Origin of the sequence: Salsuginibacillus halophilus (assembly GCF_003014715.1) — a bacterium.
Lineage (GTDB): Bacteria > Bacillota > Bacilli > Bacillales > Marinococcaceae > Salsuginibacillus > Salsuginibacillus halophilus.
Genome location: NZ_PYAV01000001.1, coordinates 1 through 230686, shown reverse-complemented (window position 1 = coordinate 230686; position 230686 = coordinate 1). Strand labels below are relative to the sequence as shown.

The 230686-nt window shown below is 46.5% G+C and carries 222 protein-coding genes, 2 tRNA genes, 2 rRNA genes and 3 pseudogenes (1 of these 229 cut by a window edge); 25 read left to right on the top strand and 204 right to left on the bottom strand.

What is annotated here, in order from left to right; translation table 11 throughout:
• Together B0H94_RS01130 and selB are read right to left on the bottom strand one after the other, a co-directional pair.
• Window positions 1-709, bottom strand: the 5' portion of a protein-coding gene (locus B0H94_RS01130) for a glycosyltransferase family 4 protein (protein WP_106587387.1). 317 nt of this gene lie to the left of the window's left edge; only the first 709 of its 1026 coding nucleotides appear in the window; its start codon is at window positions 707-709; the stop codon falls past the left edge of the window.
• On the bottom strand, window positions 690-2606 hold the full coding sequence (gene selB, locus B0H94_RS01125) for a selenocysteine-specific translation elongation factor (protein WP_106587386.1): 1917 nt from the start codon (window positions 2604-2606) through the stop codon (window positions 690-692). The genes B0H94_RS01130 and selB overlap by 20 nt, the downstream gene beginning before the upstream one ends.
• A 189-nt stretch (window positions 2607-2795) precedes the next feature.
• Here selB and B0H94_RS01120 point away from each other — a divergent pair.
• Window positions 2796-2892: transfer RNA gene (locus tag B0H94_RS01120), tRNA-Sec, on the top strand.
• Between the two features lie 68 nt (window positions 2893-2960).
• On the opposite strand, the gene B0H94_RS01115 is transcribed toward B0H94_RS01120, so the two are convergent.
• The 3 genes from B0H94_RS01115 to B0H94_RS01110 all read right to left on the bottom strand — a co-directional run bounded on the left by B0H94_RS01115 (window position 2961) and on the right by B0H94_RS01110 (window position 4249).
• On the bottom strand, window positions 2961-3458 hold the full coding sequence (locus tag B0H94_RS01115; protein WP_181315190.1) for a CotY/CotZ family spore coat protein: 498 nt from the start codon (window positions 3456-3458) through the stop codon (window positions 2961-2963).
• Between the two features lie 144 nt (window positions 3459-3602).
• A complete protein-coding gene (locus B0H94_RS15060; RefSeq protein ID WP_181315189.1) occupies window positions 3603-3761 on the bottom strand; it encodes a hypothetical protein in 159 nt (52 codons plus the stop codon).
• 68 nt (window positions 3762-3829) lie between these two features.
• Entirely contained in the window at window positions 3830-4249 is a 420-nt protein-coding gene (locus tag B0H94_RS01110; protein WP_106587384.1) for a hypothetical protein, read from the bottom strand.
• 78 nt (window positions 4250-4327) lie between these two features.
• Here B0H94_RS01110 and B0H94_RS01105 point away from each other — a divergent pair, with 78 nt between their 5' ends.
• Complete coding sequence (locus tag B0H94_RS01105) at window positions 4328-4765, top strand: DUF2621 domain-containing protein (protein WP_106587383.1); 438 nt, start codon at window positions 4328-4330, stop codon at window positions 4763-4765.
• A 49-nt stretch (window positions 4766-4814) separates the two neighbouring features.
• Here the strand turns inward: B0H94_RS01105 and B0H94_RS01100 are convergent, their stop codons facing one another.
• From B0H94_RS01100 to B0H94_RS15055, 9 genes are all read right to left on the bottom strand, one after another.
• The gene (locus B0H94_RS01100) at window positions 4815-5309 is read right to left on the bottom strand and encodes a CcdC family protein (protein WP_282432525.1); all 495 of its coding nucleotides are present in this window, start codon (window positions 5307-5309) and stop codon (window positions 4815-4817) included.
• 63 nt (window positions 5310-5372) lie between these two features.
• Window positions 5373-5585 (bottom strand): heavy-metal-associated domain-containing protein, encoded by a 213-nt coding sequence (locus B0H94_RS01095; RefSeq protein ID WP_106587381.1) that lies wholly within the window; start codon window positions 5583-5585, stop codon window positions 5373-5375.
• Window positions 5586-5662: 77 nt separating this feature from the next.
• Window positions 5663-7456: an ABC transporter ATP-binding protein gene (locus tag B0H94_RS01090; protein ID WP_245893859.1), complete on the bottom strand. Its 1794-nt coding sequence runs from the start codon at window positions 7454-7456 to the stop codon at window positions 5663-5665.
• Window positions 7440-9209, bottom strand: a complete 1770-nt coding sequence (locus B0H94_RS01085) for an ABC transporter transmembrane domain-containing protein (RefSeq protein ID WP_106587380.1) — start codon at window positions 9207-9209, stop codon at window positions 7440-7442. Before B0H94_RS01085 ends, B0H94_RS01090 begins: the two co-directional genes overlap by 17 nt.
• A gap of 299 nt (window positions 9210-9508) precedes the next feature.
• On the bottom strand, window positions 9509-9763 hold the full coding sequence (locus B0H94_RS01080) for a YneF family protein (protein WP_106587379.1): 255 nt from the start codon (window positions 9761-9763) through the stop codon (window positions 9509-9511).
• A gap of 171 nt (window positions 9764-9934) precedes the next feature.
• Window positions 9935-11938 carry a transketolase gene (gene tkt, locus B0H94_RS01075; RefSeq protein ID WP_106587378.1) on the bottom strand — a complete coding sequence of 668 codons (2004 nt, stop codon included), beginning with the start codon at window positions 11936-11938 and terminating at the stop codon, window positions 9935-9937.
• 168 nt (window positions 11939-12106) lie between these two features.
• Window positions 12107-12340: a DUF896 domain-containing protein gene (locus B0H94_RS01070; protein WP_106587377.1), complete on the bottom strand. Its 234-nt coding sequence runs from the start codon at window positions 12338-12340 to the stop codon at window positions 12107-12109.
• 193 nt (window positions 12341-12533) lie between these two features.
• Window positions 12534-13181 carry a YneB family resolvase-like protein gene (locus B0H94_RS01065; protein ID WP_106587454.1) on the bottom strand — a complete coding sequence of 216 codons (648 nt, stop codon included), beginning with the start codon at window positions 13179-13181 and terminating at the stop codon, window positions 12534-12536.
• Window positions 13182-13254: 73 nt separating this feature from the next.
• Entirely contained in the window at window positions 13255-13428 is a 174-nt protein-coding gene (locus tag B0H94_RS15055) for a hypothetical protein (RefSeq protein WP_181315188.1), read from the bottom strand.
• A gap of 153 nt (window positions 13429-13581) precedes the next feature.
• Here B0H94_RS15055 and lexA point away from each other — a divergent pair, with 153 nt between their 5' ends.
• Window positions 13582-14208, top strand: a complete 627-nt coding sequence (gene lexA / locus B0H94_RS01060) for a transcriptional repressor LexA (protein WP_106587376.1) — start codon at window positions 13582-13584, stop codon at window positions 14206-14208.
• A 304-nt stretch (window positions 14209-14512) separates the two neighbouring features.
• On the top strand, window positions 14513-14779 hold the full coding sequence (locus tag B0H94_RS01055; protein ID WP_106587375.1) for a hypothetical protein: 267 nt from the start codon (window positions 14513-14515) through the stop codon (window positions 14777-14779).
• A gap of 506 nt (window positions 14780-15285) precedes the next feature.
• On the opposite strand, the gene B0H94_RS01050 is transcribed toward B0H94_RS01055, so the two are convergent.
• Window positions 15286-15939, bottom strand: a complete 654-nt coding sequence (locus B0H94_RS01050) for a type 1 glutamine amidotransferase domain-containing protein (protein WP_106587374.1) — start codon at window positions 15937-15939, stop codon at window positions 15286-15288.
• A 211-nt stretch (window positions 15940-16150) separates the two neighbouring features.
• On the opposite strand from B0H94_RS01050, the gene vrrA reads away from it, so the two are divergent.
• Window positions 16151-16627 carry a VrrA/YqfQ family protein gene (gene vrrA / locus B0H94_RS01045; RefSeq protein WP_106587373.1) on the top strand — a complete coding sequence of 159 codons (477 nt, stop codon included), beginning with the start codon at window positions 16151-16153 and terminating at the stop codon, window positions 16625-16627.
• On the opposite strand, the gene B0H94_RS01040 is transcribed toward vrrA, so the two are convergent.
• Window positions 16624-16878: a stage VI sporulation protein F gene (locus B0H94_RS01040; RefSeq protein ID WP_106587372.1), complete on the bottom strand. Its 255-nt coding sequence runs from the start codon at window positions 16876-16878 to the stop codon at window positions 16624-16626. The two genes, vrrA and B0H94_RS01040, sit on opposite strands and share 4 nt — an antisense overlap.
• A 127-nt stretch (window positions 16879-17005) precedes the next feature.
• Between B0H94_RS01040 and B0H94_RS01035 the strand changes: the two genes are divergently transcribed.
• The 5 genes from B0H94_RS01035 (at window position 17006) to B0H94_RS01015 (ending at window position 18778) form a co-directional block, all read left to right on the top strand.
• Complete coding sequence (locus B0H94_RS01035) at window positions 17006-17221, top strand: spore germination protein (RefSeq protein WP_106587371.1); 216 nt, start codon at window positions 17006-17008, stop codon at window positions 17219-17221.
• Window positions 17218-17412 carry a spore germination protein GerPB gene (locus B0H94_RS01030; RefSeq protein WP_106587370.1) on the top strand — a complete coding sequence of 65 codons (195 nt, stop codon included), beginning with the start codon at window positions 17218-17220 and terminating at the stop codon, window positions 17410-17412. The genes B0H94_RS01035 and B0H94_RS01030 overlap by 4 nt, the downstream gene beginning before the upstream one ends.
• Before the next feature lie 10 nt (window positions 17413-17422).
• A complete protein-coding gene (gene gerPC / locus B0H94_RS01025) occupies window positions 17423-18010 on the top strand; it encodes a spore germination protein GerPC (RefSeq protein WP_181315187.1) in 588 nt (195 codons plus the stop codon).
• Window positions 17997-18182, top strand: coding sequence for a hypothetical protein (locus tag B0H94_RS01020; protein ID WP_106587368.1), 186 nt, complete (start codon window positions 17997-17999; stop codon window positions 18180-18182). The genes gerPC and B0H94_RS01020 overlap by 14 nt, the downstream gene beginning before the upstream one ends.
• Window positions 18183-18559: 377 nt before the next feature.
• On the top strand, window positions 18560-18778 hold the full coding sequence (locus B0H94_RS01015) for a spore germination protein (protein WP_106587367.1): 219 nt from the start codon (window positions 18560-18562) through the stop codon (window positions 18776-18778).
• A gap of 251 nt (window positions 18779-19029) precedes the next feature.
• On the opposite strand, the gene B0H94_RS01010 is transcribed toward B0H94_RS01015, so the two are convergent.
• Window positions 19030-19929: a helix-turn-helix domain-containing protein gene (locus tag B0H94_RS01010; protein WP_106587366.1), complete on the bottom strand. Its 900-nt coding sequence runs from the start codon at window positions 19927-19929 to the stop codon at window positions 19030-19032.
• A 339-nt stretch (window positions 19930-20268) separates the two neighbouring features.
• Between B0H94_RS01010 and B0H94_RS01005 the strand changes: the two genes are divergently transcribed.
• Entirely contained in the window at window positions 20269-21585 is a 1317-nt protein-coding gene (locus tag B0H94_RS01005) for a Glu/Leu/Phe/Val family dehydrogenase (protein WP_219899782.1), read from the top strand.
• A gap of 112 nt (window positions 21586-21697) precedes the next feature.
• A complete protein-coding gene (locus B0H94_RS01000) occupies window positions 21698-22543 on the top strand; it encodes a DMT family transporter (protein WP_106587365.1) in 846 nt (281 codons plus the stop codon).
• Here B0H94_RS01000 and B0H94_RS00995 read toward each other — a convergent pair.
• Window positions 22526-23974 (bottom strand): aldehyde dehydrogenase family protein, encoded by a 1449-nt coding sequence (locus B0H94_RS00995; RefSeq protein ID WP_106587364.1) that lies wholly within the window; start codon window positions 23972-23974, stop codon window positions 22526-22528. The genes B0H94_RS01000 and B0H94_RS00995 overlap by 18 nt on opposite strands.
• Before the next feature lie 2 nt (window positions 23975-23976).
• Window positions 23977-25620, bottom strand: a complete 1644-nt coding sequence (locus tag B0H94_RS00990; protein WP_106587363.1) for an acetolactate synthase large subunit — start codon at window positions 25618-25620, stop codon at window positions 23977-23979.
• 140 nt (window positions 25621-25760) lie between these two features.
• Between B0H94_RS00990 and B0H94_RS00985 the strand changes: the two genes are divergently transcribed.
• Window positions 25761-26735, top strand: coding sequence for a ring-cleaving dioxygenase (locus tag B0H94_RS00985; protein WP_106587362.1), 975 nt, complete (start codon window positions 25761-25763; stop codon window positions 26733-26735).
• Window positions 26736-26944: 209 nt separating this feature from the next.
• On the opposite strand, the gene ltrA is transcribed toward B0H94_RS00985, so the two are convergent.
• The 10 genes and pseudogenes from ltrA to B0H94_RS00935 all read right to left on the bottom strand — a co-directional run.
• Window positions 26945-28207, bottom strand: a complete 1263-nt coding sequence (gene ltrA / locus B0H94_RS00980) for a group II intron reverse transcriptase/maturase (RefSeq protein ID WP_106587361.1) — start codon at window positions 28205-28207, stop codon at window positions 26945-26947.
• A 573-nt stretch (window positions 28208-28780) separates the two neighbouring features.
• Window positions 28781-30139 carry a type I glutamate--ammonia ligase gene (gene glnA / locus B0H94_RS00970; RefSeq protein WP_106587360.1) on the bottom strand — a complete coding sequence of 453 codons (1359 nt, stop codon included), beginning with the start codon at window positions 30137-30139 and terminating at the stop codon, window positions 28781-28783.
• Between the two features lie 82 nt (window positions 30140-30221).
• Window positions 30222-30629 carry a MerR family transcriptional regulator gene (locus B0H94_RS00965; RefSeq protein WP_106587359.1) on the bottom strand — a complete coding sequence of 136 codons (408 nt, stop codon included), beginning with the start codon at window positions 30627-30629 and terminating at the stop codon, window positions 30222-30224.
• A 158-nt stretch (window positions 30630-30787) separates the two neighbouring features.
• Window positions 30788-32032 carry a methionine gamma-lyase family protein gene (locus B0H94_RS00960; RefSeq protein ID WP_106587358.1) on the bottom strand — a complete coding sequence of 415 codons (1245 nt, stop codon included), beginning with the start codon at window positions 32030-32032 and terminating at the stop codon, window positions 30788-30790.
• A gap of 6 nt (window positions 32033-32038) precedes the next feature.
• A complete protein-coding gene (gene hflX, locus B0H94_RS00955; RefSeq protein ID WP_427909919.1) occupies window positions 32039-33295 on the bottom strand; it encodes a GTPase HflX in 1257 nt (418 codons plus the stop codon).
• The gene (locus B0H94_RS00950) at window positions 33292-33708 is read right to left on the bottom strand and encodes a P-loop NTPase family protein (RefSeq protein WP_106587356.1); all 417 of its coding nucleotides are present in this window, start codon (window positions 33706-33708) and stop codon (window positions 33292-33294) included. The genes hflX and B0H94_RS00950 overlap by 4 nt, the downstream gene beginning before the upstream one ends.
• Window positions 33709-33712: 4 nt before the next feature.
• On the bottom strand, window positions 33713-35080 hold the full coding sequence (locus B0H94_RS00945; protein ID WP_106587355.1) for a recombinase family protein: 1368 nt from the start codon (window positions 35078-35080) through the stop codon (window positions 33713-33715).
• Complete coding sequence (locus tag B0H94_RS15395) at window positions 35077-35205, bottom strand: hypothetical protein (RefSeq protein WP_282432524.1); 129 nt, start codon at window positions 35203-35205, stop codon at window positions 35077-35079. The genes B0H94_RS00945 and B0H94_RS15395 overlap by 4 nt, the downstream gene beginning before the upstream one ends.
• A gap of 51 nt (window positions 35206-35256) precedes the next feature.
• Window positions 35257-36264: an aldo/keto reductase gene (locus tag B0H94_RS00940; RefSeq protein ID WP_106587354.1), complete on the bottom strand. Its 1008-nt coding sequence runs from the start codon at window positions 36262-36264 to the stop codon at window positions 35257-35259.
• 69 nt (window positions 36265-36333) lie between these two features.
• A pseudogene (locus B0H94_RS00935) lies at window positions 36334-36867 on the bottom strand (AAA family ATPase); the annotation flags it as partial.
• 134 nt (window positions 36868-37001) lie between these two features.
• Here B0H94_RS00935 and B0H94_RS00930 point away from each other — a divergent pair.
• Window positions 37002-37982, top strand: a complete 981-nt coding sequence (locus B0H94_RS00930; protein WP_106587352.1) for a tyrosine-type recombinase/integrase — start codon at window positions 37002-37004, stop codon at window positions 37980-37982.
• 677 nt (window positions 37983-38659) lie between these two features.
• On the opposite strand, the gene mbcS is transcribed toward B0H94_RS00930, so the two are convergent.
• From mbcS to smc, 115 genes and pseudogenes are all read right to left on the bottom strand, one after another.
• Entirely contained in the window at window positions 38660-40246 is a 1587-nt protein-coding gene (gene mbcS, locus B0H94_RS00925) for an acyl-CoA synthetase MbcS (RefSeq protein ID WP_106587351.1), read from the bottom strand.
• A gap of 118 nt (window positions 40247-40364) precedes the next feature.
• Entirely contained in the window at window positions 40365-40607 is a 243-nt protein-coding gene (gene hfq, locus B0H94_RS00920) for an RNA chaperone Hfq (RefSeq protein ID WP_106587350.1), read from the bottom strand.
• Window positions 40608-40640: 33 nt separating this feature from the next.
• Window positions 40641-41579, bottom strand: a complete 939-nt coding sequence (gene miaA, locus B0H94_RS00915; protein WP_106587349.1) for a tRNA (adenosine(37)-N6)-dimethylallyltransferase MiaA — start codon at window positions 41577-41579, stop codon at window positions 40641-40643.
• Window positions 41576-42355: a class I SAM-dependent methyltransferase gene (locus B0H94_RS00910; RefSeq protein ID WP_106587348.1), complete on the bottom strand. Its 780-nt coding sequence runs from the start codon at window positions 42353-42355 to the stop codon at window positions 41576-41578. The genes miaA and B0H94_RS00910 overlap by 4 nt, the downstream gene beginning before the upstream one ends.
• 370 nt (window positions 42356-42725) lie before the next feature.
• Window positions 42726-44588: a DNA mismatch repair endonuclease MutL gene (gene mutL, locus B0H94_RS00905; RefSeq protein ID WP_106587347.1), complete on the bottom strand. Its 1863-nt coding sequence runs from the start codon at window positions 44586-44588 to the stop codon at window positions 42726-42728.
• Window positions 44589-44603: 15 nt separating this feature from the next.
• A complete protein-coding gene (mutS, locus tag B0H94_RS00900) occupies window positions 44604-47204 on the bottom strand; it encodes a DNA mismatch repair protein MutS (RefSeq protein ID WP_106587346.1) in 2601 nt (866 codons plus the stop codon).
• 117 nt (window positions 47205-47321) lie between these two features.
• Complete coding sequence (gene cotE, locus B0H94_RS00895; RefSeq protein WP_106587345.1) at window positions 47322-47891, bottom strand: outer spore coat protein CotE; 570 nt, start codon at window positions 47889-47891, stop codon at window positions 47322-47324.
• A 205-nt stretch (window positions 47892-48096) separates the two neighbouring features.
• Window positions 48097-48528, bottom strand: a complete 432-nt coding sequence (locus B0H94_RS00890; RefSeq protein WP_106587344.1) for a YlbF/YmcA family competence regulator — start codon at window positions 48526-48528, stop codon at window positions 48097-48099.
• Window positions 48525-50150, bottom strand: coding sequence for a tRNA (N6-isopentenyl adenosine(37)-C2)-methylthiotransferase MiaB (miaB, locus tag B0H94_RS00885; protein ID WP_106587343.1), 1626 nt, complete (start codon window positions 50148-50150; stop codon window positions 48525-48527). Before miaB ends, B0H94_RS00890 begins: the two co-directional genes overlap by 4 nt.
• A gap of 740 nt (window positions 50151-50890) precedes the next feature.
• Window positions 50891-52570, bottom strand: coding sequence for an ABC-ATPase domain-containing protein (locus tag B0H94_RS00880; RefSeq protein ID WP_106587342.1), 1680 nt, complete (start codon window positions 52568-52570; stop codon window positions 50891-50893).
• 124 nt (window positions 52571-52694) lie between these two features.
• The gene (locus B0H94_RS00875; RefSeq protein WP_106587341.1) at window positions 52695-52955 is read right to left on the bottom strand and encodes a stage V sporulation protein S; all 261 of its coding nucleotides are present in this window, start codon (window positions 52953-52955) and stop codon (window positions 52695-52697) included.
• A gap of 109 nt (window positions 52956-53064) precedes the next feature.
• On the bottom strand, window positions 53065-53859 hold the full coding sequence (locus tag B0H94_RS00870; RefSeq protein ID WP_106587340.1) for a TIGR00282 family metallophosphoesterase: 795 nt from the start codon (window positions 53857-53859) through the stop codon (window positions 53065-53067).
• A gap of 51 nt (window positions 53860-53910) precedes the next feature.
• On the bottom strand, window positions 53911-55473 hold the full coding sequence (rny, locus tag B0H94_RS00865; protein ID WP_106587339.1) for a ribonuclease Y: 1563 nt from the start codon (window positions 55471-55473) through the stop codon (window positions 53911-53913).
• A 246-nt stretch (window positions 55474-55719) separates the two neighbouring features.
• A complete protein-coding gene (locus B0H94_RS00860) occupies window positions 55720-56382 on the bottom strand; it encodes a P-loop NTPase family protein (RefSeq protein WP_106587338.1) in 663 nt (220 codons plus the stop codon).
• Window positions 56372-56629 (bottom strand): hypothetical protein, encoded by a 258-nt coding sequence (locus B0H94_RS00855; protein ID WP_106587337.1) that lies wholly within the window; start codon window positions 56627-56629, stop codon window positions 56372-56374. Before B0H94_RS00855 ends, B0H94_RS00860 begins: the two co-directional genes overlap by 11 nt.
• A gap of 1250 nt (window positions 56630-57879) precedes the next feature.
• Window positions 57880-58005 (bottom strand): annotated as a pseudogene (locus B0H94_RS15550) (AAA family ATPase); the annotation flags it as partial.
• 49 nt (window positions 58006-58054) lie between these two features.
• Window positions 58055-59062: a metallophosphoesterase family protein gene (locus tag B0H94_RS00845; RefSeq protein WP_106587335.1), complete on the bottom strand. Its 1008-nt coding sequence runs from the start codon at window positions 59060-59062 to the stop codon at window positions 58055-58057.
• Between the two features lie 103 nt (window positions 59063-59165).
• Window positions 59166-60212 carry a recombinase RecA gene (gene recA, locus B0H94_RS00840; protein ID WP_106587334.1) on the bottom strand — a complete coding sequence of 349 codons (1047 nt, stop codon included), beginning with the start codon at window positions 60210-60212 and terminating at the stop codon, window positions 59166-59168.
• 267 nt (window positions 60213-60479) lie between these two features.
• A complete protein-coding gene (locus B0H94_RS15545) occupies window positions 60480-60911 on the bottom strand; it encodes a DbpA RNA binding domain-containing protein (RefSeq protein ID WP_486669386.1) in 432 nt (143 codons plus the stop codon).
• Window positions 60912-61130: 219 nt separating this feature from the next.
• A pseudogene (locus B0H94_RS15470) lies at window positions 61131-61949 on the bottom strand (DEAD/DEAH box helicase); the annotation flags it as partial.
• 140 nt (window positions 61950-62089) lie between these two features.
• Window positions 62090-63316 (bottom strand): competence/damage-inducible protein A, encoded by a 1227-nt coding sequence (locus tag B0H94_RS00830; RefSeq protein ID WP_106587332.1) that lies wholly within the window; start codon window positions 63314-63316, stop codon window positions 62090-62092.
• A 19-nt stretch (window positions 63317-63335) separates the two neighbouring features.
• Window positions 63336-63911 (bottom strand): CDP-diacylglycerol--glycerol-3-phosphate 3-phosphatidyltransferase, encoded by a 576-nt coding sequence (gene pgsA, locus B0H94_RS00825; protein ID WP_106587331.1) that lies wholly within the window; start codon window positions 63909-63911, stop codon window positions 63336-63338.
• Between the two features lie 187 nt (window positions 63912-64098).
• Window positions 64099-65040 (bottom strand): helix-turn-helix domain-containing protein, encoded by a 942-nt coding sequence (locus tag B0H94_RS00820; RefSeq protein ID WP_106587330.1) that lies wholly within the window; start codon window positions 65038-65040, stop codon window positions 64099-64101.
• A gap of 16 nt (window positions 65041-65056) precedes the next feature.
• A complete protein-coding gene (locus tag B0H94_RS00815) occupies window positions 65057-65833 on the bottom strand; it encodes a DUF3388 domain-containing protein (RefSeq protein ID WP_106587329.1) in 777 nt (258 codons plus the stop codon).
• A gap of 234 nt (window positions 65834-66067) precedes the next feature.
• Entirely contained in the window at window positions 66068-66328 is a 261-nt protein-coding gene (locus B0H94_RS00810) for a DUF3243 domain-containing protein (protein ID WP_106587328.1), read from the bottom strand.
• 61 nt (window positions 66329-66389) lie between these two features.
• A complete protein-coding gene (gene ymfI / locus B0H94_RS00805) occupies window positions 66390-67115 on the bottom strand; it encodes an elongation factor P 5-aminopentanone reductase (RefSeq protein WP_106587327.1) in 726 nt (241 codons plus the stop codon).
• Between the two features lie 4 nt (window positions 67116-67119).
• A complete protein-coding gene (yfmH, locus tag B0H94_RS00800) occupies window positions 67120-68412 on the bottom strand; it encodes an EF-P 5-aminopentanol modification-associated protein YfmH (protein ID WP_106587326.1) in 1293 nt (430 codons plus the stop codon).
• Window positions 68412-69680, bottom strand: coding sequence for an EF-P 5-aminopentanol modification-associated protein YfmF (gene yfmF / locus B0H94_RS00795; protein ID WP_106587325.1), 1269 nt, complete (start codon window positions 69678-69680; stop codon window positions 68412-68414). Before yfmF ends, yfmH begins: the two co-directional genes overlap by 1 nt.
• On the bottom strand, window positions 69677-72001 hold the full coding sequence (locus tag B0H94_RS00790) for an FtsK/SpoIIIE family DNA translocase (RefSeq protein WP_106587324.1): 2325 nt from the start codon (window positions 71999-72001) through the stop codon (window positions 69677-69679). The genes yfmF and B0H94_RS00790 overlap by 4 nt, the downstream gene beginning before the upstream one ends.
• A 99-nt stretch (window positions 72002-72100) precedes the next feature.
• Complete coding sequence (locus B0H94_RS00785; protein WP_106587323.1) at window positions 72101-73771, bottom strand: ribonuclease J; 1671 nt, start codon at window positions 73769-73771, stop codon at window positions 72101-72103.
• Window positions 73772-74844: 1073 nt separating this feature from the next.
• Window positions 74845-75711 (bottom strand): 4-hydroxy-tetrahydrodipicolinate synthase, encoded by an 867-nt coding sequence (dapA, locus tag B0H94_RS00780; RefSeq protein WP_245893858.1) that lies wholly within the window; start codon window positions 75709-75711, stop codon window positions 74845-74847.
• Between the two features lie 110 nt (window positions 75712-75821).
• Window positions 75822-77069, bottom strand: a complete 1248-nt coding sequence (dapG, locus tag B0H94_RS00775; protein ID WP_106587452.1) for an aspartate kinase — start codon at window positions 77067-77069, stop codon at window positions 75822-75824.
• A gap of 67 nt (window positions 77070-77136) precedes the next feature.
• Window positions 77137-78186 carry an aspartate-semialdehyde dehydrogenase gene (locus tag B0H94_RS00770; protein WP_106587321.1) on the bottom strand — a complete coding sequence of 350 codons (1050 nt, stop codon included), beginning with the start codon at window positions 78184-78186 and terminating at the stop codon, window positions 77137-77139.
• Between the two features lie 98 nt (window positions 78187-78284).
• Window positions 78285-78878 carry a dipicolinate synthase subunit B gene (locus B0H94_RS00765; protein ID WP_106587320.1) on the bottom strand — a complete coding sequence of 198 codons (594 nt, stop codon included), beginning with the start codon at window positions 78876-78878 and terminating at the stop codon, window positions 78285-78287.
• A gap of 4 nt (window positions 78879-78882) precedes the next feature.
• Window positions 78883-79755 (bottom strand): dipicolinate synthase subunit DpsA, encoded by an 873-nt coding sequence (gene dpsA, locus B0H94_RS00760; RefSeq protein WP_106587319.1) that lies wholly within the window; start codon window positions 79753-79755, stop codon window positions 78883-78885.
• A gap of 169 nt (window positions 79756-79924) precedes the next feature.
• A complete protein-coding gene (locus tag B0H94_RS00755; RefSeq protein ID WP_106587318.1) occupies window positions 79925-80164 on the bottom strand; it encodes a YlmC/YmxH family sporulation protein in 240 nt (79 codons plus the stop codon).
• Window positions 80165-80834: 670 nt separating this feature from the next.
• Window positions 80835-82079 (bottom strand): M16 family metallopeptidase, encoded by a 1245-nt coding sequence (locus B0H94_RS00750; protein WP_106587317.1) that lies wholly within the window; start codon window positions 82077-82079, stop codon window positions 80835-80837.
• 18 nt (window positions 82080-82097) lie between these two features.
• The gene (locus tag B0H94_RS00745; protein ID WP_245893857.1) at window positions 82098-83069 is read right to left on the bottom strand and encodes a polysaccharide deacetylase family protein; all 972 of its coding nucleotides are present in this window, start codon (window positions 83067-83069) and stop codon (window positions 82098-82100) included.
• A gap of 113 nt (window positions 83070-83182) precedes the next feature.
• Complete coding sequence (locus tag B0H94_RS00740) at window positions 83183-85261, bottom strand: polyribonucleotide nucleotidyltransferase (protein ID WP_106587450.1); 2079 nt, start codon at window positions 85259-85261, stop codon at window positions 83183-83185.
• A 133-nt stretch (window positions 85262-85394) separates the two neighbouring features.
• Window positions 85395-85664: a 30S ribosomal protein S15 gene (gene rpsO, locus B0H94_RS00735; protein ID WP_106587316.1), complete on the bottom strand. Its 270-nt coding sequence runs from the start codon at window positions 85662-85664 to the stop codon at window positions 85395-85397.
• A gap of 129 nt (window positions 85665-85793) precedes the next feature.
• On the bottom strand, window positions 85794-86747 hold the full coding sequence (locus B0H94_RS00730) for a bifunctional riboflavin kinase/FAD synthetase (RefSeq protein WP_106587315.1): 954 nt from the start codon (window positions 86745-86747) through the stop codon (window positions 85794-85796).
• Window positions 86748-86775: 28 nt separating this feature from the next.
• The gene (gene truB, locus B0H94_RS00725) at window positions 86776-87696 is read right to left on the bottom strand and encodes a tRNA pseudouridine(55) synthase TruB (RefSeq protein ID WP_106587314.1); all 921 of its coding nucleotides are present in this window, start codon (window positions 87694-87696) and stop codon (window positions 86776-86778) included.
• Between the two features lie 93 nt (window positions 87697-87789).
• Window positions 87790-88137: a 30S ribosome-binding factor RbfA gene (gene rbfA / locus B0H94_RS00720; RefSeq protein ID WP_106587313.1), complete on the bottom strand. Its 348-nt coding sequence runs from the start codon at window positions 88135-88137 to the stop codon at window positions 87790-87792.
• A 28-nt stretch (window positions 88138-88165) separates the two neighbouring features.
• On the bottom strand, window positions 88166-88444 hold the full coding sequence (locus B0H94_RS00715; RefSeq protein ID WP_106587312.1) for a DUF503 domain-containing protein: 279 nt from the start codon (window positions 88442-88444) through the stop codon (window positions 88166-88168).
• A complete protein-coding gene (infB, locus tag B0H94_RS00710) occupies window positions 88441-90546 on the bottom strand; it encodes a translation initiation factor IF-2 (RefSeq protein ID WP_106587311.1) in 2106 nt (701 codons plus the stop codon). Before infB ends, B0H94_RS00715 begins: the two co-directional genes overlap by 4 nt.
• A gap of 18 nt (window positions 90547-90564) precedes the next feature.
• Window positions 90565-90864 carry a YlxQ family RNA-binding protein gene (locus B0H94_RS00705; RefSeq protein ID WP_106587310.1) on the bottom strand — a complete coding sequence of 100 codons (300 nt, stop codon included), beginning with the start codon at window positions 90862-90864 and terminating at the stop codon, window positions 90565-90567.
• The gene (gene rnpM / locus B0H94_RS00700; RefSeq protein WP_282432523.1) at window positions 90861-91136 is read right to left on the bottom strand and encodes an RNase P modulator RnpM; all 276 of its coding nucleotides are present in this window, start codon (window positions 91134-91136) and stop codon (window positions 90861-90863) included. The genes B0H94_RS00705 and rnpM overlap by 4 nt, the downstream gene beginning before the upstream one ends.
• Window positions 91137-91148: 12 nt before the next feature.
• Entirely contained in the window at window positions 91149-92420 is a 1272-nt protein-coding gene (nusA, locus tag B0H94_RS00695; protein WP_106587309.1) for a transcription termination factor NusA, read from the bottom strand.
• Window positions 92421-92458: 38 nt separating this feature from the next.
• A complete protein-coding gene (gene rimP, locus B0H94_RS00690) occupies window positions 92459-92929 on the bottom strand; it encodes a ribosome maturation factor RimP (protein WP_106587308.1) in 471 nt (156 codons plus the stop codon).
• 145 nt (window positions 92930-93074) lie between these two features.
• A complete protein-coding gene (locus tag B0H94_RS00685; protein WP_106587307.1) occupies window positions 93075-97376 on the bottom strand; it encodes a PolC-type DNA polymerase III in 4302 nt (1433 codons plus the stop codon).
• Between the two features lie 72 nt (window positions 97377-97448).
• On the bottom strand, window positions 97449-99152 hold the full coding sequence (locus B0H94_RS00680) for a proline--tRNA ligase (RefSeq protein ID WP_106587306.1): 1704 nt from the start codon (window positions 99150-99152) through the stop codon (window positions 97449-97451).
• Window positions 99153-99173: 21 nt separating this feature from the next.
• A complete protein-coding gene (gene rseP, locus B0H94_RS00675) occupies window positions 99174-100436 on the bottom strand; it encodes an RIP metalloprotease RseP (protein ID WP_106587305.1) in 1263 nt (420 codons plus the stop codon).
• A 13-nt stretch (window positions 100437-100449) separates the two neighbouring features.
• Window positions 100450-101598, bottom strand: a complete 1149-nt coding sequence (locus B0H94_RS00670; protein ID WP_106587304.1) for a 1-deoxy-D-xylulose-5-phosphate reductoisomerase — start codon at window positions 101596-101598, stop codon at window positions 100450-100452.
• Window positions 101599-101645: 47 nt separating this feature from the next.
• The gene (locus B0H94_RS00665) at window positions 101646-102437 is read right to left on the bottom strand and encodes a phosphatidate cytidylyltransferase (protein WP_106587303.1); all 792 of its coding nucleotides are present in this window, start codon (window positions 102435-102437) and stop codon (window positions 101646-101648) included.
• 10 nt (window positions 102438-102447) lie between these two features.
• A complete protein-coding gene (uppS, locus tag B0H94_RS00660) occupies window positions 102448-103194 on the bottom strand; it encodes an undecaprenyl pyrophosphate synthase (RefSeq protein ID WP_106587302.1) in 747 nt (248 codons plus the stop codon).
• 115 nt (window positions 103195-103309) lie between these two features.
• Window positions 103310-103870 (bottom strand): ribosome recycling factor, encoded by a 561-nt coding sequence (gene frr, locus B0H94_RS00655; protein WP_106587301.1) that lies wholly within the window; start codon window positions 103868-103870, stop codon window positions 103310-103312.
• Window positions 103867-104589, bottom strand: a complete 723-nt coding sequence (pyrH, locus tag B0H94_RS00650) for a UMP kinase (protein WP_106587300.1) — start codon at window positions 104587-104589, stop codon at window positions 103867-103869. The genes frr and pyrH overlap by 4 nt, the downstream gene beginning before the upstream one ends.
• A gap of 236 nt (window positions 104590-104825) precedes the next feature.
• On the bottom strand, window positions 104826-105707 hold the full coding sequence (gene tsf / locus B0H94_RS00645) for a translation elongation factor Ts (protein ID WP_106587299.1): 882 nt from the start codon (window positions 105705-105707) through the stop codon (window positions 104826-104828).
• A 134-nt stretch (window positions 105708-105841) separates the two neighbouring features.
• The gene (rpsB, locus tag B0H94_RS00640; RefSeq protein WP_106587298.1) at window positions 105842-106579 is read right to left on the bottom strand and encodes a 30S ribosomal protein S2; all 738 of its coding nucleotides are present in this window, start codon (window positions 106577-106579) and stop codon (window positions 105842-105844) included.
• A 152-nt stretch (window positions 106580-106731) separates the two neighbouring features.
• Entirely contained in the window at window positions 106732-107268 is a 537-nt protein-coding gene (locus B0H94_RS00635) for a DUF6115 domain-containing protein (RefSeq protein WP_106587297.1), read from the bottom strand.
• Window positions 107269-107285: 17 nt separating this feature from the next.
• Entirely contained in the window at window positions 107286-108674 is a 1389-nt protein-coding gene (locus B0H94_RS00630; protein WP_106587296.1) for a flagellar assembly protein A, read from the bottom strand.
• Between the two features lie 36 nt (window positions 108675-108710).
• Window positions 108711-109490: a FliA/WhiG family RNA polymerase sigma factor gene (locus B0H94_RS00625; RefSeq protein ID WP_106587295.1), complete on the bottom strand. Its 780-nt coding sequence runs from the start codon at window positions 109488-109490 to the stop codon at window positions 108711-108713.
• A gap of 13 nt (window positions 109491-109503) precedes the next feature.
• On the bottom strand, window positions 109504-109839 hold the full coding sequence (locus B0H94_RS00620) for a hypothetical protein (RefSeq protein WP_106587294.1): 336 nt from the start codon (window positions 109837-109839) through the stop codon (window positions 109504-109506).
• Window positions 109839-110342, bottom strand: coding sequence for a chemotaxis protein CheD (locus tag B0H94_RS00615; RefSeq protein ID WP_106587293.1), 504 nt, complete (start codon window positions 110340-110342; stop codon window positions 109839-109841). Before B0H94_RS00615 ends, B0H94_RS00620 begins: the two co-directional genes overlap by 1 nt.
• On the bottom strand, window positions 110335-110958 hold the full coding sequence (locus tag B0H94_RS00610) for a chemotaxis protein CheC (protein ID WP_106587292.1): 624 nt from the start codon (window positions 110956-110958) through the stop codon (window positions 110335-110337). The genes B0H94_RS00615 and B0H94_RS00610 overlap by 8 nt, the downstream gene beginning before the upstream one ends.
• 95 nt (window positions 110959-111053) lie before the next feature.
• Window positions 111054-112112, bottom strand: coding sequence for a protein-glutamate methylesterase/protein-glutamine glutaminase (locus tag B0H94_RS00605; protein ID WP_106587448.1), 1059 nt, complete (start codon window positions 112110-112112; stop codon window positions 111054-111056).
• Window positions 112103-112978 (bottom strand): MinD/ParA family protein, encoded by an 876-nt coding sequence (locus B0H94_RS00600; RefSeq protein WP_106587291.1) that lies wholly within the window; start codon window positions 112976-112978, stop codon window positions 112103-112105. Before B0H94_RS00600 ends, B0H94_RS00605 begins: the two co-directional genes overlap by 10 nt.
• Window positions 112971-114137, bottom strand: a complete 1167-nt coding sequence (gene flhF / locus B0H94_RS00595; RefSeq protein WP_106587290.1) for a flagellar biosynthesis GTPase FlhF — start codon at window positions 114135-114137, stop codon at window positions 112971-112973. The genes B0H94_RS00600 and flhF overlap by 8 nt, the downstream gene beginning before the upstream one ends.
• A complete protein-coding gene (flhA, locus tag B0H94_RS00590) occupies window positions 114134-116176 on the bottom strand; it encodes a flagellar biosynthesis protein FlhA (protein ID WP_106587289.1) in 2043 nt (680 codons plus the stop codon). Before flhA ends, flhF begins: the two co-directional genes overlap by 4 nt.
• A gap of 31 nt (window positions 116177-116207) precedes the next feature.
• Window positions 116208-117290, bottom strand: coding sequence for a flagellar biosynthesis protein FlhB (gene flhB, locus B0H94_RS00585; protein WP_106587288.1), 1083 nt, complete (start codon window positions 117288-117290; stop codon window positions 116208-116210).
• A 1-nt stretch (window position 117291) separates the two neighbouring features.
• A complete protein-coding gene (gene fliR / locus B0H94_RS00580; protein WP_106587287.1) occupies window positions 117292-118071 on the bottom strand; it encodes a flagellar biosynthetic protein FliR in 780 nt (259 codons plus the stop codon).
• A 14-nt stretch (window positions 118072-118085) separates the two neighbouring features.
• Window positions 118086-118355 (bottom strand): flagellar biosynthesis protein FliQ, encoded by a 270-nt coding sequence (gene fliQ, locus B0H94_RS00575; RefSeq protein WP_106587286.1) that lies wholly within the window; start codon window positions 118353-118355, stop codon window positions 118086-118088.
• A gap of 14 nt (window positions 118356-118369) precedes the next feature.
• The gene (gene fliP, locus B0H94_RS00570) at window positions 118370-119047 is read right to left on the bottom strand and encodes a flagellar type III secretion system pore protein FliP (RefSeq protein ID WP_106587285.1); all 678 of its coding nucleotides are present in this window, start codon (window positions 119045-119047) and stop codon (window positions 118370-118372) included.
• On the bottom strand, window positions 119047-119700 hold the full coding sequence (locus B0H94_RS00565) for a flagellar biosynthetic protein FliO (protein ID WP_106587284.1): 654 nt from the start codon (window positions 119698-119700) through the stop codon (window positions 119047-119049). Before B0H94_RS00565 ends, fliP begins: the two co-directional genes overlap by 1 nt.
• A 15-nt stretch (window positions 119701-119715) precedes the next feature.
• Window positions 119716-120078: a response regulator gene (locus B0H94_RS00560; protein ID WP_106587283.1), complete on the bottom strand. Its 363-nt coding sequence runs from the start codon at window positions 120076-120078 to the stop codon at window positions 119716-119718.
• A 20-nt stretch (window positions 120079-120098) separates the two neighbouring features.
• Window positions 120099-121412 carry a flagellar motor switch phosphatase FliY gene (fliY, locus tag B0H94_RS00555; protein WP_106587282.1) on the bottom strand — a complete coding sequence of 438 codons (1314 nt, stop codon included), beginning with the start codon at window positions 121410-121412 and terminating at the stop codon, window positions 120099-120101.
• Window positions 121405-122400, bottom strand: a complete 996-nt coding sequence (fliM, locus tag B0H94_RS00550) for a flagellar motor switch protein FliM (RefSeq protein WP_106587281.1) — start codon at window positions 122398-122400, stop codon at window positions 121405-121407. Before fliM ends, fliY begins: the two co-directional genes overlap by 8 nt.
• A 35-nt stretch (window positions 122401-122435) precedes the next feature.
• Window positions 122436-122867 (bottom strand): flagellar basal body-associated protein FliL, encoded by a 432-nt coding sequence (gene fliL, locus B0H94_RS00545; RefSeq protein WP_106587280.1) that lies wholly within the window; start codon window positions 122865-122867, stop codon window positions 122436-122438.
• 3 nt (window positions 122868-122870) lie between these two features.
• Complete coding sequence (locus B0H94_RS00540) at window positions 122871-123092, bottom strand: flagellar FlbD family protein (protein WP_106587279.1); 222 nt, start codon at window positions 123090-123092, stop codon at window positions 122871-122873.
• A gap of 56 nt (window positions 123093-123148) precedes the next feature.
• A complete protein-coding gene (locus B0H94_RS00535; protein ID WP_106587278.1) occupies window positions 123149-124144 on the bottom strand; it encodes a flagellar hook-basal body complex protein in 996 nt (331 codons plus the stop codon).
• An 89-nt stretch (window positions 124145-124233) separates the two neighbouring features.
• Complete coding sequence (locus B0H94_RS00530; protein ID WP_106587277.1) at window positions 124234-124623, bottom strand: TIGR02530 family flagellar biosynthesis protein; 390 nt, start codon at window positions 124621-124623, stop codon at window positions 124234-124236.
• A gap of 25 nt (window positions 124624-124648) precedes the next feature.
• Entirely contained in the window at window positions 124649-125284 is a 636-nt protein-coding gene (gene flgD, locus B0H94_RS00525; RefSeq protein ID WP_245893856.1) for a flagellar hook assembly protein FlgD, read from the bottom strand.
• Window positions 125285-126817 (bottom strand): flagellar hook-length control protein FliK, encoded by a 1533-nt coding sequence (locus B0H94_RS00520; protein WP_245893865.1) that lies wholly within the window; start codon window positions 126815-126817, stop codon window positions 125285-125287.
• 38 nt (window positions 126818-126855) lie between these two features.
• On the bottom strand, window positions 126856-127437 hold the full coding sequence (locus B0H94_RS00515) for a MotE family protein (RefSeq protein ID WP_106587275.1): 582 nt from the start codon (window positions 127435-127437) through the stop codon (window positions 126856-126858).
• Window positions 127438-127446: 9 nt separating this feature from the next.
• Window positions 127447-127890, bottom strand: coding sequence for a flagellar export protein FliJ (fliJ, locus tag B0H94_RS00510; protein ID WP_106587274.1), 444 nt, complete (start codon window positions 127888-127890; stop codon window positions 127447-127449).
• A gap of 6 nt (window positions 127891-127896) precedes the next feature.
• Window positions 127897-129210, bottom strand: a complete 1314-nt coding sequence (fliI, locus tag B0H94_RS00505) for a flagellar protein export ATPase FliI (RefSeq protein WP_106587446.1) — start codon at window positions 129208-129210, stop codon at window positions 127897-127899.
• Window positions 129197-130009 carry a flagellar assembly protein FliH gene (gene fliH, locus B0H94_RS00500; RefSeq protein ID WP_181315186.1) on the bottom strand — a complete coding sequence of 271 codons (813 nt, stop codon included), beginning with the start codon at window positions 130007-130009 and terminating at the stop codon, window positions 129197-129199. Before fliH ends, fliI begins: the two co-directional genes overlap by 14 nt.
• Window positions 130002-131027, bottom strand: coding sequence for a flagellar motor switch protein FliG (fliG, locus tag B0H94_RS00495; RefSeq protein WP_106587272.1), 1026 nt, complete (start codon window positions 131025-131027; stop codon window positions 130002-130004). Before fliG ends, fliH begins: the two co-directional genes overlap by 8 nt.
• Window positions 131028-131044: 17 nt before the next feature.
• Window positions 131045-132628, bottom strand: a complete 1584-nt coding sequence (gene fliF, locus B0H94_RS00490) for a flagellar basal-body MS-ring/collar protein FliF (RefSeq protein ID WP_106587271.1) — start codon at window positions 132626-132628, stop codon at window positions 131045-131047.
• A 44-nt stretch (window positions 132629-132672) separates the two neighbouring features.
• Window positions 132673-132972, bottom strand: coding sequence for a flagellar hook-basal body complex protein FliE (gene fliE, locus B0H94_RS00485; RefSeq protein WP_106587445.1), 300 nt, complete (start codon window positions 132970-132972; stop codon window positions 132673-132675).
• Between the two features lie 65 nt (window positions 132973-133037).
• A complete protein-coding gene (gene flgC / locus B0H94_RS00480; protein ID WP_106587270.1) occupies window positions 133038-133496 on the bottom strand; it encodes a flagellar basal body rod protein FlgC in 459 nt (152 codons plus the stop codon).
• Window positions 133497-133501: 5 nt separating this feature from the next.
• Entirely contained in the window at window positions 133502-133891 is a 390-nt protein-coding gene (flgB, locus tag B0H94_RS00475) for a flagellar basal body rod protein FlgB (protein ID WP_106587269.1), read from the bottom strand.
• Between the two features lie 477 nt (window positions 133892-134368).
• Window positions 134369-135148: a GTP-sensing pleiotropic transcriptional regulator CodY gene (gene codY, locus B0H94_RS00470; protein ID WP_106587268.1), complete on the bottom strand. Its 780-nt coding sequence runs from the start codon at window positions 135146-135148 to the stop codon at window positions 134369-134371.
• An 18-nt stretch (window positions 135149-135166) separates the two neighbouring features.
• Window positions 135167-136546: an ATP-dependent protease ATPase subunit HslU gene (hslU, locus tag B0H94_RS00465; RefSeq protein WP_106587267.1), complete on the bottom strand. Its 1380-nt coding sequence runs from the start codon at window positions 136544-136546 to the stop codon at window positions 135167-135169.
• 33 nt (window positions 136547-136579) lie between these two features.
• Window positions 136580-137125 carry an ATP-dependent protease subunit HslV gene (gene hslV, locus B0H94_RS00460; RefSeq protein ID WP_106587266.1) on the bottom strand — a complete coding sequence of 182 codons (546 nt, stop codon included), beginning with the start codon at window positions 137123-137125 and terminating at the stop codon, window positions 136580-136582.
• A 16-nt stretch (window positions 137126-137141) separates the two neighbouring features.
• Window positions 137142-138038 (bottom strand): tyrosine recombinase XerC, encoded by an 897-nt coding sequence (gene xerC / locus B0H94_RS00455; protein WP_106587265.1) that lies wholly within the window; start codon window positions 138036-138038, stop codon window positions 137142-137144.
• Window positions 138039-138106: 68 nt separating this feature from the next.
• Window positions 138107-139420 (bottom strand): FADH(2)-oxidizing methylenetetrahydrofolate--tRNA-(uracil(54)-C(5))-methyltransferase TrmFO, encoded by a 1314-nt coding sequence (gene trmFO / locus B0H94_RS00450; RefSeq protein ID WP_106587264.1) that lies wholly within the window; start codon window positions 139418-139420, stop codon window positions 138107-138109.
• A gap of 78 nt (window positions 139421-139498) precedes the next feature.
• Window positions 139499-141571 (bottom strand): type I DNA topoisomerase, encoded by a 2073-nt coding sequence (gene topA / locus B0H94_RS00445; RefSeq protein ID WP_106587263.1) that lies wholly within the window; start codon window positions 141569-141571, stop codon window positions 139499-139501.
• A 181-nt stretch (window positions 141572-141752) separates the two neighbouring features.
• Window positions 141753-142613, bottom strand: a complete 861-nt coding sequence (dprA, locus tag B0H94_RS00440) for a DNA-processing protein DprA (RefSeq protein WP_106587262.1) — start codon at window positions 142611-142613, stop codon at window positions 141753-141755.
• Between the two features lie 751 nt (window positions 142614-143364).
• The gene (sucD, locus tag B0H94_RS00430; RefSeq protein WP_106587260.1) at window positions 143365-144282 is read right to left on the bottom strand and encodes a succinate--CoA ligase subunit alpha; all 918 of its coding nucleotides are present in this window, start codon (window positions 144280-144282) and stop codon (window positions 143365-143367) included.
• 19 nt (window positions 144283-144301) lie between these two features.
• Window positions 144302-145462, bottom strand: coding sequence for an ADP-forming succinate--CoA ligase subunit beta (gene sucC / locus B0H94_RS00425; protein ID WP_106587259.1), 1161 nt, complete (start codon window positions 145460-145462; stop codon window positions 144302-144304).
• A gap of 314 nt (window positions 145463-145776) precedes the next feature.
• Window positions 145777-146061, bottom strand: a complete 285-nt coding sequence (locus B0H94_RS00420) for an EscU/YscU/HrcU family type III secretion system export apparatus switch protein (RefSeq protein WP_106587258.1) — start codon at window positions 146059-146061, stop codon at window positions 145777-145779.
• Window positions 146058-147920 carry a hypothetical protein gene (locus tag B0H94_RS00415; RefSeq protein WP_106587257.1) on the bottom strand — a complete coding sequence of 621 codons (1863 nt, stop codon included), beginning with the start codon at window positions 147918-147920 and terminating at the stop codon, window positions 146058-146060. Before B0H94_RS00415 ends, B0H94_RS00420 begins: the two co-directional genes overlap by 4 nt.
• A 21-nt stretch (window positions 147921-147941) precedes the next feature.
• Window positions 147942-148727 (bottom strand): ribonuclease HII, encoded by a 786-nt coding sequence (locus B0H94_RS00410; protein WP_106587256.1) that lies wholly within the window; start codon window positions 148725-148727, stop codon window positions 147942-147944.
• Between the two features lie 96 nt (window positions 148728-148823).
• Window positions 148824-149705, bottom strand: a complete 882-nt coding sequence (ylqF, locus tag B0H94_RS00405) for a ribosome biogenesis GTPase YlqF (RefSeq protein ID WP_106587255.1) — start codon at window positions 149703-149705, stop codon at window positions 148824-148826.
• A 76-nt stretch (window positions 149706-149781) separates the two neighbouring features.
• Window positions 149782-150126: a 50S ribosomal protein L19 gene (gene rplS, locus B0H94_RS00400; RefSeq protein ID WP_106587254.1), complete on the bottom strand. Its 345-nt coding sequence runs from the start codon at window positions 150124-150126 to the stop codon at window positions 149782-149784.
• A gap of 120 nt (window positions 150127-150246) precedes the next feature.
• Window positions 150247-150993 (bottom strand): tRNA (guanosine(37)-N1)-methyltransferase TrmD, encoded by a 747-nt coding sequence (trmD, locus tag B0H94_RS00395; RefSeq protein ID WP_106587253.1) that lies wholly within the window; start codon window positions 150991-150993, stop codon window positions 150247-150249.
• Window positions 150983-151519, bottom strand: coding sequence for a ribosome maturation factor RimM (gene rimM, locus B0H94_RS00390; RefSeq protein ID WP_106587252.1), 537 nt, complete (start codon window positions 151517-151519; stop codon window positions 150983-150985). Before rimM ends, trmD begins: the two co-directional genes overlap by 11 nt.
• A complete protein-coding gene (locus tag B0H94_RS00385; RefSeq protein ID WP_181315185.1) occupies window positions 151519-151926 on the bottom strand; it encodes a YlqD family protein in 408 nt (135 codons plus the stop codon). The genes rimM and B0H94_RS00385 overlap by 1 nt, the downstream gene beginning before the upstream one ends.
• A 65-nt stretch (window positions 151927-151991) precedes the next feature.
• On the bottom strand, window positions 151992-152225 hold the full coding sequence (locus B0H94_RS00380) for a KH domain-containing protein (protein ID WP_106587250.1): 234 nt from the start codon (window positions 152223-152225) through the stop codon (window positions 151992-151994).
• Window positions 152226-152255: 30 nt separating this feature from the next.
• Window positions 152256-152528, bottom strand: a complete 273-nt coding sequence (rpsP, locus tag B0H94_RS00375) for a 30S ribosomal protein S16 (protein ID WP_106587249.1) — start codon at window positions 152526-152528, stop codon at window positions 152256-152258.
• Window positions 152529-152611: 83 nt separating this feature from the next.
• A complete protein-coding gene (ffh, locus tag B0H94_RS00370; RefSeq protein WP_106587248.1) occupies window positions 152612-153970 on the bottom strand; it encodes a signal recognition particle protein in 1359 nt (452 codons plus the stop codon).
• A complete protein-coding gene (locus tag B0H94_RS00365) occupies window positions 153970-154311 on the bottom strand; it encodes a putative DNA-binding protein (RefSeq protein ID WP_106587247.1) in 342 nt (113 codons plus the stop codon). Before B0H94_RS00365 ends, ffh begins: the two co-directional genes overlap by 1 nt.
• Before the next feature lie 109 nt (window positions 154312-154420).
• Window positions 154421-155425: a signal recognition particle-docking protein FtsY gene (gene ftsY / locus B0H94_RS00360; protein ID WP_106587246.1), complete on the bottom strand. Its 1005-nt coding sequence runs from the start codon at window positions 155423-155425 to the stop codon at window positions 154421-154423.
• A 19-nt stretch (window positions 155426-155444) separates the two neighbouring features.
• Window positions 155445-159026 carry a chromosome segregation protein SMC gene (gene smc, locus B0H94_RS00355; protein ID WP_106587245.1) on the bottom strand — a complete coding sequence of 1194 codons (3582 nt, stop codon included), beginning with the start codon at window positions 159024-159026 and terminating at the stop codon, window positions 155445-155447.
• Between the two features lie 191 nt (window positions 159027-159217).
• On the opposite strand from smc, the gene B0H94_RS00350 reads away from it, so the two are divergent.
• Complete coding sequence (locus tag B0H94_RS00350; RefSeq protein WP_245893855.1) at window positions 159218-159448, top strand: DUF1128 domain-containing protein; 231 nt, start codon at window positions 159218-159220, stop codon at window positions 159446-159448.
• A gap of 705 nt (window positions 159449-160153) precedes the next feature.
• On the opposite strand, the gene rnc is transcribed toward B0H94_RS00350, so the two are convergent.
• The 12 genes from rnc to B0H94_RS00290 form a co-directional block, all read right to left on the bottom strand.
• Window positions 160154-160906 (bottom strand): ribonuclease III, encoded by a 753-nt coding sequence (gene rnc / locus B0H94_RS00345; protein ID WP_106587244.1) that lies wholly within the window; start codon window positions 160904-160906, stop codon window positions 160154-160156.
• 72 nt (window positions 160907-160978) lie between these two features.
• The gene (gene acpP / locus B0H94_RS00340; RefSeq protein ID WP_106587243.1) at window positions 160979-161215 is read right to left on the bottom strand and encodes an acyl carrier protein; all 237 of its coding nucleotides are present in this window, start codon (window positions 161213-161215) and stop codon (window positions 160979-160981) included.
• An 88-nt stretch (window positions 161216-161303) separates the two neighbouring features.
• Entirely contained in the window at window positions 161304-162044 is a 741-nt protein-coding gene (fabG, locus tag B0H94_RS00335) for a 3-oxoacyl-[acyl-carrier-protein] reductase (RefSeq protein ID WP_106587242.1), read from the bottom strand.
• Complete coding sequence (fabD, locus tag B0H94_RS00330; RefSeq protein ID WP_106587241.1) at window positions 162044-162991, bottom strand: ACP S-malonyltransferase; 948 nt, start codon at window positions 162989-162991, stop codon at window positions 162044-162046. The genes fabG and fabD overlap by 1 nt, the downstream gene beginning before the upstream one ends.
• Window positions 162991-163995, bottom strand: coding sequence for a phosphate acyltransferase PlsX (plsX, locus tag B0H94_RS00325; RefSeq protein ID WP_106587240.1), 1005 nt, complete (start codon window positions 163993-163995; stop codon window positions 162991-162993). Before plsX ends, fabD begins: the two co-directional genes overlap by 1 nt.
• Entirely contained in the window at window positions 163979-164575 is a 597-nt protein-coding gene (gene fapR, locus B0H94_RS00320; RefSeq protein ID WP_282432522.1) for a transcription factor FapR, read from the bottom strand. Before fapR ends, plsX begins: the two co-directional genes overlap by 17 nt.
• Window positions 164576-164645: 70 nt before the next feature.
• Window positions 164646-166691 (bottom strand): ATP-dependent DNA helicase RecG, encoded by a 2046-nt coding sequence (gene recG, locus B0H94_RS00315; protein ID WP_106587239.1) that lies wholly within the window; start codon window positions 166689-166691, stop codon window positions 164646-164648.
• Window positions 166688-167575 (bottom strand): L-serine ammonia-lyase, iron-sulfur-dependent, subunit alpha, encoded by an 888-nt coding sequence (sdaAA, locus tag B0H94_RS00310; RefSeq protein WP_106587238.1) that lies wholly within the window; start codon window positions 167573-167575, stop codon window positions 166688-166690. Before sdaAA ends, recG begins: the two co-directional genes overlap by 4 nt.
• A gap of 12 nt (window positions 167576-167587) precedes the next feature.
• A complete protein-coding gene (sdaAB, locus tag B0H94_RS00305) occupies window positions 167588-168250 on the bottom strand; it encodes an L-serine ammonia-lyase, iron-sulfur-dependent subunit beta (protein WP_106587237.1) in 663 nt (220 codons plus the stop codon).
• A 124-nt stretch (window positions 168251-168374) separates the two neighbouring features.
• Entirely contained in the window at window positions 168375-169244 is an 870-nt protein-coding gene (locus B0H94_RS00300; protein WP_106587236.1) for a DegV family protein, read from the bottom strand.
• A 30-nt stretch (window positions 169245-169274) separates the two neighbouring features.
• The gene (locus B0H94_RS00295) at window positions 169275-170945 is read right to left on the bottom strand and encodes a DAK2 domain-containing protein (RefSeq protein WP_106587235.1); all 1671 of its coding nucleotides are present in this window, start codon (window positions 170943-170945) and stop codon (window positions 169275-169277) included.
• 21 nt (window positions 170946-170966) lie between these two features.
• On the bottom strand, window positions 170967-171329 hold the full coding sequence (locus B0H94_RS00290; protein WP_106587234.1) for an Asp23/Gls24 family envelope stress response protein: 363 nt from the start codon (window positions 171327-171329) through the stop codon (window positions 170967-170969).
• A gap of 207 nt (window positions 171330-171536) precedes the next feature.
• Here B0H94_RS00290 and rpmB point away from each other — a divergent pair, with 207 nt between their 5' ends.
• Window positions 171537-171725, top strand: coding sequence for a 50S ribosomal protein L28 (gene rpmB / locus B0H94_RS00285; RefSeq protein WP_106587233.1), 189 nt, complete (start codon window positions 171537-171539; stop codon window positions 171723-171725).
• Between the two features lie 44 nt (window positions 171726-171769).
• On the opposite strand, the gene spoVM is transcribed toward rpmB, so the two are convergent.
• From spoVM to B0H94_RS00180, 21 genes are all read right to left on the bottom strand, one after another.
• A complete protein-coding gene (gene spoVM, locus B0H94_RS00280; protein ID WP_106587232.1) occupies window positions 171770-171853 on the bottom strand; it encodes a stage V sporulation protein SpoVM in 84 nt (27 codons plus the stop codon).
• A gap of 520 nt (window positions 171854-172373) precedes the next feature.
• Window positions 172374-173018: a ribulose-phosphate 3-epimerase gene (gene rpe / locus B0H94_RS00275; protein ID WP_106587231.1), complete on the bottom strand. Its 645-nt coding sequence runs from the start codon at window positions 173016-173018 to the stop codon at window positions 172374-172376.
• A complete protein-coding gene (gene rsgA, locus B0H94_RS00270) occupies window positions 173018-173887 on the bottom strand; it encodes a ribosome small subunit-dependent GTPase A (RefSeq protein ID WP_106587230.1) in 870 nt (289 codons plus the stop codon). The genes rpe and rsgA overlap by 1 nt, the downstream gene beginning before the upstream one ends.
• Before the next feature lie 12 nt (window positions 173888-173899).
• Complete coding sequence (gene pknB, locus B0H94_RS00265) at window positions 173900-175834, bottom strand: Stk1 family PASTA domain-containing Ser/Thr kinase (RefSeq protein WP_106587229.1); 1935 nt, start codon at window positions 175832-175834, stop codon at window positions 173900-173902.
• Window positions 175835-175840: 6 nt separating this feature from the next.
• A complete protein-coding gene (locus B0H94_RS00260) occupies window positions 175841-176587 on the bottom strand; it encodes a Stp1/IreP family PP2C-type Ser/Thr phosphatase (protein ID WP_106587228.1) in 747 nt (248 codons plus the stop codon).
• An 8-nt stretch (window positions 176588-176595) separates the two neighbouring features.
• On the bottom strand, window positions 176596-177681 hold the full coding sequence (rlmN, locus tag B0H94_RS00255) for a dual-specificity RNA methyltransferase RlmN (protein ID WP_282432521.1): 1086 nt from the start codon (window positions 177679-177681) through the stop codon (window positions 176596-176598).
• A 23-nt stretch (window positions 177682-177704) separates the two neighbouring features.
• Window positions 177705-179051, bottom strand: a complete 1347-nt coding sequence (rsmB, locus tag B0H94_RS00250) for a 16S rRNA (cytosine(967)-C(5))-methyltransferase RsmB (RefSeq protein WP_106587227.1) — start codon at window positions 179049-179051, stop codon at window positions 177705-177707.
• The gene (gene fmt / locus B0H94_RS00245) at window positions 179048-179989 is read right to left on the bottom strand and encodes a methionyl-tRNA formyltransferase (RefSeq protein WP_106587226.1); all 942 of its coding nucleotides are present in this window, start codon (window positions 179987-179989) and stop codon (window positions 179048-179050) included. The genes rsmB and fmt overlap by 4 nt, the downstream gene beginning before the upstream one ends.
• A 37-nt stretch (window positions 179990-180026) precedes the next feature.
• Window positions 180027-182429: a primosomal protein N' gene (gene priA, locus B0H94_RS00240; protein WP_106587225.1), complete on the bottom strand. Its 2403-nt coding sequence runs from the start codon at window positions 182427-182429 to the stop codon at window positions 180027-180029.
• A gap of 3 nt (window positions 182430-182432) precedes the next feature.
• A complete protein-coding gene (coaBC, locus tag B0H94_RS00235; protein WP_106587224.1) occupies window positions 182433-183638 on the bottom strand; it encodes a bifunctional phosphopantothenoylcysteine decarboxylase/phosphopantothenate--cysteine ligase CoaBC in 1206 nt (401 codons plus the stop codon).
• 198 nt (window positions 183639-183836) lie between these two features.
• Window positions 183837-184040, bottom strand: a complete 204-nt coding sequence (gene rpoZ / locus B0H94_RS00230; protein ID WP_106587223.1) for a DNA-directed RNA polymerase subunit omega — start codon at window positions 184038-184040, stop codon at window positions 183837-183839.
• Window positions 184040-184657, bottom strand: coding sequence for a guanylate kinase (gene gmk, locus B0H94_RS00225; RefSeq protein WP_106587222.1), 618 nt, complete (start codon window positions 184655-184657; stop codon window positions 184040-184042). The genes rpoZ and gmk overlap by 1 nt, the downstream gene beginning before the upstream one ends.
• Before the next feature lie 26 nt (window positions 184658-184683).
• On the bottom strand, window positions 184684-184944 hold the full coding sequence (remA, locus tag B0H94_RS00220) for an extracellular matrix/biofilm regulator RemA (RefSeq protein WP_106587221.1): 261 nt from the start codon (window positions 184942-184944) through the stop codon (window positions 184684-184686).
• A 225-nt stretch (window positions 184945-185169) separates the two neighbouring features.
• Window positions 185170-186009 carry a phytoene/squalene synthase family protein gene (locus tag B0H94_RS00215; RefSeq protein WP_106587220.1) on the bottom strand — a complete coding sequence of 280 codons (840 nt, stop codon included), beginning with the start codon at window positions 186007-186009 and terminating at the stop codon, window positions 185170-185172.
• Window position 186010: 1 nt separating this feature from the next.
• Window positions 186011-187483, bottom strand: coding sequence for a phytoene desaturase family protein (locus B0H94_RS00210; RefSeq protein ID WP_106587219.1), 1473 nt, complete (start codon window positions 187481-187483; stop codon window positions 186011-186013).
• The gene (locus B0H94_RS00205; protein ID WP_106587218.1) at window positions 187483-188979 is read right to left on the bottom strand and encodes a phytoene desaturase family protein; all 1497 of its coding nucleotides are present in this window, start codon (window positions 188977-188979) and stop codon (window positions 187483-187485) included. The genes B0H94_RS00210 and B0H94_RS00205 overlap by 1 nt, the downstream gene beginning before the upstream one ends.
• A gap of 319 nt (window positions 188980-189298) precedes the next feature.
• Window positions 189299-191161: an asparagine synthase (glutamine-hydrolyzing) gene (gene asnB / locus B0H94_RS00200; RefSeq protein ID WP_345789024.1), complete on the bottom strand. Its 1863-nt coding sequence runs from the start codon at window positions 191159-191161 to the stop codon at window positions 189299-189301.
• A gap of 51 nt (window positions 191162-191212) precedes the next feature.
• The gene (locus B0H94_RS00195; RefSeq protein WP_106587216.1) at window positions 191213-192205 is read right to left on the bottom strand and encodes a class I SAM-dependent methyltransferase; all 993 of its coding nucleotides are present in this window, start codon (window positions 192203-192205) and stop codon (window positions 191213-191215) included.
• Window position 192206: 1 nt separating this feature from the next.
• Entirely contained in the window at window positions 192207-193574 is a 1368-nt protein-coding gene (locus tag B0H94_RS00190; RefSeq protein ID WP_106587215.1) for an FAD-dependent oxidoreductase, read from the bottom strand.
• A gap of 719 nt (window positions 193575-194293) precedes the next feature.
• Window positions 194294-195145, bottom strand: a complete 852-nt coding sequence (locus B0H94_RS00185) for a fructosamine kinase family protein (protein ID WP_106587441.1) — start codon at window positions 195143-195145, stop codon at window positions 194294-194296.
• 2 nt (window positions 195146-195147) lie between these two features.
• Entirely contained in the window at window positions 195148-195618 is a 471-nt protein-coding gene (locus B0H94_RS00180) for a low molecular weight protein-tyrosine-phosphatase (RefSeq protein ID WP_106587214.1), read from the bottom strand.
• A gap of 112 nt (window positions 195619-195730) precedes the next feature.
• On the opposite strand from B0H94_RS00180, the gene B0H94_RS00175 reads away from it, so the two are divergent.
• Window positions 195731-196132, top strand: coding sequence for a potassium channel family protein (locus tag B0H94_RS00175; protein ID WP_106587213.1), 402 nt, complete (start codon window positions 195731-195733; stop codon window positions 196130-196132).
• A 37-nt stretch (window positions 196133-196169) separates the two neighbouring features.
• Here B0H94_RS00175 and B0H94_RS00170 read toward each other — a convergent pair whose 3' ends face one another.
• A complete protein-coding gene (locus B0H94_RS00170) occupies window positions 196170-196610 on the bottom strand; it encodes a YaaR family protein (protein WP_106587212.1) in 441 nt (146 codons plus the stop codon).
• A 257-nt stretch (window positions 196611-196867) separates the two neighbouring features.
• Between B0H94_RS00170 and B0H94_RS00165 the strand changes: the two genes are divergently transcribed.
• Window positions 196868-198835 carry a methyl-accepting chemotaxis protein gene (locus B0H94_RS00165; RefSeq protein ID WP_181315184.1) on the top strand — a complete coding sequence of 656 codons (1968 nt, stop codon included), beginning with the start codon at window positions 196868-196870 and terminating at the stop codon, window positions 198833-198835.
• Between the two features lie 682 nt (window positions 198836-199517).
• Here the strand turns inward: B0H94_RS00165 and B0H94_RS00160 are convergent.
• The 5 genes from B0H94_RS00160 to B0H94_RS00140 all read right to left on the bottom strand — a co-directional run bounded on the left by B0H94_RS00160 (window position 199518) and on the right by B0H94_RS00140 (window position 205464).
• Entirely contained in the window at window positions 199518-200927 is a 1410-nt protein-coding gene (locus tag B0H94_RS00160; RefSeq protein ID WP_106587210.1) for a flagellin N-terminal helical domain-containing protein, read from the bottom strand.
• Between the two features lie 23 nt (window positions 200928-200950).
• A complete protein-coding gene (gene fliS / locus B0H94_RS00155; RefSeq protein WP_106587209.1) occupies window positions 200951-201370 on the bottom strand; it encodes a flagellar export chaperone FliS in 420 nt (139 codons plus the stop codon).
• A gap of 57 nt (window positions 201371-201427) precedes the next feature.
• Complete coding sequence (locus B0H94_RS00150) at window positions 201428-201721, bottom strand: EscU/YscU/HrcU family type III secretion system export apparatus switch protein (RefSeq protein WP_106587208.1); 294 nt, start codon at window positions 201719-201721, stop codon at window positions 201428-201430.
• Window positions 201718-204249 carry a hypothetical protein gene (locus B0H94_RS00145; RefSeq protein ID WP_106587207.1) on the bottom strand — a complete coding sequence of 844 codons (2532 nt, stop codon included), beginning with the start codon at window positions 204247-204249 and terminating at the stop codon, window positions 201718-201720. The genes B0H94_RS00150 and B0H94_RS00145 overlap by 4 nt, the downstream gene beginning before the upstream one ends.
• 81 nt (window positions 204250-204330) lie before the next feature.
• Window positions 204331-205464 (bottom strand): DNA polymerase IV, encoded by a 1134-nt coding sequence (locus B0H94_RS00140; RefSeq protein ID WP_181315183.1) that lies wholly within the window; start codon window positions 205462-205464, stop codon window positions 204331-204333.
• Between the two features lie 130 nt (window positions 205465-205594).
• Between B0H94_RS00140 and B0H94_RS00135 the strand changes: the two genes are divergently transcribed.
• Window positions 205595-205816: a hypothetical protein gene (locus tag B0H94_RS00135; protein ID WP_106587205.1), complete on the top strand. Its 222-nt coding sequence runs from the start codon at window positions 205595-205597 to the stop codon at window positions 205814-205816.
• Between the two features lie 49 nt (window positions 205817-205865).
• Here the strand turns inward: B0H94_RS00135 and B0H94_RS00130 are convergent, their stop codons facing one another.
• The 3 genes from B0H94_RS00130 to mce are packed head-to-tail and all read right to left on the bottom strand — an operon-like array spanning window position 205866 to window position 207941.
• Complete coding sequence (locus B0H94_RS00130) at window positions 205866-206339, bottom strand: MarR family winged helix-turn-helix transcriptional regulator (protein ID WP_245893864.1); 474 nt, start codon at window positions 206337-206339, stop codon at window positions 205866-205868.
• Window positions 206340-206380: 41 nt separating this feature from the next.
• A complete protein-coding gene (locus B0H94_RS00125) occupies window positions 206381-207508 on the bottom strand; it encodes a M20/M25/M40 family metallo-hydrolase (RefSeq protein WP_106587203.1) in 1128 nt (375 codons plus the stop codon).
• Window positions 207498-207941 (bottom strand): methylmalonyl-CoA epimerase, encoded by a 444-nt coding sequence (gene mce, locus B0H94_RS00120; protein ID WP_106587202.1) that lies wholly within the window; start codon window positions 207939-207941, stop codon window positions 207498-207500. The genes B0H94_RS00125 and mce overlap by 11 nt, the downstream gene beginning before the upstream one ends.
• 115 nt (window positions 207942-208056) lie before the next feature.
• On the opposite strand from mce, the gene prli42 reads away from it, so the two are divergent.
• The gene (prli42, locus tag B0H94_RS15050; RefSeq protein WP_181315182.1) at window positions 208057-208146 is read left to right on the top strand and encodes a stressosome-associated protein Prli42; all 90 of its coding nucleotides are present in this window, start codon (window positions 208057-208059) and stop codon (window positions 208144-208146) included.
• A 41-nt stretch (window positions 208147-208187) separates the two neighbouring features.
• On the opposite strand, the gene B0H94_RS00115 is transcribed toward prli42, so the two are convergent.
• The 14 genes from B0H94_RS00115 to B0H94_RS00050 all read right to left on the bottom strand — a co-directional run bounded on the left by B0H94_RS00115 (window position 208188) and on the right by B0H94_RS00050 (window position 222722).
• Window positions 208188-208712 carry a L,D-transpeptidase gene (locus tag B0H94_RS00115; RefSeq protein ID WP_106587201.1) on the bottom strand — a complete coding sequence of 175 codons (525 nt, stop codon included), beginning with the start codon at window positions 208710-208712 and terminating at the stop codon, window positions 208188-208190.
• Window positions 208713-208735: 23 nt separating this feature from the next.
• On the bottom strand, window positions 208736-209767 hold the full coding sequence (locus B0H94_RS00110) for an aromatic acid exporter family protein (RefSeq protein ID WP_106587200.1): 1032 nt from the start codon (window positions 209765-209767) through the stop codon (window positions 208736-208738).
• Between the two features lie 69 nt (window positions 209768-209836).
• Window positions 209837-209911, bottom strand: a tRNA-Arg gene (locus B0H94_RS00105).
• A gap of 106 nt (window positions 209912-210017) precedes the next feature.
• Window positions 210018-210383, bottom strand: a complete 366-nt coding sequence (locus B0H94_RS00100; RefSeq protein ID WP_106587199.1) for a hypothetical protein — start codon at window positions 210381-210383, stop codon at window positions 210018-210020.
• A gap of 124 nt (window positions 210384-210507) precedes the next feature.
• A complete protein-coding gene (locus B0H94_RS00095) occupies window positions 210508-210933 on the bottom strand; it encodes a BrxA/BrxB family bacilliredoxin (protein WP_106587198.1) in 426 nt (141 codons plus the stop codon).
• A 168-nt stretch (window positions 210934-211101) separates the two neighbouring features.
• Window positions 211102-212268 (bottom strand): metal ABC transporter solute-binding protein, Zn/Mn family, encoded by a 1167-nt coding sequence (locus tag B0H94_RS00090; RefSeq protein ID WP_106587197.1) that lies wholly within the window; start codon window positions 212266-212268, stop codon window positions 211102-211104.
• A gap of 238 nt (window positions 212269-212506) precedes the next feature.
• Window positions 212507-213775, bottom strand: a complete 1269-nt coding sequence (locus B0H94_RS00085; RefSeq protein ID WP_106587196.1) for a dihydrolipoamide acetyltransferase family protein — start codon at window positions 213773-213775, stop codon at window positions 212507-212509.
• A 20-nt stretch (window positions 213776-213795) separates the two neighbouring features.
• Window positions 213796-214779, bottom strand: coding sequence for an alpha-ketoacid dehydrogenase subunit beta (locus B0H94_RS00080; RefSeq protein ID WP_106587195.1), 984 nt, complete (start codon window positions 214777-214779; stop codon window positions 213796-213798).
• 14 nt (window positions 214780-214793) lie between these two features.
• Window positions 214794-215795, bottom strand: coding sequence for a thiamine pyrophosphate-dependent dehydrogenase E1 component subunit alpha (locus B0H94_RS00075; RefSeq protein WP_106587194.1), 1002 nt, complete (start codon window positions 215793-215795; stop codon window positions 214794-214796).
• Window positions 215796-215870: 75 nt separating this feature from the next.
• Window positions 215871-217298 carry a dihydrolipoyl dehydrogenase gene (gene lpdA / locus B0H94_RS00070; RefSeq protein WP_106587193.1) on the bottom strand — a complete coding sequence of 476 codons (1428 nt, stop codon included), beginning with the start codon at window positions 217296-217298 and terminating at the stop codon, window positions 215871-215873.
• A 21-nt stretch (window positions 217299-217319) separates the two neighbouring features.
• Window positions 217320-218417: a butyrate kinase gene (gene buk / locus B0H94_RS00065; protein ID WP_427909918.1), complete on the bottom strand. Its 1098-nt coding sequence runs from the start codon at window positions 218415-218417 to the stop codon at window positions 217320-217322.
• 38 nt (window positions 218418-218455) lie between these two features.
• The gene (locus B0H94_RS00060) at window positions 218456-219550 is read right to left on the bottom strand and encodes a Leu/Phe/Val dehydrogenase (protein ID WP_106587191.1); all 1095 of its coding nucleotides are present in this window, start codon (window positions 219548-219550) and stop codon (window positions 218456-218458) included.
• Window positions 219537-220502: a bifunctional enoyl-CoA hydratase/phosphate acetyltransferase gene (locus B0H94_RS00055; protein WP_106587440.1), complete on the bottom strand. Its 966-nt coding sequence runs from the start codon at window positions 220500-220502 to the stop codon at window positions 219537-219539. The genes B0H94_RS00060 and B0H94_RS00055 overlap by 14 nt, the downstream gene beginning before the upstream one ends.
• Before the next feature lie 165 nt (window positions 220503-220667).
• Window positions 220668-222722, bottom strand: a complete 2055-nt coding sequence (locus tag B0H94_RS00050) for a sigma 54-interacting transcriptional regulator (protein ID WP_106587190.1) — start codon at window positions 222720-222722, stop codon at window positions 220668-220670.
• 95 nt (window positions 222723-222817) lie between these two features.
• Between B0H94_RS00050 and B0H94_RS00045 the strand changes: the two genes are divergently transcribed.
• The 3 genes from B0H94_RS00045 (at window position 222818) to B0H94_RS00035 (ending at window position 224333) form a co-directional block, all read left to right on the top strand.
• Window positions 222818-223057, top strand: coding sequence for a DUF2627 domain-containing protein (locus B0H94_RS00045; RefSeq protein WP_106587189.1), 240 nt, complete (start codon window positions 222818-222820; stop codon window positions 223055-223057).
• Window positions 223058-223151: 94 nt separating this feature from the next.
• The gene (locus B0H94_RS00040) at window positions 223152-223349 is read left to right on the top strand and encodes a hypothetical protein (protein ID WP_146139894.1); all 198 of its coding nucleotides are present in this window, start codon (window positions 223152-223154) and stop codon (window positions 223347-223349) included.
• 114 nt (window positions 223350-223463) lie between these two features.
• Window positions 223464-224333, top strand: coding sequence for an SDR family oxidoreductase (locus tag B0H94_RS00035; RefSeq protein ID WP_181315181.1), 870 nt, complete (start codon window positions 223464-223466; stop codon window positions 224331-224333).
• A gap of 49 nt (window positions 224334-224382) precedes the next feature.
• Here the strand turns inward: B0H94_RS00035 and B0H94_RS00030 are convergent, their stop codons facing one another.
• Window positions 224383-224871 (bottom strand): GNAT family N-acetyltransferase, encoded by a 489-nt coding sequence (locus B0H94_RS00030; RefSeq protein WP_106587187.1) that lies wholly within the window; start codon window positions 224869-224871, stop codon window positions 224383-224385.
• 120 nt (window positions 224872-224991) lie between these two features.
• Between B0H94_RS00030 and B0H94_RS00025 the strand changes: the two genes are divergently transcribed.
• On the top strand, window positions 224992-225243 hold the full coding sequence (locus tag B0H94_RS00025; protein ID WP_106587186.1) for a hypothetical protein: 252 nt from the start codon (window positions 224992-224994) through the stop codon (window positions 225241-225243).
• A gap of 97 nt (window positions 225244-225340) precedes the next feature.
• Here B0H94_RS00025 and B0H94_RS00020 read toward each other — a convergent pair whose 3' ends face one another.
• Window positions 225341-227905 carry a cation-translocating P-type ATPase gene (locus tag B0H94_RS00020; RefSeq protein ID WP_106587185.1) on the bottom strand — a complete coding sequence of 855 codons (2565 nt, stop codon included), beginning with the start codon at window positions 227903-227905 and terminating at the stop codon, window positions 225341-225343.
• Between the two features lie 99 nt (window positions 227906-228004).
• On the opposite strand from B0H94_RS00020, the gene B0H94_RS00015 reads away from it, so the two are divergent.
• Window positions 228005-229738: an Rqc2 family fibronectin-binding protein gene (locus B0H94_RS00015; RefSeq protein ID WP_106587184.1), complete on the top strand. Its 1734-nt coding sequence runs from the start codon at window positions 228005-228007 to the stop codon at window positions 229736-229738.
• Window positions 229739-230287: 549 nt separating this feature from the next.
• Here the strand turns inward: B0H94_RS00015 and rrf are convergent.
• Window positions 230288-230404, bottom strand: a 5S ribosomal RNA gene (gene rrf, locus B0H94_RS00010).
• Between the two features lie 83 nt (window positions 230405-230487).
• Window positions 230488-230686: ribosomal RNA gene (locus tag B0H94_RS00005) — 23S ribosomal RNA — on the bottom strand; the annotation flags it as partial.

The following is a 230686-nucleotide window of genomic DNA, read 5'->3' as shown; positions in this document are numbered from 1 at the left end:
TATAGTAGGCGCCCATTTCACCTTTAGGCACCGGCTCCACGTAATGAAACCAACTGTATATTTCTGCACATTCATGCACGCTTTGCGTTACTTTTGTTTCTATCGCCTCACCGATACAAACGACTTGGAGCGAATCAAAGTGTTCGTTCAACCGCTCAAACGCTTCGAAAAGATAAAAGATATCCTTCACCGCACGCAGTCCTGCAGGCAGCAAAAACTTTGCATCACCAGTTGGGAGCTTGGCCGGCGGAAGTACCGGCGGCGGCTCCACCCCTTGCGGAATAACGTATAATCGGTCTGCAAGTGATGGAAACTGTTCGGCTGCCTTATGTTTTGCTTCTTCTGTAAACAAAACGAGGGCATCAATGGTATTCATCGATGCTGCAAGTTCATTAACTTTTGCTTCATCTTGCAGGTCGATATGTACATCAGTGCCGCCCGAGGTTAATACAAGCGGCTGTTCCACCTTAGCCTTTGTTTGTTCAAGCCATTGAAAAAAGCGGCGAAAATGAAGGCCGTGTACAATATCTGCCGATTGCAATAACGCTAACCCACGTTCAGATGACTCTTCTTCAAAAGCAAACGTTTCGACTTCATAACCAGCACGACTTAACGCTGAAATTAAACGAGCGGCTGTTGTTGCATTCCCACGGCCAGCTTGTAAATACGGGGTGAAAAACGCAACACGTCTAAGTGGTGCATGGGTCATGTTGCCACATCCTCCCCACGTCCGTCCGCTTCGTCCATCCAGCTTGATCAAGCGCTTCTAAAAATGGCACAACATACTTTCTTGACGTTTGAAGCAAATCCTTTGCCTCGCTTAACCCAAACTCCACTTCTGTCGCTTCATAAAGCTGGCACGCTTTTTGATGAAAAACAGACGTTAATACAATATGCCTTTCATCAAGAGCTCTACCGGTATTCGTCTCGATAAAAAAAGCTCTGAGCTCTTCAATTTCTCTTTCTTCCCATCCAGATGCCACTGCAGCTTCTGACAAAACCGGGACCGAAAGCCCTGCTGCTAGAAGCTTTTCGAACAAATGTTCATAAGCTTTTTTACGCTCACCAGGTGGCTGAGGCAAAAAGTCCGGCAACCTCAAGTAAGGTCCTGCACGCACGATATGGCCTTCTACTTCAGCCTTTTCAATAAATGCTTCAATCAACCTTTTTGGATACGTCTTACTAAACGATTCAACGAGCTCCCCTTTTTGCTTCCCCTGCCGCATTGAAAAGTACTCGTGATAAGCTTTAAGTTCTTCGATCGTAAGCAGACGCCACACGTTGTAAACACTTTCTAATGTGTAACTTTTATCTTTCAGTTTTATAAGCGTTCCATCATCAAGTAATCGTTCAATTTCTTTCGTCCCTTCAATCTCTGATAAGCCTGCTTGTCGAATTAGCTCGTTAAAATGAAGCTGCTTTGCATTTTGCAGTGTCTCTTGTATCCGATCGGCAGGTGTGCCTGCTTTTTTCGCTTCAAGCATTTCTATCGTCGCTTCACCAAACCGGTAGCGGCCGGCTTCAGCTTCAATCACCACGCCGCCACCGACCGTTTCCACCGGTGTCGGTCGCCGTAAAATGAACCGGTCACCACGCTTTGTAACTACAGGGGCATCTAAACGAATTTGACATAAAACCTCACCTGACTTTTCATGAAGTTCGTTGCGATCAAAAAATACAATTTGACCGTAAACTTCAGCGGTACCTAAGTGCAGCTTCACAGCTGTCCGTTGTTTTAAGGGGTGTATTAGCGGCTGAAGCGGCGTTAAACTTACATCTAAAACCTCTGTTGTTGTATAGTGATCCTGGGCGACAAAGACATCGCCACGGGTAACTTCATCTTTTTCAATGCCGCCAATATTCATCGCTAAACGCTGTCCGGCCTGTCCATTCTGCACGAGCTCATGATGTACTTGAAGCTGACGGACTTTCGCCTTTTTCCCTGACGGCAGCAGCTTAACATATTCACCTTCGCGCACTGACCCTTCATAAACTGTTCCGCGTACAATGGTTCCTTGACCGTGCACAGTAAACACTTGATCCACCGGCAGACGAAAAGCACCTTCAATGTCTCGGTTTGGGACGTCTTGAAGGTTTGTTAAAATTTCCTGCTTAACTTGCTGGACTCCGGTACCGGACACCCCATCGCATACAACAATCGGTGCGTTTGCAAAAGCGGTGCCGGTCACCGTCTCGCCGACATCATCTTTGACAAGATCAAGCAGCTCTTCTTCGACTTGATCTGCTTTAGTCAACGCAATAACCGCATGTTCAATACCTAGCAGTGTTAAAATATCCATATGTTCTTTCGTCTGCGGCATAACACCTTCATCAGCTGCGATCACCATAAGTACCATATCAATACCGGCGACACCTGCAATCATCTGGCGGATAAATTTTTCATGACCAGGCACATCAATTAATGATACCTGCCGCTGATCTTCAGTTTCTAACCGGGCAAAACCTGGTTCAATAGAGATTGCTCTTTCTTGCTCTTCTTTCAAACGGTCAGTTTCTGCATTTGTTAAAGCTTTAACGAGTGTCGTTTTCCCGTGATCAATGTGACCAGCGACGCCGACTGTATATGTTGTTTCGTTTGCATCCAACAATATCACCTTACTTTACTTAGCTGACTTTTCTCCACCTTACTATAATTCGTTAGAGAAAAAAAGCAGAAGCCCTGCGCCAAGCGGGCGTGAAAGCGCACATTAGAAAAGAGAGATCAACTTATGATTCAGAGGCTTGCAAAATCAGTCGAAACCCGATATAATTTTTAAGTCTAAAATAACAAATTTGGGGCCGGATGCGGAACTGGTGTCCGCCTGGGCCTTCAAAGCCCTGAGGAAGGCGCGTGCCGTCTTCGGTAGGTTCGATTCCTACACGGTCCCGCCAAATTTAACAATTGAAGTCTATGTTTTACACATAAAAAAAGCCGCTCATTTTATGAGCGGCTTTTTTTATTACTCTTTGCTGCCGTAATTCGGCTTTTTATTACAAATTTTGTTATTGTTAGAAAAATTCGAAACAACAGCGTTTGGATTGATGCATTCGATTGCACAGAGGCATTCACAATCAACAATCACGCACTGACCAGTACGCACGAGCTCAAGCTCACCACTTTGACAAACTTGGTTAAGCGGAACACAGCAGTCATAACCGACATCAATGGAGCGATCATCATTTGGCTGTAAAAGCTCCAATGTGACACATTTTTTTTGCTTATCAAACTCACTTACCCGAAAGTAAACCGTTGCAAAGCAATCATTAGAGGCAATATCACTGAAGGCATAAAAAAGTGTATTTTTCTTCGTCCAGAGAATAAACGGCATTGTATCATTATTATTGTTTGTCGCAGGGTTTAAATTAAAACAATCATTTCGACAGTCAATTGCTGCCGCCTCCTGCTCCGCCATAATTCTTGCTAACACATCACATACACAACCAGATGCACAACTCAAAATCATCACTTCCTTTCGTAAGATTACTAGCATCTTATGGTGGAAGCTTTGATTAGCTTGGACGATTCGCATGTGTTTTTGAAAAAACAGCAGATGACGCTGATGCTCTGCCTAAAAAAAGACGGCTGCTGCACCTGAAGTGCATCAACCGCCTTCCACACATATACCAAATAAAATGATACCTAAAAATAAACCAACGACAAGTCCAAGGTATCCGATCGCCAAAAACCCTGCCAGCGTTGTAAGCACTAACAAGAGCACACCTGCCGGAACTCGGACAGCTATACTTGTTAATCGATTCATCACCATAGCCTCACCTCTAAAACACGTTTACCCTGCGATTTTGAGAAAGAAACCCTAACTGATTCACTTTAAGTTAAATCTCCGGTAATCCACGGCGCGAATTTTACAACAAACATAAGAAACACGGCAGCTGAAAGTGCTAAACTAAACCAAAATAAACGACGCTCTTCAATTACAGATACTGCACCACCTTCACGAATGATCCGTGCATATTTTGCCGTAAAACCGAGCATTGCACTAATCACAAGCCATAAAATCATCACTGCGAAGAACCATGAACTTAAATATGTATCGGCAAGCATAACACCGCTGGCCAAGCTGATAATCACACCTGCATGGGATAAATGAAAAATCCACCGGTAAACATTTAACAGCCAAAATTTCTGCTCACCATTTACTCCTTTTAATATAAAAGGAAACGGTAAAAGTAAAAAGAAAAACAACGCCATCAGCCAATGAATCACATAAGTCATGATATAAAGTTCCATTAAGAGAACCCGCCTTTCTATTGAGTGTGGATATAGGTATGATACAATAATTACGACTTTGAAGATGGAGGGGACAATATGCCTTCAGACGCTTTCATGTGGTTTATTCTCGGCTGGTCTGTATTATTAACAGTTTTAATGTTTATCGGCGGTTATTTTATGTTTCGTAAATTTTTAAAACGCCTGCCGAAAAACGATGGTTACTCCACGCTCGACTGGCAGGATTACTATATTGATCAAACGATACATTTATGGGGCAGTGAAGAAAAAAACCTTTTGAATGATCTTGTAGAGCCTGTACCAGAGCTTTTCCGCGACCAAGCGAAGCAAAAAATTGCCGGTAAAGTTGGGGAACTAGCTCTTCAGGAAAAAGCAAGCCGGATTAACCAGGACTTACTGATTCGCGGTTATATCTTGGCAACACCAAAGCGGGATCATAAATTTCTGCGCAAAAAGCTCGATGAAAAAAACATTTCCTACACCGCCTACGAACCATTGTTTGAACAAGCCCGCTGAACAAGACGAATTAAACCCCCGGAATATATCACAACTTCCGGGGGTCGATTTATGTTGCTCTTACAGCCGCACTCGTTTCTTCTTGAGTCCATCCTTCTTTTTCCAAACGTTTAAACTTGTACAACATTGCTAATCGCCATGGGATAATCATGCCGTAAGCTAAAATGAAAAACATCCCGGCAAGTTCAGCGTAATGAATGGCATCCCCGATAATCAATTTAAATAAAATTCTTGCGACTAATAGTCCGATAAGTATAAAAACAAAAGCCTTTGAGCGCTGCATATATATAAAGCCGTGACGCCACTCGAACTTGGATGTTTTAATCAATACAATCGAAAAAAGCAGGCCAACCGTCAAAGCCTCTAAAATTTGTAATGTCGACAAACGGGCTGGTTCATATACAAACATCAAAAAGCCTGTAGACATAAATACCGGTGGAAGAATAATTTTCTTCACCGTCGCCGGCTTTTTCGTGGCGCGCATCCGGACGACCATTGCAATCGCACCCATAACCGCTGCACCAATAACAAAAATCCAACTCACTTCGGTTCCTCCTTCAGGCATAAGCGGCCCGGCTACTGCTTTCAGCCGGACTGCTTATGCCGATTACGGCTTAACAACGTCAAAGCCGGCATCCTCAATTTCTTCTTCAAGCGTATGCTTACTTGTTGTTTGTTCATCATATGTGACTTGCACGTGGCCATATTCAAGAGAAACTTGGACACCGCTTACGCCTGCTACACTTGTAAGCGCTTGTTCTACAGAAGCTTTACACCCTCCACAAGTCATTCCTTCAACTTTAATTGTTTCATCTGCCACGGGTATAACCCCCTTCTTTTTTCTCCTTTGTACTCTCCTTAAATGTATACGCTCGGCGCTGTCGTGTCAAACTCGCTTTAACCTGAAATTTTTGCTTCCAATCTCCGCCCTTGCTGCAGTACATACATATTGTAGTACAGACCTTCTTTTTGCAGTAGTTCCTCATGGTTACCCGCTTCTTGAATCTCCCCTTGGTGAAGGACCACAATTTTGTCTGCCTGTTTAATTGTAGACAAGCGGTGAGCAATTGCAATTGTTGTCCGGCCGGATTTCATCGTCTCAAGCGCCGCTTGAATCAATTCTTCTGTTTCTGTGTCAATATTGGCGGTAGCTTCATCAAGCACAAGAACTTTTGGATTTAACGCCATCGTACGTGCAAAAGAAATTAACTGCCGCTCACCAGTCGAAAATGTGCCGCCACGTTCACCGACAGGATGACGATAACCCCCAGGGAGCTTCTGAATAAACTGATCCGCACGCACCGTTTCTGCTGCCTGAACCGCTTGAGCTTCAGTAATCTCTTGATTATAAAGCTGAATATTTTCTAATACATCACCACTGAACATATGTGAATCCTGAAGTACCAGACCGAGTTTTTTGCGCAGCTCTTCTTTGCTGTATTTTGCAAGCGGCTCTCCATCTAGTAAAATCTCACCTTCATCTGGTTCATAAAATCGCATTAATAAATTGATAACTGAACTTTTGCCGCTGCCCGTATGTCCAACAAAAGCCAGCGTCTCACCTTGGTCAATAGTAAACGAGATATTTTTTAATACAGGTGTGGTTTGGTCATAAGAAAATGAGACATTTTTGAATTCGATTCGACCGCGCGTTATTTGAGGATTGCCTTCGTAACGTTTAGGTGGCGCTGGCTCATCGTGATCAATCAATTTAAATACCCGGCCGGCAGCCACAATCGCTTGTTGAAAAATAGACAACCGCGCCATCATTTGATTAACAGGTTCAAAGAAGCGTTCTAAATAATTCACAAAAGCATACAACACACCTACTTCAATCGGACTGTTGAACGAAATGATGCCGAAATAGCCAATCACAAGCATTAACGCAATAATTGATAAAAAATCAACGGCCGGCCTAAGCAATAGTCCGTCAAGTTTCATCCCTTTAAGCCAGGCGCGGTGGTGTTCATCATTTAACTCGGCAAACTCACGGCGCATCCGCCGCTCCTGCCGAAAAATTTGAATAATCGCCATTCCTTGAATCGATTCGTTTAACCGTGCATTCAATTCCGAAAGCTTGCCACTCATACGCCCGTAATATTTCGCACTGAATTTCCGGTACGTATGCAAAAGTATAAATACAACCGGAAGCAGCGCAAGACAAAACAAAGCAAGCTGTACATTTAAATAAAACATGGCCGCAAAGATCCCGATGAAAAATACGAAGTTTTGCACAAGCATGCTTAAAACATTCACATAAAACTCTTTAATCCGTTCGGTATCGTTCGTTAGCCGAGAGATAATCCCGCCTGTCGCCGTCCGGTCAAAAAAGGACAACCCCATATGAGCGACGTTACCAAACACTTCAACCCGCATTCGCTGAATCATTCTTAAAGCTGCTTTATCAAACCAAAACTGTTGAAAGTAATTAAAAAATACCGCACTCACGTGCAAAATGATATAGGTCACGGCTAAAGCAATCAACGGTTCAACCGGAAACTGAGCAGGCGTTAAATAGTCATCAATAAATGTTTGAATTAAAATCGGACCGATTAGTTCTGCCCCGGTCCCAAGCGCAAGAAAGAGCATAGCCCAAAAGAGTAATACTTTATGAAATTTCATATAGCTGAGCAGACGTTTTAAAATACGCGTCTGTTGTTTCGTCGTCAACTGTTCATCCGTATGTTCCACCAGTATCACCTCCTTCTGCCACAATACTTTCAAGCTGCTGTTGATTGTACACCTCCCGGTACCAACCGTCTTTTTTCATTAACGACTCGTGTGTCCCCTGCTCCACAACCTTTCCTTGATCTAAAACGAGAATCACATCGGCATGTTTAACTGCACTCAACCGATGCGCACTAATGATTGTCGTTCGTTCACTTCGTTTCATTCTCAATGCTTCTAAAATGGATTCCTCGGTTTTTGCATCAACAGCGGAAAGTGAATCATCAAACATTAAAATTTCAGGCTCAACTAATAAAGCACGCGCAATTGCAATTCGTTGCTTCTGTCCACCTGATAAGGTCACACCGCGCTCACCAACAAACGTTTCATAACCATTTTGAAACTGAACAATATCTTCATGGACACAGGCAAGTTTTGCTGCGTCGATCACTTCCTGCATCGTCGCATTCGGTTTGGCAAAAGCAATATTGTCAGCAATGGTCGCTGAAAATAAAAATTGATCCTGCGGTACATACCCAAACGATGTCCGTAAAGCATCTAAGGTATATCTTTCGATTGACCGGTAATCGAGCGAAATCTTTCCGTTTACGCCCTGTTCTTCACGCATGAGCAATTTCATCAACGTTGTCTTTCCACTGCCGGTACGGCCAATCACACCTAACGTTTCACCTTCTTTTAATTGAAACCGAACATCATTTAATACTGGATCGTCTTCAGACTTGTAACGAAACGAATGAATCTCAACATCGAACCGCCCAGAGGGAGGCTTCGTCGTATCTGCATGCTCATCTGTAATTTCAGCCTGTTCTGCAAGCAGCTCTGAGATACGACCATATGAGGCTCGACCGCGCTCAACAATATTAAACAACCAGCCGAAAGCAAGCATTGGCCATACAAGCAGACCTAAGTAAATTGTGAAGCTTGTTAACTGCCCGATCGTTATGTCTTCATTAATTACGAAACCGGCACCGAAATAAACAGCAAGGAAATAAGAGACACCAATAATAAACGTAATGGTGGGATCAAATAATGCATCAATCCTAGAAACTCTTAAATTCTTTTTCACGACGTCATCTGACTCGGCTTGAAACGCCGCAATATCTGCTTTTTCCTGACCAAAAGTTTTTGTCACCCGGATGCCGGCGATACTTTCCTGCACACGGTCATTTAACGAGGAAAACGCAGCTTGTGCTACCCGGAACCGTTTATGGAGCATTGAACCATAAAAATTCGTTAAAAATGCAAGTAGCGGCAGGGGAAGTAAACTAAGTAATGTCAACTCCCAGCTGATGGTTACAGCCATCGTAATAATGACAAAACCACCTAACGTTAATGAATCAACAAGTGTTAAAACACCTGCACCTGCGGTTTGTTCAACAGCTCGGATGTCATTTGTCGCATGAGCCATTAAATCCCCTGTTTTCCGGCGTTGATAAAACTTAGCTGACATATTTGTAAAATGCTCATAAAGTTGATTACGCAAAAGCCTCGCTAAACGGATCGATGCCCCAAAAATCATGATTCGCCACAAATACCTGAAGATATATGCGGCCAATCCGACAAAAAACAAGATGATGAGCCAAAAGGTCAATCCTTCCACCGTTAAATTATTTTCAACCATTAAATCAACAACGACACCAACAATGTATGGAGGTAGCAAGGAAAGTATCGACACAATCATCAACATGATAATCCCTATGATGTAACTTGTTTTTTCACGCTTAAAATACCACCATAAATCAAGAAACACGCGCATGACCGGTACCCTCCTTTCTTTCGAAACACGAAGAACACATCTATTTTAGCAAAAATTGAAAATTTAATCGATCAAAAACCTGCACCATCTTATACCTATGTATGCTTTTAAAGCTCATATACATCGAGATATGACATCAAGAAATATGCTATGAAATTGATCAACACAGATTACAAAAAGTGACGCTAACTTTTAAAAAAGCAGTCAGCCAAGAAGGAAAGTACAAATCACCCCTTGGTAATCATCACGTAATTTTTCTACAAATAAAACTAAAACCTCCGGCAAGGCGGAGGTTTGAATTACTTCTTTTTCTTTGGTTTTTCTTTTGTATTCTGTTTATCTTGCTGGTTTTGCATCGCTTTCATCATTTGATTGATCTTTTTCTGTGATGGGTTTTGTCCCATCTGCATCATCATAACGCGAAGCATTTGTTCATTAATCGGCGGGTTTTTCTCTAAATAACGCATCATCGTCTTACGAGCGATGAAAAACCCGAGGGCGAGGCCGGCGATTAACGCTAAAAAGCCGACAAGTACATACCATAGCCAATCCATCGGTGCTTCCTCCTTCATTTGCGGTGATCAACTAGCTCAGCGCTGTTACACAATCTTGTACATTATAACGCATGAATACAGGAAAAAAAAGAGTTGAAAAAGAATCTCAAATGGTTTGATTCAAAAAGGAAGCCGCGGAAGATTTCTCCTCCCACGGCTTGTTCAGCGCTTTTATTTGGACAATAATGCTTTCGCGCGCTCAACGACATTTTCAACAGTGAAACCGTATTCTTTCATCAAATGACCTCCAGGTGCAGAGGCTCCGTATCCATTGATAGCAAGAATATCTCCATCCCAGCCGGTATAGCGGTCCCAGCCTTGAGGAGAGCCTGCTTCGACTGCTAAACGTGCTGTAACATTTGAAGGAAGTACAGAAGCTTTGTATGCTGCATCCTGAAGCTCAAAATTGTGCGCACTCGGCATGCTGACCGCCCGTGCTTGAATACCTTCATTTGCAAGTTCAGCTACAGCATCTACTGCAAGGGAAACTTCACTACCGGTAGCAATTAAAATGAGATCAGGCTGCTCGTTTTTTTCACCGGCTACAGTATAAGCGCCGCGCTTCACACCTTCATAAGCTTCAGTTTCTGTTTTCTCAAGGGTTGGTACACCTTGGCGCGTCAATACGAGCGCTGTCGGTTGATCATCATTTTCAAGCGCAGTACGCCAAGCTGCAGCTGTTTCATTACCATCTGCCGGACGAATTACATTTAAGTTTGGAATCGCTCGAAGCGAAGCCGTCTGCTCAATCGGTTCATGCGTTGGTCCATCTTCACCAACTGCGATGCTGTCATGGGTGAACACGAATGTTGCTGGAATCCCCATTAAAGCTGAAAGTCTAACAGCTGGACGAAGGTAATCGGAAAAGACGAGGAACGTAGCACCATAAGGACGCACCCCACCGTGAAGCGCCATACCGTTTACAGCTGCTGCCATGGCAAATTCACGAACCCCGAACCAAACGTTGCGGCCTTCATATGTCGCTGCGCTAAAGTCGGTTTCGTTATCCATCATCGTTTTGTTTGAAGAAGCAAGGTCTGCCGCACCACCGAACAACTCCGGAACTTCTGTTGCTAAAGCTTGAATCGTTTTACCAGAAGCTGCACGCGTCGCAACTTTATCTTCACCGGCTTTAAACGAAGGAAGTGCTTGTTCAAAACCATCCGGCAGTTCACCTTTAATCGCCCGCTTTAGAGAAGCTGCGTTTTCAGGATGATCTGTTTCGTAAGAATGAAATGCGTCATTCCATGCATTCTCTGTTGCAGCACCTTTTTCTTTGAGTTCCTTAAAGTAAGCTCGAACATCATCTGGTACATAAAAAGGTTCTTCGTGTGACCAGCCGTATGCTGCTTTCGCTTCAGCAGCTTCATCACCGCCAAGAGGCGCGCCATGTGCATCTTTTGTACCTGCTTTGTTTGGCGAACCAAAACCGATCGTTGTTTTCACTTCAATGAAACTTGGGCGTCCATCCTGCTGTGCCTTTTCAATGGCTTCAGCAACAGCTTCAGTGTCGTTACCGTCTTCTACGTACAACGTATGCCAGCCGTACGCTTCGTAACGTTTTAGGACATCTTCAGAGAATGACTTATTTAAGTCACCGTCTAAGGAAATATCATTTGAATCATATAGTACGATTAAACGGCTCAATTGAAGGTGACCGGCAAGTGAAGCCGATTCCTGGGAAACACCTTCCATTAAATCGCCATCTCCGCATAACGCGTACGTATAATGATCAATCACATTGTGCTTATCTGTATTGTATGTAGCTGCCATGTGCCGCTCAGCCATAGCCATACCTACAGCCATTGCAAGCCCTTGGCCAAGAGGTCCCGTGGTTGCCTCTACGCCCGGAGTATGACCGTATTCCGGATGACCCGGTGTTTGACTCCCAAGCTGACGGAAGTTTTTCAGTTCTTCAATACTTAAATCATATTCAAACAGGTGAAGCAGGCTGTATAAAAGCATCGAACCGTGACCCGCAGACAAGACAAAACGATCGCGGTTAAACCAAGAAGGATTACTTGGGTTATGCTTCATAAACCGTGACCAAAGAGTTAACGCCATAGGTGCAGCCCCCATAGGAAGGCCTGGATGGCCCGATTCGGCTTTTTCAATTGCATCGATTGATAACGTACGAATGGTATTAATTGCACGTTGTTCTACTTCAGTTGCCATGTACATCTCATCCTTTCAGAGAAATCAACATTATACTTTCATGATTATCATATCGGTTTTGCGCCTCATTCACAAGGTCACAGAAGGTTGGAACATACGAATTTTTCGAAATTCATAAAGGTTTGCCTGATGAGCACTAAAAAAAGACAGCCGCGAGGGCTGCCTTTTTTAATGCTGGGAGTTACGTTCTTTGACTTCTTTCAATTTCGATGGCGTAACATCGTTTCCATTTGGATCCACAACTTTCGTTGATTCAATCTGACTTTTAAATGAAGAACGGAACTCTTTTAAATACTCTTGACGCAACGTCTGCTGCTCTTCTTGTTCTTCAGTAGATAAGCCTGTCGTTTTTGAACGTTTCGCCAATTCATTGATCCTGTCAATTTTTTCTTGAGAAATCATCGAACATCTCTCCTTTGTCATCATTGTGCTTATTTATTTTGAGCAAATTCATCTTGCTGCCAGGTGAAGTTCAATATCTATACACTATAACCATAACGTAAGCGGTTGATCGTTGACAAACTTGTTGAATGACAGTAAATCCACTTAACGTGTAGTCAGCTTATGTATAAATAAGCTTTGATGGGTATTGCTTTTAATTTGACTCATTCTTCTCTTTCATATACTGAACATAGCGGCGGTGTACAGTTGCCTTTGAAACATCATAGCCGAAACCGCGCAAAGTAGCTGCAACTTCTGCAAACGTCAGTCCCCGGTGGCGCAAGTCGATGATCTCTTGAAGCGGCATCTCCTTCTGGCTGCGACCGCCTCCTTGATTATGAAAGTTACGTATAGGTTCGTACCCTTCTTTTACTGCCTTTTTCATACCGCGCTGAATTTTTTTATTATGTATTGTTCGCTGATACTCTTCTACGACAGATAAAATTTGCAGTACCATATGATCACCCTCACTGAACTGCATCGGGCCTTGGTCCTGCATGGTATAAAGTTCTACCCCGCATTTATTTAGTTCATGCAACACAGCAATGCGTGCGTTCCCTCGGCCGATCCGCGTTTCATCCTGTACAAATACAGCCTTTGTTTCTTCGTGTCCGGCCGCTTCAATTAAGGTTAACACACCTTCTCTTCCAGGTTCATAACCGCTTGCCTCTTCAGCGATAACTTCGTAAACTTCAAAACCGAACGATTCAGCAAGTCGCGAAAGTTCTTCCTCCTGCCTAATCAATGATGTTTGTTGATTTTCCTTTGTTGTGCTCACCCGGCAGTACACGAGCGCCTTCACATTCTTCACCTCAATTTCAGTTAAAAACAAGCAGGAAAACTCTTTTATAACTATGAGCTCCTGCCAGCACATTTTATTTTAATATTTGGAGCGCATATAAAAACAATGGTTCGTTTTCCTCTGGTATTTGCAGCGAATGCTGCGGCCCAAAGAAGTATACCATAGCAAACATCCAGATCACAGCCGTAATTAAAACACCCAGTCCTGCTGCTTCTTTTCTCTGCTCTCTCGTTAATCGAAAAAACATCAAATACCTCCTCACAAAACACGAATGTTTGTTCTTACTTCACTATACTAAGAACTAATGTTCGAGTCAACAACTTTTTAGAACGAGTGTTTGCGTACATATGTTTTCTTTGGTACAATTTTCTTACGACAAACTAAAAAAAGAGGTGCGTTTATGTCTAAACTATCGAACCGCCAGCAAGATATACTTGAATATATTAAAACAGAGGTTCGCGAAAAAGGTTATCCGCCGTCTGTTCGTGAAATTGGTGAAGCCGTAGGTCTTGCTTCAAGCTCTACAGTGCACGGACACTTATCACGCCTTGAAAAAAAAGGTTTAATTCGACGCGACCCGACAAAACCACGTGCCATGGAAGTTTTAGATATTGAAGAAGAAGAGCAGCCGAAGATCACACAGTCTGCTGCTGTTTATGTTCCAGTTGTTGGTAAAGTTACAGCTGGTCAACCCATTACAGCCATCGAAAACGTTGAAGAATACATTCCCCTTCCTGACCGGGCAGCAGGGGATGATAATGTTTATATTTTGACGATTGAAGGCGACAGCATGATTGAAGCCGGCATTTATCACGGTGATATGGTGATCGTGAAGTATCAGCAGTCCGCAGAAAATGGAGATATCATTGTTGCAATGACGGATGAGGAAGAAGCGACCGTAAAACGCTTTTTCAAAGAAGAAAATCATATTCGCCTGCAGCCGGAAAACGCTTCACTTGAACCCATTATTCTTGAAGACTGCACCATTCTTGGCAAAGTAACCGGTGTTTTCCGCACCATCCACTAACGTCAAATGTATCTTTGCAAAAAAACTTTGCCCCGAAGAAAATTGATAAGAGTTAGTTCTGTCTTAACGCACCTCGTTAAAAAATACGAAGGTGCCTCCTTTAATATGCCAGTTAATTTTTCCATTCGATAAGCTGAAGCTTCTTCGACAAACCTGAATGGTTATAAACACTGATTTTAAAGCGCATTTCACTACTGACAGCCCAATACAAAAAGCCGCTCTAATTTTCGTACAGAGCGGCTTTTTGTATAAATGTTAAGAACATACGAGCAAACTAAAAGCTATAAGCGGAAGGAGGATTATGATGACGAAAAAATCTTACCCTGAAGGAGATATATCTACTGCACAGGATCAAGTACGTTTTTTGCAGCCGGAAGATTTACCTGAAGGCCCTTATGGTGCACCACGTAATAAGAATGAACCTGTACAAGATAAAGAAACACCTTCTCACCGAAAACAGCAGACAAAAAGTGCATTTACGTACGAAGATCGAGAACTGCATGCCGGTTTAGAAAGGAAACACCCCGGGGCGCACGATACGCACGCCGAAAAACACACCACTGAACTATAAAAAAAGGGTGCTCCCAAATTGAGGAGCACCCTAACGTGTAGACAAACTTTTTAGAAAAGCGGGGCCTGACGTCGCTTTTCAGCAGACGCTGTGCTTGATAGCGTCGCGCCGACGATTGTCAGCCTTCCTTCATTTTGATGGTCATGAATTGTATAAATCTTTTTGATCCAGAAATATTTTCATGAACGATCAAGCGAACCATATACATTGGAAATGTTAGATGATCTTTAAATTTTAAAGTGACCGAAACGAAAGACGGCGACTCCCAGAGGATCAAGCGCAGGCTTCAGCTAACTTGTTCGAATGAACCATTCGAACAAGTTAGCTGAAGCCAAGCCCTCGGGAAAGCGTCCGCCTGGCGTGAAGGTTACATTCATGATTCGTTTTTATCCTCTTCATGCGGCAGCCCGCGGCTGGGAGCAGTAAGTTGTCAGTGAATGTTTAATTTTGTACTTTGTCTATAGTCTCAGGTGCTCCCAAAAATGAGGAGCACCCTTTTGTTGATATTATGACAAAGCTTCGACAACTTTCTTTGCTGTGCTTGCACTCGATTGCGGATTCTGTCCGGTCACAAGACGGTTATCTCTAACCGAGTGATCGCTCCACTTTTCACCCCGATCAATGTTTGCACCCTGCTTTTGCAGTTCGGTTTCAAGCATAAACGGCATATGCTGATCCAGCTGCATTTCCGTTTCTTCTTCATCTGTAAATGCGGTGATCGTTTTATTTTTCACAATCGGTGTACCGTCTTCATACGTTGCACGTACTAAGCCGGCTGGACCGTGACAGACAGCACCAATGACTTTATCGTTTTCTGCAAAATGCTGCAGTACTTCAAGCAGTGTGCTGTTTTCCGGAAAATCGAACATTGTGCCATGCCCGCCCGGTAAGAAGACAGCGTCATAACCAACGGTGTGCGCTGTACTTAATTTCTCTGTATTTGTAAGTTCTGCTTCTGCATCTTTCCATTCCGGCCGATCCTCTACACTGTTTGGATCAAGCGGCACCTCACCACCAGAAATGCTTGTCACTTTCACCTCATAACCTTGAGCTAGAAATTCATTATAAGGAACAACAAACTCTTCAAGCCATAAACCAGTTTCGTGGCCTTTTGTAATTTCTGTGTGATTTGTAAGCACCATGAGTACTTTTTTTGTCATGACGAAATCCTCCTTATTTAGCTAGTGCAACGGTAAATTCACCGCACTTCAACATTTACCCTGTGTAAGTAAGTTTTATTCATGGTTTTAAAAAACAACAGGGATTTGAAAGTACAACGTTTAACGGTAGGTTTTTGTCCTGCTCAAAATAAGGACAAAAGCATATACTAAAAATCAAAACGAATGTACATTCTTTTAGGAGAGATGACGTATGACACCTTACGGATTTCCAATGTACGCTCCAGCCTCATTTACGAGAGCTCCTGCAGGATTTGCAGGATTATTACCACCGTCTGCACCTGCTGCGCACGCTTTTACTCGCAGCGCTCCGATGATGTCAGGTCAGACAGGGTTGTTTTCTAACTTATTAACACAAAGCGGTCCTTCTGCTTTGTTCGGAAGCAGCCGACCGTTTCTTCAACAACTTCCAGGCATTTTGCAGCAAGCGCAAAAATATATGGGTGCTGCTCAAACGGCCGGTTCTTTTCTGCAGCAATATGGACCGATGATGAAAAATTTACCAACGATTTTTAAACTCATTCAAGCTATGAACCAACCTTCATCTCAACAATCTTCCTCTACAGTCAACAGCTCTCCTACTGTTTTAAGCAGCGAAAATGACTCGGCAATCAACACTGCTGCCCATTTACAAGATGCACCATTACCTGCGCCAACACTCTACATTTAAAATTTAAGAATCCGCATTAATTCATTGAAATCGACTTGCTGGTTGTTTCGTAAAACGACACGTACGGCCTCATCTTCTTGACTTTTTGTAAAATCACGGTCTGTCATATGACCCACCTTCCGGAGAAGCCGCCGGATTGATCGCTCATCTTGAAAGTCTGTCTGCTGTACTTCTTCCGAAAGCTTTAAAAGTTCCGGAAGTGTAAGCCCGGTCCGGTTTTGAATGTGTGCCAGTTGTTTATTCCAGTCCATCTCATCGCCTCCTGTTAAATCACATACAATAAAAGTCTATGTGATAATGGTTGTTTCACATTACGAAGCATGAAGGATTTGTACAGCTCATAGTGATAAATAAACAGAAAAGCTGGAGGGAGGAACGATGGCTGCGATCATTGGAAGCATTCATATAACTTCTGTAAAAACTAGTGCGATCGTTAACTTTGGCGATGTAAATACGATCGCCCCTTATACGACAACGACAACGTTTGCAGGTCCTGGATCATACAATGAAGGAGACGTAGTCAACGTAAAAAACGGGCCATCTAAGACTCTTTTTCATCCTGATGTTTATGCGCCAGAGGTGGGTCCTTCATGACGACAATTGAACAAAATTTTTATATCAAAAAGATCCAAGTTGGCGATATTAAAAATGCCTCTGTTTTTCAAATTGGTGCTGCTGGTTACATTTCCAACAGGAAAACGAATCGTTCAGCTTATGTCCCTTCCAAAAAATATGGTATGTACGACTTTTTCTTACTCCCGCCGGCTTCACGGCTGAATTCATGAGGTGAGTCAGTTGCCCCCAAACTGGTATGATGAACTTCTCAATCAAATTAATGAGCTGAAGCAAAAGTTAAGTGAGCAGGAAGCAGAGATTCACCGGTTACAACAACATGTCATTCAAGACCAGCCTGCAAAAATTGAATATAAATTTGATCAATTAAAAGTTGAACACCTTGAAGGTACGTTAAACATCGGCTGGAACCCGAAACACACCGGTCAAGAAAGCTTCATTAATGATTGTGACGTTAACAGTAAGCCAAACACAGGTAACCATTTACAAATGATGATTGAACATATTACTGACAACGTACTGAAGGAGTACCACGCCAACATTGACAACTGGATGCATTCTTTAGAGAACGAACATGGCCTGCACCTACCCCCTTCTTTTCAAAAAAGAATGACAGACGATCTTGAAATGCAAATTCCAGGAAGGGTGGAGTATTACGTAAACCGCCAATCTGATAACGTAACAAACAGCGAAAAAACGGATATGAAGCCACTCATTCAAGCACAAGTGTTGGAGGACGTGTATGAAACAGTTGCCGGCTTCGTACGACATGAAAGTGAAAAAGGAGGAACATCCCGTGAAAGTTATTAACAATCACCTTCACTTACAGTCACTCGAAACAAAAGGTGCAGCTGATGCTTCACTTATCTTGATCGGAGATTCTGATTATATTTGTTTAACAGCTGATGGTTCGTCAAACACGAGTGACCAACATAACGTATATTCCCTTCGACCTCCAAAAGATTTGCATGATGAAGAATAAACGTACGGCCGTTTTACAAACCTTGCACGTGCGAACAGTTAATACTAGTGCTGTACTCAATGTTGGTGATTGTAACCGTATATGTATAACTCGGAACAAAGAAGACGCGAGCTTATCAATTTCACATTTACAAAAACAAATGCAAAGCAAAGTGTACTTTGTACCACTTCTTCCCCCGACTTTAGATACGTTTTCACATGCATGTGAAATGAAGTTTAACACCTCAAGCAATGCAAACATTTTTGTAGGTCATATTAATGTTCATAAACTTGCCGGCGGCTCCGTTTTCCAAACCGGTACTGCAAACGAAGTGATAAGCCGAACAGGACCCAAAAGCATACAATGTGATATATAAATTTTGAAAGAAGGAATGTTATATGCCAGGCTTTTTTTTAGGTCCGATAAAGCTTGTAGAAAATGACGGTGTGGTTAACTTTGGCGATGCTTTTAACATCTCACCAAGCTACGCCGCAAAATCAGTAAACGGACCGGGAAGTGACAATTTAGGTGGGATCATTGTTACGAACAACGGCTTAAATATAACGAGCGCATACGACCCGGACCTTATCGATCAAAATGTAAAAAAGCTTTATTAATGTTTCATCAGAGATGAAAAAATTGGCGCTGTCCCATACAAAACCTTTAAATGATGGGCAGAAATATATTGGCTTTCACTAGTGGCACAAGTGCGACATCGACGCTTACGGTTGATTGATTCATGTCTGCTTTGCCGCCTGGGAACGCTTCAGCTGCCCGATTTCCTTCAAGAGCCTCGTTTTTTTCTTAAATCGTATGATTATAAACCTTTTGAGACAGCTCCTTCTCTTTTTATGTATACTTTAAGCCTCTACAATGTTAAATAAGCACCTTTCTGTTTCTTAAGCAGGTCGGCGTAATACGTTTTATCAAGAAACTCAAAGAAAAACAGTGCCTGCTCGTAACAACGGGCAATTTTTTCAACTTCTGCGTTTTCTTGCTCTAAACATTGGCCCTCATAGTAAAAAAACTGTCCGAGCAAAGACATGTTCTCATACCTTTTTGATAAAGCCTGACCGCGATAAACGGATGATTTTGCTTTTTTAAACTCACCTAAATCGTAGTATGTTTTTGCCTGATTATAGATTAATCGCAGCTGATAAATATGTGCAGCCCGCGCTGGTGACTTATAAGTTGGTAAAGATAAAGATTGAAGCGCCTGCTCAAATAGCTTTAAGCTTTCGTTAAGCTTTCCTTCTTCACTTTTCATAATGGCTAAAGAGTTGGTTATACGGGCTGGCAAATTTTCTAAATGTTCGCGGGAGGCTTTCAACTGCTCAAATAACGCTGAAAGGTTGCGTTCAGCTTCTTCTTTCGGTACAGCAGCAATACGGTAAGCTGCATACCAATAATTCCATCTTAAAAACGAGCTGAACCAATCATTAGAAAAGGTATATTCCGGCTTGCTAAGTTCTCTTTCTGCAACCTGAAATACCTTTTTATATTCATGACCATTTGAAAGCTTTTCCATATACTCAATGGTTTGATTCACATAGTCCGGTTGATCGAATTTTAAGAGTGGAAAGAAGTGTTCAATGGACACGTTTAAGCGTTCAGCAATTAAATAAAGCGTTTCGATATTTGGGGCGTGTTCGCCTGATTCTATCTTACTAATCGTTGCTTGCGTTACGTTTGAGGAGGACAAATCCTGCTGTGTGATCTGCTGCTGCTTGCGTAAACTTCGTATTTCTTTACCGAGGCGCTTTTTCATAGATGCATCATTCCTTCATAACTATACGGACCTCTTCAACGAACTTCTTATCCAACAAGGAAAAACGATGTTAAGATCACCCATATTTTAGCACATTTTATCAAAGCCACATAGGTCATATTGCTGCCAAAGTTAGCTTATATCTTTATTGATCAACTGCAGCAGTAACTTCTAGTTAAAAACCACTAAGACGTATCCGCCTGTCTCAAACCCTTGAGTCAGTTTAAAAATGATAATGACGCTGCCTAATGCTTAGATCACTTTCATTTTCCTTCACTGTATACAACCTCTTTGCTTAGAAAATACTATATGTATTATTTAATGCAGGAGGATATCGATATGACAAATGAAAATGAACAAGCTGAAGCAGATATCACTTCACAAAATGATAATCCGCTTCATATCGTGCATGAACTTATGAAGGATTCCGTGCAGTCGCTTGGTTATAGTGATAACGTATTTCGTGTGTTAGAAAAACCGTTACGTTTAATTGAAGTTTCTATGCGCATTCGAATGAATGATGGTTCGATCAAAAACTTCACAGGTTACCGCAGCCAGCACCTTGATATCTTTGGACCGACAAAAGGTGGGATCCGCTTTCACCCAAGTGTCACGCGTGATGAAGTCAAAGCTCTCTCCATTTGGATGTCCTTAAAATCTGCGATCCTCGGACTGCCACTTGGCGGGGGAAAAGGTGGCATCATTGTAAATCCTGAAGAATTAACAAGTGAAGAGCTTGAAGACTTAAGTCGAGCTTATATCCGTAAACTCACCCCTGTGATTGGTCCACAAAAAGACATCCCTGCCCCGGATGTGAACACAAATCCTGAAGTGATGGGCTGGATGATGGATGAGTACGATCAGCTCCGCGGTTACAATATCCCTGGTATGCTGACAGGTAAACCACTTATCCTCGGCGGCAGTGCCGGAAGACTTGCTGCGACCGGACGCGGCGTGGTACTTACAATACGAGAAGCAGCCGATGTATTAAACATGGATTTATCCACAAGCACTGCTGCCATTCAAGGGTTTGGAAACGTCGGGAGCATGACTGCAAAATACTTAGCAGAACTTGATGTTACTGTCGTTGCGATCAGCGAAGCATCCGGTGCGATTTATCAAGAAGATGGTATTGACATTCATGAGCTGCTGGAATTTATTGAATCGGGCGGCGTTATTGGAGATTATGATAAAGCTGAACAGCTGGACCCTGAGGAAATTTTCGGCCTTGAAGTCGATATCTTTATCCCTGCTGCCTTAGAAAACCAAATCACAGAAAAAACAGCTGGTCAAATGCAAGCCAAAATCGTTGCAGAGGCCGCAAACGGTCCTACAACCCCTGCAGGTGACAAAGTACTTGAAGATAAAGATGTATTTGTCATTCCGGATATTCTCTGTAATGCCGGCGGCGTGACGGTTTCCTACTTTGAATGGGTACAAAATGAGATGAACTATTACTGGAGTGAAGAAGACATTCATAACAAGCTCGAAGAACGAATGGTAGACGGATTTCACAATGTGCTTCATATGCGTAATGAAAAAAGCACACGTATGCGACAGGCAGCATATATGGTAGGTGTCGCCCACATTGCTGAAGGTTTATCCGCTCGGGGGTGGGTAAAACCTGGCGATCTTCATCAAGACCGTTCAACTTGACTTTTTTATAATGTAACGATAAGTTAGCTTTATAATCGCAACAAAAAGTGCGCCCGGACGTATGTTAACCGTTTCGGGCGCATGCTTATGTTATATAAAAGGAGCTTTTTAAATGGCACTGATTTACGGCCTGCTTACAGCTGCGGCGTTTGGCATTGGAGATTATATGGCAGGGCGGATCTCACGCCATTTGTCCGTATTAATTGTCATTTTTTATGCCCAAGTCGCCGGATGTGCTTTAATGATCCCGGCTGCCCTATTCTCCGGGCAAACGCCTACCTTAACCGCTGCCGGCTGGGGCGTGGCCGGCGGTATTGCACTTGGCTGCGGGTTTATTTTTTATTTCTACGCGCTCGCTTATGGAAAGATGGGCGTCGCTTCAGCTGTTACCGGCGTTTCCTCCGCTTTAGTTCCAGCAGCCGTCGGAATCTTGCTCGGGGAGGAACCTGGCCTGTTTGCCGGTGTCGGCATCTTTCTCGTCGCACTTGCAATCATCTTGATTTCTAAAAACACTGGCAAAGCGAATGAAAGTTCAAATAAAGATCAACGCGGGATCGGTATATCACTCGCTGCCGGAAGTTCCCTCGGATTATTTTTCGTCCTGCTGCACGTACCACCTGCTGAAGTGAGTTTATGGACCGTGGCATTTGCTATGATCGGTGGTCTACTTGCTGCAGGAGCAGCGCTGCTAGTGATGCAGATGAAGCCTTATGCAGCGCAATCTCTCTTTCGTTATACAATGTTGATGGGCACTGTACAGGCAGCAGGTGCGCTTACGTATGTCTTAGGTGTTAATTTAGGCTTATTGTCTATCGTAGCTTTAGCTGGAGCGATGTCACCTTTATTTACCGTTTTATGCGCCCGCTTGTTTTTAAAAGAAAAATTAAGCAAACTTCAACTTTCAGGATTTTTGCTGGCGCTGTTAGGTGTGGCACTCCTTTTAATCAGCAGTTCCTGACGAATACCGGTGGTTGATCCCTATAAACTTGACATTTGTTGTATCTTCCATGGCATATTTCACGCCTTCTTTTCCGATTCCGCTCTGCTTCACGCCGCCATACGGATGGTTATCCTGGCGGTACGTGGAAATTTCATTAATCCACACACCACCCATCTCTAGTTGCTGGGCAACTTGGAGGGCTCGGTTAATATTTTGGGTGAAGACGCCGGCCTGCAAACCATAAATTGAATCGTTTGCAAGTTGAACGGCTTCTTCAGTGGTAGAAAATGGGACAACCGAAACAATAGGCGCAAACACTTCTTCAGCAATCACCTTCATGTTGCGCTCTACATTCGTCATAATTGTTGGCTGAAGCACTGCCCCATCTCTTGTTCCTCCGGTTTCTACTACGGCCCCACCCGCCTTGGCATCTTCAATCCATGTGAAAGCACGCTCGGCCTCTTCTTCTGTGATCATGGGGCCGATATCTGTGCTTTCTTCGCGCGGATCTCCTGTCGTAAGCTGCATTGTCTTTTCCTTATACAGCTGTAAAAACTGCTCAAAACATGAATCCTGAATATAAATCCGCTGTGCTGAAATACAAGCCTGACCCGAAAATGCAAATGCGCCAGTGACAAGTTGCTCAGCCGCATATTCTAGGTCTGCATCTGCGAAAATTAAGTTTGGCGAATTCGAGCCGAGTTCAAGTGTTACTTTTTTCAAATCGGCAGCTGCACGAATTTCACGACCGACAGGAAGGCTTCCAGTAAATGAAATTTTATGAACTTTGTCGTGATTGACTAAAGCCTCACCTACCTCTCCCCCGCCTTGCACAACATTCAACACCCCTGGCGGAAGACCTGCATCATGAAATAACTCCGCAAGCTTATACGAAGAAATCGGTGTTTTTTCCGCAGGTTTCAAAACGACACAGTTCCCAGTAGCAATGGCTGGCGCTACTTTATGAAGTACAAGGTTTAATGGGAAGTTAAATGGTGTAATTGCACCAATGACACCTAGAGGCTCATGGACGACAAACCCCCACCGATTTTCACCACCTGAAGCTGCATCCATCGGCAGCACTTCTCCGGTAAAGTGGTTCACAAGCTCTGAAGCAAACCGCAGCACTTGCAGAGCCCGATCTACTTCAGCGCGGCTATGCTTCACCGGCTTCCCTGCTTCTTGAGTGATCGTTTCGACAAAAGTTTCCCGTCGCTTTTCAAGTAAATCAGCTGCTTTCCGCAAAATCGCTGCCCGCTCATACGCCGGCATATGCTTCATCGTTTCGTGAAACACTTCGTAACTGTCATTTACGGCCCTTGATGCCGTATCAGGATTTGCAGGAATGAGTTCGGCAATGGTTTCTTTTCGGTACGGATCTACAACATTTATCAGGCTCTCATGATGATCTTCATATGTTTTACCGTGGATGATTGAGCCGATCTTCAAGACTAGTCCTCCTTTTTATTACAAGAAAGCTGTTCAAACCGCTCTGTTAACTTCATGTTCTCTTTGTAGTCAACCGGGCAGTCAATGAAAACTGGTTTGTTTAATTCCACCGCTTTTTTTAACGCCGGGGTTAACTCATCAGCTGCTGTAATTTGGATTGATTCAAAACCGTACGCTTCAGCAAGCTGTAAAAAATCAGGATTTCCGAATGAAACGTGTGCATCGCGCTCAAAATGTTTCAATTGGTGCCACTCAATTAATCCGTACCCTTCGTCACGCCATAACAAAATGATCACCGGTAAGCCGAGACGAACGACAGTTTCCATTTCGCAGCCGGTCATTTGTAATGCACCATCACCTGCAACAGCTACAACTGGTTCATTTGGATAAACCATTTTTGCAGCAACAGCACCAGGTAGCGCAACCCCCATCGAAGCAAGACCGTTCGAGATTAAAAAGTGGTCAGGTGCACTTGTATGAAAGAGCCGCGCAAGCCACATTTTATGCGCACCAACATCAGTAATCACATGTGACCGTTCCGGAAGTGCTTCACGTAAGTCAGCACAGATTTTTTGAGGCTTAAGTGGGAAAGATGTATCATCACGTGCGCTCTCAACTTCATTAAGCACCTGCTCACGCACTTCAGTTGCCCAATCTGGAAGTGTATGCGTTCTTTGACACGCTTTCGTTAACCCTTCAAGATTGCTTTGAATGTCACCAACCAGTTGATGTTTCACTGGATAGTTTTGATCCGTTTCAGCTTCTAGCGAATCGATATGAATAATGGAAGTTTTACCTTCATTCCAATTTGCCGGCGGATACTCGACAATGTCGAAACCAATCGTGATGATTAAATCTGTTTCACGAAAAGCACAAGCAATATAATCATCCCCGCCGACACCTGCTGAAAGGAGACTATGTTGATTCGTCCTAGCTAAAGCGCCTTTACCCATAAACGTATGAACGAGCGGCAGATTGAGTTTTTCTACAAAATTACCAAGTTCCTCTTCAGCTTTGTTTCTAGCCACACCATTACCAACGAGGATCAAAGGTGCTGCAGCTTCATCAATTTCTGTCGCAGCACGCTTTACTGCATGTTCTTCTGCCATGACATGTGGCGATTCTACAATTTCAAGCGGCGCAGCATCAGTGTCGAGCTTTGCAATGTCTTCAGGAAAATCTAAGTGCACAGCACCAGGTTTTTCTCCTGCAGCTGTACGTACGGCTTTACGCACCATCTCCGGGATCGTATCCGGATCTTTAACTTGCGCGCTCCATTTGGTCACCGGTTCATACATTGCCGTTAAATTATAATGTTGATGGCTGATTTTATGCTGCCGGTTTAGCCCTGCTTGTCCAGTGATCGCAATGACCGGCTGATGATCCATCGTTGCATTGGCCACCCCGGTCACCATGTTTGTTGCGCCAGGCCCGAGTGTTGCTAGACAAGCTGCCGGGCGGCCGGTAAGCCGCCCATAAACGCCTGCCATAAAAGCAGCCCCAGTTTCATGACGGGTAACAATGAACTCAATTGAAGATTCCACCAGTGCATCCATGACATCAATATTTTCTTCACCAGGCACACCAAACATGTATTGTACACCTTCATGCTCTAAACAACGAATCAGCAGTTCTGCTGCTTTCACATGCAACATCCTCTCTACAGTCATTCCTTTTATCAGTCTTTACACTTCCACTAAACTTATCCTTACAAACCTGAAACAATGATTAGGGAACCGTCCGTACGGGTAAATATAGAGGGTTAATTTATAAGGAGGCGTTTCATATCGAGATTTTAGGCATACACCACGTTTCATCGCTCACAGCCCGGGCGGTGAACAACTTAGATTTTTATGTACGCGTGCTCGGCATGCGTCTTATTAAAAAGACAGTCAACCAAGACGACCCTTCGGTTTATCATTTATTTTACGGTGATGAACAAGGAAGTGCAGGAACTGAATTAACTTTTTTTGAAATCCCAAACATGGGACAGAAATACGAAGGTACAAACGATATAGCTGTTGTATCACTACGGGTGCCAACGGATGCTGCCTTAACTTACTGGCGCGAACGTTTTGAAACTTTTCAAGTGCCTCATGAAAGTATTCAAACGAAAAACGGCCGCGCTGTCCTGCCGTTTCAAGATTTTGAAGGCCACAAAATGGAGCTTGTAAGTGACGAATTAAATGATGGGGTTAAAGCAGGCGTCGTCTGGGGCGATAGTAAAGCCTCCACCGAGCACGGCATTACCGGATTAGGTCCGATTCAATTGAAAGTGAAACATGCTGATCGTACAGCCCGTGTGTTAACAGAAGTCCTTGGTTTTAAAGAAATTCAAGCAGGCACATTTGATGAAACAACACCGCCGCGGGTATTTTCTACCGGTCAAGGGGGGACAGGCGCTGAAGTTTATGTTTACGAAACTGAAAATGAACCGATGGTCCGCCTCGGCCGCGGCGGTGTACATCACGTTGCTTTCCGGGTTACGGATGAAGAGGAGCTTCGTCAATGGATACGAGTACTGACAAACGCCGGCTTTAGTCACTCTGGATTTGTCGACCGCCACTACTTCCGCTCCTTGTACTTCCGTGAAGCAAACGGCATTTTATTTGAGCTTGCCACAGACGGCCCTGGTTTTGCGGTAGATGAAGATGCTGCCTATTTAGGAGAAGCGCTTGCACTGCCGCCATTTCTCGAAGATAAGCGCGCTTCTATTGAAGCAAGATTAACACCACTTCCAAACCCGAGAACGGAGATGTAAGCCAGACTGGTTAGAATCATCGTTCTTAATTACCTAATTGATCAACATTGGATCACTGTAATCTTTTCGTGTTCGTTTACAACAAGCTAATTTTGCATTATTGAATGATGGAAAATTAGAGAGTATTAAAAACGAGTTGAAAAAAATCGAGTAGGAGGCCCCGACCTCTCACACCACCGTACGTACGGTTCCGTATACGGCGGTTTCATTTACGTCCACCGATGTTGATCATATCGGTGCCATAAGCTCATCAACCCTTGATCGGCCCAGTAGGCTTCATCAAGGGTTTTGTGCATCACAGGGCTTCTCGCAATTCGCCAATAAGCCTTTCTGGATCTTGCCCATTCCCATGCTTTCCGACGACTTGCGCCGTGTTGAATTAACATCTTTGTCCGGTTTCTAATCGTTTTCCATTCTTTCCATCGTATCATCCGGAGCCTTCGTTTCAACCAGCTGTCAATTTCGCGGAGGACTGAAGGCGTTTCTGTGAGTTGGAAATAGCCCAGCCAACCGGTGAGGTATTGATTCAAGCGTTTAATCCGTTCCTCCATTGGTATGGAGGTTCTTCGGCTCGTTAGTGTCTTGATTTTCCCCTTGATTTGTTGAATACTCTCTGAAGCAATACGGATCTTAGGATCCTTTCTTGATGGGGTAAAACTAATGCCAAGGAACTTCCTCCGCCAAGGGCGGTCAACGGTGCTCTTTTCCCGGTTGACCCGAAGCTTGAGTTTCTTTTCGATGAATGCGGTAATAGATGCCATCAAGTTCTTACCCGCGCGTTTTGACTCGGTGAACATCATACAGTCGTCGGCGTACCTCACGAAGCGTACACCCCGCTTTTCAAGTTCCTGGTCAAGCTCATCCAGCACGATGTTTGATAAGACCGGACTTATCGGCCCTCCTTGTGGCGTTCCTTTCGTTGAAGCACGAGTCACTCCGTCCTCCATCACACCTGCTTGAAGAAATCTCCGGATGAGTCGGAGCACCTGGGGGTCATTGATACGAAAGCTCAGCGTGCGCATCAATCGATCATGGTTGACTTGGTCGAAAAACTTCTCAAGATCAAGATCCACCACCCAGCGGTACCCTTCCCTGATGTAATTTCTCGCTTTCCTGACGGCATCATGTCCTCGGCGCTTGGGCCGGAATCCGTAGCTGTGTTCAGAAAACATTGGATCATAAACCTCTGTGAGCACTTGGCTTACAGCCTGCTGGACAAATCGATCCGTGACCGTTGGGATCCCTAGATCCCTTGTGCCTCCGCTCGGTTTCGGGATTTCGACACGACGGACGGGTTGAGGGATATAGGTCCCCTGCCGGATCTGTTCTGTAATCATTTCACCATGCGTTTTGAGATGCTCTCGTAAGGATTGAACGGGCATCTGGTCTACGCCATGGCTTCCTTTATTACGCTTTACCGTTTGAAAAGCTCGGTTCAAGTTGTCTCGATCAAGGGTCTTTTCCAGCATGATATTTCTCCTCGGACAAGGTGTTTCTTATTGTGTGGTACCATCCCTCCACCCTTCTGACGGCCCCCGTGGGATTCACCACTTCTTACGTCAGGAAGGAACATTGTGTTTCTGCTTCATTGGGTGGTACGTACGCCAAGGCACCTTGTTTCATAAATGATTCAGCCCTTTCCCGATCTATCCGGAAGACCGGGTACTATGGCTTCTGCTGACTTCTGACCGTTCAGCGGTCTCTCTTGAGACCGGTTGCCACATGAGTGCGGCCTGTCGGTCAGACCTCCCCGGGTAAGCCTGACATCTTCCCTTCCACGTCCCCGCCTCATTTACTGCCGCTTCCTTTGGTCGTTCGGATTTTAACTTGTTTAGCAGTCTCATCCAAAAGCGACAGCCTACTTATGAGATTCGTATGCCTCGGGGCGGAAGTTTGCCTCCGACTTCCTTCAGATTCCGCTTCACAACGGACACCCTTGTCATTGGCTAACGACTACAACGACCTTCGCCGTTCGTATAGATACTAGGCATGCCGGGCACACTAGAAAAACCCCCGAAGCCTGTGGCTCCGGGGGTTACTTTTACTTAGTAAGTGGATAGGTACTGCTCGCGCTCCCAAGGGTGAACTTGTGTGCGGAACATGTCCCATTCGATTTCTTTAGCTTCAACAAGGTGCTCAACAGCATGCTCGCCGATAGCGTTCACAAGCACTTCGTTTCGCTTCAAGTTGTCAATCGCTTCTTTCAACGTGCCAGGAAGTGCTTTAATGCCTTCCTCTTCACGCTCTTCCTCGCTCATGACATAAATATTGCGGTCTGTCGCTTCCGGTGCGTCAAGCTTACGCTTAATCCCGTCAAGGCCGGCGGCAAGCATCGCTGCCATTGCAAGATAAGGGTTCGCTGCCGGGTCCGGGCTGCGAGCTTCGATACGTGTGCTCAAGCCGCGGGAGTTAGGGATCCGTACAAGCGGGCTCCGGTTACGCAACGACCAAGCGATATAAACCGGCGCTTCATAGCCTGGTACAAGACGCTTATAAGAGTTAATAATTGGGTTTGTAATCGCTGTGAATGCTTCAGCATGCTCTAGAATACCCGCCATAAAGTGCATCGCCGTTTCGCTCAGCTGTGTTTCTGTATTCTCATCGAAAAATGCGTTCTGCTTGTCACCTTCAAAAAGGGACATATTACAGTGCATGCCTGATCCATTCACACCAAATAGCGGTTTCGGCATAAATGTTGCGTGCAGACCGTGTTTACGCGCGATCGTTTTCACGACGAGCTTAAACGTTTGAATATTGTCGCATGCAGTCAATGCATCAGCATATTCGAAGTCGATCTCGTGCTGACCTGGTGCAACTTCGTGGTGGGAAGCTTCAATTTCAAAGCCCATCTCCTCAAGTTCAAGCACGATATCGCGGCGGCAGTTTTCACCAAGGTCAGTTGGCGCTAAGTCAAAGTAACCGCCTTTGTCGTTTAATTCCATCGTTGGTTCGCCTTTTTCGTCGTTTTTGAAAAGGAAGAACTCAGGCTCCGGGCCAATATTAAATGCAGGGTATCCCATATCTTCAGCCTGCTTCAAGACCTTTTTCAAAATACCGCGCGGGTCACCTTCAAATGGGTTCGGTTCGCCGCCTGGCTTTTTGCTCGGCTCGTAAACGTCACAAATTAAGCGGGCAACTTTCCCTTTCTCAGGCGTCCAAGGAAATACAATCCAAGTATTTAAATCCGGGTATAAGTACATATCTGATTCTTCAATACGAACAAAGCCTTCGATCGAGGAGCCATCAAACATCATTTGATTGTCGAGTGCCTTTGGCAGCTGATCAACTGGAATTTCTACGTTTTTAATAATTCCTTGCAAATCTGTAAATTGTAGGCGGATAAACTTGACGCCTTCTTCTTCTGCTAAACGTTCAATGTCTTCACGCGTATAAGTGGGTGCCATCGGTTTTTCTCATCTCCTTTGAACATTTTCTATATTGTGACCTGCCTGGCTTGGCAGGGAACCACCAGCTTAATATCATGCATTAATGGAAAAAGTGAGACAATTGACCTTGAATCATAGACGTTTTCTTTTGACTTGCGGCCATCATTGCTTCGCGCTTCATGTGGCGCCGCAATTCGCGATCGCTCAACTCACGCTTCGTTTCTTTTTCTTCTTCGTCTTGCAGGTCAAGCTGTGCTTGGCTTTCCAACTCCAACTGCATAATTTCTTTGATCCCGGCTAAGTTAACCCCTTGATCGATTAAACGCTTCACTTCAAGCAGCCGGTCCACATCGTTAAATGAAAACAAACGTTGATTACCCTCGGTCCGCTCCGGGTATATAAGACGGTGCTCTTCATAATACCGAATCTGGCGCGGCGTTAACTGGGTAAGTTGTTTTACGACGCGTATCGGAAAGAGAGGCAGGCTGCGGCGTTCTTCATCAGTCATTAAGAACCGCCTCCTTTCGTTTAACTTGTTACTTAGTTTACTTCATGTTAACTTTAGCGTCAATACATGTGAAGAAAATTAACATATAATTTTTTGAACTTTTCGACTCGGATATGAATGTTATAAAAAAGAGCGCCATCAAGGCACTCCAGTAAAATTTATTCCTTTGTGATTTGGTGAAGCTTTTCAACAGCTGCGATGACTGCTAATTTTACATGGGCATACATTAACCCGCCCTGCACAAAGGCTGTATACGGCGGACGGAGCGGCCCGTCTGCGGTAAGCTCAATGCTCGCACCTTGAATAAACGTGCCAGCTGCCATAATGACTTCATCTTCGTAGCCTGGCATCGCACTTGGTTCAGGCGTTACGTTGGCATCGACAGGCGACTGCCGCTGAACCTCCTGACAAAAAGTTATCATTGCTTGCCGGTTATGGAAATGTACAGCTTGAATTAAATCGGTTCGTGCTTCCTGCCAGTTCGGTGTCGTGTCAAACCCAACTTCCTCGAGAAGCGCCGCTGTAAACAACGCCCCTTTTAGTGATTCTTGTACGACGTGTGGCGCTAAAAACAAACCTTGATACATCTCCTGCAGCATATTAAGGGTTGCCCCGCCTTCGCTGCCGATGCCCGGTGCTGCAAGCCGCGATGCCGCCTGGGCAACAGCTTCTTCACTGCCGGTAATATAACCTCCGGTACGAACGAGGCCGCCGCCGGGATTTTTAATTAAGGAACCGGCACAAATGTCTGCTCCGGCATGCCCAGGCTCTTTCGTTTCCACAAATTCGCCGTAGCAATTATCAACAAACATATACGCTGATGTATAAGGCCGAAGGATCGATACGGCTTCAGCAATCTCTTGGATTGGAAATGACGGCCTGTCTTCGTAACCACGGGAGCGCTGAAAAGCAATAACCTTTGTTTTTTTAGTGATCGCTCCTTTAACAGCTTCAAGGTCCATCGAACCGTCTGACTTTAACGGGATCACTTTAACTTTTAGTCCTAATGACGAGAAGTTGCCAGGCTCATCCCCGGTTAAACCGAGCACCGTCTGCAGCGTATCATACGGTGTGCCTGAGGCATAAATTAATTCATCACCCGGCCGCATCAACCCAAATAACGCAGCAGCGATCGCATGTGTCCCGGAAATGAGCTGCGGCCGGACTAAAGCAGTCGCATGCCCAAACAACTCTGCATATACGGCTTCAAGCACATCGCGGCCGCTGTCGTCATACCCATAGCCGGTTGTTCCCTGGAGGTGAAAGCTGCTCACATGATTTTGGCGGAACGCCTCAAGTACGCGGGCCTGGTTTTGTTCAGCGGTTGCTTCTACTTCGCTAATACGCGGGCGAATTTTTGCTTCTGCTTGTTTAATGATATCTCCAATTTGTCGTTCTGCCATGCCTGGTTACGTCTCCTCCTGCTTAAATTCCTGAATCAATCCCCATAAAGGATGATCTGCAAACAAATAACCTTTCAACCGGAAAACACTGCGCTCTTCATCAAACATTTCCGTATCAAGCACTGCTTCCTGCCTGATTTTAGCTACTGCATCTCCACGATCCGGTGTTACATCAATACTAAAATAGACTGAAATGTCCTTTAATGCTTCTTCCATTTCATGAAGCAGCTGCTGTTGATCATTTTTATCATAAGCGTTCATCCGCAAGGTGCGCCCTTCCGGAATAAATGTTTCCTCCTGCATTTGATCTACTTTGTTTAACACTGTAATTACCTGCAGATGCCCGGCAGAAAGTTGTGTCAAATGCGATTTCACCGTTTTTAAATGCTTGTCTACTTCTTCTCCGGAAGCATCAACGACATGAATTAATACATCTGCTTCGAGTACTTCTTCAAGTGTTGATCGAAACGAAGCAATAAGCGATGTTGGTAAATCTTGAATGAAGCCGACCGTATCGCTCATTAACGCTTGATAACCAGAAGGAAGTTCCACCCGGCGCGTTAACGGATCAAGGGTAGCAAACAGCTCGTCCTCGCTCACTGCATCTGCCTTTGTTAACGCGTTTAATATTGTGGATTTACCTGCATTCGTATAGCCGACGAGCGCAAACTGAGCACGCCGGCTCCGCTTTCGTTCTTCACGGTGAACTTCGCGCCGCTTTTTCACCTGCTCTAACTGTTTCTTCAAATCATCCATACGTTTTTGAATATGCCGCCGGTCGGTTTCAAGCTTCGTCTCACCTGGCCCGCGGGTACCAATACCCCCGCCGAGCCGGGAAAGCGACTCACCTTGACCCGTTAAGCGGGGCAGCATATAGTTTAACTGAGCCAGCTCGACCTGAATTTTACCTTCTTTCGTCTGCGCTCGATCTGCAAAAATATCGAGAATCAACTGGGTGCGGTCAATGACGGGAAAACCGGTCATATTTTGAATGTTGGCAGCCTGCCCTGAAGAAAGTTCATCATTAAAAATGAGCAGGTCCGCTTCTACAGTTTCAGCTTCAGAAGCAATCTCGCGCAGTTTGCCTTTTCCAATATAAGTGGACGGGTGCACCCGGTCACGTTCTTGATATTTGACTGCTGCAACGCTTCCTTTAGCTGATTCAGCAAGGGATTTTAATTCATTCATAGACGACTCAAAATCCGCCTTCTTTTCCGATTGTTTCTGGCGACAACCAACCAGGATTACCCGTTCTTCAGTCACAAGTCCCATCCTTTCTCGTATTTTTCTGCGGCAGTAACATCAGCTTCTGTCAATTGACGAAGCGCTTGAATATCACACGTTACTCCGCTGAAAACGAGGCGCTCTGCCTGCGCCCTTATCATTTGTTCGATCAAATTCCGTACATAGCGCGCATTACTAAATGCCCTGCCTTTATCCTGCTTTGCTCTTTCAATGAACTTATGCAGTTGATGGAAGGCTCCTGGTGTAAATTCATAATCCTGTGAAGCAGCCATCTCCCGGCTGATCTGCAGCAACTGTTCAACTGTAAAATCAGGAAACGTTAATTTCAGTGGAAAGCGTGAAGGAAGCCCTGTGTTCATCGTTAAAAAACGTTTCATTTCTTCAGGATAACCCGCTAAAATTAAAACAAACCGTGCTCTGGCATCTTCCATAGCCTTACCTATCGTAACGTACCGCCCCTTCCGGCACAAACTTCAACCTTAACTCGATATCATTTCTGTCTATGAAAACCGCCTGCTGCACAAGCAGCTTCACCAGCCCGACCTGTGCTTCACGATGAAATGACTGGGGCAGCTCAAGTTCTTCTGCTCTGGCACGCTCAGCCTGGGCTTCTTCCCACACTTTAAAATCTGCTGCTGTAATATGACCAGCCGCAAGAAGACGGACTAACCGGCTGCGCTCTGTACGTTGTACGCCTTTTTTCAACTCTTTCACCCGAGGGATTTCCTTTAGCTTGGCAGCCTCTTTGAAATAAGGTTCCATATACATACGTAACTGCTCAAACACGAGCTCATCAATTCGCTGTACAGGCTGATAAGGCTGACTGCAGCTTTGTATCTTTCGATTGCAGCATACGTAATAGCGGCGGCCCCCGCCTTTATTTTCCACACGCATTGCGGCCCCGCATGAACAGATCAACCGTCCGCTTAAAAGCGCCGGCTCATTGTCGGAGCGCTTTGAAAAGCGCCGTCTGTTATCGAGCTCCTTTTGTACAGCAGCATATAAAGCTTCAGAGATGAGTGGAGGGATCGAGAGCTGAAACTGCTCTTCTTTCGGGCGAAACCGGCGGCGCCCCTGCTGATAATCACATTTATAAGCAAAGTAGCGCCCAGTGTAAGATTCATTGCGAAGTATTCTCGCAATCGTCGTTCGATGCCAGTTGTCACCGCGCGGTGCGCTGATGCCTTCTTCATCAAGTACTTCCTTTAATTCGCCAGGTGTGCGGCCGGCAGCTGCTTCATGAAACAACCATTGAATCACTTTCGCTTCGTGCTCGTTAACTTCAAGCACGTCTTGGTCTGTATTAAATGTATAACCGTACAAGCGTGGATCCATGCTGAGTTTCCGGTATTTTTTCATTTTTTCGAGCCGGCCTCGGGCGGTACGTTCTTTAATTTTTTCCCGCTCATATTGGGCAAACATCCCACGGAGCTGATAATACAGCATCCCTTCGGGCGTTTCGCTCCAATCAAAGTTTATAAACACAAGCTCAATGCCAAGTCCCCGCCACTCATCGGTTAACAGCAGTTGATGTGTTAAGTTACGAGCAAGCCGGTCCGGATCATACATAATCAAGTAAACAGGCGGCCTTTCGCGCGCCTTAGATCGAAGCGATTCAAGCACAGGCCGCTCAAGTGATGCGCCAGTTGCTTGTTCTTCAAAGGTGTGAATATTTTCAGGTGCAATGCCGAGTGCCTTTGCTTTCGCTTCAGCCGCTTCGACTTGACCGGACAAACTGTAACCGCGGGCAGCCTGCTCCTCTGTAGATACCCGGGCGTAAACCCAGGCCTCCATCCGGCTCATGCTTTTTTACCCTCATCACCGTAAAAGCGGTAAAGCAGCTCCCGCAATTGCCAAAGCATCTCTTGTTCACTCCAAACGTTTTCGTGACGAATGTGGACGCGCTTTTGTTCTTGTTGTCTTTTCATGCCACCCACCTCCTGATTCACGATATGAATCAAGGAGCCTGTCTTACAACTTTACTTCTCTTCTGGTGTAAGCGGACGGCTGAACCGTTCAATAAACCTGTTTGGATATTCATCTGCAATTGCACTCACCTCATCAAGGCGTGCTTGATGCTCTTTAGATAAGCGCCAGCCGACAGCTCCGATGTTTTCTTCATACTGGGCCATCGTCCGGCAGCCGACGATCGGTGCTGTAATCTCTTCTTTTCCAAGCTGCCAGTTTAAAGCTACCTGGGCCGGGGTTTTATGAATTTCTTCAGCAATTGCTACCACTTCATCAAGAATACGAAAAGCATCTGGTGTGGCTTTATTATCCCACGTATACTCTCCGACTTTCGGTGCGGCTAAACGGCCGCGCTCCGGACGTTCATTTCGCTCGTACTTATCGGTTAACAAGCCGCCGCCAAGGGGCGCCCACGGTAGAAAACCAATACCTTCTTCGCGAATGAGAGACATCATCTCCCGGTCCATCTCCCGGTGGATTAAACTGTACTGCGGCTGAAGTGAAATGAATTTTGCATACTTTTCACGTTCACTTACAGATAAAGCTTTCATCAACTGCCAAGATAAAAAGTTCGAACAACCGATGTAACGCACTTTCCCTTGGGTGATTAAATCATCGAGTGTACGCATCACTTCTTCAATCGGTGTTAAGTGATCCCATACGTGCAGCTGGTACAAATCAAGGTAATCGGTTTTAAGACGTTTTAAGCTTTCATCAATGCTGTCCATTACGTGCTTGCGCGAATAGCCGACACCGTTCACCCCAGGCGAAGTACGCATCCGCACTTTTGAAGCGAGCACGATATCTTTACGACGTCCTTGAATCGCCTGCCCGACAATTTCCTCGGAGCGTCCACCGACATATGTATCTGCTGTATCTAAAAAGTTTCCGCCGTCATCAAAGAACTTATGCATCATCCGGATCGCTTCTGCTTCCTCTGTTGCGCGACCGAAAGTCATCGTTCCTAAACAAAGCTCCGAAACAGCGACCCCTGAACGACCTAATGTACGATACTCCATAACTTTCACTCCCTTTCTATACTGTTTGTATTTTAGCACGATTCAACCTTTCCGGCATTGATGAGGGCCTTTTGTTACGATGGTCTTCACTAACGTGTCGACCGCTTCCTTACCAAAATCTTTTTCCCCTCCGCGTGCCAAAGCATACGCTTCATCAATGAATAAAATACCGCCATCTGCCTGTTTGATAAGCTCTCTTGTTTTTTGTGCCGTTTGACCGATGTATTCACCAACAATATCCGCCCGCTCTGCCTCGATCACATGACCTTTCGATAACGCGCCCATATCGTAAAACAACTCACCCATCATGCGCGCAGCAGTTGTTTTGCCGGTGCCGGGCTGACCAGTAAAAATCATGTGCAACGTTTGATTTTCTTGAACAAGTCCTTCTGCCTGACGCTGCTTACGAATGTGCAGCCAGGCATAAACCTGCCTGAGCACCGTTTTCCATTCATTCAGCCCGATAAGCGACGCAGCTCTCTGTTCAAGTTTCTGCAAAACGTAGTGCTCTTTTAACACATGAGTTTCCGGCTGGTGCCGATCTTCTTCTTGATTGAATGTCACTTGAATTCTTGCCTGCGCAGGCTGCCGGGGGATTGCCATGTGAAACGCCTCCTCACCTATACAAATCTTGATGTAGTTTACGCAAAAGCCTAGGCTCTTGTGACACAACTTGCACACTGCATGATATACTAAACGAAACAAACGTTCTAATTACAAAAGAAGGAGGATGTTTTTTGAGCTACCCGCGTGACTTTGAATTGCCGCCGCCTGCCTTACAGTTTCTAGATCGTTTACATGATGATGGGAAAACAAACGCAACTTTACGAAGATACGCTTATGATTTAGCTGATTTTTATCATTATTTACGCGCTGCAGGATACGATTCAGCCGTTGAGATACCAAAGGCACTCACAGGAGAAGAAACAGAACATTTTTTTGAACATCTCCGCCACAGCCGCAACTACCAACTACGTACATTAAAACGGATCCATACTGTGCTAAATCAATATTTTTTATACTTACGTGAACAAAAAGAGATTGCGATCAACCCGGTGGCCTATACATCTTTAAATGAACCGGTTTGGAATGAGCTGACGCCGGAGCAGCTTGTGAGTGAAAAAGAGATGCAGCAACTGCTTGAAAGTGTTGAGGGGAAGAACGGGTTAAGTGAACGTCAGCAGCAAGTGCGGCCATTGTTAGCCCCACGTAACTTAATCATGTTAAAGTTGTTCCGCTACTACGGCCTGCAGATGCAGGAATTGTCGCAGCTCGGACGTGATCACATTAACCTTGGACAAGGCACACTCTCTGTCGGTACTGCGCATACAGAAACACGAGAAATTGTCCTTACAAAATCACACCAACGTGAACTCAATACGTATGTCAATGCTATCCCTGAGCCGGTGCGTCCAAAACCCGGCCGTGGCGATCCTTTGTGGGTCGCTTTTGATTTCCAGCGTCAAACATACCGTTGGAACTATGAAGCTGATGCGCCAAAGCAGTTAAGTGAAGTCGCGATTCAAAAGATGATTCGTGAAGAAATGAAACGCGCCGGGCTGCGCTCTGGTTTAACGGCACAGCATTTACGCCATACGTTTATTATCCGTGAGCTTGAAAAGGGAACATCACCAGAAATGCTTGAGACAAAACTTGGTTTGCAGTCAAGCCTCGCCCTTGAACGACACTTAAATTATGTCGGCGCCAAAAGCCAATAAATAACGCCTCAAGTTTTTCAACTTGAGGCGTTATTTATTGCTGTAGAAAACTTTCAAGAAAAGCGGAGGCTGACGTCGCTTTTCGGCGGACGCTTGCACCCGCAAGGGCACAAGTGCGACATCGGTTTGATCTACGCTAAAGCTTGATCTCACCGTGTCTTCTTAGCCCCCGTCACAGCCTCAACTTCTCAGCAGAAAGTCACTGCCTGCGGGATTTTCGGCACGCGCTGTTTTTGGTGGCGTCGCCGCCGATGCTCGTCAGCCTTGCGTCATTTGCTGGTCATGAATTGCAGAGAGCCTTTTGATCAAGCTACATGAATCAATTTCATCATGACACTTCATGAGCGATCAAGCGAACCATATCCAATGGAAATCCTTAATGATCCGTTAACGAACAAGTAACCGAAACAAAAGACGGCGACTCCCAGAGGATCAAGCGCAGGCTGAAGATCCACTTTTTCGAATGGAATTCAATCGAAAAAGTTAGCTGAAGCCAAGCCCTCGGGAAAGCGTCCGTCTGAGGTGAAGGTGAAGGTTATGTTCATGATCCGGTTTTGCCTCTTAATAGGGAAGTCCGCGGCGGTTGGATCCGTAAGTTGTGAGTTAATGTTAAGTTGTGTAGTTTGTCTACACGTTGAAATAACGCCTCAAGTTTTTCAACTTGAGGCGTTATTTCATTATTTATTTGTAGACGTTTCGCGGCTGCGGAGCTCAATCCGGCGCGTTTTTCCAGAGGTTGTTTTTGGCAGTTCTTGAATGTACTCAATCTTGCGCGGGTACTTGTACGGCGCGGTTAACGCTTTTGTATGCGTTTGTAAGTCTTTTGTGAGTGCTTCTTCATCTTCGTTTTCATAACCATCCTGCAGCACAACGAAAGCCTTTACAATATTGCCCCGCACTTCATCAGGCGCAGCAACAACAGCACATTCTTTCACCGCATCATGCTTTGTTAGCGCATCTTCTACTTCAAATGGTCCAATCGTATAGCCTGAGCTGATGATAATATCATCACTGCGGCCTTCAAACCAGAAATACCCATCCTCATCTTTTGAAGCAAGATCCCCGGTTAAATACCAGTCCCCTCGAAACGTTGCTTTCGTACGTTCAGGATCCCGGTAGTAATATTGGAATAAAGCAGGCGCTGTTTTATGAACGGCAATGTCACCAATCTCACCTGTTTGAACAGGCTCGCCGTCCTCATTAATAATTTCTACATCATTTCCCGGGGTCGGCCGCCCCATAGAGCCCGGTTTGATCGTCATATCCGTTAAAGTACCTACAAGGAGCGTATTCTCAGTTTGTCCGTAACCATCACGAACATCCACTTGAAACGCATCTTTAAAAGCCTCAATCACCGGTCGATTTAACGGCTCACCGGCTGAAACTGTACTGCGTAAAGCTGAAGGGTTGTAATTTTTAAGACCATCTACTTTTGCCATTAACCGGTACTCTGTCGGTGTGCAGCAAAGAACATTAATTTCTTCAGTTTCAAGCAGCTTTAAATACGTATGCGGCTCAAACTTTCCGTGATAAACAAAAGCGGTTGCCCCGAGCATCACTGTAGATAAAAACGGACTCCATAACCATTTCTGCCAGCCAGGCGCCGCGGTCGCCCAAACTTTATCTCCTTCACGTACATCAAGCCAGTTTTTTGCTGCGGTGCGAATGTGCGCATAACCCCAGCCATGTGTATGCACCACCCCTTTTGGTTGTCCGGTTGTACCTGATGTATAAGAAATAAAAGCAATATCGCTTTCAGCTGTGTCAGCACCTGCATAAACATTTGCGGCTGACGCTGCAAGTTCATCTAGAGCCAACCAACCTGCTTTAGATTCCCCAACAGTAAAATGTAGCGGAATCTCCACTTCTTTTGCAGCTTCTTCAACTTCTAATGCAGCTGTATGGTAAGCGACAACTGCTTTTGCTTCTGCATGTACGGCACGGTAGATTAAATCTTTCGCCCGAAGCATTTCCGAACATGGGATGGCAATAATCCCTGCTTTTAAGCAAGCTGCATACAAAGCGTAAGCTTCCGGCAGGCGTGGAATGATAATTAAAACACGGTCCCCTTTTTCAAGGCCGTGAGCTGTTAAAACATTCGCGTACTGATTCATACGATGAATGAGCTCCGGATACGTCCATACGTATTCATCTCCTGCTTCAGACTTCCAATGGACTGCTGCTTGGTTTGTATGATTTGCGTAAGCTTCAATTTCTTCAGTAATGTTATACTTCGCTGGCGCAAGCAATTCATTTGTTTCCACGGCACAACTCCCCTTTATTTAAAGTTCATTTCATTTGACGAATTATTTCGACAACAAAAACGAGAATAAAACCAGACAGCAGCACCTGCCTGGTTTTTATTTTTCAGCGTTTTACCTTCTACTCTGCAGGCGCATTTTGGTCCAGCTGAAGCGTGACGTTCCGCTGCGGTGCAAAAGTAGAAATTGCATGTTTGTAAATGAGCTGTTGTTTCCCGTCCGTGTCGAGCAAAACGGTGAAATTGTCAAAAGCTTTCACGTAGCCACGGAGCTGAAACCCATTAAGCAAGAACATTGTTACTGGGATGTTTTCTTTACGCAAGGTGTTTAAATACTGATCTTGAATGTTTACGGACTGTTTCATATGTTGCTGCCCCCTCTTCTTTCGTCACTGTAGTTAATTCGATGGTAGATTTCGTTTTTCCTGCACCGTACGTACAATTCTTTCATGAACTTCCGCTTTCGGCAAATCAGTAACATCAATCCATACCACTTCTTCTTTGTTTCGAAACCAAGTTAACTGACGTTTTGCAAACCGACGGGTATTTTTCTTCACAAGCTCTGCAGCTTCAGTTAACGTAAGTTCACCATCTAAATACATAACCAGCTCTTTATAACCAATTGCTTTCATTGCTGGTGCGTATCGATACCCTTCATCAAGCAGGCGGCGAACTTCCTCAACAAGCCCGGATTCAATCATTTGATCCACCCGCAGGTTAATTCGTTCATACAGCTTACTTCGCTCCATTGTTAAACCAATGACAATCGGGTTGTAATCAGGTTCAGGCTCGACGTCTTCGCCAAAAGCCGGAAGTTCTTCCGGCGCATTTTTTGCAACTTCAAGGGCACGAATAATGCGGTGCTCATTATTTGGATGGATATGTTTGGCAAGTTCAGGCGCTTCTAGCTTTAATTGTTCATACAATACCTCGATACCGTATGTTTCAGCTTGCTTTGTAAGTTCTTGACGGTACCCTTCATCTGCTTCTGTACCTCTAAAAGATAAGTTTTTCGTAATTCCTTTAATGTATAAACCTGTACCGCCTACAATGATTGGAAGCTTTTGTTTTGCATGTAAGTCGTGAATGAGAGTTTGTGCCCGGGTTTGAAACTCTGCCGCTGTAAAGCCGTCATCCGGGGTTTTAATATCAATTAAATGGTGACTGACACCCTTCATTTCGGCTGTTGTAATTTTTGCCGTTCCGATATTTAAGCCTTGATAAACTTGAAGTGCATCACCATTAATGACTTCTCCACCAAACGTTTTTGCTAAAACAACTCCTGCATCGGTTTTACCTACAGCCGTTGGACCGGCAACAATAACCACGTCCTTCACAACCTAGACCCCCTAACATCAATCCATCCATAACGAACAGCTCGGTTTGTATGAAGTACATTTGTAATCCCAAGTTGCTGAAAGCGAGGACTGTCCGCCCGATCTTTTAACACAACCCGGTGCTGGGCTGCCCGGCAGGCATGACGAAGCACCGTTTCATTAAGTGGCGAAAACTCAGCATACACTTTTAGCGGTTGAATTGAAGCTGACGTTTCATAACTTTGTTCAAACATCGGATCAAAATAAATAATATCAAATGCATTCTCCGGAAGCGACATGATATATGTTTCATAAGACTTTGCTTTAACACAAATTCGCCGCATCGCTTCATTAAACTCCTGATCTTTTGTTACTTCCTTCTGCAAGCCGCGGGCCACCACTTCCGCTACCCCGGCATTAATTTCTAAACTTGTTACTTGACCGGAGCGACCTGTGAGCATGCTGAACAGAATACTGTCTGCTCCAAGTCCGAGCGTGGCATCAAGAACACTCATCCCTTCTTCAGCTTGTGCAGCAAGCGTAAGTGGATCATGTTTTAATTCATGCCGGCGCAGCCAAGCCATCGATGGATGAAAAAAGAAAGGATCATCCGGTGCATGAGGGTGATACAACATATCTCTTGCATTTGATAACACAAGCACCTCTTCATCGCTTGTCAGAAGATCCGGTACGGACTGCTTATCGCGCGGCACATAACACCAGCCTCGCTGCCTCGCTGTCTGCTCTGCTTCAGGACCGAGGGCGTGCTTTGCTTTACGGGTTGTGGTTACAATCATAGCCTTCACCGCCTGCGAAAAAACGGGGATCAGGTAAAACCTGACCCCCGGCTTTCATTCATTTATTCTTTGTCAAATTCCGACTGTTTCATCATTACAAAAGCCATAAGGACGCTTATAAAGATGGCAAAAAAGGATATTCCTAAGACGGATACGAGTTCAAGTCCTGTCATGATTTCACGCTCCATTTGATTAAGGTTGATTTTCTGTCGATATTATATCATTTGCAAAAATACATGGTGGCGCTCATCATGTGACGATTTGTTAACAATTGCACGGGTTTGGGATAAGTTGAAAACCACCCCGGGCAGTTGGCTCAGCTTTCCTTTCGAAAACCCGTTTTGCAAGGTTAAGCGATATGAATTGCTCATTAATTCATGACCCGTTTAAACATTTTTTCCATATCATACGTTGAAAAATGAATAATGATCGGACGACCGTGCGGGCATGTATATGGGTCCTCACACGCTTGTAAATCTTGAATTAACGCGAGCATCTCATCTGTCCTTAAGTGACGGTTTGCTTTAATAGCTGCTTTACAGGCCATCATCATCGCTGCTTCATCTTTCAGCTCACCAACATGCACTTCCCGCCGGTTTTTCATGTGCTCAAGAATTTCCTGGATAACAGATTTTTCATCACCTTCTGGGAACCAGACAGGGGTTGCCCGCACCCGGTACGTATGTGTACCAAAGCGCTCCAAAAAGACACCGACTTCTTCAAGTGGGGCTTGTTTATCTTCAACTAATGCTGCTTCATCTGGGCTTAGCTCCAACGTTAACGGCATTAGGAGCTCTTGAACATGCGGGGTGACTTCTGCCGTTTTCTTTTTAAACCACTCATATTTCAGCCGTTCTTCTGCCGCGTGTTGATCAATCATAAATAATCCATCTTCATTCTGAGCTAAAATGTAAGTACCATGCAGCTGACCGATTGGCTCCATATGCGGCACGTCTGGTGCAGCTGTTTCACGATCCTCGGAACTTGGCTCCGTTGTTGCAGTAGTTGGTGTGGTTACTTTTTCTGCCTCACTTGTAAATCCATCTACACTTGATCCAGCTGACTCACCGGCTGGCCGGATTTCTGCTGGTGACTCGTAGACGTGACTTATTTGATGGTGCATGGCTTCTGACGTTTCTTCAAACACTTCTTCTGTCTTTGCTGCAGTTTGAGGGAACGACAAAGGAATCTGCTTTGCATTTGCTGCTTTTTCTTTTGCTGCTTGTGCACCGGTATCAGGAATTAACCGTTCTTTTTTTAAAGCAGCGCCTACCGCTTCTGTAATTGATTCGAGCAGTTCTTCCTCTTTACTCAGCCTTACATCAAGCTTTGCTGGATGAACATTCACATCAACAAGCACAGGATCCATTGTAATATGAAGAACAACGACAGGATATTTACCGATCGGAAGCAGCGTATGATAAGCCTTTTCAACAGCTCTCGCAAGCGGGATATGCTGCACGTAGCGGCCGTTAATCACAGCTGAAATATAATTTCTTGATGCCCGGTAAACTTCAGGGAGACCAACAAACCCATAAATGCTGTAATCTGCCGTATTCTTTTCAACCGTAACCATTTTTTTTGCTGTTTGCCGCCCGTAAATCGAGGCAATCACCGTCTGCAGATCGTTATAACCGTTCGTAAATAAGATGCGGCGCCCGTTATGCGTGAAAAGAAACGATATATTCGGATGGGCCAACGCCATACGGTTTACAACATCTGTCATCCGTCCGAGTTCAGTATTGATCGTTTTCATATGCTTTAGCCGTGCCGGTGTATTAAAAAACAGCTCGTGCACCGCGATTGTTGTACCTTGACGGGCTTGTGTTTTAGATTCGGCAATGAGATGGCCGCCCTGATAGGCGAAATGCATGCCAGGACCATCGCCGGTGCCTGTTTCGAGCTCCAACCGGGCAACTGAGGCAATACTCGGTAGTGCTTCACCGCGAAAGCCGAGGGTTTGTATCGAGAACAAATCATCTTCAGTCGCGATTTTACTCGTTGCATGCCGAAATACCGCCTGCTTCGCATCATTTTCATCCATGCCATGTCCGTTATCGGTAACTCGGATGAAAGATAAGCCTGCTTCTTCAGCTTCGATTTCAATTTGAGTGCTTCCTGCATCCACTGCATTTTCTACAAGCTCTTTCACAACTGAGGCCGGCCGCTCAACAACTTCCCCTGCAGCAATTTTGTTTGTTAATTGGTCATTTAAAAGTTGAATGTGTCCCACGCCGGTACCTCCTGTTTATTCATTTAAGCGTTTCTGCCACGCTTGAATTTTCTCAAGTGCCTCCATTGGCGTCATGTGCAGCACCTCTACTGATTTAACCGCTTCAAGCACCGCCTCATCCTGAGAATCCTTGGCAGTCGACGTTTTTTGCTGAGGTGTTTCAATCTCAGGAGGCGCCGGCTCAAATGTGAACAGCGGCAGCTGCTCTTCTTCTCGACTCACTTGCTGCGCTTCCTTCGTACCTTCTTGCTGTTCAAAAGATGCAAGCAGCGCTTCCGAGCGTTCAATGACAGCATCTGGGAGTTCAGCAAGCTGGGCCACATAAACTCCGTAACTTCGGTCGGCACTTCCATCTTGAATTTTGTGTAAAAAAACAACGCGCCCGTCTTCTTCAGTACAGGCGGCATGAACGTTTTGAATACCGGAAATGGTATCGCCGAGCGTTGTTAACTCATGATAGTGCGTCGAAAATAACGTTTTCGCCTGAATTTTTTCATGAATGTACTCAACAATTGCTTGTGCAAGCGCCATGCCATCATAAGTTGAGGTCCCGCGCCCGATTTCATCAAGCAGAATCAAGCTGTTTGTGGTCGCGTGTGTTAAAGCGTACTGCGCTTCTTTCATTTCCACCATAAACGTACTTTCACCTGAAGCTAAGTCGTCTGCAGCACCAATGCGCGTGAACACTTGATCAAACAAAGGAAGCTCAGCTTCATCAGCTGCTACGAAACAGCCCGTCTGCGCCATGACTGAAGCGAGCGCTGTCTGCCGCATATACGTGCTTTTACCAGCCATGTTCGGTCCAGTAATTAAAAGAGTACGGCGGGTAGGGTCAAGTTCGATGTCATTCGCAACGTAGCGGTGGCGGCTGACCACTTCTTCAACAACCGGGTGCCGGCTGTTTTTCAAATAAAGCCGGCCGTTTGTAGAAAACGACGGACGGGTGTAGCCTTTTTCTTCGCTCACTTTTGCAAACCCCTGCAACACATCAATCTCACTAACTGCAGCTGCTAACGCCTGCAGATCAGGGATGCAGAGAGCTACTTGTTCACGTAGTTCTAAAAATAAGCGGTACTCAAGGTCGTCAATCTGCTCCTGGGCTTCTAGAATGAGCTGCTCTTTCTCTTTTAACTCCGGTGTGACAAAGCGTTCTGCATTCGTCAACGTCTGCTTACGCTCATAGCGGCCTTCAGGAAGCGAAGGAATATTTGGTTTTGTTACTTCAATATAATAGCCAAAAACTTTATTAAACCCAACTTTTAAAGATTTGATGCCTGTTTCACTTCGTTCACTTTGTTCTAAATTAGAAATCCACGTTTTTCCGTTTCGGCTCGCTTCACGGTATTGGTCAAGCTTATCGTGATAACCGTCCTGAATCATACCGCCGTCTGTAATACTTACCGGTGGTTCATCAATTAAAGCTTCTGTAAGGCGGCGCTCTAATTGAGCCATCGCTTGAAATGCTGCTTCTAACCGGCTGCTGTAGCTTTCATCAAGTGAAGCTGTAATCCCTTGAATTTCCGGAATCTCGCGTAATGAGTTCCGCAGCTGAATAAGTTCACGGGCGTTTACATTTCCATAAGAAACTTTTCCGGCTAAACGCTCTAAATCATAAACATGGGTGAGTGCATCACGCAGATCATCTCGCTTAAACGACTGCTGCACAGCTTGTTCCACAAAGTTTAGACGCCGGTTAATTTCCGGCTCATCAAAGCCCGGCCGCTCCAGCCATCGTTTTAAAAGCCGGGCTCCCATCGCTGTTTTTGTTTCGTCGATTAAAGCAAGCAGTGAGCCTTTTTTCGTCTGATCAAGCATCGTCTGTACGAGTTCAAGATTTCGTTTTGAAGCAATATCAAGCTTCATGTAACGGGCTGGTTCTTCAATCACAGCTGGCTGCATATGTGTTAAACTACGCTTTTGTGTGCTGTATAAATAAGCAAGGAGTCGTGCTGCTACTGTTTGATACACAGTTTCATCGAGGTTATGGAAAAACGCTTCATTTTCACCACTAACTGCAGCAAGTTCCGGTTCTTCAGAAATCACTACACCGGCTTCGTGTGCAGCATTTTGCCAAAACGACGTCTCACCCTCTGCTGCAATGATTTCTTTCATGCCGGAAGCAGAAAGTTCACGGCGGAGCGCCCGCTCATTTTCAAGGGGCATAACCGCCGTCCGTCCTGTTGTTAAATCGGTGCGTGCAAACACAGACCGCTCACCTTCAAGCCGTTCAACAGCAGCAATGAAATGATTCTCTGCCGCCTGAACCGCTGATTCTTCCACGACAGTACCAGGGGTTACAACTTTTGTAACTTCGCGCTTCACAACCCCTTTGGCATCTTCTGGGTTTTCTACCTGTTCGCAAATGGCGATTTTATATCCTTTTGATGTCAGCTGGGTAATGTAAGTTGATGATGAATGATGAGGCACACCGCACATTGGGATGGCATCATCTCCTGAGCCACGCTTTGTCAATGTAATCTCTAGTTCTCGGGCAGCTTGTTCTGCATCATCAAAAAACAGCTCGTAAAAATCACCGAGCCGAAAAAAGAGAAACGCATCTTGATAGTGCGACTTAATATGTAAATACTGCTCCATCATCGGGGTTGTCTTTGCCACAATTCATTCCTCCACGTTCGTCGATCTATGCTACATTATAGCATACATTGAAATTCACAAAAAAAGCGGAAGCACTCACGATTACGCGAACGCTTCCGGCTTACTTTGCTGAACATTTTAGTCATCTTCCTCATGAGTTAAAAAGTGAGGCTCAATCTCCCGAAACTCATCATCAGCTACCTGTTCATCCCATTTAACGTCTTTGTACTGATCGTCTTCTTGTTCCGGATGCATTTGGACAGTGATTTTCGTTTCACCAACGAGCTCACAAGCAAACTCCCGCTCAACATCAACGTAAATGTCTTCTTCATTTTCACCAATGGATGCATCAAGAGCGTTTGGCTGCTTTAACGTACGCGCGAGTACATCTTGATCCGTTGAGATAATAGCTTCATCGCGCATCGTTAAGGGAACTTTTTCTTTGTAGTTAATGGTTTCGGAGTAAACATCGGTCTTTGTATTTTTATCGTAGGAATACCAGACGTTTACATCATAAGTTCCGATCACATCAATGCTGTCCCCTTGCTTTTCTGCATCATAATCATGGTTAATAATCCAGCAGCCTAAAATGCTCGTCGGCCGGTTGCCGGGCTTTAACGTATGCGTTGCTTTTGAATAATTCTTCCCTTTACCGCACACTGCTTTCGTAATGATTTCCCGGTATGAAGGTGAATTTTGCTGAGCCAAGCCGACCCCTCCTTAATTATTATGCTTGATCCGCACCAAAAACGCAGGGCTGATCTCTCTTCATCTGTATGCCGGTCCGGTGATTGTCATGAAATGTTTTTTGACGAGCATCAAAAGCTTTGATTTAAGTATAAGCATATTACGGTACGTGAAATTTTATGTGTAGAGGTGAAACCCGGCATTCATTGTGCCGGGGTTCGTTTCTTTACCGGGTGCGTAGCTCATGAAACGGATTCGGGCCGGTTTGACCTTTTAGCTGATCGCCGCCGGTAGATTCAATAATCTCATCAGTAATTGAGTTTGAGACAGTCGTTGAAACGAGCTGAAGCATATCGTTGACCGTACGTTGGGACTGCTGAAATTCTTGAACAATAGGAATAGCTTCAATTTCTTCATGCAGCTGCTCAAGCTCTGCTTCTGCTTTTCTTAGCGCTTCAGTTTTATTGTAATGCTTTAAGTTTACTGCCTGCTTCTGCTTATCTTTAATTTTTTTAATAAGTTCCTGTACTTTAATGTTTTGATTAATTTTTGCTTCTGCTTCTTTAAAAAACGCAACTTCTTCTGTTTCTGCCATCATTTTACCGAGGTTGCGCGCCTCTTCTACGATGTCTTTACGGGTATACTTTGCTTCACTCATGTTAATGTCACCTCTGGTTCTTCCACGTACGTGCCGTTGAGCGACCACGTTTTCGCTTCAGTAATTTTTACATAAATTAATTGTCCGATTTTTGACCTCGGTGCCCGAACATTGACAAGACGGTTCGTGCGTGTACGGCCGGCAAGAACGTCTGGATCTTTTTTACTTTCACCTTCAAGGAGGACTTCGACCGTCTCACCTTCATAAGCCTGATTTTTACGGGCGGAAATATCGTTAACGAGTTCATTTAACCGCCGCAGCCGGTCTTTTTTCACTTCATCAGGTACGTTATCTTGCATTTTCGCGGCAGGTGTACCTTCGCGCGGGGAATAAATATATGTGAATGCACTGTCATATTCCATCTCACGTACAAGGGACAGCATATCCTCAAACTGCTCTTCAGTTTCATTTGGGAAACCAACGATCAAGTCTGTTGTAAATGAAGCTTGAGGAATCGCTTCTTTAATCTTACGCGCAAGTTCGACGTAATGCTCGCGTGTATATTTACGAGCCATCAACTTCAAGATGTCATTGTTACCATGTTGAACCGGTAGATGAATGTGTTCAACAAGGTTGCCGCCTTTCGCAAGCACTTCAATTAAGTGATCGTCAAAGTCGCGCGGGTGGCTCGTTGTAAAGCGTACACGCGGAATATCAACTTTTCGAATCTCATCCATTAATTCGCCGAGGCCATAACCCTCACCTAAGTCTTTACCGTAGGCGTTTACGTTTTGACCGAGCAGCGTGATTTCTTTGTAGCCTTGTCTTGCTAAATCCCGCACTTCCGCAATAATATCTTCTTTATGCCGGCTCCGCTCTTTGCCCCGGGTATAAGGTACAATGCAGTACGTACAGAACTTGTCACAGCCGTACATAATGTTCACCCATGCCTGCGTGCGACCTTCACGTTTACGCGGCATATTTTCAACAACATCACCTTCTTTTGTCCAAACTTCAATGACCATTTCTTTGCCTTGAATGGCATCGGTCAACAAGTTCGGCAGACGGTGAATGTTGTGGGTACCGAAGACGAGGTCAACGTGCTGATGTTTTTCTAAAATTTTATTAACGACTGACTCTTCCTGCGACATACAACCACAAATGCCGACGATAAGCTCCGGTTTTTCTTTTTTTAACGGTTTTAAATTTCCAATTTCACCGAACACTTTGTTTTCAGCATTTTCACGGATCGCACACGTATTTAACAAGACAAGGTCTGCCTCATAAACGTCTGTTGTTGCAGTAAAGCCCATTTCTTCTAAAATACCGGACATATTCTCCGTATCGTGTACGTTCATTTGACACCCGTACGTGCGGATCATGTAGTGCTTCCCTGCCCCAATATTTTTCATCATTTCCGGGATTTTAAAATCGTAATGCACCTCTACTTCTTCTTTACCGCGGCGCTTACCCTTTTTGTGATCCGGTTGATCATTGATTAAAATATCGCGGCCGCCGATACGCATATACGTTTTACCCTCTGGGTTTTCTGTTACTTCAGCCTGGGAGAAGTCGAAGTATTTGCTGTAATCTTTATTTTGTTTCGACGCAGCATCGTTTGTGCTGTTATTGTTTGGCTCTGACTGTGCAGCTTCAAACGTTTTGCGTTGCTCTTCATTCATAATATACTCCTTTCCACGTAGCCGTACCTTTTCAAATTATAACGGCTTAGCCCGCTTTAAACAATGATAATGCCAAAGTTCAAATCTTTCTCAAAAAAATAAACCGCCCAATGAGCGGTCAGCGTGTAGACAAACTTTTAAGAAAAATGAAGGCTGACGTCGCTTTTCGGCGGACGCTTGCACCCGGAGGGCACAAGTACGACATCGGTTTGGTCTACGCTATCGCTTGACCTCACCGTGTCTTCTTAGCCTCTTGTACCTCCTCAACTTTCTCGGCAGACAACCGCTGCCTGCGGGATTTTCTCACTCGTTGTTCTGCGAAGGCGTCGCCGCCGATGCTCGTCAGCCTTGCGTGATTTGATCGTTATAAATTGTAAAGATCTTTTTAATCAAGCAATAGCCACATGAATCCGTTTCATCATGATGCTTCATGAATGAGCACACGAACCCTATACATCGGAAATACGAGATGATCTTTCAATTGACAAGTGACCGAAAAATGACGGCGACTCCCAGAGGATGAAGCGCAGGCTGAAGATCCACTTGTTCGATTGGCAATCAAATCGAACAAGTTAGCTGAAGCCAAGCCCTCGGGAAAGCGTCCGTCATTCGTTCCGGTCACGTTCATGGTTCGGTTTTTAAGTGCAGCCCGCGGCTCGGAGCAGTAAGCTGTGCATAAATTTTAGATTTTGTACTTTGTCGACAGTCTGACCGCCCAATGAGCGGTTTTTTTGGGCTACTTATTGAATTTTTAACGTGCGCAGCCGGTTAATAGCTGCTGCAAGTTCAAAACGACGCGGCCGCGCCATATCCCCGGGATGTTGGCGGCGAAAGCTTGATACCGCCTCGACACCATCACGGTCAAAAGCCGCTTCAATTTCATCTAAAGCTTCACTTAACGTTTTCTGTTTATCAAATACGGAAGCAGCCATGTAACGCATCGTTTGTGCAATTGCCCGCGTTTGGCTCGGGTCGGCAATCTGCTCAATAAATGCTAAGTCGATGTCGGTCGTTCCATATAAAACCCGGTGCTTGCCTTTTGCATCCACTTTTTCTTTCTTTCCTTTTCTTGCATCAAAACTTTCTGGCCTTACAGCTCGGGCCGAGACAGCACCAAAGCTGCTCCCGGCTTCTTTTGTTCGTTTTTCCCCAAATGAAGCCGCGATTTCTTTTGCTTTTTCTGTAACTTCACGCGGTTGATATTCATCCATCATCACGACACAATCAGCAACATCAAAGTAGTCACCAGCGCCGCCAACGACGAGAATCGTTGAAATGCCGAGGTCATCATACATATGTCGTACTTTATCAATAAATGGGGTGATTGGCTCTTTATCTTTATGCACGAGTGCCTGCATCCGTCCATCGCGAATCATAAAGTTGGTGGCACTCGTATCTTCATCTATGAAAAGGGTACCAGCACCTGCTTCAACCATCTCAACAATGTTTGCTGCCTGTGATGTACTCCCGCTTGCATTTTCCGTTTGAAAGCGTTCTGTCCCTTTATTGTTCGGTAAATTTGAAATGAATGGTGAAATATTTACATCTGTTACACTACGACCGTCTTCAGCGCGCACTTTCACCGCATCATCATTAGCGAAAACAAATTCTCGACCATCGCCTTCAATATGGTCATACACTCCCCGGGCTAACCCCTCAAGCAATGTACTTTTACCGTGATAGCCCCCGCCAACGATAACGTTAACTCCTTCGCGAAAAGCCATTCCGCTAATTGTCTTACCGTGCGGAAGCTCAAGTGTTATCTCCATTTCTTTTGGCGATTGAAAAGGTGTTAACCCATCTCCTTTAAGCGGCTGTTCACTTATGCCGCTTTCACGTGGCAGCACGGCACCATTCGCAACAAAAGCCGTATAATTGTAGCTGCGCAAATACGAACGAACCCAAGCTTGCTGGTCGCTTAACTTTAAGTGCGTTTCTAATGCTGCGCGATCATAAGCATACATCGCGGCTTGAATCACCGACGGTAATGTTTCTATTAAGCGCGATGCCGCCTGTTGTCCCAAAATTGTCCTTCCTTTCGCCGGAAGGTGCAGTGAAAGACGAATTTCTACGGTATCATCATTTATAGTCACAGCTGTTCTTTCTAAAATTTCCTGACCCGGACGGTCAATCATAATTCCTTGATCTGCTTTTTCTTTTTTCAAAGCACGGGCAACTTCGCGGGCAAAGAAGTCCGTACATGCCCGGTACCGGTGCGGCTCATGATAATCATCTTTCGTTAAGCCTGTTTCAGCCGTTGAAAGAGATGCACGAATACGTGAAGGACTTGCAAATGGATCAGCTTGTACATGATCAATATGAAGAGCAAACGATGAAAATTGATGTGTTCCTTTAATATCGTTGTAAGCTTTATATCCTTTTTGATCAATACGCTTTAATGTTTGCTGCAGCTCTTTCATCATCATACTCCTTTGTCTGCAAATTTATGAAACGCCTTTACACACAACAAAAGCTGGCGCAAGTGCATCGCATCGATGAAGCGGCACTAGCGCCAGCCGGCAGCCTACACTATAAGAGCCTGACTTATCTCGGCTCGACGATTAACTTAATTGCTGTCCGCTCTTCACCCTCGATTTCAATATCTGTAAATGCCGGAACACATACGAGATCAATGCCGCTTGGCGCGACGAAACCACGGGCGATGGCGACCGCTTTAATAGACTGGTTCAAGGCTCCGGCACCAATGGCTTGAATTTCCGCGGCACCGCGCTCTCGAATAACACCTGCTAAAGCACCTGCAACAGAGTTCGGCGTTGATTTGGCTGATACTTTTAATACTTCCATGCGTAGTACCTCCTTGTGTGAAATGAAAGTGCCCTCACCTACTATATTCACGATAAATGCCTGTATTCCCTGCAAGTACTGAAAATTTGTACATTTCTACAGCTTAAGGTTAATCCATCAACGGCTGCTCGTCATTAACTGCAATTCGCTTCATCTTTTGAACTGCTTTTTGACGCGGTGCTGCTTGAATAAAGACGCCATTGATCTGTTCCCGCCCTTCTTCGACTTCAAACTTCACAGGTAAATTTGTTAAAAACTTCTTCATCACAGCGTCGCGGCTCATTCCGAGGATCCCATCGTAAGGGCCGGTCATACCAACGTCTGAAATATAACCGGTGCCTTGCGGTAAAATGCGCTCGTCTGCTGTTTGAACATGCGTATGCGTCCCGCAAACAGCAGTAACTCGCCCATCAAGGTACCAGCCAAGCGCCTGTTTCTCACTTGTCGTTTCTGCATGAAAATCAACAAAGATTTGCGCTGTATCCTCCGGCAGTTGTTTTAAAATCTCATCTGCTTTACGAAAAGGGCAGTCTTGATCTGCCATAAAGGTTCGGCCGATCAAATTAATCACGGCTACTTTTTGTCCGTTCACATTAAGCACTTTATAACCTTTACCAGGTGTTGCAGGCGGAAAGTTCGCCGGAACGACAAGCGAATTTGCATCATTGATATATTCAAAAATTTCACGCTTATCCCATGTGTGATTCCCCATTGTAATCACATCAGCGCCAATTTCAAGCAACTGCTTATATATTTTTTCAGTTAAACCTTTACCGTGCGCAGCGTTTTCACCATTTACAACCGTAACATCCGGCTTATAAGATTTTTTCAAGCGCGGTAAGTATTCTGCAAGCATGTTTCGGCCGGGGGATCCGACAATATCGCCAATAAATAAAATTTTCATTTTATATCTCCTTTTCAAACTCAAAATAAAATAAGCGGCACAAAGTGCCGCTTATTTCGCATAATCCACGGCCCGCGTTTCGCGAATGACCGTTACCCTGATGTGGCCTGGATAATCCAATTCGTTTTCAATTCGTTTTGTAATCTGCTGGGCGAGGCGATGAGCAATGGCATCATCTACCATATCTGGTTTTACCATGATGCGCACTTCGCGGCCAGCTTGAATCGCATACGTTTTTTCAACACCATCGAATGATTCTGCAATCTCCTCCAGCTTTTCAAGCCGGCGAATGTAAGTTTCAATTGTTTCACGGCGTGCTCCCGGGCGCGCCGCTGATAGAGCGTCGGCTGCAGCAACGAGTGTTGCAATGATCGAAGTTGGGGCAGCATCGCCGTGGTGCGAAGCTACGCTGTTAATCACAACTTCGTGTTCTTTATGCTTGCGCGTCAATTCCACGCCAATCTCAACGTGGCTGCCTTCAACTTCATGATCAATCGCTTTACCAATGTCATGAAGCAGGCCTGCACGACGTGCGAGCTGCTGATCCTCGCCAAGTTCTGCAGCCATCAATCCGGCCAGGTGCGCCACTTCCATAGAATGCTTCAACACATTCTGACCATAGCTTGTCCGGAAGTTTAAGCGGCCGAGCGTTTTAATAATGTCCGGATGCAGACCGTGTACACCCATTTCAAAGGTTGTCTGCTCCCCGTATTCACGGATCATTTCATCGACTTCGCGGCGGGCTTTATCCACCGTTTCTTCAATACGTGCCGGATGAATACGGCCGTCCTGCACAAGACGTTCGAGCGCAGTGCGAGCGACTTCACGACGGATCGGATCAAATCCGGATAGGATCACCGCTTCCGGTGTATCATCAATAATTAAGTCGATCCCTGTCAATGTCTCAAGCGCTCGAATGTTGCGGCCTTCACGTCCAATAATCCGGCCTTTCATTTCATCGTTTGGCAGGTTTACAACAGAAACCGTCGTTTCAGCAACATGGTCGGCTGCACAACGCTGAATTGCAAGTGAAAGCACTTCCTTCGCTTTCTTGTCAGCTGCCTGCTTTGCTTCTTCAGTACGTTCTTTAATTAATTGTGCCGTTTCATGTTCGATTTCCTGCTCGGTCTGCTGTAAAATCTGCGTCCGGGCTTCTTCACGCGTTAAACTGGATACGCGTTCTAACTCAAGCTGTTGCTTTTGTACGAGTTCTTCCACTTTGTCATTCATTTCTTCAATCTGGCGCTGCTTTTCAACAAGTGAAGCTTCTCTTGTTTCCAAAGATCCTTCTTTCTTATCAAGCGTTTCACTTTTACGGTCGAGCGTCTCTTCTTTATGCTGCAGGCGCTGTTCCTGCTTCTGCACTTCGTTTCGGCGCTCACGTATATCTTGTTCAGCTTCCGTACGAATGTTGTACGCTTCATCTTTGGCTTCAAGCAAGGCTTCCTTGCGGCTTGCCTCTGCGTTTCGTTCCGCTTCTTCGCGAATTTGTTTGGCCGCTTCCTCCGCACTAGAGATCTTTGCTTCCGCCAATGATCTGCGAACGATATAGCCGATCAATCCGCTGATAGCAGCAACGAGAATAAACAAAATGGAAGTGATTAGTCCGTCCATGTCCTTTTCACCTCCTGCTGCTTCTGGCGCTTGTTCGGTTCGTTTGCTGGATTGTGTACTTTGTTTCGCTCTGTCTGTTCATTCAACGGAGAAAGCAGGTAAAGTCTTTTAGACCTTCCTAATACCAATGGTGTTGGCTGTTTTCATACATACACAGGCCATTTTCATAACACAAACGCGTTGCATAAATAAGAAAAGATACGATTGCATCTTTCGTAATAATTGTATCCTTCCGCTATACGACTGTCAAGAATGCTCCGGGCGCACAGCCTCGGTTGTTCCGTCTTTAATTTCAAAGATATATGCATTGTCTGCCGACTCTGCTAAATGCCGATGATGAGTTACCATAACAATCTGCCGGTTAAACATGCCAGCTACAGAATGGAGAAATTCATATAATAAATGATGATATTCTTCTGAAACATGCTTGCCCGGTTCATCAAGTACGATCGCTTCCCCTTTACCTGTAGGTAGCGTTTCAAGCATTGCCATGCGAAGTGCTAACGCAACAATATCGACAACACCGCCGCCTCTGGCTTCTGCAGGCTTTGTTTTAATCATTGTCCCATTCATCTCTGAAACAACATAAAACTCCGCTTGTGCCCGGCCGCCGGAGGATTCGAGCTCAATTTGAAAAGAAAACATAGGCCCGAATACGTACTGCAGCGCATTCGTTACAAGCGTCTCCATTTGTTGTTTCGCTTGATCACGAGCATGTTTTGCTGTTTCATGCAGCAAACCGCCTACATGATCGTACAGTTCCTGGTCTTGTTCAAGCACTGTTAAACGTTCGCGGTAATAAGTCTGTTCTTCTTTCAGTTTTTCTTTTTGCGCATTAAGGGCAATCCATTCTTCTTCCTTTTCCTTCAAGGCTGTCGCAGTGGATTGAAACAATGCTTCACGACTCATGCTTCAGGAGCTCCTCTGGAATTAAAGTTTTCACTTCTTGCAGGCCTTCTTCAATCTCCCGGTCCAGCCGGGCGATTTCTTGTTCTAGCTCTTCAGGTTTCACGCCGAGCTCTTCAAGTTCACTAAGAAGCTCTTTTTCCTGCGTCTCTAAGTTCTCTAGACGGATCTCTGCACGCTGCCGCTGTTCACGAGCACCTTCAATCGCTTGTTTTAATTGTTTAATTTCCTGCTCTTTCTGTTCTGACATTATTCCACTCCTTTCGTTTCATGCTCATGTTTGGGCGTTAACGCCTGTCCGCATAATGGACACGTACCAAGTTGCTTCAGCAAGCTTTCATATGCCTCTTGCTGCCGGTCCACTTCCGCTTGAAGCTCATGAATATAGCTGCGCCCGCGCTTCTTACGACTTTTCACTTCTTCTAAAGCTTCGTGTTTTTGCTGCAGCTTACGTCGTGAAATCAACCTGGATTCTGCTTCTTCAAGCTGTTTTTCCGCATTGGCGGTCTGCTTTAATTTCGTGTAATGTTGATGGACGTCATTTCGTTCTTTCGTAACACTCGTCAGCTTTGTACGTAAGCTTTCAAACTTCATTTTTTTCGTCAGTGTCTGCTCTGCCTGCTCTACACGTGCCGCTTGCGCTTCGATTTGCTGCGCATTTCGCAGACGCTCTTGTTCTTCGTTAAACTTTAAAATCATATTAGAATATGTTTGTTTCAACTCAAAAAAATGCCGGCGCTGGGTAACATTACGTTCAATCGCCGCTGCTTTTTCTTCTAGCGACAACGCCGTTTCTGCTTTTTCTTTAGTCTTTTGCCACGTTTTTTGTTCAGTTTGAACATGTTGATAACGGCTCTGACGCTGCTTTAACGCAAGCAGCGTCTGCTTCTGCAACTGCAGGTTTTCAAGTTTTGGCGCAGCTTCTTCAATAAACTGCAGATCATGTAACTCTTTTTGAACGCTTGTACGGATGCCTTTTAACTCTTTCAGCTTTAATTGATGCTGTTTAAGCTGGCGGAGTACATCTTCTTTTTGCTGCAGCGCTTCAAAACGTTGACGGGCTTTTTCAAGCGTACGTTTATGCTCATCTAAGTTTTCATACGGCGCGAGCGCATTTTCGAGCCGATCTTCATTTTCTTTTTCTTTTTTTATACTTTGTTTCAAACTTGCTGTGTCTGAATTAAGGCCGCGCAAGGCCATATCGATGTAATGAGCTCCGCTGATTCGACCGATCACCTTCGCTTTGGAGCCGGCTGTATTTTCAATTAAAAACGGCGGTTCGAGCTGTTGCGCGATTTGTAGATGAAGGGTTTCATCATTATCCACCGCAAGCGGCTGCATACCGTGAGCTTCAATTACCGCTGCCGGCACACGGGCCCCGAAACTTTCATACGGTTCCGTGCTGCCATCAGGGTTCGTAATGTGATATGAATTTTTACTCGTCGTCCGTTCGCGAATAATTTTTGTTCCATCAGCAAAGTCTGCGGTTACCCGGCAAACATTTGCACCGCTTCGAATGAAATCCGTGCCACGCGGCTGATTAAATAACAGCCAGCGGAGCGCACGGATGACCGCAGTTTTCCCGCTGTCTGACTCGCCGGCAATAACATTAAGACCATTTGTCATTTCAACTGTTGTATCTTCATGAGACTGAAAATTCTCAAGCCGAAGCTTTTTAATCTGTTTCATGGTTATGATGCCACCTCTCTTCAGCTGCGCGGAGCCGTCGAAGTGCTTCCTCTTTTACATCGGTGCTCACGCCGCCTTCATCTTCAGGGGCGTCTGCAATTTCATTAATGATGTCATGTATGCTCATTACTTGAAAATCGGAATGACTCCGGACATTTTGAATAAACGCATTCAGCTTCTCCTCACGATGTGAAGCTTTTTCAAGCATCGAGCGGTCTAGCACCTCTTCAGCCGGACTAGCCGACTGTAAGTTGATGAACTCAAAAGCAGGCGTTTGATCATCAATGTCAATTAATAAAACCCGTGGTTTGCGCTGATACTCGGTCCAATGATTATTCACACGAGCGATTGCTCCAGGGTTAATGTAGTGTTTGCCGTTTTTTTGTTTATGCCCAAAACCATCATGAACGTGGCCGGTCAATAAAATGTCTGCTCCAAGATCAAACACGTGATCTAAAAGCGTACATGGTACACCTTCAGGAAGCGGCCGCTCAACTAAGCTGCCGTGAACAATGTGGATTTTTACAGTGTCTTCATCCGGGGCAGGCGGCGGCGCATAATCAAGCTCACTGTTCCGCCTATCGATCCCGTAATGGTACGGCTGTCCACTTACTTGTACACGGGAAGTTTTTGAAGTAAACTGCACAGGCTCACCTGCACCAATCACATGCATAATTCCAGCTTCATGCAGTAAACCGAGCATCGTCCGCTTTAAAGTATCAGGGTTGTGCCCGAATGTATCGTGATTACCGGCGACAGCATAAATCGGTGCTTCAAACTTTTGAAACACACGCAAAAAGCGGCTGACAATGTTTGGTGACAAATCCGGACGGTCAAAGACATCGCCACCATGTAGTACAGCGTCCACTTCATGTTGGTTCGCTATGTTCACCACTTCGGTTAGTTTTGTTTCCAATGCATCAGGAAACGTATCCAACCGGTTTTTCGGACTACTTCCGCGAATGTGGGTATCCGTGAAATATAAGAACTTCATACGTGACTCCCCCGTACGTTATGTAAATACAGCCGCTGCCTAAAAACCATCTGCAATTCTTACAGATTTTACGCTTTCTTAGGCAGCGGCTTCAACTTTGATGTTATTCTTCTTCTTGTTGTTGTGCTGGTTCTTCAGCTGGTGCCTGTGCTTGTGCGCCGCCTTCGGTAAGCTCATAATGCTCACGAATCCGACCTTCAATATCATCGGTAACAAGCGGGTTTTCGCTTAAATACTGCTTCGCATTTTCCCTGCCTTGCCCGAGGCGATCACCTTCAAATGAATACCAGGCGCCGCTCTTTTGAATAATATCAAGTTCACTTCCGATATCAAGAATCGAACCTTCACGAGAAATGCCTTCCCCGTACATAATATCAACTTCCGCCTGTCTAAACGGCGGGGCAACCTTATTCTTTACAACTTTCAAGCGGGTTTTGTTACCAACCATATCATTGCCTTGTTTTAATGTCTCCGCCCGGCGTACTTCTACGCGGACCGAAGAATAGAATTTGAGTGCACGACCGCCCGGCGTTGTTTCCGGACTGCCGAACATGACACCGACTTTTTCACGAATCTGGTTAATAAACACCGCAATCGTGTTCGACTTACTAATTGCACCGGAGAGTTTACGCAAGGCTTGCGACATTAAGCGCGCCTGCAAACCTACGTGGCTGTCACCCATTTCACCTTCAATTTCTGCTTTTGGTACAAGGGCTGCTACAGAGTCAACCACGATGATATCTACTGCACCACTGCGGACAAGTGCTTCTGCAATCTCTAGTGCCTGTTCACCAGTATCCGGTTGAGAAAGAAGCAGTTCATCAATATCAACACCGAGGTTTTTTGCATAGACCGGGTCAAGTGCGTGTTCTGCATCAATAAAAGCAGCTTGACCGCCTTTACGCTGCGTTTCAGCAATTGCGTGCAGGGCAACCGTCGTCTTACCAGAAGACTCCGGACCGTATACTTCAATAATCCGGCCCCGTGGGTAACCACCGACACCAAGCGCGATATCAAGTGCTAAGGCGCCGCTTGATACAGTAGATATCCGGTTTTCCCCCTGCTCTCCCATTTTCATGATAGAGCCTTTACCAAACTGTTTCTCGATATTACGCAGCGCCTGATCTAAAGCTGCTTTACGATCGCTCATGCATATCTCTCCTCTATCTGTATAATACTTGTCCCGCTGAAAAAAGTAAGTCTTGCTTTTATACTCGGATATTTTTAAGCGGACAGTAGGAAACTTATAACCACCTCCTTCATGATACCGCGATTTAAAAACTTTGCCAATAGATAAGGGAACATTTATTCGCTTTTGTGAAGAAAATTTTTGGATGGTCGTAAAAAGAGGGAGAAAAATAAAAAGCGCCGGACAGCGTTCAATTCTGTCCGGCGCAGTTACATTTAGCGGCGTCCGTTACTTCTTTTTGTTTGGACGAGGCTTTGCCGGTTCGAGGTTTACTTTTGCACCATTAATGCGGGTATGTGGAAGGCCTTCATAAACGAACGGAGCAACATCTGTTGGAACTTCCATAAACATAAAGTTGTCAAAAATATCAATTTTACCGATGTCTTTCGCTGAAATGCCGACAGCGTTAGAAACTTCCTCAATCACAACTTTCGGTGTTAAATTAACATTTTTACCGACATTTACGAAGAAGCGGACCATGCCTTTAGAAGCACCTGTATCGCCAAATTGCTTTGTCGTCGTTTCCATTGCTTGTGAAGACTCATCTGAAGCAAAGTTCATTTTCAGTAAAGCCTGTACAACCGTCTGTGCATCGTATTTTTCAAGCATTTCAGAAGCAATGTTTTCAAACATAGACGTATCCGTCTCATTGTCAATCATCGCAGTGACTTGCTGGCGCCACATCTCTTGCTGTTTTTCCATAACTTCTTCAACGGTTGGAACAGTTTTAGAAGGAATATTGCTTTTTAGTTCTTTTTCAATGGCACGCAGGTGCTTCATTTCCCGTGGTGTGACAAGTGTTATTGCTTCACCTGTATTACCAGCGCGGCCTGTACGACCGATCCGGTGTACATAGCTTTCTGGATCCTGTGGGATATCATAGTTAACAACGTGAGTAACGTTGTTTACATCAAGCCCGCGGGCTGCCACATCGGTCGCAACGAGGAACTGAATATGTCCGTCACGGAACTTTTTCATAACAGCATCACGTTGGGACTGCGTCAAATCGCCATGCAAACCTTCCGCCATATAGCCGCGGGCCTGCAAAGATTCTGTTAGCTCAGCCACACCTTTTTTCGTCCGACAGAACAAAATGGCAAGATCCGGGTCCCGGCTGTCAATAATCCGGCTGAGTGCTTCCATTTTGTTGCGCTCAAGTACTTTATAATACTGCTGCTCGATCGATGGTGCAGCCACTTCACCTTTACTAATCGATACAGTTTTTGGATTGGTCATGTACCGTTTCGAAAGCTTCTGGATCGGAGGCGGCATTGTTGCCGAGAATAACAGGGTCTGACGTTCTTCGTTTACTTGCTTTAAAATGGTTTCAATATCTTCGATAAAACCCATGTCAAGCATTTCATCTGCTTCGTCAAGTACAACCGTTTTCACTTGATCAAGCTTAAGCGTTTTGCGGCGCAGGTGGTCTTGAACACGACCAGGCGTACCAATAACGACTTCTACACCGCGTTTTAGCGCTTTAATCTGCTGGCCGATCGACTGACCGCCATAAACAGGCAGCGTACGGATCTGCTGGTGCTTGGAAAGCTTCTGCAGCTCGCCGGCAACCTGGATCGCAAGCTCACGGGTTGGTGTAAGCACTAAAGCTTGAACATGCTTCTCCTGCTTCATTTCGTTCATTAGTGGAATACCAAAAGCTGCTGTTTTACCTGTTCCTGTTTGGGCCTGACCGATCATATCGTTACCTTCGAGGGCTACAGGGATTGCTTTTTCCTGGATTGGGGACGGTTCTTCAAATCCCATTTCCTTAATGGATTTCTTAATTGCATCGTTAATTTCGGGCATATCAAATACGTTCATACTATTCATCACCTTTTCTACACTTTCAATAATTGATGGCAGGCGTGCTTTGTAGCCATTAAACGGACTCTTTCACGACTGCCGGGCTCCATAAATTGGGTGGAAGTGGTACCATCGGCAGAAGCAACACCGATATAAAACTTACCTGCCGGCTCACCTTCCTGCGGTGTCGGACCGGCCACACCTGTAAGCGCAATTCCAAACGATGCCCCGTACATCTTGCGTACATTTTCAGCCATCGCTTCGGCACAAGCTGCACTTATGACACCATGCTTGTGAATGATTTCTTCGGAAACTTCAAGGTTGTTTTGTTTAGCTTCAGTTTGATACGTTACCGCGCCACCTTTAACAACGCTTGAAGCACCGGGAATGCTCGTCAAAGCTTCAAGCACCCCGCCCCCGGTTAAACTTTCAGCCACTGCAACGGTAGATGCAGTTTGTTTTAACCGCTCAACGGCTGCGGCTGCAAGCGACACATCATTTTTTCCGTAAATCAACTTCTTCATCTCAGGCGGAAGCTTGCTTTCTAAACCATCTAGCATTTGTTCAGCTTGAAGAACTGAATCCCCCCGGGCGGTTAAGCGAAGCGCAACTTCGCCTTCAGAAGCAAGCGGGGCGGCCGTCGGGTTTTTCTGCTCTTCAATCATTACCGCTAATGAATCATGCAAAGCAGATTCACCAATCCCAAAGAACTTTAACTCACGTGATACAATGCTTCCCGCTGCCCATCCTTTGGCTGAAAGATAAGGAATCACATCAGCATCAATCATCCTTTTCAGCTCGTGCGGCGGTCCCGGCAGCAGCAAATACAAGGTATCTCCCTCGGTTACTGCCATGCCACAAGCAAGACCTGCCCGATTGACAAAGGGGTCGGCCCCTTCAAGGATGTAAGCTTGGCGCTCATTCGCAGCTGAAACGGTTTTTCCTTTATCCTTCATAAATGCCTCAATCTGCTCCAATGAAGGAGGATGAATGATTAACGAACGGTTCAGCTCGCGGGCAAGCGCATCGCGCGTTAAATCATCAGAAGTTGGACCGAGGCCGCCGCTGAAAATCACAATGTCCGCGCGGCGACCAGCTTCTTCTGCTGCCTCGCGCAGTCGGTTTTCATTATCTCCGACAACCGTATGCCGATATACACTAATACCGGCTTCTGCTAAGCGCCGGGATACATATTGACCGTTTGTATTCGCAATTTGACCTAAAAGCAACTCTGAGCCAACGGCGATCACTTCTGCGTTCATACGGCACCTCCAAATTCAACTAACCGGATTGAAAAACGTGACGGTTTTTTGAAAAATAGTCCCAGCCGGAGATTACCGTAAAGATCACCGCAAGCCAGATGAGTAGATCAGCAAGCGGAAACCCACCTTCACCAAATGGGGCGTTGTGCAGCATCAAAACCGCAAGGCCCGCCATTTGAAACATCGTTTTCCATTTACCGAGACTACTTGCAGCAATCACTGCTCCGTCACCGGCTGCGACTAGACGCATACCTGTAACGGCAAACTCGCGCGATAAAATGACAACCGCCATCCATGCCGGCAGCATTTGCAGCTCTACTAAAGCAACGAGCGCTGCTGTAACAAGTAACTTATCCGCTAGGGGATCAAGGAATTTTCCAAGGTTCGTTATTAATTGCTGTTTACGTGCGACATAACCGTCCACCCAGTCGGTTGCTGCAGCTAAAATAAAAATGAATGCTGCCAAACCGTGATGGACCGGAATCTCCGCAGAACCGACAGTCCAGCTGCCCCAGTCAAGCGGAGCTAAAAGCACAATTAAAATTAAAGGGATTAGTGCAATGCGAAGGATCGTAATTTGGTTGGGCAGATTCACGGCGAACCTCCATCTGTTTGTCATTGTCTTTTAAAATGCAGCCAACGTTCATTGTAGCAGAAACGCACTGAAATTGAAAAAAGTTCGTACACATTTTCAAAAATAAAAAGGGAACCACAACTAAAAAAGTGCGGCTCCCGGGTGTTGTGAATCTTTTTTTAAGTCAGTTCGATGTGCAAGGTGCAAGCTACTCTCTCATAACTGTGATCCGCTGCACATCTGACTGCGCTGTATCTGCTGCATACGCTGCTTCAATACCATTTACATAAACCGTTAAGCTCGGTGCATGACCGATATTCATACTGACGTATCCTTCATCGGTAAAGTCATACGTTTGCTCGGCTTCTTCAGTTCCCGGGCTTGCTTCTTCTAAAATCGACCGGTTTTGATCTTGAAATCCAACGTAACTGTTCCCCTCAAACTCGAGTTCAATTTCAATTTCTTCGCTGCCGGTCACATAATACTCGGCGTGCGTTCCTTCCACACTTGCTTCTTCAAGACCTGCTTCTTCTTGTTCTTCCTCGTCTTCATCATCTTCTTCAGTGGCCGCTTCGTCTTCACTGCCCTCATCATTTTCGGCTTCTGCATCAGCTTCTGCGGCTTCTTCATCGCTGCCTTCTTCTTGCGCGTTTTCTTCTTCATCCTCTTCAGCGGATTCATCGCCTTCATTTGTTTCAAACTCTTCATTTCCATTTTCATCTTCTACCGGCATATTTTCAGCTTCATCGCCGCCGTCATTCATGTTAAATACCCAGATGGCAACTGCAATAATGAGAACGGCTGCTAAGACAGCCAAAGCTGATAAAAATGGCGCAAATTTAGGCTTTTTTCGCTGTACTTCCGATTTTTTAATACGCTCAGACCTTGAAGGGATCTGGTCTGCTTGAGATTTTGGCTGTGGAAGCTCATGACCAAATTGTTCAAATACATCGTCTGGGTTTAAACCGACCGCTTCACTGTAACTTTTAACAAATGCCCGGGCATAAAACGTCCCCGGAAGCGCACTGTAATCATCCTGCTCAATAGCCTCAAGATAACGTTTTTGAATCTTTGTACGCTCTTGGAGCTGTTCAAGCGTCATTTGTTTATTTTCTCGATGCTGCTTTAAAAAAGTTCCTAATTCTGCCAATACCAACACCTACCAACTAACTAATATCAAACGAGGAAAAACTTGAATCAAAAGTTTCGTATGTAATCTCTTCATCTTCATTGTTACGAAGTTCAATAATGACATCAAAGTCCTGCAAGGTATAGCCGGTTTCACGAACAAAAATATCTGGATGTTCAATCACTTTAACAGCCGGCAGCCGCAAAATTTCATCTACAAGTGTCCTATGTTTCTCAGGCGCACGCATGGTCGTTACGATCCCGTCTAAAATATAAATTAAGTCCTCGCCTCGTTCATCGTCTGCCAGCTGACTGCGCACTGTCTGCCGTAAAAGGGTTGAGGAGATAAAGGACCAACGCTTATTTGCGCACACACTTGCTGCGACTACAGATTCCGTTTTTCCTACCCTGGGCATACCGCGCAGCCCGACAAGGTAATGCTGATCTGTCTTAAAAAGTTCCGCCATAAAATCGACGAGCAGACCCAGCTCATCGCGAACAAAACGAAATGTTTTTTTATCATCAGCATCGCGCTCGATGTAACGTCCATGCATGACAGCCAAGCGATCACGCAGTTTCGGTTCGCGCAGCTTCTTGACAGTAATATTACTAATGGTTTCCAAAATGGTGCGAAAGCGTTTCACTTGATCGTCACTTTTGCTGCGAATCAACATACCCCTGCGCTGGTCTTCAACACCGTTAATGGTTACAATATTTATGGAAAGCATCCCAAGCAGTGAAGCTATATCCCCGAGCAGTCCGGGCCGGTTTTTGTGAATTTCATATTCCAAGTACCACTCTTTGACATCTGCCATAAGATATCCCCTCCTGTATGGGTCAAGCACATGCTTACGGTTGATTCATCTTCATTTCAACTTCGACAAATATGTATCCCCACTCTACTTCTCCAATAAAATTACTATATAAGTCATTTTACGCTATTACCTGTCATTTGAACAGCCTTTCTTTTGCACTATCCCTTGATCCGTAAAAAAACGCCGCATCAGCCGAAGAAAGCTGTCTTTCTCCGGCGTCATCTGCGGCGCTTTTTAAGCTTCAGCGTGTTTTCGGTGCACAAGTTTAACCATCATATGAGCGATGGCGTGCTGCTCTTTTTCATCGGCAACGTTCCATAAGTCACGCAGCACCCGTTCCTGTTCATTTTGCGGCTCGACATTTTCAGACAAATACTCTCCCACTTGATAAGCTACATCAGAGACAACTTTGTCGGTCATCCCTTCTTCTTCAGCTTGGTCGAGACGATCACCTAAAAAGTCTTTCCATTTCTCCCAATTATCGAGTACGGACACGCTTTTCCACCTCCTGCTCTCGGCTTACCATTAGCCTGTGCGAAAAGCAGAAGTTTATGCACTACACCACCCATGCACCTGAAACAGGTAAAATATGGCCATGAATATAGCCGGCGTCCTCTGAAAGAAGAAACTTCACAGCCCCTGCTACATCTTCCGGACGACCGAGTCTGCCGGCAGGGATTTCTTCTTGCAGCATACTGCGTTCATCTGCACTAAACTGATCCATCATCGACGTTTCGATCACACCAGGCGCTACCCCATTCACCCTGATGCCTGAGACAGCGCACTCTTTGGCGAGGGAGCGAACGAATGTGTTCAATCCACCTTTCACTGTAGCGTAAAGAACCTCACACGATGCACCAGCTTCTCCCCAGACGCTTGACATTACAATAATCTGACCGGACCTTGATTGAAGCATCATTGGTAAAAGTGCCTGCGTCAGCTGCATCGCACTCGTTAAATGCAGCTGCATCGTCTGCTGCATCTCCTCTGGGGTTACATCCGTGAAAATACCATACGGACTTTGGCCAGCATTATGAATGAGCGTATCCACAGGAGCATTGAGTTGTTCAATTAAGCAAGCTGCACCATCATGTGTACTTAAATCTGCCTGAATCATGTCACAGGAAACCCCGTACGTTTCTTCGCACTCTTTCTTAAGCGCAGCAACTGCAGCTTGATTGCTGTTGTAGTGCAAATAAAGAGGCCGGCCTTCAGCGGCAAGCCTGCGGGCCACAGCCTGCCCGATGCCGCCGCTTGCCCCTGTTAAAAGTGTGCGCTTCATATCTTTATGAACCTTCACGCTGTACGATATGCACAGCGGCTTGTTTTTGTTCAAAGTGATCGCGCGCTGCTTCTGTTACATCTTCAAGTGTTAAAGATTCAAGTACCGGCAGCGTCTGAAATAAATCCATCTCATTAAATTGATAGCGGGTATATTGATTGGCAATGAACTCCGGACTGTTCAGCTGCTTTAAGAAGCGCCCGATTTTTTTCTTTTTCGCCCGCTCAAAAGCATCTGCATCAAAATCTTTTTGTTGCATCGTTTCAAACACTTTAAAAACGCGGTCCTTTAATGTTTCAGGATGTTTTGTATCTCCGCCGAGCACAGAAAAGCCGAATGTTTTTTCCGCCGTATAATCCGTAGAAAAGCTGTCATCAATAATGCCCTCTTCATATAAGGCCTCATAAGCTTCAGATCCTGGGCCAAACAACATGTCGAGCGCAATCTGTAATGAAGCTTCGCGCCTGAGTAGTGCTTCTCCTTGACGGCCCGGGTCTTTCTCTTTAAAACCGATTAAACACTTCGGTGTAGCAACGCTCATCTCGGTTACCTTATGAGGCTCGACCGGTGCGGCCGGTTCTTCTGGATAAAAGCGCTGCACATCTTCTGGAGGAGCAAATGTTTTCTCCGCCTGATTGTTGCGAATTAACCCAAGTACTTCTTCTGTATCAACAGGGCCGCTGATTACAAGCGCCATTTGACTCGGGTGATAAAACGTCTTGTAACATTCATATAAATCATCTTTTGTGATTTCATCGATTGAATCTGTTGTACCTGCAATATCTACTTTCACAGGGTGCTGTTCATACATGCTTCGGAGCAGACCAAAAAACAGTTGCCAATCCGGGTTGTCATCATACATCCGGATTTCCTGGTTAATAATTCCTTTTTCCTTTTCTACACTTTCTTCAGTGAAATACGGATGCTGAACAAAGTTTAACAACGTTTCAATATGAGTCATCGCATTTTCTGTGCTTGAAAACAAATACGCTGTACGTGTGAAACTTGTAAAAGCATTCGCCTGCGCCCCGTTTTCGCCAAAAACTTGAAACACATCGCCTTCTTCATCTTCAAACATTTTATGTTCAAGAAAATGCGCAATCCCATCAGGAACTTGACGCGCTTCATCTTTACCAAGCGGCACGAAATGATTATCAACAGATCCATAATTCGTTGTGAAAGTTGCGTACGTTTTATTAAATTTCGGCTTTGGTACAATAAAAACCGATAAGCCATTATCAAGCTGTTCATGAATTAACGTTTCTTGTAAAAAGTCATATACCGTTTCTTCAGCCATTAGTCGGCCTCCTTCCCTTTTAAGATGTATACCGTATCAAGCTCGATCTCGTTTGCTGCATTTGTAACCTCTTCTTTTGTGACGGCTTGAAATGCAGCAATCCGCTCTTCAAAGCCCGGTTTAAACCCCGCCACTTCTCCGTTATAAAGCATTTCACTCATGCCGCGAGGTGAGTCTGCCTGTTCACGAAGCTGATTCATGGTTAAGAGCTTCGTTTGTTCTACATCTTCTTCAGAAAACTCTCCATTTTGTAATTGATGGAGCTGATCCTCAATAATATTGCGTGCTTCTTGTAAATCAGAAGGATTCACGCCGGCCATAGCGAGTACGAGCCCTTTATGTCCTTCGTAACGCGAAGCTGCGTAATAGGCAAGTGAAGCTTTTTCACGAACGTTGATAAATAACTTCGAATGCGGAAAACCGCCGAAAATGCCATTTGCGATAACGGCAGCCGGATACAATTCATCCTCAACCTTCACCGGTATCCGAAAACCTAAATGAAGCTTTGCCTGCTGCACATCTTTCTCATCAACGACCTCACGGATTGATGCAGGCGTTACCGGCTGCGGGCGCTCGGCTGCAGACGCTGCTTCACTTACAGCCGGCACATTTGCTGCTAAGTGCTTTGCCGCCGTTTCTTCATGAAAGCTGCCAACGATATATAGGTCAAATTGGTTCGATTGCAGCATGTCTTTATAAGCTGCTAATACATCATCACGCGTCAAGTTTTCGACTTGTTTCATTCCGCCGAAAGGATGCAGCCCAAACGGTTCATCTGCACACATTTCTTCAAGAAGACGGACGTTGGCATAACGGATTTTATCGTCTTCGATACCTTCAATTTTCTGCAGTAAAGATGCTTTTTCAGTCTCAAAAATATCTTGAGAAAAGTTATCTTCAGGCATGTACGGGGCAAACATAACTTCTGTTAAAAATGTAAGTGCCTCATTTAAAACAGAGCCGCCCTCTGCGATAAACGCATCGGCTGCTGTCTCCATCCGGAAACTCATCACATGTTCTTCACCCTTTTTTGTAACTTCCGATTGAAAAGAAGCACCGTACAAATCATCTAAAAACTGCCTAATCTCTTTACGGCCTGGGTGACTTTCTGTTCCACTTTTTAAAATGTTTGCAAGCAGCGCTCGTGCTGCTGCGGTTTCTTTATACAACGGCGCCCGGGCGTGGAGTACAAAGGTTGTTGTTTTAAATTTGTCCGTTTGAACGTAATGTACGTTCATACCATTCATCATTTCTGTGCGTTCATTCATTGGATATCCGGTCTCCTTTCATCCTTGCCTGTTTCATCATACCCTTTTGCTACAAGCACTTCGCGAGGTTTGCGGCCTTCATACGGCCCGACGACACCACGGGCTTCCATTTCATCAACGAGTCTTGCTGCCCGGGTATAACCGATCCGAAATTTGCGCTGCAGCATCGACACAGACGCAGCCTGCTGATCAACAATAACTTGCACCGCATCATGATACAATTCATCAGGTACTTCATCATGGGTTTGGTCGTCTGTGTCTTCCGGAATCATTTCCTCTTCATACGAAGCTTTCTGTTGTGCAATTACAGCATTCACAACACTTTCGACTTCAGCATCATCTAGAAAAGCCCCTTGAACACGGGTCGTTTTATTTGCCCCCACCGGAAGAAACAGCATATCTCCTTTGCCAAGCAGCTTTTCCGCACCGCCGCTGTCTAAAATTGTACGTGAATCTGTCTGACTGGATACACCAAAAGCAATACGCGATGGAATGTTCGCTTTAATAACACCTGTAATGACGTCCACCGACGGCCGCTGAGTCGCAATAATCATATGAATGCCGGCTGCCCGGGCCATTTGCGCAAGCCGGGTAATTGCATCTTCAACCTCACTTGAGGCAACCATCATTAAGTCTGCAAGCTCATCTACAATGACAACGATAAAGGGGAGCTCCGGCTGCTTTTCTTCATTGTTTTCATTATGTTTCTTAATGTACTCATTATACCCTTCAATATTGCGCGTACCACTATGAGAGAACAAATCATAGCGTCGCTCCATTTCACTAACAACTTTCTTTAAGGCCTGGGCTGCTTTTTTCGGTTCGGTTACAACAGGTGAAAGTAAATGTGGAATGCCATTATATACGTTCAGTTCCACCATTTTTGGGTCAATCATCATCAATTTCACTTCATGTGGTTTTGCTTTTAACAATAAACTTGTGATGATCCCGTTGATACAAACACTTTTACCACTGCCGGTGGCACCAGCGACAAGCAGGTGGGGCATTTTATGAAGGCCTGCAGTGATCGGCTCGCCGGAAATATCACGGCCGAGAGCGACAGTAAGTAAATGCGGGTCACTTTCAGCTTCAAGCACTTCACGAAGTGTAACCATCGACACTTCTTGGTTCGGCACTTCAATACCAATCGCTGCTTTACCGGGTATTGGCGCTTCGATTCGGATATCTTTTGCAGCTAGTGCCAGAGCGATATCGTCACTTAAGTTGACAACTTTACTTACTTTCACACCTGTATCCGGCTGCACTTCATACTTGGTTACCGCAGGGCCCACATGAACTTCAAGCACTTTTGCCTGCACCCCAAAACTTTGAAGCGTTGCTTCTAACGTTTTGGCGTTTGATGAAATATGACTCTTTTCGTACGCCTGACCATCGCCTTTAGACGGGTTTAACAACTGAAAGCCCGGCAGTTCATAGGCTACGTTTTCAGTCGTTTCACTAATTAATGAGCCGGATGGCTTCGACTCATCAGTTTCCGGTTCATTTCGTGATTGTTCTTTCGGCTGCGCCTTCAGCTCATGCGCTTGTTCAGTAAAGTTGTAAATCACCGGCCGTTCCGGCTCCGGTGCAGCTGTACCAGCAGATGATGGTGATTCATCAGGGGCGGCTGCCGGCGCTGCAGGGGTTTCTTGCTCCGGCTTTTTTGCTTTCTTTTCTTTGATCGCCTTTTCTTTTTCAGCTTTTTCTTGTTTTCGGCGGGCCTTCAGGCTACCAGCAAGCATTTTCAAACGGCCGGCACCCTTTTTTCCCATTTCACTTATCGAAACATTCGTTAACAACAAAAATGCAATGACGAGCATCAAAACGGAGATAATGCGCGTGCCATTTGCAGCAAACAAAAAGTGGCTTACTGCAAATAATAGCGCACCGATCATACCGCCACCGATATCTGCTGAACTTCCGCCTGCTTCAATCCAGAATAAATGCCACGTATTAACAAGCACTGAATGGTCAGAAAACTCTCCTGAAGCGCCTAAATTTTCAAATAACCTAAGGTGTGAAAATAATAAAATTGCAGCAATGAACAGGTAACCTCCAGCAAAACGGCGGTTCCAAAGCGGCGGCAGCTGACGTTTAATCATTGCATAAATGGCGCCGCTGATTAAGGCCCCAACAAGCAGCACGTGCCACTCACCTAAGAAAAACCGAAAAAACTGCACGATCACGCTTCCAGCAAAACCGTAACCGAATAAAGCAATGATACCAAGCGCCAATACTGCTAAACCTCCGATTTCATAGCGGAGCTCGCGTTTCCAGTTTTTCGCCCCCTGCTTTTTTTTCTGCTGTTTTTTCTTCGCCAAGTATTTTCCCTCCAAACCAAGCAGAACTGCTTCACTCTTCAATAGGAAAGCCCGTCATGATAAACCATAACGGACTTTTCACTGCAGTGCTGCCGGCACTTACACTTCCATAATAATTGGCAGAATCATCGGCCGGCGCTTCGTTTTTTCGTACAAAAACTTGCTTAAAACATCGCGCACGTTGCTTTTCAAAGAAGACCATTCGTTCACGTTTTCGCTCATGCACTTCTCTAGCGTATCGTTCACTTTTTTGTTCGCTTCTTCCATCAACTTTTCGGATTCGCGAACGTACACGAAACCACGAGAGACGATATCCGGTCCGGAAACGATCGCCCCTGTCTTTTTCGATAACGTGACGACAATAACGAGAATCCCATCTTCACTAAGCAGCCGGCGGTCGCGCAGCACAATGTTACCAACATCGCCGACGCCGAGGCCGTCAATTAATACATTGCCGCTTGGTACTTTACCAGAAACCCGGCCTTGGCCTTTTGCAAATTCAACAACTTCACCTTTATCAATCAGGAACGTGTTTTCAGGTTTTACTTTCTGCTCTGCAGCGACTTGCTGTAAAGCAAATTGTTTCCGGTATTCTCCGTGAACCGGAACAACATACTTCGGTTGAAGCAGGTTAAGCATGAGACGAAGCTCTTCTTGGCTTGCATGGCCTGAGACATGAACTTTTTCCTGACCCGGGGTGATCACTTCACACCCAATTTTGTATAAAAAGTCAACAATTTGTGAGACGGATTTTTCTGTTCCAGGTGAAGGCGTTGCAGATATGATTACCGTATCATTTGACTGGATCGAAAGTTTTTGATCCGCACCCTTTGCAAGCCGGCTGATCGCAGACATCGGCTCACCTTGACTTCCGGTGCATAGCACTGTTACCTGCTCATCCGGAAAGTTACCGATTTCTTCAGGCTTCACGAAAATATTTTTCGGCGCACGCAAGTAGCCGAGGCGGCGGGCAATTTGAATCGTTTTGTAAATGGATGCCCCTACTACTGTAATTTTCCGCTTCGTTTTTACAGAAGCATCGATGATCTGCTGGATGCGGAACAAATTCGAAGCAAATGTTGTAATGACAACACGGCTGTTTGCTTCCTGAAACACGCGGTTAATGCCTTTGGCAGGCTCTAGTTCTGATGGTGTTGTACCAGGACGATCGGCGTTTGTGCAATCAGACAGCAAACAGAGCACACCTTTTTCTCCAAGGCTGTGCAGTGTACCGAAGTCTGTAATTTTTCCATCCACCGGCGTTTGATCAAATTTAAAGTCGCCTGTATAAACGATTAAACCTTGATCTGTTTCAATGCTGACCCCTACACAATCGGGAATGCTGTGATTGGTATGGAAAAACGATACGGGTACATCACCGATCGTTTCCGTAGAACCAGCTGTCACTAAACGGAGGTCTGCTTTTTTATGCATTCCAGTGGTTTTTAAATGATCCTCTACTAAACCAAGCGTTAGCTTTGTTCCATAAACCGGCACATTGACTTTCTTTAACACATACGGAAGTGCGCCGATATGGTCTTCGTGTCCGTGCGTTACAATAATGCCCCGCACCCGGCTTTTGTTTTGTTCTAAATACGATGTATCAGGGATCACTACGTCTACCCCAAGCATATCATCTTCAGGAAACATTAATCCTGCTTCGACAACTAAAATGTCGTTTTCAATTTCGACGGCATACATATTTTTGCCGACTTCACCGACACCGCCTAATGAAAACACGCGAATTTTTTCTGCTATTTGATTTGCCAATGTCTGTTCCTCCCAAATATTTTTAAACGTTTTATGAGGTTTAGCCTCCCCGGCACTGCCTAATTAACAGTGAAGTCCATCATCAGCACCGTCTGCTGTTTTGAAGCACTCTCCCCGGTGATTTGTTAATTCTGTCTTGACTTTTAACTATTACTACAGCTTGTTTGACGTATGCTTTTAAGATCCTTTTAGTTGTACGGGAAACAAAGGACATGCATAAACAGGCTGTCATTATAATGATGTTTTACCTGTACCGATCAATTCTTTTACAACAAGTTCATCGTGAAACTGACGCTCGTCAACGAGAACATACAGTTACAGTTGATGCGAAGCTCGTTCGTATATGGCAGCAGCCCTAGAAGGGAACACCGGCTCATTTACTTTTAAAGCACTATAAGTGAAGTGCTTGATGCACATCTTTGACAAAATGCATTCGTTAGAGCAACCCATCGAACACAACAGGGTGAATGTAAACTTGGTTTGACCAACTTTTAATGACTTTGCCACGCTTCTCTTAAGTCGTTCTGTTTATCCATTCAACCCTTATTCGATTTTCCTTATCATTTCACACCGCAAAATGCTGTCACCAAAACATCCGACAGCTTACTTAACTTTTTTATCCAATCACCATAACAATACATTTGCGCCGTTGCGTTTAACTCAAGAAACAGCTATGTTAATGGTTGATAACGATGAATTCTTCAGAGAAAAACACCGATCGATCGTTTTGTTCATTAAGCTATGTTTTCCGCTGAGGCTACGTTTCAATCCCGTTCATTCATCCGTTGCACAGGCTGCTGCCGTTACTCGGTGTAACATTGCAGCTGACACGAAGAAAACGTGGAAAATGATGACTCAGCATATGCGCCCGTACCAATCACTTGTTAAAAGTATAACTCACACGCGTTTTATAAAACAAGTGTCATCCTTAGAATCATGTGAAGAAAAAGAAATTTTTACCTACCTAAGATGCTGAGCCTGAGAATTTTTGTATGTATCGCTTACTGTGCATTGTGTTTTATACAGCTGCACTGCTGAAATGATAAGACAGCGCAGCTGCGTGAAATGATCATTTATTTTCTTGAAAAACTTTGAACAAGTGCGCTGTTTACTTTTTCATCTACCGGGAGAAGCGGAAGCCGGAGCACATTTTCCAGCAGCCCTTCTTCATGCAGCAGCGCTTTGACCGGAGCCGGGTTAGGGGCAGAAAAACACATTTTCATCCGATCGAGAAGCTCGCGGTGCAGTGCTGCTGCTTTTGCAACTTCACCGCGGGCAAATGCATGAACCATTTCATGCATTTCTGTGCCGATCACATGAGCCGCTACTGATACGACCCCGAACCCACCAATTGCCATAACTGGAAGTGTCGCACTGTCATCACCAGCATATAAATGAAAATCATCCGGTGTATTTTCAATAATATAAGCACATTGTTCAAGGTCACCACTTGCCTCTTTCACAGACGTAATGTTTTCAACCTTTGCAAGCTCCACAACAGTCTCTGGGGCTAAGTTGACACTTGTACGCCCTGGAATATTGTAAATCATTAACGGTAAATGGGTCGCCTCTGCCATCTTCTTAAAATGTTGATATAAACCACGCTGATTCGGTTTATTATAATACGGAACAACGGCCATAATCCCGTCCACCCCGGTAGATGTTAACTGCTTTACCGCCTGCACTGAACTTGCAGTTGCATTCGTACCAGCGCCGGCAAACACCGGTACACGACCGCCGGTGCGCTCAACAGCTGCTTCTGCAATCGCTGTTTTTTCCTCAAGTGTTAACACAGGCGCTTCTCCTGTCGTCCCACCAACGACAAGCCCTTCACTTCCAGTAGCACATAAATGATCAACAAGACTTTTAAACGCTTCAAGATCTAAACTTTCATTTTTTTGAAACGGCGTCACCATTGCCGTCCATAACCTTGCGTGCAAAACCCACACCATCCTCTCTATCGGTTGTATAACAACAAGTCATACTTCCGAAAAGTTCAGGCGGGGATGATTGTCACCCCCGCCTGCACGATTCCCGATATTTTATGCGTTTACGCATCGACTTGTTCTTGTGTGGCGAATTGCTCTAATTCGTGTAAAAACATGTCGTGAAGCGCATTAACTGATTTTTGCAGATCGTCTCCGTGTACAAGGACCCAGATGGTTGTGTGTGAATCCGCCGCCTGCAAAATTGGGATCTCTTCACTGAACAGCGCGGACGTGATTTTTGAGGCCACACCTGGCACACCGGTCATGCCCGCACCAACAGCGGAAACTTTCGCGCATCCAGATACCGTTTCAGTCTCATACCCTTTATCATGAAGCAGACGTAAAGCCTCATCTTTCGTATGATCTGGTACGGTATAGACGACACCAGAAAGGCTGATGTTAATAAAGTCGACGCTAATCCCAGCTTGAGCCATCGTTTGAAACACATCAGACTGCAAGTTCCGCTCATCACCTTTTGCTTTTACATGAATCTGGGTTAAGTCTTTCATGTGCGCAATACCGGTAACGAGTTGATCATCAACATCGCGGCCGGGCTGCTGTCCGTTCATGGCCGTGATTAATGTTCCTGGTGCTTCTGATTGTGTGGAGCGAATCCGGATCGGTACTTTTGCCTGCATGGCAATCTCTACGGCCCGCGGATGAATCACTTTTGCTCCTTGATAAGCCATATTGCAGATTTCATTGTATGTTACTTGTTTCAGCGGCCGCGCCTTGTCTACAAGCCGAGGATCTGCGGTCATCACACCTTCAACATCTGTGAAAATGTCCACCCAGGACGCAGAAAGCGCTGCACCTAATGCCGTAGCTGACGTGTCACTTCCACCCCGGCCGAGCGTTGTAATCTCACCACTGCGTGAAAGGCCTTGAAAACCGGCAACAACAACGACATCATACGTCTCAAGCGCCTGCTTAATCCGCTGCGGCTTCATTTCAACGATTTTTGCGTCTTCGAAGTCTTCATTCGTTCGAAAACCTGCCTGCGCGCCGGTCATTGCTGTCGCTGCAAGGTTGTCAGATGCAAGCAGTTCTGCAAATACAACTGAAGAAATAACTTCTCCGCAGGAAACGAGCAGGTCACGCTCACGCCGGCCGACATTTGAAGTATTGCTGCCGACAAGGTCAAGTAAAGTGTCTGTTGCATAAGGATCACCGCTGCGCCCCATCGCAGAAACGACTACGACGACTTGGTTCCCTTCATTCACAGCTGCTTTTACGTGACCTGCTGCCGCACGACGCGTTTCTTCGTCACGTACAGATGTACCACCAAACTTTTGTACAACAATGCTCATGTATAAACGGCAGAGCCGGAACACCAATCTTCCGGCCCCGCCTTTCCCTCCCTTATGGATTAAGTGATTACTTCAACAAGCCGTAAGCAAGTGCACGTTCTGCAATCTGAACGGAGTTGTAAGCCGCACCCTTAACCAAATTGTCTGAGACGACCCAAAGATGATAGCCGTTTTCTGTATCAAGATCTTGACGAATTCGACCGACAAATACATCCGGTAAACCTACACTGTCTACAGCTAGCGGATAAACTTGATTGGACGGGTCATCCTGAAGGGTAATGCCATCGCCTTCAGCGATCAGCTGTTTCATTGCCGCAACACTTTCAGCCGGCTGGTCGGTTTCAATATAAACCGATTCAGAATGTCCTGTTTCTACCGGTAAACGTACACACGTGGCCGCAACTTGAAGACGTTCGTCATGCATGATCTTTTTCGTTTCATTAATCATCTTCATTTCTTCAAAAGTGTAGCCGTTTTCTTCAAACTTATCGATCTGCGGCACTGCATTATATGCAATTTGAAAGTGACGTTCATCGCCGCTGACCGGTAGAACTTTCGGCGTAACTTCCTTACCATCTAAAATATCGCGGCTTTGCTGCTGCATCTCTTCTACAGCGTCTAGACCTGCACCAGAGACTGCTTGATACGTAGAAACAATCACTTTGTTTAAGCCGAGCTTCTTTCGCACCGGCTCAAGTGCAACAACCATTTGAATGGTTGAACAATTCGGGTTGGCAATAATGCCTTGGTGCTTTTTAATATCTTCTTCGTTCACTTCAGGTACAACAAGCGGTACTTCAGGGTCCATCCGGTAAGCACTCGTGTTATCAACGACAAGAGCACCGCGCTTTACCGCTTCTGGTGCCAGTTGTTTTGAAACGCCGCCACCAGCTGAAAAGAGTGCAAGCTGGACGTTTTCAAACGCTTCCGGCACAGCTTCTTCAATCGTTACCGTTTCACCTTTAAACGTCATTTCTTTACCAGCTGAACGCTTAGAGGAAAGCAGCTTTATTTTGGAGATTGGAAAATCTTTTGCTTCTAATGTTGCTAAAATTTGTTCACCAACAGCGCCGGTGGCACCGACGACCGCTACATTGATTCCTTGCTCATTTGCCATGGTATTGCTCCTTCCAGTGCTTGAAGTCAGCGCGTATGAAAAGGGCGCCTTTATTTAACATAAAAGATAGACGGCCTTTTCGCAACAGCTGTGAGTTATCAATCTCTGAATTTTTCAATGAAAACCGGCTGAATTTGGCGACCACGTAAAGCTTCTTCAACAGTAGCGGGAATTGCTTCCATTCTTGCTACTAACGAGGTTGGTTTTACATCTGGTGCATCTTGACCAAGTGGAACGATAAAAATATTTTGAGCGTTCATCAATTTCATTAAATTTTCTCCATTCATCGCCATAGCATCATTTGTCGAAACAGCAACAACAACCGGTTTTTGATTACGTAACGTAGCTTTCGCTGCCATCAGCACAGCTGAATCAGTTAAAGCGTTGGCAAATTTACTTAAGGAACTTCCTGTTAACGGAGCGACGACCATAAGATCAAGCGGTGTTTTCGGCCCGAACGGCTCTGCTTCTACGATGGTTGAAACTGGTTCACAGCCCGTTGCTTTTTTTATTTCTTTCTGCCACTTTTCGCTTGCACCAAATTTCGTGTCTGTTTTTAATACCGTTGGCGTTATAAACGGAACAACTTCTGCGCCAGCGTCTTTTAACTTTTTCATTTCCGGAAGCACTTCTTCAAGGGTGCAGTGCGACCCGGTAACGCCGAATCCAATTTTGGCCCCTTTGAGTGTCATGAACCTATCTCCTTTCTTCCGGCTCTGTCAACAATTTTACGAGCAGGCGGCCGAGAATACGGCCGGCACTTTTAGGTGCAACTTTACCAGGCAGCCCGGGTGCATGCAGCGTTTGCAGTCCACGCTTTTTCGCTGCAGCAAAGTCAATGCCACCTGGTGCTGAGGCTGCGTCAATGACGAACGTGTGTACCGGAACGTGCGCGATTACTTCTTTTGGAAGCACAAGCGCTGGTGCAGTGTTCACGATCATATCCGCTGATTGAACAGCTTTTGCTGCCTCTTTATTGAAAAAGGGGTGTGCTTTCATCTCATACGCTCTAGCAGCCTCTGCGTCCGTGTGAACAACAACGTTAACATTTGCACCTATAGCAAGCAGTGAACGTACCAGCGTTACACCGAGCCGGCCAAATCCAAATACAGTAATATTTGCGTTGTGGATGGTTCGATCGGTATGCTTTAACAATATATAAAGAATTCCTTCGCTCGTCGGAATGGCATTGTATACCGCAGCATCGTCTCTATACATGACCGGAATCAACTTTCGATTAACTTCGCGGGCAAAACGCTCACCGTCAGGTCCCGGAACGCCAGTAAATATCCGGCAGGAAGGCGGTGTTTTTTTTACATCTTCCGCTTCTAACTGCAACGTGTCTTTTGTAAACACACTTTCGATTTCTCCCTGGTGCAGTATACCGCCAAGCGGCAGTACAAGACCATCTAAAGACGCCCATGGCAGGTCTTCTAATGACATCCTGCGGGCCGGCACTTGGTTCAATTGTTCGAAACCTGCAGCGTACACGGAAAATCCGGCATCTTGCAAACAAGTCATCACTTCAATATAGCGGGCATCCCCACCCGCAAGACCTACGGTTGCCACAGCTTTGCTCCTCTCTGTTTGCTTATCACATAAACGATCTCGTCATTACAATATGCCGCTCAATCCATGTCTGTGTAACATACAGGGCCTGTATCCGAAAACAAGCATATGCCTAAAAAAGCGCAGAAGACGATTGTCTTCTGCGCTCGCTATTTTGCTCTTTTACATTTTATGAAGGAGACCAATGAATAATGACTGCGTCTTCACCGACTGTTTTTAACGACGCCCAAGGAATTTCCATCATGTCATTGCGACGTTTACCGATTAATTTTTTCCCATTGGGTAACAAGAGGCAGTGCACTGCCCCGCTTTCTGGATCAATACATGCATCGAGCCGGCCGGGAACACCAAGTACACCGCCGTGTTCAAAATCTATAATTTCTTTTTGCTGCATTTCTGTAAGTCGCATCGCCGCCTCCTTTACCACTTCAGCCTTGTATTACAACTTATGTTTCAATCTATAAAAAAAGAACCGGAAAAACCGGTTCTCACAGCGTGTAGACAAAGTACAAAACCAAACATTCACGGACAGCTTAATGCTCCGATCCGCTGGCTGCCCCATGGAGACGATAAAAACCAAATCATGAACGTAACCTTCACTTTCAGACGGACGCTTTCCCGAGGGCTTGGCTTCAGCTAACTTGTTCGATTTGATTGCCAATCGAACAAGTGGATCTTCAGCCTGCGCTTAATCCTCTGGGAGTCGCCGTCTTTCGTTTCGGCCACTTTTACATTTATCTTTTGTGTATGGTTCACTTGATTGTTCATGAAGCATCATGATGTAACTGATTCATGTAGCTATTGCTTGGCCAAAAGAATCTCTACAATTCATGACCAGTAAATTACGCAAGACTGATGAGCCTCGGCGGCGACGCCTTCGCAGAACAACGTGGCGAAAATCCCGCAGGCAGTGGTTTTCTGCCAAGAAAGTTGAGGCCGTACCCGAGGCAAGCGTCCGCCGAAAAGCGATGTCAGCCCACGCTTTTCTAAAAAGTTTGTCGGCACACTAAAAGAACCGGCAAAAACCGGTTCTCGTTTTTTTCGGTGAATGTGTTATTGATCGATCAGCTGCGGTTTTTCTACCGCCTTAAAGCGTCAGGCATTTCACCGGATGGGCTGATCAAGGCTGCCGGAAATTCATTCGTTTGAAAGATCTCGCGGGCCATTTGTTTCACATCGGCCGGCGTGACTTCTTGAATTAAGCTGAGCATCGTTTCATAGTCACGGTGAAACCCTAGCATCAGTTCGTTTTTACCGTTACGGCTCATCCGGCTGTTTGTACTTTCAAGGCTCAGCATTAAGTTGCCTTTCAACTGCTCTTTTCCTTTGCGAAGCTGCTCATCTGTCATGCCTTCTGCTTTTACATCTTCAATCGTCTGCAGAGAAGCTTCGACGACTTCATTCAGCTGATCCGGGTTTGTACCAGCATAAATGGTCATCATCCCGCTGTCTTGAAACGCTGCGTGATAAGAAAATACAGAGTATGCTAGTCCACGCTGCTCTCGAATCTCTTGAAACAATCGGCTGCTCATACTGCCGCCAATATAGTTGTTTAATAGAACAAGGCTGTACATCCGGTCACTGCCGGTCGCAAGCCCCGGGAATCCAAAGCAAATATGGGCTTGTTCTGTCTGCTTCGCGTAAGCAGATTGATCCGTGTAAAACGGTGCAGGCGCAAGTGCTTTTTGATAACCTTTTGTTTTCACAGCACTGAAGATTTGCTTAATCTCTTCAAGCAGCTCGTTTGAAATGTTACCAGCGACAGAAATGACAACATTTTCTGCCGTGTAATGCTCTTCAAGGTAATTGATTAAATCCTGCTGTTGAAAGGAAAGGACCGTTTCTTCGGCGCCGAGAATCGGCCGCCCGAGTGCATGATTACGGTAAGCTGCTTCACCTAAATAATCATGCACAATATCATCTGGCATGTCTTCAACCATTTTAATTTCCTCTAAAACAACACCTTGTTCTTTTTCAAGCTCTTCCGGGTCAAAGGTTGAATTGAAAAACATATCGCTCAAAATATCGAGCGCCTGTCCGGCATGCTCATCTAACACCTTCGCATAAAAGCATGTTGCTTCTTTTGAAGTAAACGCATTAACATGACCGCCGATTTGGTCAAACTCTTCTGCAATATCTTGTGGCGTTCTTCGGTTTGTACCTTTAAAAAACATGTGCTCTAAAAAGTGCGAAATTCCATTGTTTTGCGATGTTTCGTAGCGCGAGCCGGTGCCGACCCACACTCCGATCGAGACAGAACGGACGTGTGGAATGTGTTCACTGACGACACGCAGGCCATTTTTTAATTGGTGGCGTTCGATCAATTCGCAGCCTCCTTCGCTTCAATTTTCGACGGCTTGTGAAATGCGTTTCTCTGATACAAAAGTCGACAACGGCTGAAGTTCGAGTCCCTCAGCTTCCACTGCTTCAATTAACGCCGGAAGTGATTGGCTCGTTACTTCTGTTGGATGCATGAGTATCGTTGCTCCCGGGTGAAGATTTTGCTTAACTCTGTCGAGCAGCTCCGCTTCAGCAGGTTCTTTCCAATCAACCGTGTCTACCGTCCACATGACAGTCCGCATATTTCGTTCATGCGCTAAGTCAACAACAACATCGCGATAGCTGCCAGACGGCGGGGCAAACCAGACCGGGCGCGTATGGAGCACTGCTTCAATCACTTCCTGTGTGGCTTCTAATTCTTCAATGACCCGTGCTTCAGACAATTGCGCCATGTCCGGATGCGAGTACGCATGGTTGCCAATTTCATGACCTTCTTCCTTAATCATTGTAGCTAACTTTGGATGACTTTTCACCCATGAGCCATCAAGGAAAAAAGTTGCTTTAACATCAAAGTCTCTTAACGTCTGCAGCATATCCGGAATATAAGCTTCTCCCCAGGCAACATTGATCAATAACGAAGCGGCGGATTTCTGCTCATTTCCTCGAAATAACGGGGCTGCAGGTAAATCTTGAAACTGAACATCCGGTTTCGTTTCGCGAAAAACTAAGTCCTGCTCATGAAAATGACCACGTTCAGCCATGGCTTGAAAAGACGCTTGTTCGTCCACTTCATATCCATTGTAGCCGGGAAGTGCTTTCCAGACGTTGTGAATCTCTGCATCTACCGCCGGCTCATTGTACTTCTCTGCCGCCTCTTGAATTTGCTTGTGCATCTCAGTTTCACTTGTTACCGCCTCTGTGGCAACCATGGCATACTGCTGCCCTTTAGGCCAGCCATGATCAATCACAGTCCAACCGAGGACAGCAAAAAGGATGATAAGTAATCCCATTTTTTGCACACGTTGTCCAAACATAAACATCCCCCCTCATCTTAACGTATGAGAGGGGGATGCACGTCAATACTTCAACTGCTTTTCTAAACAAGTGCCCGTTTTTAAACGTAGAAAACAGGCGGTTAAACACAGCTTTACGTCTCTGACGCCTGCGCTTCCCCTTGTTGTTCGCGCAATGCCTGTTTACGGGATAAGTTCACACGACCTTGGTTGTCGATTTCTGTCACTTTCACCGGTACCTCGTCGCCAATAGCGACAACGTCTTCAACCTTTTCAACCCGCTCTTCAGCCAGCTGCGAAATGTGTACCAGCCCGTCTTTTCCTTTAAAGAGCTCCACAAAAGCCCCGAACTTTTCAATCCGTTTTACGGTACCGACGTATGTTTCGCCGACTTCAACTTCACGAACTAAGTCTTCAATAACCTTTTTCGCACTAACATTGGCTTTATGATCTGAAGAAGAGATATAAATTGTGCCATCCTGCTCAATATCAACCTTCACACCATAATCATCGATAATTTGATTTACTGTTTTACCGCTTGGACCGATCACATCACGGATTTTATCAGCTTTAATCTTCATCGTCATAATTTTTGGTGCATACTCGGACAACTCTTCACGGGTCGCGCTGATCGTTGCAAGCATATTTTCAAGAACGGCATGACGAGCTTTACGCGCTTCTTCAAGGGCATACTCCATAATTTCACGAGTAATTCCGTTAATTTTAATATCCATCTGCAGCGCTGTAATGCCTTCTTCAGTACCGGCGACTTTAAAGTCCATATCTCCGAGAGCATCTTCCATACCTTGAATGTCTGTCAAAACTGTATAATCTTCATCGTCTTTCACAAGACCCATTGCAATACCGGCAACCGGTGCCTTAATTGGCACACCTGCATCCATCATCGCAAGCGTGCTTGCGCAAATGCTCGCCTGGGAAGTGGAACCGTTGGACTCAATAACTTCTGAAACGAGTCGGATCGTGTATGGGAAATCTTTCTCTGATGGAATAACAGCCTCAAGCGCCCGTTCACCTAATGCACCATGGCCAATTTCCCGGCGGCCTGGTCCACGCATCGGACCGGTTTCACCAACGCTGAAGGATGGGAAGTTGTAATGATGCATAAACCGCTTCGATTCTTCAAGGTCAAGTCCGTCCAAAATCTGCACATCACCGAGGGCACCTAATGTACATACGCTGAGCGCCTGGGTTTGGCCGCGTGTAAACAAGCCGGAACCGTGCGTACGCGGCAGGATTTTCACTTCAGAATCGAGCTGACGGATCTCACCTGGCTCACGACCATCCGGACGAATGTTTTCTTTCGTCAGCAGGCGGCGGAATTCTTCTTTAACAAGTGTATCTAATACTTCTTTTACTTCTGCCTGCTCTTCTTCTTCATAGGCTTCAGCGATTTCAGCCTTTACTTCATCAATGGCTACGTCGCGTTCCTGCTTATCTTTGACAAGCACAGCTTCTTTTAAGCGGCCGGCAGCGTGCTCGCGTACCCGGTTTGCTATGTCATCGTTTACTTTCTTCAATTCAACTTCCATGTCCGGCTTAGCGAATTGATCCGCGATTTCCTGTTGGAATGCAACGAGCCGCTTAATTTCTTCATGGCCGAACATAAGCGCTTCAAGCATTGTTTCTTCGCTTACTTCTTCTGCACCTGCTTCAACCATGTTAATCGCATCAGCGGTTCCGGCAAGCGTTAACTCCATATCGCTTTTTTCCATTTCTTCTGAACGTGGATTAATGACAAATTCATTATCGATACGTCCAACACTTACACCTGCAATTGGTCCGTCAAAAGGAATATCAGAGATGGACAATGCAAGTGAAGACCCGAGCATGGCAGCCATTTCTGAAGAGCAGTTTTGATCAACGCTCATGACTGTGCTGACAACCTGCACTTCATTACGGAAGCCGTCAGGAAATAACGGACGAAGCGGACGGTCAATTAAACGGCTTGCAAGTACAGCTTTTTCACTTGGCCGACCTTCACGTTTAATAAAGCCGCCAGGAATTTTACCAGCTGCGTACAAACGTTCTTCATAATTAACTGTTAACGGGAAGAATGGGAGGTCTTTTGCTTGTTTCGAAGCTGTCGCTGTTGAGAGCACAGCCGTATCACCATAACGGACGAGCACGGAGCCGTTTGCCTGCTTTGCAAGCTGGCCGATTTCAACCGTTAATTCACGGCCGGCCCATACCATGCTGAACTTTTGTGGAACTTGTTCGTTTGCCAATGTATCTTCCTCCTAATAAGGTCGTTGCTTTTATCATGAGCGAAATGTACAAGATTTTAAACGTACAAAAAAGCGGGAGTACCTCCCGCTTTTTTGCCATTTATCTGCGTAGGCCGAGACTGCGAATCAGATCACGGTAACGCGTAATGTCTTTGTTACGCAGGTACGTCAGCAAATTGCGGCGTTTACCTACCATTTTCAAAAGACCACGACGAGAGTGATGGTCTTTTTTATGCATACGCAGGTGCTCGTTTAAATCCTTAATTTGTTCAGTTAGGATTGCAACCTGCACTTCTGGAGAACCTGTGTCGTTCTCGTGACGCTTGTACTGTTCAACAAGCTCTTGTTTACGTTCTACGGTCAAAGCCATCCTTTGACACCTCCTAAATTTTTAACTGCCAGTTCCTAGCGCGCCGCCGGAGGAACGAAACGGCCAAGAAGTGGCTTGTCATACATCCTATAGAATATCGTTGTTCACTATAAAATGCAAGGGGGGAATTCAACCTTTTTCGTTAAAATAAGCTTTCGCTGTGCGACAGTCTTCATCAATTTGCATTTTAAGTTCTTCCACCCCGGAAAAAGCGATTTCACCGCGAATCCGGTCGTGCCAGGTCACTTTTACCGCGCACCCGTACAGGTCACCGGAAAAATCGAATAAGTGCACCTCAACTGTAGGATCTCCTTCTTGAATCGAGTGAAACGTTGGTTTATAGCCAACATTTGCAACCCCTTGATAGCGAGCTTCATCCGTTTCAAGCGTTACGGCATATACACCGATCGCCGGCAGTAAATAAGGTTGTGAGCAATAAATATTTGCTGTAGGAAAACCAATTGTTCGGCCACGCTGCTCCCCTGAAGCAACTTCACCATATAACGAGAAGTCCCGGTTTAAAAGGGGCGGAAGCTCACCAACAGCGCCGTCACGAATCAGTTCACGAATCCGTGTCGAACTCACCTTTTCACCATCATATGAAAATTGATCAATTGTTTCTTGAAAAAGCATACCGCGCGCGTGAAACGGCAAGGTTTCCATTGTTCCTCTTCCTTTATGGCCGTAACTAAAGTCAAAACCGGCTACAACTTCAACAGCATGTAAATCAAGTAAGTAATGATCAACAAATGCCTGTGGCGTTAAAGAAGCCAAGGTGCGGTCAAACGATATAACAATGAGCCGATCAACACCAAGTGCATGAATTAATGCTTCTTTATGTGCCAAAGGTGTAATGTAACGCATATCTTCTTCAGATACATCTGGGGACAACACAGCTTTCGGATGCGGATGGAACGTCATAACCACCGCTTCTACGCCTTGTGCTTCTGCTTTTTCCACCGCCCGGCGGATGACCGTCTGATGCCCTATATGCACACCGTCAAAGTACCCGAGGGCCATAACAGCAGGCGCCCGGTCAGTGCGGTTGTAATTGTGGGGGTGATATAAAAATTCGGTTTCCATCCGATCCACCTTCCTCATGTCTTGTCAGTCAAGCCCTGCCCGGCAGTTCAGGGTCAATCATAATCGCCGGTTTCAGGCGCGACTGCTGCTTTGGATGGGTCGCATATACAGCCATTGCTTCACCTTTGTATGTTAACAACACTTTATCTTGATCTGTATTCAATGTGGCTTTATCAAGTACCGCACCGTGACCAATCTGCTTTGCTGTTGTTTCGTTTAACGCTACAGCCGGCAGGTGTTGAAGCGCATCGGTCACAGGAAGAAGCCGCTGTCCAGGCTTTTCAGTTTGATCCATATCTTCAGTTGTGACGCAGTCTGCCGTGGTAAACGGACCTGAAGCAGTTCGCTCCAGCTGCGCCATGTGCGCAGGCACTCCAAGATAGCGCCCAATATCTACCGCAACCGTCCGCACAAACGTTCCTTTCGAACACGTTAAGCGAATACGAAAATACTTGCCATTTTCATCTTCACTGACTGGCGTTAAACGCTCCATGTTCTGAATCGTTACGGAACGCTTAGGTCGTTCAACCGTTTCTCCAGCACGAGCATACTCATAAAGACGCCGACCGTTAACTTTAACAGCTGAATACATCGGCGGCACTTGTTCTATCAAACCTGTAAACGTTTGCAGTGCTTCATCTATATCTTGCTCTCGAATTCGTTGAAGCGCTTCTTGATTTTCTTCGACGACTTCTCCTTCAGCATCTTCTGTTGTTGTACTTTTCCCTAGAGCTACAACCGCCTCGTACGTTTTATCCCAACCGGTAAGCTCTTCAGCTACCTTCGTCGCCCGACCGGTGCAAAGAACAAGAACACCAGTAACCTCCGGGTCGAGAGTTCCTGTATGACCGACTTTCTTTGTCCGAAGCCAGCGGCGGGCCATCATTACACAATCATGTGAGGTTACACCTTTTGGTTTATAAAGCGGTAGAATCCCCGTGAGTGTCATAAGGCTTTTCCCCCTTTAGCTTCATGCGTACACGCGAAAAAAGCGGGCGGATTGCTCCTGCCCGCCTCTTGCATGCTTCATTTTCCTTTATGCTTACTCACCGCGCTCGTTTAAATCACGAAGCAAGTTTTCGATCCGGTTCCCTTGCTCAATTGCGTTATCAAACGTAAAAGTTAGGTCCGGGGTTTTGCGAAGCTGAATCCGTTTGCCAATTTCCGAACGGATAAACCCTTTTGCTTTTTTCAAAGCGGAAAGTGCTTCGTCGCGCTGCTCATCCTCAAGCACTGTAATATATACCGTCGCCTGCTGCAAGTCCCCGGTAACTTCCACATCGGTTACCGTCACAAATTGTACACGCGGGTCTTTCACTTCACTCATTAAGATGCCGGCCATTTCTTTTTTCATCTGTTCACCGACACGGTTTGCTCGTACGTTGCTCATTGCTTCACACTCCTTTCTATGCATTGTTTTAAAGCCGTTCGTACGTTGTCGTTGTCCGCTCCATCGCAACGTATGAATCGAGAAAAGCAAGCGCCCGGCTCAGTTCTTTTTCTGCCTGCTGTTGATCGGTTGCAACCGTTACGACTGATAACGCTGTACGCTGCCATAAATCGAAATGGTCGGTTTCCGCTACAGCTACATTATACTTTTGCTTGAGCCGGGTCTTAGCGCTGTTAACGATTGAGCGTTTCTCTTTCAGCGAGGAAGGTTCAAACAAGACGAACTCACAATGCACGGCGTGAATCATGTGCGCTTAACTTCCACCATTGTGTACGCTTCGAGGACGTCGCCTTCTTGAATGTCATGGAAGTTTTTCAGCGTAATGCCGCACTCGTAACCGCTGGCCACTTCTTTTGCATCATCTTTGAAGCGCTTCAACGCATTCACTTCGCCTTCATGAATTACGACACCATCACGAATGACGCGAACACCGGAATCACGAGAAATTTTACCTTCCATTACGTAGCTGCCGGCGATGGTGCCGATACGGGATACTTTAAAGAGTTCGCGTACTTCAACTTGCCCGAGTATTTTTTCTTCATACACAGGATCAAGCATCCCTTTCATCGCACTTTCGATTTCATCAATCGCATCATAAATGACGCGATGCAGGCGCACATCAACTTTTTCCTGGTCTGCTGCACGTTTTGCGTTCACATCCGGGCGAACATTAAATCCAATAACAATTGCGTTCGAAGCTGAAGCTAAAATGATATCGGATTCTGTAATTGCACCAGCACCTGTATGAATGATGTTCACTTTCACACCTTCAACTTCAATTTTTTCAAGCGAGCCGCGTACAGCTTCAACAGAACCTTGCACATCTGCTTTAACAATGACGTTAATTTCTTTCATATCGCCTTGCTGAATGTGCTCAAACAAGTCATCAAGCGTTACTTTGTTCGTTTTCGCACGCTCTTGTTCTTTCTTACGTTCAGAACGTGATTCACCAATCGACCGGGCTTTCTTTTCATCTTCAAAGGCGACAAACTGATCACCCGCGCTTGGTACATCACCTAAACCAATGATTTCTACAGGTGTAGATGGCCCCGCTGTTTTAACATTTTTCCCTAGGTCGTTCACCATTGCGCGAACACGGCCGAACGTGCTTCCGACAACAACTGGATCGCCAACGTTTAATGTACCTTCTTGTACAAGCAGCGTTGCTTTAGGGCCTTTGCCGCGGTCGAGCTCAGCTTCAACAACTGTACCGCGGGCACGCTTATTCGCACTTGCCTGCAACTGCTCTACTTCAGAAACGAGTAAAATCATCTCGATTAACTCGTCGATGCCTTCTCCTTTAACCGCTGAAACGTTAACAAAGATCGTCTCGCCGCCCCAGGCTTCCGGTACGAGTTCATGTTCTGTAAGTTCCTGCATCACCCGGTCCGGATTGGCGTTTTCACGATCGATTTTGTTTACGGCAACGATCAATGGAACGCCGGCGGCTTTCGCGTGGTTAATCGCTTCTTCAGTCTGCGGCATGACACCGTCATCTGCAGCAACAACAAGAATTGTAATATCTGTCACCTGTGCCCCGCGTGCACGCATCGTTGTAAAGGCTGCGTGACCCGGTGTATCAAGGAATGTAACTTTCTTGTCGTTTTCTTCAACTTGGTAAGCCCCGATGTGCTGGGTAATACCGCCTGCTTCACTATCCGTAACCTTCGTTTTTCGAATCGCATCTAAAAGCGTCGTTTTACCATGGTCAACGTGTCCCATGATCGTAACAATCGGCGGACGCTCAGCTAAGTTTTCCGGATCATCTGCTTCAGCAAACTGATCAATATCAAGCTCATCAACTTCGATTTCTTCTCTCACACTCACCCCGAACTCATCGGCAATGATTTCAATCGAATCTTTGCTAAGCTCTTCGTTTTTCGTTGCCATTGTGCCAAGACCCATCAAAGTTTTAATGATCTCAGAGCTTTCTTTATGCAGCTTTTCAGCAAGCTCAGCCACCGTCAAACTGCCGGAGAAGGTGATCTCTTCAGGGGTTTCCAATTTTTGTTTGCTTTTGGCACCCTTCTTGCCTTTTTTACCGCCTTTTTGCGGACGGTTTTGCTGGCCACCTTTTTGGCCCGGCTTTTGCTGTCCGCCTTGTCCGCCTTTTTGAGCCGGCTTTTGACCGCCTTTCGCCTGGTTCTTCGAATTTGCAGAAGAACCTGCTCCCCCTTTGTCTGCCTGTGCTTTCGGTTGGTATTTCTCTTCTAGTTTTTTAATAGTATCTTCCTCAATCATCGCCATGTGGTTTGTCACATCGATATTTAATTCTTTTAAATCCTGCAGTACTTCTTTGCTCGATTTATTTTTTGACTTTGCAAATTCGTGCACTCGCATTTTCTGCATAAGCATAACCTCCACAGTCTATTGTTCGTGCAATTGCTTCAGCTTTGCAGCAAACCCGGCGTCAGTAATCCCAAGGGTCACCCGCTGCTCTTTACCGATCGCACGTCCAAGCTCCGTCCGAGGAGCCGACTCGCAGAGAGGCACGTTGTACGTCGAGCATTTGTCCCCCATCTTTTTTTTCGTGTTCGGCGAGGCATCTTCAGCCAGAAGCACTAAATGCACGCGGTGCTGCTGCATGGCGCGCAGCACAACTTCTTCGCCGCTTATGACGCAGCCGGCACGGGCTGTAAGTCCTAAAAAGTTTAAGGGGCTGCTCATGAAAAGCGCACCTCGCCACGTTCTTCAATTAAACGATCGTAATCTTCTTCTTTGACTTCCACTTTCAAATGCTTAGAAATCAAGTCTTTCTTTTTCGCCTCTGAAAAAGCATCTTCACTGTTTGTTAAATAAGCACCGCGGCCGTTTTTCTTTCCCGTCGGGTCAAGAAACACACCACCTTCCGGGGCTCTTACAATCCGAATGAGCTCTTTTTTCGGCTTCATTTCACCAGTAGCGATGCATTTTCGCAAAGGTACTTTCTTTTGTTTCATGATCAACCCTCCTCAGGATTGTTCATCATCATCAGATGTCTTAAGCGTTTCTTCCGCCGGCCAGGCAGGCGTTTCTTCATCTTCATCTTCTATACGTAAAAGGGGTTCCTCCGCTTCATGAGACTCCTCTTCATCAAAAAGCACATCGTCTTCTGCTTCTGCTTCTGATGCTTTTGACTGCGGACGGAACAAAGAAAGATCGCGTTCTTCGCCTGGCAGTTCTGCTGTTGCCGGATCGTACATGCCGAGCTCTTCAGCTTCAGACTGGCTTTTAATATCGATTTTCCAACCGGTTAATTTTGCAGCCAGACGGGCATTTTGTCCACGCTTACCAATCGCAAGCGACAGTTGGTAATCCGGTACAATCACAACCGTACTCAAATCTTCAACATCAACCTGCACATCAAGCACTTTCGATGGACTTAAAGCATTTGAAACAAAATCAACAGGGTCTTTTGAATATTCAACAATGTCGATCTTTTCACCTTTTAGCTCGTTTACAATCGTCTGGACGCGCTGCCCCTTCGGACCAACACAAGAACCGACTGGATCAACTTCCGGGTCTTCAGCGTGAACAGAAATTTTAGAACGGTCCCCAGCTTCACGTGCAACAGACATGATTTCAACCGTGCCGTCATAAATTTCCGGCACTTCAAGTTCAAAAAGACGCTTTAACAAGCCTGGGTGCGTTCGTGAAATCATGATTTGCGGTCCTTTATTTTTTTGGTCCACTTTCGTGATAAAGGCTTTGATCCGGTCGTTGTGCCGGTACGTCTCATTTGGCATCTGTTCACTTTGCGGCAGCAGGGCTTCTACCTTACCAAGGTCCACGTAAATGAAGCGGTGGTCCTGGCGTTGTACAATACCGGTCATAATGTCTTCTTCGCGGTCAATAAATTCATCATAAATTAAGCCGCGCTCAGCTTCACGCACACGCTGGGTAACAACCTGCTTTGCCGTCTGTGCGGCAATACGGCCGAAATCTTTTGGTGTGACTTCAATTTCAACAATATCATCGAGTTGATACTGTGGGTCAATATCGCGCGCTGCATCGAGTGCAATCTCCATGCGCAGATCAAAAACTTCTTCAACAACCGTTTTTTGTGCAAACACACGAATTGCACCGTTATCACGGTTAATATCAACACGAACGTTATGCGCCTGGCTGAAATTTTTCTTATAGGCAGTAATCAAGGCTGATTCAATCGCTTCAAGCACAAGCTCTTTATCGATTCCTTTATCAACCTCTAGCGTATTTAACGCATCCATAAAATCATTATTCATGGATGACGTATCCCCCTTTCAATCATTGGCAATGGGTTTTAAAACAGAACAGCTAACCGGATATGGGCGATGTTCTGGTATTCAACTTCAAACGGTACAACCTTATGTTTTTGCTTCATTTGTACCGTCAATGTTTCACCATCAAAAGCGCTTAATTCACCTTCAATCACATTCTCCCCGTGTACCGGTTGGTGCGTTGTAAGATGAACGTTACGCCCGATGGCACGGGTTATATCTTTTTCGTTATAGAGCGGACGTTCTGCACCAGGTGAAGATACTTCAAGATAATATGCTTCATTAACTGGATCATCTGCATCTAATTTTTCACTAACGCGTTCACTAACCCGCTGGCAGTCATCAAGGTCCACCCCGGTCTCACTGTCAATAAACAGCCGAAGAAACCAGTGCTTACCTTCTTGCTTATATTCTACATCTACAAGTTCTAAGCCAAGGTCAGCCACAATCGGCTCTGCAACCTCCGCTGCAAACTCTGTCATCGGTTTTGGCATCATTTTCCTCCTTTCCAGAAACGGACCGCTTCCTCCTATGATGCAAACGAAAGAGTGGGGCGGGCCCCACTCTTTCAACCGAACATATGCTGATTTCACCAAGTAAAAAATACCACACAGCGCCTGAAATTGCAACCGCCGACGGTTAAAAGAGCGACAGCTGATTTGAATCCGGAAGCCCTTCTAGACAGCCACTCGTATCGAGTAATTCAAGCACAGTTTTTGTCACTTTTGAGCGCTGCTGCAAGTCTTCTTTTGATAAAAACTCTCCATCTTTGCGCGCTTTCACGATATTCAGTGCCGCATTTGTGCCGACACCGTCGAGGGCGTTAAATGGCGGGATTAATGTGTCACCATCCACGACAAATTCGTTCGCCTCGGACCGGTATAAATCAACGCTTTGAAAACGGTAGCCGCGCTCAACCATCTCAAGTGCAAGCTCTAAGACGGTCACAAGACTTTTTTCTTTCGGTGATGCGTCGAAACCTTTATTTTGGATATCAAGAATTTTTTCGCGTATGGCTGTGCCGCCTTTTTGCATTGTATCCAAGTCAAAGTCATCAGCACGCACGGTAAAGTACGCAGCGTAAAACATGATTGGTTCATGAACTTTAAAATACGCAATCCGAACAGCCATTAAGACGTAAGCTGCCGCGTGGGCTTTCGGGAACATATATTTAATTTTTAAGCAAGATTCAATGTACCAGTCCGGCACACCGTTATTTTTCATCTCTTCAATCCATTCATCTGCAAGACCGCGCCCTTTACGGACATACTCCATAATTTTAAAAGCAAGGGAGTGTTCAACCCCTTTATAGATTAAATACACCATAATGTCATCACGGCAGCCAATCACATCTTTTAATTCACAAATGCCATTGCGAATGAGTTCTTCAGCGTTACCTACCCAAACATCCGCACCGTGGGATAAACCAGAGATCTGCACCAGTTCAGAAAAAGTGCTTGGTTTCGTTTCCTCAAGCATCTGCCGTACAAACCGGGTGCCAAACTCCGGAATCCCGTACGTTCCGGTTTTACATAAAATTTGATCAGGTGTGACTCCGAGTACTTCCGGTCCTTCAAAGATTTTCATCACTTCCGGGTCATCAACCGGAATCTGCTTTGGGTCCATTCCGCTTAAATCCTGCAGCATCCGGATCACTGTTGGATCATCGTGGCCGAGAATATCAAGCTTTAACAAATTATCGTGAATCGAATGGAAGTCAAAATGGGTCGTTTTCCACTCGCTCGTTTTATCATCTGCCGGAAACTGCACCGGACAGAAATCATGAATATCATAATCGTCCGGCACAACGATGATACCTCCCGGATGCTGTCCAGTTGTACGTTTTACACCGGTACAACCACTGACGAGCCGGTCAATTTCAGCACCGCGTAAATGCAGCTCATGATCATCTTGATAGCCGCGGACAAAGCCATAAGCCGTTTTTTCGGCTACTGTTCCAATTGTGCCGGCACGGTAAACATTTTCTTCACCGAAAAGTTCTTTTGTATAGTGGTGAGCAATCGGTTGATACTCACCGGAGAAGTTCAAATCAATATCCGGTACTTTATCACCTTTAAATCCAAGAAACGTTTCAAACGGAATGTCATGACCATCTGCGATCATTGTTGCTTCACATGACGGGCACGCTGCATCCGGCAGGTCATAACCAGAGGCGACACTTCCGTCATCGAAGAATTCATGGTGTTGACACGACGGGCACACGTAGTGCGGTGGAAGCGGGTTCACTTCTGTAATATCCATCATGGTTGCTACAAAAGATGACCCGACAGACCCGCGCGACCCGACAAGATAACCATCACCAAGCGATTTAACAACAAGTTTTTGGGAGATGAGATAAATGACAGAAAACCCGTTGTTAATGATGCTTGTCAATTCGCGTTCAAGCCGTTGTTCAACGATTTCAGGAATCGGATCCCCGTAAATGCTTTTTGCCTTCGTATAACACATGTCCCGGATTTCATCATCTGCCCCTTCAATGTTTGGGGTGTATAAATCGTCTGGGATTGGCTGAATATCTTCTGCTTCTTCAGCGATCTTTCTCGGCGTATCAACCACAACCTGCTTTGCTTGATCTTCACCTAAAAAGTGAAAAGCATCTAGCATCTCTTTTGTCGTACGTAAATGAACAGGCGGCAGTGTCTGTTTATTTAATGGGTTCGCTCCCCCTTGTGAAGCGATTAACACTTTCCGGTAAATGTGATCTTCAGGATGAACGTAATGGGCGTTCCCTGTTGCAGCTACCGGCTTGTTCAACCGCTCTCCAAGCTGAACGAGTTTTAAAGTAATTTCTTCGAGCGCCTCTTCACTCCGGGCAATTTCTTTTTCAACAAGATGCTGATTCACAACCGGCGGCTGCACTTCAATAAAGTCGTAAAACTCGGCGGCTCTTTCCGCCTCTTCTTCTGACTTTTGCAGCATCGCTTCAAAAACTTCCCCTTTTTCACACCCTGAGCCGATGAGCAGACCTTGCCGGTGCTTCACAAGTTCCGAACGCGGAATGCGAGGCGTCCGGTAAAAATAATGAAGGTGCGACATTGTAATCAGCCGGTACAAGTTTTTCAACCCTTCATGTGTCACTGCAAGAATTGTACAATGCGACGGCCGGACCCGGTGGAAATCTCCTTCACCCATACTACTGTTTAAAGAAACATGGGTATGCATGCCCGCAGCCTCTGCATCCTGCACCATCTTCCAGAGGAGGTAGCCGGTAGCTTCAGCATCATAAATGGCCCGGTGGTGACTGACAAGCTCGATATCGAAAGCTTTACATAACGTATTCAGCCGGTGGTTTTTCATTTTTGGGTACAACAGCCGGCCGAGCTCTAACGTATCAACGACCGGATGAGTGGCCTCAGAAAGCTCATAAGCTTTACAAGCTGCATGGATAAAGCCCATATCAAAGCTTGCGTTATGCGCAACTAGAATGGAACCTTCACTGAAATGAAGAAAATCTCGTACAACTTCTTTCGGTTCTGGTGCATCTTTAACCATGTCATCGGTGATCCCGGTTAATTCAATAATTGTGGCGGACAAAGCCTCGTGCGGGTTGGCAAACGATTCAAACCGGTCAATAATTTCTCCGTCTTTTACTTTTACCGCTGCAAGCTCGATGATTGTGTCATAAACCGCAGATAAACCGGTCGTCTCAACGTCAAATACGACAAACGTATCTTCTTTTAACGAACGATCCGCTTCATTGTAGGCGACAGGCACACCGTCATCCACCAAATTCGCTTCTAAGCCGTATAGCATTTTAATGCCGTGTTTTTGAGCAGCGTTGTAAGCTTCCGGAAACGCCTGCGCTACACCGTGGTCAGTGACAGCGACAGCAGGATGCCCCCACTCTGCAGCCTGCTTAACGTAATCACCCACGCCGGCGATCCCGTCCATTTGACTCATGTTTGAGTGCAAGTGCAGTTCCACCCGCGTTTGTTCATCATCTGCTTCATCAACACGATTTTTCGGCGCGATTTCCTGTACGTCATTTGCGATCATGACTAAGTCACGAACAAAGGTATCATTCTGGATACCTCCGCGCACCTTTAACCACATGCCTTTTTTCACAGCTTCAAGCTGCGGCACATCCTCTTTATCCCGTGAGAACATTTTAACAAGGATTGAATCAGTATAATCTGTGATCTTAAACGTAAGCAGCGTCCGGCCGCTCCGCAATTCGCGGGTTTCTGCTTCAAACACATAACCTTGCGCTGTAATGCGCCGCTCTTCATCGACGATTTCCTGCAGCTGCAAAGGTTCATCTTTAATCGGATATCCAATCTCAAGCGGAACGTTTTTTGCTTCTTGACTATCGTTTTCCTGCTGCTTCTGTTTTTCCATCAGCGCTTCGATCATTTTCGAATGATCTTCCTGCTTAATCTGCTCTTGAAACTTTTCTCTTGCTTCTTCGTTTTCATCCTGTACCGTAACCTGCACTTGATGCTTAATGAAACCAAGTGAAGCGAGCACTTCATTTAAAGGCTCCTGCAGCTTCCGGCTGAGCGAGGCTGCTTCTGCCTCGTTCGAGGCATGCACTGTAATCCAACCGTTTGCTGCTTGGGGCACGGTCCCATTCAAACGCTGGCGGGCGTGGGGAGCAAGTCCTTGGAGCCGCCCGGTAATGACCGGCCAGTAACTTGCAATGTGCGTTGAATCAAGTGGTGTTTCATACAGGACGCTTAACGTAACTTCGGCAATCTCACGAAATGTTTCCTGCATGCGCCCTTCTAAAAGTTGAAAGACTTCTGCCGGGACGTACGTCGTCAACCGAAGTGTAAAGTGCCAGCGTTTTTCTTGTTTGTGAATAGTGAGCTTCTCGATCGCTCCTGTTGAAAAATACGCTTTACGCGGTTCTTCCGGCAGCTGTATTTGATCAAGCAGAAGCTGAAATCGCTCCTCACGAATCTCGGTATCTCCCGGCATCGTTGAATCCCTTCCCTTACATGCGGACAGAGAAAGCCACCGCGTATCACGATGGCTCTTCTCCCTCCGGTTTTATCCATTTAAGTTCGCTTCTAAAAAAGCTAACAGCTCGTTTTGATGAATCTCATGAACTGTATCTTCATTTCGGGGCTTAACTTCTACAATACCTTCATCTGATCTTTTTCCGCAGCTGATGCGAACCGGAAGGCCATATAAATCACTGTCGTTAAATTTCACACCCGGGCGTTCTTTCCGGTTATCGTGAAGCACATCATAACCTGCCTCAAGCAGTAGTTTATACAGTGTTTCTCCTAAATCATACTGCGCTTCGTTTTTCGGATTGATTGTGACTAAATGAAGATCAAACGGCGCTGCTTTTTTCGGCCAAATAATTCCGTTTTCATCATGGTGCTGCTCGATAATTGCTGCAAGCAACCGGGTTACGCCGATGCCGTAGCAGCCCATAACAAGCGGTTGGCTCTTTCCATTTTCATCAAGGAAGTTGGCGCCGAGCTTTTCAGAGTATTTCGTACCGAGCTTGAAAACATGACCAACTTCAATACCCTTTGCAAATTGATACGTCCCTTGCCCATCCGGTGCCGGATCTCCTGCCTGCACCAGCCGAATGTCACGATATATGAAGCTGGAGAAATCGCGGTGCGGATCAACATGCTCATAATGGGTGTCAGCTTCATTTGCACCGGTTATGCCGTCTGTCACAGAGCGTACCGCATAATCTGCAATCACTTCAACATGATCACCTACATGAACCGGTCCAATAAATCCAGGCTCCACCCCTAGATGCTTAAGGGTTTCTTCAGCAGTCGCCGTGCGGACGTGCACCGTGTTATACAAGTTGCTCAACTTTACGTCATTAATTTCATGGCCGCCTAGACAAACTGCAAGCACAGGCGTTTCATCAATGATAAACAACACGGACTTAAATAACTTTTCTAGCGGTGCTTGAAAGTGCTCAGCCACATCTTCAATCGTTTTAACCCCTGGTGTAGCCGTCTTTTTAAGTAATGCTTCTGTAGCTTTTGGTGCTTCGTAATGATCTGGAATCGCTGCGATTTCTAAATTCGCAGCATAATTAGAAGCATTCGAGTAGGCGATGGTATCTTCTCCTACGTCGGAGAGTACCATAAACTCGTGGGTATCGGTGCCGCCAATTGCACCAGAATCTGCTTCAACCGCCCGGAAGTCCAGTCCAAGCCGGCGGAAGATGTTTTCATAAGCTTCATACATCCGGTTATAACTTTCATTTAAGCCCGCTTCGTCCTTGTCAAACGAGTACGCGTCTTTCATTGAAAACTCCCGCGAGCGCATAACACCAAAGCGGGGCCGGCGCTCGTCGCGGTATTTCGTCTGGATTTGGTACAACAAGGCCGGCAGTTTTTTATATGAGTTTAACTCATCTTTCACAAGACTAGTGACCACTTCCTCGTGCGTCGGACCGAGCACAAAGTCACGCTCATGACGGTCTTTTAAGCGGATCAGCTCCGGCCCATAATCTTCGTAACGGCCGGACTCCTGCCAAAGTTCAGCCGGTTGTGCCGCCGGCATTAGTACTTCCTGGCCATTTGCTTGATTCATTTCTTCACGAACAACCGTTTCAATCGCGTTTAATACACGTTTTGCAAGCGGCAGATAAGAATAAATCCCAGCTGCGTTTTGTTTAATTAAACCGGCCCGCAGCATCAACTGGTGGCTCGGGATATCCGCCCCTGCCGGAACATCGCGCAGGGTCGGGCTGAATAACCATTGCTGCTTCATCAAATCTCACTCCTTGAATTGCTACATAAATAAGCGGTTAATATCGTTCCATGTGACAGCTAAAACGAGCAGCATTAACAATGCAAACCCGACAAAATGAACAATCCCCTCTTTTTGCGGATCAAGCGGTTTGCCGCGTACAGCTTCAAGAAAGATGAACATTAAGCGACCGCCGTCGAGCGCTGGAAGCGGCAGCAAGTTGACGATACCAAGGTTCACACTAAGCATCGCAGCCCAGCTGATCAAAACGAACGTTCCCATATCAGCCACTTCACCTGTGTAATCATAAATGCCAACAGGGCCGGCGAGATAATCTAGGGAAAACGAGCCGGTCACAATCATACCAAGGACTTCAAATATTAAACTTGATACCATATACACCTGCTCCGCCCCGTACTGTACGGCAAGCAGCGGTGATTGCTCTGTCGCCTGCCCGGCACCGATAAAGCCTTCCTCAACTTCTTCAACTTCGTTAAAGCGGCTGTCGGTATGTACAACCACATCCCGAGTACTTCCATTTTCAGCAATTGTAAACGTGATTTCTTCGTTCGGATGCTGTTGAATTTGCTGGGTCATATCCTGCCATGTAGATACTGATACGCCGTCAACGGCTTCAACTTCATCTCCTGCGCTCAAACCGGCTTCAGCCGCCGGACTGTCATCAAGCGGTTCACCAATGACCGCATCATTCATCGGTACACCTTGAACTAAAGCAAAAATAACAAACAAGATAAAAGCGAGCACAAAGTTCATTGCCGGTCCAGCAAAAATGGCAACTGCCTTTTTCCCTGGTGACTTTGAACCAAACTGTCGATGCCACGGGGCAATTTGTGTTTCTTGTTCGTCTTGAACAATCACCGCCTGTTCATGTACTTGAAACGTTTCAAGCTGTTCCGATTCTTCAGTGTAAGCTTCAATCTTTAATTGGTGTTCAAGGTCAATTCGTTCTACCGAGACGATCTTCGCCTCTGGGTGTTTCGCTTTGTTATTGACGATCATTTTCTCCACAAGACCAGCATTATTCATGATTAAACCAAGTTCAAAGCCGGGCTTGATCGTCACCGTTTCCGGATCTTCACCGGCCATACGAACAAAGCCTCCAAGTGGCAGCATCCGAAAAGTATACACCGTTTCATTACGTTTGAATGAGAACATTTTCGGACCAAAGCCGATCGCAAACTCCCGGCATAAAATCCCTGCCCGTTTTGCAAAGAACAAATGGCCCCACTCATGTACTGCTACCAGCAGGCTGAAAATTAAAATGACCGCTATTAACGTCTGCACGTATCGTTCACCCTCACTTCATTAGTCGATTCACATACGCCCGGGTTTCTTCATCAACTGCTTGAATTGTCGCAAGGTCCGGTGCGGTAATACGCTCATGGCGATTTAATGCAGCTTCAATGGCTTCTTCAATGGCTAAAAACGAAATGCGCCCATCGAGAAACATCGCAACAGCCGCTTCATTTGCTGCATTTAAAACGGTCGGCATTGATCCACCTTCACGTCCGGCATCATACGCAAGCTTTAACGCATGGAATCGATGCTGATCCATTTTTTCAAAGTGCAGTGCACCTGTTTCCCATAAGTTTAACTTTTTCTTTTCCGCAAATTCAAGTCTCTTCGGATAAGTCAGTGCATATTGAATCGGCTGCCGCATATCCGGATGCCCAAGTTCACAAATCATACTGCCATCTTTATATTCGACAAAGGAGTGAACAATGCTTTCACGGTGTAATACGACATCAATCTGGTCATAAGGAATGTCAAACAACCAGTGCGCTTCAATGACTTCCAAACCCTTATTCATCATTGTCGCCGAATCAATCGTAATTTTTGCACCCATCGACCAGTTTGGGTGTTTTAATGCATCTTCAACCGTGACACCTTCTAAATCAGCGCGGGCTTTATCACGAAATGTTCCGCCGGAAGCCGTTAAAATTAAGCGGCTTACATCACTTGCGCTACTGCCTTGTAAACATTGAAAAATGGCAGAATGTTCGCTGTCAACCGGAAGGAGATCTACGTTGTACGTCCGAGCAGCTTCCATGACTAAATGCCCGGCAGTAACGAGCGTTTCTTTATTGGCAATCCCGATCGTTTTCCCGCACTTCATCGCCTCAAGTGTCGGCGCTAAACCGACACTTCCGATCACCGCATTCATCACAAAATCCGCATCAGGCGCTGTACTTACAGCTGTTAACCCTTCAGCTCCCGTGAAAATTTCAGGTGGTTGATCAAGCAGCTGCTTCAGCTTTTCGCGGGTTTTGTCATCAGCAACGCTGATAACTTTTGGTTGAAACTCCGCTACCTGCGCCGCAATTTTTTCGGCGTTTTGACCGGCCGCGAGCGCTTCAATTGTAAAGGACGACGGATGGGCACGTACAACTTCAAGCGTTTGTGTACCGATCGATCCTGTCGAACCTAGCAGTGCAATACGCTTCAACAAAAACCCTCTCTTCTTTCATGAATTTGACAAATCATCAAGTGAACTTAAAAGAACTGAAGCACGTACAATACCGGCATAACAAATAATAAGCTGTCAAACCGGTCTAAAATGCCGCCATGTCCGGGCAGAATACGACCGAAGTCTTTAATATCGTATTGACGCTTCATCGCCGAAGCGACTAAATCGCCGAGCTGGCCAGCCGTTGAGACGACAAGCAAAAAGACAAACAAAACGGCCCAAGATTCAAATACTGTAAACATGAGCTGAAATGTCACACCAACAATAACAGCGAGTACGATCCCGCCGAGAGAACCTTCAATTGTCTTTTTAGGACTGATCGCCGGCCAAAGCTTACGCCGGCCGAATGAGCGACCAGCAAAGTAAGCACCGGTATCTGTCGCCCAAATGGCAAACAAGGCTAGAAATAAAAACAACGCCCCTTCACTCTCACGGGCATGTACAAAAAAGTGGAAACCTGCACCAACGTAAAATGCCCCAAAAATGAGGAGACCGCAGACAGCAAAACTGACGCGGTTTTTCGTTGCCACCGGCACAAGCATCAAAAGCCAGGCAGCTGCGATAAATGCAAGTACACGGCTTTCAAGGCTTAAGCCAAGTGCGTCTGCCCAAGATGGCGGTAAAAATGTAATTAAACTAACAGCTATACCGAGCACACCCGCTGCTGACAACGCAGGCAGCTTCAACATGCGTGCGATTTCGATCGCGCCGGTAATGGTCATCGCCGTGACGAGTGCGGCAAAGATAGAGCCTCCGGCAATGACTGCTGCTATAAAGCCGACAGCACCGATGACGCCTGTAATGATTCGCTGTTTCATGTTCAGCCTCCTATACTCCGCCGTAACGGCGCTTCCGGCTGCTGTAAGCACGGATTGCTTCATCGAGGTGGCCTTCTGTAAAGTCCGGCCACAACACATCAGTAAACCAAAATTCACTGTAGGCTGCCTGCCAGAGCATGAAATTGCTCAACCGTTTTTCACCGCTTGTGCGGATTAATAAATCAGGGGCAGGCACGTGCGTGCTCATAAGCTCAGCCTCTAGCATTTTTTCAGTAATATCTTTTGGTTCAAGCTCGCCGTTTTTCACTCTTTGTGCAAGCGTTTGGGCAGCAGCAGTTAACTCATAATGCGCTCCGTAATTCAACGCAAAGTTTAACACTAAACCATCATTTGTTTTCGTTTCTTCTACAGCCCGCTCCACAGCGCGCTGTGTGTGTGCAGGCAAATCTTCACTTGAGCCCATAATCTTCACACACACATTTTTCTCCTGCAGCTTCGGCAGTTCAGCGTTTAAAAACCGTTCCGGAAGACGGAGGAGGAAATCTACTTCATTTTTTGGACGCTTCCAGTTCTCGGTTGAGAACGCATATAATGTGATATATCCGACCCCGCGGGCTTTTGCCTGCGAAGCAATGCTGTGAATGACTTTCATGCCTTCCCGGTGGCCGGCTACACGTGGCAGTCCTTTCTTTTTCGCCCACCGGCCGTTGCCATCCATAATGATTGCAATATGCGCCGGTACGGTATGTATTTCATCTTCCTCTTCATAATCTTGTTTTTTAAATTTATCCAACATGCGCGGCACCAGCCTCACTAGGAATTTGCGGTGTACACCGAAGCGCGGCACATCCGCTAAAAAAACCCCCTAAAAACAGAGGGTTTTTACTAATTCCATTTTACATTGAAATTGATCAGACTTCCATAATTTCTTGCTCTTTATTTTCAGCAGCTTCGTCAATCACAGCGATGTGCTTATCAGTTAACTTCTGGATTTCATCCTGCGACCGCTTTGAGTCGTCTTCTGTCACTTCGCTGTTCTTTTCCTGCTTTTTAATTTCATCGTTTGCGTCACGACGAACATTACGTACGGCTACCCGGCCGTCTTCTGCATATTTTTTCAAAAGCTTCGTCATCTCTTTGCGACGCTCATCTGTTAATGCAGGAACTGCGATGCGGATCACATCTCCATCGTTGGATGGCGATAGGCCGAGGTCTGCTTTTTGGATCCCTTTTTCGATTTCACCAATCGAGGACTTATCAAACGGTGTAATAATTAACGTACGTGCTTCTGGCACATTAATCGTTGCCAGCTGCTGCAATGGTGTTTCCATACCGTAATATGTGACCATGACCCGATCAAGCATGGATGGATTGGCCCGTCCCGTACGCAACGTTGCCATTTCCCGCTTGGCAGCTTCTACTGCTTTTGCCATTCGCTCATCTGCATTTTGAATTACTTCTTTTGTCGTCATGACCGATTCCCCCTCACAATGGTACCTAAGTCTTCACCTAGGACTGCGCGTTTAATATTGCCTTGTTCCATTAACGAGAATACAAGAAGTGGAATATCATTGTCCATACATAAGGATGAAGCCGTTGAATCCATGACACCTAAACCGTCTTTTAAAACATCAAAATACGACAGTTCATCATATTTTTTTGCATTTGCATCGACAGAAGGATCGGCATCATACACACCATCCACTTTGTTTTTCGCCATTAATATAACGTCAGCTTCAATCTCAGCTGCACGCAGAGCTGCGGTTGTATCTGTTGAAAAATACGGATTGCCTGTCCCTGCAGAAAATAAAACAACCCGCTTTTTTTCTAAATGACGAATCGCTTTGCGCCGGATGTAAGGCTCTGCAACCTGGCGCATTTCAATCGAGGTCTGCACACGTGTTTCCACGTCATTTGACTCAAGGCTGTCCTGCAGCGCAAGGGAGTTCATGACAGTTGCAAGCATCCCCATATAATCTGCCGTTGCCCGGTCCATGCCTTGTGAGCTGCCGGCCATGCCGCGCCAAATGTTACCCCCGCCGACAACGACAGCTACTTCGGTGCCAAGCTCAATGACTTCTTTGATTTGTGAAGCAACAGACTGTAGTACATTTGCATCAATGCCGTAACCTGCTTCGCCGGCTAGAGCTTCGCCACTTAATTTTAAAACCACGCGTTGATATTTCGTCATGAGAACCTCCACGTTTTTAAATCCAATTCAAATTCACGATATATGTTATTATTTGGGCATCACTTACCTGAACCCAGCTTTTGATCAGGTCAATGAACACACACCTGTCCTCTTTTTTCTTCAACGCGAAAATACAGGTATGCTATTGATGCGTCTGCGGTCCGACCGCCTTTGTTTTAAGCATAAAGCCTTTTCGCGCGAAAGTAGGGAACACTTTCGTGTCCCCTACCCGGTTATTAATTATTGACTTGGGACATAACTTCTTCAGCGAAGTTTTCTTCCCGTTTTTCCATGCCTTCGCCGACTTCATAACGGATGAACGTCTTCACTTCAGCACCTTGGCTTTGAGCGAACTCACGTACCGTCTGCTCGGAGTCTTTTACAAACTCCTGATCTAGAAGGCATACTTGTTCAAAGTACTTTTTCAGACGGCCTTCTACCATCTTCTCGACGATATTTTCCGGCTTGCCTTCGTTAAGCGCTTCATTTTTCAATGCTTCACGCTCGTTGTTCACTTCTTCTTCAGGTACTTCATTACGATCAACATATTTCGGGCTGATCGCTGCTGCGTGCATCGCGATATCTTTTGCAGGCGCTTCATCTGTTGTACCTTCAAGCAGTGTCAAAACACCGATTTTACCACCCATATGAAGATATGCACCAAATGCTGCGTTTTCACCTTTTTTCAAGACTTCGAAACGACGGAAGGAGATTTTTTCTCCAATCTTTGCAATCTGGTCGTTAATATACGTTTCAAGCGTTGTGCCGTCTGCCATATTTTGATTGAAAGCATCTTCTACTGTTGCCGGCTCATTTGCAAGCACGTGCTTTGCAATGTCAGAGACGAGCGCTTTAAAGTTTTCGTTTTTCGCAACGAAGTCCGTTTCAGCGTTTACTTCAACAATCGCCGCTTTGTCACCGTCAACTTCAACAGCTGTCAAACCTTCAGCTGCAATACGGTCCGCTTTCTTCTGTGCTTTAGCGATTCCTTTTTCGCGAAGGTAAGTCATTGCAGCTTCCATGTCACCTTCAGTTTCATTCAATGCTTTTTTGCAATCCATCATTCCTGCACCTGTTTTTTCGCGCAGTTCTTTTACCATGCTAGCTGTAATTGCCATAATGGCAGCCTCCTTTAACAAACTTAAGTTTTCCGCAATATGCGGTTGTATGAATATTCATGCGATGAAAAAGGGTGATCAAGGGTCAGCCCCTTCATCACCCTCTGTGGTTCGCGCTATAGATGCACCAGCAATTAGGAAACTGGTGTTTCTTCTGTTTCTTCGCCGCCTTCAGCGTCTTCTTCAGCATTTGCAGAAGTTGCTTCGATCACTGCATCAGCCATTTTTGAAGTTAACAGACGTACCGCGCGGATCGCATCGTCGTTACCAGGGATAACATGATCGATCTCGTCTGGGTCGCAGTTCGTGTCAACAATGCCGATTGTTGGGATCTCAAGCTTCAACGCTTCAGATACAGCAAGGCGCTCTTTGCGAGGATCGATAATAAAGATCGCATCCGGCAGGCCTTTCATGTTCTTAATTCCGCCGAGAAACTTCTCAAGACGTTCCATTTCTTTCTGAAGCAGGATAACTTCTTTTTTCGGTAGTACATCAAATGTACCGTCTTCCTGCATACGCTCCAAATCTTTCAAACGTGCAATCCGCTTTTGGATGGTTTGGAAGTTGGTCAGCGTACCGCCGAGCCAGCGCTGGTTAATGTAGTACATGCCACAACGTTCAGCTTCTTCGCGTACAGAATCTTGTGCCTGCTTTTTTGTGCCGACGAACAAGATTTTCTTGCCTTCGCCTGCAATGTCGCGCACGTAATTGTACGCTTCTTCTACTTTCTTCACCGTCTTTTGCAGATCGATGATGTAGATGCCGTTACGCTCCGTAAAGATGTAGCGGCCCATTTTCGGGTTCCAGCGGCGTGTTTGGTGACCGAAGTGAACCCCTGCTTCTAGCAACTGTTTCATTGAAATAACTGCCATGAATAAATCCTCCTTAAGGTTGTTTCCTCCGCATTTTTCGAACAAACAAAACCGCTATGCGCGGCACCTTTGCCTGCATCCAAATGCGTGTGTTTTTCACACCGTCAGTAATATTAGCACACGTTTGTAAGGTGTGCAAGCCTTTTTAGCAATTACTGGCGGAATTTTAACAGCAGTTCCACTTCGCCCCGGCCCATGTCGAGCTTTCTTGCAATATCTACCGCTTCATAACCTTGTTCCGCAAGCGTATACACGGCGGATTGAGGGCTTTGTTCAAACGCATCAGCCTGCTTCGGTTCTGGCGGATCGACTTCGCGCTCTGTTTCATGGTCAGAAGAAGCAGGCGCTTGATACGTCGCTTGTGCATGTGTTTTTAAAAGCGACTGAAACGATGTCGGAGCCTTTTCCTCACGAGTTTCTGCTTGTTTATGCTCTGTGGTTTGAGGTGGTGCCGGCTGCTTCGTGTATACGGCTTCAGGTTTGACCTCTTTTTGATTTAATTCCTGCAGTAAACGACGGTTGTCATCTTTCATTTCTTCAGTATAAGTCATAAGTACATCTTCAATTTCTCGCTTTGCATCGTCAAAGTCCCGGCCATTTTCAAGCCGCCGGATTTTCTGCAGCAGCAGAACAATCGCCAAAATGCTTCCGACATGCAGCAGAAAACTCGCTACAGCAAACGCTGTCATTTTTACCCCTCCGTGATTTACAGCGGCTCTGTTTTAATCTCCGACTGCTCAAGCCGGAACCGCATATATTCATGCGGCTTATGCACTTTTTTTCGGTACTTGCCGAAGTTTAAAGTCGTATTCGGATAAATCCGGCGGTACACGCGCACTTCGCCTGCTTCTGCATCCGTTTGTGACGCTTTCAGTTCATTTAACCCTTCTTCAGCCAGTTCCTTCTTTTCCTGCATTAACGTTTCTGTACTGCGCACGCGCAGCTTCATAATACGCTCTTTAGACGTTAATTCAACGCCGCTGTCTTCTTTTTGTTTAAACGCTTCATTTAATTTCCGCACATTTTCAAGCTCAGCTTTTGCGTGTTCAAGCGTTTGTTCCATTTCTTCCTGCTTGTTAACAAACTTTTGGCTTTGTCCAAGGTACAGCTCGGTCGGCGTATTCATTTCGTTACCAATATCATTAGCTTCGATTCTGCCAACAGCAGACACATTACCGCCGACAATCATGCCTTTATTCTCTGTGCAGTAAATCGAGCCTGCAGTTTCGACACGGCTGTGTAAAACGGCCTGTTTTACATAAATATCAGCTTCGGCTTCCACATTCCCTTGGTTGATATATGTAGTATGCACCGTGCTCCCGGCAGTCACTTTGCCTTCACCTTGCCCGACAATACCTTCACCGACGACTACTGCACCTTGCGCCTCTAAATAAGCCGCATCTACCGTTCCTTTGACGCGGATATCACCTTTTGCTTTCACTTCAAAGCCAGCAGGCACACTTCCATGGATCGTTACATTACCTACAAAATCAATATTACCTGTTTTTAAGTCCAGGTCCCCTTGAACTTCATACACCGGATATACATGAATCTGCTTTGTATCAGCACTCACCTGCCCGTCAACGACCGCATACAATTCAAGCTCATCATCAGTCAGGCGCGTGTTTTTGCCGGCGCGCAGTTTGAAATCACGCCCGAACTTACCTTCAACCGGCTCACCATAAACGTCAGTCCCGTCTTCACCTTTTGTTGCCGGCACTTTCCACCCAACTTTTTCCCCTTGTTTCACCATGGGAATTTCCAACACTTTTTTTAAATCAACGCGCGACGTATCCTCAGGTGCGTTATCATCCTGCTGCTGTAAACTGGCGATTTCAAGGTATGCATCCCGGCCTTCGCCCGGGGCTTGTCCGGCTGCAAGTTGGACCGGAAACTTCGCTTCTTCAGGTGCTTCTGCAATATCCCGGAGCACCCCCTCTTGAACACCAAAGGCAAGGCCGTTCTCCTCTTGTACAAACTTTGTTAAATCCTCCATATTCGGCAAAGTTTCTTCATCAAATGGCTTCATTTGCTGCAATTCTGCAGCAAGCCGGTCAGCGGAAACTTTGACACGCAAAAAATTGCTGAGCTCCATAGCGGAACACCACCTATCCTCTGCTTAAAATGAAAATTACGACGATTCGCTCTGGACTTGGCGATTTAACGCCTGTCGTAACCGAAAGAGCGCTTTTGAATGGATTTGGGATATTCGTGATGTTGATAAGTCCAGGACGTGACCAATTTCAGTTAAAGTAAGTTCTTCATAGTAAAATAGACTAATAACGAGTTTTTCTTTTTCGTTCAATTTTTCAATGTGACCGGCAAGTTCTGTCCACTCGGCTTCTCGAAGCAGCTCTTCATCCGGCTGCAGCGCTTTGTGGTCTTGAAGAGACGACTTGTAGCTTTCATCGCGATCAGATTCCGGCGCCTCTTCATCAATAGAAAGAAGATTTGCAACAAATGCTTCAGCACTAACTTTGGCAACGTCATCAGCGCTCATCCCAAGGTGTGCGCCAATTTCCTCCTCGTAAGGATGACGTCCGAGCTGCTGTTCAAGCTGTTCAGAAGCTTCATCAATTTTTTTTGCCTTTTCCCGGAGCGAGCGGGGCATCCAGTCCTCGCGGCGCAGACCATCAATGATTGCCCCCCGTACACGAAAGGATGCATACGTATCAAACTTTAGTTCACGGCTCGTTTCAAACTTTTCCAAGGCATCGTACAAACCGACCATCCCGTGGCTGATCAAATCTTCTTTATCGACGTTTTTCGGAAGCCCGACAGAGATACGCTGCGCATGATAATGCACAAGCGGGAGGTAGGCTGCAATGATTTCATTCGCCGCCTCAACCGACTTTTCCTTCGTCCAGGCTGCCCAGGATTCATCGAGGTTCTCCCTTGTGGCACGCTGCATGATATCTCCTCTCTTATTCGTTAATTAACTGCTTCACAAAGCGGGCGGTTTCTTCACCGTCGACGGTGTCGTCTTCTGCCTCATTTGTGGAAGGAGCTTCAGTTTCTTCTGCTGCAGCAGTTTCTGCAGCAGCATCGTTGTCCGTATCAGCCTCTTCTGGAAAACTTTGTTCCCTGCGTAAAGCTTCAAAGGCTTTACGAAAGATAAAGGCGAGCATAAAATAAAGTGCCATCGTCACTAAAGCCCGCATAAACGCACGCTCCGGCGGCACCGCTGTTAAAGCGAGCAGATAAACAATGACGAGCCCGCAAGCTGCTGCAAGCGCATTTGTACGCCATGTTCCAGCCATTAAATCACCGCTTCTCCTTGATTTACCGTGCGGATCTTTAAACCGTTCTCCCCAATATAAAACTCAATGGTACGACCGCTGCTTCCACCGGTGTCTTCTGCTGTAACTTCAATCCCGCGGGACTTCAATTCATGTTTAACAGCTTCCACATTGCGCGGACCTACTTTCATTGTATTGGAATTTGAGGAAAACTTAAACATTTCTGCACCGCCGGCAATTTTTGCTTTTAACTGCTTTTCTTTCATCCCGCTTCCTTTTAAAAGCTCAATTAAATCTTCAATTGCTGTATCTGCGTATTTTGCACGGTTAATTGCCTTCTCCCGCGCCATTGAAGAGTCCGGGAGCATCACGTGTGCCATGCCAGCTGTTTTTGCTCCTGCCATGTACAAAACAATCCCGACACACGAACCAAGACCAGACGTGCGGAGCACTTGAGGAATGGTTGCAATACTTAATTCGGCCATCCCGACTTTAACAATTTCATTTGCTGCAGTTTCACTCATGAAAGCCAACTCCCAGTGACGTAAAAATCGTTGAAAACGAATCAGGGTCCGGCAGTAAGAAAAACTGCCCGCGCGATTTCGTTTCGGTGCCATGCTCATAAATGACTGTATCAATAATTAAAGCGTGGTCGCTGGCTAAAGAAAGCTCAAACAGTCCTTCTTCTACGACCGCTCCTGCCATATCAACAGCAAGTGACGGTGGAGAGGGCTGAAGATTCAGCCGGGTGAAGTCAGCAAGCGCTGATAAATAACTGCCGGACAAAATGTTGCCTAATTCCTGCAGTGCCGAACTACCAAGCTCTGAATCAACGGTTAAATGCTCCATACCGGTCATTGAAGCAACGAGTGGTGCAGCGTCTTCTTCAGGAACGATAAAAAACATGCTGCCAGGTGCATCTCCGAGAATCCGAAGAAATGTTGCTGCAACAATTTGTTCTGCACCCCCGGCAGCTTCTGGAATTTCTTGAAACTTGATCGGCCGCACCGAAGGTACTGTCATCTCGATCTGCTGCGCTAAAAGTTGCGAGAGTGATGTAGCTGCATTACCGGCGCCGATGTTGCCAATTTCTTTTAAAACATCAAGATGATGATCGCTGATTTCTTCAATAATATCCATGACGTTCCACCCTGTTTTTTTGTGTCTCACTTACCATTTATTATTCTACTTCGATTGTACCATGACGAAGGCTAGAAGTAAGCCTATTTATGAAATCAATGGCGGGACTGTGAAACGGCTTGCACAATACTTGCGGCAATATGTTCAACCGGAAGTTGTTCATCAGCCCCGACCCGCTCAACCGCTGCTTTTGGCATCCCGTAAACGACTGCGGTCGACGGGTGTTCAGCGATCACATAACATTTACAACGCTCTTTTAACTTTTGCAGACCGCGGCTTCCGTCATAACCCATGCCGGTCATAACGACAGAGGTATGTTGATAAGACGTCAACAAGCTGGCACCTTCAAGCATATAATCTGCCGAAGGACGATGACCGCCGACTGGGGCATCTTTTGTTAACTTTAAGATCACATTCCCACCTTGTTCTGTAAATGTGATATGACGATCTCCCGGCACAATATAGGCCGTCCCCTTTTGCGCCGGTTCACCGTCTTCAGCTTCTTTAACTGTAAGTTCTGTTAACGTATCGAGCCTTTCGGCGAGCGACTTTGTAAACCTCGGCGGCATATGCTGCACAATAACAATCGGTGCCTCTAAACTGCCGGGTAAACCTTTCAGCACTGTCTGCAGCGCCCGCGGGCCACCGGTTGATGTGCTGATCGTTACAAATGAGGGTTGAGCACTGCCAAGACTTTCCGGTTTAGGGGCAGGAGGGGGTACAACCTCAGGTTTCGCTGTTTTTTTACTGATCCGGCTGACTGAGGCCGCTCGAATTTTATGAATCAACTCATCTTTCACTTTGGCTAAATCAAGTGAAATCGAGCCTGAAGGTTTAGCAACAACATCTACAGCACCGTATTCAAGGGCGCGAATCGTGTGATGTGTACCTTCAAGTGTTGTGCTACTAAGCATAACGACCGGCAGCGGCTGCTTCGTCATCACTTGCTGCAGTGTTTCAAATCCATCCATGACCGGCATTTCTACATCAAGCGTCATCACATCAAACTGGGTGTCGGCAGCTTTTTTTAACGCATCTTCGCCGTTACGCGCGGTAGCACTCACTTCCATATCCGGTGCCTGCGCTATAAAATCGCTGATCAACTTGCGCATGAAGGCAGAATCATCAACAACAAGCACTTGAATCACGAGGATACATCTCCTTTCGGTTTCAACCACGTTCGGAGCTTGCTGACAAACGAAGCAGGTGCGTTCTTATTTGAGGCTTTTCCTGCAAAAGCAGCTGCCATATTTATAACGGCGCGGCTTGCTTTTGATTTTGGGTTATGAAGCACAAATGGTTTTTGGCTCCGAACCGCTTTCATAACCGCTTGATCTTCTGGAATCACCGCAGCTTTGGCAAGCGTCCGGGATAAAAAGCGTTCAGCAACGGTTTTGACGTTCTCGGCCGTTTGATCCCCTTCGCGTTCTGTCTGTGCCCGGTTAACGACTAAACTGCATGGAAGGTCAGCATTTTCTAAGTGCATCCACTTAAACATGCCATATGCGTCTGTAATCGCTGTCGGCTCCGGGGTTGTGACAAGTAATACCTCATCTGCTGCTAAAATAAACTGCATCGTATCTGCCGTTGCGCCTGCGCCCATATCGAACAAAATGATATCTACGTGGGCGGTCAATGCTTCTAGTTGTTCAAGGAAACGATCACGTTTTGCTTCATTCATTGAAAACATTTCGGAAAGCCCGCTGCCACCGGCAATAAACTGCAGACCTTGCGGGCCGGTTTCAATAATATCCCAGATCGTTAGTTGATTTTCAACCATATCAACGATGCTGTGACGCGGGGTTTCACCAAGCAGAATATCAACATTTGCCATACCGATATCTAAATCAAAGACGACAACTTTTTTGTTCAGTTCGGCAAGAGAAAGTGCGAAATTGACCGTCACGTTACTTTTACCGACACCGCCTTTTCCACTTACGACCGAGATGACCCGGGCATCACCGGCACCGCGCTGCTCGGCCTCCATCCGTTTTCGAAGGCTGTTCGCTTGATCATTCATGATGTTCATCCTTATTCAACAATTTTGCAACCGCCTCAGCATCTGCTTCAAATATATCATCCGGTACATTCTGCCCATTTGTGAAATAAGCAGGGCCGGCTTGATATGTGGCAAGAAAGTTCCATACCGCACCGTAACTTTCTGTTTCATCAAGCTTTGTAAATATCAACTTATCAATTGAGATCAGCTGAAACTGTTCGTAAATCCGTTTCATATCTTGATACTTTGAAGTTAAAGCTAAAACGAGGTACGTTACCATCTCTGTTTCAAAATCCATCACACGCTTAAGCTCATCAACATAGAGCGGATTTGTGAAATTCCGGCCTGCTGAATCGACAAGCACTAAATCGTAATCCGCATACGCTTCTTTTGCTTCACGAAAGTCGTCAATGGAGTAAGCAACAGATAACGGTACATTTAAAATTCGTGCGTACGTTTTTAATTGATCCACAGCGGCAATCCGGTACGTATCTGTTGTAATTAAAGCAACGGAATACTGCTTTTTTAACTGAAAATACGCTGCCATTTTTGCTACTGTTGTCGTCTTTCCAACCCCGGTTGGTCCAACAACGTTAACGAAGCGCCGGTTTTTTGGAAGGCCGCCGAGCGGGGCTTGCCCGGCAAGCGAACGGCCGTAATCACTTAACCAGCGCTCAATTGCAGAAGCATCCGCCTCTTGTGCAGCCTGCCAGTTTTCAAGCAAGTGCCGGGTAATATCAAGACGCAGTGTTTCATCAACTTCGTGGTTTTCAAGACGTTGTTTTAACTGCTCAAGTTCTTCGGGTAAATCTGAATTTTCATTTGAAATTGAGCGCACCATTTTTTTTAACTGCTTAACTTCTTCGTAAAGCCCCTCGTGCTGCTCATCTTTTGACGTTTTATGAGCTTCACCTTCAGCCGGTGCATTGGAAAAGGTCTGCTGCGGAGCAGGCGGAGTGCTTAAAGGAGCGGCCGGAGGAGGCTGCTCCTTTCGCTCAGCTTGATTTGCAGCTGGATCTACTGCTGCAATAACTTCGATCATTTTCTTTTTAAACATCCCGAGAAACCCGCCGTTTTCGACACGTTTTGAGTTTAAAATAACCGCATCGTCACCAAGTTCTTCGCGCACTTTTTTCATTGCTTCCGGCATTGTTTTTGCTGTGAACTTTTTTACCTTCATGCTACGCTCACCACCCCTACACTCTGAACTTCAATTGTCGGCTCTAATTCATTGTAGGAGAGCACCGGCACTTGCGGGAAGTGGCGCTCTACCAGCTGGCGGACATGCATGCGCACCGCCGGTGAACAAAGAACGATTGGGGTGGCCCCCATCTCCGAGAGCCGCTCGGCTTCTTTTGCGATCGATTCGACAATTTTTTGTGATTCCTGCGGATTAAGCGCAAGAAATTGGCCGTGCTCTGTCTGCTGCACATGTTCGGAGATTTTTTTCTCTGTCTCTCCGCCGAGCGTTACAACATAAAGCGTTTCACCGTTTGGCGCATACTGCTTTGTAATTTGACGTGAAAGCGCCTGGCGTACGTACTCTGTAACAAGCTCCATATCCCGGGTCATCGGGGCGTAGGCTGCTAACGTTTCAAAAATGGTCGGCAAGTTGCGGATGGAGACTTTTTCTTTTAACAACTTCCCGAGCACTTTTTGTATTTCACCAAGGTTTACCGGGTTCGGCGTTACCTCTTCAACGAGTGTCGGGTACGTTTCTTTCAAATTATCAACGAGCTGTTTCGTTTCTTCACGCCCGAGCAGCTCGTGGGCGTGACCTTTCACAACTTCAGTTAAATGCGTTGAAACTACCGACGGCGGATCAACGACAGTATAACCTGAAAGCTCCGCCTGTTCTTTCATATCTTCACCAATCCAAAGCGCCGGAAGTCCAAAAGCAGGCTCAGTCGTTTCAATCCCGGTGATGCTTTCATCTTCAACCCCGGGGCTCATCGCCATGTAATGGTCAAGCAGCAATTCACCTTTGGCAACTTCGCCGCCTTTAATTTTAATTGTATATTCGTTTGGCTGCAGCTGAATGTTATCGCGAATGCGAATGACCGGCACAATCATACCAAGCTCTAACGCAAGCTGACGGCGGATCATCACAACCCGGTCTAATAAATCTCCGCCTTGATTCGCATCTGCAAGCGGAATTAAGCCGTAGCCAAACTCAAATTCGATCGGGTCGACATTTAAAAGGCTGACAACATTTTCCGGAGATTTCATATCATCTTCTTCGGCTGCTTCTTCCGCAGGTGCCTCTGTTTCAGTTTTATCAGCTGCCGGCTCGCTCCGGTCAAGTAAATACCCGGATACGCCAAGAATCGCTGCGATCACACCTGTTAAAACTATATTAATCGGCGTAAACACCCCGAGCATTAAAATGGTTCCGCCGGCGACATACAACAGTTTCGGATACCTTAGAAGCTCACGTGATACGTCCTGTCCAAGATTTCCTTCTGAATTGGCTCTAGTGACAACAATACCTGTTGCTGTAGCTACAAGAAGCGCCGGAATCTGACTGACAAGCCCGTCTCCAACCGTGAGCAGGGTATACGTTTCTGCAGCGGTGGCAAGGTCCATGCCGTGCTGCATCATGCCGATCACAAGGCCGAAAATAATATTAATAATGACAATCACAATCCCGGCGATCGCATCCCCTTTGACAAACTTACTCGCCCCGTCCATGGAGCCGTAAAAGTCAGCCTCCTGCTCAATTTTTTCCCGGCGTTCTTTTGCTTCCTGTTCAGAAATCATTCCGGCATTTAAATCGGCATCAATGCTCATCTGCTTACCCGGCATCGCATCCAAGGTAAAACGAGCGCCTACTTCAGACACACGTTCAGCACCTTTAACGATGACGACAAACTGAATGATGACAAGAATTAAGAAGACGACAAAGCCGACGAGTGGATTGCCGCCGATCACAAATGAACCGAACGTATCAATAACGTTACCTGCCTCAGCATTTCCGAGAATAGAACGCGTCGTAGAAACGTTCAAACCAAGCCTGAACAATGTCACTAACAAAAGGAGCGTTGGAAAAATTGAAAACTCCAAAGCTTCTTTTGTGTTCATTGCCACAAGAATGATAATGAGCGCAAGCGTTATATTTGTAATGATTAAGATATCGAGTATTTGTGTCGGAAGCGGGATAATCAGCATGATGACGATCATAATCACACCGAGTAAAACCGACAGATCTCTTAATCCCATGATTGAAAACTCCTCTGTTGATTTAGCCGGCTTACGTCACATTTTTCTGCAGCCGGTAGACGTAGGCAAGCAGCTCTGCTACTGCTTTAAACATATCTTCAGGTATTTCGTCACCGATGTCTGCCTGTTCATATAAACCGCGGGCGAGCGGCTTATCTTCAACCGTAATCACTTCGTGACGCTTTGCCCGCTGCTTAATACGCAGGGCAACGTGATCTGCCCCTTTTGCTGTAATTACAGGCGCATCCATGTTTGCTTCATCATACTTCAGCGCCACGGCAAAGTGGGTCGGGTTGGTTACGACGACATCTGCTTTTGGGACTTCCTGCATCATCCGCTGGGTCGCCATTTCCTGCTGCTTCTGCCGGCGCTTCGACTTAATTTTCGGGTCACCCTCGGATTTCTTATGTTCATCTTTGACGTCCTGCTTACTCATTTTAATCTGCTTTTCGTGATCATGTTTTTGATAAACGTAATCGGGAATAGCAAGCAGAAGGAGTAAAAAAGCAACCGCTACACCGATGAGCCCCGTAACATAAGCAACCTCCATAAATCCTTCAGTGACACTTTTTCGTGACAGCTTTAATAAATCGTCTGCATGCATCCATATAATTGTAAAGCTCACAACCGTTACAAGGATGATTTTTGTAAAAGATTTGGCAAGCTCAACTAAAGCCCGGGCCGAAAAAATTCGCTTCAAGCCTTTAATCGGGTTTAACTTGCTGAATTTCGGTTTAATTGCTTCCGGGGCAAACATGACCCCAACCTGGACCATGTTTCCCATAACGCCGCCTGCAACAGCAATCAGCATAATTGGGGCGATCACAAGGGCTGTTTCAACCGCAAGTTCCTGAAAGATGGCAGGCAGTGTCTGGGCGGTAATCTCCCAGCGCATATACTCTGAAAAAACGTGTTCTGCCATCGTGAACATGTATTCACCAACAACTGCAGAATATAAAAACATAAATAAAAAGACGAGAAGAAGAATCATTGACGTATTGACGTCATTACTTTTGGCGACCTGCCCTTTTTTCTTCGTATCATCACGTTTTTTTGGTGACGCTTTTTCAGTTTTCTCCTGGTTGAAAAATTGTAAATCGAGCTTCATATACATGTTAAGCGCCCCCGAATAGTTGTAACAAAGACACCATCGTTTCACCGATCCGAACGGCCAGTTCACTAATCGTTTCTAAAAAGCCGGGCATCATCAACATCATAATTGGCAGACCGAGAAAGATTTTTACCGGCAGACCAACAACAAACACGTTCATCTGTGGCACGGCACGACTCATCATCCCGAGCGCCACATCGACGAGAAACAAGATACCAACGATTGGAAACGCAATCTGAAAAGCAATGTAGAATACTGTTGAAAATGTTTCAACGACAAAATAAGTAATGCCGCCATCGCTGAAAGGTAAAAACATTTGATCAAGCGGGACGTATTCGTAGCTGTAAAAAATCCCTTCAATCATTAAGTGATGACCATCAATGGCGAACAAAAGCAGCACCGCAAAAGCGTTTAAAAAGCCACCGGTAAGCGGTGTCTGCGCGCCGGTTTGCGGGTCAATGACGTTTGCTACGAGAAAACCCATTTTATAGTCAATAAACGCTCCGGCAGTCTGAACAGCACTTACAATCATGTTTGCTGCTATCCCGACAAATAAACCGAGCATCACTTCTTTCATAACAAACAATGGATACATTGCATCAAAAGGCACCGGTTCCGGGTCAACAATAAAAAACATCACCCATGCCATATAAGCGCCTAAACCGATTTTCACCATGTTTGGAATTGTTCCGTACGAAAAAAGCGGCAGCGTCATGAAAAACGCCAGCACCCGGAAAAAAATTAAAAACCATGCCGGCAGATAATTTAACCATTCTAAATCCATTGCCAGCCTCCGTTCTAACCGATGAAGTTATGAAGATTGCTGAGCACTTGGTAGCCAAAGTTTGTTACCTGGCTCAGCATCCACGGCCCGAACGCAATTAAGGCAGCAAGTACACCAACAATTTTCGGGATAAACGCAAGCGTTTGTTCTTGAATCTGGGTTGTCGCCTGAAAGATCGCTACCATTAAACCGAGGGCAACGGCTGCAATCAAAAGCGGCCCGGCCACAAGCAGGATCGTAAGGACAGCATTTTCCGCCAAGTTAAGCACTGTGTCCGGTCCCATGCACCATCACCTTTCTAATAACTTACAAGTATTGACTCTATAATTAAGTACCAGCCGTCAACAAGCACAAACAGTAAAATTTTAAAAGGTAGTGAAATCATAACCGGCGGAAGCATCATCATACCCATAGACATTAAAACGCTCGCTACAATCATGTCGATGACAAGAAACGGCACGAAAATTAAAAATCCGATTTGAAACGCCGTTTTTAATTCGCTGATCACAAATGCAGGCACAAGTGCCGTAAGCGGAATGTCTTCAATCGTGTCCGGGTTTTCCAAGCCGGCGTAATCCATAAACAAGGCTAAATCCTGCTGCCGGGTATGCTGTGCCATAAACTCTTTCATCGGAAGGGCTGCAGCGTCAAACGCTTCAGCTTGATCGATCTCTCCGTTTAAAAGCGGCGTAAGCGCCTGCTCATTTACTTCTGTAAGTACCGGCGCCATAATGAAAAATGTTAAGAAAAGCGCAAGACCAATCAAAACTTGGTTAGGCGGTGACTGCTGGGTTGCAATCCCCTGCCGGACAAATGACAAAATGACAATGATCCGGGTAAAACAAGTCATTAAAATTAAAATTGAAGGAGCGAGCGACAGCACAGTTAACAGCAGCAAAAGCTGCACGGATGTCGCTAAACCATCGGCACCTTCGCCGAAAAGTTCACCTATTTCATTGAGTGGAAAATCCTCCATTACTCACGACGCTCCCTTATTGCTTGATGCCAGTCATTGTGCCGGCTTTGCACGTCTTGCATTTCATCTGCAGCTGTGTCTTTTAACGTTTCATGTGCCTCTTCTTCTACACCTTGAGGGCTTGGTTTTTTCATCCGCTCCTGCATCCAGCCGGCAGCTTTGTTCACCCACTGCCCCTGCATGTCCGGACCGTTCGTTAACGCCGCCAGCTCCTCATCGTCGCTGATTTCTTCTAAATACTGTACATTCTCACCGACACCAACGACATAAACGCGGCTGCCGATTTTTACTACTTGTACACTTTTATTGCCGCCAAGGGCCACCCCGCCAAGATTCTGCATCGTACGGTTGGCTTGAAACTTCTGGGTGCGGCGGCGCACAATGATTAAGAAGCCGTATAAAATGGCAACGACGACAAGCAGCCCGCCGATCATCTGCAAAAATTGACTCGCTAAGCTTTGATCCGCCATCGGGGCGGTCCCGACCGGGGCTTCATCTTCATCTTCTTCGTCCGCTTCTTCTCCTTCGTCTTCTTCACTTTCTTCGAGCGAATCGAGCACGGAGCTGTCTTCATCCTCGGCAAAGGCTGCAAGCGGCCCTAAGAGGGTTATGCAAAGTGCTGCTATCAGCCCGATCATCCAACGAAGTTTCACATTTTTCCCCTGCCTTTAACCGAGCGTTTTTTGAATGGCTTCAATCACGCGGTCGGCCTGGAATGGTTTTACAATAAAATCTTTCGCACCTGCTTGAATCGCATCAATGACCATTGACTGCTGTCCCATCGCTGAACACATTAAAATTTTTGCTTCCGGGTCAAAGCTTTTAATTTCTTTCAAAGCTTCAATGCCGTCTTTTTCCGGCATCGTAATATCCATTGTGACAAGGTCTGGTGAATGCTCTTTATACAATTCCACTGCCTGCACACCGTTTTCTGCTTCTGCGGCAATTTCATAATTGTTTTTTACTAAAATATCTTTAATCATCATGCGCATAAATGCTGCGTCGTCAACGATGAGTACAGATTGTGCCATGGTTAGTTCCCCCTACATTTCTATTTATTTAAGTTTTTCAGCCGGTCTTCCGGGCTAATAATGTCTGTCACACGCACACCGAAGTTTTCATCAATGACAACGACTTCGCCTTTAGCGATCAGCTTCTGGTTCACTAAAATATCCACCGGTTCACCGGCAAGTTTATCAAGTTCAATAATCGAACCTTGAGTGAACTCTAAAATATCGCGAATGGAACGCTTCGTGCGTCCGAGTTCTACAGAAACTTCAAGCGGAATATCCATCAACATATTTAAGTTTTTCGTTTCCGATTGATTCAGCTCCGGCGGATCAAAACTTGCAAATGCTGCCGGCTGAACGTCTGCCGCCCGCTGATCCACACCGAGCTGCTGCGGCTGCGGCGGTGGCTGTTGATACTGCGGCTGACTGTAGCCTGCAGCCGGCTGCTGTGGCTGTTGCTGTTGCTGCGGTTGTGGTTCCGGCTGCGGCGGCGCCTGTTGTTGCTGCGGTTGCGGCTCCGGCTGTGGCGGTGCCTGCTGCGGTTGTGGCTCTTGAGCCGGTTCTGCTGTTGCAGCCGCTTCCTCTCCACCACCAGGGTTCATTAAATCTTCAACAAGCTGTTTTGCAAAACCGACCGTTACAAATTGCATTAATGCTGAATCAACAAGGTCGCCAATCTGCAGCCGGAACGAAATTTTAATTAAAATATTTTCCTCCGGCAGTGTCTGCATCGTTGCTTCATCACTCGGGTCGACTTCACCAATCCCAGGCGGGGAAATGTCTACTTTCTTATTGAAGACCGTCGACATTGACGTGGAGGCACTGCCCATCATTTGATTCATCGCTTCTTCAACCGCGCTTGTATGCATTTCTGTTAAATCTTCAGCCGGGTTCGTCCCGTCACCACCGAGCATTAAATCGGCAATAATTGCTGCGTCGCGTTTTTGAATGACGAGCACATTACTGCCTTCAAAGCCTTCTGTGTACTGTACGTGCACAGATACGCGCGGCTGTGGAAACTCTTCAGCAATTAAATCGGAACGAACGGCGCTTACAACCGGTGTCGTAATTTCTGTTTTATGGTTTAATAGCTGGGATAAAGCCGTCGCTGCACTGCCGAAAGAAATATTACCGATCTCACCGAGGGCATCTTGTTCAATCTCGGATAAATAGTCGCTTACATTCAGCTCTGCATCACTTGCCGGCGGCGGATAGCCTTCATTTGTTTCGTCACCGCCTGCTTCTTCATTTCCTGCTTCTTCATTATTATTTGCATCATTATCATCATCGTTATCAATGCCTTTAAGCAGTTCATTAATTTCATCCTGCGACAGCATGTTGTCGTTATCATTCATCGCCTTCGTCCTCCCCCTTAATCTCGTCTGTCACCTGCACAGCGAGATGGTTTTTCAACTTGCCGGGCTGGGCGTAAAATTTCGGTTCTTCGCCAACATCCACGCGGAGCGGATCATCAATGGTACGGTCAAGCTGGATCACATCCTGCCTAGATAAATTCAACAACTCCTGCACCGTAATTTGTGATTCACCTAAGACAGCTTTCACATCAAGCGGCGCACCGCGTACTGTTTTTGCGAGCTGTTCTTCTTCACCAGGCGCCCGCTCTTTCTTTTTCGACTGCATCCAGTAGTGCACGCTTAAGTTCGGCAGTACACTCTCTAACACGACGTGCGGCAGGCAGATGTTAATCATCCCGGTCGTCTCACCAATCGTCGTTGAAAGGGAAATGACAACCACCGTTTCGTTCGGTGAGACCATCTGTAAAAACTGCGGGTTGACTTCAAGCTGCTCCATTTCCGGCTCAATCTCAATGATTGAACTCCACGCTTCTTCAAAACTGTTTAACATGCGTTGAAACAGCTGGCTCATAATCCGGGTTTCAAGTTCCGTTAAATTATCAACTTTATTGTAGCTCTCACCTTTACCGCCAAGCATACGATCGAGCATCGCATAAGCAATGTTCGGGTTCGTTTCAATCAAGAGCCGGCCTTCTAGCGGCAGTGCCTCAAACACATTCAAAAGCGTCATCTTCGGAATGGAACGAATGAATTCGTCATACGGCAGCTGATCAACCGAGGCGACAGAGATCTGCACGAACGTGCGCAGCTGGGCGGAGAGGGTGGTCGTTAAAATGCGGGCGAAATTATCGTGAATCCGGGAAATGGAGCGGATCTGGTCTTTAGAAAACCGAAGTGCTCTTTTAAAATCATACGTTTTCACTTTCCGCTCGTCATCTTCCTGCTTTAATTCATCCGCATCCATTTCACCGGTGGAAAGCGCAGATAAAAGCGCATCAATTTCACCCTGACTTAACACATCACCCATATATCTCACCTCGCTTTTAAAAAGATTTTACCGTGTTATTGAATCATTCGTTCTGTTGTATAGACGCGGATCACCGAGCCTTCATCTAAAAGTTCATTTAGCCGGAGACGCACCTGGCTTTCAAGTTCGTCGATCCCTTCACCTGACGTTAATTCCTGAGGTGACTTATCTGCAAGCTCGCGGATAATGACGTTATTCACTTGAAAGTCGCGTTGTTCTAGCTCTTCGCGGGCATCAGTTGAGTCCACATGAATCCGAAAGCGGGCCCGGATAAATTCATTTCCGTCAAGGTTTGTCGTAATTTCTTCTGTCTCCCACGACTGCTCAATAATCTCATCAATCGTCGGCTCACCATCCGGCGAACTGCCGCCGGCGAACTGATTAATTAAAACGAGCGTCACGACACCGATGAGGGTAAGTGCGATAATGATAATAAGCATAATAGTAACAAGCCGGTTTTTAAACATCAGTTATTTCTCCTCCTCACGCAGCGCCTGCCCTGCCAGTCCTACCAAACCGTATGAGTGGTAGCAGCTGTTCACCGCTTCTTTTAATTCATTAAGCGATTCTTTCACAAACACGGTTCGTCCGTTCGTAAGTGTAATCGTTGTATCCGGGTTCGCCTGCGCCTGTTCGATCAACATCACATTGACGAGAAAGCGGGCGCCGTTCAACCGGGTTAATTCAATCATATGTATCAGGAGGCAGCCATAAGCAGGCTGCCTCCTCCCTCCTTACGTGGAAAAAATTACTGCTTCATGTTCACAAGTTCCTGCAGAATTTCATCAGACGTTGTAATGATCCGGGTGTTTGCCTGCAGACCGCGCTGGGCGGTGATCATTTCTGTAAACTCTTCACTCATATCGACGTTGGACATTTCAAGCGTCCCGGCAACAATTTCACCAGCACCGCCGGCACCTGGTGTACTCCACTCTGGAATACCGGAGTTATCCGTCGGCTGGAACAAGTTGTCGCCCACTTTTTCCATGCCTTCCGGGTTTGCGAATTGTGCCATTTGCAGCTGCCCGGCGAAATGATTATCCCCGTCTAACACGAAGCTGATCGAGCCGTCACTACCGACGCTGAAACTCTCCGCTTCGGTCGGGATGCGGATGCGGCCAAAGCCTGCATCACCCGAGGCGTTATCTTCTATTGCACCAATATCACCAAAAGCACCATCATCATAAAATTCTTCTAAATCGGTAGGGAAAAAGTCCGCGGGATCAATATCATCATCTAGATCTACGTTGTTACCTGGATCTGCCGAAGCCCCTAAAAGATACTGCCCGTCCTGGTTCACAACGTAGCCCTCTTCATCCATATAAAAGTTGCCGGCGCGGGAATAGCTGACATTCACACCATCAATTCCCCCATCTTCTTCATCAATATCATCATCAGCAATGTCCCAATCTGAATCATCTTCCAACTCTCCGACAGCGAAGAAACCGTCGCCGGAGATGCCGAGATCGAGCTGCCGACCGGTGTTTTGCAGGCTGCCCTGCTCGTGAATGTTATCAATCGAGCCCATCTGCGCACCGAGGCCGACCTGCATGGCGTTTGTACCACCTTGTGTTTCTGTCGGGCCGGTGGCACCTTGGGTCTGCTGGCTCACCATATCTTTAAACATCGCCCGGCCTTTTTTAAAACCGTGGGTATTCACGTTCGCTAAGTTGTTACCGATGACATCCATTTTCTGTTGGTGATTATCGAGTCCGGAAATTCCGGAATACATTGAACGAAGCATTGCTGCATCCGCCTCCTATAAATTTAAGTTGTGCACCTGCCTCAATCGGTCAGCAGATGCGCCGGCTTCCGTGTCAGGTCCAGCCGGGTTTATTCAAGCACAATCGTGCCGTTAATGTTTGTGAATATTTGACTCTCTGCTTCCGCCCGGTTCATTGCGGTAATGACCGTTTCATTTTTTGCACTAACGACAAGCGCTGCATCTTCAGTTAACACGAGCGAGTCGGTGACACCTTTATCTTTGGCTTCACTTACTTTTTCGTGAATCCGGTCCCAGTCGGCATCAGAAATGTCTATGCCTCTGTCGGCGATCCGGTCGGCTGCGTGTTTACTCACTTTCAGCGGTTCATCAGCAACGCGGGCCTCTAGTACCGCTTGAAACGAAGGACCGCCTTCTGTTTTTTCTTTTGGTTTCGGTTTGTGGTTTGCGGTGTTATGAAGCAGGGAATCCAGACTGTGATTCGTAATATTCGGATTCATCGCTGTGCCTCATCTCTATTTAAAATTAAAAGCCGAACGGACTATTCATCATGTCCGGTGCCAGCTGATCAGCTGCGTCAGGTTCATTTGCGTTCGGTGCTTCCGGTACATTGTCTTGTATTTGTTCCGTCTCGCTTTGTTCGTTACTTACAGCGTCCGCTTCCGGCATGGCACTCATATCAGCATCAGCCGCGGCTACTTGTACGAGCTGGTCCTGGGTGATCCATGTTTCGTTTTCATCGTTTAACAGCATTTGGATGCTGCCGTCGCTCGTCCGCTTGACAGACACGACTTCACTTTCGTGTTCAATCACTTGCGGCTCTCCTGGTTCAGCACCTTCAACCGGCTCTTCCCAAGTAATCTGCTGGCCGATTAAATCCGCGTGCTGTACGAACGCGCCGCTTTCGTTTGCTTCAACGAAACTTTGAATCGACTCGCTCATATTCATCACCTGCTCTAGTTGGGAGAACGTTGCCATTTGCGCCACAAACTGTTCATCATCCATCGGGTCAAGCGGGTCTTGGTTTTGCATCTGCGCGATTAAAATCTTTAAAAAGTCATCGCGGCCCATCATGCTCGCTTCTTCTTGACTGACGACTTCTGCCTGGCGTTCCCGCGGCAGTCCGTACGTTTCATGAATGCTGTCAACCACAACACTCACCTACACTTTCTCTTCAAAGGTTAATTCATCAAGCAGTTCATCAAAGTCAATTGTTTCCTCAAGTTCTTCTTCATCTACCGGCATGCGGCTTTGTTCACGCTGCTGCTCCTGCTGTTTCCGGCCGTCCTGTTCATCCTGCGGTGTTTGGGAATACGGCTGCTGCACTTCAATCCGGTCCACGTTTATATTTTGCTGCTGAAACGCCTGCCGAAGTTGATTCAACTGACTTTCAACAAGGTCGCGTGCCGCCTGTGAGCTTGTCATTAACCGGGCAGTCATACCTTCAGTCGTCCGGGTTAATTGAATATCTAACCGGCCGAGGCTTTCTGGATAAAGCTTAATTGAAAGCTGCTGATTCCCACCGTTTTGCGTAAACTGGCTGCGCTGCATGGCGTTTTCAAACTGACGTAGAAACTGCTTCTGCTGCGCTTCTGTTGACCGGGCTTCCCCTAAATGAATCGAGAGCTGCTGGGTGTTCGATAAAGACTGCTGCGTATCACCAGATTGGAAAAAAGCACCTGCACTTGAACCAACATTCTGCTCCATTCGCTGTGCCGCTTGATTCATGAGCTCCTGCATGTACTGACTGCCATTTGCAACTGTCCGCTCACCGCCGCTCCGGGCTGTTTCAGCAGGCTTTGCATTTCCATCCTGGCGTTGATTTGCAAATCGCTCAAGTCCTAATGAGCGTTGTAAATTAGCTGACGTAAGTGCACTTGAAGAGAACAACTGCTGCGCTTGAGAAGAAGACGTATCAAATTGTAAAAATCCGGCATCAGCCAGTGCCTCAAGGGCTTCCTTTTGTTCACTTGTGTCAGCGTCCTGCTTTGCTTGCGCTTCAAGCTTTGTGAGTGCTTCTTCAATGCTCTCTTCCGGGAATTCCTCTGCTTCACTTTGTTCAGCAAACACACTTAAGCCACTAAACTGTAAAAGCGAAGAGCCTTCATCATTTAAAAGCGCTTCTACCGGAGCTTCTTCTTCAATAAGTTTTGTTAAAGTTTCAGCCTCTTCTTCCGGCAGTGCATTTAAAAGCTGCTGCACTTCTTCTGTTTCAAGCCAGGAAGCATCGAAATAACCGTCATCGCCTGCAAGTTCTTCAAGTGAAGCGAGAAGAGCTGCTTCATCTTCTGCAGAGAAGCCATCCGACTGTAACTTTTGCAGTCCTTCTTCAAGCTGTTGAATAGCCGCTTCACTAAGTTCACTTAATTGTTCACTGAAAAATGACTGTAAAGCTTCAACATTAAACTGCCCGTCTTGAAACAGCTCTTCTGATACAACTTCACGATCAAAGCTAAAAGCTTCCTCTAGTGACTCAAGAAGTGCTTCTCCATCTTCAACGTCTAGTTCGGCAAATAACTGCATGAGCATATCACTTTCACTTGTTTGTTCATCAACCTTTGCTTCACCGTGTTTTGAAAGCGTGGTGGAAAGCATTTCAAGAAAACCGCCGCCTTCTTTCGGTTCGCCTTTAAGTGCATTTCCATTTAACATTTGCATCCCTGACTGGCTTTGCGTCATCATCATCTGCATCATCTGCACGTTTTTTCACCTCCTTTCAAAAGGTTCATGCACTATTCAGCAAACTGGCTCATAATTTCAGCGGCTAAATCGGACTCCATTTCTGATAAAATATCAGCCCGGCCGTCATCGGTCATTTCTGACATGTGCAGCAATATTTCTTCTGTTGACATTTCTGTAAGAATCGCTGCTGCATCATCTGCTGACATATTTTCATAAACGCGGGCGAGGCGGGCAATCTCTTCCTGGGTTTCTTCTTCAAGCGCCGCGTCATCTTCAGACTCAAACGTTAACTCTTCAACTTCATCATTCAGCTCGGCAATCGTTTCTTCCTGGCTTTCCACTTCACTTTCTAAGCTGTCAATCTCACTTTCCTGACTTTCAATGGTTGCAAGCAGCTCTTCGCGGCTCGGCCCTTCCGTTTGTCCGGCAGCATCACCAGCTTCTTCGCCGTCATCAGCAATCCACTCTCCGACAACCGGGACATCTTCTGCGATTTCAAGTGGGTTGATATCTAGAAAATATAAAATCACTGCCGCAAGCATAAGGGCAAACATGCCTGGAATAATGACAATATAGAAGGCAAGCTGAATCACACCTGGTTTTTTTTGTTGTTCTTTTTCTTTATTAGCCATGACTTTCACCTAAATGGTACGAAGCGCAAACCGCTGCGAGGCGATCTCATCCATCTCCTGCTCTTCCCGTTTTTTCAGGAAGTGCCGGTGTTTCTCCTGCTCCATCGCTTTCATGCGCTCGTATTTTTTGTATTCGATATGAGCCTCTTGCATTGATTCGTGTTTTTTATGCATGTGATCACGAGCGGCATCCGTTTCTGATTGAAGTTTTAAAATTTCCTGCTTTAACCGATGTAAATTCGTTTCTGTCATTTGCAGGTCCATCACAGCAACCCCTTGCTGCAGCATTTGTTCGTGGTCTGCCTCAACATTTTCTTTTGCTTTTAAATATTCATAAAGCCGGGTTGCTGTTTCTTCAAAAGCATCCATGGACGCTTGATAATCTTGTTCTGCTGCATCTTTTTCTTTTTGTTTTAAATCAAGCAGTTTTTGCAGCGAATACTGAAAGGACATGCGCAATTACTCTCCTTTGCCGAACATTTTCTCAAGTTGATCAACCGTTTCTTGAAATGGAACTGGTTCATCCATCGACTGCTGTAAAAATTGTTGAATCTTTGGATAAGCTTTCACAGCCCGGTCGACTTCTTTTGATGAACCGCGCTTATAAGCACCGATCTGAATTAAATCTTCAGACTCTTCATACGTTGATAAGAGCCGGCGCAGTTGTTCAGCTGCATTGATATGCGTTTTAGAAACGATGTCACCCATAACACGGCTCACACTTTGCAGCACGTGAATCGCCGGATAATGACCTTTGTTAGCCAGTTCGCGGCTCAAGACGAGGTGGCCGTCTAAGATGCCGCGCACAGCATCTGCTACCGGCTCGTTCATGTCATCCCCATCGACAAGCACAGTGTAAAACGCAGTGACAGTTCCGTTTTCACTCGTTCCTGAACGTTCAAGTAACCGCGGGAGCAGAGCAAACACACTTGGTGTATAACCTTTTGTTGTCGGCGGCTCACCGATCGCAAGCCCGATTTCACGCTGGGCCATCGCAAAGCGGGTGACAGAATCCATTAACAAATTTACATCTTTTCCCTGCTCACGGAAATATTCGGCAACCGCTGTAGCCGTCATCGCTCCTTTAATGCGCATTAACGCCGGCTGATCAGAGGTAGCAACAACGAGAATTGTATTTTTCATCCCGCTTTTTCCGAGGTCACGCTCAATAAACTCTTTCACTTCACGCCCGCGTTCTCCGATTAAGGCAATGACGTTAATGTCAGCGTCGGAGTGTTTTGTAAACATGGCAAGCAGCGTACTTTTACCGACACCGCTTCCGGCAAAAATTCCGACACGCTGACCCTTTCCGACTGTCATACAGCCATCTACTGCTTTCACCCCGAGTGAGAGCGGTTCTTCGATGCGCGGCCGCATCAGTGGATTAGGTGGTTCATTATCAATTGGCTGCGGCGTTAAGCCTTCCGGCAGTGTACTCCCGTCCATCGGCCGGCCGAGCCCGTCAATAACTTTGCCGATCAATCCAGTGCCTACTTTAATTTCAAGCGGCCGCCGGCTCGCTTCAACAAGACTGCCCGGTGCAATGTCCACTGCAGCATTTAAAGGCATAAGCAGGACGTGTTCGCCGCGGAAACCGACAACTTCAGCCTGCAGCGTCTCACTGTTTGTGTCGGAATGAATGTAGCACAGCTCTCCGACCGCCGCCTGCGGACCTTTTGCTTCAATGGTTAAACCGACAACCTGTGTCACCCGGCCATACATTTTATACGGTGTTAAGCGGTCTACTTCATGAATTAAATCAGCTGCGCGCATCGGCATCTTCTTTCAGCCTTTCAAGCAGTTTTGTCTTTAATTCTTCAAGCTGATTGTCAATTGAGGCATCCATTCGACCGAACGGCGTTTCAATAATGCAGTCATTTTCGTTCAAGTTCGCATCCGGGTAAATGAACAACTCCTGGCTGTAACTTAATAGTGAAACGAGCTCATCTTTATGTTTCACTGTTTCATTGTAACGTTCGGCGCTTACATACACTTTCACTTCTTCCTGCTCCTGCACTTCAAACAACGCCTGGGCAAGCGCCTGCTGCCACACCGTTTCATCAGCTTGTAAACCATCTTTAATGACGCGGTTGGCAACAGCACTTGCAAGTTCAATAATAACCGGCTCCGACTCTTCCAAATACTGCTTCCGCTCGCTTTCAGCTGTTTTAATGGTTTCTTCAGCCTTTTTCACTTTCTTTTTAAATGCCTTCTCACCAGCTTTTTGTCCTTCTTCATAGCCTTCGGCGTAGCCGTTTTCTTTCGCTTGTTCAAACAGCTCGTTCAACTGCTGCTTGGCATTCTCTTCTTCCATGGCCGCCTGTTTTCGGACATTTTCGGCTTCTTCTTCTGCTTTTTGTTTGATCTTTTCTGCTTCATGTTTTGCTTGTTCAAGCAGTTCTTCAGCCGAAGTTTCATTGACCTCTTCCTGGACTGCAGCTTCATCTTCTTCCACAGTTTCGGCAGGGGCTTCTTCATGAGCAGGTTCTGCTTTTGGAAAAGCGCGGATACCGATTTCTACTTCTCCCTTTTTTGCCGGTTTCGTTAAGCCTGCTTTAATTAAATTAGACAATGATGTCGTCACCTCCGCCGCGGGCGATTACAATTTCACCTGCTTCCTCAAGGCGTCGGATCGTCGATACAATCCGGGTTTGCGATTCTTCTACGTCTCTTAGACGGACTGGCCCCATAAACTCCATCTCATCTCGGAAAGTATCCGCCATACGCTGTGACATGTTGTTAAAGATAATCTCCTGGACTTCTTCACTGGCCACTTTAAGCGACAACTGTAAGTCTTCGTTTTCTACATCGCGAATGACGCGCTGAATGGAACGATTGTCGAGCGTGACGATATCTTCGAAAACGAACATCCGTTTCTTAATTTCTTCAGCAAGTTCAGGGTCCTGCACTTCAAGACTGTCAAGAATTGTCCGTTCCGTGCTTCGGTCAACGCTGTTTAACACCTCAACGACAGCTTCAATGCCGCCTGCCTCTGTATGATCCTGTGCTGCGGTTGCACTTAACTTCTGCTCAAGCAGCGTTTCTACTTCATTTACAATATCCGGTGATGTCGCATCCATCGTCGCAATCCGCCTTGCAACATCGGACTGCAGCTCTTCAGGAAGCTCTGATAAAATCTGGCCGGACTGGGTCGCATCAAGATAAGACAAGATGAGCGCAATTGTTTGCGGGTGTTCATTTTGAATAAAGTTTAAAATCTGGGTCGGATCAGCTTTACGAGCAAAATCAAACGGGCGCACTTGCAGGGTGGACGTGAGGCGGTTAATAACATCCATCGCCTCATCGGCTCCGAGTGCTTTTTCAAGCACACTTTTTGCGTACGAAATACCACCTTGCGAAATATAATCCTGAGCCATTGCAATTTGGTGAAACTCTTCAAGAACAGCGTCTTTCGTCGCTTGGTCCACTTTTTGCACATTCGCAATTTCGAGCGTCAACTTCTCAATCTCTTCTTCGGATAAATGTTTATAAACCTGTGCTGAAACATCCGGACCGAGGGAAATGAGAAGCATGGCTGCCTTTTGTTTGCCGCTTAGCTCGTCTTTTGATCGAGGTACTTCTTTTGCCATTGATCTCATGTTCCTCCTTAATCTTCAGAAAGCCATGACCTGAGCAGTTTGGAGAACTCTTCCGGCTTGTCTTCAGCAAGCTTCTCCAGCTGCTTCCGGCGCTGTGCTTCTTCAGAGTCATCTTCCGGAATATCAGGTACATCCTCCGGCTGGTATTCTGTAATACTTTGTTCTTCGTCTTCTTCTCCTGCACGGCGACGGCGGATTGCCATCGTGCTTAACACAAGGACTGCCGCTAGCAGTGCCACGCCAACGCCGTATGCCCATGCCGGAATCCCGGCTTCTGCTTCTTCTTCAAAGTCCGGCTGACCGCTAAACACCATCGAGCCAACGCCGATCCGATCTTCGATGTCATCATCATCAAGTTCGGCTAAGTACTCAGCATCAATGCTTGTCCGTACAATCGTGTCTAAGATGTCTTCAATATCAGCGAGCACTTCATCAGGAAGAGTGTCTTCATCTTCTGGGTCCGGCGGCTCAACCATTACTTCAAGCCCAAGGTCACGAACGCGGTACGGACTTTCTTGAATTTCGCTGTAAATTCTGTTCACTTCGTAATTCACTCGTTCCTCCGTCCGGTCGTACTCACTGTCACCCTGCCCGACAGGCGCGTTGAACGCAGGAATATCATCTTCGCCGGCGCCAACAATGCCGCCTTCTCCAGCGCCTTCTGTTTCGTATGTTTCTTCAATGTTTTCAACGCTGACAGCGATACCTTCCACGGCGTCTTCATCAACCGGTTCGACAAGATGCTCCTCTCGGCTTTCCTGGGTGAAGTCCATGTCCGTTGTAACTGAAGCTACCACTTTGTCCTGGCCGATCATTGTACCGAGCATCTGCTGAATTTCTCTTTGAATCCCCTGCTCAATATCCTGCTGGATGCCGCGCTGCTGTTCATAAATATCAGCTGTTGAATCAACACCGCTGCTTCCGTAATCGTAATGCTCAAACATATGGTTCATTATGACGATATTATTAACAGATAAGTCCGGAACACTACGTGAAACTAAATGATAAAGGGCCTCAACTTGTCCTTCATTCGGGTTGTAGCCTGTCGTCGTCTCTAAAACAACTGAAGCTGATGCTTCGCCGGCCTCTTCACCGACATACATCGTTTCCTCCGGTAAGGTAATCATGACATCAGCGCTATTAATCCCGTCGATATTTCTTAAGAGATTTCCTAGTTCTGTCTGCATCGCAGCTCGTTCCATGACCGAGAACTCATTGTCGGTCATACCAAAACCCATTTGATCTTCAAAGACGCTGTAATCGATCGAGCCGCTTTGCGGTATACCTTCAGCTGCAAGGTCTACTTTTAATTCATCGACATGCTGTTCAGGCACGCTGACGGTAGACCCGCCGTCACCTACCTCTGCGGAAATTCCGCGGTCATTGAGCATATCAACAACCTCGCCTGCCTCCTGCTGCGATAAATTTGCGTAAAGCGGTTCGTACTGCGTTCTCGTACTTAAATAAATGGTAGCTGCAATAATGACAGCAAGTAACAAAACTGTGCCAATGAGGACCCCTTTTTGGAAGGTTGAACGCCCCTGCCAATATTCAACTATGCGGTCTTTGTATTGTATAACTGTCTCTTTCATTGGTCCTCCTGCCCGCCTTCGCTATGAAACAATAGATCTAAGATTTAAATTTGCATCTGCATGACTCGTTGGTAAGACTCAACGGCCCGGTTACGGATTTCTACGCCCGTCTGCAGCGCCGTGCTTGCCATTTCACTTGCGATCGTTACATCGTGCATATTTTCTGCCTCACCACGTGCAAGGCGTTCAGTCATCACCGACGACTGCTCCTGCAGCCCGTTTAAATTTTCAATAGCTTGACCGAGCTCTGAAGCAAACGAGTTCTGCCCTTCAATTAATTCGCTTCGTGCTTCGCGATCCTGCACTGCACCGTTTTGGATAGCTCCTGCTTGAATGCCCTGCATTTCCACTAGTAACTGCCCCCTTCCTAAAAGATAGAGAGATTTTAACTGCTTAAAAGTTTAGCTCATTACTGCTGACCGATTTCTAAACCTTTCAGCATCATGTTTTTGTTCGCATCCATCGCTGTTACGTTCGCCTCATATGAACGGGTCGCACTCATTAAATCAATCATTTCTTTTAATGGATCCACATTAGGCATTTGCACGTAACCATCTTCATCAGCATCAGGATGTTCCGGACGGTAAACTTCTTGAAACGGTGTCTCGTCTTCAACGATGCCGTCCACCCGTACACCTTGGCCGGTTTCTGTTGCGCGTCCGAGGGCGTGGTTAAAATGGTTTTGAAAATTTGATTCGTTCGGCGACATTGATGTCATCCGCCGGCGGTACGGCTCCCAATCGCCATCTTCATTCATCGTTGCCCGCGTTGAATTTTGGTTTGCCATGTTTGAGGAGACAACATCCATACGCAGCCGCTGGGATGTTAAAGCTGAAGCTGATGTTTCTAAACCATGAAACAAAGACATAAATTTTAACCTCCCTGAAGCGCTGTTTTAATTTTCGTGAACTGACCTCCGGCCCGGTCAGCTAAAGCGTTGTAATAAATCTGGTTTTGGGCCATGTTTGCCATTTCCCGGTCCATATCCACGTTGTTGCCGTTATGGTTGTACATTGAGGATGTATCTTTCGTTGTCTTCGGGCCTACTTCCTGAGTCCCAAAAGCAATATGTTCATCATTTGTTTGGTGAGCTTCTAAATTGCCGTTTTGAACAGCTTGATTCAGGGTATCTTTAAATGACGTGACTTCTCGACTGTAATTTGGTGTGTCGACATTCGAGATATTGTTTGAAATCGAATTTTGTCGGGCTGCAGCCCCATCAAGTCCGTGCATAGCTGCTTGAAGCGATGTGGATGAAAACATTCGTCTCCCCCTTTTTTGTCAACATTTTGCTAATCGTTACATTACTTATCTTAAATTGTATTAAAATATCAAACAAATGTCTATTTTACCTGTTACCTTTTCCGTTAATTACGGAAATGTACCTAGGAACTTTTTTTCATAGAGGTCTTTTGAGCTATATCGACATATGCCAACATCTAAAGATTTGACAAACTTAATCGATTGAAACTTTCAAACAATGATCGCCTGTAGTAAAAAGACGACAATCAATGAGTGAATTACCAGTGTTTGTAACGTTACTGGGCCGTTTTTTAATCGCTTTTGAAATTTCCGCCATACATTGTTATAACATGGTTTTTTTTATCTGAAAACCTCGATATTTTGTCGTTTTATCAAAACAGCGTTTACATTTTTTGATTCCAAAGCATTTCACAGCATCAATAAAGCTCACAAGATGCATTAAAAAACCGGCCCTTCAAGTAAGGACCGGTTTTTTAATTATTCTTCTTTTAATTTATCAAGTTCATTAAGAAACTTATCATTCATGACTTTAATATAAGTTCCTTTCATCCCGAGTGAACGAGATTCAATGACGCCGGCGGACTCGAGTTTACGGAGCGCGTTTACAATCACGGAACGGGTGATGCCGACACGGTCTGCAATTTTACTTGCAACGAGCAGCCCTTCGTTTCCTTCGAGTTCTTCAAAGATGTGTTCAACAGCTTCAAGTTCGCTGTAAGAAAGAGAGCTGATCGCCATTTGTACAACAGCTTTACTGCGAGCTTCATCTTCAATTTCCTGCGTTTTCTCGTGGAGAATCTCCATGCCGACAACCGTAGAGCCATATTCAGCTAATAAAAGGTCGTCGTTATCAAATGAGTCATTCAAACGGCCGAGCACAAGTGTACCGAGGCGCTGACCGCCGCCGTTAATCGGAACCAAGGTTGTTAAGCCGCTTTTGAAAAGCTCGCGGTTTTCTACTGGAAAAGCTGTAAATTCACTATCAATATCTAGGTTGGCCGAGGTTTCCTCGATTTTAAACAAGCCGGCGGTGTACTCCTGTGGGAACTGTCGCTCTTCTAGCATTTGTTTCATCCGCTCGTTTTCGATCTCCTGCTTAATGCCGTAGCCGAGAATTTTACCGCGACGGCTGACCACAAATACATTTGCACCAATCACATCGCGCAATGTTTCCGCCATATCTTTGAAGTCTACGTGCTGACCTGCTGACTTTTGCAACATGTCGTTAATCTTTCGGGTTTTTGATAATAAATCCATGATCTCCATCCTCCATTATTATAGTATAAATTGGCTCATATCTTTATCTTTCGTAATTGAAGCAAGTTTTTCCTCCACATATTCCGGTGTAATCGGAATTTTCGACATATTGATGTCCGGCGCCTCAAAGGAAAGTTCTTCAAGCAGACGCTCGAGCAACGTGTGCAGGCGGCGCGCACCAATATTATCCGTTGCTTGATTCACATCAGCTGCAAGTTCAGCTAGCTTAGTGACAGCTTCGTCAGAAAATTCCACCTCTATACCTTCGGTTGCAAGAAGCGCCGTATATTGTTTTAAAAGCGCGTTATCCGGCTCTTTTAAAATACGGGAGAAATCAGCTGAAGATAAACTTTCAAGCTCAACCCGCACCGGGAAACGCCCTTGCAGCTCCGGAATTAAGTCAGAAGGCTTCGACATATGAAATGCACCGGCGGCGATAAAGAGCATATGATCCGTACGAACAACGCCGTATTTCGTGTTCACAGCCGCACCTTCCACAATAGGAAGAATATCACGCTGCACACCTTCGCGCGAAACGTCTGCATTATTTTTGTTTGAACCGGTAACTTTGTCGATTTCATCTAAGAAAACTATACCCAGCTGTTCGGTGCGTGAAACAGCTTCCTGACTAATCTCATCTTCATCGACCATATGTCTTGCTTCTTCATCTGTAAGCAGGTTGCGTGCTTTAGCTACCGACAGACGCTTCGTTTTCTTTTTTTTCGGCATCATCTGGCCGAACATCTGCTGCATATTCATCCCCATCTGTTCCATACCAGAGCCTTGAAACATGTCGGAAAGACCTTGACTTTCTTCAACTTCAATCGTAACGAGCCGATCTTCAATTTCACCGAGGGCAAGTTGATGGGCCATCCGCCGCCGCTGTTCTTTTAAGCTGTCATCCTGGGGTTCTTCTTCCTCTTGCTCCTGCTGTTGAAAAATCATCTCAAACGGATTCTTCATCTGACTGCTTTGCTTCTCTGCTTTAGGTACCAAGTATTGTACGAGGCGCTCTTCTGCTTTTGCTTTTGCTTCTTGGCGCACAGCAGCCATCCGTTCTTTTTGGACAAGTCGGTAAGCTTCTTCAACTAAGTCGCGCACCATTGACTCCACATCACGTCCGACGTAACCGACTTCGGTAAACTTCGTTGCCTCCACTTTAATAAACGGTGCTCCAACAAGTGTTGCAATACGGCGGGCAATTTCAGTTTTCCCCACCCCTGTAGGTCCGATCATTAATATGTTTTTCGGGGTTACTTCCTGCTGCAGTGCTTCATCAAGCTGCGAACGACGGTAACGATTACGCAGCGCGACAGCCACCGAGCGCTTCGCCTCTTGTTGGCCAACGATGTACTGATCCAGCTGTTCTACAATTTGTTTCGGGGTCCATGCGTTCATATGTCGCATCCACCTTTCTGCTTTTGCCGGGAATTAATCCAACTCTTCAACGGTAATGTTATCGTTTGTATAAACACATAACGATGCCGCTTCCTCAAGTGCTGCTCTGGCAATGTCAGGTGCCTGCATATCCGGGGCATTCTTTTTAATGGCCCGGCCGGCTGCGAGCGCATAATTTCCGCCCGAGCCAATGGCTACAATGCCGTCGTCCGGCTCAATGACTTCACCTGTACCGGAAACTAAAAGGAGCGTATGTTGATCCATCACAATGAGCATTGCTTCAAGCCGGCGGAGCACCTTATCACTACGCCATTCTTTTGCCACCTCAACAGCTGCCCGGGCCAGGTCACCGCTATGTTCCTGAAGTTTACCCTCAAATTTTTCAAACAACGTAAAAGCATCAGCCACTGATCCGGCAAAACCTGCAACCACTTGATTATGATAAAGCCGGCGCACTTTACGGGCGGAATGCTTCATGACAACAGCCTGCCCCATCGTTACCTGCCCATCGCCGGCCATTGCCTGACGCCCATTATGTTGAACTGCAAAAATTGTCGTTGCGTGCAGTTGTTCTGTCATACCGTGTCCTCACTTTCTAAGCCCGCGGATGCGTGTGATGATAGACGCTGCGGAGCCGTTCTTTGGATACGTGTGTATAAAGCTGTGTTGTTGACAAATGCTCGTGACCTAAAAGTTCCTGTACCGCCCTTAAATCCGCGCCCCGGTCTAAAAGATGAGTGGCAAACGAGTGGCGGAGCATGTGCGGGGAAATGTGCAGCGTATGTGATACTTCTTTCATCCGCTTCGTTAAAATGTAGCGAACCCCGCGGGCGGTAAGCGGCGTCCCCCGGTGGTTTAAAAATAACGCTGTTGTTTCCTGCACTTGTTTTTCAAGCAGCTTCGGCCGTGCCTCACGTACATAAGCTGCACACGCATCAAGTGCAAAGGAGCCAATCGGCACGTAACGGTCTTTCGCACCTTTCCCTCTTATAAATACCGTTTCAAGCACCGTATCAATATCATCGGCACTTAATGATGTTAGTTCACCAACACGCAGGCCGCCAGCATACATTAATTCAATCATAGCCAAGTCTCTTAGCGCCAAAGGCTCGTTTCGACCGGTAAGGGATTCAAGCAAAGCTTCAAGCTCTTTTTCATACAAAAACTTCGGCAGCTGTCGTGCCTGTTTCGGTCCGCGCATTGCAGAAAACGGATTATACGAGACGCGGCCTTGTCGCTCCAGCCAATTGTAAAAACTGCGCAGAATCGAGAGCCGCTGCCCCACGGTGCTGCGGGCCAGCCCGGCTGCCGACCACTCAGACAATGCAAGCCGGACGTCATCCACTGTAACATCTTCAGCTGCAGCAATCACCTGCACCTCGAGAAAAACTTCCCAAAGCTCTAAAACATGGCGGTACGCTTCAATCGTATAAGGTGAAGCGTTCTGCTCCAGCTGTAAAGCTGCAAGAAACTGATCAACATCCGGCTGCATCGGTCTAGTCAAAACGCTCACCTCGCAAAAGTGATTAGATTTTACCATAGAGTGGCTCGTTTCAACAACTAGGCATACGTCGCACGAGTGAACGTTTCTAATGATGCAATCGCCCGCTCCGCAAGCTTTTCATTACGCTCTTTTTTATTTTTAATTTTTTCTTCAAGACGAGGCAGCAGACCGAAGTTGACATTCATCGGCTGAAAGTTATCCGGGTTTGCTGTTGTAATATAGTTGGCAATCGCGCCGTGCATCGTTTCTTCCGGAAAGACCGTTAACGGTTCACCACTCGCATAGCGCCCGGCGTTTATTCCTGCCATCAAACCGGCAGCCGCTGATTCCACATAACCTTCCACCCCGGTAATCTGTCCGGCAAAAAAGACATTGCTTTTCTGCTTGGATTGATACGTCGGCTCTAAAAGGCGCGGTGAATTGATGAATGTATTACGATGCATTACCCCGTAGCGGACAATATCGGCATTTTCAAGACCTGGAATTATCCGTACGACTTCTTTTTGCGGCCCCCATTTCATATGGGTTTGAAAACCGACAATGTTATAAAGTGTACCTGCCTGATTATCTTGGCGGAGCTGCACAACAGCATAAGGGGTTTCACCTGTTTCCGGATGTTCAAGGCCGACAGGTTTCATAGGACCGAACAAAAGCGTCTTGCGGCCGCGTTCAGCCATAACTTCAACAGGCATGCATCCTTCAAAGAAGATATCCTTTTCAAATTCTTTCATTGGTACACGCTCAGCTTCCATTAAGGCGTCATAAAAGTTATCAAATTCTTCTTTCGTCATTGGACAATTAATATAAGCCGCTTCTCCTTTATCATAACGCGACTTTAAATACGCCCGGTTCATATCGATGCTGTCTGTTTCAATGATCGGTGCCGCAGCATCGTAAAAGTATAAATACTCTTCTCCGGTCATTTCACGAATCGCACCGGATAAACCATCTGTCGTTAACGGTCCGGTTGCGATAATAGTTGGTTCTTCTGGAATCTCTGTTATTTCTTCATTGTGAACCGTAACATTCGGGTGGTTTTTAACGTGTTCGGTAACATAGGCAGCAAACTCATGACGATCCACTGCCAGAGCTCCCCCGGCCGGTACAGAAGCTTGATCAGCAGCTTGAATAATAATTGAATCAAGGTGGCGCATTTCCTCTTTTAACACCCCTACCGCATTGGAAAGTGCGTTGGCACGGAGCGAGTTACTGCAGACGAGTTCTGCAAATTTATCCGTATGGTGCGCCGGTGTCTGCCGGTTTGGCCGCATTTCGTATAAGTGAACGTGATGGCCTTCTTTTGCCAGTTGCCACGTTGCTTCACTTCCAGCCAGACCGGCACCAATCACATGAACTGTTGTTTGAGACATGAAACATTCTCCTTTCTTATTAAGCGCATGCGAAAACCCCTTTATGCGGAAAGGGGCTTTCTTGCTTTAGTCGTTCGGTTAGTTTGGCTCTTCTTTATAATCGCATGAAGTGCACTGGACGTGTACCCCTTTTTTCGATTTCTTTTCAACAAGCAGACTGCTGCATTTTGGACAAGGCCGGGCAATCGGCTTGTCCCAGGAAATGAAATCACATTCAGGGTATTGATCACAGCCGAAGAAAGTACGGTTCTTTTTACTTTTACGTTCAACAATTGAGCCGTCTTCACATTTCGGGCAATCCACCCCGATCTCTTTTAAGATCGGTTTTGTGTTGCGGCAGTCCGGAAAGTTCGAACACGCCATAAATTTACCGTAGCGGCCCATTTTATAAACCATTTCATGACCGCACTCTTCACAGTCAACGCCAGCTGGTTCATCGCGGATCTCTACTTCTTTCATTTCTTCTTCTGCAACTTGCAGGCGTTTTTCAAACCCTTGATAAAAGTCGTCGATGATTTCCACCCAGTCGGCACTACCTTCTTCAATTTTATCAAGGTCGTTCTCCATCTGTGCGGTAAACTCAACATTTAAGATTTCCGGGAAAAACTCAACGATCTGCTCTAGTACAATTTCACCGAGTTCGGTCGGTACAAAGCGTTTATCTTCAAGCGCAACATAATTGCGGCGCTGAATGGTATCAAGCGTTGGCGCAAATGTAGAAGGCCGGCCGATCCCGAGTTCTTCCATTGTCCGGACGAGCCGTGCTTCAGTATAGCGCGGCGGCGGCTGGGTAAAGTGCTGCTTCGGTGTGATCTCTTCTTTGTGTACCGTTTCGCCTTCTTTCATATCCGGTAAAAACTTATTTTCATCATTTTTCTTTTCATCTGAGCCTTCGACATACACTTTCATAAAACCGGAAAACTTCACTTTTGAACCTGTTGCCCGGAAGTTCACACCGTTTTGACTTAAATCAACTGTCATCGTATCCATAATCGCAGGTGCCATTTCACTAGCTACCATCCGCTCCCAGATCAACTTATACAACCGGTATTGATCGCGGCTTAAATACGACTTAATAAACTTTGGATCTTTAAAAATCGCTGTCGGACGCACCGCTTCGTGTGCATCCTGAGAATTGGCGTCCTGCTTTTCGGAACGTTCCGTTTTTCGCGTATAAGATTCGCCGTAATTGGCTTCAATGTACTCTTTAGCTTCCTGCTTGGCTGTGTTTGAGATCCGTGTCGAGTCGGTACGCATATACGTAATTAAACCGACCGTCCCTTCACTGCCAAGCTCAATGCCTTCGTACAGCTGCTGCGCAACGAGCATCGTTTTCTTCGCCCGGAAATTAAGCTTACGAGCGGCTTCCTGCTGAAGTGAAGAAGTTGTAAACGGGTTTACTGGGTTGCGCTTACGTTCTTTTTGTTTCACTTCATCAATATTGAAGGCATCTCCATCAAGATTCTCAAGCACAGCATTCACGTCTTCTTCAGTTTTCAGCTCCGTTTTTTCACCGTTTAAACTGTGAAATTTCGCTTCAAACGTTTCTTCTCCGTGCTTAAATACACTAGGGATGCTCCAGTATTCTTCCGGGGTGAAATTTTGAATTTCCCGTTCACGGTCAATGATCATCTTCACAGCAATCGACTGCACGCGGCCGGCACTCAAGCCTTTTTTCACTTTTTTCCACAGCAGTGGACTTATGTTGTAGCCGACAAGCCGGTCAAGCACACGCCGTGCCTGCTGCGCGTTCACAAGATCCGTGTTTACAGTGCGGGGATGCTTAAATGATTCTTTAATTGCACTTTTTGTAATTTCGTTAAAAACAACGCGGCATTTTGTGTCTTCTTCAATATCAAGCTTATGTGCCAAATGCCACGCAATTGCCTCACCTTCACGGTCCGGGTCGGCAGCGAGATACACTTTCTTCGCCTTTTTCGCTGCTGTTTTTAATTCTTTTAATACCGGGCCTTTGCCGCGGATTGTAATGTATTTTGGTTGATAATCGTTTTCGGTATCCACACCCATCTGGCTTTTCGGTAAATCGATGATATGGCCCATCGATGCCTTCACTGTATACTTTTTACCTAAATATTTTCCGATGGTTTTTGCTTTAGCGGGAGATTCAACGATTACTAAATAATCTGCCATCTCGGAAGTTTCCTCCCCCTTCAGGTATTTTAAAATCTTCCCCATTATTAAATACGGCATCATGCTTTGTCAAATAGAACCAAACATTTGCAGCTAGAAAAATTCAGTTTCAGCCGGATTTTTGTGCCTGTATTTCAGGGCTGTTCGTTTTGCTTCCCGCTTTTTCCTGCTTTTAATCGTCCTAAAATAATTGCAGAACTTCACTAAGGTCGTTAGGACCGAGCACAACGCCTGCACCTTCTTGAATGATTTTGTTTGTACCAGCCGCCTCGGGTTGAAAAATCGGCCCCGGAACGGTGTAAACGGGACGCCCTTGTTCTAAGGCAGCGCGTACGGTCGTCATTGTACCGGAGCGTAGTTTTGCTTCAGGAATAAAAAGTGCATCACTTAACGCGCTGATGATGCGGTTACGGTGAGGAAACTGCCATTTACGCGGCGGGGTGTTTAACGGATATTCAGAAATGAGCAGATGATGACCTGCAATCATGTCGCGCAAAGAAGTGTTCCAAGCAGGATACATATGGTGAAAGCCGTGACCGAGAATACCGATGGTTTTTCCTTTTTGAATGGCAAGACGGTGTGCAGTACTGTCCGTGCCTGCAGCAAGACCACTTGCAATGACGACTCCTTGTTGAACGAGCGGAGGAATAAAGTGCTTAAGCACACGTTCTCCGTAAACGGTGCTGTTACGTGTGCCAACGACACCTAGCATAGCTGGATTGAAAGTAATCCGGGGTTCGCCAAGCATGTACAGCACCCAAGGCGGGTCAGGCATATATTGAAGCCGTGGTGGAAATAAAGGAGAAAAACGCGTTAAGACAGTTAAAGGAAAGCTGTTAACAGTGCGCGGTGGTGTGTAGCGCGGTGCGTGCACATGCTGCAGTGTACCACGGGGGAGGGAAAACTCTTTCTCAAGGTGTGACGGCGGCAGATTGATCATTTTTTGAAAGGAAGGGTCATAGTCATACATGGCTTGAAACAATCGATTGCGAGGGCCTAGAGAAGCGTGTAGATGAATGAGAAGCTCATCGCGATGGTTCATAACATCATCCTTTAATTTTGAGGGATTTAAAACAAAGAGAAAAGATAATTTCGAAGTTGAATATAGCTGTTTAGGCAGCTGGCAGGAGGGATCCTTGTAATCATAGATAAAACCCCGGCTTTCGCCGGGGTTGCCAGCGTGTAGACAAACTTTTTAGAAAAGGGAGGGCTGACGTCGCTTTTCGGCGGACGCTTGCACCCGGAGGGCACAAGTGCGACATCGGTTTGATCTTCGCTAACGCTTGATCGCATCGTGTCTTCTTAGCCTCTTGTACCTCCTCAACTTCCTCGGCAGAAAACCACTGCTTGCGGGATTTTCTCACTCGTTGTTCTGCGAAGGCGTCGCCGCCGAGGCTCGTCAGCCTTAGGTTATTTGATCGTTATGAATTGTAAAGATCTTTTTGATCAAGCAATAGCTAAATGAATCAGTTTCATCATGATGCTTTATAAACCATCAAGCGATCCATACAAAAAAGACAAATGTAAAAGTGACCGAAACGAAAGACGGCGACTCCCAGAGGATCAAGCGCAGGCTGAAGATCCACTTGTTCGAAGGCTCTTCCTTCGAACAAGTTAGCTGAAGCCAAGCCCTCGGGAAAGCGTCCGTCTGGCGTGAAGGTTACGTCCATGATTCGGTTTTTATCCTCTTCATGCGGCAGCCCGCGGTTCAGCGCAGTAAGCAGTCCGTGAATATTTGGTTTTGTACTTTGTCGAAAGTTTAAAAACCCCGGCTTTCGCCGGGGTTTCGCGAACTATGCCTTTTTCGGTTCGTGCGTGAGGCACGCTTCGTAAATGTTGTTATCTTTGAGCGCTTGGATGAGCGTTTCGCCAATGTCAGCAGGCGTGTCTGCTGTGCGTACGCCACAAGCTTCAAGCGTTTTAATCTTTTCATCAGCCGTACCTTTACCACCAGAGATGATCGCACCGGCATGGCCCATACGCTTTCCTGGAGGGGCTGTACGTCCGCCGATAAAGCCAACAACCGGCTTATCCATGTTGTCGTTAATCCACTCGGCTGCCTCTTCTTCTGCTGTGCCGCCGATTTCACCGATCATAACGACTGCTTTTGTATCCGGGTCTTCATTGAACATTTTCAATGTGTCGATAAAGTTTGTTCCGTTGACCGGGTCGCCGCCAATACCTACAGCTGTGGACTGACCGACACCTGCAGTGGAAAGCTGATCTACCGCTTCGTACGTTAATGTACCAGAGCGGGAAACAACACCGACGTGGCCAGGCTTATGGATGTAGCCCGGCATGATGCCGATTTTACACTCATCCGGCGTGATCACGCCTGGGCAGTTCGGGCCGACAAGGCGCGTTTTCTTGCCTTCCATGAAACGTTTCACTTTGATCATATCCATCACTGGAATACCTTCTGTAATACAGATGGCAAGATCAAGTTCAGCGTCGACAGCTTCCATAATTGCATCAGCTGCAAAAGCTGGTGGAACGTAAATGACAGACGCCGTTGCACCTGTTTCTTTCACCGCATCTTCAACAGTATCGAAAACCGGGATGCCTTCGATTGTTTCGCCGCCTTTTTTCGGGGTTACACCGCCGACAATGTTCGTACCGTATTCAAGGGCCTGCTGTGTGTGGAACAGCCCGGTTGCACCGGTGATCCCTTGAACAATTACCTTTGTATCCTTATCAATCATGATACTCATAGGTCTTTGTCCCGCCTTTCTATTTTACTAATTCTACGATTTTTTGTGCGCCATCTGCCATTGTGTCCGCTGCTGCAATGTTCAAGCCGGACTCTTCAAGAATTTCTTTACCGCGCTCAACATTTGTACCTTCAAGACGGACAACAAGCGGGAGCTCAAGCCCAACTTCGCGCGTTGCTGTAACAACACCTTCAGCAATAACGTCACACTTCATGATGCCGCCGAAGATGTTAACAAAAATGCCTTTGACAGTTTCGTCAGCAAGAATAATCTTGAATGCTTCGGTTACTTTTTCAGCGCTTGCACCGCCGCCAACATCAAGGAAGTTCGCCGGTTCGCCGTTAAAGTGCTTAATTGTGTCCATTGTTGCCATTGCAAGACCTGCACCGTTAACCATGCAGCCGATGTTACCATCAAGTGCAATGTAGCTTAAGTCATGCTTTGAAGCTTCAATTTCTTTTGGATCCTCTTCATCAAGATCGCGGAATTCCATAACATCTTTTTGACGATAAAGTGCGTTAGCGTCAAAGTTCAACTTTGCATCCAATGCTTGTACCGCACCGTCACCAGTTGTAACAAGCGGGTTAATTTCTGCAACGGAACAGTCTTTGTCAACAAATGCGTTGTACAAGCCGCTCATAAATTTCACAGCCTGACCTAGAAGCTCCGGCGGGATGTTGATGTTAAATGCAAGACGACGCGCTTGATAGCCTTGCAGACCCACTGCCGGATCAATGAATTCTTTGAAAATTTTCTCTGGTGTTTCTTCCGCTACCTGCTCGATCTCTGTACCGCCTTCTTCAGACCCCATTAATACAATGCGGGAGCTTTCACGATCGAGTACAAGACCGATGTAGTATTCACTTTGAATGTCGCAGCCTTCTTCAACTAAAAGGCGCTTCACTTCTTTACCTTCAGGTCCGGTCTGGTGCGTTACAAGCTGCTTACCCAAAATCTCATCAGCATATGTACGCACGTCTTCGAGGCTCTTCGCCACTTTAACGCCGCCGGCTTTGCCGCGGCCACCTGCGTGGATTTGGGCTTTTACTACGTTAACGTCTCCGCCAAGTTCTTTGGCAGCCTGCTCTGCTTCATCAGCAGAAAAAGCAACTTTGCCATTCGGTACGGCAACGCCATACTGTCTAAGGAGCTCTTTCCCCTGATATTCATGAATATTCATGTTATTCCCCATCCTCCTAACGGTACCGTTCATGGTCTCATGCAGCCTAAACTGCACGGCAATTATGTGGCAGCGATTTCACGATTGGATTCGTGTAAAACTTCTGCCACCTTTAATCCTATAAAAAAATGAAAGGTATTTCAACAATTCTAGACGACTTTCCGAAAAACAACTGTATGGAAATAAATTCTATTGACAAAAATACCAAACGATCAGCATTGATTTAATCTATAGTTGACTTCGCTATTTACAGACGGTTACAACGGTAATTACTTTGCGTGTGAACCACAGAGCAACTTGCACGCAGCGTAACTTCACTTCATATGCTTATCAACACGGTAAATAAAAGCAAAGACTTCAGCTACAACTTCATATAAATCTTCCGGGATCTCTTCATTCAACTCGAGCTGGCTGAGCAGCTCAACAAGCGAAGGATCTTCTTGAATGGGAATGTTAGAAGCCTCTGCCTGGGCAATAATGTCTTCAGCCCGGTATCCTTTACCTGTTGCTTTGACAAGCGGTGCGGCATGTTCGTTTTCATGGTAACCTAAAGCAACGGCACGCTTTTTCCAAATTTCTTGTTCATCTTTGTTTGTCATACGCGGACATCAAACCCTTCATAAAAGGATGACTGCGGATAAGACTGCGGCGCTGGTTCTGCTTTTTCAATAGCAGATTCGCGCCAGTGGATGCCTGAAAGGGTGTAGCCCATCGCTTCAAGTCGGCTTTTTACATGAGGTTTCAATGCTTTTGTTAGCGCAGCCGGTTCTGGTGTATCATTCATCACCTGGATTGAAACGATACGATTTTGAATCTGTACATCAACCATGGTTGAGCCGAGCTGCTCAAGATTTAAATAAAAGAGAACCCGGGCATGATCCGGATCAATCTGACCATTTGACTGCCGGCGCCCTTCCCATTGCATGGATACATCTGTATAAAAATCACCAAACCCTACCGGCAGCTGCAGCGCGGTATGCGACAGCGGTCCCTGCTGATCCTGCCCGAACAACTGCGCTCCGGTTAACCTGTGTACAAGCTGCTCTGCCTGCGGACGAATGTGATCTGGTAGTGAAGCAAGCTGTGCTAACAGTGCCGGCTTTAACTGCTGCTGTCCCTCCTGTCCACCTGCCTGGAGGCGGCCTCCGCCCTGCTCCATCCCTTGGCTGATTTGCTGTTCATGGCGGAGCCCGAGCTGCTCAAACGCACGGGAGAGAAGCTGCCCCGGGGTAAAACTTCCTTCTTGACGCCCTGCGCCCCCTTGCTGGGTTAACATCTGCTGCAATGCCCGCTGTTCACCCTCACTAAATGCTGCGTTCTGCTGCAGGGCGTTCGTTAAGTTTTGCGCGGCCTGCGTAACATTTGCTCCGCTTGGAAGGAGCTGCTGCAGCAGCCTGAGCTGCTCACCTTCACGCCCTGAATCCTGCGCCATATTCTGCATGAGAAATTGAAACAGCTGCTGAGGCTCCATACGAGCAAGCGGTGTGCCTTGGCTTGAATTTGACAAAAACGGCCACAGCTGGCGAACAACGGCTTCATTATCCCGGCTTAAAACATTTTGCTTAAACTGGGCAAACATCTCATCGCGGCTCATGCCCTGCGGCACCGCTCCGAGCCGGCGAAGTAAATCTTCAGCTCCTGCTTGTTCACGTCCGGAAGAAGCCATCTGCTGCATGAGAGTTGTGAGGCGCTCGCTTTCTGAAGCAGGTGTTGGTGCACCTTGCTGCACAACTGCTGCACCTTCACGACGAGCGGCTTGTAAACCTTCGAGCAGCTGCTGCAGTGCCTGCTGCTGCTGCGTTGTCGCCCGGCTGTTTTGCAGTTCACCTGCTGCCTGCTGCTGCAACTGCTGCAGCTGTTGGGAGAGTGACTCGTTTGTATTCAATGCCTGCACAGAACGAAAGACCGTCTCTGTCATCGGCATATTCCGCATCATCATCGTCTGCACCTGCTGCATTGCACTAGCTGATGTATCGTTCATCTGGCGGAGCAGCTGACCGCCTGCCTGCAGCTGCTCACGGGTAAATGGCTGCTGCTCGCGCTGCATATGCTGCAACAGCTCTTGATGGGCTCTTGAGTCTGATACAGCCAACTGGCGGAGCAGCTGCTGTGCATCACTGCTGCTCCCTTGGGCAGGTGCTCCTTGCGGGCTGCGTTGTTCTGCCGGGCGCTCGGTGTTTGCATCAAGCACTTGCAGACGAGGGATTCCATCAGCCTGCTGTACTTGAAAGGTATAACGTTCGCCAGCTGTTAAAGCGGCTTCAAGCCGGGCCGTAACCGTCTGACCTTGAAGCTGCAATGCTGCTAAGCTTTGCGGAAACAGCTTAACGACATGCCCTTGGAACACTTGCCCTTTTTTCAACTGAAGACTTTTAGCTCCCTGCCCGGCATTCAGTTGTTGTGTTCCTGCCTGCTGCGCCTGCATCTGCTGGGCAGGATTCATTGGCAGCCCCTGCATAACGGTCCCCTCCTCAACGAATCATTGAACATCCCCTGGCTGCACTAAGTTTCGCACCGGTGCAAATGAGCGGCGGTGTACAGGCGTTACGCCGTACGTCTCTAGTGCTTCTAAATGCGCTTTCGTTCCGTAGCCGCTGTTACTCTCAAACCCGTAGCCTGGATACTCCCGGCTTAATTGAGCCATTTTTTCGTCGCGCGTCACTTTCGCAGCGATCGAAGCAGCAGCAACCGCCGCACTTTTCTCATCACCTTGGACAATGCTTGTCTGCGGCAGCTGTACCGGCACATGCATTGCATCCACAATTAAATGCCCGGGCGATCTCTCTAAATGAGATACCGCCCGTTTCATTGCAAGCCTTGTCGCTTGATAAATGTTGTATTGATCAATTTCTTCAGCACTTGCTTCACCTATGCCGACATCTGCACAAGCTTCAATCTCTTTCAAATATTCCCGCCGCTTGGCTTCAGATAACTTTTTAGAATCTGTAATGCCTGCAAATATTTTTTCACTCGGAAGAATTACAGCTGCAGCCATAACCGGACCGGCAAGCGGCCCACGGCCAACTTCATCGATCCCGGCAATGAAAGCTGCTTCAGGAGCCATTTGTTGATCAAACGCCTGCTTTTCTAAAAAGTCAGCTGCTTTTGCCTCTTCCGCTTTTTTTCTTTGCTCAAAGCGGGCAACAGCCGCCTGGGCACCTTTTCTTTCATCAGCTCGGAATGCTTCAGCTGCTTCCGGAATTTGAGCAGGATCGGTGTTTTTTAAATACGCTTCAATCTCTTTCACTGACCAGCGCGTTGTCATCATTTCTTCCTCACTTTTTTTATCGGTTTCTCAGCATAGAAATTTTACTGCCATTCACAATTTAAAACTGGTAAATGATTCAGCTTGCTCCCCCATTTATGCTTCACTTTCTTCAGTGAGTCGCTCTTTCCAATCATTTGGCGTTTCCAAACTAATCTTGCCGAGCTTCTCATTTCGAAAATCCGTTAATACAACCCCTGCTGCTTTTTCAAAATCAACGTCACCTTTACGAATTAAGCAGCCTCGCTTTAAGCCGATCGCCTCAAAGAGTTCCACGCCATCTTCTGGGATTTCATCAAGCTTGTACCGGTCTTTTAACAGCTCCGGGTAACGTTCTTTTAAGATGTTAATGAGAAATAAAGCCACATCCTGAGCAATAAACCGCTCTTCTTTGATCGCTTTCACTAAAGCGAGCTTATTGCCGACATCTTCATATTCAAACTTCGGCCATAAAATACCAGGCGTGTCGAGCAAATCTAAGTTTTGGTTTACTTTTAACCACTGCTGCTGTCTCGTCACCCCTGGTGTGTCTCCAATATTTGCCGTCTTTTTATTGATCAGCTGATTGATTAATGTCGACTTCCCAACGTTTGGTACACCAATCACCATTGCCCGCGGCGCCCGCGGTGAAACACCTTTTTCAATAAGACGAGCCTGCGTTTGCTTACCAACCTCAACGGCAGTATTTAATAAGTCTTTTAAACCTTTACCGTGCTTGGCATTCACATTTACAACCGTTTCCCCACGCTCTTCAAAAAAAGCGTGCCAGGCTTTTGTTACTTCAGGGTCAGCTAGGTCCGTTTTCATCATTGCAATCACCCGCGGCTTTCCTGCAGCCGTTTCATTCAGCATGGGATTGCGCGAAGCCTGCGGCAACCGGGCATCTACAAGTTCAATAACAACATCTATTTTTCCGAGGTTTTCTTTTAGTTCACGGTTCGCTTTTGCCATGTGTCCTGGAAACCATTGAATCGTCATATTCTCACCCTTTTATACTATGATATACGAAAAAAAGGAGCTTGGTTGCCCCAGCTCCTTTCTTGCTTCATTCGTTTTAGCGAAGCTCTTTAACTTTCGCAGCTTTGCCCTGCAGTCCACGCAAGTAGTACAAGCGTGCCTGACGGACTTTACCGCGGCGCTTCACTTCGATTTTGTCGATGCGCGGTGAATGTACTGGAAAAGTACGCTCAATACCAACGCCAAACGAAACTTTACGTACAGTAAAAGTTTCGCTGATCCCAGAACCACGGCGCTTCAAAACAACACCTTGGAACTGCTGAATCCGCTCACGGGATCCCTCAACGACTTTAACGTGTACGTTAACCGTGTCACCCGGACGAAAATTCGGTAGGTCCGTTTTCAACTGCTCTTTTGTCACGTCACGAACGATATCGTTCATAGACTGTTCCCTCCTTCCTTCTCGGATGTTCTTGCTCATTTAAGATGCAGCGGAACATCGGATTCAAGGCTTTCGCCACAACGATTATCGTATCACAGCACCATCGCTGTAGCAATGCCTTTATTCATTTTTTTCAGCACGGATTTTTTCAAGGTAATCCGCTGCCCATGTACGCTCATGCTCGCTTAACGCTGCGCTTTCTAACAACTCAGGGCGCCGCTCGGCTGTCCGTTTAATCGCTTCTTCCCGGCGCCAGGCTTCAATCCGGGCATGGTGACCGGAACGGAGCACTTCCGGAACTTCCATGCCTCGAAAATCGGCCGGCCGTGTATAGTGAGGGTGTTCAAGCAGCCCGGTCGAAAAGGAGTCTTCAACAGCAGAAGCTTCATTGCCCAGCACCCCAGGAAGAAGGCGTGTGACACTGTCGGCAGTCACCATGGCCGGGAGCTCACCGCCGGTAAGTACAAAATCACCAATCGAGAGCTCATCTGTTACAAGGTGCGTGCGGATCCGCTCATCATAACCTTCATAATGACCGCACACAAAAATAAGCTGATCTTCTGTCGAAAGCTCTTCTGCTTTTGACTGTGTGAGCGGCTCACCTTGCGGGCACATTAAAATGACACGCGGCTCATCAGCCTGCTTAATATCATCCACAGCATCAAACAACGGCTGCGGCGTAAGCACCATGCCCGCTCCGCCGCCATAAGGGTAGTCATCTACCTTGTTATGTTTGTTCTCTGTATAGCTGCGAAAGTCCGTCACTTGAAACGTGATACGACCATCTGCTTGCGCCTGTCCAAGAATTGAAGACGACAACACCCCTGTGAACATTTCCGGAAAAAGCGTTAAAAAATCAATTTTCATCAGGCAGCAGTCCTTCTAATAAATGTACGGTGACAACCCCTTCATGAACATCAATCGATTGAACGACATCATCAATGTACGGCAAAAGCGCATCTTTTTTTCCATGCGCTCGTTTAATCACCCATACATCATTCGCTCCTGGTGAAATGATTTCTTTAATCACTCCGACGTCTTCACCTTCATCTGAAACGACGCGGCAGCCGATGATTTCATGGTAGTAATATTCATCTTCAGCTTCAAGCGGCGCCATATCTTCTTCTGCAACCTGCAAAAGACTCGGTTTGAGCCGCTCAGCTTCATCAGCGCCGTTAACCTCTTCAAACATTAAAAGATCGAACTGCTTATGCTTCCGGTGCGACTTTACCGTCAGTGGTACAACTTCCTGGCTTGCTTCAATCTCCGCATACAGCTGACCGCCGGCGACAAACCGCTCTTCAGGAAAATCTGTTGTCGCAATTACGCGTACTTCTCCACGCACGCCATGCGTGTTCACAATTTTACCTACGTTATACCGCTTACCTGGCATTACGTCTCGCCCCGCTTTCGAATGGCTTTCACGCGGCCGTCTTCTACAATGATTTCATCTTCTTGATAAACATCATCCCACACATCGCCAACTTCAACGTGCGCCTCAACATCCACACGATCTACCGGCAGTTCCGTGTCATCCGGCAGTGCTTCAATCCGGCTCGCTTGAAACGAGGAGCGTTCAATTTTCTCTTTACGCTCTTTCATTTCTTTCTCGTACTTCTCTTTTAAAAACCGCCGGCGCTTTGGATCACTATTCTCTTTGATCCGCTGCTGCAGCTGAAACTCAAGCTGTTCAATCTCAGTCTGCAGACGTCGGCGTTTCGTTTCAAGCTCTTCATTGAGTTTTTCCCGGTAGGACGGTGTCAGCACCTGCTTTACAACTGCCTGCTTTTTAATTTTCACCGTGTCACCTCGTTCTTTTGCGCGGTGCAAAAAAGGAGAGGTATCCCCCTCCCCTTTTTCCGCTGCTATTCTTCAATGTCGAGGCGGGGACGAGCCCCGGTACCGGAAGCGGCTGCTTGCAGGATGGTACGCACAGCCTTAATGTTACGGCCGTGCTTCCCGATCACCTGCCCTGTGTCCTCAGCGTGTACGCTGAGCATGAACACATCTTCGCCGTTTCTCCCTTGATTGGTGCGAACCGTGACCTCATCCGGATGGTCCACGATGGGCGAAACCATCGCTTGCACTAACTGCTCCATGCAGAAGCCCCGCTTTCTATCAACAGCGTATTACTGTTCTTTTTTCGCGTTATGAACGCGTGTCATAATCCCAGCATCAGAGAAGAGGTTACGAACCGTGTCAGACGGCTGTGCACCTTCAAGCAGCCATTGTACAGCTTTCTCTTCATTCACAGAGAATGCAGAAGGCTGCTGGAGTGGATTGTACGTACCGAGTTCTTCGATAAAACGACCGTCACGTGGTGCTTTAGAGTCAGCTACAACGACGCGGTAATACGGCTGCTTTTTCGAACCCATACGCTTCAAACGAATTTTGGTTGCCATGCTTTGTCACCTCCAAGTAGAATTTCGCACAATTGCACATTATAAAGAAAACATTTGATGCTGTAAAGGGGTTTTCCTTTTCACTATTGCATGAAAGGAAACTGCATTGGATTTTTTCCTTTTTTCTTCCCTTTACCTTTTTGCATTGATGACATCTGTTTCATCATTTTCTGCATATCCTCAAACTGTTTCAATAAGCGGTTAACATCTTTTACAGCCGTACCACTGCCTTTTGCAATCCGCTTTTTACGACTCGCATTAATGAGCGATGGATCCTCTTTTTCCGCACGGGTCATTGAGCGGATAATTGCTTCAACCTGCGTAATCTGGCTGTCATCCACCTGGGCATTTTTTAAGCCCTTCATTTTATTGGCTCCCGGCATCATTGACAATACTTCATCAATCGGACCCATCTTTTTCACTTGCTGCAGCTGCTCTAAAAAGTCATCAAACGTTAAATCCGCCTGGCGCATCTTTTTCTCAAGCTCTTTCGCCCGGTCTTCATCAACGTCAGTTTGCGCTTTCTCAATTAAAGAGAGCACGTCGCCCATGCCGAGAATACGTGAAGCCATCCGCTCCGGATGGAACGGCTCGAGCTGATCAATCTTTTCACCCATGCCGGCAAACTTTACCGGCATACCAGTCACAGCTTTGACAGAAATCGCAGCACCGCCGCGGGTATCACCATCGAGCTTTGTAAGTACAGCTCCGTTAACATCAAGCTGCTCATTAAAGCTCTCTGCAACATTGACAGCGTCTTGACCTGTCATGGCATCGACAACAAGTAAAATTTCTTCCGGTTGAACAGCTTCTTTAATACGCTGCAGCTCACCCATGAGATCTTCATCAACATGCAGCCGTCCTGCGGTGTCAATTAAGACGTAGTCCCGGTGTTCATCTTTTGCCTGCGCAACAGCCCCTTTGGCAATATCAACCGGGTCCGCTTGATTTCCGAGAGAGTACACCGGCATATCGAGCTGTTTACCGAGGGTTTCAAGCTGATCAATCGCAGCCGGACGATAAATATCTGCAGCTGCTAAAAGTGGCTGGCGGTTATGCTCTTTGCGCAGATGATTGGCAAGTTTTGCAACGGTCGTCGTTTTACCAGCGCCTTGCAGACCGACCATCATAACGACAGTCGGCGGCTTATCAGCGTGAGCAATTTTACTCTGCTCGCCGCCCATCAACTCCTGCAGTTCTTCGTTTACGACTTTAATAACCTGCTGTCCCGGGGTTAAGCTTTTCAGCACTTCCTGACCGACAGCGCGCTCTTTGACCTGCTTAATAAACTTTTTAACAACTTTAAAGTTTACGTCCGCTTCTAAGAGCGCCAAGCGGACTTCGCGCATCATTTCGTCAACGTCCGCCTCCGTAACTTTACCTTTACCTTTAATTTTATCGAGGGTTCCTTGCAATCGTTCAGCGAGACCTTCAAAGGCCATTATTCTGTCCCCTCCTCTTCTAAATGCTCTAAACGCGTCACAACTGCGCTCAGCCGCTGTGAATCACCGGCTTCAAGTTCACCGCGCAGTTGTTGATACAAATTGTGACGCTCCATATATTTATAATAAAGTCCGAGCTTTGCTTCATATTCTTCAAGCATCTGCTCTGTACGGCGGATGTTATCGTACACCGCCTGCCTGCTCACATCAAACGTGTCGGCAATTTCGCCGAGCGAGTAGTCGTCGAGGAAATAAAGCTGTACATATTTTTGCTGCTTTTTTGTTAACAGCGGCTGATAAAAGTCAAACAACGCATTCATCCGCATCGTTTTTTCCAGCATATGACGACCCCTTGTTAAGTGAATTACCTTTACATCACTGCAATATACAGCATGCAGCCGAACGTGTCAAGTTTATCATTTTACACGGTTTTCAATGCTCCGGTCACCCTCAGCTTTCATCCGTTTCGTTTTCTTCTTCTGCTTCCATAATTTCTTTAAATAAGCTGTACACAAATTGATTGGAATCAAACGGCTGCAAATCTTCAGCCCGCTCACCAAGCCCGACAAACTTGACCGGGATATCAAGCTCATTACGCACCGCTAAAACGATACCGCCTTTTGCTGTTCCATCAAGTTTTGTAAGTACAATTCCGCTAACATCCGTTGCTTCTTGGAACGTCTTCGCCTGGCTCATCGCGTTTTGTCCTGTCGTCGCATCTAAAACGAGTAAAACTTCATGCGGCGCCTCTGGGATTTCACGCTGAATGACCCGTTTTACTTTTTCGAGTTCCTTCATTAGGTTCACTTTATTCTGCAGCCGGCCGGCCGTATCACAAAGCAGTACATTTGCTCCTTTAGAACGAGCGGATTGAATCGCATCGTACATCACCGCCGCCGGGTCTGAACCAGCCTGCTGTTTGACGACATCGACACCCACCTGGTTGCCCCATTCTTCGAGCTGTTCGATCGCCCCGGCACGAAAGGTATCGCCGGCGGCCATAACGACACGACTGCCTTCTTCTTTATATTTCTGTGCTACTTTTCCAATTGTCGTCGTTTTACCAACCCCGTTTACGCCGACAAATAATATGACAGTCATACCGTCTGCAGCATGTTGAATTGTGTTATCTTCACCACTTTTATCGAGCTTATCCGCAAGTTTTTCACTAATTAACGGCGCAAGTTCAGACGTATCTTTAATATTTTGCCGCTTCGCTTCGGTTTTTAATTCATCAATGAGCTCCATCACCGTTTCAACGCCGACGTCAGCTCCGATCAGTAATTCTTCAAGTTCTTCAAAGAAATCCTCATCAACTTTACGGTAGCGCGCCATTAAATCATTCATTTTTCCCGCAAACGAATCCCGCGTTTTTGCAAGCCCGTCTTTAAACTTTTCGGTAACCGTATCTGTCTGGCCTGACACACGGTCTTTTAATTTTTTGAAAAAACTCATCTGCTATATCTCCTTTCGTTCATTCCACGGTTTCAGCTTGGGGCGTCGTATAGCCGGAAGCTTCATCAATTTTGACAGAGATCGCCCGGCTTACACCTGACTCTTCCATTGTAATACCGTAAAGCGCATCAGCCTCTTCCATGGTTGCTTTCCGGTGGCTGACGACGATAAATTGTGTATCATGTTTCATTCGCTTTAAATAACCGGCAAACCGCGTTAAATTCGCTTCATCAAGCGCTGCTTCTACTTCATCAAGGACACAAAACGGCACAGGTTTTACGCGCAGGATCGCAAATAAAAGAGCGATCGCTGTCATCGCTTTTTCCCCGCCGGAGAGCAGCGAAAGCACTTGTTTTTTCTTGCCGGGTGGACGGGCTTCAATCTCTACGCCCGTATCAAGCAAATCTATTTCATTTGTTAATGTTAAGTCTGCTTCACCGCCGCCGAACAACTCTTGAAATACTGAACGAAAATGGGTCCGCACTTCATGAAACGTCTCCTGAAAACGGCGGGTCATTTCTTCATCCATTTCTTGTATCACTGACTGCAGCGTATCCCGGGCTTCGAGCAAGTCTTCCTGCTGCCCTTGCAAGAACTCAGCGCGCGCTTTTACCCGCTCGTATTCTTCAATCGAACCGAGATTGACCTCCCCGAGTTCCTCAAGGCTCCGCCGAATCAACTTCACCTGCTCGCGCGCTTCAGCTTCAGAAACGTGCAGTTCATATGCCGCTTTGGCCCGCTCAAACGTTAAGTTATATTCTTCAGAGAGCTCATTCAACTTTTGATCAAGCTCTACATCAATACGGGTAAGTGACACTTCAACTTCATGATGTTCATTCGACGTTTCTTGCAATTTCGTCTGCGCAGCTTTCAGCCGGGCATTGACATCAGCTTGCTGCTTTTTCATTTCTGTCTCTTCCTGCTGTTTTGCCTCAAGTTCTGCTGCAGCAGCTTCTTTTTCCGCACGGGCCGATTCTACATCCCCCTGCAGCGTACTTGAACCCCCTTGAACTTCGGTGACCCTTGCTTTTAAATCGTTCAATTCTTGATCCACTTCCGTTTTTAAACGTTCATTCTCCTGCATATCCTGCTTCAGCTCACGGACGCGCTCTTTTTGGTAAGCCGTTTGCTCTCTTGCGGCGGCGCGGCGGACATCTAAGTCGTTTTGCTTCTCTTTTAACGACTCACTTTTTGACTGTCTCGCCTGCTGCTCATTTTCGAGCTGATCCATTTCTTTCTGAAGGGCTTGCAGTGAAGTCTCAAGGGAGGCTGCTTCTGCTGCTGCTGTCTCTTTTCGTTCGTCAAAATCAGCCATCTCCGATTCCAGCTGAGCTTTCTCCCGTTCAAATAGCTGCATGCGTGAAGCAAGGTGCGCTTGGTGCTGCTTTGCTTTCTCATATTTTTGCCGCATCGTTTCAGCTGCTTCTCGGCTCGCTTCTAAACTGCTTTCAAGCTGTTTACGCTTTTCTTCAAGTTCACGGCGCTTTTCTTTTTTCTCCTGTACCTGCGCTTCAAAAGTTGCTGTTTTCTGCTCCATATGTTTAATTTTTTCAGCTAGTTCTTCACGTTCACGCTGCCGGCTCAACAGCTGCGCCCCGCCCTGCTTTTGACTGCCTCCGGTCATCGCGCCGCCTGGAGCAACAATATCTCCATCAAGTGTAATGACCCGGTACTTGTAGCTGCTGATTTTAGCGATCCGGTTCGCACTTTCAAGGTCCGAAGCGATGAATGTCCGGCCAAGTAGTGAAGCAATGACCGGCTGAAATTGCTGTTCGGTCGTGACAAGTTGGTCCGCTGTACCGTGATATCCTTCATCACGTGTCAACCGCTCTGTTACATCTATAGAAGCGGACTTCGCTTGCACACTCTCAAGTGGCAGGAACGTAGCACGCCCCTTTTTTTCAGATTTCAAAAGCTGAATGGCTTTGCGGGCATTTTGCTCTGTATCGACGATAATATTTTGCTGTGCAGCTCCGAGGGCGGTTTCGACTGCGGTTTCATACTGCTTTGGTACTTGCAGCTTTTCAATTACTGCACCGTAAACCCCGCTCAGCCGTTCACGTGCTTTTAAAATTTCTTTTGGCCCTTGATAAAAACCGGTGTAAGCCGTTTCCATCTCATCAAGTACGTGCTTCTTTGATCTTGCTTCTTGAATATGCCCGTAAGCTTCATACAATTTACTTTCATCTGTTTCAAGCTCGCGGTTCATTCGGTTTTGTGCATTTTCCTGTTCAGCTAAATCTGTTTTTGCCTGCTCGAGCTCTGCTTCTTGATGTGACAAAGCCGCTTTTGTCTCATTAACAGCAGCCTCTGCTTCATCACGTTCTTTTAACCACGCTTCATTTTCTTGAAACAAGCGGTCAAGTTTAGCTTGAGCACGGGATTTTTGTTCGGCTAAAGAATTTAACTCATTGCGCCTGGCAGCTTGCTCATTTAACGCTTCAATATAATCAGCTTTCAACTTTTCAAGTTCTTCACCGACGTTCCGGTTTCCTCCCTGGAGCTCGCCAGCGACGGTTTTTCGCTCTGTTTCAAGTTGCTCAAGTTCTGCTTCTTTTTCTTTTAGCTTTTTTGTTTCTGCCTTCAAGTGTTCATCTGCTTCACTGACAGCACTGCTTAACTCGCTTTGGCGTTTTTCAAGTTCTTCTAAGCGCTCAGCAGCATGGCGACTCCGCTCTTCTAACAACTCTTTCTGCCCTTCCTGCTTTTCGAGAGACTCGCCGGCGGTCATGCGGCGGCTCCGGGCTGCAGCTAAAGCTTCAGACACTTCGGCCAACTTGACGCGTACGCGTTCTGCTTCACTTTCAAGTTCAGAAACATTCATTTCTGCCGTTTGTTTTGCTTTTTCCAGACTGGCCGCTTTTGTTTTCAACTCAGACCAGCGTTTATGAGCTTCTTCAATGTCATAAACAGTCAATGCGATTGCAACGTTTTCCAGCTCTGCTTTTTTCGCTTTATAGTCCCGAGCCTCAGCTGCTTGAATTTCTAACGGCTCAAGCTGTTGTTCAAGCTCATGTAAAATGTCTTGTACGCGAGCAAGGTTATCGTTTGTGTCCGCAAGCTTACGCTCTGATTCACGTTTACGCGATTGATATTTAACAACACCGGCCGCTTCTTCAAAAATGACGCGCCGGTCTTCTGGTTTACTGGAAAGCACTTGTTCTACCTGGCCCTGGCCAATGATGGAATAAGCTTCACGGCCAAGACCAGAATCCATCATAACGTCGATAATGTCTTTACGGCGGCACGGCTGTCGGTTAAGTAAATATTCACTTTCACCGGAGCGGTACAACCGCCGCGTCAGGCTGATTTCAGTATAAGATAAGGGAAGAAATCCACTTTCATTATCAAGTACAAGCGTCACTTCAGCCATATTCACCCGCCGGCGCTCGTCACTGCCGGCGAAAATAACATCCGCCATTTTACTACCGCGGAGCGACTTGGCTGACTGCTCGCCGAGCACCCAGCGGATGCCGTCGGCAATATTGCTTTTTCCACTTCCATTTGGTCCGACAACGACGGTAATACCAGGCTCTATTTCAATATGTAACGGGTCAGCAAATGACTTAAACCCTTTCATTTCCATGCGTTTGAGGAACATGCCGGGTTTTCCTCCTCTATTTTCTCGGTGTGAAGCTTTACAATTTTATCATATCACTGTGGCCCAAAGAAGGGGATCACCAAGGTTTAAGCGAAAAACCGCCCGTTAATCTCCCTCGATAAACGCTAAACTCACCGTTGTACATTACGCATGCGAGCGTTACAATAAAAGTTAAGCCATTTCGGAAAGGGATGTTAGTTATCGGACTTGAAGTGAAATCTGAAGAAAACTTAGCCTTTATGCTGCGAAGCATCACAGAACAGCTACAGCTTGTAAATGAATCTGCGTTGCAGGTTGAACGCTTTGCCATTGAAAAATACGATGATGTGAAAGAGTTGTACGACTTTGTTTCATCAAAAGACTTAGTTTCTGTCAGTGAGATGGAAGCGATCGTTCAAGAACTTCGCAACTTGCAGAAATAACCTTAAAGCTTTATAAATGCAGCCCTGACTCATAGGGCTGCATTTAATATGCAAAAGTGAGCCCCGCATAAGCGGGGCTCAGACTGTCGACAAAGTTAAAAACCTATCATTCACGCACAGCTTACTGCTCTGAGCCGCGGGCTGTCCTATGAAGAGGAAAAACCGAACCATGAACGTAACCTTCACTTTCAGACGGACGCTTTCCCGAGGGCTTGGCTTCAGCTAACTTGTTCGAATATAAACCATTCGAACAAGTGGATCTTCAGCCTGCGCTTAATCCTCTGGGAGTCGCCGTCTTTTGTTTCGGTTACTTGTTATTTAAAGATGTTAAATAATATCCAATTGATGTCGTTCGTTTGATCAACGCTTATGAAGCATCGTTATGAATTGTATTCATGTAGATATTGCTTCATCACAACGATCTTTACAATTGATGACCTTCAAACTAAGCAAGGCTGTCGAACATCGGCTGCGACGCCACCAAAAACAGCGCGAGCCGAAAATCCCGCAGGCAATGACTTTCTGCCGAGGAAGTTGAGGCCGTGACGTGGGCTAAGCAGACAAGGTGACTTCAAGCGTGAGCGCAGATCAAACCGATGTCACACTTGTGCCCTCCGGGTGCTATTGTCCGCTGAAAAGCGACGTCAGCTTTCATTATTATTCGTGAAAGCTTGTCTCAACGTGTAAACCTCGCAAAAGCAGGGCTTACTTTTGTTCAAATGAGCGCCAGTCGTTCATGCCGAGTTTTGCGAGCGCATCCTGGGCGGCTGCCTGCTCTGCTTCTTTTTTCGAGCGGCCGGTGCCAGTTCCGACAACCTCTCCTTTTAACGAAACTTCTGAAACGAACTCACGGCTGTGCGCCGGACCTTTTTGGTCTGCAATTGCATACGAGAGGCTGCCTAGTCCGTCGCGCTGCACCGATTCCTGCAGCTGCGTTTTAAAATCTAATAGATGGGTGAACTCGCCACGGTCAATCCGTTTATAAGCCGACATTTTCATAAACGCATATACCGAGGCCAAACCACCATCTAAATAAAGGGCACCTACAAATGACTCAAACACATCTGCAAGCAGTGCCGGACGATCACGCCCGCCGGTCATTTCTTCACCTTTACCGAGCAGCACATAACTGCCAAACCCAAGTTCCTCTGCCATTTCCGCAAGCGAAGGTTCACACACGACAGCCGCACGCAACTTCGTCATTTCCCCTTCACTCATCTCAGGAAACTGTAAATACAAATATTCCGAGACCGCAATCTCAAGCACCGCATCGCCTAAAAACTCCAAACGTTCATTATCATACACATCATTCATCCGGTGTTCATTTACATAAGATGAGTGCGTAAACGCTTGAATAAATAACGCATCGTTTCCATACGGCAGGTTTAGCTCTTTCAACAACGTTTGAAAAACTTTGCGCTCACTTCCTTGTACCGGCAGCTGTGGAGATTCACTCATTTCATACGCCTCCTTTCTTGACCATGATAGGAAGCCCCAAGCCGTTTAAACGACTCGGGGCTTTTCAATTCATTAAGACTGCTGACCTTCTATGTAATTTACAACGTCAGCAACCGTAGTGATTTGTTCAGCTTCTTCGTCGGAAATTTCAAGATCAAACTCATCTTCAAGCTCCATGACAAGCTCAACAACGTCTAGTGAGTCTGCACCGAGGTCCTCTTTAAACGTCGCTTCCGGCTTGACTTCTTCTTCATCAACACCGAGACGATCCACTACGATCTTTTTAATGCGATTAAGTGTATCTGCCATTTTTAGTTCACCTCCTCTAAAACTAATCATTCCCATAAACTACGGCTATTATAGGATAAACCGCAAAAGAATGCCAGAGCTTTCTTTCCTACATCGCCATCCCGCCGTCGACATGAAGGGTTTGACCGGTCATGTAGCTGCTGTCTTCTGAAGCGAGAAACCGTACGGTACGAGCCACTTGTTCTGGAGCTCCGAGCTCTGCAAGTGGAATTTGTTTCAGCAGCTCTTCTTTTACATCTTCACCGAGCTCATCGGTCATATCTGTAGCGATGAAACCAGGTGCTACTGCATTTACCCTGATGCCTCGCGGGGCAAACTCGCGGGCAAGCGACTTCGTTAAACCAATGACGCCGGATTTTGCAGCGACGTAATTCGCTTGTCCGGCATTGCCAAGCACCCCTACGACTGAAGCAATATTAATGATCGTACCGCCGCGGTTTTTCATCATTGGACGAGCCGCCGTTTTCGCAACGTTAAACGTGCCTTTTAAGTTCGTATCCATCACAGCATCCCAGTCTTCCTCTTTCATACGCATAACAAGGTTATCACGGGTAATGCCGGCATTATTGACGACGATATCAAGTGTGCCGAATGCTTCAGCTGCTTCTTTAAAAAGCCGTTTCACTTCTTCCTCTTTTGCTACATCCGCCTGCACAAGCAGTGTTTCTGCGCCTTCTGCTTCACAAGCTGCTTTCGTTTCTTCTGCTTTATCGCGGCTGCCTGCAAAATTAATGACAACATTGGCACCGGATTTTGCAAGTTCAACTGCGATTGCTCGGCCGATCCCGCGTGAAGCGCCTGTAACGAGTGCGTTTTTTCCAGAAAGCATTAGCCGTCGCCCCTTTCAAGGTTAAGTAGTTGTTCAAGTGATGCTTCATCTTCAACCGCAAGTACTGTAATATCTTTACGCTGAATCTTGCGGACGAGGCTCGAGAGTACATTTTTGCTGCCGATCTCGACAAATGTGTCCACGCCTTCATCAAGAAGTGTGCGAACGGTATCTTCCCACAAAACCGGGGATGTCACCTGCGATACAAGTCCGTCCTTTAAGGCTTGTGCATCTGTGGTCGGCTTTGCATTGACGTTTTGAACGACAGGAATCTGGGCATCCGTGAAACTTAAACCATCAAGTACCTCCGTTAAACCATCTGCTGCCGGCTGCATTAACGAAGAATGAAACGGTCCGCTTACATTTAACGGTACGACCCGCTTAGCCCCTTCTTCTTTCAGCTTCTCGCCGGCGCGTGCAACGCCGCTTGCTGATCCGGAAATAACGATTTGACCCGGTGCATTCATATTCGCTGCTTCTACAGCCTCTCCTTCAGCCTGGACAGCTTCAAGGACAGTTTCTAAATCTTCACGAGCCATGCCCATAACTGCGGCCATCGTTCCTTCGCCTGCCGGTACCGCTTCTTCCATTAAACGACCGCGGGCATGCACAGCTTCTACAGCTTCAGCAAACGATAACACACCGGCTGCAACGAGTGCAGCATACTCTCCAAGGCTGTGACCGGCTGTGAAATCCGGCCGGATGCCGGCAGCTTCAATGGCTGGCAGGAATGCACACGAGGCTGTAACAAGTGCAGGCTGTGCATTTTCCGTTTTCGTCAATGTATCTTCAGGACCTTCAGCCATAAGATGCGTTAAGTTGTAGCCGACCGCTTCATCTGCGGCTTTGCCAATGTCTGCTGCTTCTTGACGGTTTTGCATCAGCTCCTGGGCCATGCCGACCGCTTGTGAGCCTTGCCCTGGAAATAAAAACGCAAGCTTCCCCATTACGCATCTGTCTCCTTCAATTCATCATTTTCAATTTCACGCTTGAGCACCCCGCACACATCTTCAAGCACCATTTCACGTGCTTGGCGAAGCGCGTGATAAACCGCGGTATGATCCGAGGAACCGTGGGCTTTCACAACCGGGGCCTGTAAACCGAACAAACCTGCACCCCCGTACTGGGCATAGTTCATTTGATCGCGGATCGTTTGAAAGCTCGGCTTCAACACCCCGGCAGCCAGCTTATTTTTCACTGAAGACGTCAGTTCCTGCTTTAAAATCGAAAAAAGTGCGCCGGCTGTGCCTTCAATTGATTTCAAAACGAGATTCCCAGAGAACCCGTCAGCGACAACAACATCTGCCGCCCCTTCAAGCAGTTCGCGGGCTTCTACATTGCCGGCGAAATTGTGCGACTGCCCCTCGAGCAGCTCATAAGCCGATTTTGTTAACTCGTTTCCTTTTCCTGTTTCACTACCGACGTTTAAAAGACCGACAGATGGCGCTTCTCGTTTTTGCACTTTTTCCATATAAACGCGTCCCATACGGGCATACTGGGCTAAATGCTCGGCTTTTGCATCAACGTTTGCCCCGACATCAAGCAGTAAAAAGCCTTGTCCATCAACGGTCGGAAGCATTGGTGCAAGTGCCGGACGGTCAATCCCGTCAAGCCGGCCGATATGGAGCAGACCTGCTGTCATCAGTGCACCAGTATTGCCTGCTGATACGCACGCATCTGCCTCACCTTCACGTACTAAACGCATGGCGACAACGAGCGAAGCGTCTTTTTTACGCCGAACAGCCCGCGTCGGGTTGTCGTCGCCTTCGATCGTTTCTTCAGCGTGAATGATTGTGATCCGCGGCTGATCACTCATATGTTCACGAATCATTTCTTCTTTTCCGACAAGCAGCACTTCAAGGTCTTCGAATGTTTTTACAGCTGCAATAGCTCCGGCAATTTGCGCTTTCGGTGCGTTATCGCCGCCCATAACATCAATTGCTAGTTTCATTTGCTGTTTTGCCCCCTTCAAGTTCTTCCCCTGTCCGGTACATCCGGAAAGTTCCGGAGAAGACATGGTCCGAACCTACATAGCTCTCCACACCAACAACCGTCCGGGCAGGCGTTTGATCTTTTACAACCGCTTTTGCGACAACCCGCTCGCCTTCTTTCACCTGACGGATAAACTGCACTTCGCTCGAAGCAGTAAGTGCGAGCGCCTCATCAATAATCGCCACAGCAAGCGAGTTTGCCTGCGCAAATAAATGATGCCCGCGGGCAATGCCGGTGCGAGAAAAAACATGTTCCTTTTGAATATCTAAAACCGAAATCGCCGTATGATCAAGCGTTAAATCAACAATTTCTCCAATAACTTCATCTTCACCGAGTGCTTTCACTTCATCAAACCGCCGGCGGGCAACATGTTTGATGCGTTCGCGCAGTTCCGGTATGCCTAAAGCCATCCGGTCAAGCCGAATCGTCTGCACGCTCACTTCAAAAGCTTCGCTCAACGCCTCATCTGTTGTAAATGGGTTTTTATCCACCATTTCCTGCAGCTCTTGCTGCCGTTCTGCTTTCGGACGCTTCGCCACCGGTTGATCACCCACTTTTATGACTAGGTACTAATGGTAGTATATAATGGTTCCCGGCTGCTTTCAACAGCTAATCGAGCTTTTCCTCTTGAAACACCCCTGCATCTTCTAAATAAGCCCACAGTTTCGGGTAAGCTCCAGCGGACCAGAATTCTTCAGACGACGTAAGTGCGGCAACATCTGCCCGTGCCGTTTCAAGGGCTCGTTTATCGTGGACAGGATCCGCCATTTGAAAATCAGGAAGCCCGCTTTGTTTATCACCGAAAAAATCGCCGGGCCCCCGCAGCTCTAAGTCACGTTCGGAAAGCACAAACCCATCATTCGTTTCGGTCATAATCCGCATCCGCTCTTGCCCATTTTCAGACGACGGTTCGGCAAGGAGAATACAATAGGACTGGTGCTCTCCGCGCCCGACACGGCCGCGCAGTTGGTGCAGCTGGGCCAGGCCAAACCGGTCCGCATCATAAATGAGCATCATTGTCGCGTTTGGCACGTTCACGCCGACTTCCACGACCGTTGTAGAAACGAGCACATGCGCTTCACCTGCAGCGAACGAAGCCATCACACCTTCTTTTTCTTCTGCCGGCAGCCGGCCGTGCATTAAACCGATCTGATGTGTCGGTAACAACTCCTGCATCATTTGATGAACATCAACAGCGTTTTGTACATCAAGCTGCTCTGATTCCTCAATTAACGGACAGATAACATATGCCTGACGTCCAGCAGCAAGCTCTTTTTTCATGAAACCGACGACTCGTTCAAGCATATCAGGCTTTGCCCAATACGTTTCAATCGGTTTTCGTCCCGCAGGGAGTTCATCAATGGATGAGACGTCCATATCGCCAAATGACGTAATCGACATGGTTCGCGGAATCGGGGTCGCCGTCATAAATAACACATCTGGTGATGCGCCCTTTTCCTTCAATACGCGGCGTTGCCGAACGCCAAAGCGGTGCTGTTCATCCGTAATCACCAACCCTAAGTCGTGAAATGGAACATCCGGTTGAATTAAAGCATGGGTTCCGATAACTAAATCCAATTGATGAGCTTCAAGTGCTTCGTAACGCTTCCGCTTTTCTTTTGCTGTCATTGAGCCTGTGAGCAGCGCACACTTCACACCAAATGAAGCGAGCCATTTTTCAGCTTCTTCAGCGTGCTGTTCAGCTAAAATTTCTGTCGGTACCATAAGCGCCGCCTGTTTGCCGGCAGTTACAGCAGCATAAACAGCGATCAATGCTACAAGTGTTTTACCTGAGCCTACATCTCCTTGCAAAAGCCGGTTCATCCGCAAATCGGAGCTCATGTCCTGCAGCACTTCTTGAATCACGCGGTGCTGCGCTTTCGTTAACGTAAATGGAAGAGAAGCCATAAACTGGTCAACTTGATCACGATCAAAGACGAGTGGTGTTTTATCCTCCCCCCGGCGTTGATACTGCTTATAAGCTAAGAGCTTTAACTGAAATAAAAAGAATTCTTCATAAACGATGCGGCGGCGGGCGTGCTTTAACGCTTCACGCGAACTTGGGCGGTGAATTTCAAACAAAGCTTCAGCCCGGGTTGGCAGCCGGTATCTCTCCAACAGCGGAGCAGGAAGCAGCTCAGGGACTTCTTCTCCATAAGCTTTCAACCCTTCCTGGATCCACTTTTTCAATTGAGTCATGTTAATATCGCTTGTGACAGAATATACCGGCGCAAGTTTGCCGCTTTCCGATGGCTCACCCTTGTACACCTGCTGGGCGGTCAGCTGCAGCCGGTGTTTATCAAACTTACCGCTCACTGTAACCAATGCCCCCTGCGTAATTTGACGCTTTAAAAAAGCACGGTTAAATACGGTAACAGTCACGAGTACACCGCCTGTTTCGATCCGAAATGTTAAGCGCGTTTTTTTCTTGCCGAAATACCTAACCGATGGTTCAGACTGCACCCGGCCGATCAAGGTAGCCCGTTCATCATGGGTTAAGTCTTCAACACGGCGCGGCTCGTAGTCTTCATAACGAAACGGTACATGATTAATTAAATCAAATACCGTTTGAATACCGAGCTTTGCCAAATGTGCTGCTGATTTGTCGCCAACACCACTGACAGCGGTCACCGGCGGTGCACTTTCAGCGTTCATGAGCGATCAAGGGAAATATTAAAAATTTCAGTCTCGAGACGGCGGCCGGTTGGTGTTGCAGCTAGGCCTCCCCGGGCTGTTTCTTTTAAGTCATCCGACATATTTTCCCCAATTTTATACATTGCTGTAATGACTTCATCGACCGGAATCCGGCTTTCAATGCCGGCAAGGGCCATGTCCGCCGCCATTAAAGCAATCGAAGCACCGGCAGCGTTTCGCTTTACGCATGGCACTTCCACAAGCCCGGCGACAGGGTCACAAACGAGCCCGAGCATATTTTTGAGCGTCATCGCCATGGCATGACCACTCTGCTCCGGTGTCCCCCCGGCAAGTTCTGTGATTGCAGCAGCAGCCATTCCGGCGGCTGACCCTACTTCTGCCTGACACCCGCCAGCGGCACCTGAGATGGAGGCATTATTGGCCACAACCATGCCGAATGCACCAGAGGTAAACAAAAACTTGACCATATCTTCGCGCGTTGGATTGAGCTGATCTTTCACAGCAAATAATGTACCCGGAACTACGCCGGCAGAACCGGCAGTCGGTGTGGCACAAATGGTTCCCATCGCGGCATTTACTTCATTTGTCGCCATCGCTTTTGCTACCGCATCGAGAAGTACGGGCCCGGATAATGTGTTTTGTTTCGCGGCATAGGCTGCAAGCCGCTTGCCGTCGCCTCCTGTAAGTCCTGAGACTGACTCAACATCCTCGTTAATGCCGCGGTCTACTGCCTGCTCCATAATATCGAGACGTTCTTCCATCGTCTGCAATACTTCGTCACGCGTTTTTCCTTTTTCGTGAATTTCTTGTTGAATCATAACCTCTGCAATGGATCCTTCTTTCATGACTGCACGCTCAATCAGTTCAGCTGCATTTTTAAACACCGCGATCCCTCCTTAATCTTGAATTTTAGCGACTTGAATCACGTGATCAAGTTTCTCCAAATCTGTTAATACAGCCGCATCTACCGGCTGGTCAACTTCAATCACCATTAAAGCTTCTTCACCTTTATCTCTGCGTGAAACTTCCATATGACCAATGTTCATTTCCCGTTCTGCCAGTTGATTAGAAACTTCAGCAATGACACCGTACCGGTCTTGATGCACGATAAAAATTGCAGGATGATGACCGGACAAGCGCAGGTCAAAGCCGTTCAGTTCCGTAATTTCCACTTTTCCTCCGCCGATGGAAATGCCGACAATCTCCATTTCGCGTTCACCTTTTTTCAGACGGAGACGGACAGTATTTGGGTGATCCGTAACGGCATGCTCTTCAAACCAGCGCAGTTGAATTCCTTGATCTTCAGCAAGTTGAATGGATTCAGGCAGGCGTTCATCAAATGTATCAAAATCAAGCAGACCGCCGGCCAAAGCAACATCTGTTCCGTGCCCCCGGTATGTTTTTGCAAACGAGCCGTACAAATGGATCTGCACCTCTGTTGGCGCCTCACCAAACAGCAAACGTGCAAGCCTTCCAATCCGGGCTGCACCGGCAGTATGAGAACTCGACGGACCAATCATGACCGGTCCTATAATATCAAATACGCTGCGATACTTCATTCATTCTTCCTCCTACCTCATTAAGATAGCGCTTTCATAATTTAACAGCTTGATTTTAAAAAACGGCCATTTGCTGCCGTACCTTCCGCAGGCACGGAAAAACAAATGACCGACTCGGTTGTTTTCAGGCATCATTGTACATCGGTGCTACTGCAACAGCAATTGTCCCCGGGCCTACGTGAGCGCCGATGACTGGACCGATACTTGATTCAAACACTTGCTGCACGTCAAATGTACCTTTGAGCATATCAAGAACTTCTTCAGACGATTCATGAGGGCCTGCGATACAAACACTCACTTGAACTGGCTTTGACTTAAATTCATCAGCTAACAAATCATTCATACGAAGGAGCGCTTTTTTCTTACCGCGTACTTTATCGGCAGCATAAACTTCACCTTCATTCGTTAATGACAAGATCGGCTTCATTTTTAATAAAGACCCGAGCATAGCTGATGCTTTGCCGATACGTCCATTTTTCTGTAAATACTCAAGCGTATCTACAACGAAAAAGACCCGGGATTTTTTGAGTAAATCGTCCAACCGCTCGCGGCAGGCTTGTGCATCAGCACCGCTTTGTGCAAAGCGGGCGAGCTCGAGCACAATTAAGCCAAAGGCCATGCTTGCCCGTTTTGTATCCACAACATCAATATGAAGCCCTTCAACTTCTTCTTTCGCGATTGTTGCTGCTTGATACGTCCCGCTTAAACGGCTTGATAGATGAAGAGAAAGCACCGTCGTATCTTCACCATACGTTTCTTTCACCTGCTTATACACCGTTTCAAACTCATGCGGGGTCGGCTGCGACGTTTTCGGCACCCCGTCTGCCGTTTGCAGTTTTTCATAAAACGCTTCTGCCGTTAAATCTACACCATCTTGATACGTGGTGCCGTCCGGGAAAGTCACCCGAAGCGGAACAACGGTAATATCAAGCTCTTCAATAAGTTCTTTCGGCAGGTCTGCGGTACTATCGGTTACAATCTTTACACGACTCATATCAATTGCCCCTTTCCGAGTTCCAATTCATTACTCTGCCGCAAAAATATACGGATAAATCGGCTGACCACCTTCATGCACTTCAAGCTCAACATCACGATAGTTTTCCTCAATGTAAGTTTTAATGGCTTCAGTTACAGCTGAATCAGCATCAGCCCCAGCGAGCACTGTCACAATTTCAACATCTTCTGAAATCAACTGCGGTAGAAATTCAAGCACAGCGGTTTCAAGTGAAGGGCTTGTTGCTGCAATATCTTTTTCGACCATTGCCATAAAATCACCTTCATTAATCTCACGACCGTTAAGCGATGTATCTCGAACAGCCCATGTGACCTGCCCGGTTCGAACTTCCTTTAGGCTTTCATTCATCGTTGATTCAAGTTCATCTGCTGCTAGCGTGCTATCATAAACAAACAGTGCCGCCATCCCTTGAGGTACAGACTTCGATGGAATCACACGCACATCTTTATCCGCCACCTCGGCTGCCTGTTCAGCTGTCATTACGATATTTGAATTGTTTGGAAACACAAAGACGGTTTCAGAAGTTGAAGCTTCAATTGCCGCCACAATATCTTCTGTGCTCGGATTCATCGTCTGACCGCCTTCAATGACTTGTGTGGCACCAAGACTTTGGAACAAAGCTTTAATGCCATCGCCCATAGAGACCGTTACAATACCGTAGGCACCTTCAGGCACGACCGGAGCTTCAGCGGGCTGTTCCTCTTGGTTTTCCCGGTGGTTTAAGGCAGCATGCTGTTCACGCATATTTTCAATTTTAATGTTCATTAAACTACCGTGCTTTTGAGCTAAAGTCATTGCTTCTCCTGGGTGCTCCGCATGGATATGTACTTTTACTAAATCTTCATCGCTGACAACTAGAAGCGAGTCACCGAAACGACCGATATCGCGGCGGAATACATGCTCATCAAAAGGCTGACTGTCCTCAGAAAGACGTACCATAAACTCTGTACAATAGCCGTACTCAATATCCGCAGGATCGAGCTGGTCATGAAGGTTCTGGTGCGCTGCATCAAAGTTTTCTTCACTCTCTAGTACTTGTCCTTCATCAATTTCCGGGCGCTCTTCGCCGCGTAAATACGCAAGCATTCCTTGATATATATAAACAAGGCCCTGTCCACCGGAATCTACAACCCCTGCTTCTTTTAAAGCGGGGAGCTGGTCCTGGGTACGCTCAAGCGCTGCCTGGCTTTCTTCATAAGCTGCGTTCAATACACCTTCTACTCCGCTGCTGTTTGAAGCTGCTTTTTTCGCTGCCTTCGCTGCATCTTTTGCTACGGTTAAAATTGTACCTTCTACCGGCTTCATCACAGCTTGGTAAGCCATATCCACCCCGGACTGAAGAGCTTTTGCTGTATTTTCACCGTTAAGCTCGTCTTCTAGTTCCACGCCTTTTGCAAAACCACGGAACAACTGCGATAATATGACGCCGGAATTCCCACGCGCGCCCATTAACAAGCCTTTAGAAAACGTTTTTGCCGCCGCACCTGCATGACTCAGCCCGGCGTGCTCAATTTCTTTCACGCCGGAGCTCATTGTTAAGTTCATATTCGTTCCGGTATCACCATCAGGCACCGGGAAAACATTTAACGCATCAACACGTGCAGCGTTCGCTTTCAGGCGATGTGCACCTTCAACGAACATCGCTGCCAATGTTTTGCCATTCACTACTTTCATCTCCATCGTTCCTCCTCAAGCCTCAGCCTATGAATTGGCAACCCGCACCCCTTGAACAAAAATGTTCACTGCGTCAACAGAGAGGCCGAGCATCTGCTCTAGTTGATATTTTACTTTCGTCTGAACGTTATACGCCACTTCGGAAATTTTTGTTCCGTAACTGACGATAATGTACATATCAATATGAATCTCTTCTTCAACTTCACGGATCACAACCCCGCGGGTAAAGTTCTCTCGTTTCACGAGTTCGCTTAAGCCGTCTTTAATCTGCTTTTGCGAAGCCATTCCGACGATGCCGTAGCAGTCGACAGCTGCTCCTCCAGCGATTGTTGCTACAACCTCGCGCGATACATCAATGGATCCTAATTGTGAATTCATTTCAATAGCCATGAAATCCATCCTCCTTTAGCGGACTGCTCGTTCAGCTAACGCTATTTTACTATACCGGACGTGTTTTTCAAAGGAAGATTCCCCCCGGAATTAGGACAGACGTAGAAATTACCAATCCTTATGTTGCAAAACTAGAAACATATGTGCTACGATAAGTCAGTATGAAATCGTTGAGATTTTAAACGATGCTGATAGGAGGTGCATGACATGGCTCGTAAATGCTACGTAACCGGAAAAGGCCCAAAATCGGGCAACAACCGTTCCCACGCGAACAACTCCACGAAGCGCCGCTGGAACGCGAACGTACAAAAAGTCCGCATCCTCGTTGACGGTAAGCCAAAGCGCGTATACGTCTCCACAAAGGCGCTAAAAGCTGGCAAAGTTACGCGTGTATAATTCATAAAAAACACCTGGCTGAGCTGCCAGGTGTTTTTTATGAATTAATCTTCACGTCGTACAGAATGCAGTACAGCCCGCACAAAACCTCCGAGAAACTTCGGTAATTTAATCGTATAAAACTTCATGCAATCGGCCCCTTTCCCTCAAGGTAACTCCAGCCCTGCTCGTGCAGCGGCACCAGCCGTCTTCTTTAGCCTCTTTTTCATATATATTCAAGAACGTACAGATAGTACATCATTTTTAAGAAAAAATCTCAGACGACCTTTTTTTCAGCTTGGTGTGAACAAAAACTTTTATATAAAAATTTATCTAGCTTCCTCTTTTTGCGTGCGATTTATCTATCTATAGGCTTTATGTTTTGGCCTTCACGTCAATACTTCGGTTGATTTATGTAAGCTTTACTGTATTACATACACGCTAACCCAAAATTTTTAAAGGGCACAAAGGTCATACAACTTATTTTACAGTGAATGCCTAGCACACGTTTTGAACGTTTGTACAGTCCGCCCTTAAAAAAGTAACAAATACGCTCAATAACCTTTTAATATAAAGCATCTTATGTATGACAAATCAGCTTTAATTCTCATCCCCTGGAAAAACCTCTAAGATGTCTGGTATAAAGACGTAAAAAACATCCGGAGCCTTCTAGCCCCGGATGCTTTTAACGGCCTCTGCCATATTTTCAGCTTTATAAATGGATGAACCTGCGACTAATACATTCGCACCTGCATCGCGGCAGGCAGCCGCTGTTTCTTCATTAATTCCACCGTCAATTTCAATCAAAAGTTCAGGATTTTTTTCTGCAGCCAAGTGAGCCACTTCACGAATCTTTTCTACAGCTTCCGGGATAAACGACTGACCGCCAAAACCCGGGTTAACCGTCATTAATAACACTAAATCAACATCAGCAATCACATGTTTGATCATGTCCACCGGCGTATGCGGATTTAATACGACGCCGCTCTTTGCACCTTCAGCATGGATTAAGCTTATGGTCCGGTGCAGGTGCGGACAAGTTTCAGCGTGGACTGAAATGATTGAGGCCCCTGCTTGTCGAAACGCCGGAATGTATTGATCCGGGTTTTCAATCATTAAATGCACATCAAGTGGTAGCGATGTATGAGGCTGAATTGCTTCTACAACATTCGGCCCCATCGTAATATTTGGTACGAAGTGACCATCCATCACATCGACGTGTATAAAATCTGCCCCAGCTGCTTCGGCACGTTCAACTTCGTCCTGCAGCCGGCTGAAATCTGCGGCTAATATCGATGGCGCAATTTTTGTCATTAATACAACCTCCGAGATTGAATTTCATCATAAAACGAAAGATAATGCTGATAACGCTCTTCTGCAACTTCTCCTTCAGATACAGCTGCCTTCACTGCACAACCAGGTTCATTTTTGTGAGCACACCCGCGGAACTTGCAGTCTGGCAACCGTTCACGCATCTCCGGAAAATAAAGCGTTAAATCTTTAGCTTCGATCCCGTGAAACTCAAGTGAACTAAAGCCTGGCGTGTCAGCAATCCGGCCCCCATTTACGTTCCAAAGTTCAACGTGACGGGTGGTATGACGGCCGCGTCCAAGCTGAGCAGAAACTTCACCTGTCTCAACTTGAGCTTCAGGGGCAAGCACATTTAAAAGCGTTGATTTACCAGCACCGGATGGACCACTTAGAACAGTGATCCGCTGATCCAGCTCTGCTGTTAACGCCGGTGGCGGCCCTTCCTCAAGCAGACGGGTAAAATAAACGTCATAACCGACATCTTCATAAAGCCGTTTATAAACGTTTAAAAGTTCCAAATCATCATCACTCACTTGATCAAGCTTTGTAATAACAATGACCGGCTCAATGTCTTCTGCTTCAGCATGAACGAGTACACGATCAAGAAAGTACGAAGAAAAATCAGGGTCTTTTGCGGCACAAATGATATACGCTTGATCCACATTTGCTACTGGCGGACGGAGCAGCATATTATCACGTTCATGTACCTCAGTAATGTAAGCCCCGTCTTTAGAAAAAGAAACCCAGTCCCCGACAATCGGCTTAACATTATCTTTGCGAAACCGTCCACGGGCCCGGCACTGATAGCGCCCGGTTTCGTCTTCAACGTCATAAAACCCGCCAATAGATGTCATAATCCGTCCTTCAGCCATATATCCTCCTGTTTAACCGTCATATGAAAATTCGTTCGCCTGCATTTCTTCTCCATCAATATACAACGTGTACTGACCATCTGTTTCCGGTGTCACAATAAGCGGCACGTGATACGTTGTTGAAGCATTGATTTCTTCTTCAATGTAAGTTGCTTCCCCTTCGCTTTCAGCGTCTTCATAAGTGATCAGTACTTCATAAGCATGATCACTCTCTTCATCAGCAATATCAACTGGAACAACGGCTTCTACCGTTTCAAATGGAGGCTCTTCCTCCTCCTCTTCTTCGGTTTCTTCAGGACCAAGCGAAAGCGTAAAACTTACTTCACTTCCTTCACGAACCGTTTCATATGGACCGGGTTGCTGCTCAATGACGCGGCCTGCTTCGACTGAATCATGATGAGCTTCAGCAAAATTGTGCGCTAAGTTGTGGGAACTTACATAACTACGTACAACGTCTTCGCTTTCTCCTTGAAGATTATCAAGTGTCACTTCAGGCCGTTCACTTACTGTGAGTACCACCGTTTCTTCTTGAACAACGATGCGCTCACCCGCTTCTGGACTTTGGTCAATCACTGTATCTTCTTCTAGCCCGCTCACTTCTTCACTTTCGGTTTCAACATCTTCAAAAGCAGCAAGCTCTTCTTCAGCAGATGACAGCGGCAAGTCTATGACATCCGGCATTTCTTCTGTTTCTGGTCCGTCACTTACAAACAATTGAATATCTGAACCTTCTTTAACAGTCCTGCCTGCACCAGGATTTTGTCGGATCACGGTGTCTTCTTCCAATTCATCGTTATACTCACGTTCAATATCAGCGCTTAAATCTGCCGCCTCGAGCTCTTCTTCCGCTTCATCAATTGTAAGTTCTTCAACGTCAGGTACGTCAACATCATCAAGACCAAACATCATCGGCACAATCGTAAAAGCAGCAAGTAAGCCACCGAAAAACACGATAAATGCCGCAAACAAAGGAAGCAGGAAACGCTTCTTTTTCTTTGGAGGCGGGTCAGCAGGCGCCGGTTGTTCTTCTTTTACGTCTGCATAATCGTTTTGAGAAACTGCCGGCATTTCAATCGTTGCTTCATCATCTACCTCATCCATTAACGCAGGTGCTTCACTGCGCCGCTCAAGCGAGAGACAAGTTTTAACATCTTGCTGAAAATCCTGCACAGAAGCATATCTTTGGGCAGGGTCTTTTGCTGTTGCATACAATATGGCATTGATTAATGGCTGCGGCAGACTTTCACGCTTTACTGCAGGATCAGGAAGTGGCCGCTGCACGTGCTGCAAAGCAACAGATACAGCAGAGTCACCACCAAATGGGAGTTCACCTGTCACCATCTCATAAAGCACAATCCCGAGCGAGTACGTATCAGACCGCTCTGTCACAACGCCGCCGCGTGCCTGCTCCGGTGATAAATAGTTGGCCGTTCCCATAATAGACTCAGTTTGGGTTAACGTCTGTCCCCCGCTAGTCGCCCGGGCAATCCCAAAGTCTGTCACTTTCGCATTGCCACTTTCGTCAAGCAAAATATTATGCGGTTTGACATCCCGGTGCACAATGCCGAACTGGTGCGCATGCGCAATTGCAGAGGCTATCTGATTGAACAGCTCCACCACTTCTTCAAGCGGAAGTGGACCACGCCGCTGAATATGTGACTTCAACGTCTCACCTTCGACATACTCCATAACGATGTAATAAACCTCATCTTCATCGCCAATATCATAAATCTCAACGACATTTTGATGACCGAGGCTTGCTGCTGCTTCTGCTTCGCGACGGAAACGTTCAATAAACGCTCCTTCTTCGGCGTGCTGCGGCTGCAGTACTTTTAAAGCCACCGTCCGGTCAAGAATTCGATCCTCTGCTTTGTATACATACGCCATCCCGCCGCCGCCGATTGCTGCAGTGATGTCATATCGTTCGTTGATGCGTTGTCCAATCATAATGAATCACCTTTCGGCTGTTTCAACGGCCGGATACTGAATGAGCGCGACCGTAATATTATCGTCACCGCCGGCTTCATTGGCGGCATCGATCAACGTCCGGGCTGCCTCTGAAAGCGGGTGCCGGGTTAGCATATCATGAATGCTTTCGTCTGCGACTTTATCTGTCAGACCGTCTGAACATAACAAAACCAAGTCCCCCGGCGCCCAAGCCGCTTCAACGACTTCCGGGGTAACTGTGGTTTCTGTACCTAGTGCCTGTGTTAATACATTTTTACGCGGATGCACTTCAGCTTCAGCTTCGCTGATCTCGCCTTGGTCCACCAATTCATTGACAAGCGATTGATCCCGGCTCACCTGAGTTAGGCCTTCCTGATGGTAATGATAGGCCCGGCTGTCCCCGACATGTCCGATGACTACCTTCTCCTGATCGGCGACAGCTGAAATGAGGGTCGTCCCCATCCCGCGGTAAGCAGAAACTTCATTTGCTTTTTCGTAAATCCGGTGGTTTGCTGCCGCAATCACTTCCGTAAGCCACGTTGCTGCATGTTGTACAGGGTCTACTTCTCCTGGATCATTCCAGGCGGCTTCTACAGTTTCAGCTGCCATGAGGCTTGCTACATCACCGGCATTATGCCCGCCCATACCATCACAAACGACAGCCAGTGCCTTGTCTTCTTCTTCACGGCAGAATCCTTGGTCTTCATTATGCGGCCTTTTTTGGCCCTTATCAGTTAAAAACGCAGTTTTCAATAGAAATCTCACTCCGTTTCTTCAGAACGCTCCTTCGCGCGCAGCTGACCGCACGCGGCATCAATGTCATGTCCTTGCTCGCGGCGGATCGTTACGTTCACACCACGATCTTTTAATGTTTTTTCAAAGGCAAAGATATCATCACGAGACGTTCGAACATAATCGCGTTCCGGCACATCGTTTACTGGGATTAAATTGACGTGGCACTTTAACCCGTGAATTAAATCCGCAAGTTGATGCGCGTGTTCTACTTGATCATTCACCCCGCCAAACAAACCGTATTCAAAAGTGATTCGACGGTTCGTTTTTTCTTGATAGTAACGGATTGAATCCATCAGCTTTTCAAGCGGCCAAGCCCGGTTGACAGGCATTAAACGGCTGCGGATTTCTGTTGTCGGCGCGTGCAGTGACACAGCAAAGTTAATCTGCGTCTTTTCATCAGCAAACTCATAAATACGTGGTACAACCCCGCTCGTTGATACGGTAATATGACGGGCACCGATGTTTAACGCTTGATCATGATTAATTAAGCGGAGAAACGGCATTAATTCATCATAATTGTCGAACGGTTCGCCAATTCCCATAATAACAACCGAATCCACGCGTTCGCCCTTTTCATCAAGCCGGCGCTGAACTTCAAGCACTTGCGCAACAATTTCACCAGCTGTCAAGTTACGCTTTAAGCCACCGAGCGTCGAAGCGCAAAACGTACAGCCAAGACGGCAGCCAACTTGCGTAGTTACACAAACACTGTTGCCGTATTCATGATTCATAAGAACAGTTTCAATCGAATAGCCATCCGGCAGCTCATATAAAAACTTCATTGTCCCGTCAGTTGACTCCTGCATAACAATCTCTGAAAGTACGCGCAGTGAAAAGTGTGAAGCGAGCTTTTCCCGTAGCGCTTTCGATAAGTTTGTCATATCTTCAAAACGTTCAACCCGCTTTTGATATACCCATTCAAAGATCTGCTTTGCACGGAAAGCAGGCTCTCCTTCTTCTTTCAACCAAGCTTCTAGTTCATGATACTCCATCGATAACAGCGGCTTTAAACCTTTTTGTTCCGCTGCGACTTTCTCTTTCAATTGTTCCAAACTGGAACCCTCTCTTTCAACTTTTATTCTTTGAACAGTGAAGCGATAAAGAAGCCATCGCTCCCTGCATCTTGTGGTAAGATCGTGACTGCTCCTGCCATCGTACGCTTCTTTGCATCAGCTTGCAAGCCGAGTTTTTCGGCCAGGTCTTCTTCAAGTTTCCAGCCGGGTGCTTCATGAAGAAACTTTTTGACGACTGCTTCATTTTCTTCCGAGTTTAATGTGCACGTACTGTAGACGAGGCGACCGCCGGGTTTCACAAGTTTAGCTGCTTCGTGCAGAATCTCCTCCTGCAGCGGCGGGAACTCTTTTAAATGTGAGCTGTCTGGATAAGCTTTAATTTCCGGCTTACGGCGAATCACCCCGAGACCACTACACGGCGCATCAACAAGCACGCGGTCAAACGCACCTTCCGCAAAGTCATTTGACAACTGCCGGGCATCCCGCGGCAGCAGGGCGAAGCTCGTTAAACCGAGGCGTTCAGCTTGTTCATGAATGAGCGGCAGCTTCGTAGCATGGAGGTCACTTGCGGTAACGAAACCTTCATCCTGCATCCACTCCATTAAATGGAGCGCTTTCCCCCCCGGTGCCGCACAAGCATCAAGTACTTGCATGCCCGGTTTTGGATCAAGCGCGCGGGCACAAAGCATTGATGCCTCATCCTGGATCGAAAACCGTCCACTTGCAAATGCTTCAGTTTTTGCAGGCTGACCACTTGCTGTAATTAAGGCTTCAGGGGCGAGCTTGCCAAAAGATGTGGCCACCCCTTCTTCATTTAAGATCTCCTGCAGGGCTTCCCGGCTTTGTTGAAGGGTATTGGTCCGCAGTGTTACAGGCGCTTTTTTTAAATTGCAGTAAGCCGCCTCAAAAGCTGTTTCTTTACCGAACATGTTTGCCCATAACTGTAAAAGCCATACCGGATGACCGGTCTGTACTTCTTTACGACGCCATTCATCCTGGATCGTTTCAGGGTCGGGTAGGCCTTTACGGTCCGCATTACGCAGCACGCCGTTCACCATACCGGATAGACCTTTTCGCCCGTTCGCTTTAGCAAGATTAACCCCTTCATGGATCGCTGCCCGGTTTGGAATCCGGTCAAGAAAAGCCATTTGATACAGTGATAACTGGAGAATCGTTTGAATGCGGCGGTCAAGAGCAGAAGGTTTTTGCTTTAAAAAGGGCGTCATATAAAAATCAAGGGCCGGACGCTGTTTTAACACACCGTATACGAGCTCCGTCAATAACCCGGCATCTTCAGCGGACAAGCGCTGCTTTTCAATCACATCGTTAACAAGCAGATGACTGTAGGCGCCGTCTCGCACCCGCTCTAAAATATCGTACGCATGGGCTCGTACATTTTTTGTCGTCATGTGCCGAGCACCTCACCCTCTGTTAACGTCTGGCCGCGTCCGCGCAGGAAATCTTCAGCTGCCATTGCTTTTTTGCCGGCAGGCTGTACTTCTGTTAACTGAACCGGTTGACCCCCGGTTTGTACAATTAAGCCTTCCTCTCCTGCACGCAGCACTGTTCCTGCTTCTGCCTTGCTTTCAAAGCGAGCAGCAGGACGTGCCTGCCATACTTTTAATGTTTCACCTTGCCATGTCGTGTACGCAACCGGCCACGGGTTCATGCCGCGGATATGATTCAGCACAGCTTCACAAGACATTGTCCAAGCAATTTTTTCTTCGCCGCGCTCCAAGTTCGGCGCAAACGTTGCGTCAGCTTCAACCTGTGCCTCCGGCGTAAGCGTACCTTTTTGAATATCTGTAAGTGTTTCAAGTAAAAGACGGGCGCCAAGGGTGCTCAACCGATCGTGCAGTGTGCCTGTTGTATCTTCTGCAGTAATCGAGAGGCTTTCTTTTTTCAACATATCTCCGGCGTCGAGTTTTTTCACCATGTACATAATCGTTACACCAGTCTCGTTTTCACCGTTCATTATGGCGCGGTGGATCGGGGCACCACCGCGGTATTTTGGAAGCAAGGAGGCGTGCACGTTAATACAGCCATGCACCGGCGCGTTAAGAATCGCTTCCGGCAGCAGCTGACCGTAAGCACACGTAATAATGACATCCGGTGCCAGGTTGAGGATGTCCGCTCTTGCTGCGTCATCTTTTAACGTTTCAGGCTGCAGCACAGGCAGATCATGCGCCAGTGCTGTTTCTTTCACCGGCGGTAGGGTGAGCTGTTTTTTTCTCCCTTTTGGCCGGTCCGGCTGAGTGACCACCCCGGAAACGGTGTAGCCTTCATTTAAAATTGCTTCAAGCACCGGCACCGCAAAAGCCGGCGTCCCCATAAATACAACGTTCATTCGTATCCCTCTTTCTCACGCAAACGCCACCCGGCTGTTACATAAACATCTGCGGGTGACGATCAACAGCAATGTATAAATCATCTTTTGACATCTCTTTCATATAAGGTGCTACAGCTTGCTGCAGCAAAAGTGCCATGTCAGGTTCATCCTTATATTTTATCATGCATTGATAGCGATATCTATCTTTGATACGGGCAATCGGGGATGGAACAGGACCAAGCAGCGCCGTAGACGGTTGTTTATGCTGCTCAATTTTATGAGCAACTTCATTCGCCGTTTTAATAACACGGGTTAGGTCCTGGTGAGATACAGTAATTAACACCATATACGTGTACGGTGGATACTGCGCCCGCTTACGCTCCTGCATTTCCGTCTGCACAAACCGTTCAAAATCATAGTTTTGCGCATGGAGGAGGCTGTAATGTTCCGTATCATAACTTTGAATCACGACTTCACCTGCGCGCTCATCTCTACCGGCACGGCCGCTCACTTGTGTTAACAGCTGAAACGTACGCTCGGCGGCACGAAAGTCCGGAATTTTTAAAAGGGCATCCGCTGCAAGAACGCCGGCTAAGGTAATATTCGGAAAATCGAGCCCTTTTGCGATCATCTGTGTGCCGAGTAAAATATCAGCTTTCTGCTCGCCAAATTGTTGAAGCAACGCTTCATGCGCACCTTTGCGGGACGTCGTGTCAACGTCCATCCGGATGATGCGCGCTTCTGGCAGCAGCCGGTTTAGCTCCTGCTCGACTTTTTGGGTGCCGGTTCCAAAAAACCGGATATGTTCACTGCCGCATTCCGGACACGCTGCAGGTGCCGTTTCTTCAAAGCCGCAGTAATGACATTTCAGCTGGTGATGGCGTTTATGATAAGTTAGCGAAATTTCACAATGCGGGCACTGGCTCGTAAACCCACAGCTGCGGCACATAATAAACGTGGAAAATCCGCGCCGGTTTAAAAATAGCACGCTCTGCTCACCGCGTTCGAGACGTTTTTCGAGCTCTTCTAGCATAACTGTAGATAATGGCGAGCGGTTACCTTCTTTCAACTCTTCACGCATATCAACCATCTTCACTTCCGGCATCGCCTTTTGGTTCACCCGTTCGGTAAGCTGTAACAATGTGTACACCCCTTTTCTTGCACGGGCGTAAGACTCGATCGAAGGGGTGGCACTGCCGAGAAGCACAGGACAGTTGTGATATTCCCCCCGCTGAATCGCAATATCACGGGCATGATAGCGGGGCTGGTCTTCCTGCTTATAACTGCCTTCATGTTCTTCATCAATAATAATTAAGCCGAGCTTTGTAAATGGTGCAAAAACCGCTGATCTTGCACCGACAACGACAGATACTTCACCACGGTGGATCCGCCGCCATTCATCATACTTTTCTCCGGCAGAAAGCGCACTGTGTAATACAGCTACGGCTTCGCCAAACCGTGACTTAAAACGTTCCACCATCTGCGGCGTTAAAGAAATCTCCGGTACGAGCACAATCGCTTCGCTACCTTGATTTAATACATCTTCAATGGCCTGCAAATAAACTTCTGTTTTTCCGCTTCCGGTAACACCTTGTAAAAGAAGCGTGTCATGGCCGGCTGCTTGGACCTTTTTAATCGATGTTAAAACATGGGTTTGCTCCTTTGTGAGCGCAAGCGGGGTTGAAGTTTCAAAATCCCTGGCACCGTAAGGATCGCGGCGCTTTTCAACATCCACTTTTTCTGCTAATCCTTTATCAATTAAACCATTTACTGCCGCATTTGAAATTCCGTAATCTTCAGCTAGCGTTTTTACAAGCATCGGACGCTCGCTCGTTTCTAAAACGTCTAGAAGCTCTTTTTGTTTGACCGCCCGGTTCCCTACAAGTTCTAACCGCTCTTCGGCAGAATAGCTTCCACGCAGCTGCACCCCTTGCAGGGTCCGACCAGCGGATTGATCTTTGACAACTTCTTCTATGGTGAGCAGCCCTTGATCAACTGCCTCACGTACGACACCCATCGCTGTCCCTGATTTTTGCGCATCGATCCAAGACACCCGGCGCCTGCTTTGAAATAACGCAGCGAGTTCCGGCGGCAGCTCGGCAAGCGGCACGTTTCGCTCGAGCGTTTTTACAACTTTCCCACGTAAAGCCGCCGGCAGCATCGCTTGATACGCTGTCATTTGTAAGCAGAGCGTTTCACGGGCAAGCGTCTGCCCAAGCATTAACAGCTCCGGTGTTAATACAGGTTGTTCGTCAAGCACTTGATGAATTGGCTTCACCTTTGTAACATCACTTTCTTCTGTACATGAGATGACAATGCCGGTAATTTGACGCGGACCAAATGGCACCTGCACACGCACACCAGGCTGCACGACCCCGGTAAGCTCCGGTGGAATCCGGTAATCAAACGGCCTGTCGACAGAACCGCTTAACACATCTATATAAACGCGGGCATACATAGGCTACCCCTGCCCCTTGCAACGATTTTGCTCGACAGCATCCCAGATCTGAACGCTCGTTTCTCGTTTCGTTAAGGCGGGCAGCCGGTGTGTTTCTTCTTTCGTCATAATCATCACTTCGTTTGTATCGCCGGCAAAACCTGCGCCGTCTGCAGTAATATCATTTGCAACAACCATATCGAGATTTTTACGCTCGAGTTTGTCTTTCGCATAAGTTTCAACTTCATCCGTTTCAGCAGCAAAGCCGACTAAAAACTGTGCTTCTTTTTGTTCGCCGAGCATTTTTAAAATGTCCGGGGTTCGTTCAAGTTCAAGTACAGTTTCACCATCTTCTTTTTTTGCTTTTTGCGCCTGGTACGTTTTCGGCCGGTAGTCACTGACAGCAGCTGTTTTTACAACGATTGCTTCGGCTGAAAGATGCTTTGTTACAGCGTTATACATTTCTTCAGCTGATACAACATTCACCCGGTGAACCTCTGGAGGTGTTGATAACTCTACAGGTCCGGCAATTAACGTAACCTCTGCTCCGCGCCTGGCTGCTTCCTCAGCAATCGCAAACCCCATCCGTCCTGAAGATGGATTAGAAAGAAATCGTACAGGATCAGCCATCTCCCGGGTCGGGCCGGCTGTGACAAGTACGTGTACACCTTGGAGGGTAAGCGGTTTAGTAAAAAACGCTTCCAGTGCATTTTGAATTTCGACAGGTTCAGCCATACGGCCTTTACCAACCCAGCCGCAGGCAAGATAACCGTCACCTGCTTCAAGCATTTTTACCCCGCGGTCAGCCAAGGTTTGTAAGTTTTTTTGAACAGCCGGATGATGGTACATATTTACATTCATTGCCGGTGAAACAAACACAGGTGCCTTTGTCGCTAGTAACGTTGTCGTCACCATATCATCTGCATGACCTTGCGCCATCCGGGCAATCGCATCTGCTGTTGCCGGGGCTACCACAATGACATCAGCTTCATCTGCGACATCAATATGGGCGATTTCTTCAGGGTTTTCTTCGCGAAATGTATCATCATATACACGGGAGCGGGTCAATGCTTGAAATGTAAGCGGCGCAATAAACTCTTTTGCTGCTTTTGTCATCATTACCTGCACTTTTGCACCTGCCTGAGTGAGTTGACTTGCAAGTGATGCTGACTTAAATGCTGCGATGCCGCCGGTAACAGCAAGTACAACCCGCTTTCCTTGAACACTCATGACACGGCCTCCTTTAATTTATGGTTATCATATAAAGTACACCTTAAATGATAGGTTTTGAAAATATACTCGCTTTCACAGGTGGCACTAGTGCCCGTCGGGTCCAAGTGTCCACCGCAAAGCAACATTTGTTGCGTATTTTAATGACATAGTAAAAGGGAGCCCTCCCTGATCGGAAGGCTCCACTTCGGCCGTACGTTATTTTGAGTGCTGGTAAGTCAGCGTACCTGCTTGAATTTCTTCAAGCGCCATACCTACATATTTGTTAGATGTTGATTTTTCGACGTTTGGCGTTACTTCTTCCATTTCTTGAAACTCCCGGGCGCGCTGGGCAGAAATTGTAACCAACGTATACTTGGAGTCAATCGTACGCATTAGTTCATCAATGGATGGATGTAGCATTAGTTTTCAGCCTCCAATTGCTCTTTATATTTTTCAATCAGCCGGTCTTTGCGGCAGTGTTCTGCAGTTAAAATGGCACGGATCCGTTCAACAGCGCTTTCTACTTCGTCATTCACAACGACATAATCATACATGTCCATCGTGTCGAGTTCATCTTTAGCCACCGTCATCCGTTCGTGAATGGTATCCATTGATTCTGTACCACGGTTAACGATTCGGTTTTTGAGTTCTTCAAGGCTCGGTGGCATCAAGAAAATAAACACCCCGTCCGGGTAGCGTTCTTTAACCTTCTCTGCCCCTTGGACTTCAATTTCCAACATGATGTCGTTGCCGCTTTCAAGCGATTTTTCAACGTAGGGAAGCGGTGTTCCGTAATAATTGTTGACGTATTGTGCCCACTCTAAAAGCTCACCTTTTGCAATCATGTCCTCAAACGCTTGACGTGTTTTAAAGTAATAGTTTACTCCGTCCACTTCACCTTCACGCGGTGCGCGTGTCGTTGCGGATACAGAGTAAGTGATATTTGCATCACTTTCGCGGAGCGTGCTGCACACCGTGCCTTTGCCGACACCCGCGGGCCCGGATAAAACGAGCAGCAACCCTTTATCTTGTTTCATAATCACTTTCGCCTACTTTCCTCAAACTATTCGTCTTCATTATCGTCTTTTGTATGCAGACGCTGCGCCACCGTTTCCGGCTGCACGGCCGATAAAATGACGTGATCGCTATCCATCACAATTACCGCGCGAGTACGGCGGCCGTATGTAGCATCGATTAGCATATTGCGATCGCGCCCTTCTTGAATAATCCGCTTAATCGGGGCTGATTCCGGACTGACGATGGAAATCATCCGGTTGGCTGATACAATATTGCCAAAACCGATATTAATTAATTTAATGCTCACTGTCCATCCCTCATTTCAATGTCATCAAACGATTGTACAATTTACCGCTTTTGTTCTTTTGTCGTACGCACTCGCTACATTATATTTTAAACAATTTTTCCGCAGGCAACAAGTAGCTGGCTGTATTGATTTAACAAGCTGCAAAGAACCTGAGATAAACGACAGGCTCAAAGTTGAAAATGCAGACAAACAAACACTGCTTTTTCCTTTGAGCCTGTGCAAACTTCAGCTGCTTGAAAGCTTCTGAATAATTTCTTCTTTTTCATCTAAACTTACGTGCGCACGCTTGTGAAAAACATCGTATTCATTTTTACGAACAGAGTTTAAAATCGCCCGGTACATATATGCGGATCCTTTAACCGGAATCCGGGCCTCACGCGGGTATAAATGCATCGTTTCAAAAGCCTTTTGATACAAAACTTCAGCTCTTTCTGCAACTTCTTCCCAACATAAAATAAACGGAGCTGTCGCCTCTTTCCGGTGAAAAGCTTCTTCTGCACCGTGGCGTGAAATCAACTCTGCAGGCACATAGATCCGGTTCATTTCCAGATCCTCGCCAACATCGCGCAGAATATTTGTAAGCTGCATCGCCTTGCCAAGTGCTACCGCGCCTTCTGCGAGCTCCTCACGGCGTTCCGGAGCTAAAATTGGAAGGAGCATTAAGCCGACGGTGCTCGCCACAAAGTAGGCATACGTTTCAACATCTTCAAGCGTACCGTACACAGAGGCTTCAATGTCCATTTCCTGACCATGGATCATATCCCAAAACGGAGCATCACTCATCGGAAAACGTTCGAACACATCTGCTAATGCGATCCACAAGCTTGATGACCGGTCGTAATCACCTTCAAGAAAGTCGCGGAACGCTTTACGAAACTGCAGTAGTTCTACTTCCGGCTCACTTCCTTCGTCCACAATATCATCAGCTTGGCGGCAAAAAGCATAAACCGCCCAAACTGCTTGACGCTTTTCTTTCGGGAGAGGGCTGAAAGCTTTCGCAAACGTTTTACTGTGCGCGTCGATCACAGCTTTACAATCGGCGTAAGCTGTTTGTACATCTTTCATATCATTCCACTTCCTTTCCATCAGATGACACCGGCGCTTGCGTGTCTTCATAAAGGTAACGGGCAAGGAGTTTTGCACCCTGCATCACAATCGGCACCCCGCCACCGGGGTGAATTGATGCCCCGACAGCATACACATTTTCACTCCGGTACGGCTTCAACTGGGGACGAAAGGCACCTGACTGCATAAGGGTCGGCGCAAGCCCGAAGCTGCCGCCTTCAAACAAACCGTCCATTTCAGCATCCTGCGGCGTGCGCAGCTCCTTCCACTCGATCGCCTCACAAAGTCCGGAAAAACCGCGCGCTTCTGCTTTTTCAATCACTGCTTCAGCGTAACGTTCCACATCAGTATCCGGCTTTCCAGCAGGTACAGGAACGAGCATATACATCACACTTTTTCCAGCAGGTGCAAGGGTTTCATCAATTAAGCTCGGGTAAAACACATAAAATGATGGATCCGGATGCCAGCTGCGGTACTTAAATACGTCCGTCATATGTGCATCAAATGCATCATTCATAAAAAACTGGTGAACTTCAGCATCAGCGTAAAACCGGTTTAAACCGAGATAAATGAGTAAACAACCTGAAGACGGTTCATAAGTTTGACCTGGCTTTTTTGACTGCTCTTTAAGCAGCTCTTTCGTTACCGGAAAATCACCATTCATAATAAACCGGTCACCCTCCACTTCACCTGTTTCAGTTTGCAATGCTACCGCTCGATTTGATTCGTGCGTCACCTCGGTCACTGCTTCGTTGGTGCGAATCGTTACACCGCGTCGCCGCAGCTCTGCTTCAATGGCTTCGATTAAACCGGCATATCCACCTTTTAAATACCAGATCCCGTGATGCTGCTCACTGAACGGGACGAGCGAATACATGGCTGGCGCTTTCGACGGCTGCCCGCCGATATACAACGTTTGAAAATAAAATGCCTCCTGCAGCCGCGGGTTAGAAAAATACGTGCGCGCCAGTGACCGTACACTTTTATACGCTTTCATCCGCCAGAGTGCTTTCATGTTTTCAGCTGTGAAAAACGACCGCTTCGTTAAAAATGCTTTTTCCAAAAAGGCTGCCCGCCCTTCTTCAAATCGCACTTTCATTTCTTCTAGAAAACGGGCATAATTTGGCCCTTCTCCAGGAAACATCGCCTCAATTTCATCCATTTGACGCACCGGATGATTAAACTTGCGAAACGAAGAACCGTCTGGATAATTCATCGTATACAATGGGTCACAAAGCTGCCAGTCAAGAGACTCCACCGGGAACCCGGTTTCCTGTAAAATCTCTTGGATCATATCTGGAAGCAGCACAATCGTAGGACCTGCGTCAATTTTGAAGCCAGCGTTTTCTACATACTGCATCCGGCCGCCAAGCTTTGACTGCTGCTCAATTAAAGTGACTTCATCACCGTGATGAGTCGCATATAAAGCTGTCACTAAGCCGCCAATTCCGCCGCCGGCAATTACCGTTTTCATTACGTTTCCCTCCAAATGCCGTGACGTTGCTCAATTTTTTCTGCAGTAATACGCGCCGATTCAAAAATCGTTGGCAGGCCGCTCCCTGGATGCGTCCCGCCACCGGTGAGCCATAAATTGCCGATCCCTGAAAAATCATTGTGCGGCCTAAAGTACATCATTTGTTTTAACTGATGGCCAAGGCTGAACGTTGCACCTTGATAAATCCAGTGTTCAGCTTCCCAGTTTCCCGGGTGGATAATTTCGAGCTCCTCAATATACGGGCGCAAATCACCGTATGTCGTTTTTTTTGCAATCATATCAAACAGCTTTTCTTGAAACGCCGGCGCTTCATTTTCCCAGTCAATCCCGCTTTCGTTATTCGGTACAGGCGCTAAGATATAAAGCGGTGTTGTCCCTTTAGGCGACAACGTATCATCTGTTACAGCTCCATTTTGAATATAAATCGAGGGGTCATCTGAAAGTACTTTTCGCTTAGCAATATCTTCAACATTTTCTTTATAATTCGACGAAAACACGATTTTATGGTGCGGCTCGTTGAATGTTTTTTTCACGCCTGCATACATCATAAACGTTGAACAAGAGTACGATTTTTCCGCTACTTTATCCGGATGCCATGCTTTTGATACTGGTTGATCAAACAAGTTAGAAAAAGCATGGGCTGCATCGGCATTTAATACTACATGATCCGGTGAAGCCGTGCTGCCATCAGCAAAGTGCAGTACTTGAATCTGACTGTTTTTCGTTTCAATATGTTCGACGCCGCAATCGGTGTGCACGACGCCTCCGTGTGCTTCAATGACGCGGCGCATCGCTTCAGAAAGCTGATGCATACCACCGACAGGGTGATACATGCCGTATTTATGCTCCATAAAGGACAAAATACTAAACGCACCAGGACATTCCCACGGAGACATTCCTAAGTATTTCGATTGAAAAGTAAAAGCGAGCCGTAATGTTTCTGAATAGAAAAATCTTGCAAGCTCCCCGTAAAGGCTCCGTCCAAGCGATAAGTGCGGCAAGGCTTTCAATGTCTGCGGGCGGAGGTAATCAACCAGCGCGCCATGTTCGCTTTGCAGCATCGGCAGCAGTTTTTCCCACTTTCGTTCAGTTTCGGTCATATAACGATCAAACCCGAGTTCTTCTCCAGGGAATTTACGTGCGATTTCCGCCCGCGTTGCATCTTGATCATTTGATGGATAGAGCGAGACTTCCGGAAACTGAAGCTCGTACATTGGTTCAACCGTTTTTAACTGCACCTCTTCATGTAAGGAATGTCCGGCTGCTTGAAACAACCGGTCTAAAATATGCGGCATACTAAAAAAAGTCGGGCCGCGGTCAAACGTATAGCGGCCCACCTGCTTTTGTGATGTACGCCCGCCGACAAACGGCTGCTTTTCATAAACTTGAACGTCGTACCCCCATGAGCTCAGCAGCATGCCAGCTGCGAGCCCTCCTGGACCAGCACCGATAATTGCAATTTCACGCTTTGTCATCTTAAGCCTCCAGCACTTACCTTCACGCACGATAAAAGTAGGAATCACTTCTTTATACCCGTTACAAAACTTAAACAAACTTTTTTACAAAATGCGTCGGTAAAGCACGAAAAAAGGTCATATTCACGCTTTATACTTAAGTTAAGCATACACTTACATCCTAGGTTTTCGCAAAAATTCGACATGTTTCAACGGAATCTTTTAGCGTTATATCCTGACATATAAGCTGATCAAACGCGCATTGCAGAAGAAATTTTTCGTGAATAAAAATTTTTTATTGAATTTCATACCGCTTTAAAAAGGAAGATTTCAGCTTTCATTAGGCAAGTTTCACATCATATGCTTTCATCCACTCATTCAACTGATACATATACGCAAGCAGCTGCGGACCAGCCATTAACTGACCGAAAAATGGTTCAGTCGTATTTGCGGCAGCTTTGGAAACGATAGTTTGTAAGGTGTTACGATGAATCAATTCGTGAATTGGTGCATCTTTGTCATGCAGGATATTTGTAACTAACGCTTGAACAGCTTTTGTATAATCCGGGTGATGGGTTTTTGGATACGGCGATTTTTTACGCCACAACACTTGCTCAGGAAGTACGCCTTTAAGCGCATGCCGCAGTACAGCTTTTTCCACATTTCCTTCAAATTTTAATGACCAAGGAATGTTCCACACGTATTCAGCTAACTCATGATCAGCAAACGGAACCCTAACTTCAAGACTGCGCTTCATCGTCATCCGGTCTTTACGCTCTAAAAGCGTCGCCATAAACCAGTGGGCATTTACGTAAAATAGCTGCCGGCGCCGGGATGCTGCTTCGCTCTCACCGGAGACAAGCGGTGTTTCTGCTTTTGTCTTTTCGAATCGTTCTTTTGCAAATTGAGCAAGGTCAGCATGCTTTTCATACGACGGATGTAAAAGCTGCTGACGGAGTGTATGTGACGACATCCACGGGAAGTTTTCGCGCTCCATTAATTCCGGCTTGTAAAACCAAGGGTAACCGCCGAAAATTTCATCTGCACATTCGCCTGAAAGCGCTGCTGTTACATGCGGTTTTACCTCACCGGCCATCCAGAGAAGGGAACCGTCAATATCCGCCATGCCAGGGAGGTCTCTTGCAATCATCGCCTCTTTTAGATGACTGCTCAATGCTTGAATCGGCATCGTAAATGTTTGGTGTACTGTTTTGTATTGATTCGAGACGAGGGGGATAAAGTCTTGATCCGAAGCCGGCTGAAATTTTGAAGATGTAAAATGCTTGTCGTTTGCTTCATAATCAACAGAAAATGTCGGTAGCTGATCAAGTTTTGTTGCAGCAATGGCAGTTAAGGCGCTTGAATCCACGCCACCAGACAGAAAGGTACCGATTGGCTCATCACTTACAAGCTGCTGATTAACGATGCGAAACAAGTGAGCTCGAACGTTTTCGATGGTTTCTTCACGGCTCTTTAAATGCTCTTGACTTGAAAACTGCCAGTAACGCCTGCTCTTCATCCCCTCTTTTGCCACGTTTAACGTATGTGCAGGAAGGACTTCTTTAACGTTCTTAAAAACGCCGCTTCCAGGCGTGCGCATTGGTGAAAGTGCCATCAGCTCATGTACCCCGGTTTCATCAAGCACCGCTTTTGCGTCTTGATGTGCAAGGAGTGCTTTGATTTCCGATGCAAAAATTAAGCCGTTATCCACCTCTTGATAAAAGAGCGGCTTCACCCCGAAGCGGTCACGACCGAGAAGCAGCTGTTTTGTTTCATGCGTCCAAAGCGCAAATGCAAAAATGCCATTCATATAAGCAGGGGCTTCTTCTTGCCACACAGCAGCAGCTGCAAGTACCACTTCTGTATCTGAATAACTTTGAAACACCCACCCGAGCTCTTTTAAGCGCTCACGCAGTTCATCTGTGTTATAAAGCTCGCCATTGTATACAAGCGTGTACGTTTTTTCACGCCAGCTTCTTGTCATCGGCTGCCGGCCGCCATCTGCATCAATAACAATTAATCTCGTGTGACCAAAGACCGCTTCCGGAGACGCCCAAATTTCTGCTGCATCCGGGCCGCGGTGCTGCAGCGTTTCGGTCATCGCAAGCACATCGCGCCGTTTTGGGCGCTTCCCTTCGTCAAACGCAACCCAGCCGGTAATTCCACACAAAACAACCACCCCGCCTTTTCCGGCTTCCGCCAAAATGAATATCATTTCAGCATATGCCGGGGGCCGAGTGGATGTGAACTGTAACTACTTTTTCTCAAAGGCGATGAAATACCAGCCGCCTTCTTTGACGACAGGATCGAGTTGTTTTAATTTTAAGCCGGCTGCTTTACCATCCTGCTTCAGCTCCTTTGATGTAGGTAGTGGATAAAGGTTACTGTGTGCAGACATAAAGCTGTTAAAGGCAGCTGCAAATGCTTTACCGTGTTCAGCATCGCCAAGTGGTGTAATAATAAACAATTTCCCACCTTTTTCAACCCAGGTTGCCGCCTTTTGTAACAGCTCTCCACGGTCTTTTGGTTCAAAATAATATAATAAGTTATTCATCATAACAAAATCTGCTTGAAATGCCCCGTCCCCGTACGCTGTAAAATCACCGTGCACAAAGCGGACGTTTTGATTATCTGCATCAAACCGTTCTTCAGCCTGCTGAATCACTCCATCATGAACTTCTAAGCCGATCAAGTTCATCTGCGGCTGCTTTTCATGAATGCGCGCTAAGTAACCCCCGTAGCCGCAGCCAATGTCGAGCACCGTGCCGCCGTTTTGCTTTTTCATATACTTTAGCATCATCGGAAACGCGAGCTTTTCTAAATAGCTTGACGTCTCTGCAACCGTTGCCCCAAAGTCAACTGCTTGATAATCCATACGCGATTCTCCAGTCATTAAACCTGGATAATTTAAAAGCGTTGGGATGTGAAGCTCCATCATTTCTTTTAAAAGAGCGCCTACAGACGCTGAACTTGATGGCGCAATATACTTTAACACTTCTTTTTTACTTTTCACTTTCCCGCTGCGCTTTGCATCAAGATGTCCAACAGCCACGCCGACTTCCACCCAGCGCATAAGAAGTGTTTCATCAAGTGCATGCTTTTCTGCAGCTTTTGCGGCCGTTATTGGTTTTTCAAACACTTCAAACAACGACAGTTTATATCCGACATACGCATGCCACGTCGGCAGGAATGTTTCATTGTTTTTCATCCATTTGCGAGCATGATAAAGCTGCTTCCATTCATTCATGTTAAATCCCCTCTCTCTTTGAACGATCGCCCCCGGCCTGCCAAGGATAATCGTCTGCTTCAGTAAAAATGTGTTTTTGCTGCCTGCGTGCCGGCAGTTTCCGGCCGCGGGCCAGTCCTGGCGGCAGACCCATATGCATCATGTAATCAAAAATATTAGATTTCCAAAGACCAAGACCTGATACATTTAACATCTGCTTAAAATGCAGGCGGGCGTTATTTTCCATATGATATAGCGCACGCATGCGCAATTTCCGCCACAACGGATGATAAAACGCGTACACGAGGGCTGATTGATGGCTTAGTTTCGACAAATACTCCGCCCGGGGCTTGCGTACGTGCTCAAACCACTTTAAATGCGTAAGGTCCATATCGCCGCGCTTGTGCATCCAGCCAATCAATTCACCCAATACATCAGCATCTTGAATCGCTAAATTCATTCCCTCACCGGCCATTGGGTGAACACTGTGAGCGGTATCACCGATGATAACCTTGTTGTCTTCAACATAATGAGAAACATTAAAGCGGATCGGTATCATTAACTGGATCGCTTTCCATGAAGGAATCTGATCCACATAACCTTCCATTTCAGGCATGAATTGCTTCACCGCACGAGCGAACGCTTCCGGCCCTTCACGTTTCATCGCTTTCCATTCCCCTTGTTCAACGAGCAAAACGGTGCGCACTTCACCATCAGGAAGGGGAAACAACCCTAAAAATGACGATTGTGACGCATACATGACCGCTTCTGTTAATGAAGGCGGCTTCGGAAATGAGACGGTTAAAAATTGGTGGTTATATTTCGTTTCACGTATATCTACGTTCATTGATTTTCGAACATTTGATGCTCTGCCTTCTGCACCCACATAAATATCCGCAAACACATGCTCGACTGTGCCGTCTTTCGTTTCAATCACAGCCCGTCGTTTCAATGGATCGTTTTCATTTGTAAATCCTGTAAACTTTGCCGGGCGCATATGATGAAACGTCTCATATGTAGACAGCTTGGCAAATAATAGTTCTCGCAGCTTCTCGTGACGGATCATCCGAGCTTCGTTATACGGTGTTTTTGCAAGCTGCTTATAAGACAGCCGCGTTTCCATCCGTTCAACTGGCTGCTGATCGAAAAACGTATCTACTTCTTTTGAAACGGTATCCGCAAGCGGATAGCTCCATTCATACATATCTTGCAAAATATCAACTTTGTCTAATATTTCTAAACTTTTTGGTTGTACAAGTTCACCTTTATACAGCGGGCTTTCTGAAGGTTCTTTTTCTACAAGCAGTACGTCGACATCGCAGCGCACGAGTTTTAAGGCAAGGGTTAAACCTGCCACACCACCACCGACAATTAGAACATGATAATTCATCCGCCTCACCTATCTTTCTTAACAAAAAGCTTCCCGCTTCTTTCAGCGGCTAAACGTCAGCCACCGGTATGTACACGACAAAAAAACCGCCCTTCATTACGAAGCGCGGCTTCAGACTGTTGACTAAGTACTAAACCTAACATTCACACACTGCTTACTGCTCTAAGCTCCGCGGGCTGCCATCTTAATAGGTTAAAAAACGAAACATGAACGTAACTTACACTTCAGACGGACGCTTTCCCGAGGGCTTGCCTTCAGCTAACTTGTTCGAATCGTTCATTCGAACAAGTGGATCTTCAGCCTGCGCTTGATCCTTTGGAAGTCGCCGTCTTTCGTTTCGGTCACTTTGAAATTTACGGATCATCAATCATTTCCAATGGATATTGTTCGTTTGATTGTTTATGAAGCGTCGTTATGAAATTGATTCATGTATCTATTGCTTCATCAAAAACCTCTCTACAATTCATGACCCTCAAATAATGCAAGGCTGACGAGTATCGGCGGCGACGCCACGAGGAACAGCGCAAACCGAAAATCCCGCAGGCAGCGGTTGTTTGCCGAGGAAATTGAGGCGGTGACCGGGGCTAAGAAGACACGGTGACTTTAAGCGTCAGCCTTAGCATTTTCAAGCGTTTGTCTACAAGCTGAAGCCGCCCTTCATTACGAAGCGCGGCCTTGATTTATTTCTTTTGTTGTTTACGTCAATCACACGGAGGAGATTACTTCGTGTACCGCCGTAAAATCCGGTCCACATCTGCGCCGTAGCTTTCGCCGAAAATGTTTAAATGTACTAAAAGGTAATATAGCTGATACAACGGTTTGCGCTCCTCAAATGCTGCTTCTAAAGGCATCTGCTCTTGATAAGCAGCAAAAACGCGCGGCGAAAACCCGCCAAACAATTCCATAAATGCAAGTTCAACTTCGCGGTGTCCGTAATAAACCGCCGGGTCAATGATATACGGCCGACCATTACTTGCAGCCATCCAGTTTCCGCTCCATAAGTCGCCGTGCAGTTTTGAAGCTGCCGTTTTTCGCGGCAGAAAGTCATCGAGTTGATCTAACAGCTGCCAAGCTCTCGCCGCCCGGTCCCCGCCGAGCCGGCCAATGGAGCGTGCAAGCTCAAACTGCTTGTACAGCCGCTGCTCCCGGTAAAAGTCAACCCAATCATTATCAAAGGTGTTTTCCTGCGGGAGCTCGCCAATAAAATTATCTTCAGCCAGCCCAAAATCATCCGCTGTAACAGCGTGAAGTGAAGCAATCCCCCGGCCGAGTTCTTCTTCAACTGCGGCATTTTGCCGGCCTTCTTCGACCCATTCTAAAACAATGTATTCTTCCCCTACACCGTAAACTTCAGGCACAGTAAGCGCCTCAGCAGCAGCTAAAAATTTCAAACCGGAAGCTTCTTTATCAAAAAAATGGACCGGTGCGTTTTTTAAAAGTTTCACAAAATACGCGTTCTCCCGGCCTGGAACGTAAAAACTTTGACAAATGCTCCCGCCGCCGACCGGCCGGGCTTTTTGTGCGTCTTCTCCCGGTGCACCGACAGCAGTTAACGCTTTTTCCAAGTTCATGCTCACAAGTTTTCACGCCCCCGGATATGTTCGAGTAAGTAATCACAGCTTTCTGTCACCATGTTGTACACTTTTGTAAAATTCCCCGTTAAATAAGGATCTTCTACATCAGTTTCACTAAGGTCCGGGTGAAACTCAAGCAGACGGCTGATTTCAGTTTGTGCCTGATTCGTTTTAACCGCTGCTGTGTCCGTTAAGTTGTCACTGTCCATCGTTACGATATAGTCAAACGTTTCTGTATCTTCAGCTTTTAATTGGCGCGCCTTTAGACCATCAGTTTTAATGCTGTTTTCAGTAAGCACTGCCTCCGTACCAGGATGCGGCGGATTTCCAATGTGCCAGCTCCCTGTACCGGCTGAATCAATCTCTATGTAATTATGAAGTCCGGCTGCTTCTACTTTATGACGGAATACTGCTTCAGCCATCGGCGAGCGGCAAATATTGCCTAAACAAACAAATAGTACACGTATCACTAGCTTTTCCTCCTTACAAAAGATGCATTGCTATTTATTATACACGGTTTGTTTAGCTTTATCTACGGGAATAGTTATACATCATTTGCTAATCACAAAAGGATGATGAACAATGCTTCCTAGTTTGTTAATCGCAGTTAGCTTAATATTTATTGCTATAAACCTTATTTATTTTTTCATAAAGCGGGAGCAGGAAGAAAGCTACTTAAACACAACTCTTCTGTACAAATTAATTATCGTCTTAAGTGCACTTATTCTCGGGTTTGCCTGCTTGTATTACTTTCTCTCTTATTTCGAAGTTGTTATTCGCGTTGGAGATCCGCTTGGAGAAGCGGTAGATCCATCCTTTCTAACTTACTTATACTTCAGCGGAGTTACAATGCTCTCAATTGGTTACGGTGATTTCGTTCCAGTAAATCATGCCCGCTTGTTCGCTGTGATACAAGCAGGGTTAGGTATACTGCTGCCTACTGCTTATTTCGTTCAAGCGATCGCCAGCCGAAAAAGTGAATAGAATGACAAAAAGCTGCCCAACTAAGGCAGCTTTTTGTTCAGGCATACATATTTACAAGCAGGCCGCGTACTTCGCCGACTTTATCTAAAATATCAAGGCCGCGCTTTTCTTTGTTGATCACGTCGTTCGTTAAATCAAGCAGTTTACGATCCACTTCTTCAACAATTTTATACACTTTCGTCCGGCCGCGCCGGTTGAATCCCCGTTTTTCTTCAAGACTGAGACCGTTTTCCACCGCTTCATTCATAAAGCTTTTCACGAGATCTTTATACTTGCGCAGTTCATCTACCGTACGGCTTTCTGCCAGCACTTTTCCTTGATCATCAATTTTCTGCATGAGCTGATTCATCCGCTCATGATTACGATCATTCCGACGCTGATCCATCAACTCTGTAAATTTCACTTGGTCGCCGCCAGCCGGCTTTTTCGCTTCTGTCCGCTTCGCTGCATCGGTACGGCCGACTTTTTGAATATCCATGCTTGGCTTCCCGCCTTTATGCGTAAATTTATTACATTCATCTTATCATAACTTAGACACCTGCCCAAGAACCGGTTGCAAACAATCCTCGGGGGAGAATTGCAGCTCGAACGTCAATGATTTCAATATAAGTAAGTAATAACCTACCAAAGAACTAAATATCATTCAAAAGTCCCTTACTGCACGGTCCGTTTCTCGGTTAGAATAAACCAAATTCATACTTAGGTTTTAAAAGTTTCATGAAAGGACGGGATTCGATGCGCCAATCTATGAAAGCAAAGTTTGTCGCCGCAGCTGCTATCATGCTTGTGGGTACCATGTTGATAACCTCACTTGTGATTTACTATCAACTTGCCGACGGGATCGAGGCCACTGTTGAGGAAAATGCCTCGGCTGTGACAGAAGATACTGAACGCTACATTCAAGAATTTATGGACAAGTATGCACTTACTGTACATACGTTAAGCGAGGATCCACGTGCAGAAAACTTTACGGCTGATACTGATCGTGATGATGCTTGGGAAGGGATTCGTTCCACACACGAAGCTTACCTAGACCGTGAGTCCGGCATTCAGCTCATGTACATCGGGGAAGCTGACGGCGCAATTACGTCTACCCCTGAAATTGATGTGCCGGAAGATTTTGATGCAACAGAACGACCTTGGTATACAGCCGCTGAAGCCAATCCCGGCGAAACTGTCTGGACGTCTCCTTATATTGATATTGAAACCGATGAGCTTATTATTACAGCTGCCCGCACGATTGAAACCGGCGGCGTTAAAGCGATTGATATTTCATTAGATGCCATGGTTAGTGCTCTTGAAACAGCTGATACCGGCTACGAGGGGGAGCTTGCACTGATCGATGAAGAAGGCGTGTATATTGCTCATACGAATGAAGCGCAAATCGGTGACGAAGTGGCGGATAGTTCTTACTTGGCAAATGCCGTTTCCGCTGATGAGCAGGGAAGCGTTGAGGGCGAAGGCCAGACAGCGTATTACCAAACCGTCGACGGTTTCGGCTGGACGATTCTTGCAAACTACGATGATGACATTCTTTATCAAGATTTAGCCACAGTACGCTACACATTTATCATCGTCTCAATCATTGCCGTACTCATAGGCATCGCCGGAGCTTATGCTGCAGCCGGGAGGTTCACCCGTCCGGTACGTGAGATGCGAAATCACGTACAGCAGCTCGCTGACGGTGACTTAAACCGTGAAGTTCACGTGCAAAGCCGGGATGAAATTGGTGAGCTCGGTACAGCACTGCAGACGATGACAAACGAACTGCGCGGACTAATCGGCTCCATCCAGCATTCAGCCGATGACACCCGCACCATGGCTGAAGATTTAAGTGCTGTCTCTGAAGAAACGGCCGCAACAAGCGACGACATGTCCAACGCGGTAAATGATGTTGCACAAGGAGCTTCGCGGCAGGCCGGGGAAATTGAAAATGTTAATGAAAAGGTGAAAGAGCTGTCAACAAGCGTAGATGAAGCTGAACAGCAGACCGAAAAAATGACGGGATTATCAAGCGAGATGCGCCAAGCAAACGATCAAGGCAGCGAAAGACTTCAAACCCTTGAAGCAAACACAACTGAAGCGGCTGAAGTCTTCTCACACGTTCATACAGCAGTCGAACAACTTTCTGAAAAAGTTGAGGCTGTCACCAATGTTGTTGATACGATTTCAGCATTTGCTGATCAAACGAACCTGCTCGCTTTAAACGCAAGCATTGAAGCTGCGCGGGCCGGCGAGCACGGAAAAGGCTTTGCCGTTGTTGCTGAAGAGGTGCGCAAACTTGCCGAACAATCAATTCAGGCAACAGAACAAATTCACAATACTTTGCAGGAAGTAACGACTGAAACGAAGCAGGTGGAGGCGTCGATGCAGCAAGCCGCCGGCGTGCAGCACGTGCAGCAGCAGTCTGTACAAGATACGCACACCGCTTTACAGTCCATTATCACTTCCGTTGATCAATTAAGCAGCGCCATTACCGGGCTTGGCGAAGACCTTCATCAAGTTAAACAGCATAAAGACGATATTACGACATCTATGACGACCATTGCTGAAGTTTCTGAACATGCCGCAGCGACCGCAGAAGAAGTATCTGCTTCAGCTGATGAACAAGCGAAGTCTGTAGCATCAGTCGGTGAATCCTCTGAGAAGCTAAATGACTTAAGCGCACAACTTCAGCAAAAAACGAAACACTTTAAACTATAAATCCAAACAATGAACGTAACCTTCACTTCAGACAGGCGCTTTCCCGAGGGCTTGCTTTCAGCTAACTTGTTCGAATATAAACCATTCGAACAAGTGGATCTTCAAGCTGCGCTCGATCCTCTGGGAGTCGCCGTCTTTCGTTTCGGTTACTTTTAAGTTTACAGATCATCAATCATTGTCAATACATTATTCGTTTAATTACTCATGAAGCGTCATGATGACATTGGCTCACATATGTGAAAACTTGAAAGTCTTAAGCTTACTCTTTTTACGAAGATAGGGCGTTTTTAACCCTCAATACAACAGTAACATAAGTAACTTAAAGCGCGATTACCTTTACGTACGAAACGTTCTAGGCTGTACCCTATTATATTTACTTATCCCCTAAGAATAGCAGCAATCGAACCCCTGCAATGAGCGTTTTTTCACGCGCACGCTGATAAGCTACCCGGCGGCAAAGCAGACACGACAAAATCAAGCGTAAGTGCTGATCGAGTCGATGTCGCACTTATGCCATTGGTGCGAGCGAGTATACTTCCCCGTGCCTATCATTTCAAATATCTCTTATGGAACAGCGCCCGGAGCTCGGGGCAGTAAGCTGTGCGTGGAACTTAGGTTTGAACTGCCTAAAAAAGCTCCGGCCGTGTGATCAACGGCCGGAGCTTTTACATTATCGATGAACTTACTGTAATAATTCAAGTACGCCTTGCGGGAGCTGGTTCGCCTGGGCAAGCATTGCCGTACCGGATTGGTTTAATATGTTGTTTCTCGTAAACTCCGTCATTTCTTCTGCCATGTCCGCATCACGGATACGCGATTCAGACGCCGTTAAGTTTTCGTGGGTTACCTGCAGGTTGTCTACGGTATGCTCCAGCCGGTTTTGGGTGGCCCCTAAGTTGGAGCGGATGCTTGATACTTGCTCAAGGGCGCCATCAATTTTACCGATCGCTTCATTTGCATCTTCCTGTGTGGAGACACTTAACCCTTCAATTCCTAAATTATCCGTGCCAAGCTCATCAATATCAACGAGCACATTCTGTCCGGAATTTGCGCCGATCTGGAAATTGAGGGAGTTGTTGAAGACTTCGAATTTAGTGGAATCATCACCGTCTTTTTCTAATACACCACTGTCGAATTGAAATTCCATACCGTCGACTTCAAGGACACCGTTTTCTGTCGTTTTCGTAAACTCACCGGAGTCGTAATTGAAATCCGCCCCGTCATCAGCTTCAATCTGACCGTTGATATCCGCTTCCATGCTTACTTCGATCGTGCCGTTACCATCAATTTTACCTCCACCAATTTTAAAATCATCGGTGATTTCTACCTCATCACTTACGTCAGCCCCTACTTCGGTGCCCAGCTCCGAGCCGTCCGGTTGATAAACGGTGATGTCCGCTTCATCTTCACTGTCATCATAATTCGATACCTCAATCTCAAATTTGCCAAGAGATAAACCACTGCCTTTGAAATCATCTTCATTTACAAGATCATCTGCCTCTCCATCAACGATCGACCCGCCTGATAAAATTTCTTTAATTAAGTCAGGAGAGTCATTACCATCACCCTTAAGGCTTAATTCATACATCCCGCTTTCCAAGTCATTATTCGAAATGCGCGGTGCTTCTCCTAAATCAAGATCATCTTCGCCAGATAAATTTGAACCGAGAGCATTATCCCCGTTCAACAGCTTTTTTGTGTTGAATTCCGTTTTGTCGGAGATTTCATCGATTTCTTCGAGCAGTTCATCTACTTCGCGTTGAATTTCTTCACGGTCATCGTCAGTGTTTGTGTCACTTGCTGCCTGTACAGCCAGTTCGCGGATGCGCTGGGTCATCGCCTGTACTTCTTCCATGCCGCCTTCTGCTGTTTGAATGAGCGAGATGCCGTCCATCGCGTTGCGCTCGGCTTGGTCAAGACCGCGGATTTGTGAACGCATTTTTTCCGAGATGGCAAGGCCGGCTGCATCATCAGCCGCCCGGTTAATGCGCAGACCGGACGAGAGACGTTCTAAGTTGCCGGAAGTTTCCTGCTGGGTCTGGTTTAAGTTGCGGTATGCGTTTAACGCTTGAATGTTATTGTTAATCTTCACGTTGATCGCTCCTTTATTTTTCCTTAATCAAACATCATCTGCTTTTCATAAGCATTCGCCTGCATTTTTCTGCCGGCGCTCGCTTGGTCTTTTTTCGTCTGCTGTGCGGTCTGCCACGCAGTATCAATATCGTTAAGTATACGCAGCACCTCATCAATCGGCGCTGTCGTTTTCGTCCGGTTTGCCATAATCACCTGCTCAGCCATATAGTTGTATAATGCTTCAAGCTGATCTGCGATAATGCCTGCTTCAAAGTTCAGTCCGGCACCAAGCCGGTGAATAATATCATTGGCTTTTTGCAGTTTCGCATTGGCATCCATATAAGCTTGATCGTGTACCGCTGTTTTAGCTTCAAGTAAATTCCGCTCTAACGCTTCATACAGTAACGCCGTTAGTTCTTCAGGACTTTTTTGGTGCAGCCACGCTTCAGTCATAAAATTCATCCGCGGCGTCCTCCCTCATTTATGCTAATTCTTTTATCGGCTTCAAAGTCGAATTCCTTAATAGTTGCGCTCCATTTCTTCAATTAAAAGCAGAATTTCTGCAATGACCGAGTATAGCTGCGGCGGTACGTTTTCGCCGAGATCCATATCAAGTAAGTTTTGTACAAGCATCGGATCTTCCTGCATATGAATATCATTTTCTTCAGCTAGTTCTAAAATTTGCTGGGCCACCGCACCTTTGCCGTGCGCGACAACTTTAGGTGCGTCACCGTCATCATACTGCAGTACCGCTGCCGTCGGTCCGTTTTTCAGCTTCCGGTTTACGCTGTTTACGTATTGATACTGCTTCATACTTTATAATCAAACCCTTTCTCTGAAAAAATCGGGCGTTGTGTCTCCGACGCTTCACTGCCTTTATTTTCTGGCGCAGCCGGCTGGTTATCAGTAAACGGCTCCCACGTAATTTTATTGACATTGTAGCCGATCCCTTCAAGCATCGAAGCGGTCCGGTCAACGACAGGGGTGAGCCGGCGTTCAAAATCAGGGTGATCATTTTGCAGTTTCACGTTTAACTGCCGGTCGTTTGCTTCAACGGAAATTCCAGTTTCTCCGAGCTTCGGTGTTTCAATATGAAAATATAAATCACAGTTTTCCCAGTCCACCTGCTCATTCTGCTTTCTGCCGTTCACATAAACTTCCAGGTTTTCTGTCTTATTTTCAAGCATCATTGGCAGGCTGAAAAATAAATGCTGCATCGCCCCTTGATCTTCTTTGCTTAATAACTGCTGGCCGGTTAAATCATTTAATGAAGCCTCAATGTCTTGATTCGCCTCTTTTCCTTCATCTTTTGCCATCTGCAGTAACGCGTGCTTTAAATTTTGCCGGCGCTGATCATCACTGCTCGTTGATGAAGCTGCCGTTTCCCGGTTTGCCGCTAAATACTGCGCCGCTTCCGGTTCCCGGTTTAAGCCGACGCTCCGCATGAATTCAAACGCCTGCCGGGCGCTCCCGTCCTGTGAGGCTGCCATGTGCTGTACCTGCTGCCACGCCTGTACCACCTGCTGAGCCGGCGACTGCGGTGCCTGTGCCTGCTGGGTGGAGAACATGATGTTTGTTTGCGGACGCGCACTTTCCGTTGCAGCACTCATCTGCGCCTGCTGACCTTGTGCTGCAGGCTGCCCTTGCGGCTGGCTCGGTGCTGACGGCTGTCCCTGCGGCTGGCTCTGGGCCGATGGCTGCTGGGCGGTTTGAGCTTGTACTGGCTGCGGCTGGCCTTGCACTGTTTGTGCAGGCGTGCGGGCGGCGCTTGTCTGCCGGTCATGTGTCACAAATTGTTTTACTTTTTTCTCGGACGGTTCAAAGCGGGTCGCTTCAACTTGGGACTGCACTTCACGCACAATTCGGGCGGCTTCCTGGTGGTTACCGCGCTGCAGCTGCTTTTTTGCTTCAGCGAGTGAGGAGCTGGCCTGCATGAGCTGGCGTTCGGTTTTCATGTCTGCGACCTGCATCATGTCACTTCGCATAATCGTCCGATCGAGCGTTTTTATCGTATTTTCTAAGATTTGCTGGGCGGTTGGTGCATTTTGCTGCTGGTTTTGAGCGAGCAGCCGGGCCGATTGGTCGAGCTGACGGTTCATATCTTTTTTCATATTCGCAAATTCGCCGGTCATCCGCTGCAGCCGCTCCGTCACCCGGTCCTCTACAAGGACGCGCGTTTCAAATGGCTGCTGCGTTTGAAAATCGGCTTGAGCCGTATACGTATGCGCAGCAGCTGCCTGCTGCGGCTGCGCCCGTTCAAGCACCGCACCCATGAGCTGGCGGGCGGTCATTTCCCGGCCGGCCTGCAGTCGTTCTTCGGCTTGGCGAAGATCTTGAGCGAGCGTCTCCTGCTGGCTCGGCGGTGTCTGCGGCAAAACGTTCTGCCGGATATGCTCAATCACCCTGGAAGCATCCGGTTCGCGCGAGAGCATCGTCCGCGCTTCAGTCAGTGCCTGCTCCCCTATGTTTGGCGCGGAGCTTTGGGCAGGCTGAAGCTGCATCATATTGGCAAGCTGGCGCTCCGTTTGATTCAAGCCTTGTAAGAGCTGATCACGCGCAGCACTGCCTTGCCCATCGTTTAACAGCTGCGCCGCTTGGCTGACCACCTGCTGCAGCGCTGCCTGGGCCGCCGGGGGCATCCCGCTCTGCTGCTGCATCTGCTGCATCTGCCGGGCGGCCTGTAGTGGGTCCTGTCCGCGCTCAACGGCCTGGCGTAAATCCTGCACAGCTTCACGGACTGCTGCCTCCACACTTCGTGCTTCAACTGGTAATGCTTCGCCACCTCCAGCTTGTGCTGCCGCTGCCTGTGCAGCCTGCGGCATCGTGCCGCCGTGATGCAAGGCTTGGTGCACCGCCTGCAAGTGCTGCGGCGTAGCCGGGAGCCGCTTTGATGCTACTGCCTGTACCGTCTCCATTCGTGCTGATGGACTGCCGGAGGCAGACTGCAAATGCTGCTGCACCGCCTGCACAGTCTCGCGCGTCACAGGTGAACCACCATCAACGAGTGAACGTACCGCCTGTCTCACTTCAGATGAAACTTCCCGGCCGCCGTTTAACTTTTTCAGTGCCTGATCAAAATTACGCCCTTCACTGCCGCCGCTTTTTGTTTCCACGGTACGAAGCTGCACGTTATTATCGCTTTTCCCTTGTACTTGTACGGTGGCCCGGTCGCCTTTAGGTACACCACTTTCGAAGGTAGCCGTCATCTCACGGCCGCGGATTTTCACTTTTGCTTCTGTATCCGAAACCCGTTCTGTAATCCGGGCTTTTACAAGATCGCCTTCACGCACTTGAGAACCGTTCGTCTGTGCCTGGGCTGAGGTTTGCTGGTTCACCTGCATAAAACTTCCTCCAAACGTTTCATATCTATGATTTATATCGACATCAAAACGCAAAACATTGAGTCTGCCGGCGAAATTTGCTTATTCCTCTCGTTTTCGTTCAGCTTTTGCAACTTCTTCGGCGTAACGAAATAAATCGAGCTGGTGAAATGCTTCGTCCCGCGAGTACACATCAAGGGCTGTTACACCGACAAGACGGATGTCCTCACCATCATAATATTTTAAAAACAAAGCTTTTGCGGCCTCAAAAATATCATCTGCTTCCATTTTCGGATTCACAGACGTTTGACTGCGGGTCATCGTTTCATGATTCCGGTTGCGGAGCATAAGCTGAATATTATTGGAACATAGATGATGATGTTTCAGCCGGACAGCAACTAGCTCTGACAGGCGTTCAAGCTGCCGCAGAAGCTCTGCATCATCGTTTGTATTCTCCCGCAAGGTCGTCGAGCGGCCGACAGACTTCCGATCGCCGGCAGCTTCCGGGTCCACCTGGCGTTCATCAATCCCGTGAGCCCGCTCATACATTTTTTCTCCTTTAATGCCGAATTCCGCTTTCAACCAGAGAGCATCAGCTTCAGCAAGGTCACCGATCGTTTTTAAGCCGGCGCGGTTAAGGCGTTCGTTCGTTTTTGCACCTACGCCGTGCATTTCAATTAAAGGCAGCGGCCAAAGTTTTTCTTGAATGTCCCGCTTACGTAACACTGTGAGACCGTTTGGCTTCTCCATGTCACTTGCCATTTTCGCTAAAAATTTATTTGGCGCCACACCGATACTGCACGGGAGCCCAAGCTCACCAAAAACAGCTTGCTGTACGAGGTTGGCAAGATTTAAGGCATCGTTTGTTAACGCCTCATCTGTCACATCCATATAACCTTCATCAATCGATACCGGCTCAACAAGCGGCGTAAATTCAGTAAGCTTAGCAAACATGAGTTGTGACATTTCTCGGTAACGATCAAAATTCGGAGGGATAATGATTAGATCAGGACATTTCCGGCGCGCTTCCCAGACGGGCATTGTTGTCTTAACGCCGTAAGCACGAGCTTCATAGCTCGAAGTTACGACAATTCCCCGGCGCTCTTTCGGATTGCCGGCGATTGCCACCGGTTTGCCGCGAAGCTCAGGGCGGTACAATAATTCGACGGACGCATAAAAGCTGTTCATATCTACATGAAACAAAACTGGATGCTTTTTTGACGCCTTGTTTGCCACGTTCATCCCTCCTTAAAATTTCATAACTTTCAATACAAGAAATCTTATTGCATTATCTTCATAAATTAGGTATCATTATTAGTTTTATCTATGTTATCATTAATTTATCTAGGAGAAAGCAGGTGATGTCATGGATATTCACCCGAACAACTGTCAACCAAATTTCACAGTTATTATGCAGGAAACAGAAACTGTCGCACATGTGATCCGTACAAATACCGGACACTCACCTTCAATTACACAACTCTCGCTTGCGCTTGGACGAACAGAAGAACTCATTCTAGAAGCTATGGAGTACGGTCCGGCTATAAACGCAGAAACTGCCCCGCCCGTATCTCCGTCATCTTTATAAATGTTAATCACGTTAGAAAAGGCGCCCGGCTGCTGCCGGTGCGCCTTTTTTATTCAGAAGACCCATTTTCTGCACCGCTTTCCACCCAGTTTATAAAACCATCACCGTGGTAGGTCTGGTTAATCCGGCGCAAAAATTCATAAATATAGGTAAGGTCTTCTTCATTAGCTTCACAGTTATCCAAAAAATTTTCTAAACGATGCGTAAAACCTTTTGAAGCTTCCACTTTTTCCTCACCAAGCGTTGTAAGCACAACATACGAAACGCGTAAATCTTCTTCGTTTTTCGATGTTTGTACTAAACCTTTTTCTTTCAGCCGCTTCATCATCTGCATCACGGTGGATAAATCCCAAAGACCTACCTCTGCCACCCGTGACATCGTTGCTTTCCCTTCAATTTGAATGATCCAAAGGGTATGCTGCTCTGCAAGCGTCAGCCCAATTTCACGTGCTGAACGCTGCCAGTCTTCCTCGAGCACTTTGTAAGCACCGCGAAACATATTTAAATACTTATGAAACTCCATGGCTTCCAAACTTTCATCCTCCTGTTATGCATGTACTGTTCTTATTGATTTGTACCGGCGGTTTCTTGAATAATTGCAATGACCATTTCTGCTGCTTTCGTTAGTTCAGCGATGGACATTTTTTCATTCGTTGTATGAATGTCTTCGTAACCAATGCCTAAATTAATCGTTGGCACCCCGTAGCCGGAAATAATATTACCGTCACTTCCTCCACCGCTTTGCAGCTGTTTAGGTTCACGACCGAGTGATTTCGCTGCTGCGATTGCTTTAGCGACAACTTCATCTTCTTCTGACAGCTTATAGCCTGGGTAAATGATTTCAACATTAACATCAGCGCTTGCGCCGGCTTTTTCAGCAGCTTCTTGAAATGCCTTCGTCATCGTTTCTACTTGTTGATCGAGTTTTTCGCGAACGAGCGAGCGGGCTTCAGCTGTAATCGTCACTTGATCACACACAACGTTCGTTGCGCCTCCACCTTCAAAACGCCCGATATTAGCTGTCGTTTCCTCATCGATCCGGCCGAGCGGCATGGCACTAACTGCACGAGAAGCTACAGTAATTGCTGAAACCCCTTTTTCCGGCGCTACACCGGCATGGGCTGTTTTTCCGTGAACCGTTACATTAAATTTTGCCTGCGTTGGTGCAGCTGTAATAAGGTGACCGACCGGGCCATCACTATCGAGCGCATAACCAAAGTCAGTTTTTAGTTTTGATTCGTCTAAAGCTTTTGCTCCGACAAGTCCTGATTCTTCACCTACGGTAATAATAAACTGAACCGTTCCGCGGTCGAGCTGCTGCTCTTTCAGCACTTTAATCGCTTCAAGCATCGCTGCAAGCCCGGCTTTATCATCTGCCCCGAGTACTGTTGTTCCATCTGTTTTCACATATCCATCTTCAACGGTCGGCTTAACCCCTTCACCTGGGGCGACCGTATCCATATGCGACGTGAAATAAACGGTCTTTGCTGCGTCATTTGTTCCTGCTAGCGTGCAGATTAAATTGTTCGCTTCATGCTCAGTGGTTTCAGCTGCATCATCTTCTTCCACAGTTACACCGAGCTCTTCAAATTTTGCTTTAAGCAGCCGGGCAATTTTTCCTTCTTTTTTTGTTTCTGAATCCACCTGGACAAGTTCTAAAAATTCGTCAAGCAACCGTTCTTCATTGATCATCGTTATGTACATCCTTTCTGTCTTGTTTTTCGCACAATTCATACAACACGCCTTTTGTATCTTTCGGATGCAAAAAAGCAACAAGTGCTCCGCCGGCCCCGGTGACAGGTTGATCCTGCAGCGTCCGGATCCCGGCTTGTTTCATTTCTTCCATGCGGGCTTCAATATTTGTAACGCGGAGGGCAACGTGATGAATACCTTCACCGCGTTTGTTTAAAAAGCCTGCAATCGGGCTTTCTGCTGATACTGGCTCTAATAATTCAAATTTTGCTTCACCAATTGTTAAAAAAGCAACTTTAACGCCTTGCGCCTGTACTTCCTCTGTTTTTTCATGGGTTAAACCGAGCACATCCGTATAAAACGGCAGATGCTCTTGAAGTGAATGAACGGCCAGACCGAGGTGATCAATTTTTTCAGGTGCTTCTCCTAACATAACACCGCCCCCTTTTTTCATCTTCTTTATGATGAACTTGCTGTGACACCTTGAGCCTATCCTCGTTTTTTCGTACAATAGAAATCAAAGTCCATTACATTTGGAGGGATCTTCTATGCCACGCAAATTTCAAACAATAATTATATACTTTTTAATTATTACGCTCGTGCTCGGCAGCCTTTTAACCGGCCTTGCGATGATTTAAGCAAGTTTTAAGACCGCAGCTTTCAAAGCCGCGGTCTTTTTTTAATGCAAACCAGCGTTTGTAAGCGCTTCATACGCTAAGTGCTCCATCGACTGACCGGGCTCATGAACGACGGTGACACGCGTTCCGTAATCAATCTGTTCGTATAAATCAGTTACATCTTCATTATACATGCGAACGCAGCCGTTGGATACCGCCTCCCCTATCTTTTCCGGTTCATTTGTTCCATGAATTCCGTATGTGCGTCCATCGCTTCCCGGAACATCTAAGCCAATCCAATGAGAGCCAAGCGGATTATCCGGATCGCCGCCTTCAATGTTTTCCGCACGGTAATAAGGCTTTTCAGCTTTCACTATGACTTGATACACCCCCGGCGGTGTAGGGGTTTGCGGCGTGCCGCTTGCGACTGGATAAACGTCTTCAAGCTGTTCTTCTACAATTACCCCAAGTTCCTGCTCAGCTGTGTTAATCACGAGCTCTTCCTCTCCCGGCCACGCGGGAAGATCGAGCGGCCAAAGTGGCACCACCGCTGCAAACGATAAAACTGCTGTCAAAAGCACTGACATATCACTGCCTCCTGCTCTTAGCGCTAACGCTGCTGCCGCGCTGCTAACTTTTCTTTTCGGCGCTGCCGGCGCGTCTGCTTCTCCTGGTTCGCGGTCTCCGTCCGCTCATCATCCGGCTTAAAGCGCCGCTTAATATTTAAGTATTGTTCCATCTCATGCAGGATATAATACAGCGCCGAGCGAACTTCAAATTCTTCGCGCGTTTGCGGCAGCTCACTTTGCTGAAGTTCTTCTTTCACATCTGCAAGCTCCTGAAGCATTTCTTTTGAAGTGTTGCCAGGGTGTACCCCTTTGCCTAACCGATCCATATAAGCTGCGATCCTTTCCCCCTGCCAAACCGAGCGGTCGAGGGTCGACACAAACGGCAGTGTTCGTTCGAGTACTTCAAGCTGTTTTTCCCGCATATGAAAATAACGGTAAAAGTAATCATCATAGCGAAAGACGTGATTTTCAATGCTCTGCAGTGCTTTCGTTTTCCCATCTTCAATGAAAACAGGTGCTTCCGCCAACTCTTTTCCGTCCCAATCGGTCTCCTGCTCACGAATAAAACGAGCGTACTCTTTCCAGACCGAAGCAAACGTTTCTTCAATCCGAACTTGATCTTCAAGCAGGTTGTGCTCAACACTTGGCATGTATAAGTTCATCACAAGTGCTACGCTAATCCCGATCGCAATTAAGAGCAGTTCATTGAGCACAACGGCCGGGGTGATCATCCCGAAGGTGTAAATGTGAAGCATAATGACCGCACTTGTAACGATCCCTTTTTTCGCATCAATTTTCACCATGCTTGGGATAAATAATAAAATCAATAACGCAAGCACCCATGGTTCATAGCCAAAAAGCTCAAACAATACGCCGGCATAAAGCATTCCGGCTAAGCACGCCACGACCCGTTCCCATGATGCTTTCAACGAATCTTTTTTTGTAACAGAGATACATAAAATCGTGATAATTCCTGCCGAAGCGTAAAAATCTAAATTGAGCTGCTGTGCAAGAAAGACAGCAAGTGCAGCCCCCAAAGCTGTTTTAATGGTCCGATAACCAATCGGAAACATGAGGTCATCCTCCTGATTCAAGATTAAAAAACCTCAGCTGCATAGCAACTGAGGGTCGTTTTCATCATTTGGCGCGCCTATCAGGATTCGAACCTGAAATACGAGAACCGGAATCTCGCGTGATATCCATTTCACCATAGGCGCATCTATTTCGTTTGCGACATAAATTATATTATCAGAGCAACACAGCAGTGTCAATAAATTTTTCGCCCGCGCAAAAAGAGTCATTTCTTTCAGCACGGGCCTTATTTTACGCCTGCTCCTTTGTCGGATCTTCAGCGAGCATCGCTTCAAAGCGTTGATTGATTTGGTCTTCATTATAGCCGGCACGGTGGAGACGGAGCGTAAAGTTTTGTGCCCATACCTTCGTACGTTCATGCATTTTTTTATACTTTTTACGTTTCTGCTTTTTCTTATCTTCTTTGATCCGGCTTTTTGCATTTGATGTTAAACTCTCAACAATAAAGAGCGCTTTCCAAAGATCCTCTTCTTCAAGCTCTAAACCATTGGCATCAAGTTCTTTCATGACTTCTTTATAAAAAGCTTCAAACTCGTCAAAGTCGATCTCTTCTTCCATGTTCAAATAAACTTGTACACGCTGATAAAACTCTTCCATGTCCAAACCCCTTCTTTGTTTGTCATTTATCTCATGCATTATACAAAACTTTACGGTTTATCGTCAATCAACGCTAAAAAGCCCCTGCAGCTTAACGCAAACAGGGGCATCATTGAAGATTCCATTAGCTGCAGTGCGCGTCAAATGCTTGTTCAAGCTTTTGCACAACTTCGATCGGTTCATGGCCTTCAATTTCGTGGCGCTCAATCATTGTTTGAATCTCGCCATTTTTTAGTAAAGCAAACGACGGCGAGGACGGCGGATAACCAGTGAAGTAAGACCGTGCTTGTTCAACCGCTTCTTTATCCTGACCAGCAAATACTGTGACAAACCGATCCGGCTTCGTATCATAGTTTTTCATATACGCAGCGGCCGGGCGTGCAATACCACCGGCACAACCACATACAGAGTTCACCATGACTAAGGTTGTCCCATCTTCTTTAAGAACTTGATCCACATCTTCTGGTGTTTCCAAACCTTCATATCCAGCTTTCTCCATCTCATCGCGAGCGGTCTGCACCACATCATTTATGAAAAAGTTAAATTCCACGTCATCGACCTCCCTATAAATTGTTCCACTTGTATTTTATCGTGTCAGCGACAGATTCGCAATTATCCGGCTTACAACAGATGGATAAATAGCGAAATTCAACGCTTAAATGAAGACTGCCGAGATGCAGCAGCCTTCATTTCTATATGAAACAATCAAAAGAGAGCCTTAATCTTCACTACTTTCAAGTGCGGTGCCAAGGTTTTCGATATTACGCTCCATTAAGCTCATGTAATCTTCGTCATTTTCCACATCTTCTTCAACAAGGGCTTCTAAGTTATGAAGCTGCAATTTGTCTGCGCCAACTTCTTCTTGTACGACTTCTGCCGTTGCGACCGGAATGTTTTGCTCATACATGAAGTAGTTGATCCCTTCATCTTCAACAATAGCAATTAAGCTTTCAAGCTCCTGCTGAGAAGGTTCATTTTCCGGGGATAGGCCGGTAACACCGAGTTGGTGAATGCCGTAACGCTCCTCCCAGTAGCCGTAACCTTCATGAGAAACGACGAACGTATCCAATTCAGCGTTATCTGCCATGTCAGTAAACTTCTCATCTAGTTCTTCAAGATCAGATTGCAGCTCTTCAAGATTTTCAGCAAAACGCTCCTCTTGTTCAGGCATCGCTTCAGCAAAATGGTCTTTTAAATGTTCAGCTGCCTCTGAAGATTTGACAGGGTCAAGCCATACGTGCGGATCTTCATCGCCATGGTCGTGGTCGTGATCATCTTCATGGTCATGGTCATCTTCATGGTCATGATCATCTTCATGGTCGTGATCATCTTCATGGTCGTGATCATCTTCATGGTCGTGATCATCTTCATGGTCGTGATCATCTTCATGGTCATCTTCATGGTCATGATCATCTTCGTGATCGTGAGCGTAGTCGATTAAATCGAGACCTTCTACAGCTTGTACAACTTCTACGCCTTCACCTTCAACAACGTCCTTCACAGCATCTGCGAATCCTTCCATGCTCGCACCGTTATAAAGAAAGATATCAGCATCAGCGATTTCAGTCATTTCTTGCGGGCTTGGTTCATAAGTGTGCGCATCAGCACCTACCGGAACGATATTTTCAACTTCAACTGCATCTCCACCGATCCGGTTGGCAAAGTCCTCCCAAGCGTACAATGTCGTGTATACTTGTAATGGATCCTCGACTGCTTCTTCGTCGCTTTCATCATCTTCATCATCATCATCTTCTGTTTCATTTTCGCTTGCAGATTCTTCAGCGTCATCTTCTGTATCGTTCGAAGCTTCTTCTTCATCGCCGCAAGCATTAAGCACAAGAGATGTACTGATCGCAACTGAAGCAAGCACGGAAAACTTTTTCATACTCAAACCTCACCTTTCGTAACGATTACGTTTTTCATTAAGTACAACATGTATAATACCGTAATGGTTACGCTTTGTAAACAGGTGAATTATAATTTTTAACGATCGTTTTATGCAGCATTTGTGCCCAGGTTTCGTGCTCGCGCACACTACCCCCCACACGTGCAGTTCAACCGTCATAAACGTAAAAAACTTGCGGTCATGAAACTCACCGCAAGTTTTTAGCTCATTCATTCATTTAAATGCTGCGCTCAGGGTCGATATTTTCCAAGTAATCCTTCACATACTGTAAAAACTGTCCGGCAACAAGGCCATCGAGAACACGGTGGTCTAGTGACAAGCATAAGTTGACCATGTGCCGCACAGCGATCATATCATCTTGCATGATGACAGGGCGCTTTACAATGGACTCCACCGATAAAATGGCAGCTTGCGGATGATTAATAATTGGCATCGACTGCACAGAACCAAAGGAACCGGTATTGTTAATCGTAAATGTCCCCCCTTGCATCTCGCTTGAAGCAAGGGTGCCATTTCTTACTTTACCGGCAAGTTCTTGGACTTGGCGCGCAAGACCTTGAATGTTTTGTTCATCTGCGTGCTTAATGACCGGTACGTACAAGGCTTCTTCAGTTGCAGCTGCCATAGACATGTTCACAGCCTGCTTTTGAATAATCTTATCGCCGGCCCAGGTGCTGTTTAAACGCGGGTATTTTTTCAAACCTTGGACAACTGCTTCAATGAAAAACGGCATAAATGTTAACGAATAGCCGTTACGCGCTTTAAATGCTTCTTTATGCTTCTCGCGCAGCTTCACAAGGTTCGTTACATCTACTTCGATCATGGTCCAAGCGTGAGGAATTTCATGTTTGGACTTCAACATGTTGTCTGCAATCGCTTTACGCACACCGGAGACTGGGATTTCTACATCTCCTGCTTCACTTTGTACTGCTTCAGCCGGCTTCGTGCTGTAAGTTGGTCCAGCCGGGGCAACGAGTGCTTCCTCAGCCGCTTGTGAAGCTGGTGTTGTTGATGTCTTCTCCGCTACTTCAGCCCCGCCGGAAGCGATATAGCTTTCCACATCTTTACGAGTAATGCGCCCGCCGCGGCCGCTGCCGTTCACGTGATCTAAATTGATGCCGTTTTCCTGGGCCAGCTTTAAAACAGCCGGTGAATAGCGCTTTTTCATACCTGAATCTGCTTCATCGGTTTCAGGAGCTGGTGCCTGCGCTGCTTTTTCTTCAACAGGCGCTTCTTCTTCAGCTTCACCTTCAACTTCCATATAGCAGATTAAATCCCCGACTTGAACCGTTTCATCTTCACTAGCAACAAGCTCTTGAACCGTGCCGGTATAAGAAGACGGGACTTCTGCGTTTACTTTATCGGTCATAACTTCAGCGATCGGATCATATTTTTTAACGCTGTCGCCTGGAGCGACGAGCCACTTACTAATGGTACCTTCAGTTACACTTTCCCCGAGCTGGGGCATATGAATTTCTTTTGCCATAAGCGGCGGGTCCCCCTTCGTTAAAATTCCGCTAAGTCGCGCATCGCCTGCTCAACTTTATCAGGATTGATCATGAAGTATTTTTCCATTGGCGGTGCATACGGCATCGCTGGTACGTCTGGACCGGCCAGCCGCTGAATAGGTGCATCTAATTCAAACAAGCATTCTTCAGCAATGATTGCGGATACTTCACTCATGATACTGCCTTCTTTATTATCTTCAGTAATTAATAACACTTTCCCTGTCTTTTTCGCCGCTTCAACGACCGCCTCGCGATCAAGCGGGTAAACGGTACGTAAGTCAAGGATGTGTGCGTTTACGCCTTCTTTTTCAAGCTTATCTGCTGCCTGCAGGGCAAACTGAACGCTTAAGCCGTACGTGATGACTGTTAAATCATCACCTTCACGCTTGACATCTGCTTTCCCTAGCGGCAAGGTGTAGTCTTCTTCAGGGACTTCTCCTTTTACAAGGCGGTACGCCCGCTTATGCTCAAAAAAGAGGACCGGGTCGTTCGAGCGGATCGCTGCTTTGAGCAGCCCTTTTACATCATACGGCGTACTCGGCATAACAATTTTTAAACCTGGTGTATTTGCAAACATTGCTTCAACAGACTGCGAGTGATAAAGTGCACCGTGCACACCACCGCCATATGGCGCACGAATCGTAATTGGACAATCCCAGTCGTTATTCGAACGGTAGCGGATCTTTGCTGCTTCCGAAACAATCTGATTGACCGCCGGCATAATAAAATCGGCAAACTGCATTTCTGCTACCGGCCGCATGCCATACATTGCCGCGCCGATCCCAACACCGGCAATGGCCGATTCAGCAAGCGGTGTATCAAGTACACGTGCTTCCCCAAACTGTTCATACAATCCGTCAGTCGCCCGAAACACACCCCCGCGGGCACCGACATCTTCTCCGAGAACGAACACGTTGTCATCAAGTTCCATTTCTTCGCGCAGCGCTTCAGTCACTGCTTGAATGTACGTGCGGACTGCCATCAACTCTCCCCTTTCTACACTTCTTCGTATACGTGGCGAAGCGCCGCTTCTGCATCATCATAAGGCGCATTTTCCGCCGCCTCAGTCGCTTCATCCACTTCAGCATCAATTTTTTCGTTCAGCTTTGTTTCCACTTCGTCCGTTAAAATTTCCTGCTCGCGCAAGTACGTCGCAAATGTGTAGAGTGCGTCGAGCTTCTTCGCTTCCTCTACTTCTTCACGCGTCCGGTAGGAGCGATCATCATCGTCGCTTGAGTGCGGTGTTAAACGGTAGGATACAGTTTCAATGAGCGACGGACCTTCACCGCGGCGCCCGCGGTCTGCTGCTTCTTTTACCGCTTCATACACAGCTAACGGATCATTACCGTCGACACTTTTACCCGGCATGCCGTAGCCCGGTGCCCGGTCAGCAACACTTTCACAAGCCAGCTGTTTCTCTAGTGGAACTGAAATGGCGTATTTATTGTTTTCACAAAGAAAGATGACCGGAAGTTTATGCACGCCGGCAAAGTTTGCCCCTTCATGAAAGTCACCTTGGTTGGAAGAACCTTCACCAAAGGTTGTAATCGCAACAAAATCTTCACCTTTCATTTTGCCGCCTAACGCAATTCCAACAGCGTGCGGCACTTGTGTTGTTACAGGTGAAGAACCTGTCACAATACGGTTTTTCTTCTGTCCGAAATGCCCCGGCATCTGCCGGCCGGCGGAATTTGGATCTTCAGCTTTAGCAAAGCCTGACATCATTAAGTCGCGAACCGTCATGCCAAACGACAGAACAACCCCCATGTCGCGGTAATAAGGAAGTGCATAGTCCTCTTTTCGGTTTAAGGCAAATGATGCCCCGACCTGCGCCGCTTCCTGGCCTTGACAGGAAATCACAAACGGAATTTTACCTGCCCGGTTTAAAAGCCACATCCGCTCGTCTAATTTACGTGCAGTCAGCATGACTTCATACATGTCCAAAACGTCTTGATCCGACAATCCAAGCGCTTCATGTCGATTTGAACTCAAAAACATTCCCTCCTTTAAAATGATCCGACGCTTTCAAAAAAGCAGTCGAAACGATCTACATTACGTAAAGTTTGATCCATATTATGAGTGGATTTGTCTTCCATCAACCGCCAGCGCCGCTTCGCCAATAACTTCAGACAAAGTCGGGTGCGGATGAATCGTTGAAGCAAGTTCAAGGCCTGAGGCGTCAAGCAGCTTTGCAAGGGCTGCTTCTGAAATAAGTTCGGTCGCCTTCGCACCAACGATATGCACGCCGAGAAGGTCATCATTTGCTTCATTAATAATCACTTTACAAAACCCTTCAGCATCTCCGTGGACGAGCGCTTTACCAACAGCTTGAAATGAGAATTTACCCGTTTTGACACTGTAACCGTGTGCCTCAGCCTCTTCTTCATTTAAACCGATGCTCGCAGCTTCCGGCCGGCTGTACGTGCAACGCGGGATGAGTGATTCATCATTCGGGTCCGGGTTCTCGTTAAACATGTGCTCGACTGCCGTGATCCCTTCATGAGAAGCAGCGTGCGCCAGCTGCAAGCCCCCGACGACATCGCCGATCGCATACATATGACTTTCTTTCGTCTGACCGAATTCATTAACAACAATAACGCCGCGGTCCGTTTCAATATCTGTATTCTCTAAGCCGATATCTTTAATATTTGCACGACGTCCAACAGACTGTAAAACAGCTTCAGCTTCAACCTGCATGTCTTGTTCGTTTTGAGTAAACGGCACTGTTACGCTTTCAGCTGTAGTCACCTTTTCGGCATCAACCGCCGCGCCTTCATAAAACGTAACCCCCCGCTTTTCAAGACGGGACTTCATTTCTTTGGATACGTCCGGATCATCAAACGGCAAAATGCGCGGGGCTGCTTCAATCACAGTGACCTCAACATCAAAGTCCACAAGCATGGACGCCCATTCAATCCCGATGACACCGCCGCCGATAATGACCATTGATGCCGGCAGAGCCTCCATGTCAAGCGCTTCATCTGAAGTGAACACGCGCTCCCCATCAGGTTTTAAGCCCGGAAGCACATTCGGTTTGGATCCGGTGGCGATAAGTACCTGTTTCGGGATTAAAATATCGTTTTCTTCGCCATCGCTTCGCTCGACAGAAATGGCGCCGGCACTAGGTGAAAAAATGGATGGACCAAGAATTCTGCCGCGTCCTTCATACACTTGGATGTTTCCTTTTTTCATTAAATACTGTACACCTTGGTGCAGCTTGTTAATGACGCTTTCTTTTCGTGCCTGCACCTTATCAAAGTTCAATGTTACACCGTTTGTCTCCACCCCGAAAGCTTCGCCGTCTTTAGCTTCAGCATATACTTCTGCACTTCTAAGCAGTGCCTTACTCGGGATACAGCCTTTATGTAAGCAGGTGCCGCCGAGTTTTCCTTCTTCAATAACCGCCACTTTTTTTCCAAGCTGTGCGGCTCTAACCGCTGCGACATAACCACCGGTGCCCGCCCCGAGCACGACGAGGTCAAGTTCTTCTGCTTCCGACATATTGATTCCTCCTCCAGCCGATCAGCGCACGGCTGCGGCATAGGTTTTAGCGTTTTCTTCTCCCTCTAATACACGAAGCGCTCCTTCATAAAGAGCTTCAAGTTCATCTTCACCCGCCCGGATGTCTACTGGCGCAATCCAGTCGGTACGGTTTTTTACTTTTGTCGTGAAGTCCTCACTGTAAGCAAGACCTCCTGTTAAAACAATTGCATCGACACGTCCTTTGAGCACTGAAGCTTTAGCGCCCACGGCCTTAGCTACATTGTACGCCATTGCGTCCCACACGAGAAGCGCTTCTTCATCACCATGAAGCGCACGGGCTTCAACAACTTGGGCGTCATGCGTGCCAAAGTGACTCATCAACCCGCCTTCTTTTGAGACCTTCCGTCGCAGCTCATTCCGGTTTAACTCTTCTTCAAGCAGAAGGGCTGCTGTCTCATCCACCGGCAGACCGCCGGCACGCTCCGGCGAGAACGGCCCGTCACCGTGCAGGCCGTCATTCACATCAACAACCCGGCCGCAATTGTGGGCACCAACTGTAATACCACCGCCAAGATGCGCAACAATCAGACGGCTCTCTTCATAAGCGAGTCCTCGCGCAGCTGCGGCTTTTCTGGCTGCGGCTTTTTGATTTAAGGCATGAAAAATGCTTGTGCGCTCAACACCTTTTAATCCAGTTACTTTGGCGACTGAGTCCATTTCATCTACAACGACAGGATCCACAATATATGCCGGAATATGAAGAAGCTCTGCTAATTCGCTCGCAATTAAAGCCCCGCCATTTGAGGCATGACTGCCATAAGCACCAGCTTGCAAGTCCTTAAGCATCGCATCATTAATCACATATGTGCCGCTTTCAAGCGGATGAAGCAGTCCACCCCGGGCAGAAATCGCATCAACATGATCGAGCCGCACACCTTCCTGGTCAACTGCTGCAATCACTGCGTCTTTTCTCCAAGCTGTTTCTGCTTTAAGATCTGCATGCTGCTTTAAAGCTTCAACATCATGCCGGATGTTTTTTTCAAATAAACAACGGCCACCTTCATATAAACCAATTTTCGTTGACGTTGAACCAGGATTTAACGTAAGCACCCGGTAAGCTTTCTTCGATGTTTTCATGATCATCACCTGCTGTTGAATTAAATTATGAACAAACGTTAACGACGGCTCAACACGTGATGACTGTTTTGTAAAAACTGTTTCCGTGAATAGCGCATGTTTTCAATCCGCTCTTCAGCCATCCGATCAGCCGCTGTTTGTGAAGAAATGTTATCGCGTGAAGCAATTTCAAACACGCGTTCAATACTGTCATAAATGGTTTCTACTTTTTTCATCGCCCGGTCTTTGTTGTAACCGTTCAATTCATCTGCAACGTTAATCACACCGCCGGAATTAATGACGTAATCCGGTGCATAAACAATCCCGCTTTCAAACAACCAGTCGCCGTGACGGGCTTCTTTTAATTGATTGTTGGCAGCACCAGCTACAACGCGAGCTTTTAAACGCGGAATGGTTTCATCGTTAAGTACGGCACCTAGTGCACATGGCGCAAAAATATCAGCTTCCTGATCATAAATATCTTCAGGGGCAACGGCTTTGGCATCAAAATCCTGCACCGCCCGGTCAACTGACGCTTTATGAATATCCGTCACAATCAGTGAGGCACCTTCTTCATCCAAGTGTTTGCACAAATTGTAAGCAACATTGCCGACACCTTGCACAGCTACTGTCCGTCCGCTTAAATCATCCGTTCCAAACGCTTCCTTGGCTGCAGCTTTCATTCCAACGTATACACCATAACCTGTCACAGGAGACGGATTTCCGCTTGAACCAAACGCTGGAGACACCCCGGTAACAAAGTCGGTCTCCTGGCGGATCATATCCATATCATGCACGGTAGTCCCTACATCTTCGGCTGTGATATAGCGGCCGTTTAAACCTTGAATATAACGGCCGAACGCACGGAACATTTCTTCATTTTTTTCCGTACGAGGATCCCCCATGATGACCGTTTTACCACCGCCAAGATTTAATCCGGCTGCTGCGTTTTTGTAAGTCATGCCACGGGCGAGCCGGAGCGCATCTTCAAAAGCTTCTTCTTCGCTTTTGTACGTCCACATCCGCGTTCCGCCAAGGGCCGGTCCGAGGGTCGTATCGTGAATCGCAATAATTGCTTTTAAACCAGAGGCACGGTCTTGACAAACGACCACCTGTTCATAATCTGCACTTTCCATCTCTTTAAATAGTTTCATGATTATACCTCCTTTGTTGAGCTGTTTCATGCATTTGAATACCTAAGGCTGCTGCATGAAGCTTATTTGTAAGTGAGTCGCTGCGTGAAGTTACAACGATCGGGGCCGCTGCTCCGGCAATCACGCCACCAACTTGTGCACCGCCGAAGTGAACAAGCGATTTATATAAAACATTCCCTACTTCAATATGCGGCACGAGCAGAATGTCTGCTTCACCAGCGACGCCGCCGCTTAATTTTTTCTTTTCAGCAGCTGCTTTAGAAACCGCATTATCAAGCGCAAGCGGCCCATCAATGATGCAGCCGGTAATTTGGCCGCGCCGGTTCATTTGCGTAAGTGATGCAGCATCAACAGTTGCCGGCATCTCTGGATTGATGGTTTCTACAGCAGCAAGTGCTGCAACTTTTGGACATTCAACACCTAAAAGATGCGCAGTTTCTACAGCATTTTCAGTAATCTGGACTTTCGTCTGTAAGTCCGGTGTGACATTCATCCCGGCATCAGTCACAAAGAGCGGCTCGCTCCGGTCTTGAAGTGCAAATTGAGCCACGTGCGATAATGTCCGCCCCGGCCGGCGCAATCCGTAATCACGGTTGACGACTTCTTTCATTAAAGCTGCTGTCTGCACCATGCCTTTGACAAGCACAGAAGCTTTGCCATCAGAAACGGCCATTACTGCAAGGCGGCTCGCTTCTTGTTCTGAACGTGTTGGAATAATTACCGCACGCGCCGACAAGTCTTCATGCCATCCGTCCTTTGCTTTTTCAAGCATTGTTTCTTCTCCGTATAACCGGACGTAAATATCTTCATTTTGAAGCAGTTCTTCGACAACTTCTAACATATGATCGTCAGCCGCCCCGGCAATGGCTAGCGTTACCGGACGGCCATTCGTTGTTGGCAGTGTGTTTAGCATCGTCGTTTGTTGCTCCTTTTCTTTTTGTATATTGTTCATCGCATTCATTTGTTCAATTTTCTGCACGACTGTCGTTGTTTCACGTACCCGTTGCAGGCACTTATGTATATTGCAACATTCATGCCAAGTTATTATTTTTGTGAAACCGCTTCAAATCAAGGTTATATAAATTTTCAACCGTGCAAATCATTGCACGGTTGAAAATTATTGCATGCTCGTTTTTGCATAACCATGTTTTTCTAGCTTGTAATATAAATTGCGAATCGAGATTTTAAGATGCTCAGCTGCTTTCGTTTTATTACCTTCAAACATCGCCAATGCTTCTAAAAGCTGCTGCCGTTCAAAAGCATCCAATCGCTCCTGCAGACTGCCGCTATATTTTTCTACGGACGGTTTCGGCTCTTCAGATTTTGTTAAGGGGGGCAGATGCTCAGGCACAATCTCTGTTGCATGAAACGGCATATGAATCACTGCCCGGCCGAGCACGTTTTCAAGCTCACGCACATTGCCCGGCCAGTGATACTGCTTTAACTCCTGCAGCGCACCGGCGGAGAGCTGCTGTACATTGCGACCATATTCTTGATTAATTTTGTACAATAAGTGCTGACATAACTCATTTAAGTCTTCAAGCCGTTCCGCAAGCGGCGGAATTTGAATCGGAAGCTTATTCAAACGGTAATATAAATCCTCACGGAACGAACCATCATGAATGGCAAGCTCGAGCTGTACGTTCGTTGCTGCAATCACCCGTACATCTACTGGAATCGAGGCTGTACCGCCAACGCGCACAATTTCTTTCTCCTGCAGCACCCGGAGCAGTTTCGCTTGTGTAGAAGCTGACATTTCACCGATTTCATCAAGAAATAGACTGCCTTCATGTGCTTCTTCAAACAAGCCGCGCTTTCCACCCCGTTTCGCCCCGGAAAACGCCCCCTCTTCATAACCGAAAAGTTCACTTTCTAGAAGCGACTCGGACAACGCCGCACAATTCACCCGGATAAACGGGCGGTACTTGCGCTTACTTGCATCATGTATGGCGTGAGCAAACAATTCTTTACCGGTACCTGATTCCCCTCTAAGCATGACATTCACCGGGGTGGCTGCCGCCGCCTGGGCTTGATTTACAGCGACCTGCATTTCTTCAGACTGACCGATAATGTCGCTGAATGTATACTTTGCTTCAAGCGTCCGGATGATTTGCCGTGCCCGCTCGAGTTCTTCAGTTAATGCCCGGATTTCTGAAACGTCTTGAATCACCCCGACGCTTCCTTTTAATGTGCCATCGACGAGGATCGGCGCTGCATTCACAAGCACATCTTTACGGTTCGGTCCGACTTTCATTCGTGCGCCCCGTACAGGCTGCTCGGTACGAAGCACCGCAAAATGCATACTTTCTCCTTCAGAAATGTCTGCTGTTGCCGGTTGACCGACAACTTCATCTGCAGTTAAGCCGGTAAGCCGGGTGTATGCAGGGTTAATTAATAGTCCGTTGCCGTTTTCATCTACAACCGAAATGGCTTCTTCTGACGATTGAATAATTGCTTCAAGCATTTGTTGTATACTTTTTAAATTGGTCACTTCTTCAGCCATATTCTGTACATCTGTCACATCTTGAAACACAGCCAGTGCGCCGAGCATCTCTTCTCCACGCCAAAGCGGAACCCGGGTCGTAACAATATTTCTGCCATTAGCAAACGTTTGCTGTTGATTCGCTTCAATGTGTTGGTGTTTTAATACATCCGGCAGCTTGCTTTGCGGTAAAATATCATAAATCCAAGCTCCGAGCGCTTGTTCGTTTGTGACACCGGTAATGAGCTCTGCCTGACGATTGTATAAAATTATTTGTTCGTTTTGATTAATCGCAATCATACCATCGTGGGTTGATTGTAAAATCGTTTCACGAAAGCGGTCATGGGCCTGCTGCTGTTTAAGTAACTCTTCTTTTTCTTCAATTAAAGCATACATGACACTCGCAACTGAGGCAGGAATTAAAGCGGCACCTTCAGGGAGCACTTCTCCGGCACGCTGGCTCACTTCTGAAGCCCCTGTTGCCTCAATAACAACATCTGGTAATACCTTTTGGATGAGCGACACATAATCTTTTGCTGTTTCGATGCCGCGCGCTTCTGCCTGCATCATGCCAGGTGCATTCAAGTCAGCATCTGCAACGCCGACAACATTGAAGCGCCCGCTTTTTTCAAGCTGCTCTAAAAGTGCTTGCCCTCCCCGGCCTGCACCTATAATAATTGTTTTTTTCAACATGCACCCTCCCGGTTTCTCCGTCACGAACTTGTCGTTTGCCTAAACAGGCCGCTTCGTTTACAATAGCGACGTAACGTGAAGGAGGTCATTTTATGCGCATTATTGCGTTTTTAATCTTAGTGATCCCCGGTATTTTAGCCGGTGTCGGTATTAAATGGATGCGCGATGTATTTTTCGGCGTCCTGCACGCACCAATCCCTTGGCTCAGCCTGCAATTTTTCCTCGGCCTTGCCATGATGATCGGCGGTATTTGGTTTATCGCTGGGTTCATTTTACACCGGGATCGTAAGCGCGGCAAAGTTCCACCTAAAACAGAACAGAAATCCGTCTAAAAGACCGGGCATGCTTATTCATTAGCAGCCCGGTCTTTGTATGAATACATAGGAGAAAAAACTTCTGCCATACTACATGACAGAGGTGATGACAGTGTTTACAAAAATCGAGTCCCGTTACGGTTACGACATGTATAAAGCGGAGTATAATGACAACTTATATATTATTCAATACAATCCAGAACGCGGAGAAATTGAACAAATGCGTCCTCTCTCTGACGGAAGCACCGACGTTGTCGCCCATTTATTTTACGACCATATCGCTTCAAAAGATAATGAAACGTCTCATTAGAAAGCAGTATTTTCCTACACCTTGAAATGATCAACGCCTGCTTTACATGTTTAGCATGAAGCGTTTTCGGCAATACACCGGCAAATAACCAAAACATGGCAGGAGGTCAGTCGTTTGGACATTTACGAGATGCAGCAGAACGGTCAGCCGAAGCAGACGCAGCCCGCACAACCCGGGATCGAATCAGACATGAACCCGCGCCCTGTACAGCCGGAGTATTATACAGGCAGTGGGAAGCTGCAAGGAAAAACAGCACTCATTACCGGTGGGGACAGCGGCATCGGAAGAGCTGTCGCCTTGGCTTATGCGAAAGAAGGAGCAGATATTGCGATCAATTACCTGCCTGAAGAACAGTCTGATGCTGATGAAACGACAACTTTGATCGAACATGAAGGACAGCGCTGCCTGCAGCTGCCAGGTGATGTGTCAGATGAAAGTGTCTGCATATCTTTGATCAATGAGTGCGTTACACAACTTGGCGGATTAAATATTTTAGTGAACAATGCAGCCATTCAATTTCCGACCGCTGATATTGAACAAATTTCTGCAGAACAGTGGGAAAAGACATTTCAAACGAACATTCACAGCGTCTTTTACATGAGCAAAGCGGCCATCCCCCATTTAACAAAAGGCGATGCGATTATTAATACAACATCAGTCAATCCATATACCGGCAATCCAGAGCTTATGGATTACACCGCGACAAAAGGCGCGATCGTTGCTTTTACACGGAGTCTCGCCCAAAACGTTGCAGAACGAAAAATCCGGGTCAACATGGTCGCGCCAGGACCGGTATGGACCCCGTTAATTCCTTCGACCTTTGATGAAGACACCGTCAGCCAGTTTGGTACGAACACCCCACTCGGCCGCCCGGGACAGCCGGCGGATCATGCCGGCGCATATGTGCTCCTTGCTTCAGATGACGGCGCATATATTACCGGACAGTGTATTCACGTAAACGGCGGTATGATCATGTCTTCTTAAGCTGTGGTGACCCTGCTTTTCGAACCGAAAAGGCAGGGTCATGTATATATTAGCGTTTTTTTACCATTCTAACGGTTTGGAGTGTACAGCCAAAGAAGTCCTCATTAAAAACTTCAACGACTTCAAAACCTTTAGCGATATAAAACTGCTCAGCACGGGCATTTCCTTTTTCCACTTCTACATCAATCGAGGCGTCAGCTGGAAGCTCTGTCTGCAGAGCTTTAAACAACTCCGCACCTACTCCCTGTCCTTGATATGCCGGCAGAAGATAAATTGCAGCAAGCTCAAATCGTTCCGGGTCTTTGATGAAGGCATTTGCAAAGCCTACCACCTGATCTTTATGCCTTACAACGAACATAAGCGTGTGCGTGATTTTTTTCTGAAGCATTTCTGTTGCATATGCACGTGCTAAAAATGCATCTTGAATGTTTCTTGGAATTAAGCCTTCGTATGTATCGTGCCATGTTGTCTGCGCGACCTTTTGAATCCCTTGGACATCCGTCTCTAGCGCAGGTGAAATGGTCACTTCACTCTTCATTTTTCAGCCTCCTTTTAAACAACTTTTTTCAAGCTTAACATAGCTTTCACAAATGGAAGGACACGAATATTCGCGTATGCTATACTTTCGAAGCAGTTATTGTTTGAGGAGGAAGTGATCATGGCTTTTACAGCTGGATTGATCTTGAATGCGATTATTTTTGTGTTAGCTAAATTGTTCCCTTACACTCGCAATCAAGCTATGATGATTATTTTAATTGCTTTTGGCATCATCGCCGGAGCCGCTTTTTTAAATCACGGAGATGAACGTGCACAGCTTCTACAAATTAGTCTCGGCATGTTTGCTGCCGCACTCGTCATTCGAATTTTTCAAACTACGCGGGAGTCGCGTAAAAAAGATAAAGCAAGTTAATCGGGTCACCGTCTTTTAAGCTAAACGAACAACAGTCAACAACGTTACAAGTAAGCCTGCGCATATATTCAATAGGCGCAGGCTTTATTTTTGTCATTTACTTACGTGGAAAGGCAAACAACACCGTCGGAAGGGCAGCCAGGGCTGTAATAAGCAGCCAGTCAACCGCCGGCAGTGCCGTTGTATGAAAGATCGGTTGCAAAAGCGGGGCATAAATGACAACAAGCATTAGCGCAACAGAGGAGATCACCGCACCTACAAGCCACATGTTAGACAATGGATTGCGACTAAATATAGAAGTTTCACTTCTGCAGTCAAAAACATGAATGAGTTGTGCTGTAATTAAAGTTGCAAACGCAATGGTTTGGGCTTTCGTTAAGTTATCCGGCTCTAGTGCAAGGCTTGTAACAAAAGCAATTAAAGTGACAATACCGATTAAAAAACCTCGAGTGATTACTTTAAACCCAAGACCCCTTGCAAAAATACTTTCATTCGGCGCTCGCGGTCCACGCTTCATGGCGTCTTTTTCTGCCCGATCCACCCCAAGGGCAAGTGCCGGAAGCCCATCCGTGACTAAATTAATCCATAAAATTTGAATCGCAGCAAGCGGCAGCGGCAGACCGAGAAGCATAGCGAATAACATGACAAGAATCTCACCAACATTTGAAGCAAGCATGTAGCGGATAAACTTACGAATGTTATCGTAAATATTCCGTCCTTCTTTCACCGCCTGCTTCAAGGTAGCAAAGTTATCATCACCCAAGATGAGGGCGGCCGCTTCTTTTGCAACACCGGTGCCGGTTTTTCCCATCGCCACACCAATATCTGCTGCTTTTAATGCCGGCGCATCATTCACCCCATCACCGGTCATCGCTACAATGTGACCATTTTGCTGCAGTCCTTGAACGAGTTCAAGCTTATGCTCCGGCGTCACACGGGAAAAGACGTAAGCGGTCCGCAGCGCTTCTTTTGCCTCAGCTTCATTTAATTTCTCCCATTCTGCACCTGTGATCACCCGGCCGTGCGGCGGCATCATATCAAGCTCTCTAGCAACAGCCGCTGCTGTTTTTGGATGATCGCCAGTAATCATCACCGTTTTGACACCGGCACTGCGGCACTCAGCAATCGCTTCTTTTGCTTCAGGGCGTGGTGGATCCATAAACCCGAGCATACCGGTGAGTACTAAATTGTCTTCTGTCGGCTTTTCTCCTGGGCTCACATGTTTATACGCAACAGCTAGCGTGCGCAGTGCCCGATCGGCAAGAGAAGCTACTGCTTTTTGCCACGTCATTGTATGCATTGGCGAAAGTGGCACTTCTTTACCACCTTGGTGCACCCTCGTGCTCCGCTCCACTAAAATGTCCGGTGCACCGCGCACAATGAGCATCCGCTCTTTTGTTTCGTTCTCCATTAACACCCCTGCCCGTTTTCTAGTGCTGTCAAACGGGTACGTTTCAATGACGCGCCATGCAGAAGAATCTGGCAAAATACGAGCGGCACAGGCAGTCACTGCTTCTTCCATTGGATCTCCGCCGCCTTTTTCCAGCCCGGCAGCAGCAGTTGTAAGTAATTGCATCGCCGGCTTCGGTACTTGACCTTTATCAATTTCAGCCGCACTGATATCAGTTCCCCAGCACCACATACGCTGCAGGCTCATTTCATTTTTTGTGAGTGTTCCAGTTTTATCCGAACAAATAACCGACGCACAACCGAGCGTTTCCACCGCAGGGAGCCGCCGTACAATCGCTTTTTCCTTAATCATTCGCTGCACACCAAGTGCAAGCGCCACCGTCACAATCGCAGGCAGGCCTTCCGGAATTGCTGCAACTGCAAGAGATACGCCGGCAAAGATCATTTGATATACATCCTGTCCTTGCCAAACACCAGCAAGGACGACAAATAAGGTTAACAATAATGCCGAAGCGACGAGCACTTTTCCAAGGTGATCGAGCCGCTTCTGCAGTGGCGTGAGCACCTGTTCGGTATGCTGCAGTAAATGCGCAATCCGGCCCATCTCGGTTTTCATGCCTGTCTCAGTTACAACGGCAAGTCCTTCACCTTTCACAATCGATGTGCCGCTATATATCATCGTTGTACGCTCAGCGATCGGCGCATCTTGATCCAATTGATCTTCATCGATTTTTGCTACCGGACGGCTTTCTCCAGTTAGAGGCGCTTCTTCCGCGTACAATCCTGAAGCTTTAAGCATCCTGGCGTCAGCACACACACGCGTCCCAGCTTTTACGTGTACAATGTCTCCGGGTACCACATCCCCTGCTTCTACATCCATCCACCGGCCATCGCGAAGTAACGTGACCGTGTGCGCTTGATATTTTTTTAATGCCTCAAGTGACCGTTCGGCTTTACGTTCCTGGAAAAAACCAAGAACACCATTTAAAAGCACGATAAACATGATCGTTAGTGCATCAACATACTCGCCGAGCAATCCGGATACAAGGGTTGCTGCAAGCAGGATTAACACCATAAAATCGCGGAACTGCGCCAAAAACAAGAGGAGCGCGTTCACAGGCGGTGCTTCATCCATCACATTTCGTCCGCAAGATTCAGCCCGCCGCACGGCTTCAACGTTTGTCAAACCTTGGGTGTGTGAAGTTTTTAGTTGTTTCACCGTTTCGTCTTTACTTAACGTATGCCAGTTCACAGACGTCCCCCGCTCTCTTTTTGCATCTTGTCCCATCGTATTCAGTGAATGGGATAAACATGCTATACTTGCAGACGGAACATAAAGGAGTGATGTCTGATGGCATTTGACGGCATTGTCACCCATGCGGTGGCACACGAATTAAACGAAACGATTGCCGGCGGTCGGATTACAAAGGTCCGCCAGCCGACAAAACAAGATATGACCCTAACCATCCGGGCGGGGCGGGTAAATCATACGCTGCTCTTATCTGTGAACTCTCAGTTTGCCCGCGTTCATTTGACCGAGGATTCATATGAACAACCGGCTGAGCCGCCAATGTTCTGCATGATGCTGCGTAAGCATTTAGACGGAGCTTTTCTGCGCCGCGTTGAACAAGCTGGCATGGAGCGGATGTTAACTCTTGTAATTGATGGACGAAATGATTTAGGTGACCCAGCGGAAAAACACGTTCATATTGAAATTATGGGCAAGCACGCCAATATTCTGCTCGTAGATCCATCAGAGAACCGTATCCTTGATGCAATTAAACATTTACCGCCTTCGGTCAACAGCTTTCGTACGATCCTTCCCGGGCAGCCGTACATCGGACCGCCAGCACAGGATAAATTAAACCCGCTTACAGTAGCAAAAGATGATATTCTACGTAAACTCGATGCCAACCAAGGCCGGATTGACCGACAGCTCGTTCATAATTTTTCGGGGATCTCCCCACTCGTTGCTGGTGAAATTACGCACCGCGCCGGCCTGGGGCGGATCGAACGTACCGCCGAAACGTTTTTGGACATGATGCAAGAGATTCAAGCCCATACGTACAACCCGTGTATTGCTGAAAATGATGGGAAAGAATACTTTTCAGCTGTCCTTCTTACCCGCTACGGTAAAGACGCTGCAGATGCTGAATCAATCAGCCGGCTGCTTGACAAATTTTATTCCGGCAAAGCTGAACGGGACCGGGTGAAGCAGCGAGCACACGACTTAGAACGCTTATTAAAAAATGAGTGGGAGAAAAATGAGCGTAAAATTACAAAGTTAGAAGAGACACAAAAACAGGCAGAGGCAACGAAAGAAGCGCAAAAGTACGGTGAGCTTTTAACTGCGCACATGCACTTAATCCAGCAGGGGATGACTGAAGTAGAAGTGATGGATTATTACGACGAAGAATCTCCTTATATCAAGATCGCCCTTGATGAAGCTAAAACACCGTCAGAAAACGCACAGTCATATTTCTCTAAGTATACGAAAGCAAAAAACTCCGAGCGCTACACCGCCGAACAAATCGAAGCAACAAAAGCAGAGTCTGCTTATTTAGAACGCCTGCTGCAGCAACTTGATGCTGCCTCTCCGGAAGATGTAGCAGAAATTCGTGAAGAACTTGAAGAAGAAGGCTATGTTAAGCAAAAAACGGCGAAGAAAAAGCGGAAGAAACAAAAAGCACCTGTACTTGATGCTTATGAATCTTCCGAAGGTATTCAGCTGTTTGTGGGAAAAAATAATAAGCAGAACGAATATTTATCGATGCGATACGCGCGGCAAAGCGATACGTGGCTGCACACAAAAGATATCCCAGGATCGCACGTTTTAATCCGCGCCGAAGATTTTTCAGAAGAAACCTTACAAGAAGCAGCTGTGCTTGCTGCTTATTTCTCAAAAGCGCGTGAATCCAGCTCAGTTCCGGTGGACTACACGCTCATCCGGCACGTACGCAAACCAAAAGGGGCAAAGCCCGGCTTTGTCACATACGACAATCAAAAAACAATCTTTGTTACACCTGATTCTGCTGAAATCCAGCAGTTGAAAAACAACACGAAAAAAGAGAACGAAACCTCGTAAAAAAACAGCCGGAGTTTCCAGCTGTTTCAGCGTGTAGACAAACCGTTAAAATGAATGATGGCTGACATCGCTTTTCGGCGGACGCTTGCCACGGGTACGGCCTCAACTTCCTCGGTAGAAAATCACTACCTGCGGGATTTTCGGCTCGTACTGTTCCCGAAGGCGTCGCCGCCGATGCTTGTCAGCCTTGCGTTATTTGATGAACATAATCGGCAGAGGGATTTTTATCAAGCAATATCTACATGAATCTGTTTCATCATGATGCATCATAAACGATTAAGCGAACCATATCCGTTGGAAATGATGATCATCTGTAAATTGAAGAGTGACCGAAACGAAAGACGGCGACTCCCAGAGGATTAAGCGCAGGCTGAAGATCCACTTGTTCGAATGATTTATATTCGAACAAGTTAGCTGAAGCCAAGCCCTCGGGAAAGCGTCCGTCTGAAGTGAAGGTCACCGGTTTTTACCCTGCTGACCTCTTATGATTAAAAAGTAAAGCGTTTGAACAAAAAAAGCCCTCCGGCTGTTTAGCCGGAGGGCTGGTTTGCTTGGCGACGTCCTACGCTCACAAAGGGTTGCCCCTTCATTACCATCGGCGCTGAAGAACTTAACTTCCGTGTTCGGCATGGGAACGGGTGTGACCTCTTCGCCGTCATCACCAAGCTGATTGAGCGTCGTTCGCTCAAAACTGGATAACCGACAACTGCTTCCACAATGATCTGCGTCTTGGTTCATAAATGTGTCTATAGGATAAGCCCTCGATCGATTAGTATCGGTCAGCTCCATGTGTCACCACACGTCCACTTCCGACCTATCAACCTCGTCATCTTCGAGGGATCTTACTCACTTAACGTGATGGGAAATTTCATCTCGAGGGGGGCTTCATGCTTAGATGCTTTCAGCACTTATCCCGGCCGCACGTAGCTACCCAGCGATGCTCCTGGC

Coding starts and splice junctions, on each gene's coding strand:
- B0H94_RS15060 (WP_181315189.1), bottom strand. CDS start 3,761: ATGAATCGATTAACAAGTATAGCTGTCCGAGTTCCGGCAGGTGTGCTC.
- B0H94_RS01110 (WP_106587384.1), bottom strand. CDS start 4,249: ATGGAACTTTATATCATGACTTATGTGATTCATTGGCTGATGGCGTTG.
- B0H94_RS01105 (WP_106587383.1), top strand. CDS start 4,328: ATGCCTTCAGACGCTTTCATGTGGTTTATTCTCGGCTGGTCTGTATTA.
- B0H94_RS01085 (WP_106587380.1), bottom strand. CDS start 9,209: ATGCGCGTGTTTCTTGATTTATGGTGGTATTTTAAGCGTGAAAAAACA.
- B0H94_RS01080 (WP_106587379.1), bottom strand. CDS start 9,763: ATGGATTGGCTATGGTATGTACTTGTCGGCTTTTTAGCGTTAATCGCC.
- tkt (WP_106587378.1), bottom strand. CDS start 11,938: ATGGCAACTGAAGTAGAACAACGTGCAATTAATACCATTCGTACGTTA.
- B0H94_RS01070 (WP_106587377.1), bottom strand. CDS start 12,340: ATGATTTCTCAAGAAAAAATTGACAGGATCAATGAATTGGCGAAACGT.
- B0H94_RS15055 (WP_181315188.1), bottom strand. CDS start 13,428: ATGTTTTTTCGATTAACGAGAGAGCAGAGAAAAGAAGCAGCAGGACTG.
- lexA (WP_106587376.1), top strand. CDS start 13,582: ATGTCTAAACTATCGAACCGCCAGCAAGATATACTTGAATATATTAAA.
- B0H94_RS01055 (WP_106587375.1), top strand. CDS start 14,513: ATGACGAAAAAATCTTACCCTGAAGGAGATATATCTACTGCACAGGAT.
- B0H94_RS01050 (WP_106587374.1), bottom strand. CDS start 15,939: ATGACAAAAAAAGTACTCATGGTGCTTACAAATCACACAGAAATTACA.
- vrrA (WP_106587373.1), top strand. CDS start 16,151: ATGACACCTTACGGATTTCCAATGTACGCTCCAGCCTCATTTACGAGA.
- B0H94_RS01040 (WP_106587372.1), bottom strand. CDS start 16,878: ATGGACTGGAATAAACAACTGGCACACATTCAAAACCGGACCGGGCTT.
- B0H94_RS01035 (WP_106587371.1), top strand. CDS start 17,006: ATGGCTGCGATCATTGGAAGCATTCATATAACTTCTGTAAAAACTAGT.
- B0H94_RS01030 (WP_106587370.1), top strand. CDS start 17,218: ATGACGACAATTGAACAAAATTTTTATATCAAAAAGATCCAAGTTGGC.
- B0H94_RS01015 (WP_106587367.1), top strand. CDS start 18,560: ATGCCAGGCTTTTTTTTAGGTCCGATAAAGCTTGTAGAAAATGACGGT.
- B0H94_RS01010 (WP_106587366.1), bottom strand. CDS start 19,929: ATGAAAAAGCGCCTCGGTAAAGAAATACGAAGTTTACGCAAGCAGCAG.
- B0H94_RS01005 (WP_219899782.1), top strand. CDS start 20,269: ATGACAAATGAAAATGAACAAGCTGAAGCAGATATCACTTCACAAAAT.
- B0H94_RS01000 (WP_106587365.1), top strand. CDS start 21,698: ATGGCACTGATTTACGGCCTGCTTACAGCTGCGGCGTTTGGCATTGGA.
- glnA (WP_106587360.1), bottom strand. CDS start 30,139: ATGGCACCCACTTATACGCGTGAAGACATTGAACGTTTAGCAGAAGAA.
- B0H94_RS00965 (WP_106587359.1), bottom strand. CDS start 30,629: ATGACTGATGAAGAACGCCGCAGCCTGCCTCTCTTTCCGATACGCGTC.
- B0H94_RS00960 (WP_106587358.1), bottom strand. CDS start 32,032: ATGGCAGAACGACAAATTGGAGATATCATTAAACAAGCAGAAGCAAAA.
- B0H94_RS00950 (WP_106587356.1), bottom strand. CDS start 33,708: ATGGAAGATGCCAGAGCACGGTTTGTTTTAATTTTAGCGGGTTATCCT.
- B0H94_RS00945 (WP_106587355.1), bottom strand. CDS start 35,080: ATGAGCCGGATGGAGGCCTGGGTTTACGCCCGGGTATCTACAGAGGAG.
- B0H94_RS15395 (WP_282432524.1), bottom strand. CDS start 35,205: ATGAAAAGACAACAAGAACAAAAGCGCGTCCACATTCGTCACGAAAAC.
- B0H94_RS00940 (WP_106587354.1), bottom strand. CDS start 36,264: ATGGAGTATCGTACATTAGGTCGTTCAGGGGTCGCTGTTTCGGAGCTT.
- hfq (WP_106587350.1), bottom strand. CDS start 40,607: ATGAAACAGTCCGTAAACATTCAAGATCAGTATTTAAACACCTTGCGT.
- B0H94_RS00910 (WP_106587348.1), bottom strand. CDS start 42,355: ATGATTGTAACCACAACCCGTAAAGCAAAGCACGCCCTCGGTCCTGAA.
- B0H94_RS00890 (WP_106587344.1), bottom strand. CDS start 48,528: ATGAGTGAAGCAAAGTATACCCGTAAAGACATCGTAGAAGAGGCGCGC.
- miaB (WP_106587343.1), bottom strand. CDS start 50,150: ATGAATGAAGAGCAACGCAAAACGTTTGAAGCTGCACAGTCAGAGCCA.
- B0H94_RS00880 (WP_106587342.1), bottom strand. CDS start 52,570: ATGAAAGAGCTGCAGCAAACATTAAAGCGTATTGATCAAAAAGGATAT.
- B0H94_RS00875 (WP_106587341.1), bottom strand. CDS start 52,955: ATGGAAGTATTAAAAGTATCAGCCAAATCAACGCCGAACTCTGTTGCA.
- B0H94_RS00870 (WP_106587340.1), bottom strand. CDS start 53,859: ATGAAAATTTTATTTATTGGCGATATTGTCGGATCCCCCGGCCGAAAC.
- rny (WP_106587339.1), bottom strand. CDS start 55,473: ATGGACGGACTAATCACTTCCATTTTGTTTATTCTCGTTGCTGCTATC.
- B0H94_RS00860 (WP_106587338.1), bottom strand. CDS start 56,382: ATGAGTCGTGAAGCATTGTTTCAATCCACTGCGACAGCCTTGAAGGAA.
- B0H94_RS00855 (WP_106587337.1), bottom strand. CDS start 56,629: ATGTCAGAACAGAAAGAGCAGGAAATTAAACAATTAAAACAAGCGATT.
- B0H94_RS00845 (WP_106587335.1), bottom strand. CDS start 59,062: ATGAAGTTCTTATATTTCACGGATACCCACATTCGCGGAAGTAGTCCG.
- recA (WP_106587334.1), bottom strand. CDS start 60,212: ATGAGCGATCGTAAAGCAGCTTTAGATCAGGCGCTGCGTAATATCGAG.
- B0H94_RS15545 (WP_486669386.1), bottom strand. CDS start 60,911: ATGATTGACAATGAGACGGATACGTCTATGTTTGAAAACATTGCTTCT.
- B0H94_RS00830 (WP_106587332.1), bottom strand. CDS start 63,316: ATGAACGCAGAAGTGATCGCCGTTGGCTCAGAGTTGCTTTTAGGTCAA.
- B0H94_RS00815 (WP_106587329.1), bottom strand. CDS start 65,833: ATGGCAGATGTCAAAGAGTGGTACTTGGAATATGAAATTCACAAAAAC.
- ymfI (WP_106587327.1), bottom strand. CDS start 67,115: ATGAAGCGCACACTTTTAACAGGGGCAAGCGGCGGCATCGGGCAGGCT.
- yfmH (WP_106587326.1), bottom strand. CDS start 68,412: ATGGCTGAAGAAACGGTATATGACTTTTTACAAGAAACGTTAATTCAT.
- yfmF (WP_106587325.1), bottom strand. CDS start 69,680: ATGAATGAACGCACAGAAATGATGAATGGTATGAACGTACATTACGTT.
- dapG (WP_106587452.1), bottom strand. CDS start 77,069: ATGAGCATTGTTGTACAAAAGTTTGGTGGTACATCTGTACGTGACGAA.
- B0H94_RS00770 (WP_106587321.1), bottom strand. CDS start 78,186: ATGGCAAATGAGCAAGGAATCAATGTAGCGGTCGTCGGTGCCACCGGC.
- B0H94_RS00765 (WP_106587320.1), bottom strand. CDS start 78,878: ATGACACTCAAAGGGGCCAAAATTGGATTCGGCGTTACCGGGTCGCAC.
- B0H94_RS00755 (WP_106587318.1), bottom strand. CDS start 80,164: ATGCGACTTACAGAAATGCAGCAAAAAGAAATTATAGATTTTGAACAC.
- B0H94_RS00745 (WP_245893857.1), bottom strand. CDS start 83,069: ATGTTTGGACAACGTGTGCAAAAAATGGGATTACTTATCATCCTTTTT.
- B0H94_RS00740 (WP_106587450.1), bottom strand. CDS start 85,261: ATGGTATGGGCCGGCCGTGAATTAACGGTTGAAATCGGCCAGCTTGCA.
- rpsO (WP_106587316.1), bottom strand. CDS start 85,664: ATGGCTTTGACCGTAGAACGTAAACAAGAGCTTGTTGAACAGTACAAG.
- B0H94_RS00730 (WP_106587315.1), bottom strand. CDS start 86,747: ATGGAAACCGAATTTTTATATCACCCCCACAATTACAACCGCACTGAC.
- truB (WP_106587314.1), bottom strand. CDS start 87,696: ATGACACTCACGGGGATTCTACCGCTTTATAAACCAAAAGGTGTAACC.
- rbfA (WP_106587313.1), bottom strand. CDS start 88,137: ATGAGCAACGTACGAGCAAACCGTGTCGGTGAACAGATGAAAAAAGAA.
- B0H94_RS00715 (WP_106587312.1), bottom strand. CDS start 88,444: ATGATTCACGCCGTGCATTGTGAGTTCGTCTTGTTTGAACCTTCCTCG.
- infB (WP_106587311.1), bottom strand. CDS start 90,546: ATGCAGAAAATGCGAGTGCACGAATTTGCAAAGTCAAAAAATAAATCG.
- B0H94_RS00705 (WP_106587310.1), bottom strand. CDS start 90,864: ATGAGCAGCCCCTTAAACTTTTTAGGACTTACAGCCCGTGCCGGCTGC.
- rnpM (WP_282432523.1), bottom strand. CDS start 91,136: ATGAAACAAAAGAAAGTACCTTTGCGAAAATGCATCGCTACTGGTGAA.
- nusA (WP_106587309.1), bottom strand. CDS start 92,420: ATGAATAATGATTTTATGGATGCGTTAAATACGCTAGAGGTTGATAAA.
- rimP (WP_106587308.1), bottom strand. CDS start 92,929: ATGCCAAAACCGATGACAGAGTTTGCAGCGGAGGTTGCAGAGCCGATT.
- B0H94_RS00685 (WP_106587307.1), bottom strand. CDS start 97,376: ATGCCGGGAGATACCGAGATTCGTGAGGAGCGATTTCAGCTTCTGCTT.
- B0H94_RS00680 (WP_106587306.1), bottom strand. CDS start 99,152: ATGAAGCAGCAATGGTTATTCAGCCCGACCCTGCGCGATGTTCCGGCA.
- B0H94_RS00665 (WP_106587303.1), bottom strand. CDS start 102,437: ATGAAACAGCGAATCATTACAGGCGTCATCGGTGCTGTCGGCTTTATA.
- uppS (WP_106587302.1), bottom strand. CDS start 103,194: ATGTTGGATAAATTTAAAAAACAAGATTATGAAGAGGAAGATGAAATA.
- frr (WP_106587301.1), bottom strand. CDS start 103,870: ATGACGACAAAAGAAGTAATTCAAAATGCAGATGAGCGAATGGCAAAA.
- pyrH (WP_106587300.1), bottom strand. CDS start 104,589: ATGACGAAATATCAACGCGTGGTTTTAAAATTAAGTGGCGAAGCTCTA.
- tsf (WP_106587299.1), bottom strand. CDS start 105,707: ATGGCAATTACAGCTAGCATGGTAAAAGAACTGCGCGAAAAAACAGGT.
- rpsB (WP_106587298.1), bottom strand. CDS start 106,579: ATGGCAGTTATTTCAATGAAACAGTTGCTAGAAGCAGGGGTTCACTTC.
- B0H94_RS00635 (WP_106587297.1), bottom strand. CDS start 107,268: ATGACAGCGTTTGCTGTAGCGAGTTTTCTGCTGCATGTCGGAAGCATT.
- B0H94_RS00630 (WP_106587296.1), bottom strand. CDS start 108,674: ATGGAGCTCAGCAATTTTTTGCGTGTCAAAGTTTCCGCTGACCGGCTT.
- B0H94_RS00625 (WP_106587295.1), bottom strand. CDS start 109,490: ATGCAGCGTGCCACAAGGGAGAACCTCGATGAATCCTGGGCAGCCTGG.
- B0H94_RS00620 (WP_106587294.1), bottom strand. CDS start 109,839: ATGGCTGGAACATGGCGTACAAATGCGCTTGCAGCAGCTTGCGGGCTC.
- B0H94_RS00615 (WP_106587293.1), bottom strand. CDS start 110,342: ATGAGTGAAACTGCAGCAAATGAAATTGTTAAAGTCGGGATGGCCGAA.
- B0H94_RS00610 (WP_106587292.1), bottom strand. CDS start 110,958: ATGGATATTATTGAAGAAATCAGCGATCATCATCTTGATGTTTTAAAA.
- B0H94_RS00600 (WP_106587291.1), bottom strand. CDS start 112,978: ATGAATGATCAAGCGAACAGCCTTCGAAAACGGATGGAGGCCGAGCAG.
- flhF (WP_106587290.1), bottom strand. CDS start 114,137: ATGAAGGTAAAAAAGTTCACAGCAAAAACAATGCCGGAAGCAATGAAA.
- flhA (WP_106587289.1), bottom strand. CDS start 116,176: ATGGGATTAAGAGATCTGTCGGTTTTACTCGGTGTGATTATGATCGTC.
- flhB (WP_106587288.1), bottom strand. CDS start 117,290: ATGTATATGAAGCTCGATTTACAATTTTTCAACCAGGAGAAAACTGAA.
- fliR (WP_106587287.1), bottom strand. CDS start 118,071: ATGGATTTAGAATGGTTAAATTATCTGCCGGCATGGTTTTTAATTTTT.
- fliQ (WP_106587286.1), bottom strand. CDS start 118,355: ATGGGACCGGACACAGTGCTTAACTTGGCGGAAAATGCTGTCCTTACG.
- fliP (WP_106587285.1), bottom strand. CDS start 119,047: ATGGAGGATTTTCCACTCAATGAAATAGGTGAACTTTTCGGCGAAGGT.
- B0H94_RS00560 (WP_106587283.1), bottom strand. CDS start 120,078: ATGGCACAATCTGTACTCATCGTTGACGACGCAGCATTTATGCGCATG.
- fliY (WP_106587282.1), bottom strand. CDS start 121,412: ATGAATGATAACGACAACATGCTGTCGCAGGATGAAATTAATGAACTG.
- fliM (WP_106587281.1), bottom strand. CDS start 122,400: ATGGGTGATGTGTTAAGTCAGGGTGAAATTGATGCGCTTTTATCTGCG.
- fliL (WP_106587280.1), bottom strand. CDS start 122,867: ATGTTTAAAAACCGGCTTGTTACTATTATGCTTATTATCATTATCGCA.
- B0H94_RS00540 (WP_106587279.1), bottom strand. CDS start 123,092: ATGATTGAATTAACCCGGTTGAACGGCGCCCGCTTTCTCGTCAATGTG.
- B0H94_RS00535 (WP_106587278.1), bottom strand. CDS start 124,144: ATGCTTCGTTCAATGTATTCCGGAATTTCCGGACTCGATAATCACCAA.
- B0H94_RS00530 (WP_106587277.1), bottom strand. CDS start 124,623: ATGAATCCGAATATTACGAATCACAGTCTGGATTCCCTGCTTCATAAC.
- B0H94_RS00520 (WP_245893865.1), bottom strand. CDS start 126,817: ATGATGCAGATGATGATGACGCAAAGCCAGTCAGGGATGCAAATGTTA.
- B0H94_RS00515 (WP_106587275.1), bottom strand. CDS start 127,437: ATGGCTAATAAAGAAAAAGAACAACAAAAAAAACCAGGTGTGATTCAG.
- fliJ (WP_106587274.1), bottom strand. CDS start 127,890: ATGTCCTTTCAGTATTCGCTGCAAAAACTGCTTGATTTAAAACAAAAA.
- fliI (WP_106587446.1), bottom strand. CDS start 129,210: ATGCGCGCAGCTGATTTAATTCATGAAGTAGACCGCTTAACACCGTAT.
- fliG (WP_106587272.1), bottom strand. CDS start 131,027: ATGGCAAAAGAAGTACCTCGATCAAAAGACGAGCTAAGCGGCAAACAA.
- fliF (WP_106587271.1), bottom strand. CDS start 132,628: ATGAAAGAGACAGTTATACAATACAAAGACCGCATAGTTGAATATTGG.
- fliE (WP_106587445.1), bottom strand. CDS start 132,972: ATGCAGGGCATTCAAGCAGGAGCTATCCAAAACGGTGCAGTGCAGGAT.
- flgC (WP_106587270.1), bottom strand. CDS start 133,496: ATGTCTTTGTTTCATGGTTTAGAAACATCAGCTTCAGCTTTAACATCC.
- flgB (WP_106587269.1), bottom strand. CDS start 133,891: ATGTTTTCATCCACATCGCTTCAAGCAGCTATGCACGGACTTGATGGG.
- codY (WP_106587268.1), bottom strand. CDS start 135,148: ATGGATTTATTATCAAAAACCCGAAAGATTAACGACATGTTGCAAAAG.
- hslU (WP_106587267.1), bottom strand. CDS start 136,546: ATGAACGCATGGACCCCGAAACAAATTGTAGAACAGCTGGATCAGTAC.
- hslV (WP_106587266.1), bottom strand. CDS start 137,125: ATGACAGAACAACTGCACGCAACGACAATTTTTGCAGTTCAACATAAT.
- xerC (WP_106587265.1), bottom strand. CDS start 138,038: ATGCAGCCGGATGTTGATCAGTTTCTTGCAGCTTTACAGCTGGAGCAG.
- trmFO (WP_106587264.1), bottom strand. CDS start 139,420: ATGTCTCAAACAACAGTTCATGTGATTGGTGCCGGTCTGGCTGGAAGT.
- topA (WP_106587263.1), bottom strand. CDS start 141,571: ATGGCAGATTATTTAGTAATCGTTGAATCTCCCGCTAAAGCAAAAACC.
- dprA (WP_106587262.1), bottom strand. CDS start 142,613: ATGAACCATCGCGATGAGCTTCTCATTCATCTACACGCTTCTCTAGGC.
- sucD (WP_106587260.1), bottom strand. CDS start 144,282: ATGAGTATCATGATTGATAAGGATACAAAGGTAATTGTTCAAGGGATC.
- sucC (WP_106587259.1), bottom strand. CDS start 145,462: ATGAATATTCATGAATATCAGGGGAAAGAGCTCCTTAGACAGTATGGC.
- B0H94_RS00420 (WP_106587258.1), bottom strand. CDS start 146,061: ATGACAAACAAAGATGAACAAGAAATTTGGAAAAAGCGTGCCGTTGCT.
- B0H94_RS00415 (WP_106587257.1), bottom strand. CDS start 147,920: ATGCAGGGGCTGCCAATGAATCCTGCCCAGCAGATGCAGGCGCAGCAG.
- B0H94_RS00410 (WP_106587256.1), bottom strand. CDS start 148,727: ATGACAACGCGCTGGTCAGTGAAAGAGATTGAAGCGTATTTAAAAAAC.
- ylqF (WP_106587255.1), bottom strand. CDS start 149,705: ATGACGATTCAATGGTTTCCAGGACACATGGCAAAAGCGAACCGTGAA.
- rplS (WP_106587254.1), bottom strand. CDS start 150,126: ATGAACGATATCGTTCGTGACGTGACAAAAGAGCAGTTGAAAACGGAC.
- trmD (WP_106587253.1), bottom strand. CDS start 150,993: ATGAAAATTGATTTTTTAACGCTTTTTCCGGAAATGTTCACAGGGGTG.
- rimM (WP_106587252.1), bottom strand. CDS start 151,519: ATGCCAGGTAAGCGGTATAACGTAGGTAAAATTGTGAACACGCATGGC.
- B0H94_RS00380 (WP_106587250.1), bottom strand. CDS start 152,225: ATGGAGCAGTTAGTGCAAGCGATGGTTTCGCCCATCGTGGACCATCCG.
- rpsP (WP_106587249.1), bottom strand. CDS start 152,528: ATGGCAACCAAAATTCGTTTGAAGCGTATGGGTTCGAAAAAGCAGCCG.
- ffh (WP_106587248.1), bottom strand. CDS start 153,970: ATGGCCTTTGAAGGTCTCGCTGAACGATTGCAAGGAACCCTCGATAAA.
- B0H94_RS00365 (WP_106587247.1), bottom strand. CDS start 154,311: ATGCTGGAAAAAACGATGCGGATGAATGCGTTGTTTGACTTTTATCAG.
- ftsY (WP_106587246.1), bottom strand. CDS start 155,425: ATGAGTTTTTTCAAAAAATTAAAAGACCGTGTGTCAGGCCAGACAGAT.
- smc (WP_106587245.1), bottom strand. CDS start 159,026: ATGTTCCTCAAACGCATGGAAATGAAAGGGTTTAAGTCATTTGCTGAC.
- B0H94_RS00350 (WP_245893855.1), top strand. CDS start 159,218: ATGTTAGTTATCGGACTTGAAGTGAAATCTGAAGAAAACTTAGCCTTT.
- rnc (WP_106587244.1), bottom strand. CDS start 160,906: ATGAGTGAATCTCCACAGCTGCCGGTACAAGGAAGTGAGCGCAAAGTT.
- acpP (WP_106587243.1), bottom strand. CDS start 161,215: ATGGCAGATACACTTAATCGCATTAAAAAGATCGTAGTGGATCGTCTC.
- fabG (WP_106587242.1), bottom strand. CDS start 162,044: ATGCTTTCTGGAAAAAACGCACTCGTTACAGGCGCTTCACGCGGGATC.
- fabD (WP_106587241.1), bottom strand. CDS start 162,991: ATGGGGAAGCTTGCGTTTTTATTTCCAGGGCAAGGCTCACAAGCGGTC.
- plsX (WP_106587240.1), bottom strand. CDS start 163,995: ATGAAACTAGCAATTGATGTTATGGGCGGCGATAACGCACCGAAAGCG.
- recG (WP_106587239.1), bottom strand. CDS start 166,691: ATGAACGCTGAAAGTGCACCGCCGGTGACCGCTGTCAGTGGTGTTGGC.
- sdaAB (WP_106587237.1), bottom strand. CDS start 168,250: ATGAAGTATCGCAGCGTATTTGATATTATAGGACCGGTCATGATTGGT.
- B0H94_RS00300 (WP_106587236.1), bottom strand. CDS start 169,244: ATGAGTCGTGTAAAGATTGTAACCGATAGTACCGCAGACCTGCCGAAA.
- B0H94_RS00295 (WP_106587235.1), bottom strand. CDS start 170,945: ATGGAGATGAAAGTAGTGAATGGCAAAACATTGGCAGCGATGTTCGTT.
- B0H94_RS00290 (WP_106587234.1), bottom strand. CDS start 171,329: ATGGCTATTGAAATGAATTCACAATTAGGATCCATTGATGTATCGCGC.
- rpmB (WP_106587233.1), top strand. CDS start 171,537: ATGGCTCGTAAATGCTACGTAACCGGAAAAGGCCCAAAATCGGGCAAC.
- spoVM (WP_106587232.1), bottom strand. CDS start 171,853: ATGAAGTTTTATACGATTAAATTACCGAAGTTTCTCGGAGGTTTTGTG.
- rpe (WP_106587231.1), bottom strand. CDS start 173,018: ATGACAAAAATTGCGCCATCGATATTAGCCGCAGATTTCAGCCGGCTG.
- rsgA (WP_106587230.1), bottom strand. CDS start 173,887: ATGGCTGAAGGACGGATTATGACATCTATTGGCGGGTTTTATGACGTT.
- pknB (WP_106587229.1), bottom strand. CDS start 175,834: ATGATTGGACAACGCATCAACGAACGATATGACATCACTGCAGCAATC.
- rsmB (WP_106587227.1), bottom strand. CDS start 179,051: ATGACGACAAAAAATGTACGAGCCCATGCGTACGATATTTTAGAGCGG.
- fmt (WP_106587226.1), bottom strand. CDS start 179,989: ATGAACGTTGTATTTATGGGGACGCCGGCTTTTGCGGTGCCGGTGCTT.
- priA (WP_106587225.1), bottom strand. CDS start 182,429: ATGTATGCCCGCGTTTATATAGATGTGTTAAGCGGTTCTGTCGACAGG.
- coaBC (WP_106587224.1), bottom strand. CDS start 183,638: ATGAGTGTTCAAGGAAAGCGGGTTGTACTTGCTGTTACCGGCGGCATC.
- rpoZ (WP_106587223.1), bottom strand. CDS start 184,040: ATGCTACATCCATCCATTGATGAACTAATGCGTACGATTGACTCCAAG.
- gmk (WP_106587222.1), bottom strand. CDS start 184,657: ATGAAACAAGATAAAGGGTTGCTGCTCGTTTTATCCGGGCCCGCGGGT.
- B0H94_RS00215 (WP_106587220.1), bottom strand. CDS start 186,009: ATGAAAGATGTACAAACAGCTTACGCCGATTGTAAAGCTGTGATCGAC.
- B0H94_RS00210 (WP_106587219.1), bottom strand. CDS start 187,483: ATGAAAACGGTAATTGCCGGCGGCGGAATTGGCGGCTTAGTGACAGCT.
- B0H94_RS00205 (WP_106587218.1), bottom strand. CDS start 188,979: ATGACAAAGCGTGAAATTGCAATTATCGGTGCTGGTCCAGGAGGGCTC.
- B0H94_RS00195 (WP_106587216.1), bottom strand. CDS start 192,205: ATGAATGAATGGAAGCAGCTTTATCATGCTCGCAAATGGATGAAAAAC.
- B0H94_RS00190 (WP_106587215.1), bottom strand. CDS start 193,574: ATGAATTATCATGTTCTAATTGTCGGTGGTGGTGTGGCAGGTTTAACC.
- B0H94_RS00185 (WP_106587441.1), bottom strand. CDS start 195,145: ATGAACTTGGAAAAAGCGTTAACTGCTGTCGGTGCACCGGGAGAAGAC.
- B0H94_RS00175 (WP_106587213.1), top strand. CDS start 195,731: ATGCTTCCTAGTTTGTTAATCGCAGTTAGCTTAATATTTATTGCTATA.
- B0H94_RS00170 (WP_106587212.1), bottom strand. CDS start 196,610: ATGGATATTCAAAAAGTCGGCCGTACCGATGCAGCGAAGCGGACAGAA.
- B0H94_RS00165 (WP_181315184.1), top strand. CDS start 196,868: ATGCGCCAATCTATGAAAGCAAAGTTTGTCGCCGCAGCTGCTATCATG.
- fliS (WP_106587209.1), bottom strand. CDS start 201,370: ATGAATTTTATGACTGAAGCGTGGCTGCACCAAAAAAGTCCTGAAGAA.
- B0H94_RS00150 (WP_106587208.1), bottom strand. CDS start 201,721: ATGAAGCAGTATCAATACGTAAACAGCGTAAACCGGAAGCTGAAAAAC.
- B0H94_RS00145 (WP_106587207.1), bottom strand. CDS start 204,249: ATGCAGGTGAACCAGCAAACCTCAGCCCAGGCACAGACGAACGGTTCT.
- B0H94_RS00135 (WP_106587205.1), top strand. CDS start 205,595: ATGGATATTCACCCGAACAACTGTCAACCAAATTTCACAGTTATTATG.
- B0H94_RS00130 (WP_245893864.1), bottom strand. CDS start 206,339: ATGGAGTTTCATAAGTATTTAAATATGTTTCGCGGTGCTTACAAAGTG.
- B0H94_RS00125 (WP_106587203.1), bottom strand. CDS start 207,508: ATGATCAATGAAGAACGGTTGCTTGACGAATTTTTAGAACTTGTCCAG.
- mce (WP_106587202.1), bottom strand. CDS start 207,941: ATGTTAGGAGAAGCACCTGAAAAAATTGATCACCTCGGTCTGGCCGTT.
- prli42 (WP_181315182.1), top strand. CDS start 208,057: ATGCCACGCAAATTTCAAACAATAATTATATACTTTTTAATTATTACG.
- B0H94_RS00115 (WP_106587201.1), bottom strand. CDS start 208,712: ATGTCAGTGCTTTTGACAGCAGTTTTATCGTTTGCAGCGGTGGTGCCA.
- B0H94_RS00110 (WP_106587200.1), bottom strand. CDS start 209,767: ATGTTTCCGATTGGTTATCGGACCATTAAAACAGCTTTGGGGGCTGCA.
- B0H94_RS00100 (WP_106587199.1), bottom strand. CDS start 210,383: ATGGAAGAGTTTTATCAGCGTGTACAAGTTTATTTGAACATGGAAGAA.
- B0H94_RS00090 (WP_106587197.1), bottom strand. CDS start 212,268: ATGAAAAAGTTTTCCGTGCTTGCTTCAGTTGCGATCAGTACATCTCTT.
- B0H94_RS00085 (WP_106587196.1), bottom strand. CDS start 213,775: ATGGCAAAAGAAATTCATATGCCCCAGCTCGGGGAAAGTGTAACTGAA.
- B0H94_RS00080 (WP_106587195.1), bottom strand. CDS start 214,779: ATGGCAGTCCGCACGTACATTCAAGCAGTGACTGAAGCGCTGCGCGAA.
- B0H94_RS00075 (WP_106587194.1), bottom strand. CDS start 215,795: ATGTTTTTGAGTTCAAATCGACATGAAGCGCTTGGATTGTCGGATCAA.
- lpdA (WP_106587193.1), bottom strand. CDS start 217,298: ATGTCGGAAGCAGAAGAACTTGACCTCGTCGTGCTCGGGGCGGGCACC.
- buk (WP_427909918.1), bottom strand. CDS start 218,417: ATGAAAACATCGAAGAAAGCTTACCGGGTGCTTACGTTAAATCCTGGT.
- B0H94_RS00060 (WP_106587191.1), bottom strand. CDS start 219,550: ATGAAACTATTTAAAGAGATGGAAAGTGCAGATTATGAACAGGTGGTC.
- B0H94_RS00055 (WP_106587440.1), bottom strand. CDS start 220,502: ATGAACAATATACAAAAAGAAAAGGAGCAACAAACGACGATGCTAAAC.
- B0H94_RS00045 (WP_106587189.1), top strand. CDS start 222,818: ATGCGCATTATTGCGTTTTTAATCTTAGTGATCCCCGGTATTTTAGCC.
- B0H94_RS00030 (WP_106587187.1), bottom strand. CDS start 224,871: ATGAAGAGTGAAGTGACCATTTCACCTGCGCTAGAGACGGATGTCCAA.
- B0H94_RS00025 (WP_106587186.1), top strand. CDS start 224,992: ATGGCTTTTACAGCTGGATTGATCTTGAATGCGATTATTTTTGTGTTA.
- B0H94_RS00015 (WP_106587184.1), top strand. CDS start 228,005: ATGGCATTTGACGGCATTGTCACCCATGCGGTGGCACACGAATTAAAC.